Origin of the sequence: Agromyces sp. C10 (assembly GCF_023217995.1) — a bacterium.
Classification (GTDB): Bacteria; Actinomycetota; Actinomycetes; order Actinomycetales; family Microbacteriaceae; genus Agromyces; species Agromyces indicus.
This window is the reverse complement of record NZ_JALPSX010000003.1, coordinates 1-226803: the sequence shown is the minus strand read 5'-3', so window position 1 is coordinate 226803 and position 226803 is coordinate 1. Positions and strand designations below refer to the sequence as shown.

207 protein-coding genes, 2 tRNA genes, 1 pseudogene and 1 riboswitch (1 of these 211 only partly in view) are annotated in these 226803 nt (G+C 72.8%); of the genes and pseudogenes, 94 read left to right on the top strand and 116 right to left on the bottom strand.

Going from position 1 to position 226803, the window contains the following annotated elements; genetic code table 11:
* Positions 1–546 carry the 5' portion of an LmeA family phospholipid-binding protein gene (locus M1L56_RS04835; RefSeq protein ID WP_248598385.1) on the bottom strand. It extends 261 nt beyond the left edge of the window, so 546 of the gene's 807 nt are visible here — the first part of the coding sequence; it begins with the start codon at positions 544–546; its stop codon lies off the left edge, out of view.
* Between the two features lie 11 nt (positions 547–557).
* A complete protein-coding gene (locus M1L56_RS04830; RefSeq protein ID WP_248598384.1) occupies positions 558–2231 on the bottom strand; it encodes an arginine--tRNA ligase in 1674 nt (557 codons plus the stop codon).
* 39 nt (positions 2232–2270) lie between these two features.
* Between M1L56_RS04830 and M1L56_RS04825 the strand changes: the two genes are divergently transcribed.
* The 9 genes from M1L56_RS04825 to M1L56_RS04785 all read left to right on the top strand — a co-directional run bounded on the left by M1L56_RS04825 (position 2271) and on the right by M1L56_RS04785 (position 10115).
* The gene (locus M1L56_RS04825; protein WP_248598383.1) at positions 2271–2873 is read left to right on the top strand and encodes an iron ABC transporter ATP-binding protein; all 603 of its coding nucleotides are present in this window, start codon (positions 2271–2273) and stop codon (positions 2871–2873) included.
* A gap of 68 nt (positions 2874–2941) precedes the next feature.
* Positions 2942–3014, top strand: a tRNA-Arg gene (locus tag M1L56_RS04820).
* A gap of 204 nt (positions 3015–3218) precedes the next feature.
* Positions 3219–5243, top strand: a complete 2025-nt coding sequence (locus tag M1L56_RS04815; protein ID WP_248598382.1) for a TPM domain-containing protein — start codon at positions 3219–3221, stop codon at positions 5241–5243.
* A gap of 49 nt (positions 5244–5292) precedes the next feature.
* On the top strand, positions 5293–6039 hold the full coding sequence (locus M1L56_RS04810) for a PspA/IM30 family protein (protein WP_248598381.1): 747 nt from the start codon (positions 5293–5295) through the stop codon (positions 6037–6039).
* Between the two features lie 89 nt (positions 6040–6128).
* Positions 6129–6521 (top strand): three-helix bundle dimerization domain-containing protein, encoded by a 393-nt coding sequence (locus tag M1L56_RS04805; RefSeq protein WP_248598380.1) that lies wholly within the window; start codon positions 6129–6131, stop codon positions 6519–6521.
* A gap of 55 nt (positions 6522–6576) precedes the next feature.
* Positions 6577–7170 (top strand): J domain-containing protein, encoded by a 594-nt coding sequence (locus tag M1L56_RS04800; protein ID WP_248598379.1) that lies wholly within the window; start codon positions 6577–6579, stop codon positions 7168–7170.
* A gap of 68 nt (positions 7171–7238) precedes the next feature.
* Complete coding sequence (locus tag M1L56_RS04795) at positions 7239–8093, top strand: arginase family protein (RefSeq protein WP_248598378.1); 855 nt, start codon at positions 7239–7241, stop codon at positions 8091–8093.
* 91 nt (positions 8094–8184) lie between these two features.
* The gene (locus M1L56_RS04790) at positions 8185–9645 is read left to right on the top strand and encodes an NAD(P)/FAD-dependent oxidoreductase (RefSeq protein WP_248598377.1); all 1461 of its coding nucleotides are present in this window, start codon (positions 8185–8187) and stop codon (positions 9643–9645) included.
* Positions 9642–10115 carry a Fe-S oxidoreductase gene (locus tag M1L56_RS04785; protein WP_248598376.1) on the top strand — a complete coding sequence of 158 codons (474 nt, stop codon included), beginning with the start codon at positions 9642–9644 and terminating at the stop codon, positions 10113–10115. Before M1L56_RS04790 ends, M1L56_RS04785 begins: the two co-directional genes overlap by 4 nt.
* A gap of 10 nt (positions 10116–10125) precedes the next feature.
* Here M1L56_RS04785 and M1L56_RS04780 read toward each other — a convergent pair whose 3' ends face one another.
* The 6 genes from M1L56_RS04780 to M1L56_RS04755 all read right to left on the bottom strand — a co-directional run bounded on the left by M1L56_RS04780 (position 10126) and on the right by M1L56_RS04755 (position 16649).
* The gene (locus M1L56_RS04780; RefSeq protein ID WP_248598375.1) at positions 10126–11154 is read right to left on the bottom strand and encodes an iron-siderophore ABC transporter substrate-binding protein; all 1029 of its coding nucleotides are present in this window, start codon (positions 11152–11154) and stop codon (positions 10126–10128) included.
* 66 nt (positions 11155–11220) lie between these two features.
* On the bottom strand, positions 11221–12045 hold the full coding sequence (locus tag M1L56_RS04775) for an ABC transporter ATP-binding protein (protein WP_248598374.1): 825 nt from the start codon (positions 12043–12045) through the stop codon (positions 11221–11223).
* A complete protein-coding gene (locus tag M1L56_RS04770) occupies positions 12042–13127 on the bottom strand; it encodes an iron chelate uptake ABC transporter family permease subunit (protein ID WP_248598373.1) in 1086 nt (361 codons plus the stop codon). Before M1L56_RS04770 ends, M1L56_RS04775 begins: the two co-directional genes overlap by 4 nt.
* Complete coding sequence (locus M1L56_RS04765) at positions 13124–14188, bottom strand: FecCD family ABC transporter permease (RefSeq protein WP_374255967.1); 1065 nt, start codon at positions 14186–14188, stop codon at positions 13124–13126. Before M1L56_RS04765 ends, M1L56_RS04770 begins: the two co-directional genes overlap by 4 nt.
* Before the next feature lie 20 nt (positions 14189–14208).
* Positions 14209–15180 (bottom strand): siderophore-interacting protein, encoded by a 972-nt coding sequence (locus M1L56_RS04760; protein WP_248598371.1) that lies wholly within the window; start codon positions 15178–15180, stop codon positions 14209–14211.
* Positions 15181–15224: 44 nt separating this feature from the next.
* Positions 15225–16649 (bottom strand): amidase, encoded by a 1425-nt coding sequence (locus M1L56_RS04755; protein ID WP_248598428.1) that lies wholly within the window; start codon positions 16647–16649, stop codon positions 15225–15227.
* A gap of 51 nt (positions 16650–16700) precedes the next feature.
* On the opposite strand from M1L56_RS04755, the gene M1L56_RS04750 reads away from it, so the two are divergent.
* Complete coding sequence (locus tag M1L56_RS04750; protein ID WP_248598370.1) at positions 16701–17345, top strand: hypothetical protein; 645 nt, start codon at positions 16701–16703, stop codon at positions 17343–17345.
* 8 nt (positions 17346–17353) lie between these two features.
* Here M1L56_RS04750 and M1L56_RS04745 read toward each other — a convergent pair whose 3' ends face one another.
* From M1L56_RS04745 to M1L56_RS04720, 6 genes are all read right to left on the bottom strand, one after another.
* Positions 17354–17932, bottom strand: coding sequence for a GNAT family N-acetyltransferase (locus tag M1L56_RS04745; RefSeq protein WP_248598369.1), 579 nt, complete (start codon positions 17930–17932; stop codon positions 17354–17356).
* Positions 17933–18018: 86 nt separating this feature from the next.
* Complete coding sequence (locus tag M1L56_RS04740) at positions 18019–18714, bottom strand: uracil-DNA glycosylase (RefSeq protein ID WP_248598368.1); 696 nt, start codon at positions 18712–18714, stop codon at positions 18019–18021.
* Entirely contained in the window at positions 18714–19436 is a 723-nt protein-coding gene (locus M1L56_RS04735) for a peptidase S51 (protein WP_248598367.1), read from the bottom strand. Before M1L56_RS04735 ends, M1L56_RS04740 begins: the two co-directional genes overlap by 1 nt.
* On the bottom strand, positions 19433–19960 hold the full coding sequence (locus M1L56_RS04730; RefSeq protein WP_248598366.1) for a phosphoribosyltransferase: 528 nt from the start codon (positions 19958–19960) through the stop codon (positions 19433–19435). Before M1L56_RS04730 ends, M1L56_RS04735 begins: the two co-directional genes overlap by 4 nt.
* Positions 19961–19970: 10 nt before the next feature.
* Complete coding sequence (locus tag M1L56_RS04725) at positions 19971–20732, bottom strand: potassium channel family protein (protein WP_248598365.1); 762 nt, start codon at positions 20730–20732, stop codon at positions 19971–19973.
* Entirely contained in the window at positions 20729–21517 is a 789-nt protein-coding gene (locus M1L56_RS04720; protein WP_067945188.1) for an SDR family oxidoreductase, read from the bottom strand. Before M1L56_RS04720 ends, M1L56_RS04725 begins: the two co-directional genes overlap by 4 nt.
* A 69-nt stretch (positions 21518–21586) precedes the next feature.
* Between M1L56_RS04720 and M1L56_RS04715 the strand changes: the two genes are divergently transcribed.
* The 6 genes from M1L56_RS04715 (at position 21587) to M1L56_RS04690 (ending at position 28794) form a co-directional block, all read left to right on the top strand.
* Complete coding sequence (locus tag M1L56_RS04715) at positions 21587–22792, top strand: acyltransferase family protein (RefSeq protein WP_248598364.1); 1206 nt, start codon at positions 21587–21589, stop codon at positions 22790–22792.
* 95 nt (positions 22793–22887) lie between these two features.
* Positions 22888–24210 carry a bifunctional o-acetylhomoserine/o-acetylserine sulfhydrylase gene (locus M1L56_RS04710; RefSeq protein WP_248598363.1) on the top strand — a complete coding sequence of 441 codons (1323 nt, stop codon included), beginning with the start codon at positions 22888–22890 and terminating at the stop codon, positions 24208–24210.
* Positions 24211–24348: 138 nt separating this feature from the next.
* Positions 24349–25557 carry a homoserine O-acetyltransferase gene (locus M1L56_RS04705; RefSeq protein ID WP_248598362.1) on the top strand — a complete coding sequence of 403 codons (1209 nt, stop codon included), beginning with the start codon at positions 24349–24351 and terminating at the stop codon, positions 25555–25557.
* A gap of 120 nt (positions 25558–25677) precedes the next feature.
* Positions 25678–26835, top strand: coding sequence for a sensor histidine kinase (locus M1L56_RS04700; RefSeq protein ID WP_067945211.1), 1158 nt, complete (start codon positions 25678–25680; stop codon positions 26833–26835).
* On the top strand, positions 26832–28124 hold the full coding sequence (locus M1L56_RS04695) for a hypothetical protein (protein ID WP_248598361.1): 1293 nt from the start codon (positions 26832–26834) through the stop codon (positions 28122–28124). Before M1L56_RS04700 ends, M1L56_RS04695 begins: the two co-directional genes overlap by 4 nt.
* A 16-nt stretch (positions 28125–28140) precedes the next feature.
* Entirely contained in the window at positions 28141–28794 is a 654-nt protein-coding gene (locus M1L56_RS04690; protein ID WP_067945178.1) for a response regulator transcription factor, read from the top strand.
* Positions 28795–28803: 9 nt separating this feature from the next.
* Here the strand turns inward: M1L56_RS04690 and M1L56_RS04685 are convergent, their stop codons facing one another.
* From M1L56_RS04685 to M1L56_RS04670, 4 genes are all read right to left on the bottom strand, one after another.
* Entirely contained in the window at positions 28804–30006 is a 1203-nt protein-coding gene (locus M1L56_RS04685) for an MFS transporter (RefSeq protein WP_248598427.1), read from the bottom strand.
* Positions 30007–30163: 157 nt separating this feature from the next.
* Positions 30164–30472 carry a thiamine-binding protein gene (locus M1L56_RS04680; RefSeq protein WP_067945174.1) on the bottom strand — a complete coding sequence of 103 codons (309 nt, stop codon included), beginning with the start codon at positions 30470–30472 and terminating at the stop codon, positions 30164–30166.
* A 28-nt stretch (positions 30473–30500) separates the two neighbouring features.
* On the bottom strand, positions 30501–31778 hold the full coding sequence (locus M1L56_RS04675) for a glycosyltransferase 87 family protein (RefSeq protein ID WP_248598360.1): 1278 nt from the start codon (positions 31776–31778) through the stop codon (positions 30501–30503).
* 16 nt (positions 31779–31794) lie between these two features.
* Positions 31795–32646, bottom strand: a complete 852-nt coding sequence (locus M1L56_RS04670) for an ADP/ATP-dependent (S)-NAD(P)H-hydrate dehydratase (RefSeq protein ID WP_067945172.1) — start codon at positions 32644–32646, stop codon at positions 31795–31797.
* Between the two features lie 23 nt (positions 32647–32669).
* On the opposite strand from M1L56_RS04670, the gene M1L56_RS04665 reads away from it, so the two are divergent.
* Positions 32670–33842, top strand: coding sequence for an NADH:flavin oxidoreductase/NADH oxidase (locus M1L56_RS04665; protein WP_248598359.1), 1173 nt, complete (start codon positions 32670–32672; stop codon positions 33840–33842).
* Positions 33843–33854: 12 nt separating this feature from the next.
* Here the strand turns inward: M1L56_RS04665 and M1L56_RS04660 are convergent, their stop codons facing one another.
* From M1L56_RS04660 to M1L56_RS04645, 4 genes are all read right to left on the bottom strand, one after another.
* On the bottom strand, positions 33855–34277 hold the full coding sequence (locus M1L56_RS04660; protein WP_067945170.1) for a VOC family protein: 423 nt from the start codon (positions 34275–34277) through the stop codon (positions 33855–33857).
* A gap of 91 nt (positions 34278–34368) precedes the next feature.
* Positions 34369–35406, bottom strand: a complete 1038-nt coding sequence (locus tag M1L56_RS04655; protein WP_067945168.1) for a hemolysin family protein — start codon at positions 35404–35406, stop codon at positions 34369–34371.
* Complete coding sequence (locus M1L56_RS04650) at positions 35403–36734, bottom strand: hemolysin family protein (RefSeq protein WP_067945166.1); 1332 nt, start codon at positions 36732–36734, stop codon at positions 35403–35405. Before M1L56_RS04650 ends, M1L56_RS04655 begins: the two co-directional genes overlap by 4 nt.
* Positions 36735–36891: 157 nt before the next feature.
* Entirely contained in the window at positions 36892–38331 is a 1440-nt protein-coding gene (locus M1L56_RS04645) for a GuaB1 family IMP dehydrogenase-related protein (protein WP_067945164.1), read from the bottom strand.
* 212 nt (positions 38332–38543) lie between these two features.
* On the opposite strand from M1L56_RS04645, the gene M1L56_RS04640 reads away from it, so the two are divergent.
* Positions 38544–42446, top strand: coding sequence for a multifunctional oxoglutarate decarboxylase/oxoglutarate dehydrogenase thiamine pyrophosphate-binding subunit/dihydrolipoyllysine-residue succinyltransferase subunit (locus tag M1L56_RS04640; RefSeq protein WP_082846880.1), 3903 nt, complete (start codon positions 38544–38546; stop codon positions 42444–42446).
* 122 nt (positions 42447–42568) lie between these two features.
* On the opposite strand, the gene M1L56_RS04635 is transcribed toward M1L56_RS04640, so the two are convergent.
* From M1L56_RS04635 to M1L56_RS04625, 3 genes are all read right to left on the bottom strand, one after another.
* On the bottom strand, positions 42569–44944 hold the full coding sequence (locus M1L56_RS04635) for an MMPL family transporter (RefSeq protein ID WP_248598358.1): 2376 nt from the start codon (positions 44942–44944) through the stop codon (positions 42569–42571).
* A gap of 88 nt (positions 44945–45032) precedes the next feature.
* Positions 45033–45290, bottom strand: a complete 258-nt coding sequence (locus M1L56_RS04630) for a zf-HC2 domain-containing protein (RefSeq protein ID WP_067945159.1) — start codon at positions 45288–45290, stop codon at positions 45033–45035.
* Positions 45287–45934 (bottom strand): sigma-70 family RNA polymerase sigma factor, encoded by a 648-nt coding sequence (locus tag M1L56_RS04625; protein ID WP_248598357.1) that lies wholly within the window; start codon positions 45932–45934, stop codon positions 45287–45289. The genes M1L56_RS04630 and M1L56_RS04625 overlap by 4 nt, the downstream gene beginning before the upstream one ends.
* A gap of 110 nt (positions 45935–46044) precedes the next feature.
* On the opposite strand from M1L56_RS04625, the gene aroA reads away from it, so the two are divergent.
* The 3 genes from aroA to bcp all read left to right on the top strand — a co-directional run bounded on the left by aroA (position 46045) and on the right by bcp (position 48999).
* Positions 46045–47415 (top strand): 3-phosphoshikimate 1-carboxyvinyltransferase, encoded by a 1371-nt coding sequence (gene aroA, locus M1L56_RS04620; protein ID WP_248598356.1) that lies wholly within the window; start codon positions 46045–46047, stop codon positions 47413–47415.
* Positions 47412–48455, top strand: coding sequence for a ribosome small subunit-dependent GTPase A (gene rsgA / locus M1L56_RS04615; protein ID WP_067945155.1), 1044 nt, complete (start codon positions 47412–47414; stop codon positions 48453–48455). The genes aroA and rsgA overlap by 4 nt, the downstream gene beginning before the upstream one ends.
* A gap of 67 nt (positions 48456–48522) precedes the next feature.
* Entirely contained in the window at positions 48523–48999 is a 477-nt protein-coding gene (gene bcp / locus M1L56_RS04610) for a thioredoxin-dependent thiol peroxidase (protein ID WP_248598355.1), read from the top strand.
* 81 nt (positions 49000–49080) lie between these two features.
* Here bcp and M1L56_RS04605 read toward each other — a convergent pair whose 3' ends face one another.
* The gene (locus M1L56_RS04605; RefSeq protein ID WP_248598354.1) at positions 49081–49533 is read right to left on the bottom strand and encodes a hypothetical protein; all 453 of its coding nucleotides are present in this window, start codon (positions 49531–49533) and stop codon (positions 49081–49083) included.
* Between the two features lie 201 nt (positions 49534–49734).
* Here M1L56_RS04605 and M1L56_RS04600 point away from each other — a divergent pair, with 201 nt between their 5' ends.
* On the top strand, positions 49735–49983 hold the full coding sequence (locus M1L56_RS04600; protein WP_055859573.1) for a WhiB family transcriptional regulator: 249 nt from the start codon (positions 49735–49737) through the stop codon (positions 49981–49983).
* A gap of 164 nt (positions 49984–50147) precedes the next feature.
* On the opposite strand, the gene M1L56_RS04595 is transcribed toward M1L56_RS04600, so the two are convergent.
* The 3 genes from M1L56_RS04595 to M1L56_RS04585 are packed head-to-tail and all read right to left on the bottom strand — an operon-like array spanning position 50148 to position 53564.
* Entirely contained in the window at positions 50148–51641 is a 1494-nt protein-coding gene (locus M1L56_RS04595; RefSeq protein WP_067945151.1) for a sensor histidine kinase, read from the bottom strand.
* A 31-nt stretch (positions 51642–51672) separates the two neighbouring features.
* On the bottom strand, positions 51673–52932 hold the full coding sequence (locus M1L56_RS04590; RefSeq protein WP_248598353.1) for a P-loop NTPase: 1260 nt from the start codon (positions 52930–52932) through the stop codon (positions 51673–51675).
* Positions 52932–53564 (bottom strand): hypothetical protein, encoded by a 633-nt coding sequence (locus tag M1L56_RS04585; RefSeq protein WP_248598352.1) that lies wholly within the window; start codon positions 53562–53564, stop codon positions 52932–52934. The genes M1L56_RS04590 and M1L56_RS04585 overlap by 1 nt, the downstream gene beginning before the upstream one ends.
* 110 nt (positions 53565–53674) lie before the next feature.
* Between M1L56_RS04585 and M1L56_RS04580 the strand changes: the two genes are divergently transcribed.
* Positions 53675–53968: a helix-turn-helix domain-containing protein gene (locus tag M1L56_RS04580; protein ID WP_248598351.1), complete on the top strand. Its 294-nt coding sequence runs from the start codon at positions 53675–53677 to the stop codon at positions 53966–53968.
* Positions 53969–53974: 6 nt separating this feature from the next.
* Here the strand turns inward: M1L56_RS04580 and M1L56_RS04575 are convergent, their stop codons facing one another.
* A complete protein-coding gene (locus M1L56_RS04575) occupies positions 53975–54565 on the bottom strand; it encodes a hypothetical protein (RefSeq protein WP_248598350.1) in 591 nt (196 codons plus the stop codon).
* Between the two features lie 173 nt (positions 54566–54738).
* On the opposite strand from M1L56_RS04575, the gene M1L56_RS04570 reads away from it, so the two are divergent.
* Together M1L56_RS04570 and M1L56_RS04565 are read left to right on the top strand one after the other, a co-directional pair.
* The gene (locus M1L56_RS04570; protein ID WP_231878490.1) at positions 54739–55191 is read left to right on the top strand and encodes an Rv3235 family protein; all 453 of its coding nucleotides are present in this window, start codon (positions 54739–54741) and stop codon (positions 55189–55191) included.
* A 71-nt stretch (positions 55192–55262) separates the two neighbouring features.
* Positions 55263–56516, top strand: a complete 1254-nt coding sequence (locus M1L56_RS04565; RefSeq protein ID WP_248598349.1) for an adenylate/guanylate cyclase domain-containing protein — start codon at positions 55263–55265, stop codon at positions 56514–56516.
* Between the two features lie 82 nt (positions 56517–56598).
* On the opposite strand, the gene secA is transcribed toward M1L56_RS04565, so the two are convergent.
* The 6 genes from secA to mtrA form a co-directional block, all read right to left on the bottom strand.
* On the bottom strand, positions 56599–59379 hold the full coding sequence (gene secA, locus M1L56_RS04560) for a preprotein translocase subunit SecA (protein WP_248598348.1): 2781 nt from the start codon (positions 59377–59379) through the stop codon (positions 56599–56601).
* Positions 59380–59557: 178 nt separating this feature from the next.
* The gene (gene hpf, locus M1L56_RS04555; protein WP_248598347.1) at positions 59558–60268 is read right to left on the bottom strand and encodes a ribosome hibernation-promoting factor, HPF/YfiA family; all 711 of its coding nucleotides are present in this window, start codon (positions 60266–60268) and stop codon (positions 59558–59560) included.
* Positions 60204–61073 carry a phosphoribosyltransferase family protein gene (locus M1L56_RS16070; protein WP_248598346.1) on the bottom strand — a complete coding sequence of 290 codons (870 nt, stop codon included), beginning with the start codon at positions 61071–61073 and terminating at the stop codon, positions 60204–60206. Before M1L56_RS16070 ends, hpf begins: the two co-directional genes overlap by 65 nt.
* Positions 61074–61164: 91 nt before the next feature.
* Positions 61165–62853, bottom strand: coding sequence for an LpqB family beta-propeller domain-containing protein (locus M1L56_RS04545; RefSeq protein ID WP_248598345.1), 1689 nt, complete (start codon positions 62851–62853; stop codon positions 61165–61167).
* Positions 62846–64513 carry an MtrAB system histidine kinase MtrB gene (gene mtrB / locus M1L56_RS04540; RefSeq protein WP_248598344.1) on the bottom strand — a complete coding sequence of 556 codons (1668 nt, stop codon included), beginning with the start codon at positions 64511–64513 and terminating at the stop codon, positions 62846–62848. The genes M1L56_RS04545 and mtrB overlap by 8 nt, the downstream gene beginning before the upstream one ends.
* A 10-nt stretch (positions 64514–64523) precedes the next feature.
* Positions 64524–65204, bottom strand: coding sequence for an MtrAB system response regulator MtrA (gene mtrA, locus M1L56_RS04535; protein ID WP_067945115.1), 681 nt, complete (start codon positions 65202–65204; stop codon positions 64524–64526).
* A gap of 134 nt (positions 65205–65338) precedes the next feature.
* Here mtrA and M1L56_RS04530 point away from each other — a divergent pair, with 134 nt between their 5' ends.
* From M1L56_RS04530 to M1L56_RS04510, 5 genes are read left to right on the top strand one after another with little or no spacing between them, the layout of a single operon-like run.
* Positions 65339–66661 carry a glycerophosphoryl diester phosphodiesterase membrane domain-containing protein gene (locus M1L56_RS04530; protein WP_248598343.1) on the top strand — a complete coding sequence of 441 codons (1323 nt, stop codon included), beginning with the start codon at positions 65339–65341 and terminating at the stop codon, positions 66659–66661.
* Positions 66652–67332 carry a DUF4129 domain-containing protein gene (locus tag M1L56_RS04525; protein ID WP_248598342.1) on the top strand — a complete coding sequence of 227 codons (681 nt, stop codon included), beginning with the start codon at positions 66652–66654 and terminating at the stop codon, positions 67330–67332. Before M1L56_RS04530 ends, M1L56_RS04525 begins: the two co-directional genes overlap by 10 nt.
* Positions 67329–68612, top strand: coding sequence for a DUF4350 domain-containing protein (locus M1L56_RS04520; protein ID WP_248598341.1), 1284 nt, complete (start codon positions 67329–67331; stop codon positions 68610–68612). The genes M1L56_RS04525 and M1L56_RS04520 overlap by 4 nt, the downstream gene beginning before the upstream one ends.
* Entirely contained in the window at positions 68609–69610 is a 1002-nt protein-coding gene (locus M1L56_RS04515) for a MoxR family ATPase (RefSeq protein WP_067946757.1), read from the top strand. Before M1L56_RS04520 ends, M1L56_RS04515 begins: the two co-directional genes overlap by 4 nt.
* Before the next feature lie 3 nt (positions 69611–69613).
* Entirely contained in the window at positions 69614–70948 is a 1335-nt protein-coding gene (locus M1L56_RS04510) for a DUF58 domain-containing protein (RefSeq protein WP_248598340.1), read from the top strand.
* A gap of 15 nt (positions 70949–70963) precedes the next feature.
* Here the strand turns inward: M1L56_RS04510 and M1L56_RS04505 are convergent, their stop codons facing one another.
* The gene (locus M1L56_RS04505) at positions 70964–71959 is read right to left on the bottom strand and encodes a stage II sporulation protein M (protein ID WP_067946753.1); all 996 of its coding nucleotides are present in this window, start codon (positions 71957–71959) and stop codon (positions 70964–70966) included.
* 17 nt (positions 71960–71976) lie between these two features.
* On the opposite strand from M1L56_RS04505, the gene M1L56_RS04500 reads away from it, so the two are divergent.
* Positions 71977–72819 (top strand): RDD family protein, encoded by an 843-nt coding sequence (locus M1L56_RS04500; RefSeq protein WP_248598339.1) that lies wholly within the window; start codon positions 71977–71979, stop codon positions 72817–72819.
* A gap of 72 nt (positions 72820–72891) precedes the next feature.
* Here the strand turns inward: M1L56_RS04500 and ahcY are convergent, their stop codons facing one another.
* The 3 genes and pseudogenes from ahcY to M1L56_RS04485 all read right to left on the bottom strand — a co-directional run.
* Positions 72892–74379: an adenosylhomocysteinase gene (gene ahcY, locus M1L56_RS04495; RefSeq protein ID WP_248598338.1), complete on the bottom strand. Its 1488-nt coding sequence runs from the start codon at positions 74377–74379 to the stop codon at positions 72892–72894.
* A gap of 38 nt (positions 74380–74417) precedes the next feature.
* The gene (locus M1L56_RS04490; protein WP_248598337.1) at positions 74418–75854 is read right to left on the bottom strand and encodes a phosphomannomutase/phosphoglucomutase; all 1437 of its coding nucleotides are present in this window, start codon (positions 75852–75854) and stop codon (positions 74418–74420) included.
* A 32-nt stretch (positions 75855–75886) separates the two neighbouring features.
* Positions 75887–76066, bottom strand: a pseudogene (locus tag M1L56_RS04485) (DUF3499 family protein); the annotation flags it as partial.
* A gap of 44 nt (positions 76067–76110) precedes the next feature.
* On the opposite strand from M1L56_RS04485, the gene M1L56_RS04480 reads away from it, so the two are divergent.
* The gene (locus M1L56_RS04480) at positions 76111–76551 is read left to right on the top strand and encodes a metallopeptidase family protein (protein ID WP_248598336.1); all 441 of its coding nucleotides are present in this window, start codon (positions 76111–76113) and stop codon (positions 76549–76551) included.
* A gap of 13 nt (positions 76552–76564) precedes the next feature.
* Here M1L56_RS04480 and M1L56_RS04475 read toward each other — a convergent pair whose 3' ends face one another.
* The 5 genes from M1L56_RS04475 to M1L56_RS04455 form a co-directional block, all read right to left on the bottom strand.
* Entirely contained in the window at positions 76565–78007 is a 1443-nt protein-coding gene (locus tag M1L56_RS04475; RefSeq protein ID WP_248598335.1) for a DUF5719 family protein, read from the bottom strand.
* Positions 77991–81041: a glycosyltransferase family 2 protein gene (locus M1L56_RS04470; protein WP_248598334.1), complete on the bottom strand. Its 3051-nt coding sequence runs from the start codon at positions 81039–81041 to the stop codon at positions 77991–77993. Before M1L56_RS04470 ends, M1L56_RS04475 begins: the two co-directional genes overlap by 17 nt.
* Before the next feature lie 83 nt (positions 81042–81124).
* A complete protein-coding gene (locus M1L56_RS04465; RefSeq protein ID WP_082847296.1) occupies positions 81125–81448 on the bottom strand; it encodes a WhiB family transcriptional regulator in 324 nt (107 codons plus the stop codon).
* A 166-nt stretch (positions 81449–81614) separates the two neighbouring features.
* Positions 81615–82583: a UDP-glucose 4-epimerase GalE gene (gene galE / locus M1L56_RS04460; RefSeq protein WP_248598333.1), complete on the bottom strand. Its 969-nt coding sequence runs from the start codon at positions 82581–82583 to the stop codon at positions 81615–81617.
* Between the two features lie 54 nt (positions 82584–82637).
* The gene (locus tag M1L56_RS04455; RefSeq protein ID WP_157356855.1) at positions 82638–82787 is read right to left on the bottom strand and encodes a hypothetical protein; all 150 of its coding nucleotides are present in this window, start codon (positions 82785–82787) and stop codon (positions 82638–82640) included.
* Positions 82788–82887: 100 nt separating this feature from the next.
* Here M1L56_RS04455 and M1L56_RS04450 point away from each other — a divergent pair, with 100 nt between their 5' ends.
* Together M1L56_RS04450 and M1L56_RS04445 are read left to right on the top strand one after the other, a co-directional pair.
* Positions 82888–83844 (top strand): GlxA family transcriptional regulator, encoded by a 957-nt coding sequence (locus M1L56_RS04450; protein WP_248598332.1) that lies wholly within the window; start codon positions 82888–82890, stop codon positions 83842–83844.
* 106 nt (positions 83845–83950) lie between these two features.
* Entirely contained in the window at positions 83951–84256 is a 306-nt protein-coding gene (locus M1L56_RS04445; protein WP_248598331.1) for a hypothetical protein, read from the top strand.
* 15 nt (positions 84257–84271) lie between these two features.
* Here the strand turns inward: M1L56_RS04445 and M1L56_RS04440 are convergent, their stop codons facing one another.
* Complete coding sequence (locus M1L56_RS04440) at positions 84272–84928, bottom strand: response regulator transcription factor (RefSeq protein WP_248598330.1); 657 nt, start codon at positions 84926–84928, stop codon at positions 84272–84274.
* Positions 84925–86421, bottom strand: a complete 1497-nt coding sequence (locus tag M1L56_RS04435) for a cell wall metabolism sensor histidine kinase WalK (RefSeq protein ID WP_248598329.1) — start codon at positions 86419–86421, stop codon at positions 84925–84927. The genes M1L56_RS04440 and M1L56_RS04435 overlap by 4 nt, the downstream gene beginning before the upstream one ends.
* A 114-nt stretch (positions 86422–86535) precedes the next feature.
* Between M1L56_RS04435 and M1L56_RS04430 the strand changes: the two genes are divergently transcribed.
* Positions 86536–87756, top strand: a complete 1221-nt coding sequence (locus M1L56_RS04430; protein WP_248598328.1) for a phosphotransferase family protein — start codon at positions 86536–86538, stop codon at positions 87754–87756.
* 40 nt (positions 87757–87796) lie between these two features.
* Positions 87797–88165 (top strand): hypothetical protein, encoded by a 369-nt coding sequence (locus tag M1L56_RS04425; RefSeq protein ID WP_248598327.1) that lies wholly within the window; start codon positions 87797–87799, stop codon positions 88163–88165.
* Positions 88166–88259: 94 nt separating this feature from the next.
* Here the strand turns inward: M1L56_RS04425 and M1L56_RS04420 are convergent, their stop codons facing one another.
* Both M1L56_RS04420 and manA read right to left on the bottom strand, forming a co-directional pair.
* Positions 88260–89231, bottom strand: a complete 972-nt coding sequence (locus M1L56_RS04420) for an acyltransferase family protein (protein ID WP_248598326.1) — start codon at positions 89229–89231, stop codon at positions 88260–88262.
* 85 nt (positions 89232–89316) lie between these two features.
* Positions 89317–90564, bottom strand: coding sequence for a mannose-6-phosphate isomerase, class I (gene manA / locus M1L56_RS04415; protein WP_248598325.1), 1248 nt, complete (start codon positions 90562–90564; stop codon positions 89317–89319).
* Positions 90565–90668: 104 nt separating this feature from the next.
* Between manA and M1L56_RS04410 the strand changes: the two genes are divergently transcribed.
* Positions 90669–91847 (top strand): acyl-CoA dehydrogenase family protein, encoded by a 1179-nt coding sequence (locus tag M1L56_RS04410; protein WP_248598324.1) that lies wholly within the window; start codon positions 90669–90671, stop codon positions 91845–91847.
* 75 nt (positions 91848–91922) lie between these two features.
* Here M1L56_RS04410 and M1L56_RS04405 read toward each other — a convergent pair whose 3' ends face one another.
* A complete protein-coding gene (locus M1L56_RS04405) occupies positions 91923–93224 on the bottom strand; it encodes a UDP-glucose/GDP-mannose dehydrogenase family protein (RefSeq protein WP_248598323.1) in 1302 nt (433 codons plus the stop codon).
* A gap of 86 nt (positions 93225–93310) precedes the next feature.
* Between M1L56_RS04405 and M1L56_RS04400 the strand changes: the two genes are divergently transcribed.
* From M1L56_RS04400 to M1L56_RS04385, 4 genes are all read left to right on the top strand, one after another.
* Positions 93311–94675 carry an O-antigen ligase gene (locus tag M1L56_RS04400; RefSeq protein WP_248598322.1) on the top strand — a complete coding sequence of 455 codons (1365 nt, stop codon included), beginning with the start codon at positions 93311–93313 and terminating at the stop codon, positions 94673–94675.
* Positions 94672–95946 carry an O-antigen ligase family protein gene (locus M1L56_RS04395; protein ID WP_248598321.1) on the top strand — a complete coding sequence of 425 codons (1275 nt, stop codon included), beginning with the start codon at positions 94672–94674 and terminating at the stop codon, positions 95944–95946. Before M1L56_RS04400 ends, M1L56_RS04395 begins: the two co-directional genes overlap by 4 nt.
* 70 nt (positions 95947–96016) lie before the next feature.
* Entirely contained in the window at positions 96017–97246 is a 1230-nt protein-coding gene (locus M1L56_RS04390) for a lipopolysaccharide biosynthesis protein (RefSeq protein ID WP_248598320.1), read from the top strand.
* Between the two features lie 45 nt (positions 97247–97291).
* On the top strand, positions 97292–99211 hold the full coding sequence (locus tag M1L56_RS04385; protein ID WP_248598319.1) for a glycosyltransferase: 1920 nt from the start codon (positions 97292–97294) through the stop codon (positions 99209–99211).
* A 57-nt stretch (positions 99212–99268) separates the two neighbouring features.
* Here the strand turns inward: M1L56_RS04385 and M1L56_RS04380 are convergent, their stop codons facing one another.
* From M1L56_RS04380 to M1L56_RS04370, 3 genes are read right to left on the bottom strand one after another with little or no spacing between them, the layout of a single operon-like run.
* The gene (locus tag M1L56_RS04380) at positions 99269–100447 is read right to left on the bottom strand and encodes a hypothetical protein (RefSeq protein ID WP_248598318.1); all 1179 of its coding nucleotides are present in this window, start codon (positions 100445–100447) and stop codon (positions 99269–99271) included.
* Between the two features lie 7 nt (positions 100448–100454).
* Positions 100455–101657: a glycosyltransferase gene (locus tag M1L56_RS04375; RefSeq protein WP_248598317.1), complete on the bottom strand. Its 1203-nt coding sequence runs from the start codon at positions 101655–101657 to the stop codon at positions 100455–100457.
* Positions 101658–101670: 13 nt separating this feature from the next.
* On the bottom strand, positions 101671–103449 hold the full coding sequence (locus tag M1L56_RS04370; RefSeq protein WP_067950133.1) for an ABC transporter ATP-binding protein: 1779 nt from the start codon (positions 103447–103449) through the stop codon (positions 101671–101673).
* Between the two features lie 128 nt (positions 103450–103577).
* Here M1L56_RS04370 and M1L56_RS04365 point away from each other — a divergent pair, with 128 nt between their 5' ends.
* The 9 genes from M1L56_RS04365 to M1L56_RS04325 all read left to right on the top strand — a co-directional run bounded on the left by M1L56_RS04365 (position 103578) and on the right by M1L56_RS04325 (position 113217).
* Positions 103578–104315: a glycosyltransferase family 2 protein gene (locus M1L56_RS04365; protein WP_067950135.1), complete on the top strand. Its 738-nt coding sequence runs from the start codon at positions 103578–103580 to the stop codon at positions 104313–104315.
* On the top strand, positions 104312–104698 hold the full coding sequence (locus tag M1L56_RS04360) for a DUF2304 domain-containing protein (protein ID WP_067950137.1): 387 nt from the start codon (positions 104312–104314) through the stop codon (positions 104696–104698). The genes M1L56_RS04365 and M1L56_RS04360 overlap by 4 nt, the downstream gene beginning before the upstream one ends.
* A 42-nt stretch (positions 104699–104740) precedes the next feature.
* Positions 104741–105337, top strand: a complete 597-nt coding sequence (locus M1L56_RS04355; protein ID WP_067950139.1) for an acyltransferase — start codon at positions 104741–104743, stop codon at positions 105335–105337.
* A complete protein-coding gene (locus M1L56_RS04350; protein ID WP_248598316.1) occupies positions 105334–106422 on the top strand; it encodes a DegT/DnrJ/EryC1/StrS aminotransferase family protein in 1089 nt (362 codons plus the stop codon). The genes M1L56_RS04355 and M1L56_RS04350 overlap by 4 nt, the downstream gene beginning before the upstream one ends.
* Positions 106422–107417: a Gfo/Idh/MocA family protein gene (locus M1L56_RS04345; protein WP_067950143.1), complete on the top strand. Its 996-nt coding sequence runs from the start codon at positions 106422–106424 to the stop codon at positions 107415–107417. The genes M1L56_RS04350 and M1L56_RS04345 overlap by 1 nt, the downstream gene beginning before the upstream one ends.
* 3 nt (positions 107418–107420) lie before the next feature.
* Positions 107421–108593: a glycosyltransferase family 4 protein gene (locus M1L56_RS04340; protein WP_282573212.1), complete on the top strand. Its 1173-nt coding sequence runs from the start codon at positions 107421–107423 to the stop codon at positions 108591–108593.
* A gap of 86 nt (positions 108594–108679) precedes the next feature.
* On the top strand, positions 108680–109870 hold the full coding sequence (gene glf, locus M1L56_RS04335; RefSeq protein ID WP_248598314.1) for a UDP-galactopyranose mutase: 1191 nt from the start codon (positions 108680–108682) through the stop codon (positions 109868–109870).
* 19 nt (positions 109871–109889) lie between these two features.
* Positions 109890–111890, top strand: a complete 2001-nt coding sequence (locus tag M1L56_RS04330; protein ID WP_248598313.1) for a DUF6541 family protein — start codon at positions 109890–109892, stop codon at positions 111888–111890.
* A 34-nt stretch (positions 111891–111924) separates the two neighbouring features.
* Positions 111925–113217 (top strand): nucleotide sugar dehydrogenase, encoded by a 1293-nt coding sequence (locus M1L56_RS04325; RefSeq protein ID WP_248598312.1) that lies wholly within the window; start codon positions 111925–111927, stop codon positions 113215–113217.
* 58 nt (positions 113218–113275) lie between these two features.
* Here M1L56_RS04325 and M1L56_RS04320 read toward each other — a convergent pair whose 3' ends face one another.
* Entirely contained in the window at positions 113276–114343 is a 1068-nt protein-coding gene (locus tag M1L56_RS04320) for a glycosyltransferase family A protein (RefSeq protein ID WP_248598311.1), read from the bottom strand.
* Positions 114336–115421 (bottom strand): glycosyltransferase family 4 protein, encoded by a 1086-nt coding sequence (locus tag M1L56_RS04315; RefSeq protein WP_248598310.1) that lies wholly within the window; start codon positions 115419–115421, stop codon positions 114336–114338. The genes M1L56_RS04320 and M1L56_RS04315 overlap by 8 nt, the downstream gene beginning before the upstream one ends.
* Before the next feature lie 43 nt (positions 115422–115464).
* Here M1L56_RS04315 and wecB point away from each other — a divergent pair, with 43 nt between their 5' ends.
* On the top strand, positions 115465–116532 hold the full coding sequence (gene wecB / locus M1L56_RS04310; RefSeq protein WP_248598309.1) for a non-hydrolyzing UDP-N-acetylglucosamine 2-epimerase: 1068 nt from the start codon (positions 115465–115467) through the stop codon (positions 116530–116532).
* Positions 116533–116538: 6 nt separating this feature from the next.
* Here the strand turns inward: wecB and M1L56_RS04305 are convergent, their stop codons facing one another.
* The 6 genes from M1L56_RS04305 to M1L56_RS04280 form a co-directional block, all read right to left on the bottom strand.
* A complete protein-coding gene (locus tag M1L56_RS04305; protein ID WP_248598308.1) occupies positions 116539–117669 on the bottom strand; it encodes a glycosyltransferase family 1 protein in 1131 nt (376 codons plus the stop codon).
* The gene (locus M1L56_RS04300; RefSeq protein WP_248598307.1) at positions 117666–118799 is read right to left on the bottom strand and encodes a glycosyltransferase family 1 protein; all 1134 of its coding nucleotides are present in this window, start codon (positions 118797–118799) and stop codon (positions 117666–117668) included. The genes M1L56_RS04305 and M1L56_RS04300 overlap by 4 nt, the downstream gene beginning before the upstream one ends.
* Before the next feature lie 29 nt (positions 118800–118828).
* Complete coding sequence (locus M1L56_RS04295) at positions 118829–119959, bottom strand: glycosyltransferase (protein WP_248598306.1); 1131 nt, start codon at positions 119957–119959, stop codon at positions 118829–118831.
* A gap of 45 nt (positions 119960–120004) precedes the next feature.
* Positions 120005–122362: a VCBS repeat-containing protein gene (locus M1L56_RS04290; protein WP_248598305.1), complete on the bottom strand. Its 2358-nt coding sequence runs from the start codon at positions 122360–122362 to the stop codon at positions 120005–120007.
* 166 nt (positions 122363–122528) lie between these two features.
* Positions 122529–123368 carry a glycosyltransferase gene (locus M1L56_RS04285; protein WP_231878644.1) on the bottom strand — a complete coding sequence of 280 codons (840 nt, stop codon included), beginning with the start codon at positions 123366–123368 and terminating at the stop codon, positions 122529–122531.
* Positions 123365–124315 carry a glycosyltransferase gene (locus tag M1L56_RS04280; protein ID WP_248598304.1) on the bottom strand — a complete coding sequence of 317 codons (951 nt, stop codon included), beginning with the start codon at positions 124313–124315 and terminating at the stop codon, positions 123365–123367. The genes M1L56_RS04285 and M1L56_RS04280 overlap by 4 nt, the downstream gene beginning before the upstream one ends.
* Before the next feature lie 144 nt (positions 124316–124459).
* On the opposite strand from M1L56_RS04280, the gene M1L56_RS04275 reads away from it, so the two are divergent.
* Positions 124460–125599: a glycosyltransferase gene (locus tag M1L56_RS04275; protein WP_067950170.1), complete on the top strand. Its 1140-nt coding sequence runs from the start codon at positions 124460–124462 to the stop codon at positions 125597–125599.
* A 19-nt stretch (positions 125600–125618) separates the two neighbouring features.
* On the opposite strand, the gene M1L56_RS04270 is transcribed toward M1L56_RS04275, so the two are convergent.
* The 3 genes from M1L56_RS04270 to M1L56_RS04260 all read right to left on the bottom strand — a co-directional run bounded on the left by M1L56_RS04270 (position 125619) and on the right by M1L56_RS04260 (position 128687).
* Positions 125619–126998 (bottom strand): LCP family protein, encoded by a 1380-nt coding sequence (locus M1L56_RS04270; RefSeq protein WP_248598303.1) that lies wholly within the window; start codon positions 126996–126998, stop codon positions 125619–125621.
* The gene (gene purE, locus M1L56_RS04265; RefSeq protein ID WP_248598426.1) at positions 126995–127462 is read right to left on the bottom strand and encodes a 5-(carboxyamino)imidazole ribonucleotide mutase; all 468 of its coding nucleotides are present in this window, start codon (positions 127460–127462) and stop codon (positions 126995–126997) included. The genes M1L56_RS04270 and purE overlap by 4 nt, the downstream gene beginning before the upstream one ends.
* A 94-nt stretch (positions 127463–127556) precedes the next feature.
* The gene (locus M1L56_RS04260) at positions 127557–128687 is read right to left on the bottom strand and encodes a 5-(carboxyamino)imidazole ribonucleotide synthase (protein WP_308198811.1); all 1131 of its coding nucleotides are present in this window, start codon (positions 128685–128687) and stop codon (positions 127557–127559) included.
* A gap of 77 nt (positions 128688–128764) precedes the next feature.
* Here M1L56_RS04260 and M1L56_RS04255 point away from each other — a divergent pair, with 77 nt between their 5' ends.
* Entirely contained in the window at positions 128765–129433 is a 669-nt protein-coding gene (locus tag M1L56_RS04255; RefSeq protein ID WP_248598302.1) for a GtrA family protein, read from the top strand.
* On the opposite strand, the gene M1L56_RS04250 is transcribed toward M1L56_RS04255, so the two are convergent.
* From M1L56_RS04250 to M1L56_RS04240, 3 genes are all read right to left on the bottom strand, one after another.
* Positions 129354–130256: a DarT ssDNA thymidine ADP-ribosyltransferase family protein gene (locus M1L56_RS04250; protein WP_248598301.1), complete on the bottom strand. Its 903-nt coding sequence runs from the start codon at positions 130254–130256 to the stop codon at positions 129354–129356. The two genes, M1L56_RS04255 and M1L56_RS04250, sit on opposite strands and share 80 nt — an antisense overlap.
* 90 nt (positions 130257–130346) lie before the next feature.
* The gene (locus M1L56_RS04245) at positions 130347–130847 is read right to left on the bottom strand and encodes a PH domain-containing protein (protein ID WP_248598300.1); all 501 of its coding nucleotides are present in this window, start codon (positions 130845–130847) and stop codon (positions 130347–130349) included.
* Positions 130848–130903: 56 nt separating this feature from the next.
* Complete coding sequence (locus M1L56_RS04240) at positions 130904–131755, bottom strand: biotin--[acetyl-CoA-carboxylase] ligase (RefSeq protein ID WP_248598299.1); 852 nt, start codon at positions 131753–131755, stop codon at positions 130904–130906.
* A gap of 109 nt (positions 131756–131864) precedes the next feature.
* On the opposite strand from M1L56_RS04240, the gene M1L56_RS04235 reads away from it, so the two are divergent.
* Positions 131865–133466, top strand: a complete 1602-nt coding sequence (locus tag M1L56_RS04235; protein ID WP_067948043.1) for an acyl-CoA carboxylase subunit beta — start codon at positions 131865–131867, stop codon at positions 133464–133466.
* 9 nt (positions 133467–133475) lie between these two features.
* A complete protein-coding gene (locus M1L56_RS04230; RefSeq protein WP_248598298.1) occupies positions 133476–133709 on the top strand; it encodes an acyl-CoA carboxylase epsilon subunit in 234 nt (77 codons plus the stop codon).
* A 307-nt stretch (positions 133710–134016) separates the two neighbouring features.
* Here the strand turns inward: M1L56_RS04230 and M1L56_RS04225 are convergent, their stop codons facing one another.
* The 4 genes from M1L56_RS04225 to M1L56_RS04210 are packed head-to-tail and all read right to left on the bottom strand — an operon-like array spanning position 134017 to position 138319.
* On the bottom strand, positions 134017–135024 hold the full coding sequence (locus tag M1L56_RS04225; protein ID WP_248598297.1) for a hypothetical protein: 1008 nt from the start codon (positions 135022–135024) through the stop codon (positions 134017–134019).
* Positions 135021–136253, bottom strand: a complete 1233-nt coding sequence (locus tag M1L56_RS04220) for a sensor histidine kinase (RefSeq protein ID WP_248598296.1) — start codon at positions 136251–136253, stop codon at positions 135021–135023. Before M1L56_RS04220 ends, M1L56_RS04225 begins: the two co-directional genes overlap by 4 nt.
* Positions 136240–136917, bottom strand: a complete 678-nt coding sequence (locus M1L56_RS04215; protein WP_248598424.1) for a response regulator transcription factor — start codon at positions 136915–136917, stop codon at positions 136240–136242. The genes M1L56_RS04220 and M1L56_RS04215 overlap by 14 nt, the downstream gene beginning before the upstream one ends.
* Positions 136918–136969: 52 nt before the next feature.
* Positions 136970–138319 carry a class I SAM-dependent RNA methyltransferase gene (locus tag M1L56_RS04210; protein ID WP_248598295.1) on the bottom strand — a complete coding sequence of 450 codons (1350 nt, stop codon included), beginning with the start codon at positions 138317–138319 and terminating at the stop codon, positions 136970–136972.
* Between the two features lie 71 nt (positions 138320–138390).
* Here M1L56_RS04210 and M1L56_RS04205 point away from each other — a divergent pair, with 71 nt between their 5' ends.
* Entirely contained in the window at positions 138391–139029 is a 639-nt protein-coding gene (locus tag M1L56_RS04205; RefSeq protein ID WP_248598294.1) for a nucleoside triphosphate pyrophosphatase, read from the top strand.
* Positions 139030–139123: 94 nt separating this feature from the next.
* Positions 139124–140896, top strand: a complete 1773-nt coding sequence (locus M1L56_RS04200) for a biotin carboxylase N-terminal domain-containing protein (RefSeq protein WP_248598293.1) — start codon at positions 139124–139126, stop codon at positions 140894–140896.
* A 260-nt stretch (positions 140897–141156) separates the two neighbouring features.
* Here M1L56_RS04200 and M1L56_RS04195 read toward each other — a convergent pair whose 3' ends face one another.
* Together M1L56_RS04195 and M1L56_RS04190 are read right to left on the bottom strand one after the other, a co-directional pair.
* Positions 141157–142044 (bottom strand): type IV toxin-antitoxin system AbiEi family antitoxin domain-containing protein, encoded by an 888-nt coding sequence (locus M1L56_RS04195; RefSeq protein WP_248598292.1) that lies wholly within the window; start codon positions 142042–142044, stop codon positions 141157–141159.
* Positions 142045–142366: 322 nt separating this feature from the next.
* Positions 142367–143797 (bottom strand): NAD(P)H-quinone dehydrogenase, encoded by a 1431-nt coding sequence (locus M1L56_RS04190; RefSeq protein WP_067948024.1) that lies wholly within the window; start codon positions 143795–143797, stop codon positions 142367–142369.
* A 188-nt stretch (positions 143798–143985) separates the two neighbouring features.
* On the opposite strand from M1L56_RS04190, the gene M1L56_RS04185 reads away from it, so the two are divergent.
* Together M1L56_RS04185 and M1L56_RS04180 are read left to right on the top strand one after the other, a co-directional pair.
* Complete coding sequence (locus M1L56_RS04185; RefSeq protein ID WP_248598291.1) at positions 143986–144813, top strand: purine-nucleoside phosphorylase; 828 nt, start codon at positions 143986–143988, stop codon at positions 144811–144813.
* Positions 144814–144888: 75 nt separating this feature from the next.
* The gene (locus M1L56_RS04180; protein WP_248598290.1) at positions 144889–146577 is read left to right on the top strand and encodes a phospho-sugar mutase; all 1689 of its coding nucleotides are present in this window, start codon (positions 144889–144891) and stop codon (positions 146575–146577) included.
* A 38-nt stretch (positions 146578–146615) separates the two neighbouring features.
* Here the strand turns inward: M1L56_RS04180 and M1L56_RS04175 are convergent, their stop codons facing one another.
* From M1L56_RS04175 to M1L56_RS04125, 11 genes are all read right to left on the bottom strand, one after another.
* Complete coding sequence (locus tag M1L56_RS04175; RefSeq protein ID WP_067948018.1) at positions 146616–146900, bottom strand: PTS sugar transporter subunit IIB; 285 nt, start codon at positions 146898–146900, stop codon at positions 146616–146618.
* Positions 146897–147385, bottom strand: coding sequence for a PTS sugar transporter subunit IIA (locus tag M1L56_RS04170; RefSeq protein ID WP_248598289.1), 489 nt, complete (start codon positions 147383–147385; stop codon positions 146897–146899). The genes M1L56_RS04175 and M1L56_RS04170 overlap by 4 nt, the downstream gene beginning before the upstream one ends.
* Positions 147386–147426: 41 nt before the next feature.
* A complete protein-coding gene (locus tag M1L56_RS04165; protein ID WP_248598288.1) occupies positions 147427–148548 on the bottom strand; it encodes an adenosine deaminase in 1122 nt (373 codons plus the stop codon).
* A gap of 53 nt (positions 148549–148601) precedes the next feature.
* A complete protein-coding gene (locus M1L56_RS04160; protein ID WP_248598287.1) occupies positions 148602–149903 on the bottom strand; it encodes a thymidine phosphorylase in 1302 nt (433 codons plus the stop codon).
* Entirely contained in the window at positions 149900–150319 is a 420-nt protein-coding gene (locus M1L56_RS04155) for a cytidine deaminase (RefSeq protein ID WP_248598286.1), read from the bottom strand. The genes M1L56_RS04160 and M1L56_RS04155 overlap by 4 nt, the downstream gene beginning before the upstream one ends.
* A 13-nt stretch (positions 150320–150332) precedes the next feature.
* Complete coding sequence (locus M1L56_RS04150; RefSeq protein WP_248598285.1) at positions 150333–151652, bottom strand: ABC transporter permease; 1320 nt, start codon at positions 151650–151652, stop codon at positions 150333–150335.
* The gene (locus M1L56_RS04145; protein WP_248598284.1) at positions 151649–152962 is read right to left on the bottom strand and encodes an ABC transporter permease; all 1314 of its coding nucleotides are present in this window, start codon (positions 152960–152962) and stop codon (positions 151649–151651) included. Before M1L56_RS04145 ends, M1L56_RS04150 begins: the two co-directional genes overlap by 4 nt.
* Complete coding sequence (locus M1L56_RS04140; RefSeq protein ID WP_248598283.1) at positions 152959–154497, bottom strand: ABC transporter ATP-binding protein; 1539 nt, start codon at positions 154495–154497, stop codon at positions 152959–152961. Before M1L56_RS04140 ends, M1L56_RS04145 begins: the two co-directional genes overlap by 4 nt.
* Positions 154498–154652: 155 nt before the next feature.
* Positions 154653–155759 carry a BMP family ABC transporter substrate-binding protein gene (locus M1L56_RS04135; protein ID WP_248598282.1) on the bottom strand — a complete coding sequence of 369 codons (1107 nt, stop codon included), beginning with the start codon at positions 155757–155759 and terminating at the stop codon, positions 154653–154655.
* Positions 155760–155936: 177 nt separating this feature from the next.
* Positions 155937–156992 carry a BMP family protein gene (locus M1L56_RS04130; RefSeq protein WP_248598281.1) on the bottom strand — a complete coding sequence of 352 codons (1056 nt, stop codon included), beginning with the start codon at positions 156990–156992 and terminating at the stop codon, positions 155937–155939.
* A 27-nt stretch (positions 156993–157019) separates the two neighbouring features.
* On the bottom strand, positions 157020–158138 hold the full coding sequence (locus tag M1L56_RS04125; protein WP_248598280.1) for a mannose-1-phosphate guanylyltransferase: 1119 nt from the start codon (positions 158136–158138) through the stop codon (positions 157020–157022).
* Between the two features lie 138 nt (positions 158139–158276).
* Here M1L56_RS04125 and sdhC point away from each other — a divergent pair, with 138 nt between their 5' ends.
* The 8 genes from sdhC to M1L56_RS04085 all read left to right on the top strand — a co-directional run bounded on the left by sdhC (position 158277) and on the right by M1L56_RS04085 (position 165801).
* The gene (gene sdhC / locus M1L56_RS04120; protein ID WP_082847107.1) at positions 158277–158699 is read left to right on the top strand and encodes a succinate dehydrogenase, cytochrome b556 subunit; all 423 of its coding nucleotides are present in this window, start codon (positions 158277–158279) and stop codon (positions 158697–158699) included.
* A 10-nt stretch (positions 158700–158709) separates the two neighbouring features.
* Positions 158710–159156, top strand: a complete 447-nt coding sequence (locus tag M1L56_RS04115) for a succinate dehydrogenase hydrophobic membrane anchor subunit (protein ID WP_067947996.1) — start codon at positions 158710–158712, stop codon at positions 159154–159156.
* Between the two features lie 7 nt (positions 159157–159163).
* A complete protein-coding gene (sdhA, locus tag M1L56_RS04110) occupies positions 159164–160975 on the top strand; it encodes a succinate dehydrogenase flavoprotein subunit (RefSeq protein ID WP_248598279.1) in 1812 nt (603 codons plus the stop codon).
* A 1-nt stretch (position 160976) separates the two neighbouring features.
* Positions 160977–161744, top strand: a complete 768-nt coding sequence (locus M1L56_RS04105) for a succinate dehydrogenase iron-sulfur subunit (protein WP_067947992.1) — start codon at positions 160977–160979, stop codon at positions 161742–161744.
* 87 nt (positions 161745–161831) lie between these two features.
* On the top strand, positions 161832–163127 hold the full coding sequence (locus M1L56_RS04100) for a YihY/virulence factor BrkB family protein (RefSeq protein WP_248598278.1): 1296 nt from the start codon (positions 161832–161834) through the stop codon (positions 163125–163127).
* Positions 163128–163137: 10 nt separating this feature from the next.
* Complete coding sequence (locus M1L56_RS04095) at positions 163138–163992, top strand: exodeoxyribonuclease III (RefSeq protein WP_248598277.1); 855 nt, start codon at positions 163138–163140, stop codon at positions 163990–163992.
* Positions 163993–163996: 4 nt separating this feature from the next.
* Positions 163997–165007, top strand: coding sequence for a tryptophan--tRNA ligase (gene trpS, locus M1L56_RS04090; RefSeq protein WP_248598276.1), 1011 nt, complete (start codon positions 163997–163999; stop codon positions 165005–165007).
* Positions 165004–165801, top strand: coding sequence for an HAD family hydrolase (locus tag M1L56_RS04085; protein WP_248598275.1), 798 nt, complete (start codon positions 165004–165006; stop codon positions 165799–165801). Before trpS ends, M1L56_RS04085 begins: the two co-directional genes overlap by 4 nt.
* Here the strand turns inward: M1L56_RS04085 and glpK are convergent.
* The 3 genes from glpK to M1L56_RS04070 all read right to left on the bottom strand — a co-directional run bounded on the left by glpK (position 165798) and on the right by M1L56_RS04070 (position 170036).
* Positions 165798–167312: a glycerol kinase GlpK gene (gene glpK / locus M1L56_RS04080; RefSeq protein ID WP_248598274.1), complete on the bottom strand. Its 1515-nt coding sequence runs from the start codon at positions 167310–167312 to the stop codon at positions 165798–165800. The genes M1L56_RS04085 and glpK overlap by 4 nt on opposite strands.
* Before the next feature lie 57 nt (positions 167313–167369).
* Entirely contained in the window at positions 167370–168080 is a 711-nt protein-coding gene (locus M1L56_RS04075) for an MIP/aquaporin family protein (protein WP_067948053.1), read from the bottom strand.
* A 204-nt stretch (positions 168081–168284) separates the two neighbouring features.
* On the bottom strand, positions 168285–170036 hold the full coding sequence (locus M1L56_RS04070; protein WP_248598273.1) for a glycerol-3-phosphate dehydrogenase/oxidase: 1752 nt from the start codon (positions 170034–170036) through the stop codon (positions 168285–168287).
* 121 nt (positions 170037–170157) lie between these two features.
* Between M1L56_RS04070 and M1L56_RS04065 the strand changes: the two genes are divergently transcribed.
* The 6 genes from M1L56_RS04065 to ribH all read left to right on the top strand — a co-directional run bounded on the left by M1L56_RS04065 (position 170158) and on the right by ribH (position 176169).
* Positions 170158–171183 carry a sugar-binding transcriptional regulator gene (locus tag M1L56_RS04065; RefSeq protein ID WP_248598423.1) on the top strand — a complete coding sequence of 342 codons (1026 nt, stop codon included), beginning with the start codon at positions 170158–170160 and terminating at the stop codon, positions 171181–171183.
* A gap of 69 nt (positions 171184–171252) precedes the next feature.
* Positions 171253–172392, top strand: a complete 1140-nt coding sequence (locus M1L56_RS04060; RefSeq protein WP_248598272.1) for a hypothetical protein — start codon at positions 171253–171255, stop codon at positions 172390–172392.
* A gap of 69 nt (positions 172393–172461) precedes the next feature.
* A riboswitch (FMN riboswitch) is annotated at positions 172462–172607 on the top strand.
* A gap of 70 nt (positions 172608–172677) precedes the next feature.
* Entirely contained in the window at positions 172678–173742 is a 1065-nt protein-coding gene (gene ribD, locus M1L56_RS04055) for a bifunctional diaminohydroxyphosphoribosylaminopyrimidine deaminase/5-amino-6-(5-phosphoribosylamino)uracil reductase RibD (protein WP_248598271.1), read from the top strand.
* Between the two features lie 2 nt (positions 173743–173744).
* Complete coding sequence (locus M1L56_RS04050; RefSeq protein WP_248598270.1) at positions 173745–174401, top strand: riboflavin synthase; 657 nt, start codon at positions 173745–173747, stop codon at positions 174399–174401.
* Positions 174398–175702 carry a bifunctional 3,4-dihydroxy-2-butanone-4-phosphate synthase/GTP cyclohydrolase II gene (locus M1L56_RS04045; protein WP_067947974.1) on the top strand — a complete coding sequence of 435 codons (1305 nt, stop codon included), beginning with the start codon at positions 174398–174400 and terminating at the stop codon, positions 175700–175702. Before M1L56_RS04050 ends, M1L56_RS04045 begins: the two co-directional genes overlap by 4 nt.
* Entirely contained in the window at positions 175699–176169 is a 471-nt protein-coding gene (gene ribH / locus M1L56_RS04040) for a 6,7-dimethyl-8-ribityllumazine synthase (RefSeq protein WP_067947972.1), read from the top strand. Before M1L56_RS04045 ends, ribH begins: the two co-directional genes overlap by 4 nt.
* Positions 176170–176208: 39 nt before the next feature.
* On the opposite strand, the gene M1L56_RS04035 is transcribed toward ribH, so the two are convergent.
* Genes M1L56_RS04035 through M1L56_RS04025 form a run of 3 tightly spaced genes read right to left on the bottom strand, consistent with a single transcriptional unit; the run spans position 176209 to position 179822 of the window.
* Positions 176209–176580 carry an SHOCT domain-containing protein gene (locus M1L56_RS04035; RefSeq protein ID WP_067947970.1) on the bottom strand — a complete coding sequence of 124 codons (372 nt, stop codon included), beginning with the start codon at positions 176578–176580 and terminating at the stop codon, positions 176209–176211.
* Positions 176581–176592: 12 nt separating this feature from the next.
* Positions 176593–177024, bottom strand: coding sequence for a DUF6325 family protein (locus tag M1L56_RS04030; RefSeq protein WP_157356767.1), 432 nt, complete (start codon positions 177022–177024; stop codon positions 176593–176595).
* Between the two features lie 44 nt (positions 177025–177068).
* Complete coding sequence (locus M1L56_RS04025) at positions 177069–179822, bottom strand: AMP-binding protein (protein WP_248598269.1); 2754 nt, start codon at positions 179820–179822, stop codon at positions 177069–177071.
* Between the two features lie 268 nt (positions 179823–180090).
* Here M1L56_RS04025 and M1L56_RS04020 point away from each other — a divergent pair, with 268 nt between their 5' ends.
* Both M1L56_RS04020 and M1L56_RS04015 read left to right on the top strand, forming a co-directional pair.
* Entirely contained in the window at positions 180091–181605 is a 1515-nt protein-coding gene (locus M1L56_RS04020; RefSeq protein ID WP_248598268.1) for an MFS transporter, read from the top strand.
* 110 nt (positions 181606–181715) lie between these two features.
* Positions 181716–182141, top strand: coding sequence for a hypothetical protein (locus M1L56_RS04015; RefSeq protein WP_231878583.1), 426 nt, complete (start codon positions 181716–181718; stop codon positions 182139–182141).
* Between the two features lie 38 nt (positions 182142–182179).
* Here the strand turns inward: M1L56_RS04015 and M1L56_RS04010 are convergent, their stop codons facing one another.
* From M1L56_RS04010 to M1L56_RS03995, 4 genes are all read right to left on the bottom strand, one after another.
* On the bottom strand, positions 182180–182530 hold the full coding sequence (locus M1L56_RS04010) for a hypothetical protein (protein ID WP_248598267.1): 351 nt from the start codon (positions 182528–182530) through the stop codon (positions 182180–182182).
* A gap of 107 nt (positions 182531–182637) precedes the next feature.
* A complete protein-coding gene (locus M1L56_RS04005) occupies positions 182638–183465 on the bottom strand; it encodes an ABC transporter permease (RefSeq protein ID WP_067947960.1) in 828 nt (275 codons plus the stop codon).
* Positions 183462–184343 carry an ABC transporter permease gene (locus tag M1L56_RS04000; RefSeq protein ID WP_248598266.1) on the bottom strand — a complete coding sequence of 294 codons (882 nt, stop codon included), beginning with the start codon at positions 184341–184343 and terminating at the stop codon, positions 183462–183464. Before M1L56_RS04000 ends, M1L56_RS04005 begins: the two co-directional genes overlap by 4 nt.
* Positions 184340–185266 (bottom strand): ABC transporter ATP-binding protein, encoded by a 927-nt coding sequence (locus M1L56_RS03995; protein WP_248598265.1) that lies wholly within the window; start codon positions 185264–185266, stop codon positions 184340–184342. The genes M1L56_RS04000 and M1L56_RS03995 overlap by 4 nt, the downstream gene beginning before the upstream one ends.
* A 43-nt stretch (positions 185267–185309) precedes the next feature.
* Between M1L56_RS03995 and M1L56_RS03990 the strand changes: the two genes are divergently transcribed.
* Both M1L56_RS03990 and M1L56_RS03985 read left to right on the top strand, forming a co-directional pair.
* The gene (locus M1L56_RS03990) at positions 185310–186230 is read left to right on the top strand and encodes a pseudouridine-5'-phosphate glycosidase (protein ID WP_248598264.1); all 921 of its coding nucleotides are present in this window, start codon (positions 185310–185312) and stop codon (positions 186228–186230) included.
* Positions 186214–187110, top strand: coding sequence for a carbohydrate kinase family protein (locus M1L56_RS03985; protein ID WP_248598263.1), 897 nt, complete (start codon positions 186214–186216; stop codon positions 187108–187110). The genes M1L56_RS03990 and M1L56_RS03985 overlap by 17 nt, the downstream gene beginning before the upstream one ends.
* Positions 187111–187122: 12 nt before the next feature.
* Here the strand turns inward: M1L56_RS03985 and M1L56_RS03980 are convergent, their stop codons facing one another.
* On the bottom strand, positions 187123–187914 hold the full coding sequence (locus M1L56_RS03980) for a LysM domain-containing protein (protein WP_248598262.1): 792 nt from the start codon (positions 187912–187914) through the stop codon (positions 187123–187125).
* A gap of 207 nt (positions 187915–188121) precedes the next feature.
* Between M1L56_RS03980 and M1L56_RS03975 the strand changes: the two genes are divergently transcribed.
* From M1L56_RS03975 to M1L56_RS03965, 3 genes are all read left to right on the top strand, one after another.
* Positions 188122–190179: an ABC transporter ATP-binding protein gene (locus M1L56_RS03975; RefSeq protein ID WP_248598261.1), complete on the top strand. Its 2058-nt coding sequence runs from the start codon at positions 188122–188124 to the stop codon at positions 190177–190179.
* A gap of 151 nt (positions 190180–190330) precedes the next feature.
* Positions 190331–191119, top strand: a complete 789-nt coding sequence (locus M1L56_RS03970) for a hypothetical protein (RefSeq protein WP_248598260.1) — start codon at positions 190331–190333, stop codon at positions 191117–191119.
* Between the two features lie 39 nt (positions 191120–191158).
* Positions 191159–191647 (top strand): 2'-5' RNA ligase family protein, encoded by a 489-nt coding sequence (locus M1L56_RS03965; protein ID WP_067947946.1) that lies wholly within the window; start codon positions 191159–191161, stop codon positions 191645–191647.
* Here M1L56_RS03965 and M1L56_RS03960 read toward each other — a convergent pair.
* Entirely contained in the window at positions 191644–192057 is a 414-nt protein-coding gene (locus M1L56_RS03960) for a DUF1622 domain-containing protein (protein ID WP_248598259.1), read from the bottom strand. The two genes, M1L56_RS03965 and M1L56_RS03960, sit on opposite strands and share 4 nt — an antisense overlap.
* Before the next feature lie 112 nt (positions 192058–192169).
* Positions 192170–194044, bottom strand: a complete 1875-nt coding sequence (locus tag M1L56_RS03955; RefSeq protein ID WP_248598258.1) for a phosphoenolpyruvate carboxykinase (GTP) — start codon at positions 194042–194044, stop codon at positions 192170–192172.
* Positions 194045–194172: 128 nt separating this feature from the next.
* Here M1L56_RS03955 and M1L56_RS03950 point away from each other — a divergent pair, with 128 nt between their 5' ends.
* The 3 genes from M1L56_RS03950 (at position 194173) to M1L56_RS03940 (ending at position 197130) form a co-directional block, all read left to right on the top strand.
* Positions 194173–195615: a helix-turn-helix domain-containing protein gene (locus M1L56_RS03950; protein ID WP_248598257.1), complete on the top strand. Its 1443-nt coding sequence runs from the start codon at positions 194173–194175 to the stop codon at positions 195613–195615.
* A 175-nt stretch (positions 195616–195790) separates the two neighbouring features.
* On the top strand, positions 195791–196132 hold the full coding sequence (locus M1L56_RS03945) for a PadR family transcriptional regulator (protein WP_067947940.1): 342 nt from the start codon (positions 195791–195793) through the stop codon (positions 196130–196132).
* The gene (locus M1L56_RS03940) at positions 196129–197130 is read left to right on the top strand and encodes a hypothetical protein (RefSeq protein WP_248598256.1); all 1002 of its coding nucleotides are present in this window, start codon (positions 196129–196131) and stop codon (positions 197128–197130) included. Before M1L56_RS03945 ends, M1L56_RS03940 begins: the two co-directional genes overlap by 4 nt.
* A gap of 71 nt (positions 197131–197201) precedes the next feature.
* Here the strand turns inward: M1L56_RS03940 and M1L56_RS03935 are convergent, their stop codons facing one another.
* The 4 genes from M1L56_RS03935 to M1L56_RS03920 form a co-directional block, all read right to left on the bottom strand.
* Positions 197202–197990 (bottom strand): SDR family NAD(P)-dependent oxidoreductase, encoded by a 789-nt coding sequence (locus tag M1L56_RS03935; RefSeq protein WP_067947936.1) that lies wholly within the window; start codon positions 197988–197990, stop codon positions 197202–197204.
* Positions 197991–198096: 106 nt separating this feature from the next.
* Positions 198097–199272 carry a thiolase family protein gene (locus M1L56_RS03930; RefSeq protein WP_248598255.1) on the bottom strand — a complete coding sequence of 392 codons (1176 nt, stop codon included), beginning with the start codon at positions 199270–199272 and terminating at the stop codon, positions 198097–198099.
* A gap of 40 nt (positions 199273–199312) precedes the next feature.
* Complete coding sequence (locus tag M1L56_RS03925; protein ID WP_248598254.1) at positions 199313–200818, bottom strand: glyceraldehyde-3-phosphate dehydrogenase; 1506 nt, start codon at positions 200816–200818, stop codon at positions 199313–199315.
* Positions 200819–200996: 178 nt separating this feature from the next.
* Positions 200997–201299 carry a hypothetical protein gene (locus M1L56_RS03920; protein ID WP_248598253.1) on the bottom strand — a complete coding sequence of 101 codons (303 nt, stop codon included), beginning with the start codon at positions 201297–201299 and terminating at the stop codon, positions 200997–200999.
* Between the two features lie 99 nt (positions 201300–201398).
* Between M1L56_RS03920 and hpaH the strand changes: the two genes are divergently transcribed.
* The 8 genes from hpaH (at position 201399) to M1L56_RS03880 (ending at position 208851) form a co-directional block, all read left to right on the top strand.
* Positions 201399–202184, top strand: a complete 786-nt coding sequence (gene hpaH, locus M1L56_RS03915; RefSeq protein WP_248598252.1) for a 2-oxo-hept-4-ene-1,7-dioate hydratase — start codon at positions 201399–201401, stop codon at positions 202182–202184.
* Positions 202181–203011, top strand: a complete 831-nt coding sequence (locus M1L56_RS03910) for an HpcH/HpaI aldolase/citrate lyase family protein (RefSeq protein WP_282573206.1) — start codon at positions 202181–202183, stop codon at positions 203009–203011. The genes hpaH and M1L56_RS03910 overlap by 4 nt, the downstream gene beginning before the upstream one ends.
* A gap of 57 nt (positions 203012–203068) precedes the next feature.
* Positions 203069–204610 carry a fumarylacetoacetate hydrolase family protein gene (locus M1L56_RS03905; RefSeq protein ID WP_282573205.1) on the top strand — a complete coding sequence of 514 codons (1542 nt, stop codon included), beginning with the start codon at positions 203069–203071 and terminating at the stop codon, positions 204608–204610.
* A complete protein-coding gene (locus tag M1L56_RS03900) occupies positions 204607–205362 on the top strand; it encodes a GntR family transcriptional regulator (RefSeq protein WP_067947924.1) in 756 nt (251 codons plus the stop codon). The genes M1L56_RS03905 and M1L56_RS03900 overlap by 4 nt, the downstream gene beginning before the upstream one ends.
* Entirely contained in the window at positions 205359–206894 is a 1536-nt protein-coding gene (gene hpaE / locus M1L56_RS03895; RefSeq protein ID WP_248598249.1) for a 5-carboxymethyl-2-hydroxymuconate semialdehyde dehydrogenase, read from the top strand. The genes M1L56_RS03900 and hpaE overlap by 4 nt, the downstream gene beginning before the upstream one ends.
* A gap of 46 nt (positions 206895–206940) precedes the next feature.
* Entirely contained in the window at positions 206941–208101 is a 1161-nt protein-coding gene (hpaD, locus tag M1L56_RS03890) for a 3,4-dihydroxyphenylacetate 2,3-dioxygenase (RefSeq protein ID WP_248598248.1), read from the top strand.
* Positions 208102–208316: 215 nt separating this feature from the next.
* Positions 208317–208568 carry a hypothetical protein gene (locus M1L56_RS03885; protein WP_248598247.1) on the top strand — a complete coding sequence of 84 codons (252 nt, stop codon included), beginning with the start codon at positions 208317–208319 and terminating at the stop codon, positions 208566–208568.
* Between the two features lie 118 nt (positions 208569–208686).
* Positions 208687–208851 carry a hypothetical protein gene (locus tag M1L56_RS03880; protein WP_197466990.1) on the top strand — a complete coding sequence of 55 codons (165 nt, stop codon included), beginning with the start codon at positions 208687–208689 and terminating at the stop codon, positions 208849–208851.
* 58 nt (positions 208852–208909) lie between these two features.
* Here M1L56_RS03880 and M1L56_RS03875 read toward each other — a convergent pair whose 3' ends face one another.
* The 6 genes from M1L56_RS03875 to M1L56_RS03850 form a co-directional block, all read right to left on the bottom strand.
* Positions 208910–209437, bottom strand: a complete 528-nt coding sequence (locus M1L56_RS03875) for a MarR family winged helix-turn-helix transcriptional regulator (protein ID WP_067947916.1) — start codon at positions 209435–209437, stop codon at positions 208910–208912.
* 25 nt (positions 209438–209462) lie between these two features.
* Positions 209463–210242, bottom strand: a complete 780-nt coding sequence (locus tag M1L56_RS03870; RefSeq protein WP_248598246.1) for an alpha/beta fold hydrolase — start codon at positions 210240–210242, stop codon at positions 209463–209465.
* Positions 210239–210853 (bottom strand): isochorismatase family protein, encoded by a 615-nt coding sequence (locus tag M1L56_RS03865; protein ID WP_248598245.1) that lies wholly within the window; start codon positions 210851–210853, stop codon positions 210239–210241. Before M1L56_RS03865 ends, M1L56_RS03870 begins: the two co-directional genes overlap by 4 nt.
* 144 nt (positions 210854–210997) lie before the next feature.
* The gene (locus M1L56_RS03860; protein WP_374255846.1) at positions 210998–212494 is read right to left on the bottom strand and encodes a D-alanyl-D-alanine carboxypeptidase/D-alanyl-D-alanine-endopeptidase; all 1497 of its coding nucleotides are present in this window, start codon (positions 212492–212494) and stop codon (positions 210998–211000) included.
* Between the two features lie 61 nt (positions 212495–212555).
* On the bottom strand, positions 212556–213683 hold the full coding sequence (locus M1L56_RS03855; RefSeq protein ID WP_248598243.1) for a M20/M25/M40 family metallo-hydrolase: 1128 nt from the start codon (positions 213681–213683) through the stop codon (positions 212556–212558).
* 31 nt (positions 213684–213714) lie between these two features.
* A complete protein-coding gene (locus M1L56_RS03850) occupies positions 213715–214704 on the bottom strand; it encodes a Gfo/Idh/MocA family protein (RefSeq protein WP_248598242.1) in 990 nt (329 codons plus the stop codon).
* A gap of 150 nt (positions 214705–214854) precedes the next feature.
* Between M1L56_RS03850 and M1L56_RS03845 the strand changes: the two genes are divergently transcribed.
* Positions 214855–215757 carry an SGNH/GDSL hydrolase family protein gene (locus M1L56_RS03845; RefSeq protein ID WP_248598241.1) on the top strand — a complete coding sequence of 301 codons (903 nt, stop codon included), beginning with the start codon at positions 214855–214857 and terminating at the stop codon, positions 215755–215757.
* 101 nt (positions 215758–215858) lie between these two features.
* Positions 215859–216191: a hypothetical protein gene (locus M1L56_RS03840; RefSeq protein ID WP_248598240.1), complete on the top strand. Its 333-nt coding sequence runs from the start codon at positions 215859–215861 to the stop codon at positions 216189–216191.
* Between the two features lie 106 nt (positions 216192–216297).
* On the opposite strand, the gene M1L56_RS03835 is transcribed toward M1L56_RS03840, so the two are convergent.
* The 5 genes from M1L56_RS03835 to topA form a co-directional block, all read right to left on the bottom strand.
* Positions 216298–216373, bottom strand: a tRNA-Thr gene (locus M1L56_RS03835).
* A gap of 102 nt (positions 216374–216475) precedes the next feature.
* Complete coding sequence (locus M1L56_RS03830; protein ID WP_248598239.1) at positions 216476–218002, bottom strand: alpha/beta hydrolase; 1527 nt, start codon at positions 218000–218002, stop codon at positions 216476–216478.
* Positions 217999–219174: a DNA polymerase III subunit delta' gene (locus M1L56_RS03825; protein ID WP_248598238.1), complete on the bottom strand. Its 1176-nt coding sequence runs from the start codon at positions 219172–219174 to the stop codon at positions 217999–218001. The genes M1L56_RS03830 and M1L56_RS03825 overlap by 4 nt, the downstream gene beginning before the upstream one ends.
* Before the next feature lie 37 nt (positions 219175–219211).
* Entirely contained in the window at positions 219212–219832 is a 621-nt protein-coding gene (gene tmk / locus M1L56_RS03820; RefSeq protein ID WP_248598237.1) for a dTMP kinase, read from the bottom strand.
* Complete coding sequence (gene topA / locus M1L56_RS03815; RefSeq protein ID WP_248598236.1) at positions 219829–222606, bottom strand: type I DNA topoisomerase; 2778 nt, start codon at positions 222604–222606, stop codon at positions 219829–219831. The genes tmk and topA overlap by 4 nt, the downstream gene beginning before the upstream one ends.
* Positions 222607–222803: 197 nt before the next feature.
* Between topA and M1L56_RS03810 the strand changes: the two genes are divergently transcribed.
* Complete coding sequence (locus M1L56_RS03810; RefSeq protein ID WP_248598235.1) at positions 222804–223037, top strand: hypothetical protein; 234 nt, start codon at positions 222804–222806, stop codon at positions 223035–223037.
* A gap of 52 nt (positions 223038–223089) precedes the next feature.
* Here M1L56_RS03810 and prpB read toward each other — a convergent pair whose 3' ends face one another.
* From prpB to M1L56_RS03790, 4 genes are all read right to left on the bottom strand, one after another.
* The gene (gene prpB, locus M1L56_RS03805; protein ID WP_248598234.1) at positions 223090–223989 is read right to left on the bottom strand and encodes a methylisocitrate lyase; all 900 of its coding nucleotides are present in this window, start codon (positions 223987–223989) and stop codon (positions 223090–223092) included.
* A gap of 8 nt (positions 223990–223997) precedes the next feature.
* On the bottom strand, positions 223998–225536 hold the full coding sequence (locus tag M1L56_RS03800) for an MmgE/PrpD family protein (RefSeq protein WP_248598233.1): 1539 nt from the start codon (positions 225534–225536) through the stop codon (positions 223998–224000).
* Between the two features lie 37 nt (positions 225537–225573).
* Complete coding sequence (locus M1L56_RS03795) at positions 225574–226236, bottom strand: GntR family transcriptional regulator (protein ID WP_248598232.1); 663 nt, start codon at positions 226234–226236, stop codon at positions 225574–225576.
* A 122-nt stretch (positions 226237–226358) separates the two neighbouring features.
* Positions 226359–226803 (bottom strand): Rv3654c family TadE-like protein (locus tag M1L56_RS03790; RefSeq protein WP_248598231.1); only part of this gene is annotated, 445 nt, incomplete at its 5' end.

Below are 226803 nucleotides of genomic sequence, written 5' to 3'. Positions count from 1 at the left end.
TTCGGCCGTGATCTCGAAGCCGACGCGCAGGCCGAGGACCTCGAGCTCGTCGGAGTACGCGACCGTGCCCTCCCCGAGCGCCAGGCCGCCGTCGATGCCCTGGGATTCGGCGATCGCATCGAGCGCGGCCTCGTCGACGGTCGCCTCGGCGATCGCGCGCTCCACGCTCCCGCCCTCCTCGAGGGGCACGCCGTACGCGGTGACGGTCGCGTCGACGGGGACGCCCTGCACCGACAGCTCGGGCGCGGTCGCGACGACCTCGTCCATACGACCGGTGAGGACCTGCCAGAGCGCCGAGACCCCTCGGATCTGCACGTCGACCTCGCCCTCGACGCCCTCCGGCAGGTCGCGTTCGATCGAGTCGGCGACCGCGCGCTCGGCGATGCCCCGGCCGACGGTCTCGACGAGGACGAGGAGGCCGACGACGATGACGAGCACCGCTCCGACGATGATCGCGGCGCGCGTGCCGGCGCTCGTGCGACGCCTGGGCCCGTCGTCGACGGGCGTGGAGTCGAAGCGGACGGTGTCAGCGTCGGAAGCGGCCATGGGTCGGGAGGTTACATGCGCTCGGGGGCCGACACGCCGAGGAGGTCGAGGCCGTTGCGGATGACCTGGCCCGTCGCGTCGTTCAGCCAGAGGCGCGTGCGGTGCAGGTCGGTGACGGGTTCGTCGCCGAGCGGGAGCACGCGGCAGTTGTCGTACCAGCGGTGGTAGAGGCCGGCGAGCTCCTCGAGGTAGCGGGCCACGCGGTGCGGCTCGCGCAGTTCGGCCGCCTGGGCCACGATGCGCGGGAACTCCTGCAGCGCCCCGAGCAGCGCCGACTCGGTCTCGTGGTCGAGCAGTTCGGGCGCGAACGCGGTGCGGTCCACCCCCGCCTCGGCGACGTTCCGCGCCAGCTGGGTCGTGCGCGCGTGCACGTACTGCACGGAGAACACGGGGTTGTCGTTGCCGCGCCGCTGGAGCACCTCGGGGTCGATCGCGAGCGGCGAGTCGGCCGGGTACCGCGCCAGCGTGTAGCGCAGTGCGTCGGTGCCGAGCCAGGCCTGCAGGTCGTCGAGCTCGATGATGTTGCCCGCCCGCTTGGAGAGCTTCGCGCCGTTGATGCTGACGAGCTGGCCGATGAGCACCTCGATGTCGCGCTCGGGATCGTCGCCGGCGGCACCGGCCAGGGCCTTGAGGCGGTGCACGTACCCGTGGTGGTCGGCGCCGAGCAGGTAGATCTTGTGCTCGAAGCCGCGGTCGCCCTTGTCGAGGTAGTACGCGGCATCGGCGGCGAAGTAGGTGTAGACGCCGTTCGCGCGACGGATGACGCGGTCCTTGTCGTCGCCGAAGTCGGTCGTGCGCACCCACACGGCGCCGTCCTCGTCGTAGACGTGGCCCTGCGCGCGGAGACGCTCGACGGCGGCGTCGATCGCCGACACGCCCTCGTCATCCTTCGCGTGCAGCGCGCGCTCGCTGGTCCAGACGTCGAAGTGCACGTTGAAGCGCTCGAGCGACTCGCGGATCTCGCCGAGCTGCAGCTCGTAGGCGATCTCGCGCGCCGTGTGCAGCGCCACCTCGTCGTCGAGCTCGAGCAGGTGCGGTTCGCGCTCGAGCACGCGGGCGGCCAGGTCGGCCACGTACTGGCCCGGGTAGCCGTTCTCGGGCGTCGGCTCGCCCTTCGCCGCGGCCAGCACGGACGCGCCGAAGTTGTCCATCTGGTTGCCCGCGTCGTTGATGTAGTACTCGTTGGCGACCTTCGCCCCCGCGGCGCGCAGCACGCGGCCGATGGAGTCGCCGAGCGCCGCCCAGCGCGTGTGGCCGATGTGCAGCGGTCCGGTCGGGTTCGCCGACACGAACTCGAGGTTGATCACTCGACCGGCGAGCGAGTCGCCCCGCCCGTAGGCCGCGCCGGCCTCGACGATCGCCTTGGCGAGCGAGCCGGCCGCGGCGGCGTCGAGCCGGATGTTGATGAAGCCCGGGCCGGCGACCTCGGCGCTCGCGACGCCGTCGACCTCGGCCAGGCCGGCGGCGAGCTCGCCGGCGAGTTCGCGCGGGTTCGAACCGAGCGGCTTGGCGATGCGCAGGGCGATGCTCGAGGCCCAGTCGCCGTGCTCGCGCAGTTTCGGACGCTCGAGCGTGACGGCCTCGGGCGCCAGCTCGAGCGCGACCTCCTCGCCCGATGCGCGTCGTCGCTCGACCAGCTCGGAGACGAGGTCGAACAGGACACGCGAGAGATCGGCGGGAGTCACTCGAAGATCCTACCCGTCGCCGTTGGTAGGGTTTCCCGCATGCCGCGCCCGAACACCCAGCTCCGCCGCTCCGCGGTCGCCCTGGCCGCCGTGCTCGCCCTCGCCGGATGCACCACCCCCGACGCGCCGTCGGCCACCGAGACGCCGACGTCATCCGGGACGCCGGCACCCAGCGGATCGGCGGCACCGACGCCGGCGCCGACCGAGGAGCCGCTCCCGTTCGAGGCGGCGTGCGCCGACCTCATCACGCTCGACCAGATGTACGAGTTCAACCCCAACTTCGGCGAGGCGCCCGGTTTCGAGCCGGAGTCGGACGACCTCGTCGCGGTCGCCGACGCGCAGGGCACCGTGTGCGGCTGGAGCAACCAGACGAGCGGCGACCTGATCGGGCTCGGCGTCGCGACCTTGCCCGGGAACGCGTTCGCGGCCCAGGTCGGTCGCGCGGCGGTCGACAGCACCGCGGTGCCGACGTACGGCACGCCGCCGGAGGTCGAGGGCTTCTTCAGCCAGTCGGGCGGCGTCGGCCGGGCGCAGGTGTTCGCCGACGGCTACTGGATCGTGCTCGAGTCGCCGGAGTTCCTCGAGCCCGGTGACGCCGAGCCGCTCGTCACCGCCGTCCGCGGCAACCTCGCGGCGCGCTGAGCACGCCCCGGCGGGTCCGCCGCGCGTCATGTGCAGGGTGCGTCAGGTGGTAGTGTGAATGGCTGTGCGCCTCCGTAGCTCAGGGGATAGAGCGCCGGTTTCCGGTACCGTAGGTCGGGGGTTCGAATCCCTCCGGGGGCACGTCGTGAAGAGCCGGGTCCACTCAGTCAGCTGAGGGCCCGGCTCATTCCGTTTCCGGGCGCCCAGCCGCCCGACGCCCGGTCGCTCCGCGACTCCCCGCGTCCGCTGGAAGTCTGCTGCACGTCTGCGGCCGATGCGTGGACGCTCCCGTCCGCGCCGCCATAGACTCCAGACATTCCGGTCCGAGGGGAAGGCGTCTGGCACATGCGGTCGGTACGAGGGAGTTCGATCGCGGTCGCCGTGCTGGCCGGGCTGCTCGCGGTCGCGCCCGCAGCGGCCGCCCATGCCGAGGACCCGGTCTCGTTCGGCGCGAGCCCGGTCGTCGACACCGTCGACGCCCTGAGCGCGTCCGAGCTCACCGAGGTCGAGGCCGCGATCGAACGCGCCGCCGACGACACCGGCCGGCAGCTCTTCGTCGCCTTCGTCGACGAGTTCACGAATCCGGCGGATGCCGCGTCGTGGGCGACCGACACCGCGAACGCCAACAACATGGGCACCGAGGACTACCTGCTCGCCGTCGCCGTCGAGGGTCGTTCGTACTACTTCTCCGCTGCGCCCGACGCGTCCCTCACGCAGGCCGACACCGACCGGATCAGCATCGAGCGGATCGAGCCCCGGCTGCGCGACGAGGACTGGGCGGGGGCGGCCGTCGCGGCGGCACAGGCGCTGGGCGGCGGCGGAGGCGGCGGCGGGTTCGGTGCCGGCTTCCTCTGGATCCTCCTCGGCGGCGCGGCCGTCATCGCGGTCGTCGCCGTGGTGCTGGCGCGGCGTCGCCGTCGCGACGCGGGGGCGCCCGGGATCCCCGGGGGTGCGCCCAGTGCGGACGCCGAACCGCAGGTGCCGCTCGAGGAGCTCCGCCGTCGCGCCGCGAGCGCGCTGGTCCAGGCCGACGACGCACTGAAGACGAGCGAGGAGGAGCTCGGCTTCGCGACCGCGGGCTACGGCGAGGAGGCCACCGCGGGCTTCCGGAGCGCGCTCGAGACCGCGAAGGCGCGCGTCGCCGAGGCGTTCACGCTGCAGCAGCGACTCGACGACCACGAGCCCGACACCGAGCAGCAGCAGCGGGAGTGGTACACCGCGATCCTGGCCCTCACGGCGGAGGCGGAGTCGATGCTCGACGCCGAGGCCGACCGCTTCGACGCCCTCCGCGACCTCGAGCAGAACGCCCCGCAGGCGCTCGCACGCGTCGAGGCCGCCGCCCGCGCCGCGGAGGACGGTATCGCCCCCGCCGCGCAGCGACTGCAGGCGCTCGGCGCCCAGTACGCGGCATCCGCGCTCGCCACGGTCGCCGACAACCCCGAGCAGGCCCGCACCCGGATCGCCTTCGCCCGGGACTCGATCGGCGAGGCCCGGGCCGCGCTGGAGCGCGGGGAGAGCGGGGCCGCGGCCGTCGACATCCGGGCCGCCGAGGAGGCCACCGACCAGGCGCGCCTGCTCACGGCGGCGATCGAACGCCTCGCCGCCGACCTCGCCCAGGGCGACCGGGCCGTCGCGGCCGGCGTGGACGACCTCGACGCCGACGTCCGCACCGCACGCGGCCTGCCCGACGCGTCGCTCGCCGGCCTCGCCGACCGCGTCGAAGCGGAGTCCGCCGCGATCCGAGCCGAACTCGCCCGCCCGGGCCGGTCGCCGCTCGACCTCGCCGCACGGGTCGACCGGGTCAACGCGGAGATCGACCGGGCCGTCCAGGGTGCCCGAGACGCGCAGGTGCAGGCCGAGCGCACCCGCGCCGAGCTCGACCGCTCGCTGCTGGCCGCCCGAAGCCAGGTGCAGGCCGCCGAGGACTACCTCGTCGCGCGCCGCGGCGCCATCGGCTCCGAGGCCCGGACCCGGCTCGCCGAGGCCGGCCGCCTCGTCGTCGAGGCGCAGTCGCTCGCGGCATCCGACCCGCCCCGAGCCCTCGCGAGCGCCCAGCGGGCCGAACAGCTCGCGTCGAGCGCGATGTCGCTCGCCCAGCAGGACGTCAGCGGATTCGGCGGCGGCATGCCGGGCGGCGGGATGTTCGGCCAGCCCGCGCGCGGCGGAGGCGGCGACATGTTCGGCGCGGTCCTCGGCGGCATCCTCATCAACTCGATGATGGGCGGCGGCGGAGGCGGCGGCGGCATGTTCGGAGGCGGCGGCGGCCGCAGCCGGGGCGGCTTCGGCGGGGGCTTCGGCGGCGGGCGCTCCCCCGGCAGCTTCGGCGGTTCGGCCACGCGCGCCCGCCGCGGCAGCGGAGGCCGCTTCTGACCCGCTCGACCGCCCACACCCCACGACCACCAACCGGAAGGAAGCCACGATGACCAAGCAGTCCATCTTCGGACGGATCTCGCAGCTGCTGCGGGCGAACGTCAACGCGCTCATCGACCAGGCCGAGGACCCCCAGGTCATGCTCGACCAGATGGTGCGCGACTTCACCAACTCGATCGCCGACGCCGAGGCGGCCATCGCCGAGACCATCGGCAACCTGCGCCTGCTCGAGGACGACCACCGCGAGGACCTCGAGGCCGCGCGCGAGTGGGGCGACAAGGCCCTCGCCGCGAGCCGCAAGGCCGACCAGCTGCGCACCGCGGGCGACGCCGCGGGCGCCGACAAGTTCGACAACCTCGCCAAGGTCGCGCTCAGCCGGCAGATCTCGTCCGAGAACGAGGCGCGCGCGGCCGAACCGCAGATCGCCGCGCAGACCGAGGTCGTCGACAAGCTCAAGAGCGGCCTGAACGGCATGAAGCAGAAGCTCGTCGACCTGCAGAACAAGCGGTCCGAGCTCATCGCCCGCGCCAAGACCGCCCAGGCGCAGCAGCAGGTCCACGCCGCCGTCAAGTCGATCGACATCCTCGACCCGACGAGCGAGCTCGGCCGGTTCGAGGACAAGATCCGCCGCGAGGAGGCCAAGGCGCGCGGCCAGGCCGAGATCGCCGCCTCGAGCATCGACGCGCAGTTCAACGAACTCGACGACCTCGGCGAGCTCACCGAGGTCGAGGCCCGGCTCGCCGCGCTGAAGGCCGGCGGCGGCTCCTCCGGCCAGGGGCAGATCGCGTCGAATTGACGAGCGAGCGGATGCCGCCGGCCGCCCGCCGCGCGGCATCCGCCCCTCGACTGGCCACCACCCGACCCCGCGGCGGAAGGAGCCGAGAGATGCACGCCGAGGACGAGCGGACCCTGGTCGGTCGCATTCCCGACCGGCTCGCCGCGCACTTCCCGGAGATCGCGCCCGAGCGCATCGCCGAGGTCGTCGAACAGGAGTACCGGCGGTTCGACGGACGCCCCATCCGCGACTTCGTGCCCGTGCTCACCGAGCACCAGGCGCGCGACCGGTTGCGCGCCGAGGGCACGGCCGAGGTCTTCGCCTCCCCGCCCGACCTCGCTCCCGCGGATCCGCGACCGGCGCTGGACCTCGAGCACGATCCCGCCATGCGCCGGCCCGAGCCCCACTCGGTCGATCCGCGAGCCGGGGAGACCCGCCCGGAGGCGCCCGCCGGCTCGCCCGTGACGCTGCTGAACGGCGATCTCGGCGGAGGGCCGGCATGATGGCCGCGTCCTTCCCGCGCGCCCCCGCGGCCCGCGAGCCGCGCGCGTCGGCGCCATGACGCCCGACGAGGCCGCTGCCGCGCTCGGCGTCGACCGCGACGCCGACTCCGCGGAGATCGACCGCGCCTACCGGCGCCTCGCGCGCGAACTGCACCCCGACCGCTACACGGGCCGTCCGGCCGACGAGGTGCGGGCGGCCAGCGACCGGTTCATCGAGGTCACCCGGGCGCACGACGTGCTGCTCGCGGCGCCGCGCCGGCCCGCGCCATCCGCTCGCATCGTGGTCGAACGCCCCCCGGCGGATGCCGCGCGGCCGGAGACCGGGTACCGGCGACCCTTCGGCTGGTGGCTCTTCGCGGCCTGGACGGTGCTGATCGTCGTCGGGGCGATCCTGTCCACGGCGACCGGTCCGCTGTTCACGCCGGCCGACCTCTGGGTGCGGCTCGCGCTGGTCATCGCCTTCGCGCTGGCCACCGCGCTCACGGGTCGCCGATGGGTGTGGCGGGTCACCCTGGTCCTCCTCGGACTGAGCGCGATCGCGGTCATCGCATCGACGACCGTGGCCGGCCTGCTCGGGCTCGGGTTCATGGCGATCGCCTGCTTCGGCCTGGCGGTGCAGGGTCGGCTGATCCGGTTCCCCGACCAATGAGGCACCGAGCCGCGGGGGGTGCCCGGCGCATCGTGGCGGACCCGTGTCCTGCGGAACATACTGGGAGCATGCCGGCCGCCTTCCTCGTCATCCCCGAGTGGCAGGGCTCCGTGTCGTCCCGTGCCATGAGCCATGCCGATGGCGCGCACGCGATCCACGGCGACCTGCCGTCCGCCTCCACCGTGCTCGTCGACGTGCCCATGGAAGCGGGCGACGCGCTCGGGACGGGAGTGCAGCGGTACAGCGCCCTGCGGCGCGTGCGGGAACGGACCGCCGACGCGCTCGCGCGGGCAACGGGCACGCCCATCGCCATCGGGGGCGACTGCGGGATCGCGCTCGCGCCGGTGGCCGCGGCCTCCGCCGCGCACCCGGGCGACGTCGCGGTGCTGTGGCTCGACGCGCACCCGGACCTGAACTCGCCCGAGACGAGCCCGTCGGGCGCGTTCAACGGCATGGTGCTGCGCGCCATCGCGGGCGACGGTGCGGACGGGCTCGCCCTCGACGGGGCGACGCGGATCCCGCCGTCGCGTCTCGTCCTCGGCGGGCTGCGCGCGATCGACGACGGCGAGCAGGCGTTCCTCGACGAGCACGGCGTGACGGCGTTCGGGGTGGGCGAGCTCGCCGACCCCGCGTCGGTCGTGGCGGCGCTCCGCGCCACCGGCGCCGGCCGGGTGTACGTGCACGTCGACCTGGACGTGCTCGATCCGTCGGCCATCGCCGGGCTGTCGTACCCGCTGCCGTTCGGCATCGGAGCCGTGGAACTGGTCGCGGTGCTGAAGGCCGTGGTCGAGGCGTTTCCGCTCGCCGGCGCGTCGATCGCCGGGTTCACGCCCGCCTCGGCCGAGCTCGCGATCGACGACCTGCCGACGATCCTCCGCATCGTCGGCGCGCTCGCATCGGGCGCATCGAGCGCGGGCCGCTGAATCGCCGCGAGCCGATGCCGGCGACGGCGCCCGGTGCCTAGGCTGGGGTCGGGCCGCCCGGTGCATCGCGGCGCCACCGGAGGGAGTCGGAATGGACCACCGCGAGTTCGACGTCGTGGTGCTGGGGGCCGGAGCGGTCGGCGAGAACGTCGCCGACCGCGCGCGTGCCGCCGGCCTGGAGGTCGCCATCGTCGAACACGAGCTCGTCGGCGGCGAGTGCTCGTACTGGGCGTGCGTGCCGTCGAAGGTGCTGCTGCGCAGCTCGACCGTCCTGCGCGCGGCGCGCCGCGTCCCGGGCGCGGCGGAGGCGGCCTCGGGTGAGCTCGACGTCGCCGCGGTGCTCGCCCGGCGCGACGAATGGGTCTCCGACTGGGACGACCGCAACGGCGTGGCGTGGGTCGAGAGCATCGGCGTCGAGCTCGTCCGCGGTCACGGACGACTCGACGGCGAGCGACGAGTGGTCGTGACCCGTCCCGACGACACGGAGGTGGCGCTCGTCGCGCGGCACGCGGTGGCGGTGTGCACAGGCTCGACCCCGAACGTCCCCGACATCCCGGGCCTCGCCGAGGCCCGCCCGTGGACGAGCCGCGAGGCCACGAGCGCCCGGAGCGCCCCCCGGCGCCTCGCCGTCATCGGCGGCGGCGTCGTGGCGGCCGAGATGGCGTCGGCGTACGCCGGGTTCGGCACGGAGGTGACGGTCCTCGCCCGCACGACCATGCTCGGCTCGATGGAGCCGTTCGCCGGAGAGGCGGTCGCCGCCGGGCTCCGCGCCGCGGGGGCCACCGTGCGGCTCGGGGTCTCGCCGGAACGCGTCGATCGTGGCGACGACGGTCGGGTGGTGATCACCCTTCCGGGCGGGAACACCATCGACGCCGACGAGGTGCTCGTCGCGACCGGGCGACGACCGCGCAGCACCGGCATCGGGCTCGAGACGGTCGGGCTCGAGGCCGGAGCGTGGATCGACGTCGACGACACCCTCGCCGTGACGAAGCTCGCGGACGCTGCGGCCGACGGTGCCGCTCCCTGGCTGTACGCCGTCGGCGACGTGAACCACCGTGCACTCTTCACCCACCAGGGCAAGTACCAGGCCCGCGCCGCCGGCGACGTCATCGGCGCCCGCGCACTCGGCCGGGCGGTCGACGATGCGCGATTCGGCATCCACGCGGCGACCGCCGACCGCGTCGCCGTCCCGAGCATCGTGTTCGGGGATCCGGAGGTCGCGACGGTCGGGCTGACCGCCGCAGCGGCCGAGGAGGCGGGGATCGCGGTCCGACTCGCGGAGGTGCCGTTCTCGAGCGCGAGCGGTGCCGGGATCCTCGCCGACGGATACGAGGGGCGGGCCCGCCTCGTGATCGACGCGGACCGCGGCGTCGTCGTCGGTGCGACCTTCGTCGGGCCCGACACGGCCGAGCTCGTGCACGCCGCGACGATCGCGATCGTGGGCGAGGTCCCGGTGGACCGGCTGTGGCACGCCGTCCCCGGCTTCCCGACGCTCAGCGAGATCTGGCTGCGGCTGCTCGAGTCGCTCGGGCGTCCCGAGGCCGACGGATGAGCGCCGTCGATCGCGCACCCGCCCGGGCGACGTGGCCACCGAGCGCGCCGCGGAACCGCACCCTTCGCCTCCGCCTGACCGACTCCCCCATCAGCCTCGCCGGGTACTGGTGGGCGACGGCGGTCGGTTTCGCGTGGGGCTTCCTCTGGAGCCGTGGCCGGATCGAGCGGCGTCGCGGCCTCATCGTGTTCCGCGGCATGCCCCGTTGGACCTTCGGCCGCGGTGGATCGTGCGTCGGCGGCTGCTACCTCACCTCGACGAACGTGTCGCACGCCGTCCTCGGGCACGAGGCCGTCCACCGGGCGCAGTGGCGGCGGTACGGCATGCTCTTCCCGATCCTCTATTGGATGTCGGGGCGCGACCCGCTCGCCAATCGCTTCGAGATCGAGGCCGGGCTCGAGGCCGGCGGCTACGTGCGACGGCCCGGGCGCTCCACGCGCCCGGGCCGGGAGGCGGCATCCGCCGGCTGAAAAGCGGGCGTCAGTTCGACGGCTCGGCGGCGGCGGAGAGGGCCGAGACGAGCTCGTCGAGGCCGTAGGTGAGCGAGAGCGCCGTGGGCGGCGAGACGGCGGCGATGAGCTCGGTGCCGACGACCTGGGCGACCTGGCCGCGCGAGACCGCCGGGATGGCCGAGATCGGAGCGGAGGACAGGAACGCGTCGGCCTCGGCCTGCGTGTCGTGGTAGCTCAGGACCAGGTCGGAGTCGAGCTGGTCGAGCTGCTCGTAGCTCAGCGTGTAGAAGAACGGCGAGTCGCCGTTCTGGAGCTCGGCCACCGCGGGCGCGTCCTCGAGGCCGAGCGCGGAGAGGAACTCCACGCGCGAGTCCTCGGGCGTGTAGACGTAGAAGGTGCCCGCGGTGTCCCAGACGGCGGCCACGGTCTTCCCGGCGAGCTCCGGGTGCTCCTCGGCCTTCGCGGCGAGTTCGGCATCGAGGTCGTCGAGGACGCCCTGCGCCTCATCCTCGAGCCCGAGCGCCGTGCCGACGGTCGTCACGACCTCGCGCCACGGCGTGGTCCATGCCGCGTCGGGGTAGGCGACGGTGGGTGCGATCTCGCTCAGGAGCTCGTACTGCTCCTCGGTGATGCCGGAGTACGGCGCCAGGATCACGTCCGGAGCGGCCTCGATGAGCTCCTCGTAGGGCGGCGCCTCGCCGTCGTCGGTGAGGATGGTCGGCGTCTCGGCGCCGAGCTCCTCGAGCTCGTCGGCGACCCAGGGCAGGACGCCGTCCTCGTTCGCCCCGTAGGTCTGCTGGGCGATGGCGACCGGCACGACGCCGAGAGCGAGCGACGCCTCGGTGCTCCCCCAGCCCCAGGTCGCCACCCGCTCGGGCGCCTCGGCGATCTCCGTCTCGCCGAAGGCGTGCTCGATCGTGACGGGGAACGCGCCGTCCGATGCGGCGGCGGCCCCCTCGCCGCCCGAATCGGCGGCTCCGGTCCCGGCGCAGCCGGACAGGGCGAGGGCGGTGGCGGCGGTCACCGCGATGGCGGCGAGCTGTCGGCGCGCGTGCATGGAGGGCCTTTCGACGGAGGGGTGGGGTGCTGATCCGGAGGATCCAGCGACTTAGCTAAGCCTAACCTAAATCACGGTCGGGTTTGCGTCACGGTGGTAACGCCCGATCGGCACCACCAGTGGCGACCCTGCGACCGGATCCTGGGTCACCAGGCACTCCAGGCCGAACGCGTCCGCCACGGTCTCGGCGGTCATCACCTCGACGGGGTGTCCGGCTGCCCGGATCCGCCCGCCGTCGACGACGACGAGGTGGTCGGCGTACCTGGCCGCGAGGTTCAACTCGTGCAGCACCATGACCACCGTCATGCCGTGCTCTCGGTTGGACTCCGTGAGCAGGTCGAGGAGCTCGAGCTGATGGGCCGCATCGAGGAAGCTCGTCGGCTCGTCGAGCAGGACGATGCCGGCCCGCTGGGCCAGCACCATCGCGATCCAGACGCGCTGGCGCTGGCCGCCCGAGAGCTCCGCGACGGGCCGGGCGGCGAGCTCCGCGGTGCCCGTGGCCGCGAGCGCCTCGGCCACGATCCGATCGTCGTCCGAGGAGCGTCCGCCGAACCAGCCGCGATGCGGATGGCGACCGCGGGCGACGAGCTCGGAGACGAGGACCCCGTCGGGCGCGACCGGCTGCTGCGGCAGCACGGCGACGCGGCGCGCGAACTCCCGCGCGCCGTACGAGCGCACGTCGCGCCCGTCGAGCGAGACCCGCCCCGACTGCGGGACGATGAGCCTGGCGAGGCCGCGCAGGAGGGTCGACTTGCCGCTGCCGTTCGGGCCGACGATCGCGGTGATGCGCGCGTCCGGCACGGCGAGGTCGAGCCCGTCGACCACCGTGCGGCCGTCGTAGCCGAGCCGCAGCCCTTCCGCACGGAGTGCGTGCGAGTCCGGATGCGTCATCCGTCTGCTCCCTTCCGATTGCCGCGGGCGATGAGCCACAGCAGGTACGGCGCGCCGATCAGGCCCGTGACGATGCCCACCGGGACGGCCACGCCACCGAGCGCGTGCTGGGCGACGAGATCGGCGACGAGCACCATCGCGGCGCCGACGAGGGCGGATGCCGCGAGCGAGGGCCGCCCGTGCCCCGCGAGCGCCCTCGCGACCGGCGGCGCCACGAGGGCGACGAACGCGATGGGACCGGTGAGCGCGGTCGCGACGGCGACGGCCGCCACGCCGAGCAGGATGGCGATCAGGCGCGATCGGGTCACGTCCACGCCGAGCCCGCGGGCCGTGTCGTCGTCGAGCGCGAGCAGCGGCATGCGCGGTGAGAACACGGCCGCGAGGGCGAGGACGACCGCGAGCGCGGCGCCGGCGATCGCGAGCTCGTCCCAGCCGATGCTCGAGACGCCGCCGACCATCCACACGAGCGCCGCGGGCGCCTCGCGGATCTCCGCACGCGTGATGAGCCACCCGAGCAGCCCCGACACGATCGAGGCGACGCCGATCCCCACGAGGACGAAGCGGATGCCGGTGAGCCCGTCTCGCCACGCGAGCGCCCAGACGATCGCCGCGACGGCGAGGGCACCGGCGAAGGCGGCGAGCGAGACCGCCGGGCCGGTGAGCCCGAACAGGAGCATCGCCGTGACGGCGGCGAGGCTCGCCCCGCCGGTGACGCCGAGGATGTCGGGACTCGCGAGCGGATTGCGCAGCGTCGACTGGAAGAGCGCGCCGCCGAGGCCGAGTCCGACGCCCGCGATGACGGCCGCGACGACGCGGGGCAGGCGAAGCCGGAACACCACCAGGTTGGTGGTGGGATCGGCCCGGCCGGTGAGCGCCGCGACGAGGTCGGGCGCCGAGACGCCCGCTGCGCCGAGGAGCAGCGCGGCCGTCGCGGCGACGAGCACCACGGCCGCGGCCGCGACGCCCACGAGGATCGCGCGCCGGCACGTGGCTGCGTGCACGGCGGCGACGACGCTCGCGGCGGCCTCCGCCGTCGGTCCGGACGAAGTGCGGGCGCCGGCGACGGGGCGGACGGCGGTCACGTCGCCGCTCCCCCGCGCCGGCGCACGAGCGCGATGAGCACGGGCGCGCCGACCACGGCGGCGACGATGCCGGCCTCGAGTTCGGCCGGCGAGGCGACCACGCGCCCGATCACGTCGGCCGTGACGAGCACGGTGGCGCCGAGGACGGCGGCGAGCGCGATGCGTCGCCGGTAGTCGCCGCCGGCCAACGCGCCGGCGGCGTGGGCGACGGCGAGGCCGAGCAGCGCGATCGGTCCCGCGAGCGAGGTCGCGGTCCCGGCGAGGACGATCACCGCCACGGCGGTGACGAGACGGGTCATCCCGAGGCGGACGCCGAGGCCGCGGGCGACGTCCTCGCCGAGCGCCATGAGGTTGAGCCGTGGCGCGAGCCACGCGGCGAGCAGGAGTCCCGCGACGAGGAACGGCCAGAGGGCGGCGGCGGTCTCGAGCCCGCGTCCGGCGAGCGAGCCGACCGACCAGAAGCGGTACTGGTTCAGGGTCGCCAGGTCGCGGATCAGCACGAGCGTGATGAGGGGTGTCGTCGCCGCCATGACCGCGGCGCCCGTGAGGGCCAGGCGCGCGGGGGTCGCGCCGCCGCCCACCGAACCGATGGCGAACACGACGGCCGCCGCAGCGGCCGCGCCGGCGAACGCGAACCAGATGAATCCGAGGGGGGTCGAGACGCCGAGGAAGGTGATGGCGGCGACGACCGCGAGCGATGCGCCGGCGTTCAGCCCGAGCAGCCCGGGGTCGGCGAGCGGGTTGCGGGTCGCGCCCTGGAGCACCGAGGCGACCGCGCCGAACGCCGCGCCCGCGAGCACCCCGATGATCGCGCGGGGCAGCCGCAACTCGCGCACGACGAGCTGGTCGGTGTCGCCGTCGACCGGGGCGGTGAACGCGCTCCAGACCACGTCGAACGGCACGGCACGCGAGCCGATCGCGAGGCTCGCGAGCACGGCGAGTCCGAGCAGGGCGACGGATGCCGCGAGCATGACGCCGAACGGTGCGCGCGGCCGGCGCGCGCCGTGGGGTCGCCCCGCCGCCGCACCGCCGTCGGGGCGCGACCGTTCGGCCACCGGCATCCGCTGGACCATCGGCGGGCTCAGTCGAGCTCGGCGCGACCGCGGCGCCAGTACCCCATGAACGCGACCTGGCGGCGGTCGAGGCCGGCCTCCTGCACGAGGAACCGCCGGAGCGTCTTCACGACGGACGCCTCCCCGGCGATCCAGGCGTAGCAGTCGCCGTCGAGGCTCGTGCCCTCCGGCACGTCCCACAGGATGCCGTCGGCGTCGGCGGCCGCCTCGAGGTCGGCGAGCGTGCGTCGCGACGTCTCGGCCGCCGCGGCGACGGGGTCGGCGCAGTCGCGCAGCCAGCAGGTGCGTGCGACCCAGTCGCGGACCGCGGGGACCAGCCGCTCGCCGTGCGCCTGTCCGTCGAGGCGGGGCAGCCAGCGCACCTCGACGCCGGACGGCGCGCGGACGGGCAGCGCGTCCTCGGCGCACGGCACCTCGATGACCGCGGCACCGGTCGCGTCGGCCGGGAGGGACTCGAGGATGGCGCAGATCGCGGGCGCGGCGGTCTCGTCGCCGGCGAGCAGGACGGTGTCGACGTCGCCGGGACGCCAGTCGATGCCGACCGTGCGCCCCTCGCTCAGCTCGTCCGGTCCCACGAGGACGATCTCGTCGCCGGGAGCGGCGCGGCCCGCCCACGCGGATCCAGGGCCAGTGTCGCCGTGTGCGACGAAGTCGATGTCGACCTCGCGCGAGGCGGGACGGACCCCGCGGATCGTGTAGGTGCGGAACGGGTTGCGCTGCTCCGCCGGCAGCTGCCGCCACTCCCCGAACCAGTCCTCGCCCTCCGGGAACGACGTGAAGCCGGTGCCGGGCAGCGGCAGGACCACCTTGACCCGCTGGTCGAATCCGGCCGTGCCGAAGCCGGCCAGGTCGTCGCCGGCGAAGGTCACGCGCACGAAGTGCGGCGAGAGCCGCTCGACCCGCGACACGCTCGCGCGGAACGTCCGGTAGGCGGGACGTGGGCGGGCGACGACCTCCGCCTGGGCGAGTGAGGTAAGCATTACCTAAGTCTTGCACACGGTTCGGCTGCGACCGCAACCTCGCGTCACCACACCGGCGGTCGCCGCCTCCCCCGCCGAGCCGCGCGCTCCAACTGGGCGGCGAGGGCGAACAGGGTCGCTTCCCCGCCCGGGCGTCCGATGAGCTGCACCCCCATGGGCAGCCCGTCCTCGGTGTCCAGCACGGGCAGCGTGAGCGCCGGCAGGCCCGCCACGTTGACGAACGACGTGTACGGCGTGAAGCGGACCTGCTGCGCGAAGTTCTCCTCGCCGTCCTCGGCGTGGTACCACCCGACCGGACGCGGTTCGAGGGCGAGCGCGGGCGTCATGACCGCGTCGAAGGGGGCGAAGCGCGCGATGGTGCGCCGCTCGAACCCGGTGAGCCACGACTGCGCGGCGGCGAGCTCGGCGGCGGTCAGGGCGCGGCCCCGGCCCATGAGCCACCGCGTGAGGGGCTCGAGCCGGTCGGTGCGCTCCTCGGCCACGTCGATCGTCGCGGCACCGGCCTGCCAGATGGTGCGGAACGCCGCCGGATACCCCGGCTCCGCCGCCGGGGCGAGCTGCTCCACGCCGTGGCCGAGCCGGTCGAGCAGCGCGACGCCCGCATCCAGGGCGGCGCGGGCCGCCGGATCCAGCCGGATCTCCGTGAACTCGTCCCACGGCGTGTCCGTCATCACGGCGACCTGGAAGCGGCCCTCGCCACGGATCGCCGCACCGAGGTACGGTCCGTCGTCCCCGGGTGCCCGCACCGCGAACGGATGCCGCGGCGGGTACCCGTGCGGCGCGATCATGCCGTCGAGCAGGAGCGCGGCATCGGCGACGGTGCGGGCGATCGGGCCGACGACGCCGAGGCCCGCGAGCCGGTCGAGTCCCGACCCGGACGGCACCCGCCCGCGCGACGGCTTCACGCCGACCAGGCCGCACGATGCGGCCGGGATGCGGATCGAGCCGCCGCCGTCGCTGCCCGGCGCGAACGGCAGCAGGCCGGCCGCCACCGCGGCCGCCGCCCCGCCGCTCGAGCCGCCCGCCCCGCGCTCGAGGTCCCACGGGTTGCGCGCCGGTCGACCGCCCACGGGTTCCGTGTACGACGGCAGCCCGAACTCCGGCGTGGCGGTCTTGCCGAGGCTGACCGCGCCGGCCGCATCGACCGCGTCGACCAGGTCGTCCGACTCGTCGGGCACGTGCCCCTCGTGGGCGCGCGACCCGAACGCCGTGGGCACCCCGGCGCGCGGGTGCAGGTCCTTGTCGGCGAGAGGCATGCCCCAGAGCGGGGCGGCGCAGGGCACGTCGCGCTCCACCCGGCGCGCCCGCTCGAGCGCGAGGTCGGGCGTGACCGCCGCGAACGCGCCCACCACCGGATCCAGCCGCTCGATCCGGGCGAGGTAGTGCTCGGCCGCCTCCGTCGGCGTCACGTCGCGGCGCTGCAGCAACTGGTGCAGCTCCAACGCCGTGTACTCGTGCAGGTCCTCGATCGGGTCGGCCACGTCACGAGCCTACGCAGCGTCGCCGGTAGAGTGACGCACGTGGCGGGGGTGGCAGCCGGAGAGCGCATCGCGGGGGCGGTGGCGCGGCATCCGCTCGCCTGGGGTGCCGCCTGGAGCCTGGCGTTCGGCGCGCTGCTCGTGGTGGCGCTCGTCACCGACTGGCCGGCGTGGGCCGACGCGATCGTGCTCACGGCCATGGTCGGGCCGTCGCTCGCGGCCACCGTGACGGTGCTGCACGCGACCCCGCGACGCCACTTCGACGAGATGTCGTCGGTCTTCGGCCACTTCGCCGTGCGCTACGCGGCGCTCGTCATCGGCGTCGTCGCGTGGAGCGCCTCGGTCGTCGTGGGCGCGGCGATCTCGCAGGCGATCCAGCTCGCCGCGGAGGGCCGCGAGGACGAGATCCTCGGCACGGGCGTGGACGTCATGCTCTTCCTCGTCCCGATCCTCGTCGCCCTGCTGTGGGCCGCGTTCGTCCTGCGCTGCGCGTGGTTCCTCGGGCGCGTGCGCGGCTGGGGCGAGGTGCCCGCATCCGACCGGGTGCCGCCCGCGATGCTCGCGAGCCGGCCGGCGCTGCGTCGCACGGTGATCGGCCTGGCCCACCCGGGCCTGTTCAGCGCCACCGGGCTCGTCGTGGCGGTCATGCTGCCCGCACTGCAGGGCACGCACGAACTCGTGCTCTGACCCGGCGGCTACTTCAGCGACTTCTGCAGCAGCACGGTGCCGAGCCACCGGTCGAACTTGAAGCCGACCCGGCCCATGCGCCCGATCTCGGTGAACCCGAAGCGCTCGTGCAGCGCGATCGACGCCTCGGCGCCCTGGTCGGCGATGACGGCGAGGATCTCCTTCAGCCCCGCCGCCTTCGACGCTTCGATGAGCGCGCCGAGCAGCGCCCGCCCGAGGCCCTTGCCGGATGCCGCGGGACCGAGGTAGATCGAGTCCTCGACCGTGTAGCGGTACGCCCGCTTCTGCTTCCACGGGGAGACGAGCGCGTAGCCGAGCAGCTGCCCCGAGGGCGACTCCGCGACGAGGAACGGCATGCCGAGCTTCTGCAGCATCGCGAACTTCTGCTTCCACTCGCGGAGCGTCATCGCGTCCTCATCGAAGGTCACGGTCGAGTTCGCGACGTAGTAGTTGTAGATCTCGCGCACGGCCGGCAGGTCGGCGGGCCGCGCCGGTCGGATCTCGTACGCGAACGGCGTCTCCTCCGGCTCGGGCCGGCGCAGGTGCCGGGGCAGCACCCGTCGCTGCTGGTATTCCTCCTCGAGCATCCCGCCATGGTACGCGCGCCGTGTTGCGAACGGATGACGCGGCCGGACGCGGTTGCCCGGCGGCGATGCCCGCCGTCGTCGGACGGTCAGTCGTCGGCGAGCGACCAGTCGACGGGTCGCCCGCCGCGGGCCTCGAGGAGCGCGTTGGCCCGGCTGAACGGGCGGGAGCCGAAGAACCCGCGGCTCGCCGAGAGCGGGCTCGGGTGGGCCGACGCGATGCGGGGCGTGTCGCCGAGCAGCGGGGCGAGCGACTGCGCGTCGCGACCCCAGAGGATGGCGACGAGCGGGGTCCCCCGGTCGACGAGGGTGCGGATGGCGTGGTCGGTCACGCGCTCCCATCCCTTGCCGCGGTGGGAGCCGGACTCGCCGGGCCGCACGGTGAGCACGCGGTTCAGCAGCATGACGCCGCTGCGGTTCCACGCGCCGAGGTCGCCGTGGTCGGGCGGCGTGCAGCCGACGTCGTCGGCGAGCTCCCGGTAGATGTTGGCGAGGCTCCGCGGGATCGGCCGGACGTGGCGCTCGACCGCGAACGACAGGCCGATGGGGTGACCGGGCGTGGGGTACGGGTCCTGGCCGACGATGAGCACGCGGATGTCGTCGACCGGCTGCCGGAACGCCCGGAGCACGCGGTCGCCCGCGGGCAGGTACGAGCGGCCCGCGGCCACCTCGGCCCGCAGGAAGTCGCCCATGCGCGCGATGTCGTCGGCCACGGGCGCGAGCGCCTCGGCCCAGCTCGCATCGATGAGGCCCGCCTCGGCGAGCTCGGGAAGGGTGCGGCCCATCAGCCGGTGATGCTCCGCACCACGACGCCGTCGTCGCCCGCGGTGACGCTCCAGACGCTGCCCGCGCCGGCGACTCGCAGGCCGGCGGTGCCGATCGAGAACAGCGTGTCCTCGTCGATCGCGATGCCGCCGTCGACGAGCCCCGCCTCGGTGGCCGCGATCAGCCGCGTGAGGGTGCCCCACTGCGCGGCATGGCAGTCGATCGTGAGGTCGACGAGCCCGATGCCGGCCTCGGCGGTGACCTCGTCGAGGTCCTCGGAGGCCTCCTCGGGGGCGACGGGCACGCCGCCGATGCGCCAGCCGCCGAGCAGCGCCGTGTCGGCCGCGATGGCGGCGCCGGCCGAGAAGCCGAGGTAGGGCAGGCCGGATGCCACGAGCCGGCGCAGCTCGCCCGCGACGGGCTCCACGGCTCGGCGGTAGGCGGGCGTCAGGCCACCGCTGACGAGCACCCCGTGGGCGCCGGCGAGCGCCGGGGTCGCGAACGCGCCCTCCTCGTCCACGACCGAGACCGCGACGTCGACGTCGGCGACCGACTCGAGCACGGCGCGCCACCGCGCGGCGAGCTCGACGCCCTCGGCCTCGGGCGCGACGAGCAGCACGGCGACGCGGGGCCGCTCGACGGCGTCGCGGCCGGCGGCCGCGGCCGCCTCGGCGATGAACGGCGCGTACACGGCGGGCGCGTGCTCCGCGCTCCAGCCGCCCCCCACGAGGTGGACGCTCATCGGACCTCCTCCTTCACGCGCACGGGCGGCAGGGCCGACCAGGGGAAGACGATCCAGTCCTCGGTCTCGCGATAGGCGAAGTCGGGGACGAGCACCGTGCGCGGCTTGACGTAGAGCGTGGCGCTCCGCACGTCGGCACCCACCCCGCCCAGCAGGTCGACGACCTTCGCGAGGGTCCGGCCCGAGTCGGAGACGTCGTCGACGAGGAGTACCCGCTTGCCCTCGAGCGCCGGCGCGTCGAGCATGGGCGGGTGCAGCACCGGCTCCGGGAGCCGCTCGTCGACGCCGGTGTAGAACTCGACGTTGATCGAGCCGCAGCACTTGGTGCCGAGCGCGTACGCGATCGCGCCGGCCAGGAGCAGCCCGCCGCGTGCGATCGCGATGACCACGTCGGGGCGGAACCCGGAGCCGAGCACGTCGGCGGCGAGCCCGCGGGCCGCGGCGGAGAAGTCGTCCCAGGTCAGGATCTCGCGGCGGATCCCGTCCGCGCCGCTCGCAGCGGCGTCGTTCGCGTCGAAGCTCATTCCCCTAAGGCTAGCGGCCCGCCCGCTCGGGGCCGGGGTCGTCGCTCGCGTCCCGCTCCGCGACGTCGTCGCCCTCGGCGAGCCCCTCGCGCTCGGCCACGACCCCGCGGCGGTGCGGGTGCTCGCTCCGCAGGCCGGAGAGGCGCTCGTTGAGGACGGAGATCACCGTCGCGGAGGCGACGCCCACGATCGCGACGCCGCCGGCCATGAGGACCGCGGCCCACATGCGGCCGGGCACGGTGACCGGGTAGGTGTCGCCGTAGCCCACCGTGGCGAGCGTGACGACGGCCCACCAGATCGCCTCGCCGAAGCTCGTGATGTTGGCGCCCGGCGCGTCGCGCTCCACCTGGAGCACCGCGAGCGAGATGAAGAACACGTAGACCGTGGCGTAGATGATCGCGGAGAGGATGAATCGGGCCCGTACGGCCTCCGTCGTCCGGCGCTGCAGCACCGGCAGGTAGCCGAGCAGCGAGACCACCCGCAGGGCGCGGAACACCGGGAACACGACCGACAGGAGCTCGATCGGGTGACGCCAGGCGTACCGCCACCGCTCCCCTCGCGGCGTCAGGACGAGGCGCATGACGGCGTCGACGAGGAAGAGCGCCCACGTGAGCGCGAAGATCACGTTGAAGGCCACCACGACCGACCTGGGCAGGTCCGGGACGAGCACCCACACCGTGTACGCGACGATGAACGCGATGCCGAGCAGGGCGAGGAGCCGGCCGGTCGCGTCGACCCAGCGCTGCCGCCGCTCGACCCCGCCGTCGCTCATCGCGACGCCTCCCGCCGCGTGACGAGCGGTCCCTTGGCGAGCCGGTGCGGCGCGGCCTGGGCGACGGGCTTGACCACGATGAGGTCGAGGTCCACGTGCGGCGGCTTCGACATGGCGTCGACGATGACGGATGCCACGTCCTCGGCCACCAGCGGCTCGGGCACCCCCTCGTAGACGGCGTCGGCGCGCTCGCGGTCGCCGCCGAACCGCACCAGCGCGAACTCGTCCGTCTTCACGAGACCGGGCGCCACCTCGACGACCCGGATGGGCTCCCCGTTGAGCTCGAGCCGGAGCACCTCGGTGAGGGCGTGCGCGGCGAACTTGGCGGCGTTGTACCCGCCCCCGCCGACGTAGGCGACGTGCCCGGCGAGCGAGGTCACGTTGACGAGGTCGGCGACGCCGCGCTCGTCGGCGCCGCGCCGGAGCAGGGGCAGCAGCGCGCTGGTCACGCGCTTGACGCCGAGCACGTTCACCTCGAACATCCACGCCCAGTCGGCGAGGTCGGACTCCTCGACCGAGGCGAGGCCCTTCGCGCCGCCGGCGTTGTTCACGAGGGCGTGCACCGGGCCCGCCGACGCGAGGTCCTCGGCGAGCGCCGCGACGTCCGCGTCGGAGGTGACGTCCGCGACGACCACCTCGCACCCGGTCTCGGCGGCGAGCGCGCGCAGGCGGTCCTCGCGCCGCGCGACGGCCACGACGTCCCATCCGTCGTGGCGCAGCGCCCGCACGGTGGCCGCCCCGATGCCCGAACTCGCTCCGGTGACCACTGCGCGCTTGCCGTCCATGCGGCCATTCTGCACCGGCGGGCGCGGTCGTCCACGTGCACGGCGCAGGCCATGCGCGAGAATGGGCGGATGCAGCCGACGCCGTCGACCCGCGCCCCGAAGCCGCCCCAGCGCAAGCGCCGCATGCCGCTGTGGGACAACGCGCGCTGGATCGCGATCACGCTCGTCGTGATCGGGCACGGCATCCTGCCCCTCATCGGCGAGGACGACGCGGCCTACAGCGTGTACCTGTTCATCTACTCGTTCCACGTCGCGGTGTTCGTGACGGTGTCCGGGTACTTCGCCAAGTCCGGTCCGCCGAACGCGCGCGCGATGCGCCAGGTGCTCACCGACATCGTCTTCCCGTACTTCATCTTCGAGACGATCTGGACCGTCATCCGCTTCGCCCTCGGCGGGGACTTCGTCCTCGACTACACCACCGCCTCGTGGACGCTGTGGTTCCTCATCGCCCTCGCGATCTGGCGCATCGCGCTGCCGTTCCTGGTGCTGCTGCGCTATCCGCTCCTCATCGCCATCGCGATCTCGATCGGCGCGGGCTACGCGGTCGAGATCGACTCGACCCTCGCCCTCACGCGCGCGTTCGGCATGTTCCCCTTCTTCGTCTTCGGCTGGAAGCTCCGCCAGTGGCGCATCACCGACCGCTGGCTCGACCTGCCCACGACGGTCACGTGGCGCTGGCGGGCCGGCGCGATCGCGCTCTTCGCGGGACTGCTCGTCGTGCTCCCCATCGCCATCGAGACCTGGCGCGACCTGCGGCTGCGCCGGTTCATGCTCTACGACGAGTCCTACGAGTCCATCGGCTACGACGAGCCCTGGTCCGGCGCCATCCGGCTCTTCCTGCTGCTGCTCGCGATGCTCCTCGCGGTCGCCTTCCTCGTGCTGATGCCGCGGCGCACCACCTGGTTCACCGCGTTCGGCAGCGCCACGATGTACATCTACCTGCTGCACTCCTTCGTGCTGTTCCCGCTGCGCGAGACCCCGCTGCTCGAGGGGCAGCAGCCGTGGTGGGTGCTGCCGGCCATGATCGTGTTCTGCATCGGCGTGTCGGTCGTGCTGTCGCTGAAGCCCGTGCGGCGGATCTTCCGTCCCCTCGTCGAGCCGCGGGCGCGGTGGCTGTTCCGCCCGGAGCCGGCGACCGCGACCGGCACGCTCGTGCTCCCGCCCGAGGCGCTGCCGCCGGCGCCCTCCGCGCCGCGCACGGCGGCCGAGGACGCGACGGCGCCCGACGCGCGACCGCCGGGCGGCGAGCCGCGCGACGGCGAGCGCGGCGCGTGACGCCGTGTTGCGGCATCCGTTGATCGCCTGATCGACCGCTCGTAACGTGGGCTGCGGTTGCGGCGCTGCCGCACCGCGAACGCGAAGGAGTCCCCATGGCAGAGCAGGCCGACTGGCGCTTCGAGACGAAGCAGGTGCACTCGGGCGCCGCCCCCGACCCGGTCACGAAGGCGCGCGCGACGCCGATCTACCAGACGACGTCGTACGTCTTCGACTCCGCCGAGCACGCGCAGAACCTGTTCGCGCTCGCCGAGTTCGGCAACATCTACACGCGCATCATGAATCCGACGCAGGCCGTCGTCGAGGAGCGCCTCGCCGCGCTCGAGGGCGGCTCCGGCGCGCTGCTCGTCGCGTCGGGCCAGGCGGCCGAGACCTTCGCCGTGCTCAACATCGCGCAGGCGGGCGACCACATCGTCTCGTCGTCGTCGATCTACGGCGGCACGTACAACCTGTTCAAGTACACGCTCGCCAAGCTCGGCATCGAGACCACGTTCGTCGAGAACCAGGACGACGCCGACGAGTGGCGCCGCGCGGTCCGCCCGAACACGAAGCTCTTCTTCGCCGAGACCATCGGCAACCCGAAGATCAACGTCCTCGACATCGAGCTCGTCGCGGGCATCGCGCACGAGAACGGCATCCCGCTCATCGTCGACAACACGATCGCGACGCCCTACCTCATCCGCCCGTTCGAGCACGGCGCCGACATCGTGATCCACTCGGCGACGAAGTTCCTCGGCGGCCACGGCACCGTGATCGGCGGCGTGATCGTCGACGGCGGCCGCTTCGAGTGGTCGAAGCACGTCGAGAAGTTCCCCGGCCTCACCGAGCCGGACCCGTCGTACCACGGCGCGAGCTACACCGCCGCGGTCGGGGACGCGCTCGCGTACGTCATCAAGGCGCGCGTGCAGCTGCTGCGCGACCTCGGCTCGTCGATCGCGCCGGCGAGCGCGTGGCAGCTCATCCAGGGCATCGAGACGCTCTCGCTGCGCGTCGAGCGCCACGTGCAGAACGCGCAGGAGATCGCCGAGTGGCTCGACGGCCACCCCGACGTCGCGAGCGTCAACTACTCGGGCCTGCCCTCGAGCCCGTGGTACGCGGCCGCCAACAAGTACGCCCCCAAGGGCGTCGGCGCGGTGCTGTCGTTCGAGCTCAAGGGCGGCGTCGACGCCGGCCGAGCGCTCGTCGACAACCTGTCGCTGTTCAGCCACCTCGCCAACATCGGCGACGTGCGCTCGCTCGTCATCCACCCCGCCTCGACCACGCACTCGCAGCTCACGCCCGAGCAGCAGCTCACGACCGGCGTCACGCCGGGCCTCGTGCGGCTCTCGGTCGGCATCGAGAACGTCGACGACCTCAAGGCCGACCTCGAGGCGGGCCTCGCGGCCGCGCGTCGTGCCACGGAGTCCGCGCGGGTCTGACGACCGCACGAGCAGCGAACGGATGCCGCGTCCCGCCCGGGACGCGGCATCCGTCGTCTGCGCGGGCTGCGGGCATCGCGGCGTCGGTGGGCGCGTAACAGAGGAGCAGCCCCGTCGCGCGTCCGGGAGAATCGAGGCATGGACTGGCAGACGACCTCGGAGACGGTGCCCGCGAGCATCGTGCCCGAGGCCCGCGCCGCCCACCAGCTCGCCGGTCGGGCCCCCGCCACGGGCGCGTGGCGCGCCGGCGACCCGGTCGGCGACCGCCGGTTCGCGCGCATCGGCGACCTGGCGCTCGAGTCGGGCCAGGTGCTGCCCGACGTGCGCATCGCCTACGAGACCTGGGGCACGCTCGCCCCGGTCCGTGACAACGCGATCCTCGTCCTGCACGCGCTCACGGGCGACAGCCACGTGCTCGGCCCCGCCGGCCCCGGCCATCCGAGCGCCGGCTGGTGGCCGGGCGTCGTCGGCCCGGGTCGCGCGATCGACACCGACCGCTGGTTCGTCGTCGCCCCGAACGTCGTGGGCGGATGCCAGGGTTCGACCGGTCCCTCCTCGGTGGCGCCCGACGGCGTCGAGTGGGGCGCCAGGTTCCCGTTCCTCACCATCCGCGACCAGGTCGCCGCGCAGATCGCCTTCGCCCGCGAGCTGGGCATCGAGCGCTTCGCCGCCGTGGTGGGCGGATCGATGGGCGCGATGCACGTGCTCGAGTGGGCCGTCATGGCCGCCGACGCGGTCGAGCGGATCGCGGTGCTCGCCGCCCCCGCGGCGACCACGGCCGACCAGATCGCCCTGAACTCGGTGCAGCTCGAAGCCGTGCGCAGTGACCCCGCCTTCCGCGGCGGCGCGTACTACGACGCCCCGGACGGCGACGGACCCACCCGCGGGCTCGCGCTCGCGCGGCGCATGGCGATGCTGAACTACCGCACGCCGGTCGAGCTCAACCAGCGGTTCGAGCGCAGCTGGCAGTCGGGCCTCGACCCGCTCGGCGGCGGCGGACGCTTCGCGGTGGAGTCGTACCTCGACTTCCACGGCAACAAGTTCACGCGCCGCTTCGACGCGAACAGCTACCTCGTGCTGACCGAGGCCATGAACTCGCACGACCTCGGTCGCGGCCGTGACGGGGTCGCGGCCGCGCTCGACCGCATCGAGGCGCGCGCGCTCGTGCTCGGGATCGACAGCGACCGCTACTTCTCCCTCGAGGGCCAGCGCGAGATCGCGCGCGGACTGCGGCGGACGGTGCACGGCGACGAGCCGGTCGTGCTCCGCTCCGACTACGGGCACGACGCGTTCCTCATCGAGGACGACGCGGTCGGCCGGGCGATCGGCGACCTCCTCGCGGCCTGACCCGAACCGGACGCGTCGCCCCGGTTCGGGCCGTTTGGCCCGTGTCCGGGGGTCGCTCTGGGTTATCTTCGAGGATGACGGCACCCGGGTGCCGCCATGGCGAGCCGCGAGAGGGGTGGCATGCGTCGGATCGACAAGGAACGTGACCGGCTGCTGCGACGACTCGCACGCGCCGGGAGCCTCACCGGAGCGGTCCTCGCGCTGGCCTGCCTGCTCGTGCCGGGCGCCCTCGACGCAGACCGCTTCGCCCTCGCGGTGATCCTCGACCTGGCGCTCATCGGGCTCGTCGTCCTCGCGACGGCGCGGGGCGCCACGCTGCCGATCCTCGGCACGATCGCGGCATCCGTCGCCCTGCTGCTCGTGATCGGGCTCGACCCGACCATCGACCCCGCCGCCGAGACCGCCATGGCGGTGACCGGCGCGCTCACCGCCGCGGCCATCGCGATCCCCTCGATCGTGCGCCCGAACGGCGTGGCGCTCGTCGTGCTCTCCGGGCTCGCCGTCGTGACCGCCGTGGTCGCGTCGTGGTTCGCGGGGGCCGACCTCGGCACGGTGCTGGTCGCGTCCATCGCCGGCTGGGCCGCGTCGACCGCCACCGGCCTGTGGCTCGCGCGGGCCATCGACCGCGCGGCCGAACGGATCGACGAGGTCGGCCGCGCCCACCGGGCGGAGCGGCTCGCGAGCGAGTCGGAGGCGCAGCAGCGCCAGGATGCGCGCGTGCTGCACGACACCGTGCTCGCGACGCTGAGCCTCCTCGCCCACTCCGGTGTCGGCGTCGGCGAGAGCGCCCTCCGCCAGCAGGCCGGCGACGACGCGCGCCTGCTGAAGCAGCTCCGCCTGGGCGCGCCGCTCGACAACGGTTCGAGCACCGCCTTCTCGCCCGACTCCCCCGCCGACGTGCTCGGCACGACCTTCGACTCCGTCCGCCAGCGGTTCGCCCGCATGGGGCTCGACGTCAACTGGCACGGCGCCGGTCAGCTCGTGCTGCCGCGCGACACGCTCGACGCGCTCCTCGGCGCGCTCGGCGAGTGCCTCGAGAACGTGCGCCGCCACTCCGGGGTGAAGGAGGCCGACGTCACGATCACCGACGACGACCGGACCGTCCGGGCGATGGTCACCGACCAGGGCGCCGGCTTCGAACCCGCGGCGGTCGACCCGGCACGACTCGGCTTCGCTGAGTCGGTCGTGGGTCGACTGCATGCCGTCGGCGGCCGCGCGCGGGTCTTCAGCTCGCCGGGGTCGGGCACGACCGTGATGCTGGAGGTTCCGAAGCCGTGAGCCGGTTCCAGCGCAGCCTCCCGCCGGACGACGTGCCGCGCGACACCACCCACGAGGTGCAGTTCCGCCGACCGACGCGGTCGGCCCGCGCCGCTGAGGACATCCGCAGCGCGCACGGCGGCCGGCGCCTCGCCGCCGGCGTCACCGTCGCCTGCGTCGCGATCGTGCTCGCCCACCTGCTGCACGCGTGGGGTCTGGCCGACATCTTCCCGCCCGGCCGGGACCCGGGGCCCGCGTGGATCGCCCTCGGACTCGTGACCGTCGGCGCGGTGGTCGCCACCCGCGGCCTCAGCCGCGTGCCCGACTGGGTGTTCGGCACGCTCCTCGTCGCGCTCGCGGTGCCGGTCTGGCTCGACGTGGCCGCCACGGTCGACACCCTGCAGCTCGGGATCACGCCGACCGCCGCCCCGGCCGCCGCGGCGCTGCTCATGCCGGTGGCCGCGCTGCGCGAGACGCGCGGCCCCCTCGCCGCGGCGGTGACCATCGCCGCGGTGCTGCTGGTCCAGGCGCTGGTCCAGGCGCCCGAGGCGGGCACCCGCACGGTGGTCGGCGTGGCCATCGCGGCCTCCGCCGTGGTGCCCGTGGTGCTCGTGGTCATCGCGGTCCGGGGGTTCCGCCGCCTGGTGGGGCGCGAGCTCGACCTCACGCTCGTGCAGAGCACCGTCTCCACCCCGCGTTCGGCCGTCGGCATGCGCGCGTCGGAGGAGCTCGCGGAGCTGGACTACGACGCCGAGGCGCTGCTCGACGACGTCGGCGCGGGCCGGATCGCGCTGCCGCTGCCGCCGGCGGCGGCCGAGCGGGCCGGCCAGCTCGCTGCCCGGCTTCGCGTCCGGCTCATCGAGGGGCGGACCGACACCTGGCTGCGCCACGCCGTCACCGAGTCCGCGTACCTCAGCCGACGGGTGACGGTCGACGACCCGGCCGGCCTCGCGGGCCTGCTCGGCCCGGCCCAGCGCGACGGGCTCCTGCTCGCGCTCTGGCTGATCGCCGGCCAGCGGCGGACCAAGGCCTCGGCCCCGCCGCTGCGGGTGCTGGTGACCTGCCGCGACCGCGAGGCGCTCGATCCGGAGCCCGACGACGGCCGGCTGTTCGACGGCACGCGCATCGCGATCCGATTCGACGTCTCCGGCGTCACCGCACGGAGGGTCGGCGAGGCGACGTGGGAGGCACTGGATAATGTCGGAGGACACGATGTGGTCGCGGGAGCCGACGGCTTCCGGGTCGACATCGACTGCCGGATCGACCCCGCGAACCGTGCGGGAACCGCGACGCCACCCGGCGCCGCTTGACTGAGGGGAGCCTGACGTGCCCGAACCCGACACCAGCCCGATCCGGCTGGCGATCGTCGACGACCATCGCATGCTGCTCGGTGCGCTCACCGAGTGGGTCCGGGGCGCGGCATCCGACATCGACCTCGTCGCGGCCGTGCCGTCCTGGTCGGAACTGCTCGCCCATCCGGAGTTCCCCGTCGACGTGGTCCTGCTCGACCTCGACCTGCGCGACAACATCCCGATCTCGATCAAGCTGTCGACGCTGAAGTCCGCGAACGTCGCCACCATGCTCATGAGCACCTACTCCGAACCGGCGGTGGTGCGCGAGGCGCTCGGTGCCGGTGCGCTCGGCTACCTCGTGAAGTCCGAGCCGGTCGAGACGATCGTCGAGGCGATCCGTGCCGCGCAGTCCGGCGAGACCTACATCTCGACCGAACTCATCGGCGCGCTCGACGACGACGGGGCGGCACCCCGCCTCAGCGCCCAGGAGCGCCGCGTCATGGCGCTGTACGGCGCCGGCCAGCCGGTGAAGGCGGTGGCCTTCCAGCTCGGCATCTCGGAGGAGACGGCGAAGAGCTACCTCAAGCGCATCCGCGAGAAGTACCGGCTCGCCGGCTACGACGTCGGCACCAAGGTCGCCCTGCGGAAGCGGGCCATCGCCGACGGCATTCTCCTGCAGTCCGAGTAGGCGAGCGGCTCAGTCCCCGATCGCGGGCATGGCGCCGGTGACCGAGGGCATCGGGATGCCGCGGCGGAGGCGCGCTCGATCGAGCCCGAACGACGCCAGGGCGAGCACGGTGCCCGCGAGCGTCAGCGCGAGCCCGACCCAGACCGGGGCGACGTAGCCGAGGCCGGCGGCGATCACCACGCCGCCGAGGATGGCCCCGAGGCTGTTGCCGATGTTCAGCGCCGAGTGGTTCAGTGCGGCGGCGATCGACTGGCTGTCGCGTGCGATGTCCATGAGCCGCATCTGGATGGTGGGCGACAACGCCGACGCCGACCCGCCCACGAGGAAGAGGCCCGTGATGAGGCCGACGGGGTTCGACGCGGTCAGCGCGAGCACCACGAGCGACGCGGCCATGATGCCGAACCCCAGGTACATCGATCGGCGCACGCTCCAGTCGGCGAGGCGACCGCCGACGAAGTTGCCGATCGTCATCCCGAGTCCGATCACGATGAGCACGACCGGCACGAGGGCGGCGTCGAGTCCCGTCACCTCGGTGGCGAGGGGAGCCACGTAGCTGTACACGGCGAAGAGGCCGCCGAAGCCGATCGCCCCGATCCCGAGTGCGAACCACGCCTGCGTGCGCGTGAAGATCCGCAGCTCGCGGCCGATCGTCGCGGCCGGGTCGCCGGGCTGCCACGGCACGGCCGCGAGCACGGCGACGAACGTGGCGGCGAAGATCGCGGCGACCGCGAGGTAGGCGATGCGCCAGCCCGCGAGCTGGCCCAGCCAGGTGATCGCGGGCACGCCGACGACGTTCGCGATGGTGAGTCCGGAGAGCACGAGGGCGACGCCGCGCCCGCGCTTGCCGGGGCCCATGAGGTTCGCCGCGACGAGCGACGCGATGCCGAAGTAGGCGCCGTGCGGCAGGGCGGCGACGAAGCGCGCGGCCACCACGAGCTCGAACGTCGGCAGCAGGGCGGATGCCACGGTGCCGAGCGTGAACGCGGCGAGCAGGGTCAGCAGGAGCTGCTTGCGCGGCCATCGCGCCGCGGCCGCGGCGATCGTGGGGGCGCCGACGACGACCCCGAGGGCGTAGGCGGAGATGATCCAGCCCGCGGCCGCGTTGGCGGCCTCGGTCGAGGTCGCGGCGAGTCCGGGCAGGAGGTCGAGGGCCATGTCGGGCAGCAGGCCCATCGCGACGAACTCGGTCGCGCCGATGCCGAACCCGCCCATCGCGAGGGCGATGAGCGCGAGGCGGATGCGAGCCGGCGACAGGGTCGTCGGCGCGTGCGGGAGGCGAGTCACCCGCACGATTCTGCCACGGATCGAATCGATTCGATAATCGCGGCGCGGGGGGGTCAGCCTCCGGCGCGGACCGCCCGGGCGGGCGTCATCCGTCGTTCTCGATCGCCGCCTCGAGACGGTCGACCTTGGCCTCGAGCTCGTTCGACCAGCCCGGCCGGATGTCGGCCTTCAGCACGAGCGAGACCCGCGAACCGTAGTCGCCCACCGCCTCGGTGGCCGCCTTCACGACCGCGAAGACCTCGTCCCACTCCCCCTCGATCTCGGTGAACATCGACGTCGTCCGGTTGGGCAGGCCGGACTCGCGGACGATCCGCACCGCGGCGGCGACCGCGTCGTGGACCGAGGCGTCCTTCCGACCCGTGCCGCTCGGCGCGACCGAGAATGCGACCAGCATGGTGCTCCCCTCTCTGCGCGCACGCCGCTCAGGCGGAGGCATCGACCACCGGCGGCCGGCGCGCGGACCCAGCCTGCCACACGCGCACGAGGGCCCACGCGAGCAGCGCAGCCAGCAGGACGACCTTCAGCGTGAGCAGCAGCACGAAGCCGGGATTCGCGATGAGCAGCCAGCCGTACCAGTACGGGTAGATCACGTGGGTGAGCAGCGCGATCGCGGCGGTCATCGCCGCCGGCGTCAGGAAGCGCCCCCCGCCGAGGGCGATGCCGAGGATCACCGGGGCGGCGAGCCAGGTGACGAACTGGGGCGAGCCCACCTTGTTCGCGAGCATCAGGGCGACGATGAAGGCAAGGGCGAGCGGCGGCAGGAGTGCCACGACCGGCGCCCGCCGCATCGCGGCGCGGATGCCGAGGGCGAGGACCGCGGCCACCGCGATCGCCATGAGCGGGGTGGTCAGCGCCGACGCCACCTCGACGCCCGGCCCCTCGACCTGGAAGGTGAGGATGCCACGGTCGTACTCGATCGTCGCCTCGTCGGTTCCGGCGACGATCCACCACAGCCACGGCACGGCGAGCGGCGCCTCGACCTGGAGGCCGCGGCCGGCCTGCTGGGCCACGAAGCCGAACGCGTTCAGGCCCGACCCGGCGATGAGGCTCACGCCGAGGATGCCGGCCGACAGCGCCGCGGCCATCACCGCGACCTCCCCGCGCCGGCGCAGCGCGACGACGAGGCTCGCCACGAGCGCAGCGGGCCAGACCTTGATCCAGGCGCCGACCGTGAGCAGCATCGCGGCGACCCGCGGCCGGCCGGCCGCCCAGAGGAGTCCCACGATCGCGAACGGCACGGTCACCGCGTCGATGCGCCCGAGCGCGATGGGGCCGAGCATCGCGAGGAAGGCGACCCACCACCAGGCTGCGGCGCGACGGCGCACCGACAGGGTCCCGCGGCCGAGCAGCACCGCGAACGCGAACGCGTCGAGCACGGTCACCATGGCGAGCCAGGCCTCGCCGTACCACTCGGCACCGAACGCGAGCGCGGCGGTCATGGGCGCGAACGCGAGGATCGGGTACACCCACGGGGTGTCGATCCCCATCCGCAGCCATCCCTGCTGTGCGGTCTCCGCCCACACCAGGTACACGCCCGTGACATCCCCCATCGGATAGCCCGGCGCGAACAGGTTCAGGCCGGCCAGCATCGCGTGGACGAGCACGAAGGCGCCCCACGCCGCGGCGCGGCCGCCGAGCAGCCGGCGGATACCGCGTGGCGGCGCGTCCGACGTCACCTGCTCGACGCTGCTCCCGGTCACTGACACGACTCCGCCGTCAGCGCCGCAGGAGCCCGCCGATCACGGGCGGAACGGCGTGCGCCACGTCGAGCGCGGTGACCGGACCGCCGTCCCACGCGGCGCTCGCCCGGCGCGCCGCCTCGGCGTGCACGTAGGCCGCGGTCGCGGCGAGACGCGTGATGGCCGTGGCATCCGCGGCGAGCCGCTCGTGGTGCGTCGCCGCGAGAGCGCCCACGATCCCGCCGAGCACGTCGCCCGTGCCCGCGCTCGCGAGCCAGTGCGTCCGGACCGTCACCGTGAGGCGGGTGCCGTCGGGGTCGGTCACGTGAGTGACGGCGCCCTTCAGCAGCACCGCGACGTCGAGCTCGCGGGCGGCGCGGTCCGCCCACCCCGCCGGGTCGGCCTCGACCTCCTCCACCGATGTCGGGATGTCGCGTTCGTTCAGCAGGTTCGCGAGCTCGCGCGCGTGCGGCGTGATCACCGTCGGCGCGGTGTGCGACCCGACGAGGTCGAGCCCTCCCGCGTCGAGCACGGTCGGCTGCCCCGAGGCGAGCGCGTGCTGCAGCTCGCCCGCGAGCAGGAAGGATCGGTGCGACGCGTCCATGCCCGAGCCGAGGAGCCACGCCTGGACCCGGCCCGCGACCCCGACCGTCTCGGGGCGCGCGGCGATGACCGCCTGCCGCACGGCGCGGGGCCCGGTGAAGCGCACCATGCCCACGCCGGTGCGGTGCGCGGCCTCCACGCCGAGCACCGCCGCACCGGGGTAATCGGGCGATCCGGTGATGACGCCGAGCACGCCCCGGCGGTACTTGTCGTCGTCGGCACCGGGCTCGCTCAGCCATTCGGATGCGTCGTCGGCGGTCCATTCGCGCCAGGTCCCGGTGCCCATGCCCCAACGATAGGTTGAGGGGCATGCCCTCGACCATTCCCGCGCCGAACGCGTCCGCGCCCCGACCGCGCGAGCGCGGCACGACCCCGGCGGCGGCGACGACTCCGGCGCTGTTCCGCCCGATCACCATCCGCGAGCTCGAGATCCGCAACCGCGTCTGGGTTCCGCCGCTCTGCCAGTACTCGGTGACCGCCCGCGACGGCGTCCCGCACGACTGGCACCTCGTCCACCTCGGCGCGATGGCGGCGGGCGGCGCGGGGCTCGTCATGGCCGAGGCCACGGCCGTGAGCCCCGAGGGCCGCATCTCCGACCACGACACGGGGCTCTGGAACGACGCGCAGGCCGAGGCGTGGTCCCGGATCACGGCGTTCCTCCGCTCCCAGGGTGCGGCCTCGGGCATCCAGCTGGCGCACGCCGGGCGGAAGGCCTCGGTGTGGCCGGAGTTCCGCCGCCTGCCCGGCTCCCAGCCGATCGAGGAGGGCGGCTGGCCCACGGTCGCGCCCTCGGCGGTGGCGTTCGACGGACTGCGCGAGCCGACGGCGCTCGACGAGTCCGGCATCCTCGCGGTCATCGACGACTTCCGGGCGGCGGCGCGCCGCGCGGTCGACGCCGGCTTCGACCTCGTCGAGGTGCACGCGGCGCACGGCTACCTGGTCCACCAGTTCCTCTCGCCGCTGTCGAACCGGCGCGACGATCGCTGGGGCGGCTCGCTCGAGAACCGCGCGCGCCTGCTGCTCGAGATCGTCCGCGCCGTGCGCGACGAGATCGGCGAGCGGATGCCGCTGTTCGTCCGGTTCTCGGCGACCGATTGGGCGCCCGGAGGGTGGGACGAGGAGCAGACCTCGATCGCGGCCGGGTGGGCGGCCGAAGTCGGGGCCGACTTCTTCGACATCTCCACGGGCGGCCTGGTCCGCGACGTGCGGATCCCGGTCGGCCCCGCCTACCAGGCGGCGCATGCGGAGTTCGTCGGCGACCGCGCGGGCGTCTCCGTGTCGGCGGTCGGCCGGATCACCACGCCGGCGCAGGCCGAGGCGCTCGTGGCCTCCGGCGCGGCCGACGCGGTGATGTTCGGGAAGGCGATGATGCGGGATCCGCACTTCGCCCTGCGGGCAGCGCACGAACTCGGCGCCGACACGTCGATGTGGCCGCCGCAGTACGTCCGTGCGCGACCGGACCTGAACGACGGCGAGTGGTGAGCGAGATCCGGCTCAGGCGCCCGCTGCCGAGAGCATGCCCCTCGCCTCGTCCATGGTGACCCGGGTCGGCTGGGCCAGCGCGATGATGTTGCCCTCGCTGTCGTCGAACCAGGCGCCGCGTTCGCCGTCCATGTCGACGACCCCGTCCGTCGTCGTGAGGCCCGGCAGGTCGTAGTCGTGGAACGCGACGCCCTTCGCACGGAGGGCGGCCATGTCGCGATCCAGGTCGTCGGTCATGATCGACAGCGCGGTCGCCTTGTTCGTGCCGGCGAACTGCGACTCGTAGACGAGCACGCCGCTGCCGCCGACCGCGTAGAAGTCGCCGCCCCAGTCGCTGCGGACCGGGTCGAGGCCCAGGACGTCGTGCCAGAACCGGCGCGCCCGCTCGAGGTCGGAGGCGGGCAGCGTGGCCATCATGATGGAGTTCTCGAACATGAGTGCACCTCAGCTTTCGTGACGCGCGAATTCTACGCCCGCGCCCATCGACCCGCGCCCCCCGATCACGGTGGATCGAGGGGCGGGCGGATCACCCCCTCCGGGTCGCGTCCTGCACCTCGCCGACGAGCTCCTCGATGATGTCCTCGAGGAAGATCACACCGGTCGTGGCGCCGTCGCCGTCGAAGGCGCGCGCCACGTGGGTGCCGAGGCGCCGCATCGTGGCGAGGGCGTCCTCGAGGTCGGTCCCGTCGAAGATCGACACGAGGCGACGCACGCGCTTGGCCGGGATCGGATCGTCGAACTCGTCGTCGTCGAGGTCGATGACGTCCTTGAGGTGCACGTAGCCGTTGGGCTCGCCGTCGTCGCCGGCCAGCACGTAGCGCGAGAAGCCGCGACGGGCCACGGCGCGTTCGACGTCGGCCGGGGTGGCATCCGCCGGCAGGCAGACCAGCTCGTCCATGGGGACCGCCACGTCCTCGACCCGCTTGGTCGTGAACTCGAAGGCGGCCGTGAGCGTGCCGCTCGCGTCGGCGAGGATGCCCTCGCGGCGGGACTGGTCGACGATCGTCTGCACCTCTTCGAGCGTGTAGGTCGAGGTCGCCTCGTTCTTCGGTTCGACGCCGAAGAGGCGCAGCACGCCGTTGGCGATGGCGTTCAGCACGACGATCACCGGCCGGAACACGCGCGCGATGAACACGAGCGGCGGCGCGAGCACGAGCACGGCGCGGTCGGGCAGCGAGAACGAGAGGTTCTTCGGGACCATCTCGCCGAGCACGACGTGCAGGTACGACACGAGCAGCAGCGCGATGACGAACGCCACCGTGGACACGACCTGGGGCGACCACCCCGTGAGCCCGAGCGGGTACTCGAGCAGGTGGTGGATCGCCGGTTCCGAGACGGTGAGGATCAGCAGGGAGCAGATCGTGATGCCGAGCTGGCTCATGGCGAGCATGAGCGTGGCGTGCTCCATGGCCCACAGCGCAGTCTTGGCGCTGCGCTTGCCGCGCTCGGCGAGCGGCTCGATCTGCGATCGGCGCGCCGAGATGACGGCGAACTCGGCGCCGACGAAGAACGCGTTGCCCGCGAGCAGCACGAACAGCCAGGCGAGGCCGGCCCAGTCGCTCATCGCTCCACCTCCGTCAGCACGTCGGCGTGCGTCCGCGCGGTCGCCGGGGTGAACTGGATGCGGTCGATGCGGCGACCGTCGAGGCGCTGCACGCGGAAGCGGCCGCCCTCGACCTCGACCTCGTCGCCCACCGCGGGCAGGCGGCCGAGCACGCTCATGACGTAGCCCGCGACGGTCTCGTAGGCGCCGTCCTCGGGCACCTGGATGCCCGTGCGATCGAGCAGCTCGTCGGGACGCAGCATCCCGGGGAAGCTCACGAACTCGCCGCGTCGGACGACGCCCGCTCGCGTGCGATCGTGCTCGTCGGCGACCTCGCCGACGAGCTCCTCCACGAGATCTTCGAGGGTCACGACACCGGCGGTGCCGCCGTACTCGTCGACCACGACGGCCATCTGGTAGCCGCGCCCGCGCAGCTCGCCGAGGAGCAGGTCGAGCTTCATCGTCTCGGGAACCCGCAGCGCCTCGGACTGCAGCGCCGAGACCGGAACCTGGTCGCGCTTCTCGCGCGGCACGGCGACGGCCTGCTTCACGTGCACGAGGCCGACCACGTCGTCGAGGTTCTCGTCGTAGACCGGGAACCTCGAGAAGCCCGTCTGCCGCGCGAGCTCGATGACGGCCTCCGCCGGTTCGAGCCGCTGCACGGCCGCCACGCGCGGGCGCGGCGTCATGACGTCGGACGCGTCGTGCTCCGAGAAGCGCAGCGTCCGGCCGAGGAGCGTCGCGGTGTCCTGCTCGAGCAGCCCCGCGCTGGCCGAGCGCCGGACGAGGCTCGAGAGCTCCTCGGCCGACCGCGCCCCGGAGAGCTCCTCCTTGGGTTCGATGCCCATGGCGCGCAGCAGGCGGTTCGCGCTGCCGTTCAGCACGGCGATCGCGGGACGGAACACCCACGTGAAGGCGGTCTGGAACGGCACGACCACCTTGGCGGTCTGCCGCGGCAGCGCGAGCGCGAAGTTCTTCGGCACGAGCTCGCCGATGATCATCGACAGGAGGGTCGCGACGACCACCGCGGTGACCGCGCCGACGGGGCGGATGAGCCCGTCGGGCAGCCCGATCGAGCGCAGCGGATCGGCGAGGAGCGACGAGATCGCCGGCTCCATCGTGTAACCGGTGAGCAGCGTGGTGAGCGTGATGCCCAGCTGCGCGCTCGACAGGTGCGTCGAGGTGATCTTGAGCGCCTCGATGGTGAGGCCGAGTCGCGACTCCCCCTTCGCGCGGCGCGACTCGAGGTCGGCGCGGTCGAGGTTGACGAGCGCGAACTCGCTCGCAACGAACAGGCCCGTGCCGATCGTGAGGAGGAGTCCGATGCCGAGGAGGATCCACTCAGACATCCGCACCTCCCCGTTCGGTCACGGGCGAGGGTCTATGGCCGGGCGAACTGGCAGAAGGAGGGTCGTCCATTGTGCGGCCCAGTATATCGACGGATGCCGCACGAATGCCGCGTCACGGACCACCGGTGCGTTCGCTGCGGCATCCGCCTCTCGACCGCTACCAGCTGACCGGCAGCGCCTTGCCCTCCTCGTAGCCCGCGGCCGACTGGATCCCCACGAGCGCCCGCTCGCGGAACTCCGGCACGCTGCGCGCCCCGGCGTACGTGAACGAGCTGCGGACGCCCGAGGTGATCATGTCGAGCAGGTCCTCAAGCGACGGCCGGAGCGGGTCGAGATAGATCGCGGACGACGAGATGCCCTCGGCGAAGAGCTCCTTGCGGGCGAGCTCGTACGGCGACAGCCGGCCGAACCGCTCCTTGACCGCCTTGGTCGAGGCCATGCCCCAGCTCTCCTTGTACACGCGGCCGTCGAGGTCGCGGCGCAGCGTGCCCGGTGCCTCGATGGTGCCCGCGAACCACGAGCCGATCATGACGGATGCCGCGCCCGCGGCGAGCGCGAGCGCCACGTCGCGCGGGTAGCGCACTCCCCCGTCGGCCCACACCGCTGCGCCGGCCTCGCGGGCCGCCTCGGAGGTCTCGAGCACGGCCGAGAACTGGGGCCGGCCGACGGCCGTCATCATCCGCGTCGTGCACATGGCGCCCGGACCGACGCCCACCTTCAGCACGTCGGCGCCCGCGGCGACGAGGTCGGCCACCGCGTCGGCGGTCACGATGTTGCCGGCGACGATCGGGATGCCGAGCCCGGCCGCCTTCACCGCGCGCACGGCGCGGATCATGCCCTCCTGGTGGCCGTGCGCGGTGTCGACGACGAGCATGTCGACGCCGGCGGCGGCGAGCGCGCGGGCCTTCGCCTCGACGTCGCCGTTGATGCCGATCGCCGCGGCGACCCGGAGCCGCCCCGAGGCATCCGTGTTGGGCTCGGAGACGGTGCCGCGCAGGGCGCTGCGGCGGCTCAGGGTGCCGATGACGCGACCGTGCTCGAGCACGGGGGCGAAGTCGATGCCCGCGTCGACCATGAGGTCGAACGCCCGGCGGGGCGTGTCGACGTCGTCGGCGTCGAGCGACGGGATGGCGCCGTGGACGAGGTCGCCGAGCCGTGCGTCGGCCAGCGCCGTCGCGAGCCGGGCGGCGGGGATGGTGCCGGCGTACCGGCCGTCGTCGTCGTGCAGGACGATGCCGTGGCCCTCGACGGGCGGGAGCACCTCGAGGGCGTCGGCGACGGTCTGGTCGGCCGAGAAGGCGTGGGGCACGTCGAACCGCGCAGGCCGCGACTTGACCCAGCGGATGGCGTCGTCGAGCTCCTGGAGCGGCAGGTCCTGCGGCAGCACGCCGATGCCGCCGCGCCGGGCCAGCGTCGCCGCGAGCCTCGGCCCGGTGACGGAGTTCATGTTCGCCGACACGATGGGGATGCTGGCGCCCGACCCGTCGTCGGGCGCGAGCGACACGTCGAGCCGGCTCGTCACGCCGGAGCGGCTCGGCACGAGGAAGACGTCGGAGTACGTGAGGTCGTGCCGCGGCGTCGTGCGATAGAACTGCATGCCACCCAGCGTATTCGGGCGTGGTGGGTGCCACCCGAGAGCGGCGGCCGCGGCGGATCGACGCGATCGATGCGCGCACACTCCGATGCCGATCGCAAGCGGTGCCGAGTGCTCCCCGAACGGGTTTAGGCTTGATGGGGCGTTCCGCGACGTGCTGCGCGCGCCACGCCACCAGGTGAGCATCCATCAATGGAGAGAGTGGGCGAGAGGCTGTGTCGAGCCAATTGACCGGGTCGGGGTCCGAAGAGACGACTGCGGCGGAGTTCGGAGCCAACGAATGGCTCGTGGACGAGATGTACGAGCGGTTCCTCGCCGACCCGGATTCGGTCGACGAGACGTGGCGCCCCGTGCTCGAGCAGTACCGCAGGGTCAAGTCCAACGGCGAGCAGCCCGCACCGGCCACCTCCGCGACCATGCCCGATGAGGCCGCGGTGTACCAGGCCGCCGGCGAGCAGGCCGAGACCGCGACGCCCGACGCATCCGCCCCGGCTCCGGCCGCCGAGGCACCCGCCGCCGAGGCACCCGCCGCTGCCCCCGCACCCGACCAGCCGCGGTCCGAGGCCGCCGCGCCGCAGGCCGACGCCCAGGCGCCCGCCGCCCAGCCGAACGCGCAGCCGGCCGAGCCCGCGGCATCCACCGGCCCGAGCACCTCGCCGAACGCCGTGGTCGGCCAGGCGCCCGAGGCGCGCACCACCTCGGTCGCACCGCGCACCGCGCCCGTCCCGGCCGACGTGCCCGTCACGGGCCCGCAGCAGCAGCCCGACGGCGGCGAGCGCGAAGACGAGATCGTGCCGCTGAAGGGCATGCCGAAGACCCTCGCCGCGAACATGGATTCGTCGCTCACGGTGCCCACCGCGACCAGCGTGCGCACCGTGCCCGCGAAGCTCATGATCGACAACCGGATCGTGATCAACAACCACCTCCGGCGCACGCGCGGTGGCAAGATCTCGTTCACGCACCTCATCGGGTGGGCGCTGATCCAGGCGCTGAAGGAGTTCCCGAGCCAGAACGTCTCCTACACCGAGGTCGACGGCAAGCCGGCCCTCGTGAAGCCCGCCCACATCGGCCTCGGCATCGCGATCGACCTGCCCAAGCCCGACGGCACGCGTTCGCTGCTGGTCCCGGCGATCAAGCGCGCCGAGACCATGACCTTCAACGAGTACCTCGGCGCGTACGAGGACCTCGTGCGTCGCGCTCGCACCAACAAGCTCACCGCCGACGACTTCAAGGGCGCGACGATCTCGCTCACGAACCCCGGCGGCATCGGCACCGTGCACTCCGTGCCGCGCCTCATGAAGGGGCAGGGCTGCATCATCGGCGCGGGCGCCCTCGAGTACCCGGCCGAGTTCCAGGGCGCGAGCGAGAAGACGCTCGCGAACCTCGCCATCGGCAAGACCATCACGCTCACCTCGACCTACGACCACCGCGTCATCCAGGGCGCGGGTTCGGGCGAGTTCCTGAAGAAGGTCCACGAGCTGCTCATCGGCGAGCGGAACTTCTACCAGGACATCTTCGCGGCGCTGCGCCTGCCCTACGAGCCCATCAAGTGGAACGAGGACATCTCCGTCGACATCGCGAGCGCGATCGACAAGACCGCGCGCGTCCAGGAGCTCATCAACTCGTTCCGGGTGCGCGGCCACATGATGGCCGACATCGACCCGCTCGAGTACGTGCAGCGCTCGCACCCCGACCTCGACCTCGAGAGCCACGGCCTCACCTTCTGGGACCTCGACCGCGAGTTCGTCACCGGCGGGTTCGGCGACAAGCGCACGGCGCTCCTGCGCGACATCCTCGGCGTGCTCCGCGACTCGTACTGCCGCACGATCGGCATCGAGTACATGCACATCCAGGACCCGGTGCAGCGCAAGTGGATCCAGCACCAGGTCGAGCGCAAGTACGAGAAGCCCACGCACGACGAGCAGATGCGGATCCTCAGCAAGCTCAACGAGGCCGAGGCGTTCGAGACGTTCCTGCAGACGAAGTACGTCGGCCAGAAGCGCTTCAGCCTCGAGGGCGGCGAGTCGATGATCGCGCTGCTCGACGAGGTGCTGCAGGGCGCCGCGAAGGAGGGCCTCGACGAGGTCGCCATCGGCATGGCGCACCGCGGCCGCCTCAACGTGCTCACGAACATCGCGGGCAAGACGTACGGCCAGGTGTTCCGCGAGTTCGAGGGAACGCAGGACACCAAGGGCTTCTCCGGCTCGGGCGACGTGAAGTACCACCTCGGCACCGAGGGCACCTTCACCGCCGACGACGGCACGCAGATCCCCGTGTCGCTGGCCGCCAACCCGTCGCACCTCGAAGCGGTGGACGGCGTGCTCGAGGGCATCGTCCGCGCCAAGCAGGACCGCAAGCCGGTCGGCTCGTTCTCGATCCTGCCGATCCTCGTGCACGGCGACGCGGCGATGGCCGGTCAGGGCGTCGTGTTCGAGACCCTGCAGATGTCGCAGCTGCGCGCCTACCGCACGGGCGGCACCATCCACGTGGTCGTGAACAACCAGGTCGGCTTCACGACCGTCCCCGGCGACGCACGGTCCTCGATCTACTCGACGGATGTCGCGAAGGCCATCCAGGCCCCCGTGTTCCACGTGAACGGCGACGACCCCGAGGCCGTCGTCCGCGTCGCGGAACTCGCGTTCCGGTACCGCCAGGAGTTCAAGCGCGACGTCGTGATCGACCTCGTGTGCTACCGCCGCCGCGGCCACAACGAGGGCGACGACCCGTCGATGACGCAGCCGCTCATGTACAACCTCATCGAGGCCAAGCGCTCGGTCCGCAAGCTGTACACCGAGGCGCTCGTCGGACGCGGCGACATCACCGAGGAGGAGTACGAGAACGCGCACCGCGACTTCCAGGACCGCCTCGAGCGCGCCTTCGCGGAGACGCATGCGGCCCAGACCGGTGCGATCCCGATCGTCGGCGCCGACGACCTGCAGCCCGAGCCCGCCGCGGGCGAGCCCGAGACCACGGGCGTGTCGCTCGAGGTCGTGCACGCGGTCGGCGACGCGTTCGCCAACAAGCCCAACGGCTTCACGGTGCACCCGAAGATCCAGCAGCTGCTCGCCAAGCGGGTCGACATGAGCCGCAACGGCAAGATCGACTGGGGCTTCGGCGAACTGCTGAGCCTCGGCTCGCTCCTGCTCGAGGGCACTCCGGTCCGCCTCGTCGGCCAGGATGCGCGACGCGGCACGTTCGTGCAGCGCCACGCCGTCCTGCACGACCGGGCGAACGGCCAGGAGTGGCTGCCGCTGCAGAACCTGGGCGACCAGCAGGCGCGGTTCTGGATCTACGACTCGCTGCTGTCGGAGTACGCGGCGATGGCGTTCGAGTACGGGTACTCGGTCGAGCGCGCCGACGCCCTCGTCCTGTGGGAGGCGCAGTTCGGCGACTTCGCCAACGGCGCGCAGATCGTGATCGACGAGTTCATCTCGTCTGCCGAGCAGAAGTGGGGCCAGCGCTCGAGCGTGGTCCTGCTGCTGCCGCACGGGTACGAGGGCCAGGGCCCCGACCACTCGAGCGCCCGCATCGAGCGGTACCTGCAGATGTGCGCCGAGAACAACATGACCGTCGCGCGTCCGTCGACCCCCGCGTCGTACTTCCACCTGCTCCGCCGTCAGGCGTACGCCCGTCCGCGCCGTCCGCTCGTGGTCTTCACGCCGAAGGCGATGCTCCGCCTCCGCGGTGCGACGAGCGAGGTCTCGGACTTCACGCAGGGCCGGTTCGAGCCGGTGATCGACGATGCGCGGATCACCGACAAGGCCGCGGTGAAGCGGGTCGTGTTCATGGCCGGCAAGCTCTACTACGACCTGCTCGCCGAGCTCGAGAAGCGCCCCGACCCGGAGATCGCGCTGGTGCGCCTCGAGCAGTACTACCCGCTCCCCGCCGCGGAGCTCAAGGCCGTCGCCGACTCGTACCCGAACGCCGAGCTGGTCTGGGCGCAGGACGAGCCGGAGAACCAGGGCGCGTGGCCGTTCTTCATCATCGAGACGAACAAGCTCGGTCCCCGCGAGGTGCGCGTGGTGGCCCGCCCGGCCGCGGCGTCGCCCGCGACCGGTTCGGCCAAGCGCCACGCCGCCGAGCAGGCCGACCTGGTGAAGCGGGCGCTCAGCCGCTAGCCGCGAAACGCGAAACGAGCGGATGCCTCCAGTGGGGGCATCCGCTCGTTCCGTTCTCCCCTCGTGGAGGGGAAGCCGGCCGCGGCGGTGGCGTGGGCGGTGCCGCCGCGGCCGGCGGTCCGTCACCCGGCTTGGACCGGGTCGCGTCGCGGAGGCTCGGCCGCGTCGGCCGTGTCCCCGCCCGCGAAGTCTGCGCTCGCCTCCGCCGGGACCGCCTCGGCGCCGTCCGACGACGGCTCGTCGGTGTCGGGCGCCGCGTGCACGCCGTGGCGTCGTTCCTCGCGCGCGAGCCGACTCGGCCACCAGATCGCCCGGCCGATGTCGTACGAGGCGGCCGGCACGAGCAGGGTCCGCACCAGGAACGTGTCGAGCAGCACGCCGAAGGCGACGATGAACGAGATCTGCGCGAGGAACAGGATCGGTAGCACGCCGAGCGCGGCGAAGGTCGCGGCGAGCACGAGCCCGGCCGACGTGATGACCCCGCCGGTGAGCCGCAGCCCGCGGAGGATGCCCTCGCGCGTGCCGTGCCGCATGGCCTCCTCCCGCACGCGGGTCATGAGGAAGATGTTGTAGTCGACGCCGAGCGCGACGAGGAACACGAACCCGAAGAGCGGGACGGACGGGTCGGCGCCGGGGAACCCGAGGATGAACTCGAAGACGAGCGCCGAGACGCCGAGGGCCGCCGCGAACGAGAGCACGACGCTCGCGATCAGGATGAGCGGTGCGACCACGGCGCGCAGCAGCAGCATGAGGATCACGAGGATCGCGAGCAGCACGAGCGGGATGATGAGGCGCTGGTCGTTCACCGCCGCCTCGTTCGTGTCGAGCGCCACCGCGGTCGGGCCGCCGACGAGCACGTCCTCGCCGACCTCGTCGAGGGCCGCGCGCAGGTCCACGACCGTCGCCTCCGCCTCGGCCGAGTCGGACGGGTCGTCGAGGGTGGCCTGGAGCAGCACGTTGCCGTCCACGACGGTCGGCTCGGGCGCGGGCGTGCCGGGCGGGCCGAAGGCCTGCACGCCGTCCTCGGTGACGGGCGCGCTGCCCGCGGGCGAGTCGGTCGACAGCACCGCGACGGATGCCACGCCGTCGACGCCGAGCGCGACGTCGGCCATCTCCTGCAGGTCGTCCTCCGGCCCGATGATGACGGCCGGGGTGCCGGAGCCGCCGGGGAAGTGCTCGCTCACGAGCTCCTGGCCGTCGCGGGCCTGCGACTCGCCGAGGATGAACTCGCTCGACGGGACGCCGTCGGCGTCGAGTCGGACGAGGCCGATCGACATCACTGCGAGCAGGAGGGTGGAGAGGATCCACACCGTGCGGGGGCGGCGGGACACGAGGCGTCCGACGGCGCCCCACAGTCCCCGCTCGCCCGCAGCGCGGTCGTCGACGACGTCGGCGTGACGCCCGTGCGAGGGGTCTGCGGCCGTGACATCCGGCCGGGCGATGCGGCGCGGCCAGAAGGCCACGCGCCCGGCCCAGAGGAGCAGCGCCGGGAGCAGCGTGAGGGCGGCGAGCAGCGCGAACGCGATGCCGATGGCCGCGACCGGGCCGAGGATCTTGTTCGAGTTGAGTTCGCTCGCGAGCAGGATGAGGAGCGCGACGATGACGGTGCCGGCCGACGCCGCGATGGGCTCCCACGAGCCCTTCAGCGCCGCCCACGTGGCATCCCACTTGCGCTCGTGCTGGGCGAGCGCCTCGCGGTACCGCGCGATGTAGAGCAGCGCGTAGTCGGTCGCGGCGCCGATGACGAGGATGAAGAGGATGCCCTGCGTCTGGCCCGAGAGCAGGAGCAGGTCGGCCTGCGCGAGCTGCACGACCGTGAACACGGAGGCGGTCAGCGCCGTGAGGCTCGTGAAGAGCACGATGATCGGCAGCAGCGGCGAGCGGTAGACGACGACCAGGATCACGAGCACGGCCGACAGGGCCACGAGCAGGAGCAGGCCGTCGATGCCCGAGAACGCCTCGGCGAGGTCGGCGGTGAAGCCGGCGGGTCCCGTGACGGCGGCCGTCGTGCCGTCGATCGCCGACTCCTCGAGCAGCGCCCGCATCTCCTCGATGGTGACGCCGGAGCCCTCCTCGCCCTCGCCGGGCGCGACCGAGGCGACGAACTGGGCGGCCTCGCCGTCCTCCGACGGGATGACCGGCGACGTCTCGTCGGCGACGACGCCCTCGACGTCGAGCACGTCGTCGCGCAGCGCCTCGACGTCGGCGAGCTGCGCCTCGGTGAGCTCCGTGCCGTCGTCGGTCGCGACGATCACGATCGCGGGGACGTTGTCGGAGTCCCGGAAGCCGTCCTGGAGGTCGTTGACCTCCGTGGCCTCGGCCGAGGCCGGCAGGAACGACGCCTGGTCGTTCTGCTGCACCTCGCTGATCGTGCCGAACGCGGCACCGCCCGCGCCGAACAGCGCGAACCAGACGAGGATGAGGACGGTCGGGATGAGCACTCGGAGCCACGTGGGCACACGTCCGGGGCGCTTGGCGGGGGTGGCGGTCTCGTTCATCGTCACCGACGGTACGGAACGGGCACCGCCCGGCGCGTCCATCGAAAGTTCGGACCGCGCCCGCCCGCCGGACGGCGAACCGCCGGGATCAGTCGACGAGGACGCCGTGCCCGGACTGGATGTCGCGGATGCGCGTCATGACCATGAGGCGCAGTTCCTCGGGCGCCGTCTCGCGGCACGCCCGCTGCACGACCTCGGTGATCGCCACGCCGACGCGCAGCTCGCCGCGGCAGTCCTCGCAGTGCTCCATGTGCTCGCGGATGTCGGCGGCATCCGCACTGCACAGCTCGTTGTGCAGGTATTCCTCGAGCTCGGCCTTGGCCTTCTCGCAGCCGCAGTCCGTCATTTCGTGCTCCTCCGGGATCGGGTGGTCGCCGGCGCGACGGCGATGCCCTGCTCGGTCGCGTATTCGGCGAGGGACTCGCGGAGCAGGCGCCGGCCACGGTGCAGGCGGCTCATCACGGTCCCGATGGGGGTGTTCATCATGTCGGCGATCTCCTGGTAGGAGAACCCCTCGACGTCGGCGAAGTACACGGCCAGGCGGAAGTCCTCGGGAAGGGCCTGGAGCGCGTCCTTCACGGCCGAGTCGGGGAGGTGGTCGATCGCCTCCGCCTCGGCTGAGCGGCTCGAGGACGCGGTCGTCGACTCGGCACCGCCGAGCTGCCAGTCCTCGAGGTCGTCGATCGTGCCCTGGTAGGGCTCCCGCTGCTTCTTGCGGTACGTGTTGATGAAGGTGTTGGTGAGGATGCGGTACAGCCACGCCTTCAGGTTCGTGCCCTGCGTGAACGACCCGAAGGCGGCGTACGCCTTCACGAACGTCTCCTGCACGAGGTCCTGCGCGTCGGCCGGGTTCTTGGTCATGCGCAGCGCGGCCGCGTAGAGCTGGTCGATGAACGGCAGCGCCTGCTCCTCGAACAGCGCTCCGAGGTCGCGCGTCTCGTCGTCGGGCCGATCGGGGTCGGCCTGGTTCGCGGTGTCGTCGGCGGTCATCAGGGGCCATCCTAGGTCCTGAGGCTCCGAGACCACCGGGCGGTCGAGCACCGTCATCGTCACACGCACCAACTCCTTCCCGTTCCGCCGAGCGCTACTGTTGGTAACCGATGCAGCTTTCGAGGTATTCCGCGCCCGAGTTCGACCCGTACGGCGACAACCGCCAGGTGGGGTCGGATGACGGATGGCGTGCGCCGGTGGCGTCGGCCCCGCTCGCGGCGACCCTGTCGCTGCCGGGTTCGAAGTCGCTCACCAACCGCGAACTCGTCCTCGCCGCGCTCGCCGACGGACCCTCGACGCTCCGCGCTCCCCTGTGGTCGCGCGACAGCGAGCTCATGATCGAGGGGCTGCGGCAGCTCGGCGTCGGGTTCGAGCGGATGCCGGGTGCCGGCGGGTTCGGCGACGACCTCCGGGTCACGCCGACCGACGAGCTCGTCGGGTCGACCACGATCGACTGCGGACTCGCGGGCACCGTCATGCGGTTCCTGCCCCCGGTGGCGGCGCTCGCGCTCGGCCCCACGACCTTCGACGGCGACGAGGGTGCCCGTCGCCGTCCGATGCGCGGCGTGATCGACGGCCTCCGCGGCCTCGGCGTCGACCTGGACGACGACGGTCGGGGCGCCCTGCCGTTCACGGTGCACGGGTTCGGACGGGTCGCGGGCGGCGAACTCGCCATCGACGCCTCCGCCTCGAGCCAGTTCGTCTCGGGACTGCTGCTCTCCGCACCGCGCTTCGAGCGCGGGCTCGACCTCACGCACAGCGGCGAACGCCTGCCGAGCCTGCCCCACATCGAGATGACGATCGAGACCCTCGCCCTGCGCGGCGTCACGGTCGAGCAGCCCACGGTCGGCCGCTGGATCGTCGCTCCGGGGCCCATCGCCGCACGCGACGTCGACATCGAGCCCGACCTCTCGAACGCGGCACCGTTCCTGGTCGCAGCGGTCGTCGCGGGCGGGTCCGTCACGATCTCCGGGTGGCCCACCGCGACGACGCAGGTCGGCGCGCACCTGGCCGATCTCCTCCCCCGGTTCGGCGCCCGCGTCGAGCGCGACGGCGACCGGCTCACCGTGCACGCGCCCGAGCCCGCCGAGGACGGCGGACGCGGCATCCGCGGCGTCGAGCTCGACCTCTCGGAGGCGGGCGAGCTCGTGCCCAACCTCGTGGCGCTCGCGGCGCTCGCCGACGAGCCGAGCACGTTCACGGGAATCGGGCACATCCGACACCACGAGACCGACCGGCTCGCGGCGCTCGCGGCCGAGCTCAACGGCCTCGGCGGCCAGGTGACCGAGCTCGACGACGGCCTGCGCATCGAGCCCGCGCCGCTGCACGGCGGGGAGTGGAAGGCGTACGCCGACCACCGCATGGCGACCTCGGGCGCCATCGTGGGGCTCGCGGTCGAGGGCGTGGTCGTCGACGACATCGGATCGACGTCGAAGACACTGCCCCAGTTCACCGAGCTCTGGGAGCAGATGCTCGGATGAGCTGGTGGGACACCGACGACGAGGACGAGCCGGAGTACGACCAGTACGACGAGTCCGACGTGCGGGTCCGACCCAGCCGCCGCGGGAGCCGGCCGCGCACGAAGGTGCGTCCCGAGCATGCCGACGCCGAGACCGGGATCGTGCTCGGCGTCGACCGCGGCCGCTACACCGTGCTCGTCGACGACGCCGAACCGACCGAACGGGAGATCACCGCCGCTCGCGCGAGCGAGCTGCGCCGCAAGTCGGTCGTGACCGGCGACCGCGTCGACCTCGTCGGCGACACATCGGGCGACGAGGGCACGCTGGCCCGCATCGTACGCGTGCAGGAGCGCACGACCCTGCTTCGCCGCAGCGCCGACGACACCGACGCCGTCGAGCGCGTCATCGTCGCGAACGCCGACCAGATGCTCATCGTGATCGCCGCCGCCGACCCCGAGCCGCGCGTGCGCCTCGTGGACCGCTACCTCGTCGCCGCGTACGACGCGGGGATCGCCCCGATCGTGTGCGTGACGAAGACCGACCTCGCCGACCCCGAGCCGTTCCTGGCGAACTTCGCCGGGCTCGACCTCCCGGTGCTCCGCAGCCGCGCCGACGCGATGCCGCTCGACGAGATCGCCGAGCGGCTCGTCGGCCACCGCACGGTCTTCGTCGGGCACTCGGGCGTCGGCAAGTCGACGCTGGTGAACGCCCTCGTCCCCGAAGCCCATCGCGCCACGGGGCACGTCAACGTGGTCACGGGCCGCGGGCGACACACGTCGTCCTCGACCGTCTCCCTCCGCCTCGAGCACGACGGACGGACGGGCTGGGTCATCGACACCCCCGGCGTCCGCTCGTTCGGCCTGGGGCACGTCGACCCCTCGAACATCCTCGGCGCCTTCGCCGACCTGGCCCGCATCGCCGAGGACTGCCCGCGCGGCTGCACGCACCTGCCGGACTCCCCCGACTGCGCGATCATCGAGGCCGTCGAGGCCGGCGAGCTCGGCGAATCCGGGCGCGTGCGCCTCGACTCGCTGCAGCGCCTGCTCGCGACGTTCGCCTGAGGTTCCGAGCGCCTCGGATGCCGGGGGCGCGCGCCGCGGCATCCGTCGCCGTGCCTACGATTGGGGCATGACCGACGCTCGACTCGCCCCCGGCGACCTCGCCCCCGACTTCACCCTGCCCGACCAGGACGGCAACCCCGTCACGCTCTCGTCTTTCCGCGGGCAGAAGGTCGTGCTCTACTTCTACCCCGCCGCCATGACGCCCGGCTGCACCACCGAGGCCTGCGACTTCCGCGACCACCTCAACTCGTTCGCCGGCGCGGGCGTGCGCGTGGTCGGCGTCTCGAAGGACGACGTCGCGACGCTCAAGCAGTTCGCCGAGCGCGACGGCCTGAACTTCCCGCTCCTCTCCGACACCGACCTCGCGGTGCAGCAGGCGTACGGCGCGTGGGGCGAGAAGTCGCTCTACGGCAAGACGGTCACGGGCGCCATCCGCTCGACCTTCGTCATCGACGAGGAGGGCCGCATCGACAAGCCCATGTACAACGTCAAGGCCACCGGGCACGTCGCCCGCATCCGCAAGGACCTCGGCCTCGACGGCTGAGACCCGCCGTTCGTCCGGGCGGTCGTCGCGATGCGGCGGCCGCCCGCGGCGTCTCCGCTCCGGTCAGGCCGGCATCGCGGGTCAGCCGGCCGTGGGGTGCGAGGCGTCCTCGTCGCGCGCGTACGCCGCGCGGACCGGCGGCCAGAGCAGCAGGCCGACGACCGTGATCGCGGGGATGAGCAGCGCCCACCCGATGTCCGGGCGGGCGAAGAGGCCCTGGAACGCACCCACCGCGATCGACAGCTGCAGCACCTGCCAGACGATCGCGCCGGCTCGGGCCCACGGCGCACGCCGCACCGAGGCCACCGCGATGGCGGCGACCCAGACGGCCGCGAGGGCGGTGATCACGATGAGGGCGATCGCGGTCGCGAACGACGACGGCTGCAACACCAGCAGGTCGATGACGAGCCACACGACCATTGCCGCGAGCGCCGCCGCCTCGGCGAAGAGCAGGACGGTGACCGTGAGCAGTGCCGCCCGGACCCCTCCCGGCGCGGACGCCGTCGCGTCTCGGCCGGCGTCCCGCCCATTCACAGGCTTCTCCGAAAGTGCACTCTTGATTCACTTCCCACGCTATGCGACCATTTATGAGGCCGAATTGATGCTCACAGGGACGTGAGCCGATCTTCCACGATCCTACTTCCCGAGATTCGGCTTTCCCCCACCGCAGCCTCGCCGGTTCCCGGCAGCGCACGCATGCGTCTGCTGCGGATCGACAACGCAAGGAGCATCTGAATGGATTGGCGCGACAAAGCCGCCTGCCTGACCGCGGACCCGGAACTCTTCTTCCCCGTTGGGAACACCGGACCGGCCGTCGACCAGATCGAGAAGGCCAAGGCGGTCTGCGCCCGATGCACCGTCACCGAGATCTGCCTCCAGTACGCCCTCGAGACCGGCCAGGACTCGGGCGTGTGGGGCGGCCTCAGCGAAGACGAGCGCCGCGCCCTCAAGCGCCGCGCCGCGCGAGCACGTCGCGCGGGCTGACGCCCGCGCGCGTTGCGGGCCGGCTGCCGCAGTCCCCGGACCGACTTCGACCGGCAGGCCCACGGCCCGCACTCCCCGCAAGCACCCGAACCGGACGGCACCCGCATCGCGCGGGTGCCGTTCGCATGCGGGGACCGATCCCCGTCGGCGCGCGGCGCCCCTGATCAGGGCTTCGTGATCCAGCGCAGCGGCACCTCGATCGTCACCTCGGTGCCACTGCCGACCACGGTGTGCCAGTCGATCGTCCCGCCGAGCTCGCCCTGGATCAGCGTCCGGACGATCTGGGTGCCGAGGCCCTCGCCGACCTTGCCCTCGGGCAGCCCTGAGCCGGTGTCGCGGACCTGCACGATGAGCATCGTCTCGGACCGGCTCGCGATGACCTCCACGTCGCCCTCCTGCCCGGCGAGGCCGTGCTCGACCGCGTTCGTGACGAGCTCGGTGAGCGCGAGGGCGAGCGGCGTGGCGTAGGCGCTCGGCAGCACCCCGAACGTCCCCGACTTCTTCGGGTGCGCCGTCGTGTTGTGGGCTGCGGCGACCTCGGCCACGAGCAGCAGCGCGCGGTCGAACACCTCGTCGAAGTCGACGTTCTGACTGAGGCCCTCGGAGAGGGTGTCGTGGACGACGGCGATCGCACCGACGCGCCGCATCGCCTGGGTGAGGGCGTCACGCGCCTCGTCGGAGTGCGTGCGCCGTGCCTGGATGCGCAGCAGCGACGCGACCGTCTGCAGGTTGTTCTTCACGCGATGGTGGATCTCGCGGATCGTCGCATCCTTGGTGATGAGCTCCTGCTCCTGGTGGCGCAGCTCGGTGACGTCGCGCGTGAGCACGATCGCTCCGGTGCGCTCGCCGCGGCGACGGATCGGGATGGCTCGGAGGGACACCGTCACACCGCGCGACTCGACGTCCGTGCGCCACGGTGCGCGCCCGGTGACGACGAGCGGCAGCGACTCGTCGACGTCGAGCCGCCCGCTGAGCAGCCGCGACGCGACATCGGCGAGCGACTGGCCCTCGAGCTCGTCGTCGAAGCCCATGCGGTTGAACGCCGACAGCGCATTCGGGCTGGCGAACGTCGTGATGCCGTCGACGTCGAGGCGGATGAGCCCGTCCGACGCGCGCGGCGCGCCGCGCCGGGGGCCCGTCGGCGCGCCGAGGTCGGGGAAGTCCCCCGAGGCGATCATCTGGAACAGTTCGGCCGCGCAGTCGTTGAACGTCAGCTCCTGACGGCTCGGGGTGCGGGTCGACCCGAGGTTGGTGTGCCGGGTGATGACGGCGACCGGCTCGGGCGCCAGCTCGGTGCCGGTGACGGAGAGCCGACGCATCACGGGCACGGAGCGGACGCGCGTCGGCATCTCCTCGTACCAGTCGGGTGCCGAGGAGTCGACGATCGCGCCCGAGTCGAACGCCTGCGAGACGAGGTCGCGCCACTCCGCACGGATCGCCTGCCCGACGAAGTCGCGGTAGAACAGGGTCGCCGCGCTCGACGGACGCGAGTGCGCGACGGCGACGAAGTCGTCATCGCCCGACGGCACCCAGAGCACGATGTCGGCGAAGGCGAGGTCGGCGAGGAGCTGGAGGTCGCCGACGAGCATGTGGAGCCAGTCCACGTCCGCCTGGCTGCTGCGCCCTTGGGCGAGGACGAGATCACTGAGGGTCGACACAGACCCAGCGTAGCGAGCACTGACCGCCTGCTCAGGCCACCGCGGCGCGCCGGCGGCCGACCGGCAGGAGCGCGCGCCGGCGCGGCGCGGGTTCCGGTTCGGGCAGCAGCCGGTCGTCGACGTAGGCACGCAGTGCCGCGCGGAGCGGCGACCGCGGCGCGGCATCGCGGAGGGTGCGCGCCATGAGGATCGCGGCATCCGTCGCCCGCCCGTCGTGCGGGAGCAGCGTCGCCTCGGCGAGCCCGGCGAACCGCCGCAGCGTCTGGCGGACCTGCGCATGCGCATCGAGGCCGAGCGCACTCGACCGCACGCGGTTCACCACCACGTCGACGCGTTCGGCGTCGACGAGGTCGACCAGCTCGCCGTGGCCACGCAGCAGCCGCGACAGTCCCACTGGGTCGGCGAGGCCGACGGCGAGCACGCGATCGGCCGCCGCGAGTGCGGCGAACGTCGCGGCATTGCGCCGCGGCGCGAACTGGTCGGTCATGAGCTCCTCGTCGCGTTCCAGCGAGAATCCCGTGTCGACCACGACGTACTCGAACCGATCGCGCATGGCCGCGAGCGCGGCCGTGACGCGCTCGTCGGAGAGCTCGGGCCATCGGCTCGGGCCGACGAGCCCCGTGAACACCTCGAACGGGGCGCGCGGCGACGAGTAGCGCTGGGCGATGCGCTCGAGCTCGGCGCGATCGAGCGCCCCCGCACCGGCCAGCCGGCACGCCGAGGCGAATCCCGGCGCCTCGTCGAGCAGGCCGAGGATCGGCGCGACGGCGCCGCCGTACGGGTCGGCGTCGACGAGGGCCACGCGGTGGCCCGCGGCGGCGAGCTCGGCGGCGACGTTGACCGCGACGGTGGTCCGGCCCGGGGCGCCCGCCGGGCCCCAGACCGCCACGATCCCGTTCGCCGGGCCGGCGTCGCGGCCGGCGGTGGCCGGGTCGCCCAGACGCGACGGGACGGTGACCCCGCCGCTGACGAGGGCCTCGAGCTCGGCGACGGGGACCCCGGCATCGAGCACCTCGTGGAGCCCGATGCGATTGGCCTGCGCGCGATCGTGGTCGGAATCCGCGAGCGCGATGCAGCGGATGCCGCGCTCGTCGCACGCGGCGAGCAGCTCGGGCGTCAGTGTCGCGCGGCCCGCGCCGACGACGACCACCTCCGGCCCGACGACGTCGAGGCAGTCGAGCACGTCGCGCCATCCGACCAGCCGGGCCACGATCGTGTGCCCCGACTCGACCAGGTCGGCGAGGATGCGGTCCTCGAGCGACGGATCGAGGGCGAGCGCGAGACGGGCCATCAGTCGCGGACCGCGCCGGTCGCGGGGACGAGGTCGACGGCGTCGCCCGCGGCGAGCGCCTCGAGGAGCGCCGCGGTCTTCTCGCGCGGGATCAGCAACTCGACCGTGGGCCCGCCCGTCGACATCATGCCGTCGGATTCGGCGACCGCCGCGACCTCGGCACCGGGCACCAGAACCACCGGCGGCTCGAACGCGCCGCGCTCGACCTCGGCGGCGGTCCACACGTCGACGAGGGCGCCCGGCGCGACCTCGCCCGGCAGCGGACGCGAACTCGTGACGACCACCACCGCGAGGTCGGCGCGCTCGCGGTCGGCGACGGATGCCGCGGGCAGGAGCTCGCCCGCCTGCACGGTGCGCACCACCACGAGACCGCCCTCGGGGAGGTCGTCGGGGCCGAGGTAGCCGTCGGCGAGGGCGCCGAGCCGGACGGATTCGACCCGGAGCGAGGCGGCCTCCACGCGCGTGCCCGGCGTGAGCGTCGCCGGGGCGACCAGGACCTCGCGGGTGCCGTCGAGCGCCTCGACGAGCGCCCAGATCCCGAGGCTGGATCCGGCCACGAGCGCCAGCCCGATGAGCAGGCGGGGATCGACTCGCGTCGAGCCCCGCTCTCGTCGTGCGCTGCGAACCGCCATTCCGACTCCTCTCCTCGGTCGCCGGGACCATGGTGGCGCCTTGCCGCGAGGTCACCGTGAAGTTATCCACACCGCGGACGGCGTCCGACGGCGAGGTCGATAATCGAGTGATGATCCAGAACGGTCCGGGCGATGCGATCGGCCGCTTCCTCACGGTCGCCGATGCGGCCGAGGTGCTCGCCGTCGACGTCGAGACCGTGCACGACCTGATCCTGTCGGGCGAGCTGCCCGCGATCCGAGTCGGCGAACGCGGGCCATGGCGCGTCGAGCGCACCCAGCTCGAGCTGTGGATCGACGACCAGTACGAGGCGACGCGGCGTCGTTCGGCATGGCATCAGGGCGAGTTCGCCAACGTCATCGAGTTGTCCGGCCTGCGCGCCGGAGGGCCGCGCGCCGTCGACTGAGGCGCTTCACTGGACCGTCACCGCCACGACGCGGGCGAACGGCACCAACCGGTAGCCGCGGACGTCGCGTTCGCGCCGAGGGGTCCCCGGCTCGTGCAGGGCGAGGTCGAGGTGATCGAGGCCGACGCGGTCGATCGTGCCGTGGTGCCGGCCGTCGAGGGACTCGAGATCGACGGGGATGCGACGCCGACCGAGGTCCCGCAGCACGAACGCGAGCCCGATGCGCTCGGCGATCCTGGTGGAGGACTCCGGCACGCGCGTGAGGCTCTCGTCCACCTGGCGACGACCCGCGGCGACCGCGGCGATCGCGTCCATCGGGACGATGCACTGGCTCCGGCCGCTCTGCACGACGAGGTGCCCGCTCAACCAGTCGCGGCCGAACGTCGTGGGCTGCACGAGCAGCGTGCGTCCTCCCGCGAGCTCGAGGCGGATGCCGCCGCGTTCCCCGTCGGCCGCGGCGAGCGCCATGATGCGCTCCCGGAGCGACAGCCGGGCGAGCCGCAGCCGCTCGGACTCGAGCGCCAGCACGCGCTCCTCCTCGCGTTGCTCGCGGTCGAGCTGCGACTCCAGGTCGTCGAACAGCAGGTCCCAGCGCATGCGCCGACGCTACCCGGCAGGGCCGGAGCCGACGCACTTCTCCACAGGGGCGGATTTCCCTTGACACCCGTGAGCGCTCGACCGTACCGTTCAGTCAGACCCTCCTACCCCCCGAACAGGGGACACCGCGTCGACGCATGCCGGCTGACGGGCCCCACCCTACTGGAGCATCCATGACCGCTCGCCTCCCCAGCGCGCCCAGAACCCCCGTCGTCGAAGGGGCCGTCGCGCGTCGCCTGTTCTTCGACGACGACGAGTTCTCCCGCCAGCGCTCCGGGCGAGCCGAGCTCGACGACCCCGAACAGCTGCTGCGCAACCTGACCCACTGCGTCATCGAGGTCCTCGCGGGTGCGCGCGACCTCGAGCAGCTCGCGCGCTGGGTGACCGACGACGTCTATCGGAACCTCTCGAAGCGCGTCGTGCTGGCGGCCCGAGCACGGCGAGCGAAGGGGCTCGTCCCGCAACGGCCCGCGTTCACCGTCGGACGGGTGATGATCGACGAGCCCGCCGACGGCATCGTCGAGGCGGTGGTCATGGTGCACCAGCGCGCTCGATCGCGAGCGGTGGCCATCCGCCTGGAGGGCCTCGACCAGCGCTGGCGCGCGAGCGTCATCAGCGTGCTCTGATCCGCGACTCCCCGGGTCCCACCGGTCCCCGGGTGATGGCACCTCGCCGGCCCATCCCCTAGCCTCATGCCATGGACCGCGGCTCGGCGGCCCGGCGCATCACGGCGGCGGGCACGGCCATCGCCTCGCTCGGCGTGGCTCCGGGCGACGACGACGGCCGCCGCATGGAGAAGCGGGTCCTCACGTTCACCGCCGTCTTCACCTCGGTGGTGGTCGCGCCCTGGGCGGCGTTCTACTACGCCATCGGGGTCCCCATGGCCGCGGCCATCCCGACCGTCTACATCGTCGCCACGATCGCGGGCCTCGCACACCTTCGCGCGACCCGGGACGACCGGTGGTTCCGCCGGTCCCAACTGACGATGTTCCTCACGCTGCCGCCGCTCGTCCACGTCGCCCTGGGGGGCTTCGCGAACAGCAGCGGCGTCATCCTCTTCGCGGCATCCGCACCGATCGGCGCGCTCTCGTTCAGCCGCGTACGACGACCCGGGCTCGTGTTCGCCCTCTACGTGGCCATCGTGGCGGCCATGGTGCCACTCGAGGGCGTGCTCAGTGCGACCGCTCCCGCCCTCGACCCCCGCGTGGTCACGCTGTTCTTCGCCGTCAACATCGTCTCGGTGTCCACGATCGTCTTCGTCGCGATGCGCGCGTACGTCCGTTCGCGCGACCGACTCACCGCCGCCTTGGCGGAGGAGCGGGACCGCTCCGACCGGCTCCTGCGGAACGTCCTCCCGGGCGCGATCGCCGATCGACTCGTCGCGGGCGAGCAGCCGATCGCCGATCGCCTCGACGGGGTGGGGGTCCTCATCGCGGACATCGTCGACTTCACGAGCCTCTCGGAGACACTCTCCCCGGACGCCCTCGTGCAGGACCTGGATCGCCTGTTCGGCGCACTCGACGACCTCGCGGCCCGGCACGGCCTCACCAAGGTCAAGACGATCGGCGACGCGTACCTCGTGATCACCGGCGGGCTCGACGACGAGGCCGACCTCGACGCCCTCGCGGGGTTCGCGCTCGACGCCCGGGCACTGGCCGCCTCGCACGCGATCGGAGAACGTCCGGCGGTGCACCTCCGCGTCGGCATCGCCGTCGGACCGATCGTCGCCGGCGTCATCGGCGCCTCCCGCTTCCTGTGGGACGTCTACGGCACGACCGTCAACACCGCGAGCCGCATGGAGTCCACCGCACCTCCGGACTCGATCCAGGTCACCGACGCGGTGGCGGACCGCCTCGCCGAGGGCTTCCGACTCCGGCCCCGGGGTCCCGTGGACGTCAAGGGCATCGGCACGGTGCACACCTGGTTCCTCGAGTCGCGTCGATCGGCCTAGACGACCTCGCGCGAGGCGTACCGCGAAGTGCCGAGACGCGGAACGGCCCGGGCGTCGCCCGGGCCGTTCGTCGTGGTCGTGGTCAGCGCCCCTTGCGATCCTGCGCGCGACGCTCCTGCCGGTTCATCGGCGCGGCGTCGCCCTCCGTGCGCTGCCCGAACGCGCCGCGGGCCGCGGGCTGCTGCGGCTGCTGCTGTGCGGCGACGGCGCGGCGGGCGCGCTGCGTGGCCGCCTGCTGGATCTGCCCGCGCTGGTTGCGCACTTCCACCCCGCCCGAGTCGCTCGGGGCGGAGTAGCTGAGCTTGTCCTCAGGAGCGGTGGGGCGCTGCAGGCCCTTGGCCTCGATGCGCGGGGCGGCACCCTGCTGCGCGACCTCGACCTCGAGGTTGAAGAGGAAGCCGATGGTCTCTTCGCGGATCTGCCCCATCATCTGCTGGAACATGGCGTAGCCCTCGCGCTGGTACTCGACCAGCGGGTCGCGCTGGGCCATGGCGCGCAGGCCGATGCCGTCCTTGAGGTAGTCCATCTCGTAGAGGTGGTCGCGCCAGCGGCGGTCGATGACCGAGAGCACCACGCGCCGCTCGAGCTCGCGCATGGCGGGGCTGCCCAGCTGCTCCTCGCGACGCTGGTAGGCGAGCTTGGCGTCCGAGAGGATCTCGCGGCGCACGAAGTCGCGGTTGACGCGCCCCTTCTCGCCGGCCTCGGCCACGACCTCGTCGATCGTGATGCCGATCGGGTACAGCGTCTTCAGCTCGGCCCAGAGCGCGTCGAAGTCCCACTCGTCGGGGCTGGACTCGGCGGTGTGCTCGTCGAGCACCTCGTCGATGACCTCTTCGAGGAACGACTGCACGCGGTCGTGCAGGTCGTCGCCCTCGAGGATGTGCCGGCGGTCGGAGTAGATCGCCTCGCGCTGGCGGTTCAGGACGTCGTCGTACTTCAGCACGTTCTTGCGGATCTCGGCGTTGCGCGCCTCGACCTGCGACTGCGCCGAGCGGATGGCGCGCGTGACGACCTTCGACTCGATGGCCACGTCGTCGGGCACGCCGCGCGACATCAGGCTCTCGGCGGCTCCCGCGTTGAACAGGCGCATGAGGTCGTCGGTGAGCGAGAGGTAGAAGCGGCTCTCGCCGGGGTCGCCCTGGCGGCCCGATCGGCCGCGGAGCTGGTTGTCGATGCGACGCGACTCGTGACGCTCGGTGCCGAGCACGTAGAGCCCGCCGGCGGCCAGCACCTTCTCGGCCTCCTGCTCGACCTCGGCCTTGGTCTGGTCGAACACGGCGTCCCAGGCGGCCTCGTACTCGTCGGGCGTGTCGACGGGGCTGAGCCCGCGCTCGTGCATCCGCTGCACCGCCATGAACTCGGCGTTGCCGCCGAGCATGATGTCGGTGCCGCGACCGGCCATGTTCGTCGCGACGGTGACGGCACCCAGTCGGCCGGCCTGCGCGACGATCGCGGCCTCGCGGGCGTGGTTCTTCGCGTTCAGCACCTCGTGGCGCACGCCCTTCTTGGCGAGCAGCCGCGAGAGGTACTCGCTCTTCTCGACGCTCGTCGTGCCGACGAGGACGGGCTGGCCCTTCTTGTGCCGCTCGACGATGTCCTCGACGACCTGGGCGAACTTCGCCTCCTCGTTCTTGTAGACGAGGTCGGGCTGGTCGATGCGCACCATGGGCTTGTTCGTCGGGATGGCGACCACGCCGAGCTTGTAGGTCGACATGAACTCGGCCGCCTCGGTCTCGGCGGTACCGGTCATGCCCGAGAGCTTCTCGTACAGGCGGAAGTAGTTCTGGAGCGTGACCGTCGCGAGGGTCTGGTTCTCGGCCTTGACCTGCACGCCCTCCTTGGCCTCGATCGCCTGGTGGATGCCCTCGTTGTAGCGGCGCCCGACGAGGATGCGTCCGGTGTGCTCGTCGACGATGAGCACCTCGCCGTTCATCACGACGTAGTCCTTGTCGCGCTTGAAGAGCGCGCGCGCCTTGATCGAGTTGTTGAGGAACGAGATGAGGGGCGTGTTCGCCGACTCGTAGAGGTTGTCGATGCCGAGGTAGTCCTCGACCTTCTCGATGCCGGGCTCGAGGACGCCGACGGTGCGCTTCTTCTCGTCGACCTCGAAGTCCTCGCCGGGGACCAGCCGCTGCGCGAGGCGCGCGAACTCGGTGAACCAGCGGTTGGCCTCGCCCGAGGCGGGGCCGGAGATGATGAGCGGCGTGCGGGCCTCGTCGATGAGGATCGAGTCGACCTCGTCGACGATGGCGAAGTAGTGGCCGCGCTGGACCATGTCGGACGCCTGCCACGCCATGTTGTCGCGCAGGTAGTCGAACCCGAACTCGTTGTTGGTGCCGTACGTGATGTCGGCGGCGTACTGCTCGCGACGGACCGCGGGAGTCTGGCCGGCCACGATGCATCCGGTCGACATGCCGAGCGCGCGGAAGACGCGGCCCATGAGCTCGGACTGGTAGCTCGCGAGGAAGTCGTTGACCGTGACGATGTGCACGCCCCGGCTCGTGAGCGCGTTCAGGTAGGCGGCCGTCGTCGCGACGAGCGTCTTGCCCTCGCCCGTCTTCATCTCGGCGATGTTGCCGAGGTGGAGGGCCGCGCCGCCCATGAGCTGCACGTCGAAGTGGCGGAGGCCGAGGGTGCGACGGCTCGCCTCGCGGACCGCGGCGAACGCCTCGGGCAGGAGGTCGTCGAGCGACTCGCCGTTGCCGTAGCGCTCGCGGAGCTCGACGGTCTCGTGCTTGAGTTCGTCGTCGCTGAGCGCCCGGAAGTCGTCTTCGAGGGCGTTGATCGCGGCGGCGTAGTTCTCGAGCCGCTTGAGGGTGCGACCTTCGCCGACGCGGAGGACCTTTTCCAGAATCGAAGCCACGAACTGCTCTCCCGTTGTCGTCAGGCGTGCGACGGCGGGGTGGGGCACCCGCGCACGCCGGAGGATCCGCCTGTGCAGACGGTCATCATAGCCATGCTACTGGGCTGCGGACTGGGCGTCGGCCCGGTGCCCGGCAGGAGTCGCCGGGCGCCGGGCCGACGGGTCGGCGGGACGCGGGTCAGGCGCCGGCTCGGGCCAGGTCCGCCTGTCCCGACTCGGCGGTCGCGTCGGCGTTGCCGTGCTCGTCGAGGCCGATCAGGCCGTAGTCCCAGCCCTTCCGGCGGTACACGACGCTCGGTCGGTGCGTCTCGACGTCGATGAAGAGGTAGAAGTCGTGGCCGACGAGCTCCATGTGGTACAGCGCGTCGTCGACGGTCATCGGGGTGGCGTTGAACACCTTGCGGCGGATCACGACCGGTGAGTACGGCGCCTCCTCGGCCGAGGCGTCCGAGTTCTCCCGGACGATGGGGATCTCGCCGGTGCGCACGCGCTCGAGCACCTCGACGTCGGCGGCCTGCACGCCGACGCCCGCGAAGCCGCCCTCGGTGGCCTCGCGCAGCGAGGTGGGGCGGCGACTGCCGCCGCGATGGACCTTGCGACGGTCCTTGGCCCGTCGGATGCGCTCGAGCAGCCGCCCGAGCGCGACGTCGAACGCCGCGTACTTGTCGGAGCCGTCGGCTTCGGCCCGGACGAGGGGCCCCTTGCCGACGAGGGTGAGCTCGACGCGGTCCAGCCCGGTGTTGCCGTTCTTCTCGTTGTGCCTGCTGACCTTGACGTCGAGCGAGATCGCACGGTCCGAGAGGTTGGACACCTTCTCGGCCTTCTCAGCCGCGTAGGCGCGGAATCGATCGGTCACTTCCAGGTTGCGTCCGACGATGTTCAGTTCCATGACGACCTCCATCCACCGGCGTGTCACCCGGGTTGGAAGGGTGGTTCGACCACGCCTGTCCTGACACCGTAGTCCGCCCGCCCGCCGATGTCACGGGCCGTTCACCAACTGGCAGGGAGATCTCCGGGACGCGCCTGGGCGTGTGGGCCACGACCGCCGCGGCATGCACGGTGCCGCCCGCCGAACGGATGGCGCGGACCGCCTCCGCGAGCGTCGAGCCGGTGGTGACGACGTCGTCGACGACCAGGAAGGTGCGCCCGTCGAGGCGGCGCAGCGGGGCCATGGATCCCGCGGCGTTCGCCCGCCGCGCCTCGCGGCCGAGGTGGGCCTGGTCGAGCCGTCCCTCCCGCGTGCGGAGCACCGCCGGGGCGCGGAAGCCGGCGCGGCCGAGGAGCAGGCGGACCGGTTCGTACCCGCGCTCGCACCGCGCGGCCCGGGTGGACGGCACGGCGGCGATCTCGAGCCGCGTCGGCGGCATCCCGCCGACCGGGTCGCGGCAGGCCGCCGCGAGGGCGGCGCGCAGGGCGGGGGCGAGCGCGGCCGCGGCATCCGTTCGCTGGGCGTCCTTCATCGAGCGGATGACGCTCGAGGCGATGCCCGCGTACTCGAGGCCGGCCCACACGGCGATGCCGTCGGTCCCGCCGAGGACCGCCCGGCTCGTGCGCACCAGGGCGGGCGCGAGCGCAGCTCGGCACGCGTCGCACACCGAGCGATCGGGCGCGCCGCACCCGGCGCAGTCGACCGGCAGCACGAGCGCGAGGGCGTCGAGCACGGCGGTGCGGACGGGACGGGCGAGCGGAGGCACCCGGCCATCGTGACCCGCGACGCCCGCGGCATCCGCTCGCCTCGGCGGCACGCGTGCACCGGCAGCGCGCACCGGACCCGTGGAGGACGAGTCAGCCGGACTGCTGCGTGGCGAGGAACCGGATGCCGCGGTCCTGGACCTGCCACGTCGCGCCCGCCCGGGTGGCCAGGTCGCCGTCCGACGTCAGGACGCGGAGGTCGCGCTGGCTGTTCGCGCCGTCGAGCTGCACCGCGCCCTCGGGCCCCTCGCCCGCGGTGTCCGGCGCACCGACCTCCTGCAGGCCGACCCGCGCACCCGACGCCGACGCCGTCAGCACGCCGATCGACCCCGAGTCGAGCCAGGCGAGGTCGAGCGGCTCGCCGACCGCCCCCGCCAGCTCGAGCACCACCGGCCCGAGGGCGACCGGGAGCCCGGCCTCGTCGCGCTGGACCGACGCGACGACCACGCGCGATCGCGCGCCGTCGGCCAGGAGGGCCGCGAGCCGCGTGCCGTCGCGCGACAGCTCGATCGCCGCGATGCGCGACCCGCTCCACGGAACGGGGATCTGCTCGCCGGCGGCCGAACCGTCGACCGCGAACCAGGCGAGCGCGTCGGGCGCGTCGCCCGGCACGGACCACACGACGTCGTCGATGTCGAGCGCCGGCACCACGAGCCCGTCGCGCGGATCGAGCAGCACCGGCTCCTCGTCGGGACGCACCAGCCAGACCCCGTCGGCGGCGCGCACCGCGGCGGCGTCGTCGCCGGGACCGAGCGCGGCTCCGGTCGGCTCGAGGGCGACGACCTGCTCGGAGATGCCCGGTACGGGCGAGAGCTCGTCGCCGCCCGACAGGAAGCCGAACGCCTCGCCGTCGTACACGACCGGCCTCGGGTCGATCCGCAGCGTGCGCTGCGGCTCCTGCGCGAGGTCGGGCGCCTCCACGGGCGCGCCGTTCAGCGCGAGCTCGACGTTGCGGACGTTCCGAACCCCCGCGAGGCTCTGCTCGAGCTGGTACTGCATGCGCTGCACCGTCAGCAGGTTGTCGAAGGCCGCGCCGACGAGCGAGACCTCGGCGACGCCGTCGGTGACCGGCACGGTCGCGGGATCGAGCGTCACGTCCTCGGGGATCGCCGACACCACGGCGGGCGCGAGCCATTCCGCCGGCCCGGCGAGGAGGGCGCGCACGATGCTCGTCTGGGCGGACTCCCGCCCGGCGAACCAGCGCACGTCGGGCACGAGGAAGCGGTACTGCGGATCGAAGAACGCGAGCGTGTAGTCGCGGTACACGATCTGGAAGGTGGTCTCGTCGACCAGCAGGCCCGGCGGCGCGGCCGAGATGCGCCACTCGCCGTCGACCTGCTCGAACTCGTACTGGAGCTGGACCGGCGCGGTGGTCGCGGACTCGAGGTACTGGCCGTTCGGCGCGAGGCTCCCCGACGGCACCACCTGGACCCGGATGCCCCGCTCGCCGAACTGGTTGAACGTGCGGTCGGCCAGCACGTCGATCGTGGTGCCGGCGTCGGCCGCCCACTCGCTCGCGAAGGCCGGCGTGAGGTACTCGCGGGCGATGTCGTAGTTCCCGCGGGGGCTCGCGGCGGCCTCGATGAACCCCTCGAGGATCTGCTGCTGGGTCTCACCGCCCTGCGGCTGGCGGACGAGCACGTCGAGGTCCACGGGCTCCTCCGCCGGGCGCGCGACGCCGGCGTTGACGTTTCCGCTCGTCGGGATGGCCGCGCATCCCGTGAGCGTCGCGGCGACCGCCAGGGCGGCGATCGCGGCCGCGCGGCGGGTGAGGTCACGCATCACGGACCTCCCGGATCGCGGCGGTGTCGGTCGGATGGGCGGACGGCGGCCTGGGCTCGGTGGCATCCGGGTCGTCGGGCTCGAGCGACAGCGGCGGCACGACCGGCTCGATCCCGCGCCGCCGAGGGAGCGTGAGCCGGAACACGGTGCCCCGACCCTGCCGCGACCACACGTCGATCGTCCCCCCGTGCGCGACGGCGTCCTCGAGGGAGATGGCGAGCCCGAGCCCGGTGCCCCCGATGCTGCGACGGCGACTGGGGTCCGCCCGCCAGAACCGGTCGAACACCCGAGCGGCGTCCTCCTCGCTCATGCCCATGCCGTAGTCGCGGACCGAGAGCGAGATCGCCGTCTCGTTGCTGTCGACCGACACGACGATGGGGCGGCCCTCGCCGTGCTCGATCGCGTTGCCGACCAGGTTCCGCACGATGCGGCGGATGCGGCGCGGGTCGACGTCGGCGTCGAGGTGCCCGCCGGGCGCCTCGAGCCGGAGCTCGCTGCCGTGCTCGACGGCGAGCTCGTGCATCGACTCGATCGTCTCGCCGGCCAGGTGGACGAGGTTCGTGGGCTCCGTCTCGAGTTCCACGGAGCCGGCGTCGTACCGGCTGATCTCGAGCAGGTCGGCGAGCATGTTCTCGAACCGCTCGGTCTGCGTGCGGAGCAGCTCCACCGTGCGGGCGGTCGCCGGGCGGAAGTCGTCCCGCTGCCCGTCGAGCACGTCGCCGGCCAGTCGGATGGTCGTCAGCGGCGTGCGCAGCTCGTGGGAGACGTCCGAGACGAACCGCTGCTGCATGACCGAGAGCTCGGCGAGTTCGCGGATGCGCGACTGCAGCGTGTCGGCCATGCCGTTGAAGGATGCCGCGAGCGTGGCGATCTCGTCCTCGCCCCGGACCGGCAGGCGCACGCCGAGGTCGCCCGCGGCGAGGCGCCGGCTCGTGGCCGCCACCGCCTGGATCGGCTCGATCACCCAGCGCACGACGACGAGCGTGATGGCCGACAGCAGGGCGATGAGCGCGACGGCGCCGACGGCGCCCGTCGCCTGCACGAACGCGAGCGTCTGCGCCGCATCCGCGAGGTCGTAGCCGATGTAGAGCTCGTAGAAGCCCGCGCCCGGGATCTCGAGCTGCGACCCGACCATGATGCCCGGCACCGACTCGCCGCGGCTGTTGACGAGTTCGATCGACTGCCAGTATTGGCCGGTCGGGTTCTCCTGCACCCGCTCGCGCAGGTCGGCGGTGATGCGACCGCCGAGGTCGGGGCTCAGGAAGTCCGGCGGGGCGATCGACGCGGGCGGCGTCCCCGGCGCGCGGAACAGCGCGATGTCGGCGCTGCCGGAGACGCCGGTGACGGTCTGCAGCGCCGAGCTCGTGACGGCCTGGACCGAGGCGCGGTCCGCGGCATCCGACGATTCGAGGTATCGCTGGGCCGCGACCGTCGCCGTCGCCGACGAGGCCAGCACGCGGTCGACCTGGTCGGAGAACAGGTTCGAGGCGACGGTGAACGAGATCGTGAAGCCGATCACGAGGATCGCGAGGCTCGACAGCCCGAGCGTGATGAGGACGGTGCGGAACTGCAGCGAGCGCCGCCAGAGCGTGCCGATACGGCGGGACTGCGCGCGGATCCAGCCGAGGCTGCGCGCCGCCGGGTTCGCCGCCGCGGTCATCGCGCCCGTCTCAGGTGGTGGCGCCGGCTCGGTAGCCGACGCCGCGCACGGTCATCACGATGCGGGGGTTGTCGGGGTCGTGCTCGACCTTGGCGCGGAGCCGCTGCACGTGCACGTTCACCAGGCGCGTGTCGGCCTTGTAGTGGTAGCCCCAGACCTGCTCGAGCAGCATCTCGCGCGTGAACACCTGCTGCGGCTTCGACGCGAGCGTGAGCAGCAGGTCGAACTCGAGCGGCGTGAGGTTGATGCGCTCGTCGCCGCGGCGCACCTCGTGGCCGGCCGCGTCGATCACGAGGTCGCCGATCGAGATCGTCTCGACCGCCGACTCGGGCGCCGGCCGCAGGCGCGTGCGGATCCGGGCGACGAGCTCCTTCGGGTTGAAGGGCTTGACCATGTAGTCGTCGGCTCCGGACTCGAGCCCGCGCACGACGTCGGCCGTGTCGCTCTTGGCCGTGAGCATGATGATCGGTGTGCCCGACTCCGCACGGATGCGGCCGCACACCTCGATGCCGTCCATCCCGGGCAGCATGAGGTCGAGCAGCACCAGGTCGGGCTTGGTCTCGCGGAACGCGGCGACCGCGCCGGAGCCGTCGGCGCAGAACGACGGGTCGAACCCCTCGGTGCGCAGCACGATGCCGATCATCTCGGCGAGGGCCGTGTCGTCGTCGACGACGAGTACGCGTGGCGTCATCCGTTGCTCTCCGTCGTTGCCGGCGCACCGCCGGCGGGGAACCAGGTGCCTCCAGCGTAGTGGCTCGACAGCCGGGACCGGCCGGGGCGGGCCTGTGGCAGCATTGGGGCAACCCCGGAGAAGGAGCGCCGCACGTGCCCGACCACGACTGGAAGCCGCCCGTCGGCGGTCCCGACGACGCGACGGATGCCACGGGCGCCGGCCCTGCGCCCGGTCCGACCCCGCCGGTGCCGCCGGTGGCGCCCCCGCTCCCGCCCGCGGCGCCCCCGCCCTACGGACCGCCGCCCGGATACGCGTCCGCTCCCGGGCCGTACGGAACGGCTCCGGGGTCGTACGGAACGACTCCCGGGCCGTACGGCGCGGCCCCGGGCCAGTACGGCGCGGCGCCCGGCCCGGCCGGCTGGACGCCGCCGCCGAAGCCCGGCCTGCTCCCCCTGCGGCCCATGTCGTTCGGCACGCTGCTCTGGGCCCCCTTCCGCACGCTCCGCCGCAACCCCGCGCCCGTGTTCGGGACGGGCCTCGTCGTGCAGCTCGTGTCGGCGATCGCGTCCGCCGCCGTGTTCGTGCCCCTCTTCTTCTGGATCTTCTCGCGCGTCGAGACGGCGAGCGAGGCCGACCTCGACGCGATCCTCTCCGGCGCCGTCGGCTGGGTGGTCCTGCTCTCGCTCGTGCCGATCGCGGTCTCGGTGGTCGCGGCTGCGTTCCTGCAGGGCGTGATGGTCGTGGAGGTCGCGAGCGGCACCCTGGGCGAGAAGCTCACGTTCGGACAGCTCTGGCGCCGGGCCGCGCGCCGCATCGGCCCGCTGATCGGCTGGACGCTCCTCGTCGGCGCGGTCGTGCTCGTCGTGCTCGGGCTCGTGTTCGGCGGCGTCATCGCGGCCGCGTTCATCTCCCCCGAGGCAGCGCTCACGGCGGCGGGGCTCGCCGTCGTGGCGGTGCTCGGACTGGTCGTGCTCGGCGCGTGGCTCGGCACGAAGCTCGCGCTCGTGCCGAGCGTCATCGTGCTCGAGCGCGCGGGCATCGGCCGTTCCATGCGCCGCTCGTGGGCCCTCACGAACGGCAACTTCTGGCGCACGTTCGGCCTGATCCTCCTGGTCGGGCTGATCCTGTCGTTCGCCGCGCAGGTGGTGGTGCAGCCCGTGTCGCTGCTCGGCACCATCCTCGCGAGCGTGCTCGACCCCGGCGCGGGCGAGACCTACCTGGCCATCTCGATCGCCACCACGATCGCGACGCTCGTCCTCTCGATCCTCATCGGCGCGATCACCTCGGTCGTGCAGGCGGCCCTCATCGCCGTCATCTACATCGACCTCCGGATGCGCGGCGAGGGGCTCGACCTCGAGCTCGAACGCCACGTCGAGGCCCGCGACGCCGGGCGCGACGTGTCTGACCCGTACGAGACCGTGCCCGCCGCTCCGGCCGGGCCGCCGACCGCCGGCACCGCGCCGACGTGGTCCTGACCGGCCCCGTGCGGTGGGAGCCGCCGCTCGACCCCGACGCGCCCGAGGCGCGACGGTGGGTGCTCGACGAGCTCGCGAAGCCCGAGTACCGCGCGGCGGAGCCGACGGCGTTCGACCTGTTCGCCCAGGCGGTGCGCGACTGGCTCGTCGGCCTCTTCGAGGGGGCCGGCGGGCTGCCGATGCCGGCCCTCGCGCTCATCGCGGTCCTCGTCGTCGCCGCGCTCGTGGGCGTCGCCCTGCTCGTGTTCGGCCTGCCGCGGCTGCGTCGCCGGGCCGGGGCGCCCGTGCCGCTGTTCGACGACGGCGACGTGCGCGACGCCGCTGCCCTGCGCCGCGCAGCCGAGGCGGCCGCGGCATCCGGCGACTGGACGCTGGCCGTCGAGGAGCGGTTCCGCGCGATCGTGCGCTCGCTCGTCGAGCGCGAGCTCGTGCGGGTGCACCCGGGCACGACGGCGCACGGCATGGCGGATGCCGCGTCCCGGCCGTTCCCCGACCGAGCCGCCGAGCTCGAGTCCGCGGCGGCCGACTTCGACGCCGTGCGCTACCTCGGCCGCTCGGGCACCGAGGCGCAGTACCGCCGCGTGACGGCGCTCGAGTCCGCCCTCGCCGGGTCCCGTCCCGCCGGTTCCGGTGACGAGCTCGCCGCCCCGCTCGCGGGGAGCGGCGCATGAGCGCGCCGGCACCCGCGACCGCGCGCGGATCGGTCGGCGCGGAGCCCGACGGCACCGGGCCGGACGGCGCGAACCGCGCGCTCACCCCTCGCCTCCGCACGCTCGCGCGCCGGCGCCGGCCCTGGATCGTCATCGCGGGCGCCGTCCTGCTCGGCGCGCTCGTGCTCGCGTTCGTCCAGGGCGTCGCGCGCCCCGCGGGGACGCCCATGAGCGCCGAGAACGCCGCGCCCGGAGGCGCCCGCGCGCTCGCCCAGGTGCTCGCCGCGCGCGGCGTGGAGGTCGTCGAGGTCCGTTCGCTCGAGCAGGCCGAGCGTGCGGCGCGCGGCGGCGCGACCGTCCTCCTCCACGACGAGCAGGGACTGCTCGGCCGCGACGGCCTCGCCGATCTCGCACGTGCCGCCGATCGCCTGGTCGTCGCGCGGCCCGACTTCGCCGCCCTCGAGGTGCTCGCGCCGGGGGTGCGACTCGCGGGTGCCGCCGGAGGGGCGCTCGACGACGTCGGCTGCGAGCTCCCGGCCGCCGAGCGCGCGGGCGGGCTGTCGGCAGGGCAGGGGCTCCTCACGGTCGACGACGAGGCCGCGGCATCCGGATTCGCCGGCTGCTTCGCCGACGACGAGGCGTTCGCCGTCGTCACCGGCCCCGCGCCGGGCGGAGCCGAGGTCGCGCTCGTCGGATCGACCGCGCCGTTCGTCAACGAGACCGTCGGCGAGGCCGGCAACGCCGCGCTCGCGATCGGGCTCCTCGGCACGACCGACGAGCTGGCGTGGTACCTGCCGGGGCCGGCGGACGCCGACGTCGCGGCCGCGCCCACCCTGCAGGAGCTCATCCCGGGCTGGGTCAGCCCCGTCCTCGTCCTGGCCGCCCTCGTGGTCGTCTCCGCGGGGATCCAGCGCGGACGGCGCTTCGGTCCGCTCGTCGTCGAGGATCTCCCCGTGCACGTGCCCGCCGGCGAGACGGGCGAGGGCCGCGCCCGGCTGTACGCGCGCTCGTCCGCCCGGGTCCGGGCCCTCGACCAGCTGCGGATCGGCACCGTCCGGCGCCTGCAGGACCTGCTGCGCCTGCCGAGGTCCGCGCACGTCGACGTCGTCGTCACGGCGGCCGCCGCCGCGATCGGCCGCGACGCGGCATCCGTTCGACGCCTGCTCGTCGACGAGCTGCCCGGCGGCGACCGCGACCTCGTCGCGCTCGCGCGCGACCTCGACGACCTCGAGCGACGCGTGCGCGCGGCGCTCCGACCCGACTCCCCCGACCCATCCGCACCGACAGGAAGGCGACCATGACCGACCCGCTCCACGACGAGGCGACGCCGCACGACGCGACCCGCGACGACGCCGCGCTGCGCGCCGCGCTCGACCGCGTCCGCACCGAGGTCGGCAAGGCCGTCGTCGGCCAGGACGGCGCCGTCACCGGCCTCATCATCGCGCTCCTCGCCGACGGGCACGTGCTGCTCGAGGGCGTCCCCGGCGTCGCGAAGACCCTGCTCGTGCGCACGCTGAGCCGCACGCTGCACCTCGAGACGCGGCGCGTGCAGTTCACGCCCGACCTGATGCCGGGCGACATCACCGGGTCGCTCGCGTACGACCCCCGCTCGGGCGAGTTCGCGTTCCGCGAGGGCCCCGTCTTCACGAACCTGCTGCTCGCCGACGAGATCAACCGCACGCCGCCGAAGACCCAGTCGGCGCTGCTCGAGGCCATGGAGGAACGGCAGGTGTCGGTCGACGGCGTGACCCGGCCGCTGCCCTCGCCGTTCCTCGTCGCCGCGACCCAGAACCCGATCGAGTACGAGGGCACGTACGCGCTCCCCGAAGCCCAGCTCGACCGGTTCCTGATGAAGCTCGTGCTCGAGGTGCCCGAGCGCGATGCCGAGGTGTCGGTGCTGCGTCGTCACGCCGACGGCTTCGACCCGCACGACCTCGCGGCCGCCGGCGTCGAGCCCGTGGTCGGCGCCGCCGAGCTCGCCGCGGCCCGGACCGCCGCCGGTCGCGTGGGCGTCGGCGACGACGTGCTCGGGTACGTGGTCGACCTCGCGCGCGCGACGCGACGGAGCCCGTCGATGCGGCTCGGCGTGAGCCCGCGCGCCGCGACGGGCCTGCTCGCCGCTGCGAAGGCGTGGGCCTGGCTCACCGGATTCGAGAAGGTCACGCCCGATCACGTGCAGGCGATGCTCCTGCCCGTGTGGCGGCACCGCGTGCAGCTGCGCCCCGAGGCCGAACTCGAGGGCGTGGCGGTCGACCAGGTGCTGCGCGGCATCGTGCAGCAGGTGCAGGTGCCGCTCTAAGCCATGTCCGTCACCGGCCGTTTCACGTTCCTCGTCGCCCTCGGCGTCGTGCCCGTCGTCCTGCTCGGCGCCGACGCCGGGGCGGCGTGGGCGGCGCTCGGCGGGTGGCTCGTGCTCGCGATCGGCCTGGGGGTGGTCGACCTCTCGCTGGCGGCCTCGCCGCGACGGGTCGCCGTCGCACGCGACCTGCCCGATCGGGTGCGGCTCGGCGAGACCGTCGAGTCCGTCGTGGTGGTGCGCAACCTCGGCGAGCGGATGCTGCGCGCCACCGTGCGCGACGGCTGGCCGCCGTCCGCGGGCGTGTCCGGGCGGAACCGGGCGAACGTCGACGTGCCGCCGCGCGAGGGTCGCCGGATAGCCCAGCGGCTCACCCCGACCCGGCGCGGCGATCGCCGCACGGAGGCGGTCACCATCCGCTCCTACGGCCCCATGCGCCTCTGGGCACGACAGGCGACGCTCGCCGCCCCCGGCCGGCTGCGCGTGCTGCCGCCCTTCCACTCGCGCGCCCACCTGCCGTCGCGCCTCACGCGCCTGCGCGAGCTCGACGGTCGCACGCCGCTGCTCATCCGCGGGCAGGGCACGGAGTTCGATTCGCTCAGGGAGTACGTACGCGGCGACGACGTGCGCTCGATCGACTGGCGCGCGACCGCCCGGCGATCCGACCCCGAGCAGCCCGGCTCGACGCGGCTCATGGTGCGCACGTGGCGGCCCGAGCGCGACCGGCGGATCGTGATCGTCGCCGACACCTCGCGCACGGCCGCGGCCCGGATCGGCGACGAACCCCGGCTCGACACGGCCTTCGAGGCGTCGCTGCTGCTCGCCGCGCTTGCGAGCCACGCGGGCGACCGCGTCGACTTCCTCGCCTGGGACCGTCGGCTCCGCGGCCGCGTCCACGGCGCCGCCGGCCCGGAACTGCTCGCGCGCATGGTCGACACGATGGCCGGGATCGACGCCGAGCTCGTGGAGGCGGACTGGGCGGGCCTGCCCGCGCAGGTGCGCCGCGTGACGAGCCGCCGCGCGCTCGTCGTGCTCCTCACCGCCGCCGACTCCCCCGGCAGCGCTCGCGGACTGCTCGGCACCCTCCCCCAGCTCACGGCCCGGCATCGGGTCGTCGTCGCCTCGGTCGTCGATCCGGCGCTCGCACGCGCGGTCGGCCGACGGGACGAACTCTCGGACGTGTACGCCGCGGCGGCGGCCGAGCGGTCCCGTCTCGACGCGGAGCGCGTCGCCGCGGCGGTCGGACGCCTCGGCGCGTCGAGCGTCAGCGCGGCGCCGCACGACCTGCCCCCGGCGCTCGCCGACCACTACCTCGCGCTCAAGGCCGCCGGGCAGCTCTGAACGCGGGCCGAGCGATCAGCCGGCGACAGCCCGCCGGGCGCCCGCGTCGAACGTCGTGAGGTCGCCGGTCTCCCCCGCGCGGGCCGCACGACGACCGAGGACCAGCATCCAGACGAGCAGCCAGGCCAGTGCGAGCGCGCCGATGCCGATCTTCACGGGCCACGGCCACGGCGCGGGCGTCACGAACCCCTCGACGAGTCCGGCGACGAGGAGGAAGAACACGAGCCCCACGGCGATCGTGAACAGCGACCGAGCGTCCTCGGCGAGCGCCTGACCGCGGGTGCGTGCACCCGGCGCCACCCACGCCCAGAAGATGCGCAGGCCCGCCGCGGCCGCGACGAACACGCAGGTGAGCTCGAGGAGGCCGTGCGGCGCGATGTAGAGGAAGAACGTGTCGGCCTCGTCGTACGCGAACATGATCGCGGCCGTCACGCCGAGGTTCTGCGCGTTCTGCAGGATCACCCACGGCACCCACACGCCCGTGATCCCGAAGGCGACGCACTGCGCCGCGATCCAGGCGTTGTTCGTCCAGACGGCCCCCGCGAACGACGCCGCCGGGTTCTCGGAGTAGTAGGCGACGAACCCCTCCTCGGCGATCTGCCGCAGCTCCTCCTCGGTGCCGAGGTTCGCCATCACCCGCGGGTCGGACAGGGCCCAGAGCGCGTACAGCGCGGCGACGAGCACCGTGCCGACGGCCACGCCGAGCGTCAGCCAGCGGACCCGGTACAGGGCCGCGGGCAGCTGCACCAAGGCGAACCGGGAGAGCTGCCGGAGCGGGTTCTCGGGTGCCCCGGTGAAGCGCAGCCGCGCCCGCGCGAGCGAGATCGACAGCCGGTCGCCGAGCGCCGTGGACCCGGCGGTGGCCTGCACGAGCGAGAGGTCGGATGCGGCGGCCTGGTACCGCTCGATGAGCTCGTCGGCGTCCTCGCCGTCGAGCCGGGCGGATCGGGAGAGCGCGTCGAGCCGCTGCCAGTCGTCGTGGCGGGCTGAGGCGAGCGCGTCGAGGTCCATCTGCTTGAATACTAGCCATGCCCGACCCGACCGCCCCGGCCCGGTCGGCGTTTCGCGTCGACGACGAGGCGGTGCTCACCGGGGAGGCCGTCGCGCTCGACGTCCGGCCCGCGAGCGCGGTGATGCGCGCCGGAGGTGCCCTGATCGACGTGGTCGTCACGGTCGTCCTCGGCCTCGCGGCGCTCCTCGCCATCGTGAACCTCGACCTCGACGAGGCCGCCGCCCGCGCGGTCGGCATCGCGGTGATCGTCACCCTCCTCGTCGTGCTGCCCACCACGGTGGAGACCGCCACCCGCGGCCGCTCGCTCGGCAAGCTCGCCCTCGGCATCCGCGTGGTGCGCGACGACGGCGGCGCGATCGGCTTCCGGCACGCGCTCATCCGCGCACTGGTGGGCGTGCTCGAGATCTGGCTCACCTTCGGCGGCCTCGCGGTGCTCGTCGGGTTCCTCAACCCCGACTCGAAGCGCCTCGGCGACATCCTCGCCGGCACGCACGGCCAGGTCGAGCGCGTGCCGCGCTACGAGCCGCTCGCGTTCGGGGTGCCGGCTCCCCTCGCGGGCTGGGCCGCCACCGCCGACGTGGGCCGGCTCCCCGATCCGGTGGCGCGTCGCGTCGCCGCGTTCTTCCGCAACGCCGTCCACCTGGCCCCGGGCAGTCGGCAGCGCCTCGCGCAGTCGCTCGCCGCCGAGGTCGCCCCGTACGTGTCGCCCGTGCCCGCCGCCGATCCCGAGCTCTTCCTCGCAGCGGTCGCCGCCCTCCGCCGCGAGCGCGACCTCACCGCCCTCGCGCTCGAACGACGACGTCTCGACGCGCTCGAACCGGTGCTCGAGTCGCGCCCGGTCGGGTTCCCCGAGCGCTGACCCGGCGACCGGCGCAGGCAGACGGATGCCGCGGGCGCGACGTGCACCCGCGGCATCCGTTCGCCGACCGGATCAGTACCGGTAGTGGTCCACCTTGTACGGCCCCTCGACGGGCACGCCGATGTAGGCCGCCTGCTCGGGCGTGAGCACCGTGAGTTCGACCCCGAGCGCGTCGAGGTGGAGGCGCGCCACCTTCTCGTCGAGGTGCTTGGGGAGCACGTACACGCCGATCGGGTACTCGTCCGGCCGGGTCCACAGCTCGATCTGCGCGAGCACCTGGTTGGCGAACGAGTTCGACATGACGAACGACGGGTGGCCGGTGGCGTTGCCCAGGTTCATCAGGCGGCCCTCGGAGAGGACGAGCACGCTGCGGCCGTTGGGCAGGCGCCACTCGTGGACCTGCGGCTTGATCTCGACCTTCTCGGCGCCCTCGAGCGACTCGAGCGCGGCCATGTCGATCTCATTGTCGAAGTGGCCCACGTTCGCCACGATCGCGAGGTGCTTCAGCGCGAGCAGGTGCTCGAGGCGGACCACGTCCTTGTTGCCCGTTCCCGTCACGAGGAGGTCGACCTGGTCGATGACGGACTCGAGCCGCGCGACCTGGTAGCCGTCCATCGCGGCCTGCAGCGCGTTGATGGGGTCGATCTCGGAGACGATCACGCGCGCGCCTTGGCCGCGGAGCGCCTCGGCGGCGCCCTTGCCGACGTCGCCGTAGCCCGCCACGAAGGCGACCTTGCCGCCGATGAGCACGTCGGTCGCGCGGTTCAGCCCGTCGGGCAGCGAGTGGCGGATGCCGTACTTGTTGTCGAACTTCGACTTCGTCACCGAGTCGTTGACGTTGATCGCCGGGAATCGGAGCTCGCCCGCGGCGTGCAGCTCGTACAGGCGGTGCACGCCCGTGGTGGTCTCCTCCGTCACGCCGCGGATCTCGTCGGCGACCCGGGTCCACCGGTCGGGGCTGGCCTCGAGCGACCGCCGCAGCGTGTCGAGCACGACGCGGTACTCCGCGCTCGCGTCATCCGTCGCCTCGGGCACCGAGCCGGCCGCCTCGAACTCGCGGCCGCGGTGCACGAGGAGCGTGGCGTCGCCGCCGTCGTCGAGGATCAGGTTCGGCCCGATCCAGTCGGCGCCCGCCGCCTCCGCCTCGGCCGACCAGTCGAAGATGCGGTCGGTGCACCACCAGTACTCCTCGAGCGTCTCGCCCTTCCACGCGAAGACCGGCACGCCCTTCGGGTCGTCGACCGTCCCCTCCGGGCCCACGACGACCGCCGCGGCCGCCTCGTCCTGCGTCGAGAAGATGTTGCAGCTCGCCCAGCGCACCTGCGCGCCGAGCGCCGTGAGCGTCTCGATGAGCACCGCCGTCTGCACCGTCATGTGCAGGCTGCCCGCGATCCGTGCTCCGGCGAGCGGCTGGGACGCGGCGAACTCCTCGCGCAGCGCCATGAGGCCGGGCATCTCGTTCTCGGCCAGGCGCAGCTGGTGCCGGCCCGACTCGGCGAGCGAGAGGTCGGCGACCTTGAAGGGCAGGGCGGATGTCGCAGTGGAGGTGGCGAGCGTCATGGGCTCCATTCTCGCAGGCGCGCCGCCCTGCGAGGACGTCAGGCCCGGATGAGGCCCAGCACCTCGTCGCGGATCGCGGCCATGGTCGCCGCATCCTCGCCCTCGACGTTCAGCCGGAGCAGCGGCTCGGTGTTGGACGGCCGCACGTTGAACCACCAGAACGGGGCGTCCTCGGCGGTGATGCCCGTGACCGTGAGCCCGTCGAGCTCGTCGAAGTCGGCGCGACCGGTGAAGGCCTCGACAATGCGCGCGTACGCGGCCGGGACGTCCTCCACCGTCGAGTTGATCTCGCCCGAGAGCGCGTACGGGGTGAACCGCGCGGCGAGCTCCGACAGGGGCGCCTGCTGGCCGCCGAACTCCGCGAGCAGGTGCATGGCGGCGAGCATGCCGTTGTCGGCGCTCCAGAAGTCGCGGAAGTAGTAGTGGGCCGAGTGTTCGCCGCCGAAGACGGCCCCCGTCTCGGCCATGCGGTCCTTGATGAGCGAGTGGCCGACCCGCGTGCGCACGGCGATGCCGCCGGCCGCCTCGACCGCCTCGGGGACGAACCGCGAGGTGATCAGGTTGTGGATCACCGTGGGCTGCTCCTCGCCGAGGGCTCGCACGCGGGCGATCTCCCGCAGCGCGACGATCGCCGCGACCGCCGAGGGGTCGACCGCCTCGCCGCGCTCGTCGACGACGAAGCAGCGGTCGGCGTCGCCGTCGAACGCGAGGCCGAGGTCGGCGCCGTGCTCGACGACGGCACGCTGCAGGTCGACGAGGTTCGCCGGGTCGAGGGGGTTCGCCTCGTGGTTGGGGAACGTGCCGTCGAGCTCGAAGTAGAGGGGCACGATCTCGAGCGGCAGCGCCGGCAGTCCGGCCGCGTCGCCGAGCACGGCCGGGACGGTCAGCCCGCCCATGCCGTTGCCGGCATCCACCACGACCTTCAGCGGTCGGACGCCGGCGAGGTCGACGAGCGAGCGGAGGTGCGCGGCGTAGTCCGCGAGCACGTCGAGCTCGCGCACCGTGCCGGGCGACGCCACGGGCGGCACGCCGCCGGCGTCGAGGTAGTCGCCCGCGCGGTCGCGGATGGCCGCGAGACCCGTCTCGAGCGAGATGCCCTGCGCGCCGGCGCGCGAGAACTTGATGCCGTTGTACGCGGCCGGGTTGTGGCTGGCCGTGAACATCGCCGCGGGCGCGTCGAGCGAGCCGGAGGCGAAGTAGGTCTCATCGGTCGAGCACAGTCCGATCGCCACGACGTCGGCCCCGCGAGCCGTCGCCCCGCGGGAGAAGGCCGCGGCGAAGCCCGGGGACGAGTCGCGCATGTCGTGTCCGACGACGATGCGCCCGCCGGCCGCACCGACCTCGTCGGCGAAGGCCGCGCCGAGGGCCTCCACCACGTCGTCGGTCAACGCCTCGCCCACGATCCCCCGCACGTCGTAGGCCTTCACGCTGGCGTCGAGGCGCGCTCGAGCGCCCGAGGAAACGGGGGGATTCATGCGGTGAACCCTACCTCACCGAGGGTCACGTGCCGAATGATCTGCCATCCCCGCGGGGCCGACGTGCGCTCGGCGTGGCGGGCGCACAGATCGTACGAATGGGGCTCGCGCGTGAAGGCGAGCGGACCCAGGACGGCCATCGAATCGGCGTAGTCGTACGTGAGCGTCGCGACCGCCTCGGCGGCGCATGCGGTGCGCGAACAACGTCTCATGGCCACCCCAGCGTAGCGACCGGGCGCGCCGCTAGAGTGGATTCATGCCCCGATCCCGCCGTGTCGCCTCGGCATCCTCGGCGCGGCGCCGCTCGCGCGATCGGCACGGGCGCGGCATGCGCTCGCCGGTCACCGGACCGCACCTCGAGCCCCTCCGCACGCGCATCGAGGAGTTCGACGTGACGGTCGCCTCCACGGCGGCCTACCTCCGGGGGCTGTGGCCCGATCTCGAGGGCGTGGTCTTCCAGGTGGCCGACGCGCCGGCCGAGGCCATCCACGACGATCACGTCGATCGCTGGAAGGTCCTCCACGACGAGCGTCGCATCGTCTTCTTCCGGCTGCCCATCGTCCGGTTCCTGCGCACGCAGGAGGGCGAGGAGAAGGACGAGAAGCTCCTCATCGAGAGCTGCGTCTTCCGCGCCGTCGCCGACTTCCTCGGCCGGGACCCGTGGGAGCTGGCACCCGGACGCTACCGCCACCTGTGACGGTCGCCGGCCGTCACTGCGGGTAGACCCGCACCGGAGCGTCGAGCGGTCCCGGCGGGGTGACCGGCATCGCCGCGATCGCCTCGGGCTCGCCGAACGTCAGGCTCGCGTGCAGTCCCTGCACGTCCTGGAGGACGACGCGCTCCCCCGGCTGGACCTCGAGCGAGCTCGCCGTGCCGCCCTCGAGGGTGAGCTCGCGCTCGGAGGCCCCGGCGATGACGGTCGCGGTGACGGGCTCGGCTCCCGGGTTGGCGAGGTGGAGCACCGGCGAGGGCGCCTGCGGCACGGCGACCGCGGCGCGCTCGAGCAGCGGGCCGGTGGCCGCATGCCACGCGAGGTCGGCCATCACCGGAGCGTTCCCGGCGCGCTGGACGGTCGATCGGGCTGCGGCGACGACGGGGGCGTCGGCCTCCACCACGACGGTGTACCGCCCGGCGGCGAGCGTGCCGAGCGGGACGTCGCTCACCTGGCCGTCGACGAGTGACACGTCGACCAGTCCGACCTCGCTGCCGGCCGCGTCGAGCACCCGGACGACCGCGGCGACCTCGCCGCCCCCGGGGGCGTAGAGCCGCACCGCCGGATGGTCGTCGCCCTCCGCGTGGTCCTCCTGGGGGTCGACGCCGCGGGCGTCCACGACGGTGAACCCCGGGATGACCTGGCGCTCGGCCGGCAGGGCGGTCGGGGTCGAGAGCTCGACGCCCGCCGCATCCAGGCCGATGACCACCGAGTGCTGCAGCGACGCGGCGATCGGCGAGCCGGCGCTCGTGACGTGGACGACCGTCGAGCGGACGTTCGGGGCGAGCCCGGCCAACGAGACGACGCGTTGGGTGCCCGGGGCGACGACGATCCCGAGGGCCCCCGGGGCCTCGACGGCGCCGGTCTCACCGATGACGCGCACGTCCACTGTCGAGGCGACCTGGCCGGGATTGGTCAGCAGGACCAGTCCGGAGCGCCCGACGTCGGTCGCGCCGGCGACGAGCCACGACTCGGCGGCCGGCTCGGCGCACGCCGCGGCGGCGAGGCCCGACAGCGATTCCGCCGACGCCCGCTGCGCCTGCGCGCCCGCGAGCATCCCGCCGGCGACCGTTCCCGGCTCGGCGGAGATCGCGACGGGGCCGCCGTCGACGTCGGCCGCGGTGTTGTCGGGCGCCTCGACCGGCGACTGGTCGACCACCGCGTCGGCGGGATCGGCCGCGATGGCCACCGCCGCCGTGCCGACCGAGGAGGTCGAGGTCGCGTCGGCGCTGTCGCCGGCGAGTTCGAGCAGGGGGCCGGGACACACCCGCAGCTGCCGGCTCTCGGCGGGCTGCACGAGGGCGGAGGGCGGCTCGACGGCCTGCGACGGCAGGGTCGCGAGCATTCCCGCGACGACCGCACCGGCGGCGGCCGCGGCCACGGCCACGGCGGCGGCGGTGCGCCCGGTTCCGCGCAGGAGCGCCTTACGGTTCACGCGCATCGGCGTCTCCCCTCGGGTCGGTGGCGGTCGCGGCTGCCGCCTCAGCGGGCGGAACCCCGTCGGCGGGCGGCTCGTCATCGGCGGGCGGCTCCCCGTCGGCCGGCGGGGCCGTGTCGGCGGACGGAGCCGTCCCGGCCGGCTCGGCCGACGGCGGAACCGCCGCATCCCCCTCGCGCCGACGTGCCCACCGAAGACGGCGGGACCGCGACGGATCGCGCGGCCGGCGCGGCGGACGTCGTCGGTGCGGCGGTCGGCGGTCCGGTTCGCGACCGCCGCCCGTCGGGATCGAGAGCAGCAGCGCGGCGCCGATCACCGCGAGCTGGCCGGCCACGATCCAGGCCGCGTACGCGGGCGGTCCCGGGATCTGCGCACCCGGCGCGTCGGGCTGGGCGTCGGTGAATCGCCAGAGCGTGCCGAAGTCGGTCTCGCCGACGGGGAGCACCTGCGGGTTCGCGTCGAGGGCGACCCGTGCTCGGCGTTCGACGGCGGCGGTCGCGGCGTCCTCGTCCGCCGACGCGAGGAGCACGAACGAGAGGCCGAACCGCTCGACGTCCGCGGAGGCGTCGTAGCCGCTGCGCGAGACCAGGTTGCCCGCGAGGGAGGCCACGGCCTCGGTCGTCGGCGTCAGCCGCTCGCGGGTCGCGGCGAGCGTCGACTGCACGTCGAGCGTCGCACCGCTGCCGCGTTCGATGGTCGAGCGGATGCCGCCGTCCGAGGTCGGCTCGAGCCGGAGCGTTCCGACGCGCGGGTCGTTCGCGGCCTCCGCCACGACGAAGGCGGGGAGGATCCGCGCCGGAGCGGGGCCGACGGCGGTGCGGCCGAGCGCCGTGGCGACGAGCGTGGGGGCGACCGCAGCGAGGGCGAGGACGCCGACCAGGGCCGCGACGGGTACCGCGCCGCGCGGCAGCGCGTCGAGCGCCAGCACCGCGGCCGCGACGAGGCCGAACCACATCAGGCTGAGCGCCGCGCCGGTCCAGAGGGCCACGGGACGCTCGCCCGTCGAGGCCACCGCGAGGTGCGCGGCGGCGACGGCGGTCGCGTAGCCGAGGGCGGCGAGCGCCAGGGCGAGCAGGCCGCCCCGGTACCGCCTGGAGGCGACGACCGCGACCGCCGTGAGGGCGAGCGGGGCGAGCAGCGCGGCGAGCATGATCGGGGCCGGCACGGCCGCGGCGACGAGGCCGCCGAAGGCGTCCTCCCAACGCCCCCAGGTGCCCGACGCCTGGCCGAGCGCGGTCTGCCCCGGGGAGGGCATCGCCGACGGGCGCTGCACTCCGGGGTCGGCGAGCAGCCCCAGCGGCGTGCCGCGGGCGACCTGCTCGAGGATCAGGGGAAGGAACAGCGCGAGCGCCGGCAGCGGGATGCCCGCGAGGCGCACCGCGGCCCGGCCGCTCAGCAGCAGCGCGGCGATCCACGCGAGGACCATCGCGGGGGCGAGGCTCGGGGCGCAGGCGATCACGATCGCGAACGCGAGCGAGGCCGCGGCGGCCGCCGCCCACGAGGTCGCGGCCGCGAACATGAGGACGGCGAGCCACGGCAGCAGGATGTGCACGATGACCGCGGCCGGCCGGCCGGCGGCCAGCGAGTCGAGCAGCGGCGGCGCGGCGGCCCACAGGACCCCGCCGAGCACGCGCAGCGAGGTGCGCTCGGTGAGCCTGGCGGCGGCGAACCACCCGCCGAGGCTCGACAGCGGGATGGCGAGCAGCCAGAGGGCGAGCAGGGCCCAGGACGGATTCCAGAAGGCGGTGCTGCCGAGCAGGGCCAGCACGCCCGCGAAGGGGTCCGCGGCACCGGTGAACCCGCCGTCCACGTCGCGCCATCCGTAGGCGGCGTTGCGCCAGAGCGTCGGGAGGTCGTCGGACAGCGGCAGCAGGGCGCCGCCGGCGATGCCGCCGGCGGCGAGCAGCGGGGCGAAGAGCACGCCGGATGCCACGAGCGCGCCGAGCAGCACCCACCCACCGCCGGTCGCGAAGAACTGGACGTCCTCGACTCGGCCTCGCGCACGCTGCCGACGCGCCTCGGCGGCCTGCTGCCGTCGGAGGCGGACCTCGTCGCGGCGGACGCGGAGCGGGGCGATCGAGGACCAGCGCGCCGTCCGCGTCGCGGCCGCCCGCTTGCGTGCCCGGAGCACGCGGCCCGGGCGGGCCATGACGCCGACCGCGGCGCGGAACTCGCCCGGGATCGCCCCGGGCGTCTTGACGAGGAGGTGGCGCACGGAGCGGCCGATCGCGATCGGCAGGAGCGCCAGCCAGTGCAGCGGCACGAGGGCGGCGGGCGCCCAGGCGAGCCGCCGGTGGAGGCGGGCGGCGCGCGCCTCCCGCGCGCGGCGCCGGGCCGCGCGCCCGCCCCGGACGGATCCCGGACCGGCGATGCCCTCGTCGGCGAATCGGATCCTGGCCTCGGGCACCGCGACCACCCGGTAGCCCGCGAGTCGGGCCCGCGTTCCGAGGTCGAGTCCGTCGTCGACGGTGGGGAGCGCGGGATCGAATCCGTCGAGGCTCCGCCACAGCTCGTGCCGGACGAGCATCCCCGCCGGGTCGCCTCCGAGCACGTCGGAGAGGTCGTCGTGCTGGCCCTGGTCGAGCTCGTCCTCCACGATGGCGAGGCTGCGCCCGCCGCGCGTGACCGAGCGTCCGAAGCGCAGGATCCGTCCGGGCTCGTCCCACGCGACGAGCTTGGGGACCGCGATGCCCGCGGTCCGTGCGGTGGAGAGCGCCGCGGAGAGCGCCTCGAGCGCGCCCGGTTCGGGGGCGGCATCTTCGGTGAGCAGCCAGATCGCGTCGTCACCGGTGCCGGGCGGATCGAGCGTGGTCTCGATCGTGCGCACGGCGTCGCCGAACGGCAGCGGCGACTCGACCTGCACCACGCGGGCGGGGTGGGCGGCCTCGACGAGTGCGCGGGTCGCGTCATCGCTGCGCATCAGCACCACGGCGAGCGCGTCGACGGGCCGGCGCTGGGCGCGGATGGCGTCGAGCGTGGCACGGAGGCGGTCGCCGCCATGCTGCACGACGAGGACGGCGGTGACTCTGGGGAACATCGGGGCAAGCCTAGGCGGCGCGTCCCGTGCCATCCGTCAGCGGCCTCGGGCGTGCCTCGATTCGGCCCGCCCGAGACCGGTGATCATCCCGCCTGACGGCGGAGCTTGCGGCGCTCCCGCTCGGAGAGCCCGCCCCAGATGCCGAACCGCTCGTCGTTGCCGAGCGCGTACTCGAGGCACTCGGCGCGCACTTCGCATCCGGAGCAGATCTTCTTCGCGTCGCGCGTGGAGCCGCCCTTCTCGGGGAAGAACGCCTCCGGATCCGTCTGCGCGCACAGCGCGTCGGTCTGCCACGCCAGTTGATTGTCGTCGTCGTCTGCGACCCCGCGAACCCCTGGAACGCCGAGCCGCACGGGGTCGACGAACCAATCCTCAGGTACCCCAGAACGATATTCAGGCTTGCCCATATCGTCTCCCACCCAGTTGTACCGACATCCCGTAAGGGCGTGTCACGACAATTACATCGGTGTAATTCGGTGGAAGTCAAGTCGCGAATCGCAACCCTCAATAGCGCGTCGAGGCTTGTCGCGGTCGGCGACACGCGGACGACGTGTCCGGTTCGTGATGCAGCGGTCAGTCGACGGTTGCCGCGCGCCGGGCCGACCACGCGCTCTCGACCATCTCGGCGAGGCTGTGGCGCATGCGCCAGTCGAGGTCGCGGGCCGCGAGCTCGCCGGAGGCGACGATGCGCGCGGGGTCGCCCTCCCGCCGGGGCCCGACCTCCGGCTCGAAGTCGATGCCGGTCACCTTCGCGACCTCGCGCATGATCTCGCCGACGGAGACGCCGTCGCCCGAGCCGAGGTTGTACACCGGCTCGAGGGGCTCGCCGGCGTCCAGCCGGCGGGCCGCCGCGACGTGCGCATCGGCGAGGTCGGCCACGTGGATGTAGTCGCGCACGCACGTGCCATCCGGGGTCGGGTAGTCACCGCCGTTGATGCGCGGGGTACGACCTTCGAGGAGGGCGTCGAAGACGAGCGGGAACAGGTTGTGCGGGCTGGGATCGAACACCTCGTCGGTGCCGGAGCCGACCACGTTGAAGTAGCGCAGCGACGTGTGGCGGAGGCCCGCCGCGCGCCCCTGGTCGGCGAGCAGCCATTCGCCGATGAGCTTGGACTCGCCGTACGGGGACTCGGGATGCTTGGGCGTCGCCTCGGTGACGAGGTCGACGTCGGGCGTGCCGTAGACGGCGGCGCTCGAGGAGAAGACGATGCGGTCCACGCCGCTCGCCTCCATCGCGCCGAGCAGGGTGGCGGTGCCGGTCACGTTCTGCTGGTAGGTGTGCAGCGGGCGCTGCACCGAGACGCCGGCGTACTTGAACCCGGCGAGGTGGACGACGCCGCGGACGCCGTGGCGGCGCATCGCGTCCTCGAGGAGCGCGCCGTCGAGGATGGTCCCCTGGACGAACGGCGCTCCGTCGGGGAGGAAGCCCTTCCGGCCCGAGGAGAGGTCGTCCACCACGACCGTGTCGATGCCCTGCGCCTGGAACGCGCGCATGACATGCGCCCCGATGTAGCCCGCGCCTCCGGTGACCAGCCAGCTCATGTCCGCCTTCCGTCGCCGGTGCCTCCGGCGTCGTGACGATGCTAGCGGGGCTGCTCAGGCGTTGCGCGGCGGGAGGTTCTCGGCGTGACGCACGCGATCGCGGATCTCCGGACGGCCGTAGCCGTCGGTCTCGAGGCGCGTGAGCGTCGCCACGACACCCCACACGGCGAGGGTCGCCAGCACGAGGAAGAAGATGATGTCCATGGCAGGAATTCTGCTCCTTGCAACATTCTGCCGACAGTGGCAGACTCGCCACTGATCGACACATTCCTGCCAGCATGCTGGCCGCACAGGGAGGCCGTCCGTGCTCCACTCCATCGCCTGCCTCGCCGTCCCGCAGATGGCGCCGTTCGAGTTCGGCGTGATCTGCGAGGTCTTCGGGATCGACCGCTCCGAGCAGGGCGGACCCACGTTCGACTTCCACGTCGTCGCCGCGGAGCCCGGACCCATCCCGACCAAGCTCGGCTTCGACGTCGTGGTGCACGAGGGCCTCGACGCCGCCCGGACCGCCGACCTCGTGGCCGTGCCCGCCTCGCTCATCGACGAGCCGGCCCACCCCGAGGTGCTCGAAGTGATCCGCGACGCCGTCGACCGCGGCGCATGGGTGCTGAGCGTCTGCTCCGGGGCCTTCACGCTCGGCCGCGCCGGCGTGCTCGAGGGGCGGCGCGCCACCACCCACTGGATGTACACCGAGCGCATGGCCGAGATGTTCCCGGAGACCGAGGTCGACCCCGACGTGCTGTTCGTGCAGGACGGCCGCGTCGTCACGGGGGCCGGCACGGCGGCGGGCATCGACGCCGCGCTGCACATCGTGCGCACCGAGCTCGGCGCGAGCGCGGCGAACATCATCGCCCGCCGCATGGTGGTCCCGCCCCAGCGCGACGGCGGCCAGTCCCAGTTCATCCAGACCCCGGTCGCCGAGTGCCGCTCCGACTCGTTCGCCGAGGTGCTCACGTGGATGCTCGAGCACCTCGACGAGGACCTCACCGTCGACCGCCTCGCCCGCAAGGCGCTCATGTCGCCGCGTACCTTCGCCCGCAAGTTCCGTGCCGAGACCGGCACCACGCCGAACGCGTGGCTCAACCGACAGCGCCTGCTCCGTGCGCAGCAGCTCCTCGAGGAGACCGACCTCACCCTCGAGGAGATCGCCCGCGAGACCGGCTTCGGCGCCGCCGCCGTCATGCGGCACCACTTCGTGAAGGTCCTCCAGACCACGCCCACGCGGTACCGCCGCGTGTTCGGACCGCGCCAGGCGGGCTGACGACCGACGGGTGGCGCGGCATCCGTCGTCGGGCCGGCTTCCACGCCGGATGAGAGACCTCTCATGCACGGCGTCGGCTGCCTCGAGCCGGTGGTAGCAATGGAGGGTGGAGCAACGGTCGCGCCTGACACGACGCGCCCTCGTCGTCGCCTCGGCCGTGGTCGCGGTCGCAGGCATCGGTCTCGGGGTCGCCTGGACCTCCGCCGGCACGGCGGAGCGTCCCGGCCAGCGCCTCGACGTCGAACCGGTCGTCGACGGCGATCCCCTGACGACCCCGACGCCGGAGCCGACCGGGTCCCCCGAGCCGTCCGACTCGCCGCGGCCGGTCCCGGCCCCACCTCCGGTCGACATCGACGACGACCCGGACGACGACGACTCCGATGACGACCTCGATGATGACGACGACGACTGAGCCCGAGGGCGCCGTTCAGGCCAGCCGGTAGCCCATGCCCCGCACCGTCTCGATGCGCTCGTGTCCGAGCTTGCCGCGGAGGTACCGCACGTAGACGTCGACGACGTTCGAGCCGGGATCGAAGTCGTAGCCCCACACTCGGCTGAGCAACTGCTCGCGGCTCAGCACCTGTCCCGGATGCCGGAAGAACTCCTCGGCGAGGGCGAACTCCCGCGCGGACAGGTCCACGTCGACGCCGGCGACGCGCACGCGCCGCGTCCGCACGTCGAGCGTCATCCCGGCGTGCGTGAGTTCGGCGGCTCCCTCCGCCGGGCGCTCGGCCATGCGGAGCCGGATGCGGGCCAGCAGCTCGTCGAACCGGAAGGGCTTCGGCACGTAGTCGTTGGCTCCACCCTCGAGCCCGGCGACCGTGTCCGCGCCGGAGGTCCGCGCCGTCAGCATGACCACCGGGAGGGACGAGCCCGAACCGCGGAGCCGGGCGAGCACCTCGAACCCGTCGATCCCGGGCAACCCCACATCGAGCACCATCAGGTCGAAGTCGCCGGAGAGTGCGCGTTCCAGCGCCTCGTCACCGCTCGCGGCGCGTTGCACGGCGAATCCTGCCGCGCGCAGCCCCTTCGCGACGAAGGCCGCGATGCGGTCCTCATCCTCGGCGATCAGGATGGCGCTCATCGCGACCTGCCCTTCGAGGCCTCCGCGATCATCGAGGTGGGGATCGGCAGCGTGCGCACGTCATCGCCCGCAGCGGGCGTGCGGCCGGGCAGCACCAGGGTGAACGCCGCGCCGAACCCGGGCGTGCTCGCGAGCTCCACCCGACCACCGTGCGCACGTGCGATCGCCTCCACGATCGACAGCCCCAGCCCGGAACCGCGCGCGCCACGCCCCTCGGACGCCCGCCCGAAGCGCTCGAACACGCGTTCGCGCTGCGACTCGGAGATCCCCGGACCTCGGTCGGACACGGTGAAGCGGAGCTCCGCGGTCGCCGGGTCGACGAGCGATCCGATGGTGAACGCTCCACCGCCGTGCGTCACCGCGTTCTGCGCCAGCTGCAGGACGGCCTGGGTGACCCGCGCCGGGTCGAGCACCGCGCGCACGTCGGCGACCGGTCCGTCACCCACCTCGGCGCCCGCGATGGCTCGGGCCTTGGCGACGATCGCCCGGGTCAGGTCGCCCACGTCGGTGTCGACCGGTTCGAGGGCCGCTGGGGCCCCGAGTCGCGTCATCTCGGTCAGGTCGCCGACGAGGACGGACATCCGGTCGAGCTCGTCGATCGCGAGCTCCCGCGCCTCACGCACCTCGACCGGGTCCGTCGGGTCGAGCAGCTCCAGGTGTCCCCGGACGATGGTGATCGGCGTCTTGAGCTCGTGCCCGACGTCGTCCAGCAGTCGCCGTTGGCTCTCCAGCGCCCCCTCGAGGCGATCGAGCATGTCGTTCACGGTCACGGTGAGCTCGGACACGTCGTCTCGCCCCCGTACCGGGATCCGCTCCCCCGACGCCGTCGCGGTGATCCGCGCGGCCGTCTCGCGCAGCTCGCGCAACGGTCGGAGGAGGCGGCCCGCGACGACCCATGCGACCACGCCGAGGACCGCGAGCATCACGATCGCGGCCACCGTGAAGACCCGCGCGGCACCGTCGATCTCGGAGAGCTCCGCGCGCAGGTCGTACGCGTTCACGAAGATCCCCTCCGACGCGTCGCCGGCCAGGCGGACCGGGGTGGCGATGTAGCGCAGGGCGCTGCCGTCCTCGGCGACGTACGTGCCCGACACCACGCGGTCCCCCGCGGTCTCGTCCACCACCCGATCGACGAGCGCCGGATGGCGGTCGAGCGGCACGTCGACGGGAATACCGGGCACGAGGGCCGCACGGCCGTCGATGACCCCCATCGAGCCGGCGTTGTCGTCCGGGTTGACCTGCTGGACCACCGCGGCCAGCGCGGGCTCGAGGCCCGTCCACGTGCCGTCGGCGACGACGAATCGCACGCTCTCGACGCTCGCGAGCAGGCGGTCCTCGACGGCATCGAGGACGCGTTGCCGTTCGACCGCGTACGCCGCGAACCCCGAGACGAAGATCCCGACGGCGGCGACCGCGACCACGACGCCCACGATCCGTCCGCGCACGGTCAGCGTGCGCGGCCTCGCGGCGTCCTCGCTCCGTGTGCCGTCCATCCCAGCCATCATCCCAGCGGGGTGGCCGTTGCGGACCAGGTGATCGCCCGATCATGAGAGACCTCTCATCGGGGCCTCACCGGCGGCACGCGTGCGCGCGGTGTGATCGGCTCCATGAGGAGGGAGCCCCGGGTCCTGCCCGCGTCGCGCGCCGAGTCCATCGCGGCCGACGCGCTGTTCGAGGCGGGCGTGCGGGTGGCGGGTGTCAGGACCGTCTCGATCGAGCCGCGCCTGAGCGCCGCCGTCACGGCCGTCGCCGCGACGGTCGACGAGGAGACCGGTGCCGGGGCGTCGCGGGTCGTGTACGTCGACGAATCGTCCGATCCCGCCGCCGTCTGGGTGCATCCCGACGACCCGCACCTGCCGGCGCTGGCCGCGGCGGCGTTCCCGCACGCGCTCGCGGTCCTCCTCGCGCGCATGGGGCTGCCCGCCGCCGTCGAGTCCGTCGAGATCGCGGCCTATCGCCCGACGCGGCGGGCGGTGATCCGGGCACGGGTCGGCGCCGGGACCGTCTACGTCAAGGTCGTCCGTCCGGATCGGGTCGCGTCCATCGCACGACGGCACCGCGACTTCGCCGAGGCTGGGCTGCCGGTGCCGGCGATGCACGGCTGGTCGCCGTCCGGTCTCCTCGTGCTCGCCCCCGCCGACGGCACGCCGCTGGAGGCGGTCGTCGCGGGCGTCGATCCCGACGCGATCGTCCGCGAGGTCGACCGCCTCCGCGCGCGGATCGCCACGGTCGCCGGGACTCCGCCGCCCGGGCGGCCGTCCGTCGCCGCGCGCGCGGACTGGTACGCGAGCCGACTCGCCCGCCGGGTGCCGGCGCTCGCGGGCGATCTCGGACGGTTGGCGGACGTCGCCCGGCGTGCGCACGCCCGGCGGGGACCGGAGGTCACCGCGCACGGCGACCTGCACGTCGGCCAGCTCTTCGTGGCCGACGATGCGCGCACGCTCACGGGTCTCATCGACGTCGACACCGCCGCGACGACCGACCCCGGCGTCGACGGCGGAGCCTTCCTCGCGCACGCCCAGGCGAGCGCCGTACTCGCCGACCACGCCGGCGAGGCAGCCCGTGCGGACGCGTTCCGCGCCCTCGCCGCGGCTGCCGAGGCGTCGTGGGTGACGCCAGCGGATCGCACCGATCGCGAACACGCCATCGCCCACCTGCTCGCGCAGGCGATGCAGGCCGCCTGTGCGCGGAACGACGTCGAGGCGGCGACCACGCTCATCGCCGGCGCGCGACGGCTGGCCCCGGACGGCGGCATTGTCGGGAGCGGGGACCATGAGGGTGCTCTCACGAACCCCTCCCCCGTCCCTCATCCGGTCACGCGAGCCTGATTCCACGACGGACACCATCCACACTCGAAGGAGAAGGACCATGCAGAAGAGCACGCGTTGGATCGTGATCGGTGCCTCGGGCACGCTCGGACTCGGCCTGGTCGCCGGCGGCGCCATGACGGCGGCGAACGCGTTCGAGCTCCGCGACGTGCGCGGCACGGTGCAGCTCGACCAGGCGGGAGCCGTGGCCGAACGTTCGAACGGTGCCGCGACGTCGGCGCCGGCGACGCCCGCGACCGATACCGCGGTCACGGCGTCGGCGTCGGCGTCGTCTCCCGCCGATGCGCCGCAGGCCGTGTCCCCCGCGACACCGGCGTCCCCCGCGACCCCGCCGTCGCCGGCGACGCCTCCGAGCCCGGCGACGCCCGCGAGCGCCGCATCCGCGGCCTCGGCACCGTCGGCCGGCTGACCCCGCCCGCCGGGGCCCGGTTGCCGCGGGCCCCGGCAGTCCGCGTGGGCTCAGCGGCGTGCCGCCGCGGCGCGGCGCGGCCGATCGGCACCCCTCAGAGCAGGATCCGCCCGGCCCGGGAGCGCGCGAGGAGCAGGCCGACGAGGATCGGCACCGCGAGCGCCGTCGCGAAGACGAGGAGCGACGGGGCACCGACGAGCCGGCCCACCGTGATGACGAGCGCGTGCCCGAGGATCACCGGCATCGCGACGCCGGCGACGGTGGTCGCGGCGCGCCCGAGCCACTCCGGGACGCGGTGAGCCAGCGACTCGGCGACGAGGATGAGCCCGCACGAGATCGCCGCGGCGACGAGCACGCCCGCGACCGGCGTGCCGACGTCGGCGGCCTTGAGGTCGACCGGGGCGACGAGCCCCGAGCCGGCGAGCGCGAGGCCGCCCACGACGAGGACGACGCCCAGCTCGAGCGGCGCGCGGACGCGGTGGCGCACCCGCCGCAGCCACTCGCCGACCGCGAGGAAGACCAGGGCCATGAGCCCGACGCCCACCGACCAGGGCAAGCCGGCGACCAGCTCGGGCCGCACGGTGGCGATCGCCACGGCGGCGACCCCGACCACGGCCGGCAGCCACGGTCGGACGGCGGAGAGCGCCCGCATCGCCACGACGGCGGCGAACAGCGCCGTCACGAACCAGAAGGCCGCGTACTGTCCCCCGATGGCGGATCCGCCCATGAGGAGCGCGACGGGGTCGGGCATCGAGGTCGCCCCGGCGAGCGAGGTGATCGCCGCCCAGGCGGCCGTGACGATGAGCAACCAGAGCGCGTACGGCACGAGCAGTGACCGCGTACGGCGGTGCACCTCGTCGCCGAGCGGCCGGGACCGGCGCCAGAGGTACCCGCTGATGACGAAGAAGACGGGCACGTGCCAGCTGTACAGGAGCGGACGCAGGAGCCCCTCGGCGGAGACATGGCCGAGGACGACCGCGACGAGCCCGACGAGCCTGACGAGATCGAGCGCGACGGACCGCACGCGCGGCGGCGCGGCGAGACGGGCGAACTCGATCGTGGGCATCGCGCGGTATTGTACGCACGCCCCGGCTGGGCGATCCATCCGTTTCCACATCGGCCGGGCGCCGGCGAGGCGCCCGCCGCCCGGCTCAGTCGGCGGTCGGCTGTCCCGTCGTCGCGACCCACGCCACGGCCTCGGGGGCGACCGTCAGCACGCCCTCGTCGGGCGAGCCGAACACCGCCTCGCCCCGCGGCACGCGCGTCGCACCCGATGCGGCGGACACCTCGACGTCGCCGCCCTCGGCGAGCACGATCGCCGGCCCGGCGAGCGCGAGCCGCGCCGGAGTCGCCGCCGGCTCCACGCGGTACAGCGTGAAGTCGGGCACGGGCGGACGGTACTCGACGACGCCCGGCGCGACCTCGAGCGGCTGCAGTCGAGGCGGCTCGATCGCGCGGAAGTCGAGCACGTCGAGCAGCTCGGGGATGTCGATGTGCTTGGGCGTGAGGCCGCCGCGGAGCACGTTGTCGCTCGCGGCCATGAGCTCGACCGCGAGTCCCGAGAGGTAGGCGTGGATGTTGCCGGCCGCGAGGAAGAGGGCCTCCCCCCGTCGCAGCGTCACGCGGTTGAGCAGCAGGGAGATGACGATGCCGGGATCGCCGGGGTACTCGTCCGCGAGATCGGAGACCGTGCGGAAGGAGGCCGCGTACGGCGACGACAGCGCCGCGTCCGAGGCCGCGAGCGCGGTCACGCGCTCGACCACCCAGGCGGCTTCGCCGGTGTCGCCGCCGCGGCCGTCCTGCAGCAGCCAGCCCACGGTCTCGCGCAGCGGATCGTCGGTGGCCAGTCGCGCATCGAGGAGGTCGAGCGCACCGGGCTGCGGTTCCTCGCTCGCGGCATCCGCGGCGCGCAGCACCTCCATGACGCCGCGCACCTCGTCGAGCGGCCGGAAGCCGGACAGCGCCTCGAAGGCGTCGCTCACCGCGACGATGAGTTCGGGCTTGTGGAACGGATCGCGGTAGTTGCGGTCGAACGCGTCGATCGGGACGCCCTCCGCCTCCTCCTCGGCGAATCCGGCGCGTGCGCGCTCCGGCGTCGGGTGCGCCTGCAGCGAGAGCGGCCGCGCGGCGGCGAGCACCTTCAGCAGGAACGGCAGGCGCGCACCCTCGCGGGCGAGCGCCGGGCCGAGGGCGGCGGTCGGGTTCGCCGCGATGAGTTCCGCGAGGTCGGCGGCGCCGACGGATGCCGCATCGACGACCTCGGCGGGCGAGCCCGCGTGCGCGCCGAGCCACAGCTCCGCCTCCGGGCCGCCGCTCGGCTCGGTCCCCCGGAACTCCGCGATCGCCGTGTGGGAACCCCACGCATAGTCTCGGGGCGTGTTGCGGATGGCGACAAACATGCGTGAGGGAGTCCTTTCGGGTTTGGCAGCAGGCTACCAACGGCTGACGGTGCGCCCGGGGACGTGCCTAGGCTCGTGCCATCCGACGACGTATTGGAGCCGACATGCCCTTCGAGCCGCTCGCGAGCGACTTCTACTCGTACGAATCCCAGCTCACCGAGCGTGAGCAGGAGGCGCTCGCCGCGCTCCGCGACTGGCTCGAGCGCGACGTGAAGCCCATCGTGAACGGCTACTGGGAGCGGGCCGAGTTCCCCATGCAGGTCGTGAAGCCGCTCGCCGATCTGGGCACGCTCTCGTACGCCTGGGAGGAGACGCGGCCGTTCGAGAACTCGGCCGTCTTCCGCGGGTTCGTCGCGCTCGAGCTCGCGCGGGTCGACCCGTCCGTGAGCACCTTCGTGGGCGTGCAGAACGGTCTCGCGACCGGGTCGATCGCCGTGGCCGGCTCCCCGGAGCAGCGCCGGGACTGGATCCCGAAGCTCGCCTCGGGCGAGGTGCTCGGCGCCTTCGGCCTGACCGAGCCGCTCTCCGGCTCCGACTCGGCTCGCGGCCTGCGCACCACCGCCCGCCGCGAGGGCGACGAGTGGGTGCTGAACGGGCAGAAGCGCTGGATCGGCAACGCCACGTTCTCCGACATCACGATCATCTGGGCCAAGGACGAGGCCGACGGCCAGGTCAAGGGCTTCATCGTGCCCACGTCGACCCCCGGGTACGAGGCCACGAAGATCGAGGGCAAGGTGAGCCTGCGCATGGTGCAGAACGCCGACATCACCCTCACCGACGTGCGCGTGCCCGAGTCGCTGCGCCTGCAGAACGCGAACTCGTTCCGCGACACCGCCGCGGTGCTCCGACAGACCCGCGCCGAGGTCGCCTGGGCCGCGGTCGGCACCGCCGTCGGGGCGTACGAGGCGGCCGTGCGGTACGCCAAGGAGCGCGTGCAGTTCGGCAAGCCCATCGGCGCGCACCAGCTGGTGCAGGACCTGCTCGTGAAGTGCCTCGGCAACATCACCGCGTCGCTCGGCATGGTCGTCCGCGTCTCCGAGATGCTCGATCGCGGCGAGCAGCGCGACGAGCACTCGGCGCTGGCCAAGGCGTACACGACCGAGCGCATGCGCGAGACCGTCGCGTGGGCGCGCGAGGCGTGCGGCGGCAACGGCATCGTGCTCGACTACGACGTGGCGCGGTTCTTCGCCGACGCCGAGGCGCTGTACTCCTACGAGGGCACGCGCGAGATGAACACGCTCATCGTCGGCCGATCGATCACGGGCGAGGCCGCGTTCGTCTGAGCCGGGCCTGCGCATCGGGCGTGATGGTGCGAACGGATGCCGCGGGGCGCGCGTCGCCGCCGCGGCATCCGTCGTCTACGACCGCCCCAGCCCGCGGTACGCGAACCCGGCCGCGCGCCACGCGGCGGGGTCGAGCACGTTGCGTGCGTCGATGATGCGCGGCTCGGCCATGAGCGCGGTCACCGCGGCGGGCTCGAGGTCGCGGTACTCGCGCCACTCGGTCACGAGCACGGCGAGGTCGGCGTCGCGCAGCGCCGCCTCCGCGGTCTCGACGTAGTCCAGCTGCGGATGCCGCAGGCGGGCGTTGGCGATGCCGTGCGGGTCGGTCGCACGCACGAGCGCCCCCAGGCCGTGCAGCCGGGCGGCGACGTCGAGGGCGGGCGAGTCGCGCGTGTCGTCGGAGTCGGGCTTGAACGTCAGGCCGAGCACCGCGATGCGGCGCTCGTACACGGAGTCGCCCAGCATCTCGACCGCGAGCTCGACCGCCCGCTCGCGCCGGCGGAGGTTGATCGCGTCGACCTGGCGCAGGAACGCGACCGATTCGGCCCGGCCCAGCTCCTCGGCACGTGCGGTGAACGCGCGGATGTCCTTCGGCAGGCAGCCGCCGCCGAACCCGATGCCGGCGTTGAGGAACCGGCGGCCGATGCGCGCGTCGTGGCCCATGGCATCGGCGAGGGTCGTGACATCCGCGCCGGTCGCCTCGGCGATCTCGCCCATCGCGTTGATGAAGCTGATCTTGGTCGCGAGGAACGCGTTGGCGGCGGTCTTCACGAGCTCGGCGGTGGCGAAGTCGGTGACGATGCGCGGCGTGCCGCGTTCGAGGACGGCGGCGTACACGCGATCGAGCAGTTCGGTCGAGCGCGGGTCGTCGACGCCGTACACGAGCCGGTCGGGGGTCAGCGTGTCGGCGACGGCGAAGCCCTCGCGGAGGAACTCCGGGTTCCAGGCCACGAGCGCCTCCGATCCGGCCTGCCGGAGCCGCCCGACGAGGTCGGCGGCCGTGCCGACCGGCACCGTGCTCTTGCCCACGATGAGCGAGCCGGCGGATGCCACGGCCGCGAGCGCGTCGAACGCCCCGTTCACGAAGCGCAGGTCGGCGCCGTCGGCGCCGGGCAGCTGCGGGGTCCCCACCGCGACGAAGTGCACCTCGGCACCCGCCGCCTCGGCGAGGTCGGTGGTGAACCGCAGCCGCCCGGAATCGATGCCCGCGCGGAGCAGCTCGTCCAGGCCGGGTTCGAAGAACGGCGCGGTCCCCGCGGTCAGCTTCGCGATCTTCGCCGCGTCGGTGTCGACGCCGACGACCCGGTGCCCGAGCTCGGCCATCGCCGCGGCGTGCACGGCGCCGAGGTACCCGCAGCCGACGACCGAGATCTCCACGCGCGCTCCTCCCGACGGACCAAGCCCATTCTGGCCCACGGTGCGGGCCCGCGGTCGCGGCCGCGCACCGCGATAGCCTTGTGCGCATGACCAGCGGACGACGCCACGCGCTCGAGGGCGCGTTCGCGACGTTCGCGTTGTTCACCGCGTTCTCGGGCCAGTTCTGGCGCAACCTGCTCGGTTGGTGGGGGTTCGGCGTCATCGCGCTGCTCGTCGTCGTCGGCGCGGCTTGGCTCTGGTGGTCGCGACGTCCGCAACTGTCCTGGCGGCGGGTGCCCAAGTCCACCCTCGCGTTCCTGATCATCGCCGCGGCATCCGTGGCCTGGTCGAACTACCCCGGCACGACCGCCGTCGCCGTCGCCCTCACGCTCGCGACGACGTTCGTCGCCCTCTCGCTCGCACTGTCGCTCGGATGGCACGGGTTCCTGCGGGCGCTCGGCGGGGCGCTGAAGTGGCTGCTCGGCCTGTCGCTCCTGTTCGAGCTGTGGGTGGCCGTGTTCGTGCGCGAGCCGCTGCTGCCCAACTTCCCCGACTTCGACCCGGATGCCGAGTCCATCCCGATGGCCTTCTACTGGTCGCGCGCGCTGCTGTTCGAGGGCGGCCCCATCGAGGGCGTCATCGCCAGCCGCAACCTGCTCGCGATGGCCGCCCTGCTCGCGCTCATCCTGTTCGGCGCGCTGCTGGCCAGCGGCGGCATGCGCCGCGCCCAGGGCATCGGCTGGCTCACCGTGGCCGGCCTCGTGTTCGTGCTCACGCGGTCGGCGACCGTCATCCTCGTCGCCGTCATCGTGCTCGTCGCCCTCGGCTTCGCCCTGTGGGCGCGGCGCCTCGGACCCGACCGTCGCCGACGGGTGTACGCGGCCGCGGCCGCGACGCTCGCGGCATCCGTCGCGCTGCTCGCACTGTCCTGGAACGCACTGCTCGAGCTGTTCGGCAAGGGCGAGGACCTGACCGGGCGGCTCGACATCTGGGAGGCCGTCATCGGCCTCGCGACCGAGCGACCGTGGCTCGGCTGGGGCTGGGTGAGCTACTGGGCGCCGTGGGTGGAACCCTACGACGACCTCGCCGTGCGCAAGGGCGTCGAGTACCTCCAGGCGCACAACGCGTGGCTCGACGTGTGGATGCAGCTCGGCGTGCTCGGCCTCATCGCCTTCGCCTCGATCGTCATCGGCGCGCTGTGGCGCTCGTGGTTCCTCGCCGTCGATCCGCCCATGGACGACCGCGGAGCGCGCGTGCCGTACACGGCGGCCTCCCTCATCCCGCTGCTCGCCCTCGTCGCCCTCGTCGGCCAGTCGCTCGCCGAGAGCCGCATCCTCATCGAATCCGGATGGCTGCTGCTCATCGCCATCGCGTGGGGCACCAAGCAGCGCCAGTGGACGCCCGAACCGCTGCCCGCGCTGACCCCCACGCGTTCGCCGCGCCGCTTCGCCCGACCGCGGGTGCGTCCGTGAGGTCGGCGCTGCGGGAGTTCGCCGGCTCGGCGCGCTTCGCCCAGGCGCTCACCCTCATCGCGATCGGGCTCGCGTTCTCCACCCACGCCGTGCGCGCCATGATCGGGTGGCCCGGCCTGCTCGCCGCGCTCACGGCACTGCTCGTGCTGTGCGGGCTCTCGCTCGTGGCGCGGTGGCGCGCCGTCGAGTGGTACGGCATCCTGCCGCTCACCATCCTCGTGTTCGTCGGCTGGGCCGCGGCATCCGTCCTCTGGAGCGAGGCGCCCGGGACCACGCTCGTGCGGGTGGCGTACCTCGTGGCGTTCGCCGTGCTCGGCCTCTACACGGCCCTCATGCGCGACACCATCCAGATCGTCCGCGCCTTCGGCGACGTCTTCCGCGTGCTGCTCGGGGTCTCCCTCGTCCTCGAGGTGCTGTCGGGGATCCTGCTCGACCTGCCGATCGTCTTCCTCGGCATCCAGGGCGACATCGCCTCGCTGGGCCCCATCCAGGGACTCTTCGGCTCGCGCAACCTGCTCGGGTTCGTCGCGCTCATCGCCCTGCTCACCTTCATCATCGAATGGCGGACCAAGTCCGTGCAGCGGCCCCGCGCCATCGCCTCGGTCGTGCTCGCGTCGCTGTGCCTGTTCCTCGCGGGCTCCCCGGTCACGTGGATCGCGCTCGGTGCGTCGCTCCTCGCGCTCGCCGCGCTCTACGGCCTCCGCCGGGTCCCCGCGGCGAGCCGATGGCGCTGGCAGCTCGGCCTGCTCGTCGCCGGGTTGGCTGCGATCGTGACCGCGTGGGTGCTCCGGATCCGGATCATCGAGCTGCTCGACGCGCGCGGCGAGTTCGATGTGCGCCTCGACGTGTGGCGCGAGGTCTCGCGCTACCTGGCCGCGAACCCGCTCCAGGGCTGGGGCTGGATGGGCCGCTGGCCGGACTCGGCGCCGTACGTGTGGATCGAGCGCGCGATCGGACGCGACCTCACCTCGGCGCTCAGCGCCTGGATCGACGCCTACTTCCAGGTCGGCGTGATCGGCATGCTGCTGTTCGCGGCCCTCGTCGGCGTCGCGCTCGTGCGATCGTGGCTGCTCGCCTCGAACCGGCGGAGCGTGGTCTACCTCTGGCCGGCGGTCGTGCTGGTGGCGATCGCGGTGACGAGCTTCGCCGAGAGCTTCGCCCTGCAGGAAGGCGGCTGGATGCTCCTCGTCGTGTGCGCCGTCAAGGCCGCGCGCGACATGAGCTGGCGCGACGCGCTCGCCGCCGCCCGGGGGCCCGAGCCCTCGGCATGATGCGGCAGAATGGGGCGGCGGTTCCAGCGCACGCCGACGGGCGCGCCGCCCGACCGGTGAGGAGGACCGCATGCGCAGGGGCGTGATCGCGCGCGCACTGGGCGGATACGGCCTCTCGGTCGTGCTCAGCGGCATCGTGAGCCTGATGGTGATCCCCGCGGTCATCATCGCGGCCGGCACCGAGTCGTGGGCCACCATCGCCGTCGCGCAGGCCGTCTCCGGGTTCGCGTTCGTGCTCGCCGTCTACGGCTGGGGCGTCGTGGGCCCCACCGAGGTCGCCTCGCGCCCCGTCGAGGAGCGCGGGCGGTACTTCGCCGACTCGGTCCTCAGCCGGATGTGGCTGAGCCTCGTCGTCGTGCCGGTCGCCGTCGTCGTCGCCATCGCCATCACCCCCGCGCAGCCGGTGCTCGCCGCGCTGACGACGATCAGCGGCATCCTCGTCGCGCTCGGGGCCGGGTGGTTCTACGTGGGCGAGCGCAGCCCGCTGCGGTTCCTCCTGCTCGACACCGCCCCGCGGCTGGTGGGCACGCTCGCCGGCGCGGGCGCGGTCATCGCCACGGGCGATGCGATCTGGTTCGCCGCCCTGCAGTTGGCGGGCGTGGTCGTCTCGGCGCTCATCTGCACGGTCGACATCCTCCGGCGGTACGACGGCTGGCGGATGACGCTCTCCCCCGTGCGCGCGGTGCGGAACCTCAGGGGGCAGGGCCACACGGTCGCGATGTCGGCGACGTCGTCGATCTACGTGAACGTCCCGATCGTGCTCGTCGAGCTGTTCGTCCCCGCCGCCACCGCCGTGTACGCCCTGGCCGAGCGGATGGTGCGCCTGGCGCTCTACGCGACGCGCCCGATCGTGCAGGTCGCCCAGGGCTGGGTGCCGCACCCCGACCCCGCCGCCCTCGCGGCGCGCGCCCGTCGCGTCACCGGCATCGCGCTCGCGCTGGGCGTGCTCGGCGGCCTCGCGTACGCCCTCCTGTCGCCGTGGGCCGGCGACATCCTCTCCGGCGGCGCCCTCCGGATCGGCTGGGACCTCGCGATCCCGATGGGCGTGAACCTCGCCGCGATCCTGGCCTCGCAGCTGACGGGCTTCGCGTGCCTCACGGCGCTCGGGATGTCGCGCGTCCTGTCGACGAGCACCATCGCCGGCGCCGTCGTCGGCACCGCGCTGATGATCCCGCTGCTGCTGCTCATCGGCGCGCCGGGCGTGGCCTGGGGCCTCGCCGCGGCGGAGATGGCGGTGCTGGCGGTGCAGCTCTGGAAGCTGGCGCCCAGACTGCGACCGGCGGTGGCGGTAGGCTCGTAGCGGCCGACCGTCGTCGGCCCCACCGACTTCCCCGGAGAGCAACGAGTGACCTCGACCTGGACCGAGCTGCAGCGCGTCGTCTTCCCGCAGGACGGCGACCCCGATGTCCTGCCCCTGTACGTCGACGCCGACGTGTGGGCGCGATTCGGCACCCGCGAGGTGCGCGTGAGCGACCGCGCGCACATCGACGACGTGCTGGGGCGCGACCGCTTCCGCGTGGCGTCCGGCGAGCGCATGTCGTTCGCGGGTTACTTCAACGCCTTCCCGGCCTCGTACTGGCAGCACTGGACCGTGGTCGACCGCGTCCGCCTCCGTGCCACGCTCAGCGGCTCGGGCACGCTGCTCGTGTACCGGTCGACCGCGCAGGGCGTGCCGCAGCGCGTGGCATCCGAGTCGTTCTCGGGCGAGGGCGGCACGGTGCACGTCGACCTGCCCGTGACGACCTTCGGCGACGGCGGCTGGTACTGGTTCGACGTCGTCGCGGGCCGCGGCGATGTGGTGCTGAGCGACGCCGCCTGGGAGACCGACGTGCCCGCCGTCCGCGACGGCCGCGCCTCGATCGGCATCACGACGATGAACAAGCCGGACTACTGCGTCCGCACCCTCGAGGCGCTCGCGAGCGACGCGTCGGTCGGCGAGGTGCTCGACCGGGTCTACGTCGTCGACCAGGGCACGCAGTTGGTGAGCGCGCGCGAGGAGTACCCGGGCATCGCCGAGCGCATGGGCGACCGGCTCGAGGTCATCGAACAGGCCAACCTCGGCGGCTCGGGCGGGTTCGCGCGCTCCATGCTCGAGACCCTCGAGGCCGGCACGAGCGAGTACGTGATCCTCCTCGACGACGACGTCACGATCGAGCCCGAGAGCATCGCACGCTCCGTGCGGTTCGCTCGGTACGCGACGCAGCCGGTGCTGGTCGGGGGCCACATGTTCGACCTCCTCGACCGTCCGGTCATGCACGCGTTCGCCGAGTCGATGGACCTCGGCCCGTTCATGTGGCACGCGCAGCCCCACGACGAGGTGCCGCACGACTTCCGCTTCAGCAATCTGCGCCAGACGCGCTGGATGCACGCGCGCATGGACACCGACTACAACGGGTGGTGGTTCTGCCTCATCCCGACAGCGGCGCTGCGCGAGGCGGGCCTCGCACTGCCGGCCTTCATCAAGTGGGATGACGCGGAATACTGCCTGCGCGCCCGCGCTCACGGGTTCCCGACCGTGACGCTCCCCGGCGCCGCGCTCTGGCACGTCTCGTGGCTCGACAAGGACGACTCCATCGACTGGCAGGCGTACTTCCACGCGCGCAACCGGTTCGTCGCGGCCCTGCTGCACTCGCCGCACGAGGGCGGCGGTCAGCTCGCCGAGGACAGCTGGCGCTGGGACCTGCGCCACCTGCTGTCGATGCAGTACTACCCGGTCACGCTGCGGCACCGGGCGCTGAAGGACATCCTGCGCGGGCCGGACCACATGCAGGCCGAGCTCGGCAGCATCCTCGGCGAGCTCCGCGCCGAGGCGAAGCGGTTCCCCGAGAAGACCGTGCTGAAGACCGAGGAGGAGGTCCCGGCGACGGTCGAGGGCAAGAAGGTGTTCCCGCTCGGTCCCGACGGCAAGCCCGGCAAGGGGCCCCGCGGCATCCCGCTCGTGCTCTTCACGGCGCGGATGGTGGCGCGCCAGTGGTTCACGAAGCCGCAGCCGCGCAACATCGCCGCGCCGCAGGTGGAGCTGGCCAAGCGCGACGCGACCTGGTTCCGCCTGCCCGTGTACGACAGTGCCCTCGTGTCCACGGCCGACGGGACCGGCAAGGTGCGCTACACGCGCGACCCGCGCACGTTCCGCCGGCTGGTCCGGCAGAGCCGGAAGCTGCACCGCGAACTCAAGCGGCGCTGGCCCGAGCTGTCGAAGCAGTACCGGGACGCGCTCCCGCGCATCACGTCCCCCGAGGCGTGGCGCGACACGTTCGAGCGCTGACCGCCCGGCCGGGAGGGGCCGCGGCCGCACCAGCGGTGCGGTCCGGGCGATCCCGGCTCAGTGGTCGAGGAACGCCGTCGCGAGCACCTCGGCCGAGCGCCGCCCGTCGTGGACCTCGCGGACGAAGTCGGGACCGTCGGCGGCGATCGAGCGGTAACTCTCCCGGTCTGCGACGATCCCGCGGATGACTCGGTCGAGGTCCGCGGCGCGGGACTCGACGACGGGCAGCTCCCGACCCGTCGCCCGGCGCACGTGGTCGCGCACCTGATCGGAGACATGGCTCACCACGACCCGACCCGTGGAGAGGGCCTCGCACGTCGCCACGCCGTAGATGCCGAGCGAGAACTGGTCGAGCACGATGTCGGCGCGACCGTACAGCTCCGGCATCCGCTCGGCGACGACGCCCTCGTGACGTTCGTAGGTCACGACGCCCTCGGCATCCAGGGCGCGCATCGTGTCCTCGATCAGGTCGGACCCCTTCAGCCCGGCCCGGCTCGGCACGTGCACGACGAGCGGGCGGTCCCGCTCGAGCACGGGGGCAGCGGGTCGTTCCCGCCAGCGCTCGCCCACCACCACGGGGAGCCAGACGCCTTCGGGGACGTCGAGGAGGAGATCCGGGGTCGACACGAGCACCGTGGACCCGATCCGGTCGAGCAGCGCCCGGTGACGCGTCGCCTGCTCCTCGAGACGATCGGTCTCGGCGTAGCCGCCCTCGACGAACGGCGAGTCGGGCTCGTGGGTGCGATGCCGGCTGGGCAGCCGGATGTCGGAACCGTGGCACAGCATGGCGACCCGGATGCCGGCGCGACGGAGCACGGCGACCTCGCGGGTGACGTCCTCGTCGTAGCGCCGACCGAAGATCGGCCGCTCCGCCTCGATGATCACGTGGGTGAAGCCCCGCTCGACCGCGCGGACCTGGCGTCGCTGCCACGTGCGCGACTTCGCGAACACCGCCGTGGGGACCTCGTAGTCGGTCGGGAACGCGAACTCGCCGGGGTTGCGGTACGAGAGGTTCGTCGCGCCCACACCCGTGATGCGCTCGGCGGCGCGCGCCCACTCGAACCCCTGCCCGGCGAAGTTCGCGGGCGCGATCAGCAGTCGCACGCGGCCCTGCGGGGCGACGATCGGCGCGGGGATGTCGGCGGCGGTGAAGCCGAACAGCTGCGGGCGGAGCCGCATCTGCACGGAGTCCGGGATGAGGGCGACGAGTCGGCGCTGCAGGGTCGAGGGGCTCACCCGTCCATCATGCCGGAGGCGCGGCGGATCGGTCGGCCAGGAACGACGCACCGAGCACCGCAGCCGATCGACGGCCGTCGTGGACGGCGCGCACGAACCGGGGCCCTTCGGCGGCCGCCGCGCGCGCACGCGCGGGGTCGGCGAGCAGGTCGCGCACCACGCGGTCGAGATCCTCCGCGCGCGACTGCACGATGGGCAACGCGCCGCCGACCGCACCGAGCACGTGCTCGCGGACGTCCTCGCGGACGTGGCCGATCACGATGCGGCCGGCGGCGAGCGCCTCGCACGCCGCGACGCCGTAGGAGCCGAGCGAGAACTGGTCGAGGACGATGTCGGCCCGTCGGTAGAGCTCCGGCATGGCGTCGGCCGCGACGCCCTCGTGCCGCTCGTACCGCACGAGCCCCTCGTCGTGCAGACGCCGCATGGCCGGCTCGATCGCGGCGCTGCCCTTGAGGCCGGCGCGACTGGGGATGTGCACGACCAGGGGCCGATCCCCCGCGAGCACGGGGGCCGCATCGCGCGCGAGCCACCCCTCGCCGACGACGACGGGCAGCCAGGTGGCGCCCGGTGCGTCGGCGAGGAGGTCGGGCGTCGAGACGAAGACCGGCGCGCCGACCTGCGCCAGCACGTCGAGGTTGCGCGCCGCCGACCGTTCGAGCTGGTCGGTGCCCTCGTATCGTCCGGGCGCGAAGGGCGAGTCGGGTTCGGTCGCCCGGTGCCGGCTCGGCAGTCGGATGTCGGACCCGTGGGCCACCATGGCGACCTCGACCCCGGCCTCGCGCAGGGCGGCGACCTCGCGGACGACGTCGCCGCGGAACAGGCGCCCGAAGATCGGCAGTTCCGCTTCGACCAGGACGTGCGTGAATCGGCCGGAGACGGTCGCGAACCACGTGCGCTGCCATGCGCGGGAGCGCAGGAACGTGCGCGTGTCGACGGCGTAGTCGCTCGGGAAGCCGAAGCCCGCCGCCCCGCGATAGGTCATGCTGCGGGCACCGACGCCGTCGAGCCGCTCGGCGGCGCGAGCCCACGCCCAGCCCTGGCCCGCGAAGTTGGCCGGCGCGACGAGCAGTCGACGGGCACCGTCGGGCGGGCTCATCGGTGCGGGCGGCGGACGAAGGTCGGGCACGGCCGAGATCGCCCGGTCGAGGCCGCGCACGACCCCGGCGGGCAGCGCGGCCCGCACGCGCGCGGCGAGGGAGGGCGGCGTCATCCGCTCGCCCCGCTCATGTCAGGCCGGCGAGCGCCGCCTGCACCTTGAATTCCGGCACGCGGGACACGAGCTCGGCGAACGTGCCCTGCGCCACGATCCGGCCGTCGTCGAGGTAGCAGAGCAGGTCGTTGTCGCGCACGGTCGAGAGCCGGTGCGCGACGGAGACGACGGTCACCTTGCCCTCGAGTGCGCGGATGGCCTGCGCGACATCCGCCTCGGTCTTCGTGTCGAGCGCGCTCGTCGCCTCGTCGAGGACGAGGACGAGCGGCTCGCTGTACAGGGCCCGCGCGATCCCGAGGCGCTGCCGCTGCCCGCCCGAGAGGGAGATGCCCGCATCGCCGATCCGCGAGTCCATTCCGCCCGGTCGAGCGGCGATGGCCGGCCAGAGCTGCGCCCGCTCGAGGGCGCGCTGCACGCGGTCGTAGTCGATCTCGCCCTCCCACGACAGCGCCACGTTCTGGGCGACGGTGCCGTTGAACAGGGCCACCTGCTGGGGCACGTAGCCCACGCGGTCGCGCCACGCCGCCAGCACGCGCTCGAGCGGCATCCCGTCGACCTCGATCGTGCCCTGCGAGGGCGAGATCAGCCCGAGCAGGATGTCGACGACCGTCGACTTGCCGGCACCGGACGGGCCGACGAGCCCGAGGGTGGAGCCCATCGGGATGTCGAGGTCGATGCCTTGGACGGCCGGGCGCTCGGAGTCCGGGTAGCTGAACGCGACGTCGCGGAGGACGAGCCGCTCGGGCTCGCCACGGAGCGGCTCGTGGCCGATCTCCTCGGCGCGGCGGAGGTGCTCCTGGGCATCCTCGACGTCGCTCACGACCATCTCGACGTGCGGCGCGTTCGCCTGCGCGTTCGTGAGGAGGCCCTGGAAGGAGATGATCGACGGCACGATGCGGAAGCCCGCGACACCGAACAGCGCGACCGCCGCGATCGCCTCCGAGAGCCCGCCGACGGCGTACGCCGCGCCGCCCACGATGACGAAGCCGCCGACGAGGGCGCCGTCGAGCACGAACTTCGGCACGCCGCCGAGGAAGTAGAGGTTCGCCCGCGCCCGCGTCGACGAGATGCGGTTGCGGTGCACGTTCGCGGCGACCTCGGCCGCCTTGTTGCGCAGCGTGATCTCCTTCAGGGCGTTGACCATGTCGGTCATGATCGCCGCGGCGCGGATGGAGTAGTCGCGGTTGACCCGGCCGGCCTGCACGGCGCGGCGCGAGACCCAGCGGTAGAGCAGCAGGCCGATGGCGCCGAGGTAGACGACCGTGATGAGCGCGGTGAGCGGTGCGGCGACGAGCACGACCACGAGCACGGCGATGAACGTCGTGATGAGCGAGGGCAGCGTGATGACGGGCAGGAGGAAGCCGGACGTGGTCGTCGCCACGCCCACGTCGACGAGCCGGACGAGCTGCGAGGTGCTGCGCGTGATGCGCTCGACCCACGGCGCGCGGATGTACGCATCGAACAGCCGATCGCCGACCGTGAGCTCGTACTTGGCGAACTTGCGCGTGGCGACCCACTGCAGCAGCACGTTCAGCGCGGACTTCAGGATGATCAGCAGCGACACGGCGAGCAGCACCCACACGTACCCGTCGATGCCGACCTGGCCGATGCCGGGGATGTTGATGGGCGCCGACTGCACCATGGAGCCGAGGGACAGCGCGAGGATGCCGAGGGCGAGGATGTCGAGCAGGGCGAGCGCGCTGGAGAGGACCACGAACCACCAGAGGAACGCGCGCTCCTCGGGGGGAAGGATGGGCAGCAGGCGGCGCAAGGTCCGCCAGATGAGCTTCACGGAACCAGATTCTCCTCTCACGTGTCGCGGGGGTCATCCTCCCACACCGGCGGTGCGTGCCCGCTGAGACGGCGGATGCCGCCTGCGGCGTTCCGGATGCGCGACGACGCCGCTGATACGATCCCTTCATGCTTCCGAGGCCCCAGGGCACGCTCATCGTGCTGCCCGCGTTCAACGAGGAGGCCTCGGTCGGAGCGGTGCTGGCGGAGATCCAGCGCGCGATGCCGGGCGTGCCCTGCCTCGTCGTCGACGACGGTTCGACGGATGCCACGGCCGAGCGTGCCGCGGCGGCCGGCGCCACGGTGCTGCGCCTGCCCTACAACCTCGGCGTCGGCGGCGCCATGCGCGCCGGCTTCCGCTACGCCAAGTCGGAGGGGTATCGCACGGTCGTGCAGCTCGACGCCGACGGCCAGCACGACCCGGCCGAGGTGCCCGAGCTGATCGCGGCGCTCGACCACAGCGACATCGCGATCGGCGCCCGGTTCGCGGGCAAGGGCGAGTACGCCGCGCGCGGGCCCCGCCGCTGGGCGATGGTCGTGCTCTCGCGCGTCATCAGCCGCATCAGCCGCACCCGCCTCACCGACACGACGAGCGGCTTCAAGGCCAACGGGCCCCGCGCCATCGCGCTGTTCGCCGAGCACTACCCGGCCGAGTACCTGGGCGACACCGTCGAGGCCCTCGTCATCGCCGCCCGCGCGGGCCTGCGCATCCGCCAGGTGCCCGTCGCGATGCGGCCCCGCCAGGGCGGCGCGCCCTCGCACCATCCGATCAAGGCCGCGGTCTACCTCGTGCGCGCGTTCGTCGCGCTCGGGTTCGCCCTGCTGCGCCCCCGGGTGGTCATCCCCGAGACCGGAGGCAGCCGATGAGCACGGGCACCTACCTCCTCGGCGTCGTCGCGGCGCTCATCGCGTTCGCCGCGGTCGTCGAGCTGCTCCGTCGCCGGCGGCTCCGCGAGCGGCACGCGATCTGGTGGTTCTTCGCCGCGGTCGGCGCGCTGGTCATCGGCTTCTTCCCGAGCCTGCTGACGTGGGCCGCCGACCTGCTGAACGTCGGCGTCCCCTCGAACCTCGTCTTCTTCGTCAGCATCGTGATCCTGTTCCTCGTGAGCCTCCAGCACGCCGGCGAGCTCACCGACCTGGAGGACCGCACGCGAACGCTCGCCGAGGAGGTCGCGCTGCAGCAGGTAAAGTTGGACCGCCTCGAGCGGGCGTCCCGGCCCGACGACGCCGACACCGACTCCCCCGACTGATCGCGGCACCCGCCCACCACCGGGCGCGGCGCCGGAAAGGACATGCCCGTGACTACGATCGCTCCGAGCGCGGACGTCTCAGACGACGCCGTCATCGGCGACGGCAGCAAGGTCTGGCATCTCGCGCAGGTCCGAGAGGGTGCTCGCCTCGGCGAGAACTGCATCGTCGGCCGTGGCGCGTACATCGGCAGCGGCGTCGTCCTGGGCGACAACTGCAAGGTGCAGAACTACGCGCTGGTCTACGAGCCGGCCGAACTCGGGCAGGGCGTGTTCATCGGCCCGGCGGTGGTGCTCACCAACGACACCTATCCGCGGGCGATCAGCCCCGACGGCTCGCTGAAGAGCGCCCACGACTGGACCCCGGTCGGGGTGACCATCCGCGACGGCGCATCGATCGGCGCACGCGCCGTGTGCGTGGCGCCGGTCACGATCGGGCGCTGGGCCACCGTGGCCGCCGGCGCGGTCGTCACGAAGGACGTGCCGGACTTCGCGCTCGTCGCGGGCGTGCCCGCGCGACGCATCCGCTGGGTCGGCCGCGCGGGCGTGCCGCTCGAGCAGCAGGGCGACGCCTGGGTGTGCCCCGAGACCGGCGAACGCTACATCGAAGACGCAGGGATCCTGCGGGAGGAGCAGTCATGAGCGAGTTCATCCCGGCCGCCAAGCCGATCGTCGGCGACGAGGAGCGGGCCGCGGTCGACGCGGTCCTCGCCTCGGGCATGCTGGCGCAGGGCGCCGAGGTCGCCACGTTCGAGCAGGAGTTCTCCGAGGTCCTCCTCGACGGGCGCGCCGTCGTCGCCGTCAACTCGGGCACCGCCGGCCAGCACCTCGGCCTGCTGGCCTCGGGCGTGGGTCCGGGCGACGAGGTGATCGTGCCGTCGTTCACCTTCGCCGCGACCGCCAACTCCGTCGCCCTCACCGGCGCGACGCCGGTCTTCGCCGACATCGAGCCGAACCACTTCTGCCTCGACCCCGCCGACGTGGCCGCCAAGGTCACCGAGCGCACGGTCGGCATCATGCCCGTGCACCTCTACGGGCATCCCGCGAACATGACCGCCTTCGAGGAGCTCGCGGCCCAGCGCGGCCTGGCCCTCTACGAGGACGCCGCGCAGGCGCACGGCGCGAGCCTGAGCGGACGCCGCGTCGGCACGTTCGGCCGCTTCGCGATGTTCAGCCTCTACCCGACGAAGAACATGACGAGCGGCGAGGGCGGCATGGTCTCCACCGACGACGCCGGCGTCGAGCGGATGCTGCGCCTCCTCCGCAACCAGGGCATGGAGAAGCAGTACGAGAACGAGGTCGTCGGCTTCAACGCCCGCATGACCAACATCCACGCCGCCATCGGCCGCGTGCAGCTCACCAAGGTGCTCGGCTGGACCGAGACCCGCCGCCGCAACGCCGCCTTCCTCGACGCCAACCTCAAGGGCGTCGTGACGCCCCCGGTGGCCGAGGGCGCCGAGCACGTCTACCACCAGTACACGATCCGGGTCCCCGAGGACCGCGACGGGTTCGCGACGGCGCTGCGCGAGCAGTACCAGATCGGCTCGGGCGTCTACTACCCGATCCCCAACCACCGCCTCCCCTCGTTCGGCCTCGACCTCGACCTGCCCGAGACCGAGCGGGCCGCGCGCGAGGTGCTCTCGCTGCCGGTCCACCCGTCGCTGTCCGAGGCGGACCTCGAGCGCATCGTCTCGGCCGTGAACGAGCTCGCGAAGGCGGGTGCGTGATGGCGGAACTGCGCATCGGCGTCATCGGCCTCGGCATGATGGGCCGTCACCACGTCCGCGTCACGCGCGAGCTCGAGGGCGTGCGCCTCGTCGCCGTCGCCGACGCGCAGGGCGACCCGCACGGCGTGGCCGGGGGCCTGCCCGTGCTCGAGTCCGTCGCGGCGCTCATCGAGCAGGGCATCGACGCGGCCGTGGTCGCCGTGCCCACCGGCTACCACGAGGCGGTGGCGCTCGAACTGGCGGATGCCGGCGTGCACACGCTCGTCGAGAAGCCGATCGCCAGTGACAGCGCCGCCGGCGAGCGCGTCGCGTCCGCGTTCGAGCGGGCCGGCCTCGTCGGTGCCGTGGGCCACATCGAGCGGTACAACCCGGCACTCCAGGACCTGCGCCGTCGACTCGCCGAGGGCGAGCTCGGCGAGCTGTACCAGATCGCCACGCGACGCCAGGGTCCGTTCCCGGCGCGGATCGCGGACGTCGGCGTCGTCAAGGACCTGGGCACCCACGACATCGACCTCACGGCCTGGCTGGCGCAGTCGGCGTACACGAGCATCGCCGCGCGCACCACGACGCGCAGCGGTCGCCCGCACGAGGACATGGTCTCGGCCACCGGCCAGCTGGCCAACGGCGCGATCACGAACCACCTCGTCAACTGGCTCTCGCCCATGAAGGAGCGCGTGACCGTCGTCACCGGTGAGCGCGGCGCGTTCGTCGCCGACACGGTGAGCGCCGACCTGACCTTCTTCGAGAACGGCACCCAGACCACCGAGTGGGAGTCCGTGGCGGCGTTCCGCGGCGTGTCGGAGGGCTCGATGATCCGCTTCGCACTCGCCAAGCGCGAGCCGCTGCGGTCCGAGCACGAGGCGTTCCGCGATGCCATCCTCGGGAAGTCGTCGGAGACGGTGACCATGCGCGAGGGCCTCACGACCCTCCGCGTCGCCGAGGCGGTCGTCGAGTCCGCGCGCACCGGCCAGTCGCAGTCGCTCGCGGCCGCCTGAGCGATGGCGGACGCGCCCCGGATCCTCATCGCCTCCCGCCTCTTCGCTCCCGAGGTGAGCGCGGGGGCCTTCCGACTCCGTGCGCTCGCGCGGGGTTTCGCGCGGCGAGGCTGCCGCGTGCGGGTGCTCACGACCACCCCGCCGAAGACCGCTCCCGCCCAGCAGGTCGACGAGCCGGGGATCGAGGTCTCGCGCGTGCCCGTGCTGCGCGACCGCGGCGGGAACGTGCGCGGCTACGTGCAGTACCTGAGCTACGACATCCCGCTCGTGTTCCGCCTGCTCTTCGCGCGCTACGACCTGGCGGTCGCGGAGGCGCCGCCCACGACGGGGCTCGTCGTGGCCGTGGTGAGCGCACTGCGGCGCAAGCCGTTCGCGTACTACGCGGCCGACGTGTGGACCGACGGCGTGATCTCGATGGGTGCGCCACGGCTCGTGGTGCGGATCATGCGCGCCGTCGAGGGCGCGGTGCTCCGTCGGGCCGCGAGCGTCCTGTCGATCTCGGACGAGGTCACCGACCGGCTGGTCGAGCTCGGCGCGCGCCGCGACCGGATCGCGACCGTGGGCAACGGCGTCGACACCGGGCTCTTCTCACCCGACGGCCCCGCCAAGGAGGACGACGGCCCGTACCTCGTCTACACCGGCACGATGTCGGAGTGGCAGGGCGCCGAGCTGTTCGCCCGGGCGATGCCGGCCGTGCTCGAGCGTCACCCCGACGCCCGGCTGCGCTACTTCGGGCAGGGCGCGTCCGAGCCCGCCATCCGAAGCGAGGCGGCACGGGTCGGCGGTGACCGGATCGTCCTCGGCGGCGTGGTCCCCCCGACGGAGGCGGCCCAGTGGATCCGCGGGGCGGCCGCCGCGCTCGTGAGCATCGTGCCCGGGATCGGCTACGACTTCGCCCGACCCACCAAGACCTACGCGGCCGCCGCGTGCGGAGCGCCGGTGATCTTCGCCGGCACCGGCAGCGGCGCCGCGCTCGTGCGCGACCACGGCCTCGGCGAGGCGGTCGCCTTCACGCCCGAGGCCGCGGCGGAGGCCATGATCCGCGCGATCGACGCGTGGCGCTCCGGCGAGACCGACGCGGGCCGCGCCGCCCGCGCCGGCTGGGTGCAGCGCAACGCCTCCCTCGACGCCGTCGGGGGCGCCGCCGCCGACGCGGTCCTGGCCGCGAGCCGGTGAGGCGCGGCATCCGTCGCACCCTCACGGGAAGCGCGGATGCGGTGTCGAGTACGCTTGATCGTCGTCCCGAGAGGAACCCCCACCCCGTGAACACAGACCTGCTCGTCGTCGGATCCGGCTTCTTCGGCCTCACCATCGCCGATCGCGCGGCCCGCGAACTCGGCCTCCGAGTCACCGTCATCGACCGCCGGCCGCACATCGGCGGCAACGCCTACAGCGAGAACGAGCCGCAGACGGGCATCGAGGTGCACCGGTACGGCGCCCACCTCTTCCACACCTCGAACGAGCGCGTGTGGGAGTACGTCAACCGGTTCACGACCTTCACCGACTACGTGCACCGGGTGTACACCCAGCACCGCGGCGAGGTCTTCCCCATGCCCATCAACCTGGGCACGATCAACCAGTTCTTCCGGTCGGCGTACGGGCCGGATGCCGCGCGCGAGCTCATCCGCGAGCAGGCCGGCGAGCTCGCGGGCACCGACCCGCAGAACCTCAACGACAAGGGCATCCAGCTCATCGGACGCCCGCTGTACGAGGCGTTCATCAAGCACTACACCGCCAAGCAGTGGCAGACCGACCCGAGCGAGCTGCCCGCCGAGGTGATCTCCCGGCTTCCGGTGCGGTACACCTACGACAACCGCTACTTCAACGACACGTACGAGGGCCTGCCCACCGACGGCTACACGGCGTGGCTCGAGCGCATGGCCGACCACCCGAACATCGACGTGCACCTCGACACCGACTTCTTCGACGAGTCGCAGCCGTTCTCGAAGGGCAACGCGGTCGGGCAGGTGCCCGTCGTCTACACCGGTCCAGTCGACCGCTACTTCGACTACGCCGAGGGCGCCCTGCAGTGGCGCACGCTCGACTTCGAGGAGGAGGTCCTGCCCACGGGCGACTTCCAGGGCACGAGCGTCATGAACTACCCCGACGCCGATGTCCCCTTCACGCGCATCCACGAGTTCCGGCACTTCCACCCGGAGCGCGACTGGTACCCCACCGACCGCACGGTGATCATGCGGGAGTTCTCGCGCTTCGCCGAGCAGGGCGACGAGCCGTACTACCCCGTGAACACCGCCGCCGACCGCGAGCGGCTCCTGAAGTACCGCACCCTCGCCAAGCAGGAGCGCGACGTCCTCTTCGGCGGCCGGCTCGGCACCTACAAGTACCTCGACATGCACATGGCGATCGGTTCCGCCCTGACCATGTTCGACAACCGCCTGCGTCCGTTCCTCGAGGGCTCCGGCCCGCTCGAGTCGGGCGACGGCGAGGCGTGATCGAGGTCCCCGCCCACAGATGAGCTGGATCGAGGCGTTGCCCGCGATCGCGGTCGCGATCGTGCTGTTCGTGGTCCCCGGTGCGCCGTTCGCGCTGCTGCTGGGACTGCGCGGCGTCGCGTTCCTCGGCGTGGCCGTCGCGGCGTCCGTCGGCATCGTCGGCGCCGCGTCGATCGCCGCGCCGCTCGTCGGGCTCGACTGGGGCCTGCTGCCCGTCGGCATCCTGGCGGTCGTCGGCGGCCTCGTCGGGTTCGCCCTGCGTCGCTGGTCGCGTCGCCCGTCGTCGCGGGACGCCGGCGGCTGGTCCGAGCTGCTGCACGCCGCCGCGGGTCTCGCCGCGGGGGCCGCGCTCATCCTGGCGACGCTGCTGCCCGGCATGGGCTCGCCGCGCAACCCGTCGCAGACCTACGACGCGATCTTCCACCTCAACGCCGTGCGGTGGATCGCCGACACGGGCGACGCCTCGCCCTTCCACATGACGATGACGACGCCCGGCGCCTCGTCGGGCTTCTACCCGACGACGTGGCACGCCTTCGCGGCCCTCGTGATGCCCGCGGCCGGTGCCGATCCGGTCGTCGCCGCGAACTCGCTCGCCGTCGTCGTCGCGGCCGTCGTGTGGCCGGTCGCCTGCGTCTTCCTCGCCCGCATGCTGTTCGGGCCGCGCCCGCTGGTCCTCGCCCTGGCCGGAGCCCTCAGCGCCGGGTTCGCCGCGTTCCCCTACCTGCTCGCCTGGTACGGCGTGCTCTACCCGAACTCCCTCGCGATCGCACTGGTCCCCGTCGCCCTGGGCTCGCTCGTCGGCGCGGTCGGCGGCAGCGCTCCTCGGCTCGTCGGCATCACGCGCCGGGCCGACGACGCCCGGATTCCGCCCGCCCGCCTCGATGCCGGGGCATCGCCCCTCGCGTGGGGTGTCGCGACCCTCGTCGCGGTCGTCGCGGCGACGCTCGCACACCCCAACGCCCTGTTCTCGATCTTCGTGCTCAGCGCGCCGCTCGTCATCGCGGCCGCCGTGCGCGGCGTCCGCACCGCGACGCGCCCGTCGCGACGGGTGCTGATCGTCGCAGCGACGCTCGCGGTGTTCGCCGTGGAGGCATTCATCTGGTCCCGGTTCCAGACGGGCGACAACGGCTGGCCGTCGGTGCGGCCGTTCTACGTCTCGCTGGCCGAGGCCCTCCGCAACAGCCCGCTCGACATCACCGTCGGCTGGGTGGTCACCCTCCTCGTCGGCATCGGTGTCGTGGGCGGCCTGCTGCTCCGGCGCACGCCGGGCTGGCTCGTGGCCTCGTGGCTGCTCGCCGCGACGCTCTTCGCGTTCGCGAACGGCTGGCCCGAGGGTCCGCTCCGCACGGCCATCACCGGGCTCTGGTACAACGATGCGTTCCGGCTGGCCGCCCTCGGGCCGGTCGTCGCCGTGCCGCTGGCCGTGGTGGGCCTCGTGCTCGCGCTCGACTGGGCCGGCGCCGGCCTCGACCGACTGGCACGACGCCGTGGTGCGGAGCCATCGGCGGCCCTGCGCGCGACCGTGCTGTCGCTCGTCGCCGCGATCGCCGTCGTGGGCACCCAGTTCGGCGCGATCCGGAGCATCGACGGCAACCTCGCGGACGTCTATCGCCTCGATGCCGACAGCCCCTCGGTGAACCCGGACGAGCTGGCCCTGTTCGACGACGTCGCCGAGCTGGTCCCCGAGGACGCGGTGATCGCCGGGAATCCGTGGAACGGCAGCGCGCTCGTGTACGCGTTCACGGGCCGTCAGGCGCTGTTCCCGCACGTCGGCGGCGCCTACCCCGAGGCGCACCGCGCGATCGCCGAGGGGCTCGCCGACGGCGCGCCCGAGGCCTGCGCGGCGGCCGCCGAGCTCGGCGTCACCCACGTCATCGACTCCGACGACCGCATGCTGTTCATCGGCGACGCGCGCGCCGAGCTGTACCCCGGCCTGACCGACCTGCCGCGCGACCCCGCCGCCCTCTCGTTGCTGGCCGAGCGGGGCGACGCGAGACTGTACGAGGTGACGGGCTGCTGAGCCGCGTCGCACACACCAAGAGGAGAGCATCACTGTGAAGATCGCCGTCATCGCCCTGGGCAAGATCGGACTGCCGCTGGCCGTGCAGTTCGCCTCGAAGGGCCACGACGTCGTCGGCGTCGACGTGAACCCGCGCACGGTCGAACTCGTCAACGCCGGGATCGAGCCGTTCCCCGGAGAGGCGCACCTCCAGGAGCAGCTCTCGGAGCTGGTGCCCGCCGGCCGCCTCCGCGCGACGACCGACTACGCCGACGCCATCCCCGGCGCCGACGCGGTCGTGCTCGTGGTGCCGCTGTTCGTGGACGCCGAAGCGCGGCCCGACTTCGGCTGGATGGATGCCGCGACCCGCTCGCTCGGCGAGCACCTCACGCCCGGCACCCTGGTCGCCTACGAGACGACGCTGCCGGTCGGCACGACCCGGGGCCGCTGGAAGCCGATGCTCGAGGAGACCTCGGGCCTGGTCGAGGGCCGCGACTTCCACCTCGTGTTCTCGCCCGAGCGCGTGCTCACGGGCCGCGTCTTCGAGGACCTGCGCAAGTACCCCAAGCTCGTCGGCGGCCTCTCCGAGGCCGGCGCGCAGCGCGCGATCGAGTTCTACGAGGCCGTGCTGGACTTCGACGAGCGCAGCGACCTCCCTCGCCCGAACGGCGTGTGGGACCTCGGTTCCGCCGAGGCGTCGGAGCTCGCGAAGCTCGCCGAGACGACCTACCGCGACGTGAACATCGGACTGGCCAACCAGTTCGCGCGCTTCGCGCAGAAGTCGGGCATCGACGTGTACAAGGTCATCGAGGCGTCCAACTCGCAGCCGTACAGCCACATCCACCAGCCGGGCATCGCGGTCGGCGGGCACTGCATCCCCGTGTACCCGCGGCTCTACCTCTGGAACGACCCCGAGGCGACCGTCGTGCGCGCGGCGCGCGAGGCTAACCTCGACATGCCCGACTACGCCGTCGGCATGCTGGAGGGCGCGATCGGCGAGCTCGCCGGCCTCCGCGTCGTGGTGCTCGGCGCCGCCTACCGCGGCGGCGTGAAGGAGACGGCGTTCTCGGGCGTGTTCGACGCCGTCGCGTCGCTGCAGCGCCGCGGTGCCGAGGTGCTGGTGCACGACCCGCTGTACACCGACGACGAGCTCGCCGGTCTCGGCTTCACGCCCTACCACCTGGGCGACGACATCGACGCGGCCATCGTGCAGGCCGACCACGCCGAGTACCGTTCGCTCGCCCCGGCCGACCTGCCGGGCGTGCGGGCGTTCATCGACGGCCGTCGCGTGAGCACCCCCGAGGCGTGGGGCGACGACGTGGTCTACCGGGTCATCGGCCGGGCCTGATCGGAGCGGATGCCGCGCGGCGCCCGCGTGCGCGCGGATCCGTGGCCCGCGGCATCCGTCACCGCCGCGCCAGCACCGTGGCGATCATGTAGCGCAACGGCGCTTCGCGGGCGCCGAGGTACCGCAGGCGGCGCGGCAGCAGGGCGGCGGGGCTGGCGAACCGCCGGCGCTCGCGCGCCCGCCGGTTGAGATCGTCGTCGGAGACCGCCTCGTCGCCGGCCGCGTCGACGAGCGCGCGCTCGAGGCGGGAGAGCCGCTCCAGCGCGTCCGGGGCGAACGCCGCGAGCGCCGTCGCCAGGACGGAGAGATCACGTCGGTCTTCCGGGGCCCAGGCGTGTCCGCTGCGGTAGAAGAGGGCGCCGAAGACGTTGATGCGCCACATCTTCACGGCCCAGGCCGTCCGGTGCGGCCGCGGCGCCCCGACCAGCCACGGGGCCTCGAGCAGGAGCGGGAGGTAGGCGAGCTCGTCGGCGATCGGCCGCGGCGTGAACGTGACGCGGGTCGGCGCGTCGTCGTGCACGAGGTACGCCGGCGCGCGCCGGGCGAGGCTGATGGCCGCGCCCGACGACCACAGCCGACCGGAGTACTCGAGGTCCTCTCCCACACGCGGTCCGACGGCCATGCGCACGTCCGCGAACCGGGCTCGCGAGACCAGTCCGAGCGGCGCACTGCGGTAGCTCAGGCGATCGGCGACGCCATCGAGGCGCCGCGAGCGCCAGGGCCGGACGGGCGGGGTCGGGATCGTCGCTCCGCCGGCGTGCCGGAGCGGCGGGATGACGACGTCGGCATCGTCACGGTCGGCGACGCGGAGCCAGGCGTCGATCGCCCCGGGCTCCAGCTCGTCATCGGACCCCATCACCGAGGTGAACCGGGCGGTGGCGGCATCCAGGCCGGCGTTGAACGGGCCGGTCGGGCTCGGGATGCCGTCGTGGTGCTCGATGAGTCGCACCCTCGGATCGTCGGCCGGTGCCCCGAGCCGCCCCGCGATCGCCTCGGTCGGAAGGTTGTGGCAGACGACCGTGACGCGGAGCGCCGCGGACGATCGCAGCACCGACGCCACGGCCCGGTCGATGGCCCGCGCGGGGTCGTGCACGGCGATGACGACGTCGACGTCCGGCTCAGCCATGGGCGAGCACCGCCTGGCGGTAGGCCGCATCGTAGGCTGCGGCACGGGCCGCGGGACTGACGCGCGATCGGAGCGGTGCGGCGATGTCGTCGGCCGAGCGGTCCCGGGCGAGCTCCAGCGAGCGCTCGACGGCATCGGCGTAGGCGATCCCCGTGCGCTCCGCCACGAGGATGCCGTCGGGTTCGGCCACGAAGTCCCGCTGGCCGCCGTTCGCCCCGACGACCACCGGACGGCCGCTGAGGAGCGCCTCGGCGATGGACACGCCGAAGGTCTCGACCGAGGTCGGCAGCAGGAAGAGGTCGGATTCCGCGAGCGCGGCGGCCACGCCCTCGGGCGCCAACCCGCCGGGCAAGTCCACGACGTCGTCGACGCCGAGCCGCCTGGCGAGCGCACCGACCTCGGCGCGGGACGGGCCGTCCCCGATCCATCGGAGTCGCGCATCGCGTCCGCGTCGTCGCAGCTCGGCGACCGCCTCGACGGCGAGATCGGGGCCCTTGCGCGGGATGAGTCCGCCGACTGCGACGAGACGCAGCGGTCCGCCGGCCGGCGGGCGCGGTCGGGGCTGCTCCGGGGCGTCGACGGCATTCGGGATCACCTCGACGGTCCGGCCCAGCCTCGCCTCGAGGTGCTCCGCGAGCGCCGAACTCACGGCCACGACGACGTCCGGCCGCCGCATCAGCCGGAGCGCCGCACCGAGGCCGAGGCGTGCCGGAAGGCCGACCGTGGACGCATCGAGCAGGGCCGACCAGTGCTCGGTGTGCACCCACGGGATCCGCACCCGCAGGGGGGCGAAGGGCAGCAGCGCCGACGGCGACATGGTGTGCACCAGGTCGCAGCGCGCGAGTCCGGCCCGCAGCGCGCGGGAGGCCCGCAGGATGTCGACCGGGTTCGACGTCGACATCGCCAGCCGGCGCACGCCGGGCGCGGCATCCGTCGGCCCCACCGCACCATGCGGATGCAGGTGCAGCACGTCGACCTCATGGGTGCGCCGGAGCAGTTCGACGTCGCGGCGGACGAAGACCCCTGAGGCCGGTGCGGACGCGGACGGGAACCACGTGGTGACGACCAGGACCTTCACCCGAATACGCTAGCACCGGCCCGTCACCGTAGAATCGGGGCCCGTGAAGGTCATCAGCGTCGTCGGCGCGCGCCCCCAGTTCGTCAAGCTCGCCCCGATCGCGCACGCGGCGGCCGCCGCCGGGGTGCAGCACGAGATCGTCCACACCGGGCAGCACTACGACCCCATGCTCTCGGACGTCTTCTTCGCCGACCTCGGGATCCCCGCACCCGACGTGCACCTCGGCGTCGGCTCGGGCAGCCACGGCGTCCAGACGGGCGCGATCCTCGGCGCCCTCGACGCGGTGTTCGAGGAGCACGCGCCCGACTGGGTGCTCGTCTACGGCGACACCAACTCGACGCTCGCCGCGACGCTGAGCGCGGTCAAGCTGCATCTTCCGGTTGCCCACCTCGAGGCCGGGCTGCGTTCCTTCAACCGTCGCATGCCCGAGGAGCACAACCGCGTGCTCACCGACCATGCCGCCGACCTCCTCCTCGCGCCGACGGAGGTGGCCGCGCGTCACCTCGCCGACGAGGGCCTCGCCGCCCGGTCGGTGGTCGTCGGCGACGTGATGACCGACGTCCTGATGCAGGTTCGCGACGCCCAGCAGGGCCGTCCGGTCGAGCTCGTCGACGAGCTCGGCCTCGAGCCGGGCGGGTACTCCGTGGCGACCATCCACCGCGCCGAGAACACCGACGACCCGGCGCGGCTGCGCATGATCGTCGACGCGCTGTCGACCATCGACCACCCGGTGGTGCTGCTCGCGCACCCGCGCGTCATCGCGCGGGCCCAGCAGCACGGGATCGACCTCGACGCCGGCTCGCTCGTCTCGCACGCGCCGCTCGCCTACCCCGACCTCATCAACGCCGTCCTGTCGGCGCGCGGGGTGGTCACCGACTCGGGCGGACTGCAGAAGGAGGCGTTCCTCCTGCGCGTTCCGTGCACGACCGTGCGCACCGAGACCGAGTGGGTCGAGACCGTCGAGCTGGGCTGGAACGTGCTCGCCAACGGCGCCGAGGAGATCCGCGACGCGGTCGGCCGTGCCGCGCCGCAGCCCGCGGATGCCGCTCCCTACGGCGACGGGCGGGCGGCCGAGCGCGTCATCGACGAACTGGTGCGCCGCGCCCGCTGAGCCGGCTCACGCCGAGCGCGCACGCGCGGCCAGCGCGTCGATCGCGCGACGCCACACGGCGACCTGGGTCTCGCTGGACAGCTCCGCGGCGGCCCGGTCGGACGCGGCCTTCCACTCGGCGACGCGCTCGGGCGTGAGCGCGTCGATCTCGCGGGTCAGGTCGTCGGCGTCGAATCCGGCGGTGACCGTGCCGAGTCCGTGCCGCTGCACCACACCGGCCATCTCCGGGGACGGGCCGACGATGATCCCGAGGCGCGCCTGCACGAAGTCGAACAGCTTGTTGGGCAGCGCCCAGCGGTAGTTGAAGTTGATCGGCGGGAGCACGAACACGCCGACGTCGTACTCGGCGAGCTTCCGGATCAGGTCGGCGTACGGTACGGGCGGGTGCAGTCGGACGCGCTCCGACTGACGGTCGCGGATCTCGGCGATGAGGCCGGGGTCGTTCTCGGTGAGGTACAGGTCGAGCGTCACGGGCCTCGTCGCGCGCTCCACGGCGTCGATCATGAGCGTGATGCTGCGGTTGCGCAGGCCGGCACCGCTGTGCACGAGCCGGATGGGCTCTCCGACCGGCGTCGGCGCCGCGGCGACGTACGGGGCGGCGTTCGTCGCGACCCCCGCGCGGATGCCGAAGACGCGCTCGTACTCGGCGGCGACGCCCTCCCCCACGGTCGTCACGGAGTCGGCGCGACGCACGTAGCGGCGAACGAGCCACGCCATGAGCGGGGCGAAGAAGATCCGCCACCGCAGGTCCTCGTATCGCTGGCGGGGGGTGTACTCGTGCAGGTCGGCGTGGACGCCCCCGCGCGGTCGCAGCCCGATCGCGAGCGGAACGGTGTCGAGGTCGTTGGCGAGCACGACGTCGAAGGTGCGCTCACCGAGCAGCCGTTGCGCCTCGACGACGGCGCGGTTGCCGCGGTACGCCCGCTCGAACCGTCGGAGGACGAGCGCGACCCGGTCGAAGCGCCACGCGGGAGCGTCGGAGGGGATGCGCAGGTGCTCGACCACGCCGTCCGGCGCCGCCCCGTACCCGCACGTGGTCACGTCGTAGTCGCGGGTGAACTCGCGAACCTGCTTGAGGACCCGGGCATCGCCGCGGATGTCGGAGAACGAGAGGATCAGCAGCGAGGGCCGGCTCACGAGGGGCTCCCGGCCCCGAGCAGTCGATCGATCGCGGTCTCCCATCCGTGGACCTCGCGTTCCGCCGACACGACCGGCGCGGCGGCGTGCGAGGCGAGCTTCATCCGGCGGACGGCGTCGCCGTCCAGGGCATCGATGGCGCGGGCGAGGGACTCGGCGGTGAAATCGTCGGCGACGGCGCCGAGGTCGTGCTCGCGGACGTAGTGCGCCATCTCCTCGGAGGGGCCGACGATGATGCCCAAGCGCGCCTGGATGTAGTCGAAGAGCTTGTTGGGCAGCGCCCAGCGGTAGTTGAAGTTGACCGGCGGCAGCACGAAGACGCCGACGTCGTACTCGTTGAGCGTCGCGATGAGGCGGTCGTAGGGAACCGGGTCGTGCAGCCGGACCCGGGTGCTGCGCTCGGCGTGGCGGCGGATGCGGTCGAGGTAGGCGGGGTCGTTGGGCGTGAGGTAGAGATCGAAGGTCACCTCGCGCCGGGCGAGCTCGACGCCCTCCACCATGGTCATGAGGTTGCGGTTGCCGAGGCCCGCCCCGCTGTGCACGAGACGGATCGGATCGCCGACGGGTCCCGGCTGGAGGTCGGCGTAGGGCGCGGCGTTCGTCACGACCGCGGGCGCGAAGCCGAACTGGCGCTCGTACTCCCGCGCGAGGCCGGCGCCCACCGTGGTCCAGGATGCCGCACGCGCCGCGTAGCGTCGGGCGAGCCATTCGGCGAAGGGGCGGATGCGGCGATTCCATGCGGCGTGCTCCTCGTGCAGCCGCGGCGCGTACTCGTGCAGGTCGGCGTGGACGCGACCGCCGTCGGCGACGCGCAGCGCGAGGGGCACCGCCTCGAGGTCGTTGGCGAGCACCGCGTCGAACCGTCGTCCGGCGAGCGCCTGGCGCACCCACCGCACGGCGGGAAGGCTCCAGAAGGCGCGCCGATACCAGCGCAGGGTGATGAGCCGGCCGTTCAGCGCCGTGACCGAGAGCCCGTCGGGGATTCGGATGTGCTCGACGCCCTCCGGCGCCTCGCCGTACCCGCAGGTGGTGACGGCGTAGCGGTCGCGGAACAGGCGCACCTGCTTCAGCACGCGCGCGTCGCCGGCGATGGGCGAGAACGACAGGATCAGGAGCGCAGGCTTGGTCATCGTCCCTCTCTCATGCACCGGTGCGGTGCTCAATGCGGCCACCCCACGTACCTGAGCAGCCGGCGCAGGTCGGACTCCCGGTCGAGCGCGTGCCGCAGGTCGCGGGTGAGCAGCCGGTCGGCGCGACCCGCGCGGTTGCGGCGCCGGCCCGCTTCCCGGAGCGCGCCGAGTTCCGCGGGCCGTTCGGCGACGAGGAGATCGAGGATGGCACGGTCGCGCCGCGACATCGGATCGAGCGCGCGCGGCGCGATCGAGAGTCCCGCCTGCGCGAGCGAGCGATAGGCCTCGTGCTCGCCGGGGCCGAGCGAGTCGGCCTCGGCGCGCCGGACCAGACCGCCCACGAGGTGGATCCTGAGCGTCTTGACGACGAGCGCGTGACGGCGGGAGGGGGGCATGGCGGCCACCCACGGCTCGGCGAAGAGCCCGAGGAACGGGGCGAGCTCGTCCTCCACGTCCATCGGGGCGGTCGTCACCCGCACGGCGGCGTCGGCGCCGATCACGTAGCCCGGGTCGGCGGGGTGGAAGTCGATGCGCTCGGCGAAGTTCCAGAGGCGGGCCGAGAACGGGGCGTCCTCGCCCGAGCGGAGCCCCGGCACGAATTCGAGTCCGAGCCGGTCGACCAGTCGCCGGTCGATGAAGGCGAGCGGCGCCGTGCGGTAGGCGAGGCGGTCCTTCACGGGGTCCAGCCGGCGATGCCGTCCGCGGCGGCTGAGGGGGTTCGCCATCGGCGGGCCGTCCTGATGGCGCAAGGGCAGCACGAGCACCTGCGGGGCGTCGCGTTCGAGGTGGCGAACCGCGGCGTCGACCGCGCCCGGGTCGAACCAGTCGTCGGAGCCCATGACGCTCACGTAGGGCGCTTCCGCACGGGCGAGTCCGTGGTTGAAGGGGCCCGCCGGGCTGCGGATGCCGTCGTGCAGCTCGAGCCACCGCACGTCGGCATCGGCGAACCGCTCGACCGTGGCCGCGAACGCCGACGCCTCGATGTTGTGGCACACGACGGTCACCCGCGCGCGCGCCGGCGCACCGTGCCGGCGGCCCGCTCCGGGCTCGCCCACGATCGAACCGATCGCCCGTCCGACCGGGCGCCGCGCGTCGTGAACGGCGATGACGACCTCCGCGACGGGACCGGCGGCCGTCACTCGCCTGACCTCACGGAGCACACCCGACGATCCTAGCGGAACCGCCCCGCGCAGCCCGGCGACCGGTCAGCCGATGAGCGTCATGGACTGCCATCCGCTGCCGACCTGGCGTACGGTCAGCCATCCGCCCCGGCCGTTGCCGGGATACAGCCGGAGCACGCCGTCGGAGCTGCGGGCCAGGACGTCGGCCCTGAGGTCGCCGTCGAGGTCGCCGGGGCTGCCCACCCACGTCATGCCCTGCCAGCCGCTGCCGATCACGGTCGGGGCCGCGTACCCGGTCGCGGTGCGCGCGTACAGGCGCATCTCGCCCGCGCTGGTCACCGCGATGAGGTCGGGGCGCCCGTCGCCCGTGAAGTCGCCCGGGCTGAACACCCACCGCATCGTCTCCCAGCCTCCGCCGACGCGGACGCGGGGTTCGAACCCGCCTGCGCCGTTGCCGGGGTAGATCCAGAGGACCCCCGAGCTGTCGCGGGCCATGATGTCCCAATCGCGATCACCGTCGACGTCGCCGCCGCCGAACACCGCCGTGAAGCCGCCCCAGCCGTTGCCGGCCTTCACTCGAGGGGCGAACCCGCCGTTGCCGTCGCTCGCGTGACGCCAGAGGTCGCCCGCGGTGTCGCGCGCGAACACATCGCGACGCCCGTCGCCGTCCCAGTCGCCTCCGCCGAACACGAGGTTCGTGCCACCCCACTCGCCGGGCGCCGTCCGACGCGGCAGCCAACCGCCCGACCCGTTCGACGGGTAGATCCAGGTGCCGACGCCCGAGGCCTGCGCGATGAGGTCGCGCGTGCCGTCGCCCGTGAGGTCGCCCATGCCCGTCGTGAGCGGGACCACCCGGCCGGATTTCGCACCCGGACCGGCGAGGAGCGCCATCCCGTTCCACCCGTTGCCGATGAGCTTGGGTGCGCGCCAGCCGCCCGTGCCGTTGCCGGCATACAGGTAGAGGCCACCGGCGCCGTCGCGCGCCAGGAGGTCGTCGCGTCCGTCGCCGTCGAAGTCCCCGGGCGTGATGATGCTGGTCATCACGTTCCAGCCGGTGCCGACCCGTTGGGCGGGCTTCCATCCGGCACGGCCGTCGCCCGCGTAGAGCCACAGGGCTCCGTCGGCGGCGCGACCGAGCACGTCGGGGTTGCCGTCCCCGTTCACGTCGATGCTGCCGACGAACGTGGTGAACACGTTCCAGCCGATGCCCACCTGCTTCGGCGGCGCGAACGTGCCGTTGCCGTTGTTCATGTGCAGGCGCAGCACGCCGGCCGCATCCCGCGTGAAGAGGTCCTGGTCGCCGTCCGAGTCGAAGTCGCCCGCGGCGAACATCGCGGTGACGTTCTGGAACCCGGTCCCGGCCTCGACGGGGCTCCGGAAGTTCCCGCGGCCGTCGGTCGGGTAGGTCCGCAGGGTCCCGGCCGCGTCGATCGCCATGACGTCGCGGTAGCCGTCACCGGTGACGTCGCCCACGCCGTCGATGAACTTCATGTTGTTCCATCCGCTGCCGACCTGCACGCGCGGTCGCCAGCCACCCGTACCCGACCCGGGGTAGAGGTACATGGCCCCGGCGCCGTCGACGGCGTAGACCATCGGGATCTGGTCGGTGGACAGCGGCGCGGGCGGCGGTGCGGCCGGCGCGCTCGTCGAGCCGAACCAGTCGGTGAAGAGCCTCCAGAAGTTGCGGTTGCCGTAGCTCGAGCACGCGTCGCCCGTGCCGTACAGGTTCGCGAGCGCCGCCGCGTTCGGGCGGTAGGGCGTGTAGATGTACAGGCCCGCCGTCGCCTGGTTCTGGATGTACACCTGCGACGATCCGCACGCCGTGTTCGGGTGCCACAGGATCGTGTTGTACCGACCCGCCTGGTAGGCGCGGATGCCCGGGTTCGCACGGTACTTCCGGAACTGCCAGGCGGCGTTGTACACCTGGTTGAAGAAGCCGTAGTAGTTGGCGTCGCAGTCGGCAGTGTCGGGGCAGCCGTAGCCCGTGGCCGAGCGGTACTGCCGCGACGACGGCGACGAGTCGGTGACGATGCCCTGCTCCTTCTCGAGCAGCACGATCAGCGAGCGCGGGTTGATCCCGCAGGCGCGCGCCACCTTGTAGATGATGAGCGCGGCGGACTCGTTCGCCTGGCCTGCGTACGCGGCGCAGCCCTCGCTGCGGGCGGGCTGGCTCGTCGTGGCCTGCGAGTAGTCCTTCAGGCACACGTAGCCGCTCGCGCAGGTCGGCACGCGGGCGTTGAGGAAGGACTGGATCTGCGCCGCGGTCATCGTCGAGCTGTCGTAGAAGACCTGGTCGCTGATGATCATCCCGGCGTTGAAGTCCTTCGGATCCGCCGCCGCCGCCGCGCTCTGCGCAGGCATCGTCACCTGCGCCGTGAGCGCGCTCGCGATCAGCGCGACCACGGCTCCCGCCGTCGTCAACATCGCACGTACCGACGCCATGTCATTCCCCCCGAACCGCCCCTGCACGCAGGGACACGGGCCTCATGGTAAGCGGATGCCGGGGGCCCCGGGGGGTATTCCGGCTCGGCGCGTCGCATCGCGGGCGGCGCGTCCCGTCCGGCGCGAGCGGGCGTCGCGAGCGCGCCGACGGATGCCGCCGGGCGGTTCAGGCGTGGTCGGAACTCGATCCGCGGGCGATGAGGCGCCGGTACGCGCGACGCCGGATCGGCTCGGGGACGAACCGGTAGGTGCCGCGGACGAGGACGTTCCGGAGGTACTGCAGCCGGGTGGTGAAGCCGATGCGACGCAGGGCGCGCTGGAGCTGCATCTCACTGCTCCACTGGGCCCGGCCGCCGCGCCGCGCGTAGGCGCCGTCGCCCACGCGGTACATCAGCAGGGGCTCGGCGAGGTTCCCGACCCGGGCTCCGGCGTGGATCATGCGCGCGAAGAGCCAGTAGTCCTCCATGAGGCCGAGGGGCTGGTATCCCCCGGCGCGCTCGACCGCACTGCGCCGGTAGACGACCGTCGGGTGACTGAAGGGGTCGTGGAAGCGGGCGAACCGCTCGATCTCGGCCTGCTCGGTGCGCGGCACGCGTCGGCCCACGATCGAGCCGTCGTCGTCGAGGAACTCGAGCATGCCGGTGCCCACGAGATCCAGTCCGCCCTCGATGAGCGGCAGCTGCGCCGCGAAGCGCTCCGGCAGCGAGATGTCGTCGGCGTCCATCCGGGCCACGATGTCGTGCTCGCAGCGGGCGAGCCCCTCGGCGAGCGCGTGCGCGAGGCCCGCGTTCTCCTGGATGCGGTGGTGCAGGACGGGGACGGGCGAGTGGGCGATCGCCGTCTCGATCGCGCCCTCCAGCCCGGGCGAGACCGGTCCGTCCTGGACCAGCACGACCTGGGCGGGGCGTCGCGTCTGCGCCTCGACGCTCGAGGTGAACGCCTTGGCGAAGTGCACCGGATGGTCGCCCCGGTACACGGCCATCAGGAGGCTGAACGGTTCGCTCACGGCGCCTCCACCGCCGCGATCGCGTCGGAGGCGCGGCCGAGCCCGGCGAGCGCGTCGGCGTTCGGCCGCGGACGGTAGCGGGTTCCGTCGTGCCATCCGCGACGCCAGCCGTCGGCGAGCACCGACCGGTCGGCCGAGCGCGCGAACGTGCGCACCCACCGCAGCACGCTCGAGCCCCCGTAGAGCAGCTTCTCCCAGCCGGCGAGGCTCCGCGACCGGCGGAACATCCACAGCTTGTTGCGGACCTCGTAGTAGAACCGTGCCCCCGGGTCGGCATCGGTCGAACCCAGGACGCGCGTCTTGTGCACGACGACGGATGCCGGGACGTGCACGCCGCGGCGGCCGCGGAGCGCCCGCGTGGAGTACTCGAAGTCGTCGTTCCAGATGAAGTAGTCGGCGATCGGCAGCCCGATCTCGCGGACCACGTCCGCCCGCACGAGCATCGAGACGAAGGACGTGCTGCGGATCGGTACGACGCCGCGCTCGGTGGCCGTGCGCCGCTCCCGGCGCGCGGCGAACGGCTTCGGCCGCGGCGTGTTCATCGGGTGCTCGGTGCCGTCGAACCACTCGACGCGCGAGCCCGCGACGACGGCGTCGGTGCCGGACACCCCGGCGAGCAGCTCCCGGAGGGCGGCCGGCTCGGGGACGGTGTCGTCGTCCATCAACCAGATCCAGTCCGGGCGGTGATCGGCGAGGGCGACGGCCATGCCGGCCGCGAAGCCACCGGCCCCGCCGGTGTTCCTCGGCAGTTCGACGAGGTCGACGAGGTCGCCGGCCGCGCGGGCGACGTCGGCCGAGGCATCCGTCGACGCGTTGTCGACGACCACCACGCGCTCGAGCGGCGACTCCTGGGCGGCGAGGGCGGCCAGCACCTCGGCGAGCAGGTCGCGGCGGTTGTAGGCGACGACCACCGCGACGACGCGCGCGGACGCAGGGGTGGGGCTCATTCGCTCTCGTTCTCGGTGGGACGGGACCCATCCATCTTGCCCTGTCCGCACGTCGTCGCCGTCCACAGGGTCGCGGCCGGGGCACGGCGACCGGCCCCGGACGTTACAGTTGACGGGCCGCCGCACGAGCATCCGAGGAGGGGCATGGCCACCACGCTCCGCGTGATCGTCGACCAGTTCGTCGCGCCCGTTCCCGGGCCGACCGGCCGCTACACCGAGGCCCTGACGCGCGCGCTCATCGCGACCGCGCCGCGCGGGTGCGAGGTCGAGGGCGTCGTCTCCAGCTCGCTGCCGAGCGACTACGACCGGATCCTCGAGGCGTTCCCCGGGCTGTCGGGCCTTTACAAGTCGAGCCTCGCGCGTCGCGAGCTCGCGGCGGCCTGGCAGTTCGGCCTGACGACCTCGCCGGGCGGCGGCATGATCCACGCGCCGACGCTGTTCGCGCCGTTGCGCCGCCACGACCGCACGGTCCCGGGCGAGCAGGTGGTGGTGACCGTGCACGACGTCCTCGCCTGGACCAACCCCGAGTCGCTCACGTCGGCGTCGGTGGCCTGGCAGAAGGCGATGCTGAAGCGGGCGCGACGCCACGCGGATGCGGTCGTGGTGCCGACGCACGCCCTCGCCGAGCGCCTGGCCCAGGTCGTCGACCTCGGCGACCGCGTGCGCGTCATCGGCACGGCGCCCCGACCCGGCCTGGAGGTGCCCGGCGACGCCGACGAGGTCGCGCGGCGCTTGGGGCTCCCGGCCGAGTACCTCGCGGTCGAGGGCACCCTCGAGCCGCGCAAGGGCGTGGTCGACGTGCTGCACGCGCTCGGCCGGCCCGGCGTGCCGGAGATCCCCCTCGTCGTGATCGGCCCGCAGACCTGGGGCGAACAGCACCTGGCCACGGTCGCCGAGGAGGCCGGCGTGGCGCCGGCGCGCGTCGTCGCGGTCGAACCCGACGACCCCGCCGAGCACGCGGTCGTGCTCTCGCGCGCGACCGCGGTCGTCGCGCCCAGCCACGACGAGGGCGACGGCACGGCGCTCATCGAGGCGTTCCGCCTCGGCGCTCCCGTGATCCACTCCGACACGCCCGCCTACCTGGAGGTCTCGGCCGATGCCGGCATCGCCGTGCCGGTCGGTGTCGGCGGGGGCTACGTCGAGCGCCTCGCGGCGGCGATCACCGCCGTCGTCGAGCAGCGCGACGTCGCCGAGCGACTCTCGATCGCCGGCACCGACCGGGCGCAGGCGTTCGACTGGCGCGACTCCGCCGAGCGGGTCTGGCAGCTGCACGCCGACTTGTAGCCGCTCGACCTCGCGGCGATCAGCCGGCCTGGGGCGCCGGCGGGGTCGGCTCCGCGGTCGCCGTCGTGATCGCGTCCTGGATGAGCGCGTGCACGAGGTCCCAGTCCGGGTACGCCGGGTCGACCCCGGCGTCGGGCGTGAGCTCGACGGTCGCGACCGGCAGCTCCCGGGTCTTCCCGGCGAGGTCGACGAAGTAGCCGAGCATCGACTGCGGGATGTCGGTCCGGACCGTCTCCGCGCCCGCCTGCGCGACGGCTTGGAACTTCGTGAGCACGTTCGCCGGCGTGAACTGGCGCAGGATCGCCTCCTGCAGCACGCGCTGGCGCTCCATCCGGTCGTAGTCGGTGCCGCTGTACCGCGAGCGCGCGTACCACAGCGCCGTGTAGCCGTTCATCCGCTGCGTTCCGGCCTCGACCCAGCCGTCGACGTTCTGCAGGTACTCGTCGCCGCCGATCGGCAGGCGCTCCTCGACGGTGATCTCGACCCCTCCGAGCGCGTCGATGAGCGCCTCGAAGCCCTGCATGTCGATGACGACGAAGTACTGGATGGTGAGGCCGGTGACGCCCTCCGCGGCATCCCGCATCGCCTCGATGCCCGGCGAGCTGTTGCGGCTCGCCGCGTCGGGGTAGAGCTCGGGCGTGACGACCTCGGCCTCGGTGTAGATCGAGTTGAGCAGGCACACGTCGACCAGGCACCCCTGTTCCGTGCCGTACCCGCTCGGATAGGCCGACGCCATCGGGGAGTCCGCCGGGAAGTGCACGTCCTCGAGGTTGCGCGGCAGGCCGATGAGCACGGCCTGCCCGGTCTGCGCGTCGATCGAGGCCACGGTCATGCTGTCGGGACGCGTGCCCTCGCGGTCCGGCCCGGTGTCGGCGCCGAGCAGCAGGATGTTGTACCGCCCGTCGACGGGCGGCTCGCTGGGGCCGGCCGCGAACACCGTCGACAGGAAGCCGCTCGCCGTCGTGGCGAGGTAGGCGCCGTACGCGGCGCCGCCGGAGGCGACGACCAGGACCACGGTGGCGAGCGCGGCGATCGGCGCTCGCGCCGACGGCTGCGCCTTGACCAGGCGGACGAGCCGCAGCGTGTCGAGCGTGAGCACCAGCCACAGCACGGCGTAGAAGACGAGTCCGAGCGCGATGATCCAGAGCGCGATGCTGTTCGACGCGATCGTGTACGCCACGGTGGGCGCCGCGAACCACGTGATGATCGCCGCGAGCACCAGGACCCACAGGGCGAGCGTCGCGCCGAGGCCGAAGCGGCCGAGCCGACGGTCGCCGGCGAGGACCTGCGCCGAACCGGGGATGAGGATGTTCATCCCCACGAGCCACCAGCCGCGCCGCGTCATGAGCGGGCGCGACCCGGTGTCGGGGTGCCGGATGGGACTGGCGGCGAGGGTCATCGGCTGGACTTCAGGCGTTCGTTCTTCTGCTCGACGAGCGCGGCGAGCGATGCGGCGTAGTCGGCGAGGGCGTCGCGCAGGGTGTCGTCGGACGTGGCGAGGATCTTCACCGCGATGAGTCCGGCGTTCTTGGCGCCGCCGATCGAGACCGTCGCGACGGGCACGCCGGCGGGCATCTGCACGATCGACAGCAGCGAGTCGAGTCCGTCGAGCCGGGAGAGCGGCACGGGCACGCCGACGACCGGCAGGGTCGTGACCGACGCGAGCATGCCCGGCAGGTGGGCCGCGCCGCCCGCGCCCGCGATGATCACCCGGATGCCGCGACCGGCCGCCTCCTTGCCGTAGGCGATCATCTTCTCGGGCGTGCGGTGCGCCGAGACGACCTCGACCTCGTGGGCGACGCCGAACTCGTCGAGGAGCTCCGAGGCCTCGCGCATGACGTTCCAGTCGGAGTCGGAACCCATGACGACGCCGACGAGGGGTGCGGGGGAATTGCCTGCGATCACCCGTCGATAGTAGGGCCGCCGGCTGGGTGATTCCGTGAGCCCGCCCGCGGGTCTAGTCCTGCAGCGCCGCCGCAGCCGCCCGCGCCTCGTAGACCGCCTCGTCGAGGTCGGGCCCGATCGCGGTGACGTGGCCCACCTTGCGGCCCGGCCGGGGCGCCTTGCCGTAGTTGTGCACCTTCACGGTCGGGTGCCCGGCGAGCGCGTCGGCGTAGCGGTCGGTCAGCGTGCCCTCGGCGGGCCCGCCGAGGAGGTTCACCATCACGGCCCACTCGTCGTGGCATCCGGTGCCGCCGAGCGGCAGGTCGAGCACCGCGCGGAGGTGCTGCTCGAACTGGCTCGTCGTGGCACCGTCCATGGTCCAGTGGCCGGAGTTGTGCGGACGCATGGCGAGCTCGTTGACGAGCACGCGGTCGTCGACGGTCTCGAACATCTCCACGGCGAGCACGCCCGTCACGCCCACGCCCTCGGCGACGGCGATGGCGACGTCGGCGGCGACATCGGCGAGCCGGCCCGCGGAGCGCGGTGCCGGCGCGATGACCTCGCTGCACACCCCGCCGACCTGGACCGTCTCGACGAGCGGCCAGGCGACGACCTCGCCCGAGGGGCGGCGGGCGACGAGCTGCGCGAGTTCGCGCCGGAAATCGACGAGCTCCTCGGCGAGGAGGGCGCCGTCGCGGCCGTCCTCGCCGACGGTGGCGAACCACTCCGCCACCTCGGCCGCGCCTCGCACGACGCGGACGCCCTTGCCGTCGTATCCGCCGCGCGGCGTCTTCACGACCGCGGCGCCGCCGTGCTCGGCGATGAACGCGTCGAGTTCATCGGGAGTCGACACGCGCGCCCACTCGGGCACCGGCAGCCCGAGCTCGGCGAGCCGCTCGCGCATGAGCAGCTTGTCCTGTGCGAAGCGGAGGGCGTCGGGGCCCGGGTGCACGGCGACGCCGGCGTCGACGAGGGTCCGCAGCACGTGCTGCGGCACGTGCTCGTGGTCGAAGGTGACCACGTCGACCTCGCGCGCGAACGCGAGCACGGTGTCGGGGTCGGTGTAGTCGCCGACGCGCTCGGCGGCCAGCGATGCGGCCATGCCCTCGCCCTCGGCGAGGACCCGGAGCTCGACCCCGAGCTCGATCGCCGCGGGGATCATCATGCGGGCGAGCTGCCCCGCGCCGATCACTCCGACTCGCACCCGTGCACGCTCCTCCCCGCGGCGCCCCGTGCACCGCGACACCCCATCCTATGGCGGCCCGGCCGTAGGATTCAGGGATGCCAGCGACGTTCCGCGACCTCGCGACCCGGGCGTGGAACGGGTTCCTCGCCTACCTCGTGAAGTTCGGCGTCGTCGGCCTCATCGGCCTCGTGATCGACGTGGCGCTGTTCAACGCGCTCCGCCTGGGCGTGCTCGGCGAGGGCACGTGGGTGCAGTCGGCGATCGGCGCGAAGACCGTCTCGACCTCCGTGGCGATCGTGTTCAACTGGCTGGGCAACCGCTACTGGACCTTCCGCCGCCACCGTCGCCGCCACGCGCTCCGCGAGTTCGCGGAGTACGCGGTCGTGTCGGTCGGCGGCATGGCGATCGCGCTGCTGTGCCTGTGGATCAGCCACCACCTGCTCGGATTCACCAGCCTGCTCGCCGACAACATCGCCACGAACGTCGTCGGGCTCGCGCTCGGCACCGCGTTCCGCTTCCTGCTCTACCGCTACTGGGTGTTCGGCCACCACCGCGCCGACGGCCTGTCGAACCTGGCGCGCGTCGAGGAGGCGCAGCGCGCCCTGTTCGAGGAGCCGCCGCTCGAGCCCGCCCCCGAGGTCGGCGGCGGCGAGCCTGCTCCCGGGTGGGGCGGCGCGGATGCCGCTACTCGGCCGCCGCCTGGAACCACGGCGGGTACACGGCGACCCGGGTCATCGAGCCCACCGCCTGCAGCGCGGCCCTGACCCGGTCGCGCACGCGGTCGTTGGCCACGGCCACGAGCGCGATCCGCTCGAGCGGCACAGCGCCGTGCACGAGGACCTCCGCGGCGCGCAGGCCCGCGCCGTCGTCGGCGAGCGTCAGGCGCACGAGGGCCCGCTCGGCATCGGCCCAGGCGGCGGCGAACGAGCCGCCACCGACCGCGGCATCCGTCTCGGACACCACGACATGCCCGGGCGCCTGCAGCCGGGCACCCGCGGCCGCACCGACGGACGTGACGAGGATCACGTGATCGGCGATGGGGTGGCCGACCGCCTCGGCGTTCAGCCGGGGGTCGGGCGTCCCGGTGCGGATGGACTCCCACACGTGGGCGTCGGTGCTGACCAGGAAGGGCACGTACTCCGCCACCCGGGCGCCGGACTCGCCGACCGAGGCGGACCGGCGGAACGCGCGCGCCGCGGGCGCGGCGAGGTCGACGGCGGGCTCGGCCGGCGGGTCGCCCGCGTCGGCGAGCAGCGCGCCGGCGCCGAGGATGCGGCCGAGGTTGTCGATGTGGGTCACGTGGAAGAGACGGGTCGCGGCGGCGTCGACCGGGGCCTCGGCGACGGCGCCCGGTCCGCGCGCGGCACGCGATCCGGCCTGCCGCGCCGCGCGGGAGGACGTCGCGGGACGCGCGGCCGACCTCGCCTTGGCCGCGCGCGCCTCGGCGGCGGCCGCGGCCTCGTGGGAGGTGCCCGGGGTCCGCGCCTGCCGGCTCCGCGCCGCGGTCACCGCCGGGTCGGGTTCAGCGGGCGGCGAGCAGATCGCGCAGAGGCCCTCGTCGAAACCGTGGATGCATTCCTCGCCCAAGTGGTGCCTTTCGTCGCTCGGCCCGCGGGGACGGCGAGCCGCCCGACTACAGTACGCGGTCCGGCCGGGTGCCCGGCACCGGAGGAGGATTCAGGCGCGCGCCCACGGCGGGGTATCGCCGTCCGGAGCCGTGCCAGGACCCACCGCGGGCGCCCCGAGCGCGTGCGCGGCGGCCATGAGCTCGTGCAGCGCCGCCTGGACCGCGAGCGGTCCCGGCACGTCCCGCAGCACCACGGGGACGTCGTGTCCGGTCTCGAGCCGGACGTCGCCGCTGCCGACCATCCGCTGCAGCCATCCGCGGCGCACCTGCACGTCGTACCCGCGACGGTGCCACAGCTCGCGCCGCACGCGCACGAAGAGGCCCCGCCGGACGATCACGCGACGCGTGGTGATCGTGGTCCGGGCGGCGAGCCACGACAGGTACGGGATGACGCACCCCAGGAGGACGACGAGGGCGGCGACGACCACGGCGACGAGTCGCGGCCATCCGTCGTCGAGGACGGGCACGAGGTACCCGACCCCGCCGGCGACCGCGACGAGCAGCAGCGTGGGCAGCACGAGCACGCGCGCGTGTCGCCGCAACCGGGCCACGATTCGCTCCCCCGGCGGCAGGCCGGGCGTCCCGCTCGCCTCCCCCATGGCCCCCATTAATACCTCAGGTGCGTGACGTCTCCGGCTGCGACCGCCCGGATCTCGCCGTCCTCGCGGTCCCGCACCATGAGCCGCCCGTCGGGCGCCACGGCCTCGGCGACGCCCAGCAGCTCGCCACCGCCGGGGAGCTCGACCCGCACGTCCCGGCCGAGCGTGCCGCACACCGCGACCAGCCGTTCGGCGGCGCCGCTCGCCACGGCGTCGCCGCCCGCGGCGACGAAGCGGTCGACGAGGTCGAGCAGGCGGGTCAGGTAGTCGGCGAGCACCGCGTCGGGGTCGGGACGACGCCCGGTGACGAGCAGCAGCGACGTCGACGTGAGCGTGGGCAGGTCGTGCTCGTCGAGGGCGACGTTGAGTCCCGCGCCGACGACCACGGTGCCCTCGGCCACGAGCTCCGAGAGGATGCCGCACACCTTGTACCCGGAGACGAGCACGTCGTTCGGCCACTTCAGCTCGACCTCGACGCCGCCGGTGCCGTCGTCCTCGCCGCCGCGGTCGACGGATGCCGCCGCCACCGCCGCGCGCACCGTCTCCGTCATCGCGATGCCGGCCAGCAGCGGGATCCAGCCGTACGCATCGGCGGGCAGGTCGGCGCCGGGCCGGAGCAGCACGGAGATCGCGAGCGTCTTGCCCGTGGGCGCGAGCCAGGTGCGGCCGAGCCGGCCGCGGCCCTGCGTCTGGTCGTCGGTGACGATGGCGGCGCCGTGCGGCCAGGCCGCGGCATCCGCCCCGGCGGCCGCCTCGCGGGCCACGTCGTTGGTCGACCCGGTGGTGTCGAGCCACTCGAACCGCGGGACCGCCGCCCGCGAACGCACCCACTCCATGCGCGCCTCCTGATCCGTCGCCATCAGGCTAGTGTCCGGGCGACGCCGGTGGCATCATCACCACGCACCACCGGGTTTTTGTGGGAAACCGTCAACGATCCCGCCCGGAGGCAGGCCGGTAGAGTGAAGCCTCGTGACCGAAGCGACGAACGACGGCCCCGACCTCTCCACCACCGCGGGCAAGCTCGCCGACCTCAAGCAGCGGTATCACGAGGCCGTCACGGCGTCGGGCGAGGCGGCGATCGAGAAGCAGCACGCCAAGGGCAAGATGACCGCCCGCGAGCGCATCGCCGAGCTGCTCGACCCCGGCTCTTTCGTGGAGTTCGACGAGTTCGTGCGGCACCGCACGTACGCGTTCGGCATGGAGGCCAAGCGCCCCTACGGCGACGCGGTGGTCACCGGCGTCGGCACGATCCACGGCCGGCAGGTCGCGGTGTACTCGCAGGACTTCACGATCTTCGGCGGGTCGCTCGGCGAGGTCGCGGGCGAGAAGATCATCAAGGTCATGGAGCACGCGCTGAAGACCGGCGTGCCCATCATCGGCATCCTCGACTCGGGCGGCGCCCGCATCCAGGAGGGCGTCGTCGCCCTCGGCAAGTACGGCGAGATCTTCCGCCGGAACACCGCCGCATCGGGCGTCATCCCGCAGATCTCGATCGTCTGCGGCCCGGCCGCGGGCGGCGCGGTCTACTCCCCCGCCCTCACCGACTTCGTCATCATGGTCGACAAGACCAGCCAGATGTTCGTGACCGGACCCGACGTGATCAAGACCGTCACGGGCGAGGACGTCGGCATGGAGGAACTCGGCGGCGCGCTCACCCACAACACGGTGTCGGGCGTCGCGCACTACCTGGCGAGCGACGAGTCCGACGCGCTCGACTACGCGCGCACCCTCGTGTCGTTCCTGCCGGACAACAACATGTCGGAGGCGCCCGTCTACGACAGCGAGGCGGAGCTCGAGATCACCGACGAGGACCGCCGGCTGAACACCATCATCCCGGACTCGCCGAACCAGCCGTACGACATGCACTCGGTCATCGAGGGCATCGTCGACCACGGCGACTTCCTCGAGGTGCAGCCGCTGTTCGCCCCGAACATCGTCATCGGCTTCGCCCGCATCGAGGGGCGATCGGTGGGCATCATCGCCAACCAGCCCAGCCAGATGGCGGGCACGCTGAACATCGCGGCGGGCGAGAAGGCGTCGCGGTTCGTCCGGTTCTGCGACGCGTTCTCCATCCCGATCATCACGCTCGTCGACGTGCCCGGCTACCTGCCCGGCACCGACCAGGAGTGGACGGGCGTCATCCGCCGCGGCGCGAAGCTGCTCTACGCCTACGCCGAGGCGACCGTCCCGCTCGTCACGGTCATCACCCGCAAGGCGTACGGCGGTGCGTACATCGTGATGGGCTCCAAGCAGCTCGGCGCCGACATCAACCTCGCCTGGCCCACGGCCGAGATCGCCGTGATGGGCGGCCAGGGGGCCGTGAACATCCTCTACCGCGGTGAGATCAAGCGGGCCGAGGAGGCCGGCGAGGACGTCGCCGCCGTGCGCACGCGGCTCGCCAACGAGTACACCTACAACGTCGCGTCGCCGTTCCTCGCCGCCGAGCGCGGCGAGCTCGACGGCGTCATCGAGCCGGCCGCGACGCGCGTCTCGGTGACGAAGGCGCTGCGTGCGCTGCGCACCAAGCGCGCGAGCCTGCCGCCCAAGAAGCACGGCAACATCCCGCTGTAAGGAGCCGCCATGACCACCGCACCCGGCGAGCCCGACGGCGCCCAGTCCATCGACCTCCGATTCCTCACGCGCGACGTGTCGGCTGAGGAGGCCGCCGCCGTGACCGCGGTCATCGTCGCGGCCGTCGACGAGGAGCAGGCCAGCCCGCCGCCGCCGGCGCGCAGCGACTGGGCGCACCCGCGCAACGCCCTGCGTCCGCCGATCGAGGTCGGCCCGGGACGCTGGACCTCGTCCCTGCGCTGATCGGCCCCGCCCGGAACGCGGTCTGTCCCCCGGATGCGACTCCCTCTGGTCCGATGAGGTCGTGTATGTCCCCCCAAATGCTGACTACCGCCGCGGCGCACGAAGCGTAGCATTGAGGCACGCACTCCTCTCTGGAGTCGTACCGCCGACGGCTGGGTACCGTCGGCGCTTCTGGGGGCGAGTCAGGGCGATATTCGGGTTGTCGCCGTGACTCGGGCTTGCTGGGGGGTCGGTAGGGGCCGACCCCCCGCTTCCAGGTGCAGAGCCGATCGACCGGCGCCCCGATCAGCGGATGCCGCGCTGCGGTTCACTCCGCGCGAGGGATCTCCAGCCACAGCTCGACCTCGGCGTCGTCGGACTCGAGTACCTCTCCCTCGCCACCGCCGCGCAGGCCCACGACGGTGACCGCCACCGGTGAGCCCGCCGCAGCCGTGCGCGCGATCACGCGATCCGCCCCGGAGTCGGCGATCGCGTCGGCCAGACGCGAGAGCACCCGGTCGCGGGCGTCCTCGTCGAGGTCGTCGATGCCGCCCTCGTCGAGCAGCGTGACGGTGGCACCGCGGTCGCGAGCCTCCTTGACGGAACGTCGAACGCCGTCCGTCAGCAACATCCGGCCACGTATCTCGTCGCGGATCGCCGCTTCGAGGATGCGGCATTCCCGGCGCTCGGCCTCGGTCAGCTCATGGTCGCCGTCGGCGATGCGACGGAGCATGGGGGCGGCGATCCGCTGCGTCTGCGCGAGGCGCATGCGACCTTCGAACAGGTGCGCGTCCTGCGCCGCCTGCCATGCCGCCGCTTCGCGCTCGGCCTGGACGTAACGGCGGGTCGAGCGTGCGGCGCTTGCAAGCGCCGACGAGAGCATGTGCGCGATCGCCACCCAGACGATCGACCCGACGACCCCGAGCTGACCCAGTGCGGCGAACCCGTCCCAGATGACGGTCTGGACGGCGAGGGCGAGCACGCCGAGCCAGGCGGCGATGAGCTGGCGTCGGGCCGCGGTGATGGTCATCAGCGTGCCCACCGCGGCGACGTACCAGGTCGCGTAGCCGTTGTCCTCGTTCGCATCGAGCTGGCTGGTCACGAGCAGCGGGAGCACGATGCTGACGGCGAGGTTCAGGGCGGCCAGCCAGTCCGGCATCCGGGCCCGCTGCGTCGGCCACAGGCTCAGGGCAGTGGCGACGGCGTACAGTCCCAGCGCCGCGACCGTCGGCCAAGGCGAATCGGGCTTGTCGAGCGAATAGATGCCGAGCACGACGTGGTACACGCTGAACAGCGCGCCGAGCACGAGCAGCAACCAGCGCGGAACGGCGATCACGAGTCGCTCGCTTCGACGCCGGCCGGCCAGGCGAGGGTGACCACCGTGCCCTCGCCCGGAGCCGACTCGACCGTTGCGGTGCCGCCGGCGTTCGCCATCCGCTCCTCGATCGACACCCGGAGGCCGATCCGGCTCATCGGCACGGCAGCGGGGTCGAATCCACTGCCGTCGTCGGCCACGCGGATCACGCACCCATTCGCGCCGGCGCCGCGGACCTCGACCGTACGCCCGACGGCGCGACCGGATTCGTCGGCGTGCTGCACGCTGTTGACCATGGCCTGCACCGCAGCCGACGACAGCGCGTCGACCGCCTCGACCGGCAGTTCGACGCCCCCGAGTCCCGTGGGTCGAACGTCGATCGGCGCCGAGAACCCCGCGACCGCGGTGCGCAGCCGACGCACGAGCACATCGAGCCCGACCCGATCCTCATTGCCCGGAAGCTCGGCGGCCGCTTCGTCGAGTCGGCGGACCGCGTCGCCGGCCATTCGAGCCGCGAGCGCGCGCTCGGCGGGCGTTCGCGCCGCTGCGGCAGAGAGCAGGGTCGTGAGCACGCTGTCGTGCACGAGCGCGTCGACCTTCACCCGCTCGATCTCATTGGCGTGCTGGCGTGCCACGACGTCGTACCGCTGCAGCGCCGCGTCCTGAGCGGCATCCACCGCCTCGGCAGCCTGGCGCAGCATGGTGATGATCACGAGCGCAACGATCCCGAGGATCATCGAGTACATCGCGTCGAGCGCCGCGAGGAACCCGTTCGCGCCGCCCCCTGCCGGCGTCGCGCGGATCACGCCGTAGGCGATGGGGATGAGGACGGTGTAGACCGCGGCGGGCATGGGCGGCACCGCGATCACCGCGGCCGTGGTGGCAACGGTGACGAGGTAGTACAACCAGGGCGCGCCGTCGATACCCGCAGGCGACCCGACCAGGTATGGCCACGCCACGAGGGCGATCGCGAACAGCACCGCGAACGTGGCCGCGGCAGCGCGCACGGCCACCCGGGCGAACGTCGCCACGGCCAGTGCCGCGAGCGAACCGTAGAGCACGGCCATGAGGGCGATTCCGGCACCGTCGGCGAGGGCCGGGGCCTGCCCGATGGCGATCGGCACCGTCTGTCCGCCGAAGACGAGGCCGAACACGCCCAGCGCCCGACCGGAGACCGTCTCGACCTGCGCCCGGCTGATGGCGGCCCGACGCGGCACGAGCCGCGTGGCACGCCATTCAGCGGCGGCCATCGCCGCCTTCCTGATCCAGTCCCGGCAGGATCCCGTCCTCGACGGCGCGTCGCAGCAGGTCGACCTTCGTCGGCGCGGGCCGCCCCACCTCGACGTACTTGGCTCGGATGCGGTCGAGGTACTCGCGCGCCGTCGAATGGGCGATGCCCAATCGCTCGGCAACGAGCTTCAGCGGCAGGCCCGACGCGTACAGGTGCAGCACGTCCCGCTCGCGTCGACCGAGCTGCGCCTTCGCGAACTCCTGGTCCGCTTCGATGGCGCTGGCCCACTCGACGTTGTTCAGAGCGTCGCCGCGGGCGACCGTTGCGATCGCGGAGATCACCGCGGACGTCGGCGACGATTTCGGGATGACCCCGGCCGCCCCGGCGGCGAGCGCCTCGCGCACCGCGGCGACGCGGTCGGCGATGCTGTGCACGAGCACCTTGCTGCCCGAGCCGAGTACGGCGCGCACGTTGTCGGTCACGCTCGAACCGTCGCCGAGCGACAGGTCGAGCAGGACGACCCGCGGCCGCTCCGTGGCCGGATCGCGCAGGCTCGCGAGCAGCGACGCCACGTCGGCCGTCTCCGCGACGACGTCGTAGCCGGCGTCGCGGCATGCGGCACGCAGTCCGAGTCGCACGGCCTCGTGGTCATCGACGATCGCGACCGTCGTGCGCGACGGCATCGTTGCGGGTTCCGCGGTCACTGGGCCCCCCTCACTCGGCTCCACGGTCGATTCACACCCTAGCGGCCAAGCGCGCGACCGCCTCGACGTGGTGGGTGTTGGGGAACAGGTCGAGCGCGCGGATCGCCTCCAGCTCGTACCCCCGCACGCGGAGGAGCCCCACGTCGCGCGCCAGCGCGACCGGGTCGCAGGCCACGTACACGAGCTGGGCCGGGGCCAGCCGAACGAGGTGGTCGACGACGTCGCGGCCGGCTCCGGACCGGGGCGGGTCGAGCACGACGGTCGCGTCGCGCAGGGCCGGCCGCGAGGCATCCGTCGTCTCGGCGAGTTCGGCGAGGTACCGGTCGACGCGTGCGGTGACGGCCCGCGCGCCGACCCAATCGGCGAGGTTCTCGCCCGCGTGGAGCGTCGCCCGCTCGTCGGCCTCGACGGTCGTGATGCGGGTCGCCGAGCCGAAGCGGTCGCCGACGGCGGCGGCGAGGAGGCCGACCCCGCCGTAGAGGTCCTGGTTCTCGGCGGCCGGGTCGAAGCGATCGGGGTCCACGAGGTCCTGCACGGCACGGGTGAGCGTCGCGGCGGCGCCCCGGTGCACCTGCCAGAACCCGTCGCGGTCGACCGCGAAGCGACGGCTGCCGACGACCTCGGAGACCACGGGGTGCTCCTCCGGCCGGGCGCGCGCTCCCGTCCGCCCGCGGTCGCGCGCGTCGTGCTCGCGCACCACGACCTCCGGCGCACCGGTCGACGGCGCGACCAGGTCGACCCAGCGAGCGCCGGGGAGGGACCGGTCGAGCGGGGCGAGGTCGGCGAGTTCCGCGACGGCGACCGGCAGGGTCGTCACGGGGACCACGGTGTGGCTCCGGGCCGCGTACGGGCCCACCGTGCCGTCGGGGGCGACGTGCAGGCGCACGCGCGTGCGCCATCCGGTGCCCGCCTCGGCGTCGACGCCCGGCGCGAGCGCGGCGTCCACCGGCTCGACCTCGACGTCCGCCTCGACCCCGCCGAAGCGGGCGAGCGCGTCGCGCAGCACCTCGGCCTTGAGCTCGCGCTGGCGCGGCATGCGGATGTGGCCGAACTCGGCCCCGCCGGCGCGGGCCTCGGGCGCCCGGTCGACCGACGCCTCGGGCCAGACGTGGTCCCGTCGGTCGGGCGAGGCGCGGAGGACCTCCACCGTCTCGGCCCGCCAGAAGCGGTCGCGGCCGGCATCGACAACCTGCGCCCGGACGAGCTCGCCCGGGATCGCGTCGGCGACGAACACGACCCGGCCCTCGTGGCGGGCCACCGCGACCCCGCCGTGCGCGATGCGCTCGACCTCGAGGTCGAGCACCGGTCCGGGCTCGCTCGGGCGCCGGCGCGCGGCATCCGCGGTCGTGGGGGAGGGGCGTCGACGACGTGGAGCTGCCATCATCCGAGCATCCCACACGCCGTCGCGGCCGAGATGGCCCGCGGACCGGCCCTGCGGGCAGGATGGGGACCATGCGCCTCTACCTCGCCTCGACCTCCCCCGCGCGACTCCAGCTGCTCCGCCAGGCCGGCATCGAGCCGGTCCTGCTGGCGCCCGGCGTCGACGAGGAGGCGGCCGTGGCCGAGCACGAGGCGACGCACGGGCCGCTCGCACCGGAGGAGCTCGTGCAGCTCCTCGCCCGCCGGAAGGCGGAGGCGATCGTCGGCCGCACCGTCGACGGCGAGGCGATCGACGGGATCATCCTCGGCGGCGATTCGGCGTTCCTCGTCGACGGCGAGCTCTTCGGCAAGCCGCACCGCCCCGAGGTGGCCCGCGAGCGATGGGCGCGGCAGAACGGGCGGGCCGGCGTTCTGTGGTCCGGGCACTGGGTCATCGACCACCGCGGCGGCGCCGTCCGCGCGGCGGTCGGGCGTGCCGCGTCGGCCGTGGTCGAGTTCGCCCGCCTCGACGACGCCGAGATCGACGCGTACATCGCCACCGGCGAACCCCTCTCGGTCGCGGGCGCGTTCACCGTCGACAGCCTGGGCGGGCCGTTCATCCGCTCGGTGACCGGCGACCCGTCGACCGTCGTGGGGCTGTCGCTCTCGACGCTCCGCGAGCTGGTCCGCGAACTCGGCGCGACGTGGACCGACCTGTGGGACCTCCGCTGATCTCGCGGGATTGTCTGCCACCGAAACAGTCTCCGGTCTTTTTTGTGGACCGCACCCAAAGTCCGGCGTGCGTCCGCCAATAGGCTTGGGAGTCATGCGCCGCATCAGCAAGGTCCTCATCGCCAACCGTGGAGAGATCGCCGTCCGCGTCATCCGGGCCGCCCGCGACGCCGGGATCGGCTCGGTCGCCGTCTACGCCGACCAGGACCGCGACGCCCGTCACGTGAAGCTCGCCGACGAGGCGTACGCCCTCGACGGCACCACGAGCGCCGAGACCTACCTGGTGATCGACAAGCTGCTCTCGGTCGCGCGCCGCTCGGGCGCCGACGCGGTGCACCCCGGCTACGGCTTCCTCGCCGAGAACCCCGACTTCGCCCGCGCGGTCATCGACGCCGGCCTGATCTGGATCGGCCCCTCGCCCGAGGCCATCGAGCGCCTCGGCGACAAGGTCTCGGCACGGCACGTCGCCGAGAAGGTCGGCGCGCCGCTCGCGCCCGGCACGCTCAACCCCGTGGCGGATGCCGCCGAGGTGCTCGAGTTCGTCGACCAGCACGGTCTGCCCGTCGCCATCAAGGCGGCGTTCGGCGGTGGCGGCCGAGGCCTCAAGGTCGCCCGCACCCGCGAAGAGGTGCCCGAGCTGTTCGACTCGGCGACCCGTGAGGCCGTCGCCGCGTTCGGTCGAGGCGAGTGCTTCGTCGAGAAGTACCTCGACAAGCCCCGCCACGTCGAGACCCAGTGCCTCGCCGACGAGCACGGCAACGTCGTCGTGGTCTCGACGCGCGACTGCTCGCTGCAGCGCCGCCACCAGAAGCTCGTCGAGGAGGCGCCCGCGCCGTTCCTCACCGAGGAGCAGAACCGCCTGCTGTACGAGGCGTCGAAGGCCATCCTCAAGGAGGTCGGCTACGTCGGCGCCGGCACGTGCGAGTTCCTCATCGGCCAGGACGGCACGGTCTCCTTCCTCGAGGTGAACACGCGCCTGCAGGTCGAGCACCCGGTCTCCGAGGAGGTCACGGGTCTCGACCTCGTGCGCGAGCAGTTCCGCCTCGCCGAGGGCGGCGTGCTCGACTACCCCGACCCCGAGACGACGGGCCACTCGATCGAGTTCCGCATCAACGGCGAGGACCCGGGTCGCAACTTCCTCCCCGCGCCCGGCCCGATCCACCAGCTCCGCTTCCCGGGCGGCCCCGGCGTGCGCGTCGATTCGGGCGTCACGAGCGGTGACGAGATCTCCGGCGCGTTCGACTCGCTGCTCGCGAAGCTCATCGTGACCGGCTCCTCGCGCAAAGACGCGCTCGAGCGCGCCCGCCGCGCCCTCGACGAGTTCGAGGTCGCCGGTCTGCCGACCGTGCTGCCGTTCCACCGCGACATCGTGAACCACGAGGCGTTCGCGCCCGCCGGCGACGAGCCGTTCCGCGTGTACACGCGCTGGATCGAGACCGAGTACGACAACACGATCGAGCCGTGGACCGGCGAGCTCGAGGAGGCGAAGGGCCCGGCCGCGCGCACGAGCGTCGTCGTCGAGGTCGACGGCCGCCGCGTCGAGGTGTCGCTGCCGAAGCGTCTCGCAGGTGCGCCCGCGTCGGGCGGCGCGACCGCCGGGCCGGCGCCGCGTCGGCGGGCGCTGCACCACTCGGTCGACACGTCGACCGGTGACGCGGTCAAGGCGCCCATGCAGGCCACCGTGGTCAAGGTGGCCGTCGCCGAGGGCGACAAGGTCGTCAAGGGCGACCTGGTGCTCGTGCTCGAGGCGATGAAGATGGAGCAGCCGATCGTCGCCCACAAGGACGGCATCATCGGCCTCGTCAACGCCGAGCCGGGCGTCACCGTCTCGAGCGGTCACCTCCTCCTCGCCATCACCGACGCCTGACCTGCGTTCCCGCGCGTTCCGCGTCTCTGCGTCTCTGCGTCTCTGCGTCTCTGCGTCTTCTGCGTTTCTCAGGAGTTATCCGGCGGGTCGCGTCGCTGAGCGGCGTGTCGTCCTGAGAAACGCACGGTTCGGCGTCGCGCGTCCTGAGAACGGTTCGTCGTGGTGAGTCGGCGAGCGGATGCCACGGGGCGGGGGCGCCGGCGCGTCGGCTCGTCAGGTCGGGTCCGGTCGGGTCGGGTCCGGTCGGGTCGTCGAGACGGTCAGTCGAGCGCGCAGAGCGCGTGGACCACCCGGAGCGCCGTCGCCCTCGGATCGGCGATGACGTCCGCCGCGGCGAGGCGAAGCGTCGGGATGCCGCGTCGGAGCAGTTCCTCGTCCCGCCGCCGATCACGGACGAAGGCGGCACGATCGGAGTGGAACTCGTAGCCGTCCGTCTCGACGGCGAGCCGGCCAGCCACCAGGAAGTCGATGAACCCCACCCCGTCGAACGGCACCTGCTGGATGAAGGGGACGCCGAGTGCGCGGAGCTCCATCGCCAGCAGTGTCTCGACGCCGGACCCGTCGAGGCCGCCGAGCACGAGGGGCGGCATCCGCTGCGGCAGGCTCGCGTCGGCCAGGCGCTGCGCGAGGTCGAGGGTCAGCAGTCCTCGTTGCACGGCCGACTCGAAGGCGGCAGCGACGTCGGCGTGCGGACGACAGCGCGGGAGAGCCGCCCGCGCACGTTCGAGGGGCACCCTCCAGGCCGACTCGTCGCCCCGCGCACCGAACGGCACGTCGGTCCAGTGCAGGGCGACCTCGGTGCGGGCGCGGTCGGGCGTCAGCGGCTCGTCGGTCCGCACGAGCGCCCGGTTCGTGCGGAGCCGCGCGGCGTTGGCCGGAAGGACGACGTGCGCCACCGGAGTGGCTCTCGTCCAGATGCCGTAGCTCGCGAGTGCGCTCACGCAGCCGAGCCGTCCGCCCACGCGGACGGCGCTGACGGCATCGCGCGGCGCCTCGGGCACGGCGTAGTGCGCGCGGCGCACGCGGATCAGCTCCCCCGCCCTCACAGCTCGCGAGATGTCGATCCCCTGGACGCCCGCGTCGAGAATCTCCGCACGGGTCGCGATCCCGCCGCGCTGGGCGACGGCGACGACGGGTGATGGGCGCACGCCGTCGAGTCTTCCGCGGCATCCGTCGCTGCCCGGCTGTCAGGCCCGATGACCACGACGGGCTCGCCGCATGCCGACGTGTGGAGGACCGGACGCACGTATCTCGGCCCGGGCGGCCGCGGCATCCGCTTCGTCACCCGTCGCCGGTCACCCATGGCACGCGCTTCTCAGGACGCCCGGCCCGATCGGGGCCCTTCTCAGGATGACACGCCGTGTTCGAGCACGACCCGCCGGATAACTCCTGAAAACGGAGGCCCCACGCGGACGACGCACCCGAAACGGAGGGCTCGCGCGCACGACGCGCCCGAATGCCCGCCCGCGGTCAGCGGACGACGTGCATGGCGCGCGCGGCGTCGGTGAGCGACCCGGTGAGCGACGGGTACACGGGGAACGCCTCGGCGAACTGGTCGACCGTGAGCCGGTGCTCGACGGCGAGCGCGAGCGGGAAGATCAGCTCGGACGCCTTCGGCGCGACGATGACGCCGCCGATGATCGCCCCCGACCCGGCCGACGCGAACAGCTTCACGAAGCCGTCGCGGATGCCCATCATCTTCGCGCGGGGGTTCGACGACAGCGGCAGCTTGTAGACCGTGCCGGGCACCACGCCCTCCTCGATCTCCTTCTCGGTCCAGCCGACCGTGGCGATCTCGGGCTGCGTGAAGATGTTCGAGGTGATGTTGCGGTTCTCCGGCGGGTTCACGATGTCGCCCATGGCGTGGAACACCGCCGTGCGGCCCTGCATCGACGCGACCGACGCGAGCGGGAGGAAGGTGGTGCAGTCGCCGGCGGCGTAGATGTTCGGCATCGACGTGCGCGCGACCCGGTTCACGCGGATGTGTCCGGACTCGGCGAGCTGCACGCCGGCCTCCTCGAGGCCGAGGTCGGCGGTGTTCGGCACCGAGCCGACCGCCATGAGGCAGTGCGAGCCGCGCACCTCGCGGCCGTCCGACAGGGTGGCGAGCACCCCGTCGCCGTCGACCACGACCGACTCGGCGCGCGACTTCGACAGCACCTTCATGCCGTTGCGCTTGAAGACCTTCTCGATGACGGATGCCGCGTCGGCATCCTCGCCCGGCAGCACGTGCTCGCGGCTCGAGATCAGCGTCACCTTCGCGCCGAGCGCGCGGTAGGCCGACGCGAACTCGGCCCCGGTCACGCCGGAGCCGACGACGATGAGGTGCTCGGGCACCTGCGAGAGGTGGTACAGCTGCGTCCAGGTGAGGATCCGCTCCCCGTCGGGCACCGCCGACGGCAGCACGCGCGGCGTCGCCCCGGTGGAGATGACGAGCGTGTCGGCCTCGATGCGGTCGAAGTCGGTGCCGCCCTTCGCGGTGGCGACGATGATCGCGTTGGCCCCGTCGAGTCGCCCCTCGCCCTGCACGAGGTTGACGCCCGCCTCGAGCAGGTTGGAGCGCATGTCCTCGGACTGCTGGGCCGCGAGGCCGAGCAGGCGCTTGTTGACCGCCTGGAGGTTGATCGCGACGTCCGGCTTCACGGCCTTGTCGTTGGCGCCCTTCGCGAAGAACTGCACGCCCAGGTCGGCGGCCTCCTTGACGGCGTTCGACGCCTCGGCGGTCGCGATGAGCGACTTGGACGGCACGACGTCGGTCAGGACGGCCGATCCGCCGACGCCGGCGCGTTCGACGAGCGTGACCTCGGCACCGAGCTGCGCCGCGGCGAGTGCCGCCTCGTACCCGCCGGGTCCGCCCCCGAGGACGGCGATCCGTTGCGTGCGCTCGAAGGTGGTGTGCATGGCGTCCATCCTCCCACGGGCCGCGGGCGCTCTCTTGCGGGCGGGCGCCGACGCACGCGGGCGCGCGGGCGCGCGAACGCGGGCGCGCGGGCGCGCGAACGCGGGCGGGCGAGCGGATGCCGCGCGCAGGCGAGCATCGGCGTGCGCACGCCGCGCCGCGGCATCCGTCGCTTGCGTACCATGAGGGGATGCAGCAGCAGAACCCGCTCGACGACCCCGCCGCCGACCCGTTCGCCGTCGCACGCGACGCGGCCGCCCGCATCGCGGAGCTCACCGGCGTGGAGCGCCACGACCTCGCGCTGACCCTCGGCTCCGGCTGGGGTGCCGCAGCCGAGGTCATCGGCGAGACCACCCACACGATCCCCGCCCACGAGGTGCCCGGCTTCTCGAAGCCGGCGCTCGAGGGCCACGTCGGCACGCTGCGCTCGGTGGCGCTGCCGAACGGCCGTCGTGCGCTCGTCATCGGCGCGCGCACGCACTACTACGAGGGTCACGGCGTTCGACGCGTCGTCCACTCGGTCCGCACTGCGGCGGCCGCGGGCGCGACCACCATGATCCTCACGAACGGCGCGGGCGGCATCCGCGAGACCTGGTCGGCGGGCACGCCCGTACTGATCAGCGACCACATCAACCTCACGGCCGACTCGCCGCTCGAGGGTGCGACGTTCATCGACCTCACCGACCTGTACTCGGCGCGGCTGCGCGGGCTCGCGCACGAGGTCGACCCGACGCTCGACGAGGGCGTGTACGTGCAGTTCCGCGGTCCCCACTACGAGACCCCCGCCGAGGTGCGGATGGCGAAGGCCATCGGCGGCGACATCGTCGGCATGTCGACGGCGCTCGAGGCGATCGCTGCCCGCCAGGCGGGCATGGAGGTGCTCGGCATGTCGCTGATCACGAACCTCGCGGCGGGCATCCAGACGACGCCGCTGAGCCACGACGAGGTGATCGAGGCCGGCCGGGCCGCGGAGTCACGCATCTCCGACCTGCTGGCCAAGATCGTCGCGGCGATCTAGCCGCGCTCCCGCTCCCTCCCGCTTCCCGACCCCGGCGCCCGGCACGGCGCACGCATTCGAGAGAGAAGGCCACGGATGCCGCAGCTCACCGACGACGACCGCATCGCCCTCGCCGAGGCGTGGATCGCCCAGGACCCCGACCCCGAGACCCGCGACGAGCTCGCGTCGATCGTGGCGGGCGTCCGGGCGGGCGACGCCGCGGCATCCGCCGACCTCGCCGATCGGTTCGACGCGCGGCTCGCCTTCGGCACCGCGGGTCTGCGAGGCGAGATCGCCGCGGGCCCCAACCGCATGAACCGCGTGCTCGTCTCGCAGGGCGCCGCGGGCCTCGCCGCGTACCTGCTCGAGCGGGCGACGGAGGCCGGGTCCACCTCGGTGGTCGTCGGATACGACGGGCGGCGAAACTCCGAGGTGTTCGCGCGCGACGTCGCCGAGGTGATGGCGGGGGCGGGCGTGCGCGCCATCCTGCTGCCGAGGATGCTGCCGACGCCCGTGCTGGCGTTCGCCGTCCGCCACCTCGACACCTCCGCCGGGGTGATGGTCACCGCGTCGCACAACCCGCCGAACGACAACGGCATGAAGGTCTACCTCGGCGGCGCCGACCAGGGCACCCAGATCGTCGCGCCGGCCGACGCCGAGATCGCCGCGCACATCCTGCGCGTCGCCGAGTCCGTGCGTGTGCCCGACCTGCCGCGCGGCTCGGTCGAGACGGCGCCCGAGTCGGTCGTCGACGCCTACGTGAGCGCGACGGCGGCCGTCGCGGCGACGCCGGCCGCGCAGCCGCGGGTGGTGTACACGGCAATGCACGGCGTCGGCTGGGAGACGCTGCGCCGAGTCCTCGACACGGCCGGCTTCGATGCGCCGACCCTGGTCGAGGCGCAGATCGAGCCCGACGGCCGGTTCCCGACCGTGGCCTTCCCGAACCCCGAGGAGCCGGGGGCGATGGACCTGTCGTTCGAGGCGGCGCGCGCGTCCGGCGCCGACCTCATCGTCGCGAACGACCCCGACGCCGACCGCCTGGCGATCGCGATCCCCGACGCGTCCGAGGCGAGCGGATGGCGCCGGCTCACCGGCAACGAGGTCGGGCTGCTCCTCGGCTGGCAGGTGGCCGAGCAGTGCGCGGCGGCCGGGCGCGACGGCACGCTCGCCTGCTCGATCGTCTCCTCTCCCGGCCTCGAGGCGGTCGCGCGCGCCCACGGGCTCGACTTCCGGGCCACGCTGACGGGCTTCAAGTGGATCTCGCGCGCCCCCGGGCTCGCCTTCGGCTTCGAGGAGGCCCTCGGCTACCTCGTCAACCCGGACACCGTGCGCGACAAGGACGGCATCTCGGCGGCGGTCGCGTTCCTCTCGCTGGCCGCCCGCCTCGCCGCCGAGGGGCGAACGGTCGCCGACCACCTCGACGACTTCACGGCGCGCTTCGGGTGCTTCGCCTCGGCGCAGGTCTCGATCCGCGTCACCGACCTGAGCCGCATCGCCGAGGTCATGGCGCGCCTCCGGGCCGCACCGCCCTCGGAGGTCGGCGGCATCCGCGTCGCCGCCGTCGAGGACCTCGCGCTCGGCCTCGACGGGCTTCCGCCGTCCGACGTGCTGCGGATCCGCCTCGAGGGCGGCGCCCGGGTCATGGTGCGTCCGAGCGGCACCGAGCCGAAGCTCAAGGTCTACATCGACGCGGCCGCCACCGAGGGGGCCGTCGCCGAGCGGCGAGCCGCGGCATCCGAGGCGGTGGCCAGGGTCGAGGCGGGCATGCGGGAACTCGTCGCCTGAGCGCCCGGCGGGCTCGACCGGCGGTCGGTCCGGCGGGCTCAGCCCAGCGACGCGTCGAGTTTGCGGCCGATCTCGTCGACGTCGAAGTAGTTCTCGACCTCGATGATCTCGGCCCAGGTGCGGCCGAGCGCCTCGCGCACGCGGCCGGCCAGTTCCGTCGACGTGAGGACGACCTGCGCGTCCGCGGCCGCTGCCGCGATCCCCGCGAGGTCGCTCGCGTCGACGTCGGCGGTCAGGCCGAGCCGATCGAGCGCACGCTCGGCGTTCGCCTTCAGGATCGCCGAGGTGCCCACCCCGAGCCCGCACACCGCGACGATCCTCATGCCGAGGCCTCCCCCGCCGGGGCAGGACGGCCAGGGGCGCGGTCGGCTCCGTCGAAGACCTCGCGCACCTCGTCGATGGTCGACGCGGCAGCGAGGCGCTCGATGGCGCTGCGCTCGTTGAAGACGTTCGCGAGACCCGCCACGCTGGCGACGTGCTCGTCGGCACCGGTGACCGCGAGCCCCACGACCACGCGCACCGGGTCGTTGTGCGGGTGTCCGAACGGCACGGGCTCCGCGAGCGTGACCACCGCCAGGCCGTTCCGCACCACGTCGGGACCGGGCCGCGCGTGGGCGAGCGCGAGGCCGGGCGCGATGACGATGTAGGCGCCGAACTCCTCCAGCACGCCGATCATTCGCTCGGTGTAGCCCTCGCGCGTGGCCCCCGACCGCGCCAGCGCCCGCCCGACCGCGCGCACCGCGGCACGCCACTCGGTCGACTCGTCGTGGAGGACGATGGCGGAGTCGGCAAGCGGCGGAAGGGTCATCGGGCTCCGTTCGTGGTGGTGCGGGATGTGGCGGTGCCGGATCAGGCCTCGTCGAAGCCGTCCTGGATCTGCTCAGCCAGGTCCTCCCGCTCGTCGAGCGGGAGGAACGCCGCCGCGGCGGCGTTGAGCTGGAAGATCTCGAAGTCGTCGACGTCGTATCCGAAGGCGTCGGAGAGCAGGGCCAGCTCGCGGGTCAGCGACGTGCCGGACTGGAGCCGGTTGTCGGTGTTCACGGTGACCCGGAAGCCGAGCTGGTAGAGCAGGTCGAACGGGTGGTCGACGAGTTCGTCGCCCCACGCGGCGATCGCGCCCGTCTGCAGGTTCGACGACGGGCTCGTCTCGAGGGCGATTTCGCGGTCGCGCACCCACTGGGCGACCGGACCGAGCGAGACGTACGTGTTCTCGTCGTCCTGTCGCTCGATCGTCAGGTCTTCGGCCAGGCGCACGCCGTGGCCGAGTCGCAGGGCGCGTCCGTCGAAGAGGGCGCTGCGGATCGATTCGAGGCCGTCGGCCTCGCCGGCGTGCACCGTGACCGGCATGAACCGGGTGGCGAGGAAGTCGAACGCCGTGCGGTGGCGGCTCGGCGGGAATCCGGCCTCGGCGCCGGCGATGTCGAAGCCGACCACGCCGCGGTCGCGGTGGCGCACCGCGAGCTCGGCGATCTCGAGGCCACGGTCGGCGTGCCGCATGGCCGTCACGAGCTGGCCGACCCGGATCCGGTGCCCCTGGCGACGCACGTCCTCCACGCCCTCGTCGAGGCCGGCCTGCACCGCCTCGACGGTCTCGTCGAGCGTGAGCCCGCGAGCGAGGTGCTGCTCGGGCGCCCAGCGGATCTCGCCGTAGATCACCCCGTCGGCCGCGAGGTCGTGCACGAACTCGCGCGCGACCCGGGTGAGCCCGGTGCTCGTCTGCATGACGGCCGTCGTGAGGTCGAAGGTCTTCAGGTACTCGACGAGCGAGCCCGAGTTCGACTGGTCCGAGAACCAGGTCGCGAGCTCGTCCGAGTCGGCGGCGGGCAGCTCGAGCCCGATCTCGTCGGCGAGTTCGATCAGCGTCTGCGGCCGGAGCCCGCCGTCGAGGTGATCGTGCAGCGAGATCTTGGGCAGCGAGCGGATGTCGGTGCCGTCCCCCTCGAGTCGGTAGTCGGTCGCATGCGTATCCACCCCATCACGATACCGGCGGAAGCCGTCGGCGACGTGAGGGATTTCTCGCGCGGTCAGCGCCCGATGCGATCGGCGATGAGCGGACCGCCGTCGTGCACCTCGTCGCCGGCGTCGCCGATCGCCCAGGCGCCCTCGACGGCCTCGAGGGCGCGCTCGAAGCGCGCCGGCTCATCGGCGTGGAGGGTGAAGAGCGGCTGCCCCTGGCGCACCGCGTCGCCGGGCTTCGCGTGCAGGTCGATGCCCGCGGCGTGCTGGACCGGGTCCTCCTTGCGGGCGCGACCGGCGCCGAGCCGCCAGGCGGCGATGCCGAACGGCAGGGCCTCCTGGCGGACGAGGACGCCGTCGCGGTCGGCGGTGACGACGTGCTGCTCCTTCGCGACCGGCAGGTCGGCGTCCGGGTCTCCGCCCTGCGCCCGGATGGCGGCACGCCACGTGTCCATCGCGCGGCCGTCGTCGAGCGCGGCCTCCACGTCCTCGTCGGGTCGTCCGGCGAGGGCGAGCATCTCTCTGGCGAGCGCCACGGTGAGTTCGCGGATGTCGGCGGGTCCGCCGCCGGCGAGGACCTCGACGGATTCGCGCACCTCGTTGGCGTTGCCGATCGTGAGGCCGAGCGGGACGTTCATGTTGGTCAGCAGCGCGCTCGTGGCCACGCCGGCGTCCTCGCCGAGTTCGACCATGGTGCGCGCGAGCTCGCGGGAGCGCTCGATGTCCTGCAGGAACGCTCCGGAACCGAACTTCACGTCGAGCACGAGCGCCCCGGTGCCCTCGGCGATCTTCTTCGACATGATCGACGACGCGATGAGCGGGATCGTCTCGACGGTGCCGGTGATGTCGCGGAGGGCGTACAGCTTCTTGTCGGCGGGCGCGAGCCCGGCTCCCGCCGCGCAGATGACGCCCCCGACGTCGCGGAGCTGGGCGAACATCTCGTCGTTGCTCAGCTCGGCGCGCCATCCGGGGATGGATTCGAGCTTGTCGAGCGTGCCGCCGGTGTGGCCGAGGCCCCGGCCCGAGAGCTGGGGCACCGCGACGCCGAACGCGGCGACCAGGGGCATGAGCGGCAGGGTGATCTTGTCGCCGACGCCGCCCGTCGAGTGCTTGTCGGTCGTCGGCTTGCCGAGCCCGGAGAAGTCCATGCGCTCACCCGAGGCGATCATCGCCATCGTGAGGTCGCGGATCTCGCGGCGCGTCATGCCGTTCAGGAAGATCGCCATGGTCATCGCCGACATCTGCTCGTCGGCGACGTACCCGCGCGTGTAGGCGTCGACGAGCCATCCGATCTGGTCGGTCGACAGCTCGCCGCGGTCGCGCTTGGTGCGGATCAGGTCGACGGCGTCGAACGCCTCGACTGCGGTCATTCGGTCTCTCCTCGGAACTCGGCGAGCTGGCGCGGCCCGAAGGCGTCGGGCAGCACCTGGTCGATGGTCTTGACGCCCGAGACGGTCTCGAGCAGCATGCCCTCCGCCGAGTGCTCGTAGAGCAGCTGGCGGCAGCGACCGCACGGCATGAGGACGTTCCCGTGCCCGTCGACGCAGGTGAACGCGGTGAGCTTGCCGCCACCCGACATCACCAGCGCGGACACGAGGGAGCACTCGGCGCAGAGCGTGACGCCGTACGAGGCGTTCTCCACGTTGCATCCGCTGACCACTCGGCCGTCGTCCGCGATCGCGGCGGCACCGACGGGGAACTGGGAGTAGGGGACGTACGCCATCGCCATCGCCTCGCGGGCGATCTCGCGGAGGTGGTCCCAGTCGATCGCGTGCTGAGCGGTCATGGTGCTCCCGTCGTCAGGACTTGATGTAGGGCTTGCCTGCGGCGGCCGGGCCGCGCACCTTGCCGACGAATCCGGCCACGGCCAGGATCGTGACGACGTACGGCAGCATCAGCATGAACTCGCTCGGCACCGGTGAGCCCATGACCGAGAGCGTGTTCTGCAGGTTCGACGCGAAGCCGAACAGCAGCGCCGCGAGGGTCGCCTTGATGGGGTCCCACTGGCCGAAGATGACGGCCGCGAGGGCGATGAAGCCGGCACCGGCCGTCATCTCCTTGCCGAAGGCGCCGACCGCGCCGAGCGTGAAGAACGCGCCGCCGAGGCCCGCGATGGCACCGGCGAGCGAGACGTTCCAGAATCGGGTACGCGCCACGTTGATGCCGACCGTGTCCGCTGCCGTCGGGTGTTCGCCGACCGAGCGGAGCCGGAGGCCCCACTTGGTGTGGAAGAGCCCGAAGTACACGAGCGCGACGATCAGGTACATGACGTAGATGATGATCGTCTGTCGGAAGAACATCGGCCCGATCAGCGGGATCTCCGACAGGATCGGGATCGGGATGCGCTCGAGACGCGGCGGTGCGTTCAGCAGGCTCGCGTTCGGCGCGAGCACCTGCGAGAAGAGGAAGCTCGTGAGGCCGATGACCAGCACGTTCAGCACGACGCCGACGATGACCTGATCGACGAAGTACTTGATCGAGAATGCGGCGAGCACGAAGGCGACGAGCACGCCGGCGACCGCGGCAGCGGCGAGCCCCGCCACTTGGCCGATGATCGGCCCGAGGACCCCCTGGCCGATCACTGAGGCGATCACCGCCGAGGTGAACGCGCCGGCGAGCAGCTGTCCTTCGATGGCGATGTTGATGACGCCCACGCGCTCGGAGATCACGCCGCACAGGGCCCCGAAGATGAGCGGGACCGACAGGCTGAGCGCCCCTGCGAGCAGGCCCGGCATCGGGATGACGGGGGTCCGGGCACCGGCGGCGGCCCAGGTGAGGAAGGCCATGAGGGCGATCACGGCGAAGACGACCAGCAGCCAGAGCGGCACGCGCCGTTTCGCGCGGACCAGCGCGGCGGACGCCACGGTGACGGCGGCGAGCAACACGACGCCGATCCAGGTGGCCACGATGCCGTTCAGGACCAGTTCAGGAAGCTGGATGAGGTCGCTGCCGGTCGAGAGTCGGAAGGTGGCGTCGCCGGCGTGCGGTGACGCGATGAACAGGATGGCGAGCAGGACGGTGACGACCGCGAACGCGATCGGGGCCTTCCAGCTGACGACGACGGTCGTATCGAGTCCGGGCGAGGACGTCGTGGCGTGGTGCTGCGTGGGAGCGGTCACTTCGCCGCCACCTCCTCCTTGCGCGGGGTCCGCGTTCGCTTGGGCTTGGGCTTGGCGCCCGGCTGGGGCAGGCGGAAGATGGCCCGGACCAGCGGGGGCGCGGCGATGAACAGCACGATCAGCGACTGCACCACGAGGACGATGTCGATCGGCACGCCCTCGGCGGCCTGCATCGAGAAGCCACCGGCCTTGAACGCGCCGAACAGCAGGCCGGCGGCGAGGATGCCGAACGGCGTCGATCGGCCGAGCAGGGCCACGGTGATCGCGTCGAAGCCGATGCCCGCGTCGATGCCCGAGGAGAAGCCGGTGGTGACGGTGCCGAGCACCTGGTGCACGCCGGCGAGACCGACGAGCGCGCCCGAGATCAGCATCGCGTAGATGTACATCGACTTGACGTTGATGCCGGCGACGCGCGCCGCGTTCGGGTTGAGGCCGACCGCGCGGAACTTGAATCCGAGGCTCGAGCGGTCGAGGATCCACCAGACCAGGAACACCGCGCCGATCGACAGCAGGAAGCCGAAGTGGAGGTTCAGCTGGGGCCCCGGAAGCAGGTCGGGGAAGATCGCCGTGTCCTTCATCGGCGGTGTCTTGGGGTTGTTCGACCCGGGTGCCTGCAGCAGGCCGGGCGTGCGCAGCATCCACGACACCAGGTAGAGGGCGACGTAGTTCAGCATGATGGTCACGATGACCTCGTGCGCGCCCGTGCGCGCCTTCAGCAGTCCCGCGATCCCGGCCCACAGCGCTCCGGCCAGGAGACCGACGACGACCGCGACGATCATGTGGAGGCCCCACGGCAGGTCGAAGGAGAACGCGACCCAACCGGCGCCGGCGGCGGCCAGGAGCATCTGCCCGCGTCCACCGATGTTGAACATGCCGACGCGGAACGCGAGGCCCACGCCGAGGCCGGCCGCGATGAGCGGCGTGGCGAACTTGAGCGTCTCGGTGAGCGGGCGGATGCCGGCGATGAAGTCGTCGCGGCGGAAGTTGTAGATCGAGCCCTGGAAGAAGGCCGCGTACGCGCCGCCGACGGCATCCCAGATCGCGACGAACGTGTCGCCGGGCCGGGCGAAGAAGTACGCGGATGCCGACTGCACGCGCTCGTCGGTGAAGGCGATCATGATCGCGCCGACGATGAGGGCGAGCAGCACGGCGAGCACCGAGATGATCGCGTTGCCGGTCGTGATGCGCCGGAAGGCCTCGTGCCAGCGCGACGGTGGCTCGACCTCGGGCTCGCGCTCGCGGACGGGCTCGTCCGGCGGCACCTTCGTGCCCGTCTGCAGTGCCACGTCGGGGTCGTTGGCGTTGCTCATGCGACGGCTCCTTCGGGGGTGGGGGCGGACGCGGAGGGGGGAGCCTCGCCGGCCATCATGAGGCCGAGCACGTCGCGGGGGGTGTCGCCGGGGACGATGCCGACGACGCGGCCGCGGTACATGACCATGATCCGGTCGGCCAGCGCGGTGACCTCGTCGAGCTCGGTGGAGACGACGACCACCGGCACGCCCTCGTCGCGCGTCTCGATGATGCGCTTGTGGATGAACTCGATCGACCCGACGTCGACGCCGCGGGTCGGCTGCGCGGCCACGAGGAGGCGCAGGTCGCGGCTCAGCTCGCGCGCGAGGACGACCTTCTGCTGGTTGCCGCCGGACAGGCGGCCCGCCCAGGTGTCGATCCCGGGCGTGCGGATGTCGAACTCCTGGACCTTCTCCCTCGCGAACTCGGCCAGGAACCCGCGCTGCACGTTGCCGGCCTTGACGAACGGCGCGCCCTCGGCCCGATCGAGCATGAGGTTCTCGGCGATGGAGAACTCGCCCACGAGGCCGTCCTCCTTGCGGTCCTCGGGGACGAAGCCGACGCCGGCGTCGAGGATGCGACGCACCGAGCTCTTCGTGATGTCCTCGCCGTCGAGCCGGATGGTGCCCTGCACGCGGGGCTGCAGTCCGACGAGCGCCTCGGTGAGCTCGGTCTGGCCGTTGCCCTGCACGCCCGCGACCGCGAGCACCTCGCCGCGTCGCACGCTGAAGCTCACGTCGTTGACGACGAGCTGGCCGATCGGGTCGACGACGCTCAGGTGCTCGACCGTGAGCGCCTCGTCGCCGAGCTTCGGTTCCTCCTTGTGGACGGTGAGCTCGACCGCGCGTCCGACCATGAGGGAGGCGAGTTCGGCGTTGGAGGCGGTCGGTGCCGCCTCGCCGACGACCTTGCCGAGTCGGATGACGGTGATGCGGTCGGCGACCTCACGGACCTCGCGGAGCTTGTGCGTGATGAAGACGATGGACGCGCCGGACTCCTTGAGCTGACGCATGATGCCCATCAGCTCGTCGGTCTCCTGCGGGGTCAGTACGGCCGTCGGCTCGTCGAACACGAGCACCCGCGCGTCGCGCGAGAGGGCCTTGATGATCTCGACGCGCTGCTGCACGCCGACCGGCAGGTCGTCGACGAGGGCGTCGGGGTCGACGTCGAACCCGAACCGCTCGCTGATCTCGCGCACCTTCGCGCGGGCCGCGGGCAGGTCGAGACGACCGAGTCCCTTCGTCTGCTCGTGCCCGAGCATGACGTTCTCGGCGACCGTGAACACGGGGATCAGCATGAAGTGCTGGTGCACCATGCCGATGCCTGCCCGCATCGCATCACCGGGCCCATCGAAGTGCTGCACCTGGCCGTCGAGCGCGATCTCGCCTTCATCGGCCTGGTAGAGGCCGTACAGGACGTTCATCAGCGTCGACTTGCCTGCGCCGTTCTCTCCGAGGAGGCAGTGGATCTCCCCCGCCTCGACGGTGAGGTCGATGTGGTCGTTCGCCACCAGGGAACCGAACTTCTTCGTGATTCCTCGGAGTTCGAGTTTCATGCCACCGATCCTAGTTCTCCGACCGCCGATCGCCGCGGTCGTGCGCCGAAGTGCGCCGATGCGCGGCCGGGGCCGCTCAGATGTTGCGGATGTCGCGCACCCGCCGGAAACGACGAAGGGAGGCCGGCTGCGCCGACCCCCCTCCGCGTAGGTGCCTACTCCTGGGAAGCCAGGTAGGACTCGACGACGATGTCGCCGTCGATGATCTGCTGCTGCAGGTCCTCGAGCTCCGTCTTCAGCTCGTCGGAGACGGCGTCCTCGAAGTCGTGGAACGGTGCGAGGCCGACGCCCTCGTTCTCGAGCGTGCCGATGAACGGCTCAGCGGAGAACTCGCCGTTGCCGGCGGCGACGAGCGCCTCGTAGGTGCCCACGTCGATGCCCTTGCGGATCGAGGTGAGGAGGAGGTCGCCGACCGACGGGTCGGTCTCGAACACGTCCGCGTCGACGCCGATCAGCGCGATGTCACGGCCGGCGTCGCGGATCGCGGCCGCGGCGCTCTGGTAGATCGGTCCGCCGACGGGAAGGAGCACGTCGACGTTCTGGTCGATGAGGCCCTGCGCGACCTGGCGAGCGGTGTCGTTCGCCTCGAAGCCGCCGGTGAAGGAGCCGTCCTGCGCGGCGCGGTCCCAACCGATGACCTGGACGTCGGTGCCCTTCTGCTCGTTGTGGTACTCGACGCCCTGGGCGAAGCCGTCCATGAAGATGGAGACGGTCGGGATGTTGATGCCGCCGAAGGTGCCGACGGCGCCGGTCTCCGACATGCCCGCCGAGAGGTAGCCGGCGAGGAACGCCGCCTGGGCGGTGTCGAAGATGATCGGCTTGATGTTCTCGGCGTCCGTGGTGCCGTCGAAGTCCTGGTCGACGGTGTCGTCGATCGAGACGTACTCGACGTCGGGGTTCGCGGTCGCCGACTCGAGAGCGGCCGGCGCGAGCAGGAAGCCGACGGTGACGATGGTGTTGCAGCCCTGGTCGACGAGGTTCTGGAGGTTCGACGGGTAGTCGGTCTCCGCGGCCGACTCGACCTCGATGTACTCCGTGCCGAGCTCCTCGGCCGCACGCTGCATGCCCTCGAGGCCGAGCTGGTTGAACGACTTGTCGTCGAATCCGCCCGCGTCGGAGACCATGCAGGGCAGGTAGTCGAGCGCCTCGCCGCCGCCGGCCTCGTCCGACTCCTCGGGCGCCGAAGCGCAGCCGGCGAGCAGCGCGACCGCACCGAGCGTCGCCAGACCGCCGAACGCGGCCTTCTTGAACGTGAACGTCACTGTGTCCTCCAAAAGACGCACCCCGAACGGGTCTCGGGGACCGTGAGGTCACGTTACCCAAAGTTGCGCCGCACGGAACGGGTCCCGCTCGGCCATCGGGCAATGGTTATGAAGCCGCGACATTCTGCTCATATGAGCAGGCGGAACTCACCCCCGAGCGGGGGACGCGGCATCCGTTCAAGGGGTCGACGGCGACTCGACGACGAGCTCACCCGCGATGATCGCCTGGCGGATCCCCTCGAGCTCACCCTGCAGCTCGGGCGGGACGAGCGCCTCGAGGTCGTGGTACGGCGCCAGGTCGACCCCGCCGTTCTCGAGCGTGCCGACATAGGGCTCGTTGTCGAAGGTCTCGTCCTGCACCTCGCCGACGATGTCGACCATCGCCTGCTGCGTGTTCTTCAGCACGCTCGTGAGCAGTACGGGCCGGAACTCGGCCGGGAGGGTCTCGTACCCGTCGCTGTCGACCCAGATGATCGACACGCCGTCTCGCTCGACCGCCGCCGCCGCGGCGCCCTCGCCGACCTGCCCGGCCACGGGGAGGATTACGTCCGCGCCCTGGTCGATGAAGCCCTCGGTGAGCACCTTGCCCTTGTTGATGTCCTCGAAGTCGCCGGTGAACGAACCCTCCTGGCTCTCCTTGTTCCAGCCGAGCGCCCGCACGTCGGTGCCGTGCACCTCGTTGTACCGCGCCACGCCGTCGACGAAGCCGTCCATGAACAGGGTCACGGGCGGCTGGTTGCCGCCGCCGAACGTGGCCACCACGCCGGTCTTCGTCACGCCGGCGGCGAGGTAGCCGGCGAGGTAGGACGCCTGCGCGGTGTCGAACACGACCGGCTTGACGTTGTCGGCCTCGACCGACTCGTCGACGATCGCGAAGGCGAGGTCGGGATTGCGACCCGCCTGGTCGAGCGTCGCATCGGCGAGCTCGTAGCCGACGGTGACGATCAGCCCGCAGCCCGAGTCGACGGCCTGCTGGACGTTCGGGGCGAGGTCGGTCTCGCTCGTGGACACGAGGGCCTCGGCCTCGACGCCGTACTCCTCCTCGGCCTGCTGCAGCCCCTCCCAGCTGGACTGGTTGAACGACCGGTCCTCGAGCCCGCCCGAGTTGGTCACCATCCGCACGCAGCCGTCGGCGGTCGCGCCGTCGTCGTCGGCTTCCGGCGCCGGCGCGCAGCCCGCGAGGGCGACGGATGCCGCCACCAGGGCGACTCCGAACCGGACTGACCTGCGCATCCGCATCCGCCGACCGCCTTCCCGCGCCTAGAGCACGTCGTTCGAGCCGCCGAGCCGGAGGGCGTCGACGACCGCCTTCACCCGCTGCGCGTGCTCGCTCGTGGTGACGAGGAGTGCGTCGGGCGTGTCCACGACGACGATATCGCGCACGCCGATGAGGCTGATCACGCGGTCGGCGCGGCTCACGACGATGCCGCTCGACGCGTCGGCGAGGACCCGCGCGTTCTCCCCGAGGATGGCGAGCTCCCCCGAGCGTCCGGCGGTGTTGAGCTTGGCGAGCGAGGCGAAGTCGCCCACGTCGTCCCACTGGAAGTGACCGCGGATGACCGCCATGCGGCCGGCCGCCGCGGCCGGCTCGGCCACCGAGTAGTCGATCGCGATCTTCTCGAGCGTCGGCCAGATGCGGTCGACCGCCGGGCCGCGCGTCGCCGGATCGTCCCACGCGGCGGCGAGTTCGACGAGGCCGGCGTGGAGCTCGGGCTTGGTGCGCGCGATCTCGGCGAGGAGCAGGTCGGCGCGCGCGATGAACATGCCGGCGTTCCAGAGGTGCCGGCCGCCGTCGAGGTAGCGCTTCGCGGTCTCGAGGTCGGGCTTCTCGACGAAGCTCGACACCGCCGAGACGTGCTCGTGGCCGCCCACCTTTAGCGGATCCCCGCACTCGATGTAGCCGAAGCCCACGGCGGGCTCGGTCGGCGTGATGCCGATCGTCGCGATGTAGCCGGCGTCGGCGACGGCGACGGCCGCGGTCACCGCCTCGCGGAAGAGCCTCGAGCCCGAGATCACGTGATCGGCGGCGAACGAGCCGATGATCACGCCCGGTTCGCGTCGTTCGAGGATGGCGGCCGCCAGGCCGATCGCGGCGGTCGAGTCGCGCGGCTCGCTCTCGAGCACGATGTTCTCGTCGGCGAGCTCCGGCAACTGCGCCTCGACGGCCGCGCGGTGCGCGCGCCCGGTGACGACCATGATGCGCTGCTCGCCGGAGATGGGGGCGAGCCGCTCCCACGTGTCGCGCAGCAGCGTCTGGCCCGATCCGGTCAGGTCGTGCAGGAACTTGGGGGCGTCGGCGCGCGAGAGCGGCCAGAGCCGGGAGCCGACCCCGCCCGCGGGGATGACGCTGTAGAAGCGGTCGAGGGGTGCCTGTCGCATCCGCTCAGGATAGCGGCGGGCCGACGGGTGGACACGGCGGCGACCGGAGCACGCCCGAGACGGGATTAGACTCGAACCCGGGCCATCGGTCCCGTCACGCCCACAGTCGGGCGACGCACACCGCCAGGAGGGTTGTCCATGTCAACAACGACGACACGGACCCCGACCGCACCCGAGAAGCCGGCGACTGAGAAGCCGGGCGGCACGCTCTACCGCGGCCGCGAGGGTATGTGGTCGTGGGTGCTGCACCGGATCACGGGAGTCGCGATCTTCTTCTTCCTCCTCGTGCACATCCTCGACACCTCGCTCGTCCGCGTGAGCCCCGAGGCGTACAACGCGGTGATCGCCGCCTACCAGACGCCCATCATGGGCCTCGGCGAGGTCGCGCTCGTGGGAGCGATCGTCTTCCACGCGTACAACGGCATCCGCGTCATCCTCGTCGACTTCTGGTCGTGGGCCACGCGCAACCAGAAGGTCCTCTTCTACGTCGTCATCGGCCTGTGGGTGCTGACCATGCTCGCGTTCACCCCGCGCCACCTCATCAACGTCTTCAGCCACTAGGAGCGCCGAGATGACCGTCATCGAATCCCCGCGCACCCCCGCACGGCCGGCGCCTCGCCGCGGCGTCAACGTCGAGAAGTGGGGCTGGATCTACATGCGCGCCTCCGGCGTGATCCTGCTCGTGCTCATCTTCGGCCACCTCTTCGCCAACCTCATGGTCGGCGAGGGCGTGAAGGCGATCGACTTCGGCTTCGTCGCCGGCAAGTGGGCCTCGCCGTTCTGGCAGTGGTGGGACGTCCTCATGCTCTGGCTGGCCCTGATCCACGGCGCCAACGGCATGCGCACGCTGATCAACGACTACACGAACCCGGGCACCGTGCAGAAGGTGCTGAAGCTCGCGCTCGTGGCATCCGTCGCCGTGCTGCTCGTGCTCGGCACGCTGGTCGTGTTCACCTTCGACCCGTGCCCCGCCGGATCGCCCGCCGACCTGCTCCCCTCGTTCTGCCCCGCCGCATAGGAGTCACGTGAACCCCCAGAACGCCAGCGCCGAGTCGACGATCGTCGACGGCGTGCACCACCACCAGTTCGACATCGTCATCGTGGGCGCCGGCGGCGCCGGCATGCGCGCCGCGATCGAGGCCGGCCCCGGCGCGCGCACCGCCGTCATCTCGAAGCTCTACCCGACCCGCTCGCACACGGGCGCGGCGCAGGGCGGCATGGCGGCCGCCCTCGCGAACGTCGAGGAGGACAGCTGGGAGTGGCACACGTTCGACACCGTCAAGGGCGGTGACTACCTCGTCGACCAGGATGCGGCCGAGATCCTGGCGCGCGAGGCGATCGACGCGGTCATCGACCTCGAGAACATGGGCCTGCCGTTCAACCGCACGCCCGACGGCAAGATCGACCAGCGGCGGTTCGGCGGCCACACGCGCGACCACGGCAAGGCGCCGGTCCGCCGCGCGTGCTACGCGGCCGACCGCACGGGCCACATGATCCTGCAGACGCTGTTCCAGAACTGCGTCAAGCTCGGCATCGAGTTCTACAACGAGTTCTACGCGCTCGACCTGGTCATGACCGAGGTCGACGGCGTCCCCCAGCCGTCCGGCGTCGTCGCCTACGAGCTGGCGACCGGCGAGCTGCACGTCTTCCAGGCCAAGGCCGTGATCTTCGCGACCGGCGGCTTCGGCAAGATCTACAAGACGACGTCGAACGCCCACACGCTCACGGGCGACGGCGTCGGCATCATCTGGCGCAAGGGCCTGCCGCTGGAGGACATGGAGTTCTTCCAGTTCCACCCGACCGGGCTCGCCGGCCTCGGCATCCTCCTCACCGAGGGCGCGCGCGGCGAGGGCGCGATCCTCCGCAACGCGTCCGGCGAGCGGTTCATGGAGCGCTACGCCCCGACGATCAAGGACCTCGCGCCGCGCGACATCGTCGCCCGATGCATGGTGCAGGAGGTCGCGGAGGGCCGCGGCGCCGGTCCGAACAAGGACTACGTGCTGCTCGACTGCACGCACCTCGGCGCCGAGGTCCTCGAGACCAAGCTGCCCGACATCACCGAGTTCGCCCGCACCTACCTCGGCGTCGACCCGGTCTACGAGCCGGTGCCCGTGATGCCGACCGCGCACTACGCCATGGGCGGCATCCCGACCAACGTCGACGCCGAGGTGCTCCGCGACAACACCACCGTCGTGCCGGGCCTCTACGCGGCCGGCGAGTGCGCCTGCGTCTCCGTGCACGGCTCGAACCGCCTCGGCACGAACTCGCTGCTCGACATCAACGTCTTCGGCAAGCGCGCCGGTCGGAACGCGGTCGAGTACGTCAACTCCGGCGTCGACTTCACGCCGCTCCCGGCCGACCCGGCCGGCGACGTGCGCCGCATGCTCGAGATGCTCCGCGACTCGAACGGCACCGAGCGCATCGCCGCGATCCGCAAGGAGCTCCAGGACGAGATGGACAAGGGCGCGCAGGTGTTCCGCACCGCGGAGTCCCTCGCGCACGTGGCATCCGTCATCGCCGGCCTGCGCGAGCGCTACCGCAACATCGCCGTGCAAGACAAGGGGAAGCGGTTCAACACCGACCTGCTCGAGGCCGTCGAGCTCGGCTTCCTGCTCGACCTTGCCGAGGTCGTCGTCGAGTCCGCCGCGAACCGCGAGGAGAGCCGCGGCGGCCACATGCGCGACGACTTCCCCGACCGCGACGACGAGCGGTTCATGCAGCACACGATGGCCTACCTGTCGGGCGACCCCCACTCGTCGATCGCCTCCGACCACATCCGGCTCGACTGGAAGCCGGTGACGATCACCCGATACCAGCCCATGGAGAGGAAGTACTGACGTGACGACCGCCACGCTCGAGAACACGTCGGCCGGGTCGGCGGATGCCGCGATCCAGTCCTTCACCGTCACGTTCCTGATCCGCCGCTACGACCCCGAGGTCGACTCGGAGCCGCGCTGGCAGGACTTCGACGTCGAGATGTACGCGACCGACCGGGTGCTCGACGCGCTGCACAAGATCAAGTGGGAGCAGGACGGCTCGCTGACCTTCCGCCGGTCGTGCGCGCACGGCATCTGCGGCTCGGACGCCATGCGCATCAACGGCCGCAACCGCCTCGCCTGCAAGACGCTGATCAAGGACCTCGACATCTCGAAGCCGATCTACGTCGAGGCGATCAAGGGCCTGCCGCTCGAGAAGGACCTCGTCGTCGACATGGAGCCCTTCTTCGCGAGCTACCGCGAGGTGCAGCCGTTCCTGCAGGCGCGCACCACCCCGGAGCCGGGCAAGGAGCGCATCCAGGACGTCGCCTCGCGCGCGCGGTTCGACGACACCACCAAGTGCATCCTCTGCGCCGCCTGCACCTCGTCGTGCCCGGTGTTCTGGACCGACGGGCAGTACTTCGGCCCCGCGGCGATCGTGAACGCGCACCGCTTCATCTTCGACTCGCGCGACGACGAGGCGAAGGTTCGCCTCGACATCCTGAACGACAAGGAGGGCGTGTGGCGCTGCCGCACGACCTTCAACTGCACCGACGCGTGCCCCCGCGGCATCGAGGTCACCAAGGCCATCGCCGAGGTCAAGCAGGCGATCATGCGCGGCAAGCCCTAGCGGGCAGCACCGACGGCACGGGCCCGGCGTCAGCGGACGCCGGGCCCGTCGTCGTGTCCGGGGCCAAGCACTGGCTAGGGTGATCGCGTGGGACGACGCGGAGCGGGACGACCCGACGGCGACGCGAGCGGCGCCGCGGTGGCGCCCCGCGCGGAGCCGGTGAACGGGCGCGAGCTCAGGCTGCGCCTCGACGAGCCGATCGCGCGGGTGACGGACCTCACCCGGCGCACGATGCAGATCTTCCCCGTGCGCGTCTGGCGGCACTTCCTGCAGCGCAACGGGTTCCTGCTGTCGGCGGGCATGAGCTACCAGGCGCTGTTCGCGACGTTCGCCGCGATCTACGTGGCGTTCGCGATCGCCGGGCTCTGGCTCGTGTCGAGCCCGGGCACGCTGAACGCCCTCATCACGCTGATCAACACCTACGCGCCCGGACTCATCGGCCCGACCGGCCTCATCACGACCGACGACCTCGTCGAGGTGACCGAGGCGAGCACGAGCCTGTTCGGCCTGACGGGCGCCGTGGCCCTGGCGGGCCTGATCTGGACGGCGATCAGCTGGATCACGTACACGAGGCTCGCGGTGAGGAGCACGTTCGGCCTGCCGCGCGACGACCGGCCGTACGTCCTGCTCAAGGCGCGCGACTTCCTCGCCTCGCTCGGCTTCGGCATCGCCCTCGTCGTGGCTGCCCTGCTCTCGATCGTCGCCACGACCCTCCTCGACGCGTTCCTCGACCTGCTGGGCCTCTCGGCCGAAGCGGCCTCGCCGGTGATGTCGGGCGGCCTGCGGTTCGGGTCGCTCGTCGTGGTGTTCGTCATCGACACCGTGGCCCTCGCCGTCCTGTTCCGGTTCCTCTCGGGAGCGGCCGTGCCGTGGCGGCGCATGTGGATCGGCTCGCTCCTCGGCTCGGCGGCGCTCAGCGTCCTGCACGTGCTGGGCGGCTTCCTCGTGACGGCCACGACGAACAACCCGCTACTGGCGACGTTCACGGTGTTCATCGGCCTGCTGCTGTGGTTCCGCATCGCGAGCATCGTGATCCTCGTCGCCGCCGCCTGGATCGCGATCGAGACGGCCGACGCGAACGACACCCTGCGCCCGGTCACGCCGGACCAGCGGGCGGCCGAGGCGCTGCTCGCGGAGCGCCGGGCCGACGCGGCCGAGCGTCGACGCGAGGTCCGCACGATCCGCGACGCCATGGAGGAGGCCGGATGGTTCGGGTGGCTGCGCGGCCGACGGCGGCTGACGCGCGCGGAGGCCGACCTGGCCGACGCGGAGCTCGCGGTCGCCGACGCGGAACGGGCACTCGATCAGGCAGCGGCCGAGGCGGCGGCCGCGCGGCGGCGGCGCGGGCGGCGCCGGAACCGGGACGTCGGGGGGCTCGCCTAGGATCGAAGGCATGCCCCCCGCCTCGATGCTCCGTGTCGCCACCGCCAACGTGAACGGGGTCCGCGCGGCGTTCCGCCGAGGCATGGGCGACTGGCTGGCCGCGCGCGATGTCGACCTCCTCGCCCTGCAGGAGGTCCGCGCGTCGACCGACGACCTCGCCGCCCTGCTGGGCGACGAGTGGAGCATCCTGCACGACCCGGCCACCGCGAAGGGCCGCGCGGGCGTGGCGATCGCGAGTCGCGCCGACGCGCACATCCACCGGGTGGAGCTCGGCGAGACCGACCACGACACCGCCGGCCGCTGGCTCGAGGCCGACTACGAGGTCGGCGGGCGCATCGTCACGGTCGTGAGCTGCTACGTCCCCTCGGGTGAGGCCGACTCGCCCAAGCAGGTCGACAAGTACCGCTTCCTCGATGCGATGAGCGAGCGGATGACGCAGCTCGCCGAACACGAGCTCGCGGTCGTCGTGGGCGACCTCAACGTCGGTCACCGCACGCTCGACATCAAGAACTGGAAGGGCAACGTGAAGCGGGCGGGCTTCCTGCCCGAGGAACGCGCGTACTTCGACCGGTTCATGGGCTCGGAGGACGACGAGCGCTACAACGCCGGCGCGGGCCTCGGCTGGGTCGACGTGGGCCGTCGGGTCGCCGGCGAGGTGCCCGGCCCGTACACGTGGTGGTCGTGGCGCGGCAAGGCGTTCGACAACGACAGCGGCTGGCGGATCGACTACCAGCTCGCGACGCCCGCGCTGGCCGACCTGGTGCAGGCGTACTCGGTCGACCGCGCCGACGCCTACGACCAGCGATGGTCCGACCACGCCCCCGTCGTCGTCGACTACGCCATTCCGACCCCTGAGGACTCCTGAATCCATGAACTCCGCACGTCCCGTCGTCTTCTCCGGCATGCAGCCGTCCGGCGACTCGCTCCACCTCGGCAACTACCTCGGCGCGCTCGTGAACTGGGTCGCCCTGCAGGACGACCACGACCCGATCTACTGCGTGGTCGACCTGCACGCGATCACGGTGCCGCAGGAGCCCGACGCGCTGCGCGAGGCGACCCGCCGCACGGCGGCGCAGTACCTCGCGGCCGGCGTCGACCTCGAGCACTCCACGCTCTTCGTGCAGTCGCACGTGCCGGCGCACACCGAACTCGCGTGGGTGCTGGGCACCCTCACGGGCTTCGGCGAGGCGAGCCGCATGACCCAGTTCAAGGACAAGTCGACGCGGTACGGCGCCGAGGCGACGACCGTCGGCCTGTTCACCTATCCGGTGCTCATGGCCGCCGACATCCTGCTGTACGGCACGCACCTGGTGCCCGTCGGCGACGACCAGCGTCAGCACCTCGAGCTCACGCGCGACCTCGCGGGCCGCTTCAACTCGCGGTTCGGCGACACGTTCGTCGTCCCCGAGGCGATGATCCCGAAGGAGTCGGCTCGCATCTACGACCTCCAGGAGCCCACGGCCAAGATGTCCAAGTCGGCGTCGAGCCCGAACGGGCTGATCAACCTGATGGACGACCCGAAGGTCATCGCCAAGCGCATCAGGAGCGCGGTCACCGACACCGAGCGCGAGATCCGCTACGACCCGAAGGCGAAGCCCGGCATCGCGAACCTGCTCGACATCTACGCGACGGTCACCGGGCGCACGATCCCCGAGCTGGAGGCGGAGTACGACGGTCGCGGCTACGGCGACCTCAAGAAGGACCTCGCCGAGGTCGTCGTCGAGCGCGTCGCGCCGATCCGGGAGCGCACGCTCGAGCTGATGCAGGACCCGGCCGAGCTCGACCGGCTGCTCGCGATCGGGGCCGACAAGGCGTCCGAGCGGGCCGAGCAGACGCTCGCCCGGGTGTACGACCGCGTGGGCTTCCTCGGCCGGCGGTGAGCAGCGCCGACTCCGCATCGGGTGCGGTCGGAACAGCCGGGGGCGGGCCGGTCGTCCTGTTCGACCTCGACGACACGCTCATGGCGCATCGCGAGGCGGTCGCCGCCGGCATCGCGCTGCACATGCGGGAGCGGGCCTACGCTGGCGACCTCGCGGCGGCGCAGGCGCTGTGGCACGAGCTCGAGGAACGGCACTACCACGCGTACCTCGCCGGAGACCTGACGTTCGAGCAGCAGCGTCGGGCGCGGGCCACCGACTTCGCGCTCGCGCACGGCGAGCAGGTCGACGACGAGGCGGCGGGCGCCTGGTTCGGCGCGTACTTCGAGCGGTACCGCGAGGCGTGGGCGCTCCACGACGACGTGCACCCGGCGCTCGACGCGCTGGAGACGGTGCTGCCCGGCGTGCGGTTCGGCATCATCACGAATGGCGAGTTCGAGTTCCAGCTCGCCAAGCTCGTGCGGCTCGGGCTCGAGGTCGGCCATCCGGGACGCATCGCCCACCTCGTGGCATCCGGTGCCGAGGGCGTCGCGAAGCCCGACCGGCGCATCTTCGCAGCGGCGGTCGCGCGGTTCGCCGCCGACGCGCCCGTGTCTGGCGCCGCCTACGTGGGCGACCGGCTGCGCACCGATGCGATCGGCGCGGCGGAGGCCGGGCTGGTCGGCGTCTGGCTCAACCGGCCCGGCCTGCGCCCCGCCGGTGACGAGGCGACGCATGCCGCTGCGGCGGGCGTGCTCGAGATCCGCACGCTCGCCGAGCTGCCCGCGCTCCTCGCCGCTCGGCTCGGCGGCGACTAGCGGACGTCGTCGTCGACCCAGTCGAGGGTCTTCGTGACGGCCTTCTTCCAGTTGCGGACCAGGCGGCCCTGCTCGTCGGCGTCCATCGACGGCGTCCAGCGGCGGTCCTCCTGCCAGTTCTTGGCGAGGTCGTCGAGGTCCGACCAGAACCCGACCGCGAGCCCGGCGGCGTACGCGGCGCCGAGCGCCGTGGTCTCCGCGACGACCGGGCGCACGACCGGCACACCGAGGATGTCGGCCTGGAACTGCAGCAGCGTGTCGTTGGCCGTCGCGCCGCCGTCGACGCGGAGTTCGGTGAGGTCGATGCCGGCGTCGGCGTTCACGGCCTCCACCACGTCGCGCGTCTGGAAGGCGATGGCCTCGAGCGCGGCGCGCGCGATGTGGCCCTTGTTCACGTAGCGCGTGAGGCCGACGAGTGCGCCGCGCGCGTCCGGACGCCAGTACGGCGCGAACAGGCCCGAGAAGGCGGGCACGAAGTACGCCCCGCCGTTGTCCTCGACGGACTTCGCGAGCTCCTCGACCTCGGCGGCCGACGAGATGAGGCCGAGGTTGTCGCGCAGCCACTGCACGAGCGATCCGGTGACGGCGATCGACCCCTCGAGTGCGTAGTGCACGGGCTGGTCGCCGAGCTTGTACCCGACCGTCGTCAGCAGCCCGTTCTTCGAGTGGACGATCTCCTCGCCCGTGTTGAAGATGAGGAAGTTGCCGGTGCCGTAGGTGTTCTTGGCCTCGCCCGCGGCGAACGCGGCCTGGCCGAACGTCGCGGCCTGCTGGTCGCCGAGGATGCCGGCGATGGGCGTCTCGCGCAGCAGGCTCGACTCCTCGACCGTGCCGTACACCTCCGAGGAGGAGCGGATCTCGGGCATCATCGAGCGCGGCACGCCGAAGATGCCGAGGATCTCGTCGTCCCACTGCAGGGTCTCGAGGTCCATGAACAGCGTGCGGCTCGCGTTGGTGACATCCGTCGCGTGCACACCGCCGTCGACCCCGCCGGTGAGGTTCCACAGCACCCACGTGTCGGTCGTGCCGAACAGCAGGTCGCCGGACTCGGCCTTCTCGCGCGCGCCCTCGACGTTCTCGAGGATCCACACGATCTTCGTGCCCGAGAAGTAGGTCGCGAGCGGCAGGCCGACCTTGGCCTTGAAGCGCTCGACGCCGCCGTCCGCGGCGAGGCGGTCGACGATCGGCTGGGTGCGCGTGTCCTGCCAGACGATCGCGTTGTAGACCGGCTCGCCGGTGGTGCGATCCCAGACGACGGCGGTCTCGCGCTGGTTGGTGATGCCCACCGCGGCGATGTCGTGGCGGGTCAGGTCGGCCTTGCCGAGCGCCTGCCCGACGACCTCGCGGGTGTTCCGCCAGATCTCCATCGGGTCGTGCTCGACCCAGCCGGCCTTGGGGAAGATCTGCTCGTGCTCGAGCTGGCCGGTCGAGACGATCGAACCGGACTTGTCGAAGATGATCGCGCGCGACGAGGTCGTGCCCTGGTCGATCGCGAGGATGTGGTCAGCCATCTGAGGACTCCATCGTGTTCAGGGGGTTGGGTGAGGGGGTGAGCGGATGCCGCGGGGTCAGCCGAGCAGCGGGAGCAGCGGGATCGCGGCGAGACCCGCGAGGACCCCGCCGATGATGGGGCCCACGACGGGCACCCACGAGTAGGCCCAGTCCGAGCCGCCCTTGCCCTTGATGGGCAGCACCGCGTGGGCGATGCGCGGGCCGAGGTCGCGAGCCGGGTTGATCGCGTACCCGGTCGGACCACCGAGCGAGGCGCCGATGCCGACGACCAGCAGTGCGACGGGCAGGGCGCCGAGGGCCGCGAGACCGGAGGCGTCGCCGTTGCGGCCGAACCCGATCACGACGAACACGAGCACGAACGTGCCGATGATCTCGGTCACGAGGTTCCAGCCGTACGAGCGGATCGCCGGACCGGTGGAGAACACGCCGAGCTTGGTGGCGGGCTCCGGCTCATCGTCGAAGTGCTGCTTGTAGGCCAGCCAGGCGCCGGTCGCGCCGAGGAAGGCACCGATGAGCTGCGCGCCGATGTAGGTGACGACCGAGAGCACGTCCACGGGGACGCCCTGTCCGAACTCGCTGGCACCGTTCGCGACGAGGCCGAGCGTCACCGCCGGGTTGAGGTGCGCACCCGAGGCGTAGGCGACGACGACACCCGCGAAGACCGCGAGTCCCCAGCCGAAGTTGACCATGAGGAAGCCGCCGGCGAAGCCCTTCGTCTTCGCCAGGGCGACGTTGGCGACCACGCCGCAGCCGAGGAGCAGCAGCATGGCCGTGCCGATGAGTTCCGAGAGGAACACGACACCGAGATTGTCCACGTTGACCTTCTTTCGTTCATCCGGACCACCGCCGTCGGTGGCCGGTTCCGGGGGCGGGGCCGCTCGGCCCCGATGAAACGTACCCGCCGGAGCCGCCCGGAACGGGCGGTCCGACGTGCACGTCTGTGCAAGTTCGAGACCTGCGCCTCCGGCGCGCTACTCGACCAGCGACGGCTCGGCGAGGTGCACGCCGTGCCGTTCGGCGAGCACGCGCCGCGTGCCCTCGACCTCGGCCCGCTGCGTCCCCTCGTCCCAGCCGAGCTCCCGGCCGACGACGTCGGCCAGTTCGTCGAGGAGGGCCGGCGTCAGGGCGCCGGTGAAGGCGAGGCTCGTCCGGCGGAACACCACGTCGGCCAGGTGCACGACGCGCTCATGGCGCGTGATCCAGGCGATCTCCTCGCGGCTGTACCCGTCGTGTCCGACGAGCGGCGTCTCGGGACCGTCCTCGACCGCGGCGATGAGCGCGGCGGCGCGCGTGCCGTAACGCTCGAGCAGCTGCTCGGCGCGCTCCCGTCCGACGCCGTCGCCGTGCCCGGCGACCCAGACCAGCCGCGCGTCATCCGTCGTGGGGTACCCGGCACCGCCGCCGACCGGGAGGCCCCGGGTGGACCGCGCCCGGGTGCGGCCGATGAGCCCGAGCACCTCGTCCGCGAGGTGCTCGGCGAGCGCGCGGAAGGTGGTCCACTTGCCGCCGACGAGGCTCAGCAGGGTCGTGCCCGGTCGCTCCGCGACATCCGCTCGCTCGATGCGGTAGTCGCGGCTGACGAAGCCGGGGTTCGTGTCGTCGTGGCGCGGCAGCGGACGGACGCCCGAGAAGCGGTAGACGATCTGCGACCGGTCGACGCGGATGCCTGGGAAAACGTGCGCGACGAGGTCGAAGAAGTAGTCGACCTCCTCCTCGGTGCAGACCGCGGGCTCGCGCATGTCGTGCTCGAGGTCGGTCGTGCCGACCATCACGCGGCCCTTCAGCGGGTAGATGAGGACGATGCGGCCGTCCTCGTGCTCGAAGAAGATCTCGCGACCGCCCGTGGCCTCGAGCAGCTCGGGGTGGTCGAGCACGATGTGCGACCCCTTGGTGCCGCCCATGAAGCGGGTCTCGCGGCCGAGCTGCGCGTTCGTGAGGTCGGTCCAGGGACCGGACGTGTTGACCACCACGTCGGCGGCGAGGTCGAACTCGTCGCCCGTGACGCCGTCGCGCACGCGCACTCCGGCCGGGCCGAAGCCGACGGCCTCGAGGTGATTCGCCGCACGTGCGTGCGGACCGGCGGCGAGGCCGTCGTGCAGCACGTCGAGGGCAAGCCGCTCCGGGTCGTGCATGCTGGCGTCGTAGTAGGTCGCGGTGTACTTCAACGCGGGGTTCAGGGCGGGCAGCTCCGCGAGCGACCGCTTCCGGCCGAGGAACCGGTGACGCGGCACGCTGCCGCCGTCGCGCGAGAACGCGTCGTAGATCGTGAGGCCGGCCTTGATGAGGGCCGCCCCGCGCTCGGTGGGCGCGCCCTGCCGGTGGGTGAGGAACCGCAGGGGCGCCGAGAGGATGCCGGAGAAGGTCGAGAAGATCGGCACGGTCGTGCGAAGCGGCTTCACGTAGTGCGGGGCGATCCGGAGCAGGCCGTTGCGCTCCTGCACCGACTCCTGCACGAGCCGGAACTCGCCGTTCTCGAGGTAGCGGATGCCGCCGTGGATCATGTGGCTCGAGGCGGCCGATGCGCCCGAGACGAAGTCGTCGCGCTCGACGAGCACGACGTCGACGCCCTGCAGTGCGAGGTCGCGGAACGTGGCGATGCCGTTGATGCCGCCGCCGATGATGACGACCTCGGCGGTCGGTCGGGCGCGGAGCTCGGCGATCTCGGCGCGCGGGCGGGGGGCGGGCGTGGAGCGGGGCGTCGTCGGCGACGTGGTGGGCGACATCGCTGTCCTTTCGAGCTGGTCACGCCGGGTTGCGGTGGGTGCCCGGCTGTGGATGAATACATCGTGTGCACACGCGCACATGCTTGCAACCGGAATGAACAAACGTGCAAGGGAGTCCGGGATGACGGTGACGGATGCCACGGGGCCCGCGCTCGACGGCGCGCTGCCCGACGGCAAGACCCGCGACGCGCTGCGCGCCGCCCACCTCTACTACCTGCAGGACCTCACGATGGACGCCATCGCGAAGGAGCTGCACACCTCGAGATCCTCGGTGTCGCGCCTGCTCAGCCACGCCCGCGCGACGGGACTCGTCGAGATCTCGATCCACTCGCCCCTCGACCTGCCGAGCCGGCTGGAGCAGGAGATCCTCGAGCGCCATGAGGTGTCCGCGCACGTCGTGCCCGTGCCCGACCATGCGAGCGACGTCGACCGCCTCGAGCGCGTGGCCCTCACGGCTGCACGGATTCTCAACCGGTTCATCGACTCGAACCAGACCATCGGCATCGCCTGGGGCTCGACGATGAGCGCCATGAGCCGGCACCTCGCGCCGAAGGCGACCCACAACTCGGAGGTCGTCCAGCTCAACGGCGCGGGCAACCTCCGCACCACCGGCATCCTCTACGCCTCCGAGCTGCTGCGGCGATTCGGCGACGCGTTCGGCGCGCGGGTCCAGCAGTTCCCGGTGCCGGCGTTCTTCGACGACCCGGCGACCAAGGAGGCCTTCTGGCGCGAGCGCAGCACCCGGCGCCTGCTCGACCTGCAGGCCGCGATGGACGTCGCGATCTTCGGCGTCGGCTCCCCCTTCGCCGAGGTGCCGAGCCACGTCTACCAGGGCGGCTACCTCGAGCGCACCGACTACGAGGCGCTCAGCCGCGACGGCGTGGTCGGCGATGTCGCCACCGTCTTCTACCGGGCCGACGGCTCGACCGACGGCATCGCCCTCAACGCGCGCGCGACCGGGCCCGACTTCGCGGTGCTGCGCCGTGCGCCGCGTCGCATCTGCGTGGTGGCGGGTGCCGCGAAGCTGCCGAGCCTGAGGGGCGCGTTGGCCGCCGGACTGGTGACCGACCTCATCGTCGACGAGGGCACCGCGCGCGGGCTCATCGAGACCGCGCCGACGACATCCGGCGACGCGACGCAATCGTGATCCACGAGCGGGATTCCGACCGGTAGCGTGAGGCTCGCGGCCCCGGACGGCCGCGCACGAGAGGACCCCATGCACCCGTCCGACGCCACCCCCGCCCGAGGGCGTCGCTCCGCCGGCATCCGAGCCGCCGCCGCCGTCGCCGCGGTCATCGCGGTCGCCCTCGCCGGGCACCAGGTGGGCTCGTCCCTCGCCCACGCCCAGGTCTGGCCGCAGTGGTCGGCCGCCGACGGGCGGTACGACGAGGCCACCGTCGACCACGGCGCCGCCGTCGACCACGGCGAGGCCGTGCTGGCCCGCGCGGAGCGCCTCCTCGAGGTGGCGGCCGGCGACCTCGTGAGCGAGGAGCATCGGACGGCGCTCCAGACCGCGGTCGCCGAGGCGGCCGAGGTCGTCGCCGACCGTCCGGCGGGGGCGGCCACGATCGCCTCGCTCACGGCGCCGTCCGAACTCGCGCCCGCGTGGGACCGGTACGGCGACCTGTGGGAACTCGTCGAGCTCATCCCCGAGCGCGTCGCGGCGTCCGAGCGCATCGAGGCGTCGACCGAGCGCGTCGCGGGCGCCGTCCGAACGGTGTCGGATGCCGCGGACGCGTTGATGACGGGCGCCGAGGAGGCGGCGGCGTCCATCCTCGCCGCGAGCCCATCGGCCACCTACCGCACGCGCGCCGCCCTGCAGGCCGCCCTCGACGACGCGTCGGGCGGCTCGGGCACGACCGTGCGGCTCACCGACCTCGCCACGAGCGTCGCCGCCGTCCGCTCCTCGCACCAGGCCGAGGAGGAGCGGCGCCGGTCGTTCCCGGTGCGCGCCGAGATCGAGGCCTTCGCGCGGTCGATCTCGTTCGGGGTCGAGATCGACTTCGCCTGGGACTACGTCGTCGGCGGCTACTCGAGCGACGGCTGGTACTCGGGCACCGCCGAGTTCTTCGACGACGGCGACGGCTGGGGCCTCGTCTCGCTCAGCGAGAGCATCGAGGACGCCTGGTCGTGGGACGAGAACGCCAAGGCGGTGGTCGTGCACGAGGTCGGCCACACGCAGGTGCTGCGCGAGGCCTGCCATGCGATCTTCGCGGGGCCCGAGTTCTCCGGCGACCACGAGGCGTGGGCCACGGCCTGGGCGATCGGCATGGGCTACGACGTGCCCGGATCGGGGATCGAGGCGTACGGACGGCCGAGCGACGCGCAGATCGCCGCGGCGGCGGCCTGCCGCTGACCGTCGCGCGCGGGGCGTGCGAGCCCGGGAATACCGGGCGCCCTCCGGCGTTGACCTAGAATCGAATCGAAACGTGCTCCGGGGTCGGTGCAAGTCCGAACCGGCGGTGATAGTCCGCGAGCCGGGAGCGCGTGGCCGTCCGGCCGCGCGCGAACGGTTGAACCGGTGGAACTCCGGTACCGACGGTGAAAGTCCGGATGGGAGGCGGCACGGGTCGGCGACGCAGCGCGTCGCCGGCGTTTCCCGCGTCGTCGGGACCCCCGGAGCCTGGAAGGCAGGCACCCGATGTCCACGGCCACGCGAGCGGCGACGGATGCCGCGGCGATGCGCCGGGCGCTCGAACTCGCCGAGCGCGGCCCGGCCCGAGGGGTGAACCCCCGCGTCGGCTGCGTCATCCTCTCCCCCGACGGCCGTCCCCTCGCCGAGGGGTGGCACCGCGGCGCCGGCACCCCGCACGCGGAGGTCGACGCGCTCGAACGGCTCGGCCCGGACGGCGCCCGCGGGACGACCGCGGTCGTGACGCTCGAACCCTGCAACCACACCGGCCGCACCGGCCCGTGCGCCCAGGCGCTCATCGCGGCGGGCGTCGCGCGCGTCGTCTACGCCGTCGACGACCCCGGCGACCACTCGGCCGGAGGCGCCCGCACGCTCCGCGACGCGGGCATCGAGACCGAGGCCGGCCTGCTCGCCGACGAGGTCGAGGCGTTCCTCGACGACTGGCTCTTCGCCGCCCGGCACCGCCGACCCCGCATCACCGTGAAGTGGGCGTCGAGCCTCGACGGCCGCGTGGCCGCGCCCGACGGATCGAGCCGCTGGATCACCGGACCGGAGGCCCGGGCCGACGTCCACCGGCGCCGCACCGCCGCTGACGCCATCGCGGTCGGCACGGGCACCGTCCTCGCCGACGACCCGTCGCTCACCGCCCGCGACGCCGACGGCTCGCTGCTCGACGCCCAGCCCGTCCCGGTCGTCTTCGGTCGACGCGAGGTCCCCGCCGGGGCGGCCCTCGAGCGGCATCCGCACGACCTGCTGCGGTTCACGGGCGACGACCTCGTCGCCGACCTCGCGGAGCTCCAGCGGCGCGGCATCCGTTCGCTCTTCATCGAGGGCGGACCCACCCTCGCGAGCGCGTTCCTCGCGGCCGGACTCGCCGACGAGCTGCTCGTATACCTCGCCCCAGCGGTGATCGGCGGCCCCAGGACCGCCGTCGCCGACGTCGGCGTGACCACCATCGCCGACGCCCTCCGCTACGACTTCGCCGACCTCGTGCGCCTCGGCGACGACCTGCTCGTCGTCGCCCGGCCGCGCACGGCGGCGCACCCCGACCCATCCACCCGAGAGAAGGCCTGAGCATGTTCACCGGAATCATCGAGGAACTCGGCAGCGTCGCGCGCGTCGAACCGCACGCCGACGTCGTGCGACTCACGGTCCGCGGCCCCAAGGTCGTCGAGGGCGTCCGCCACGGCGACTCCATCGCGGTGTCGGGCGTGTGCCTCACCGTGGTCGACGCCGACGCGGAGTCGTTCACGGCCGACGTCATGGCCCAGACGCTCCGCATGTCGACGCTCGACGACGTCGCCGAGGGGCGACCGGTGAACCTCGAGCGGGCCGCGCTCGTCGGCGACCGGCTCGGCGGCCACATCGTGCAGGGGCACGTCGACGGCACCGCCGAGGTGCTCGAGGTGCGTCCGGGCGACGAGTGGCGCGTCATCCGCTTCTCGCTGCCCGACGCGCTCGCCGCACTCGTCGTCGACAAGGGATCCATCGCGGTCGACGGCGTCTCCCTGACCGTCAGCGCGCTCGGCGACGAGCCCGACGGCTCCTGGTTCGAGGTGTCCCTCATCCCCGAGACGCTCGCGGCGACCACGCTCGGCCGACTCGAGGCGGGCGACCGGGTGAACCTCGAGACCGACGTGCTCGCACGCCACGTGCAGCGGATGCTGCGGCTCGATGCGCACCGGGCGTTGCCGTCCTCGCTCGCCGAGCCGTCGATCGGAGGCGTCCGATGAGCCTCGCGACGATGCCCGAGGTCCTCGAGGCCCTGCGCGCCGGCAAGCCCGTGATCGTGGCCGACGACGAGGGCCGCGAGAACGAGGGCGACGCGATCATGGCCGCGGAGTTCGCGACGCAGGAGTGGATCGCCTGGATGGTGCGCCACACGAGCGGCTACCTGTGCGCGCCCATGCCGAACGCGTTCGCCGACCGCCTCGGCCTGCCGCTGATGGTCGAGCGCAACGAGGACGTGCGCGGCACCGCCTACACGGTCTCCGTCGACGCGGCCGACCGCATCTCGACGGGCATCTCGGCGTCCGACCGGGCGCACACGCTGCGGATCCTCGCCGACCCGGACGCCACGCCCGAACGGCTCATCCGGCCGGGGCACATCCTGCCGCTCCGCGCGGTCGACGGCGGGGTCCGCGAGCGCGCGGGCCACACCGAGGCCGCGGTGGACCTCATGCGCCTCGCAGGCCTGTCCCCCGTGGGCGTGATCGGCGAGCTCGTCGACGACGACGGCGAGATGATGCGCCTGCCGCGGCTGATCGCGTTCGCCGAGCAGGAGGGTCTGCCCGTCACGACGGTGGAGGCGCTCATCGCCTGGCTCCGCGAGCACCACGAGGGGCAGGACCTCGCCGCCGGCGAGGCGCCCGAGCCGATCGCGGAGTCGCCGCGAGTGCAGTTCGAGGTCGAGACGAACCTGCCGACCGTGCACGGCACCTTCCGGGTCCGCGCCTACCGCGACCGCAGCACGGGAGCGGACCACCTGGCGATCATCGCGGGCGACCCCACCGCCGACCCTGCGGGGGCCATCGCCCGCGTGCACTCGGAGTGCCTGACGGGCGAGGCGATCGGCTCGCTCAAGTGCGAGTGCGGCCCGCAACTGGACACCGCCCTCGCCACGATCGCCGAGCACGGCGGCGTCGTCGTCTACCTGCGCGGTCACGAGGGCCGCGGCATCGGGCTCATCAACAAGCTCCGCGCCTACCGGCTGCAGGAGGGCGGACTCGACACCCTGGACGCCAACCTCGCCCTCGGGCTCCCGATCGACGCGCGCGACTTCAGCGCCGCGAGCGCGATCCTCGACGACCTCGGGGTCGAGCAGGTGCGGCTGCTCACGAACAACCCGGAGAAGGTCCGCCAGCTCGAGGCCCACGGCATCCGCGTCGCCGACCGCCTGCCGCTCGTCGTGGGTGTCGGAGCGGTCAACGCGGGCTACCTCGAGACCAAGCGCACCCGCATGGGACACTCGATCGACGACGGCCAGCTCACCGAGGCGGCCGCGGACGCACTGCTGAGAGGACACGCATCATGAGCGGAGCCGGATCCCCCGAACTCGACGTCGACGGCCGCGGCCTGAGGGTCGTCGTCGTGGCGGGCAGCTGGCACGACGAGATCACCGACGGGCTCATCGCGGGCGCGACGGGCACCCTCGAGCGCGCCGGCGCCGAGTTCGAGCTCGTCCGGGTCCCCGGCAGCTTCGAGCTGCCCGTCGTGTCGAAGGCGGCCCTCGAGGCGGGCGCCGATGCGGTCGTGGCGCTCGGCGTGATCATCCGGGGCGGCACGCCGCACTTCGAGTACGTGTCGTCGGCCGCGACCGACGGGCTCACGCGCGTCGCCCTCGACACGGGCAAGCCCGTCGGCTTCGGCGTGCTGACGCTCGACGACGAGCAGCAGGGCCTCGACCGCGCCGGCCTGCCCGGGTCCAAGGAGGACAAGGGCCGCGAGGCCGCGGAGGCCGCGATCGTGACCGCGAAGGCGCTGCAGGCGCTGCGCGCCTGATCAGCCGACGGCGACGAGCGGCGCCGGCCGGTCAGGTCGTCACGCGAGCAGCTTCGCCTTCGCCGCCGCGAACTCGGCGTCGTCCAGGATCCCCTGCTGCTTCAGCGCGGCGAGCTTCTGCAGCTCGGCCACCACGTCGACGCCGCCCTGCGCCGGCGCCGCCGCCGCGGGCGCAGCCGCCGGCGGAGGCGGTGGCGCGTACTGCGGCGCGGCCGCCGCCTGCTGGGCCTGGTACTGCTCGGCCTCCCACTGCTGCTGCGCCGCCGCCTGCTGCTCGGCCTGCTGGTTCGCGTAGCGCTGCTGCTGCCGACGGGCGACGTTGCCGCTCACCGCGGTCGCCGTGCCTGCGACCACGGCCGTCCGCGCGGCCATGCCGATCAGTCCCGGTCGGCCTCCCCTGCCGAGTGGCATGACGGTCCTCCCCTATTCCACGTTCGCCGCTGCGGCGAACACCTCGTTGACGACGGTCGCAGGGATGCGCTCCACCTGGAGCACCTCGCCGCCGGATGCGGCGAAGGCGGAGGCGAGCCGCTTCGCCCACAGCAGTTCGATCGCCATGACGGCACCCGCCGTGCCGGGCGGGATCGCCTCGGCGAGTTCGTCGATGTCCTCGTCGCCGATCACGCCGGAGGCCTCGAGCTCGACGATCGTGAACCCGAAGTCGTCGCGGAACTCCTCGTACTCGCGGACGGTGACCGTGCCGTCATCGCCGCGCGCGACGATGAGCAGGTCGAGCAACCGGATCTCGTCGCCCAGCATCAGCTCGCCGAGCGCCGACAGCGTCGCGTCGTCCGGCCGATCCCCCTCGAAGCTCACGACGTAGATGTCGACCGGCCCGTAGTCCAATTCGGCCATGGTTCCCCCTGCCCCCGGATGTCGCGCGTGCGCGCGATCACGATTCAATCCCGGGTGGAGCGCTGCCGATGTGCCGAAGGTCCCACCCGAACCGAGGCGAGCCATCCGCTCGTCCGGTTCCAGGCCCACCAGGCGGCGATGCCGACGGCGAACGACGCGACGATCGCGAGCGGCGGCGACACCTCCTCGATCGGCGGATACACCTGCCAGTGGGTCAGGTAGACGAACATCGAGGCGGATGCCACGGTGCCGAGGCCCGCGGCGAGGCGGACCGGGACCGGCAGGCTCGTGACCCAGACGAGCAGCCCGAGACCCACGAGCACGACGGCCTCCCGAACCGGATCGCCGAAGAAGCCGGGCACGGTCACGAGTGCGATGACGCTCGCGGCGACCCGACGTCGCGTGGTCGTCGCTCGCGCGATGAACCAGCCGAGCGCGATGAGCCAGGCCACCCCGGGCAGCGCGTAGTGCACCGGCGACGGCGTGGTGAGACCCCCGGATGCCGCGTACCGGAGCGCGAGCGCGGCCGTGAGGACGACCGCGGCGAAGGCGACCGGGCGCCGACGCTCGAGCGCGTCCAGCCGCGGCACGGCCATGATCGCCGCGACGGCGAGGATGGCCCAGACGAGCGCCTCGAGGAACCAGAGGTGCCACTGGTCGCTCCACCCGCCGTCGGCTCCGGCGAGCCAGTTCGACAGGAGCACCGTCGCCGGGTCGTACGTGCCGGCGATGAGCGCGACCCCGCCGAGCCAGAGCACGGCCGGCACGGCGATCGATCGGGCGCTCCGGAGGAGGCCGCCCACGCGCCGCATCCGGGCCGCCCGGGTGCCGGCCGCGCCCGCTTCGCCGCCGAGCCGCCCGGGCGTGAGCCGGAAGCGGGCGAGGTTGAAGCCGGCGACGGCGAGCAGCAGGTGGGCGCCGCCCTGGAGCTGGATGACGTCGGCGTGCGTCGCGACGATGAGCACGATCGCGACGGCGCGCAGGACCACGGAGGTCTCGACGTGGGCGATGCGGCGGCGTGCCGGCCCCGGACGGTCGACGCGGCCTGGACTCCGTCGTGCCGGTCGCGTCGCCGCGCGCCCCGCGGCGGTCGGCGCCCCGGCGTCGACCGTTGCGACGGACGGCGAGGGGGTGCTTGCGGCGTCGGCCCCGATGTCGGCGGGCGCCGGGGCGCCGGCGAGTTCGGCGATGCTCCGACTCGGCCAGTCCGTCGGCAGCGCCCCGAGGCGCGACTCGAGTCGCAGGGCGAGCTCGACGTAGTTGAGCGAGTCGCCGTCGAGGCTGGTGAAGCTGTCGTCCGGCGTGGCGTCGGGCCGGCCGAGCAGCTCGGCGTAGAGGTCGCGCAGCTCCTCGGCGGTGGTCGCGCCGGCGGGCACGGCGGCGGCATCCGCGGCATCCGTCGCTCGGAGCAGGCTCGCATGCGCCCGGAGCGCGGCGTGGTCCGGCTTGCCGTTCGGCGTGCGCGGGAACTCGGCGATGGCGTGCACGTCGAAGCCGTGCGCGGGCAGGCCGGTGATCCGCGCGGCCGCGTCGCGGGCCCGCGCCACCGATCGCTCCTCGCGGACGAACACGGCGAGGTGCTCGTCGACGCCCACCACGCGCGCCTCGACGCCGGCCTCGGCGAGGCGTCGCTCGATGAGGTCGAGGTCCAGCCGCAGTCCGAACGCCTTCACGAACCTGCTGAGGCGGCCGGTGATCTCGTAGAGCCCGTCGTCGCGGCGGCGCGCGAGGTCGCCCGTCCGCAGCTCGTCGACTTCGGGTCCGCGCCCGAGGTCGGCGGCCGTCTCGGCGTAACCCATCATCACGTTCGGCCCGGTGTAGACGAGTTCGCCCTCGCCGGGTGCGCCGCCGGCGCCTTGGTCGATGCGGAACGATCCGCCGGGGATGGGCACGCCGATCGCGCCGGCCGCGGTCTCGGCGAGCTCGGCCGGCAGGTACGCCATGCGCGCCGTCGCCTCGGTCTGGCCGTACATCACGACGACCTCGAACCCGCGCTCCCGGCCGAGCCGGGCGAGCCCGCGCACGCGCTCGGGATCCATGCGCCCGCCGGCCTGGGTGACGTACCGGAGCGACGGGTGCGGTCGCCGCGAGAAGTCGGTCGTCTCGAGCAGCTCGTAGGTGTACGGCACCCCCGCGATCGAGGTGGCCTCGTGCGCGTCGAACTCGGCCCAGAACGCCGGTTCGACGACCGAGCGGTCGGTGAGCAGCAGGCTGCCGCCGGCGACGAGGTGGCTGTTCACGACCGAGAGGCCGTAGCAGTAGTGCAGCGGCAGCGTCGTCGCCGCACGGTCCTCCGGCGTCAGCCGCAGGTAGTCGGCGATCGATCGGGCGTTGGCGAGCACGTTGCGCTGCGAGAGGCGCACGAGCTTCGGCGACCCGGTCGACCCCGACGTACTCGCGAGCAGCGCGAGGTCGCGGTGGAACACGTGCCGGCTCTCGTCGCGGAGCCGGTCGAGCTCGACCTCGTCGTCCGCGCCGACCCGCACGACGACATCGGGTGCGTACCGCGCGACGACGTCCTCGAGCGCCGATCCCCCCGCGGCGTCCGGTTGCGTGAAGAGCAGCGGGTGACCGCCCGCGAGCGCGGCGAGGTAGGTCACGACGGTCTCGACGGTGTTCGAGCCGGCCAGGAACACGAGGCGGCGGCCGGTGCCGAGTTCCGCGCGGCGGGCGGCGACGCGGTCGGCGAGTTCGGCGTAGTCGACGGATGCCGCGGGCGTGACGAGTGCGGGTGCGCTGGGGTCGCCGCCGAGCAGGTCGAGCGCGTGGGGCTCGGTCCGGGTCAGGGTCGTGCGCACGTGTGGCCGTTCGTGGAGGGGTGCCGGGAAGGCTCCGGCAAGATCAGGTAAGGCTTACCTTACGTGACATTCGTCGCGCGTTGAAATCGCCGATGTCGCCGTTCGTCGCACACCACGATCCGCTCGTCGCGCCCGGCTCGCCCGCGCCGCGGCCCGCGCGTAGGGTGAGCAGGTTGCCACAAGCAGCGGTTCCACCCCCACCCGGCGGGTCGCGCCCCATCCCGGCGCCCCGCCCCGGCCCACGTACGCACCGGAGTCCCGCCCTGCCATGACCGCAACCTCCTCCACCGACCCGAACCCGACCGCCCCGGCGACGCCCGCCGCGCCCGCGAACTCGCGCGGCCGCGTCATCCTCGCCAGCCTCGTCGGCACCACCATCGAGTTCTACGACTTCTACGCGTACGCCACCGCGGCCGTGCTCGTGTTCCCGATCCTGTTCTTCCCCACCGGGGACGACACCACCGCGCTGCTGGCGTCGTTCGCCGTCTTCGGCGCCGCGATGGTCGCCCGACCGGTCGGCGCCATCGTCTTCGGCCACTTCGGCGACAAGCACGGGCGCAAGGCCACCCTCGTGGCGTCCCTGCTCACCATGGGCATCGCGACGTTCCTCATCGGCCTGCTGCCGACGTACGACCAGATCGGCTGGTGGGCAGCCCTCCTGCTGCTCATCATGCGCCTGGCGCAGGGCTTCGCCCTCGGCGGCGAGTGGTCGGGGGCGGCGCTCGTCGCGACCGAGAACGCCCCGAAGGGCAAGCGCGCCTGGTACGGCACCTTCCCGCAGCTCGGGGCGCCGCTCGGCTTCATCATCGCCAACGGGGTGTTCCTCGCCATCAACCTCCTCGCGCCCTCGCGCGAGTGGTTCTTCGAGTGGGGATGGCGCGTGCCGTTCCTCTTCTCGGCCGTCATGGTCATCGTCGGCCTCTGGGTCCGCCTGAAGCTCGTCGAGTCCAGCGCGTTCACGAAGGCCGCCGAGAAGGGCACGATCCGCAAGCTCCCGCTCGGCGCCGCGTTCCGCCACAACTGGCGCGAGCTCATCCTCGGCACGTTCATCATGCTGGCCACCTACGTGCTCTTCTACCTGATGACGAACTTCACCCTCTCGTACGGCACGAAGGCGGCCGACCTCGAGACCGCGTCGGCCGCCGCCGAAGCCGCGGCCGCGGCATCCGGAGCCGAGTTCGACGCGAACGCGTTCGCCGCGCAGTTCTACCCCGGCCTCGGGTTCGCGTATGCGGACTTCGTGACCATGCAGATCATCGGCGTCGTGTTCTTCGGCATCTTCACGCTGCTCTCGGGTCCCATCGCCGACGCGATCGGCCGCCGTCGCCTGCTCATCTGGGTCACCGTGGCGATCATCGTGTTCGGACTCACGTTCAACCTGTTCCTCATGCCGCAGCTCGACCCGAAGTTCACCGGCGCGCTCGCGCAGGCCTTCCTCGTCTTCGGCTTCGTCCTCATGGGGGCGACGTTCGGTCCGATGGGCGCCCTGCTGCCCGAGCTGTTCCCGACCAACGTGCGCTACACGGGCTCGGCGGTGGCGTACAACGTGTCGTCGATCCTCGGCGCCGCGGTCGCGCCGCTCATCGCCGTGGCGCTCTGGGCGGCGGCCGACGGCCAGCCGTGGCCGGTCGGGATCTACCTCTCGACGATGGGCGTGCTCACCCTCGTCGCCCTCCTGCTCTCGAAGGAGACCAAGGACGTCGACTACGACGACGCGGGCATCGGCGCCGACCGGACGACCGGCCGCATCGCCGAGGGCGAGACCGAGGTCGCGTCGCTGTAGCAACCCCTTCTGGCGGTTCCGGACCCGGCGTACCATGTCGCGCGACAGGGGTCGCCGGGTCCGCTGCCGGCAACGTCGACACCCGGCCCCCGGAACGGCGAGGTGCGCGGATGAACATGACGATGGACATGATGAAGGGCGCCATGTCGGGATCCGACATGCCCATGAAGGACATGGACATGTCGATGATGCAGGAGGCCATGGAGGCCCTCTCCGCGTGTATGCAGGCGTGCGTCATGTGCGCCGACGCCGACGCGGGCGAGGGCATGGGCCGGTGCGCCGCCATGTGCTCCAACTGCGCCGACGTGTGCGACACCATGATGCGGATGATGCTCCGCACGACCGGCTACGACATGCAGGTCATGATGTCGATGATGGAGACCTGCGTCATGATGTGCCGTGCCTGCTCGGAGGAGTGCGCGAGGCACGCCGAGATGAGCGAGCACTGCCGCATGTGCGCGATGGCCTGCGACCAGGCGGTGTCGGCCATGGAGAAGATGATGGGCTCGATGCGGGAGATGATGCCCGCGAGCTGATCACTCGGTGCGGTGGGCCGGCTCGTGGCCGCCAGTGCTCAGATCGCGGCGACGCTGAACCGGTCCTCGCCGCGCGCGAGCACGTCGTAGACCTCGTGGAAGGCGACCGGGTCGCCCGGCGCGAGCTGTCGGTGGAGCCCGTCGTGGTGCCAGACGCGACGGGCCCCGCCGTCGAGGTCCACGAGTTCGACCACGCCGTCGGCGTGCACGGCGGTGACGACCGCGTCGAGCCACCGGCTCGCGGCGATGCGCGAGAGCCGCTCCTGCATGGGGTGCAGTTCGTGACCGGGCCGGAGGCTCGAGCACGCCTCGCCGTCGACGCAGCCGCGCATGCCCATCGCGAGGCCCGGCTGGAACTCGGCGGCGGCGTGCGGCTTCGGGGTCGACATGGCGTGCTCCTCGCGGATCGGTGACGTGCAGGCGACGATACGCGCGGCCCGAGCGGATGTCGCGGTGAGCCGTCACACGCGGAAACACACGCCGACCGGCGGTTCGGTCAGTCGAGGAACAGCGCCCGCAGGCGTTTCGTGGTGAAGACGAGCCCGACGGCGATCATTGCCGCGTAGTAGGCCACGTGCACCAGCAGTTCGGGCCCCACGACGCCGGTGGTGAGCCCGCGCACCAGTTCGACCCCGTGCCAGAGCGGGAGCGCCTGGATCAGCCACTGGACCGGCTCGGGGTACACCGTGAGCGGGTAGAACGTCGCCGAGAACAGGAACATCGGCAGCATGACGAAGTTGATCCAGTCCATCTGCTGGAACGTCGTCAGGTAGCTCGTGATCGCCATGCCGATGCTGGCGAAGCCGAACGCGATGAGCAGCACGGCCGGGATCGCGAGCACGGCCCACCACGACAGGTTGAGTCCGAGCACCTGCATGACCAGCATGAAGCCGCCCGCGTAGAGCGCTCCCCGCAGGAGCGCGAGCGCGATCTCGCCCAGCGCCACGTCGAGGGGACCAAGGGAGGTCGCGAGCATGCCCTCGTAGAGCTTGGCGAAGCGGATCTTGAAGAAGACGTTCCACGTCGAGTCGTAGATCGCGCCGTTCATCGCCGCGACCGCGAGCAGCGCGGGGGCGATGAAGGCCGCGTAGGGCACCTCTCGGCCGTCGACGGCCACGGTGCCCACGAGGGCGCCGAGGCCGATGCCGAGCGAGAGCAGGTAGAAGATCGGCTCGAACAGTCCGCTCAGCATGACCAGCCAGTTCGTCGATCGCGTCGCGCGCCAGCCGCGGTACATCACGGCGCGGGAGTTGCCGGCGTAGAGCGCGCCGACGCCGCGGCGACCGGTCCCGCGGTGCTCGAGCGCGTGGTCGACGAGGGTCATGCGGCCAGCCTCCGCACGGCGATGCGGCGCGCCCAGGCCCATCCGACGACCGTCATGGCGACCAGGACCACCACGTGGAGCACGGTGAGCCACACCGGCTCGGCGTACCCGAAGGTGACGACGCGAGTGAGCTCGGTGCCGTGCCAGAGCGGCGAGATCCAGCCGATCCACTGCAGGAACCACGGCAGCTGCGACAGCGGGAAGAAGGTGCCCGAGAAGAGGGTGAGGGGCAGGACGACCAGTCGCTGCACCATCGCGAGCTGGCCGGAGTCCTCGCGGATGGTCGACGCGTACGCCATCAGGAGCGTGCCGAAGGCCATGCCGGTGAGGGTCGCGATCGGCACCGCGAGCCAGCCGGCCGCCGACGGCACCGCGCCGAACAGCAGCATGAAGCCGAAGTAGATCGCGACCGTCGCGGCGAGGCGCACGACGACCGAGATGACGAGGCCGTCGACGATCTGCCCCGGGCTGATCGGCCCGGAGTGCATGCCGGTGAAGGTCGGGTTCCACTTGTAGCCGAGCAGTACCGGGTACGAGAACTCGATCATCGCCGTGGTCAGGGCCGCACTGCACAGCAGCGCGGGCGCTACGAAGACGAGGTAGCCGACCCCGCCGGCCTCGAGCGAGAGGTTGCGGTCGACGAGCGTGGCGAGCCCGACGCCCATCGCGTACAGGTAGATGAACGGCTCGCCGAAGCCGGTCACGAGGATGGTCTGCGCATACGACCACATCACCCGGAACCGGTGCTCGGCGACGTACCACGCACCGAAGCGGCGCGGGCGGATGCCGCCCTCGAGGGCCCCACGTGCGTCATCCGTCGTCGCGTCATCGGTCGCCGACCGGTCTCGGTACGGCGCTTCGCTCTCACTCCCGCTCATTCGATGAGGCTCCGTCCGGTGAGGCGCAGGAAGACGTCCTCGAGGCTCGAGCGCCGCACGAGGCTCGTGATCGGGTGCAGTCCCGCGGCCGAGATCCGCTCGAGCTCGGCTTCGCCGTCGGCCGTGTAGACGAGGATGCGGTCGGGCAGCACCTCGATGCGATCGCCGGACCCCTCGAGGGCGCGCGCGACCTCCTCGTTGCGGTCGGACCCGAACCGAAGCTCGAGCACCTCGCGCGACGAGTACTCGCGGATGAGCTGGGCGGGCGAGCCCTCGGCCATGATGCGGCCGTGGTCGACCACGACGAGGCGGTCGCAGAGCTGCTCCGCCTCGTCCATGTAGTGGGTCGTGAGCACGAGCGTCTTGCCCTGCTCCTTCAGCCGGAACAGGCGGTCCCACAGGATGTGCCGGGCCTGCGGGTCGAGCCCGGTGGTCGGCTCGTCGAGCAGGATGATGCGCGGGTCGTTGATGAGCCCGCGCGCGATGGTGAGCCGGCGCTTCATGCCGCCGGAGAGCGCGTCGACCTTCGCCTGCCCGCGGTCGGACAGCTGGGCGAACTCGAGCAGCTCGTCGGCGCGCTCGGCGACCACGCGACGCGGCAGGCCGAAGTAGCGGCCGTACACGAGCAGGTTCTCGCGCACCCGCAGCTCGGTGTCGAGGTTGTCGGCCTGCGGCACGACCCCGAGCTGCGAGCGGATGTCGGGACCGTGCCGGTCGGGATCGAGCCCGAGGATCGACAGGTCGCCCGCGGTCCGCGTGGAGACCGCGCCGATCATGCGCATGGTGGTCGACTTGCCAGCGCCGTTCGGGCCGAGCAGCCCGAACGACTCGCCGGGCGCCACCTCGAAGGAGAGCCCGTCGACGGCGGCGAACTCCCCGTACTTCTTGACGAGGTCCCTGGCGACGATCACGGGCTGCGGCACGGTTCACCACCCTAGACCCGGCGGCCGACATAGCATGAGGCGCATGCAGACCGCCCCCTCCGCCGGCATCCGCATCGCCGATCGGGTGCGCGCCGCCGTCGCCGCCGGACGCCCCGTGCTCGCCCTCGAGTCGACGATCCTCACGCACGGGCTCCCCCGCCCCCGGAACCTCGAGGTCGGGCTGGAGACCGAGGCGCTCGTCCGCGAGGCAGGCGTCGAGCCCGCCACCATCGGCGTGGTCGACGGCGTGCCGACGGTCGGGCTCGAGACCGCGGAGATCGAGCGGCTGTGCGCGTCGGAGTCCGTCGTGAAGGCGAGCACCCGCGACCTGCCCGTCGCCCGCGCGCGACGGCTCGACGCGGGGACCACCGTCGCAGCCACGGCATGGCTCGCGCACCGCGCCGGCGTCCGCGTGTTCTCGACCGGAGGCCTCGGCGGCGTGCACCGCGGCGCGAACGCGACCTTCGACGAATCGGCCGACCTGCCCGCCCTGGCCGCGACGCCCATCACGGTCGTGAGCGCGGGCGTCAAGTCCATCCTCGACATCCCGGCGACGCTCGAGCGGCTCGAGACCCTCGGCATCACCGTCGTCGGCTACCGCACCGACCGGTACCCGGGGTTCTACGTCGCCGACTCCGGCTTCCCGGTGCCGGCGCGGGTCGAATCGGCGACGGATGCCGCGGACGTCGCCCGGGCGCGCGACGAGCTCGGGCTCGACGCGGCCGTCCTGGTCGCCAACCCGATCGCCGAGTCGGAGCAGCTCGATCCGGCGGAGCACGAGCGCGTCCTCGCCGAGGCGCTGTCGGCAGCGGATGCCGCGGGTGTCACCGGCCACGACACGACCCCGTTCCTGCTCGACTTCGTGCAGCGCGCGACCGGCGGACGGAGCCTCGAGGTGAACCTCGCCGTCTACCGCGGCAACGCCCGGCTCGGCGCGGAGATCGCGCGTGACCTCGCCGGCTGAGTCCGCGGCGCCGGGCGTCCTCGTGGTCGTCGGCGATCTGCTCGAGGACATCGTCGTGTGGGCGACGGAGCCGATCCGCGCCGCGACCGATTCGGCGGCGCAGGTGTTCCGTGCTCGCGGCGGGAGCGCGGCGAACGTCGCCTCGCACGCGGCGTCCCGCACGCCGACGCGATTCATCGGCCGGGTCGGCGACGACGCCGCGGGACGCGCGCTCGAGACCGCCCTCGCCGCGTCGGGCGCCGAGGTGCGGGTCCAGCGCGACGGGCGCACCGGCGCGGTCGTGCTCATCGTCGCGCCCGACGGCGAGCGCACGATGTTCCCGGATCGCGCGGCGGCGGCCGAGCTGCACGGGGTCGACACCGGCTGGCTCGACGGGGCGGCGTGGCTGCACGCGCCGAGCTACGGCCTCGAGCACGAACCCATGCGGTCCGAGGTGCGCCGGCTCATCGGCCTGGCCCGCGGTCGCGGCGCCCGGGTCTCGCTCGACGCGTCGTCGACCGGCCTGCTCGACGGGCTCGGCGTGGAACGGGTGCTGGGCTGGTACGCCGAGCTGCGACCCGACGTGCTGCTGGCGAACGAGACCGAGGCCGAGCTGCTCGGCGTCGCGGGCGGCGGCCCGGTGGCGGCATCCGTCGCCCGTCGGCTCGTCGTGAAGCACGGACCCCACCCGACCGAGGTGTTCGACGACGGCGTGCTCGTCGCGCGCGTGCCCGTGGCGCCCGTCGACGGGGTCCGCGACCTGACCGGGGCGGGCGACGCGTTCGCGGCGGGGTACCTCGCGGCCGCGATCGGCGGGGCGGATGCGACGGCGGGCTGCCTCGCGGGGCATGCCGCCGCGGCATCCGTCATCACGTCGCCCGGCGCGGGCTCGCCCGCCTGACGCCGACGTGCCTCAGCGACGCTCGACGACGAGGTTGAGCACTTCGCCGGGGTGCAGCGTGCTCACGCCGCCCGGCGGACTGCGGTCGGGGTTGAGGTAGAGCAGGTCGCCGGCCGTGATCCCGAACCTCGCCGCGACCTCGTCGATGAGGTCGTCACGAGCGACCGTGTAGGCGACCGGTGCGCCGTCCTCGACCGTCGCGTCACCCCGGGCACCGCCCGTGGCACCGGCGTCGGATGCGACGAGACCGGTCCGCAGCGGCGCGAACGTCCACTCGATCGGCCCGCGCGCGACGATGTCGGCGAAGCACTCGGTCTCCGCCGTCGCCTCCGCGGGACCGCGGACCAGGACCGCCTCGTCGAGGAAGGACGGATCGCCCTCGCCGAGGTCGGCGACACCCCATCGCGCCGGTTCGCCCTCGACAGGGGTCCCGAGTCCGTACCGCATTCCCTCGTCGAAGCACGTCGCGTCGTCGGCGAGGGGGCGGGGCGCGAGCATGAGCTCGGTCCTCTCGAGATCGAGTCCTGGGGCGGGCAGGGACCGGATCTCGAGGAGGTCGTCGCCGGATCGCGACACCTCGACCGACACGGCGACCGAGCCGTCGGCGCCGACCAGCGTCGCCCGGCCGATGACGCCGTTCGGCAGCTCTGCCGGCTCGACAGCAGAGGACGGCGCGGTCGCCCCGGCCCGCTCGGGCGACGCGGGCGCGGGCGCGGCCGTCGCTCCGGGCTCCACGGCGGCGCACCCGCCGAGGGTCAGGGCGAGCGCCGCCGCGGCGGCGACGGGCAACGGGAATCGGGTCACGACGAGGCCCCTTCGGTCGGTGCGACCGCGGCGACGTCGCCGGGCGGTCTGCGCCGAGCGTATCGCCGAGCGCCCCGGCGATGGCGGAGCCGTCCACAGGCTGACGGGATCCGCGTCCGGTTCCCAGCCGCCCGACGTATGCTGCAAGGCGGCCCGCGGCCGGGTGGACGGATGCCCCGGTCGTGCGCCAGGCGACAGGAAGACGAGATGAGCGAGATCGAGATGCGCCCCGGCACCCGAGCCGAGGCACGCGCCGCCGAACGGGCCACCGCACGCTCGGCGCGAACCGGCGGGATCCCCCTCCCCGTCCGGCGCACCGCCGAGCCGGCGACCGACGACGAGTCGGCGTCGACGTCGGCGGCATCGAAGCCGTCCGGCGGTCGAGCCGGCGCAGGTGCCCGGCGCAGCCTGTTCGGGCGCCGCGGCGAGACCCCGCCCGGGCCGCGTGCGACCTTCCGGCAACTGCTGCCGTTCATCTTCGAGCACCGGCCGGTGCTGATCGTTGTCGCGGTGCTGTCGATCGTCGGCGCGGTCGCGAGCCTCGCCCAGCCGCTGCTCGTCGGCCGGGTCATCACCATCGTCGAGGCCGGCGACGCGCTCGACGGGCTCGTGTGGGCGCTCATCGGCCTCGTCGTCCTGAGCGCGGTCATCACGGGGTACCAGCACTACCTGCTGCAGCGCACCGGCGAGGGCGTCGTGCTGTCGAGCCGGAAGCGGCTCATCGCCAAGATCCTCCACCTGCCCATCGCCGAGTTCGACACGCGCCGCACCGGCGACCTGGTCTCCCGCGTCGGCAGCGACACGACGATGCTCCGGGCCGTGCTCACGCAGGGACTCGTCGAGGCCGTCGGCGGCGCCGTCACGTTCGTCGGCGCGATCATCGCCATGCTCATCATCGACCCCGTGCTGCTCGGGCTCACCGTGCTCGTCATCGCGGTCGCGGTCACCACGGTCACCCTGCTCTCGGCGCGCGTCCGCGAAGCCTCTCGCGCCGCACAGGAGAAGGTCGGCGACGTGGCGGCGTCGGTCGAACGCGCGATCACGTCGGTGCGCACCATCCGCGCTGCCGGGGCCACCGAGCGCGAGGTCGCCGACGTCGGCGTCCAGGCCGAGGGTGCGTGGCGCATGGGCGTCCAGGTCGCCCGCATCTCAGCCCTCATCGTGCCGATCGCCGGCATCGCCATGCAGGTGTCGTTCCTCGTCGTGCTCGGCGTCGGCGGGTTCCGCGTGGCCTCCGGCGCGATCACGATCGCCGACCTCGTCGCGTTCATCCTGTTCCTGTTCATGATGATCCTCCCGCTCGGCCAGGCCTTCGGGGCGATCACCTCGGTGAACCAGGCGCTCGGCGCGCTCGGTCGGATCCAGGAGATCCTCGACCTGCCCGACGAGGACGCGCACGACCGCCGTATCGCCCCGCGCGCCGTCATGGTCGGGCCCGCGAACGAGGGCCTGCAGCCGGATGCCGCGGCGATCGAGTTCGACGACGTGCACTTCGCCTATGCCGTCACCACCCCGAACGACCCCGCCGACCCGGCGAACGAGTCGCCCGACGAGCACCTGCCGGAGCTCGACGTGACCGACCGGCAGCCGGTGCTGCGCGGCGTGTCGTTCCGGGTGCCGCGCGGGCAGCGCATCGCCCTCGTCGGCCCGTCCGGCGCCGGGAAGTCGACCATCCTCGCGCTCATCGAGCGGTTCTACGACCCGAGCGTCGGCACCGTCCGCATGGGAGGGCTCGACCTGAAGTCGATCGAGCGACCCGAGCTGCGCGCCCAGATCGGCTACGTGGAGCAGGACGCGCCGGTGCTCGCCGGCACCATCCGCGACAACCTGCTGCTCGGCAGCCCGGATGCGACCGACGAGGAGTGCGTGCACGTGCTCCGGGCGGTCAACCTGGGCGGCGTGCTCGAGCGCGACCCCGCCGGGCTCGACGCCGAGGTCGGCGAGAACGGGATCATGCTCTCCGGCGGCGAGCGCCAGCGGCTCGCGATCGCGCGGGCGCTGCTCGCGGCACCGCCGATCCTGCTGCTCGACGAGTCGACCTCGTCGCTCGACGGGGTCAACGAGCGCATGATGCGCGAGGCGATCGACGCCGTGTCGGCCGGCCGCACCCTCATCGTGATCGCCCACCGGCTGTCGACGGTCGTGGACTCCGACCGCATCATCGTGCTCGACGAGGGTCGCGTCATCGGCGAGGGCACCCACGACGAGCTCGTCCGGGCGGTACCGCTGTACCGCGAGCTGGCCGAGCACCAGCTGCTCGTCTGACCGTCGGCCGCGGCGCACCCCCAGGCGCGGCTCAGGGCTGGCCCCCACCCGATTCCGGGGCGTACGCGGATGCCGCGGGCGACCGCGGTTCGTAGCGTGTCCTCCATTCGAGTCACCCGGCGCGCCCGCGCCGCATCGACGGAGGACCACCATGACCATGCTCGACGCCCCCCGCAGCGCGGACCGCGCGCTGCCCGCACGCGACCTCGCCGCCGTGCTCACCGCACCGCCCACCGACGCCGCACCCGAGACCGGCCCGGACTTCGACGCGCTCCGCGCCCGCCTGCAGGCGTGGCTGCGCGAGTGGGACACCCAGCGCCTGCCCGCCTTCGAGCAGGCGCGCACCGTGACGCCCGCCGGTGAACGCCACAGCTCGCTGCGGTCCGCGCCGACCCGCACGGACGGCGCGGTGCGCATCACCGCGAGCCTCTACGACGCGCCCAACCGGCAGGGCGAACCGCTCGCGTGGTCCCGCAACTGGGCGAGCGCCGTGGTGCTGCCGACCGCGCCGGCGGACGGTCGCGTCTTCTACCGCTTCCGCGTCGGCAGCCGCCTCGTGCTCGACGGTCGGGCCGAGACGGCGCTGGCCTCGACGAGCGTGCACGTCGGGGTGGTGCCGGATGCGGCATCCGCGAGCCCGTTCGACGCGCCCGGCTTCGCCACGCCCGTGGTCCGTCCGCTCGTCGGCGTCGAGGCACGCGAGGACGTCGACGCCCGTGCCGAGCACGACGTGGAGGGATCGATCGCGGTGCGTGCCGGCCAGTCGCCCGTGCTCGGCATCGTGTTCGGCGCCGACGTCGTGTTCCGCGACGGCTGGATGCGCGTGCACGAGGGTTCGGGCCTGTGGGTCGGCACCGCGGGCGGCGGCCCGACCGGGTCGGTCGAGATCCGGTTCGCGCCGGACGCGCTCCTCGACCTGTTCGGCGAAGCCGGCATCTGACCGGACTGCAGCGGCCCGTGCCCCGCCTACGCTGGGGACATGGGCCGCTTCGCCGTCGTCCTGCCGCTCGAGCCGCTCGCCGCCGGCGACGCGTTCCCGGTGTCGGCGTGGCCGCTGCACGTCACCGTCGTCGAGCCGTTCGAGACGCACCGCGACGCCGGCTGGGTGGTCGCGCTGCTCGGTCCCGTGCTGCACGGCCGACGCGAGATCGAGGCGGCCGCCGTCGATCGGGCGATGTTCGGCACGCGGCGAACCGTCCCCGTGACCCTGCTCCGCGACGACGGGCCGCTCGGGGCGATGCGCGTCCGACTGCTGGCCGCCCTGCGCGAGGCCGACGTGGATGTCGCGCGGGCGCGCGCGGACTACCGGCCGCATGTCACCGACACCTCGCACGGTTCCGTTCCACCGGGAAGCTCGGTGCCGCTGCGCCAGGCGGCGCTCGTCGACCTGCGGCCGCCCGAGGGCCGCGCGATGCGCACGGTGGTCGCGGTGTGGCCGCTCGACTCGGGCGCTCGACCTCGCGCCTAGACCCGGCTCGCGGTCGCCGTCGCCGGCGGCGGCCCGGCTCGATCCTCGCCGCCATCCGCCTCGACGGCGCCGGCGCGCGCCTTCTGCCACGGCCAGCGGCCCGAGATCTCGACCTCGAGCGACCAGCTGAGGAAGGTCCTGATCACGACGATGAGGGCGAGCACGCTCACCGACTCGATGGTCGGCGTCACCGCGACCGTGCGGATGATGTCGGCGGCGACGAGGAGCTCGAGGCCGACCAGGATGCCGCGCCCGAGCACGCGACGGAACCTCGCGTAGACGGGGCCCATCCGCCGGACGCGGCGGATCGCGGCATCCGCCAGCGCGTAGAGGACGCCGACCACGATCGCGGCGACGCCGAGCACGTCGATGACCTCGCCGACCGTGGTGATGACCGTGCCGAACTCCATGCGCCCCTCCGCGGCTCACGGTAGCGCCGGGGCATGACGAGACGACGGATGCCGCGGGCGTGGCGCGCCTTCCCGTGCACGCCGCGCCCGCGGCATCCGTCGCCGTCGGCCGTCAGGCCGAGGTGGTCTGCTGCTGCAGGTGGTACCGCAGGCTCGACAGCTCGGCGCGGAGCGCCGCCGGCACGCGGTCGCCGAACTGCTCGAAGTACTCCTCGGTCAGGTCGCACTCGACGAGCCAGGTCGTGGGGTCGACCTCGAAGAGCTCGTCGAGGGTCTCCTGGGGCAGGTCGAGGCCGTCGAGGTCGAGCGACCCGTCGGCCGGCAGGAGGCCGATCGGCGTCTCACGCGCCTCGGCCGTGCCCTCGATGCGACCGACGATCCACTCGAGCACCCGCGAGTTCTCGCCGAACCCGGGCCAGAGGAACTTGCCGTCATGGCCCTTGCGGAACCAGTTGACCTGGAAGATCTTCGGCACGTTCGCGTCGAGGATGCGGCCCATCTTGACCCAGTGGCCCCAGTAGTCGGCCATGTTGTAGCCGCAGAACGGGAGCATCGCGAACGGGTCGCGGCGGAGCTCGCCGACCGTGCCCTCGGCCGCGGCCGTCTGCTCGGACGAGATGGTCGCGCCCATGAAGACGCCGTGCTTCCAGCTGCGCGCCTCGGCGACGAGCGGCACGTTGGTCGCCCGGCGGCCGCCGAAGAGGATCGCGTCGACCGGCACGCCGTCGTGGGCGTCCCAGTCGTCGGAGATCTGCGGGCACTGCGCGGCGGCGACCGTGAAGCGCGAGTTCGGGTGCGCGGCGGGACGGCCGGACGCGGGCGTCCAGGGCTTGCCCTCCCAGTCGATGAGCTCGGCCGGCGCCTCGTCGGTGAGCCCCTCCCACCAGACGTCGCCGTCGGGCCGGAGCGCGACGTTCGTGAAGATCGTGTTGCCCCAGAGCGTCTGCACGGCCGTCGGGTTGGTCGACTCGCCCGTACCCGGCGCGACGCCGAAGAAGCCGGCCTCGGGGTTGATCGCGTAGAGGCGGCCGTCCTCGCCGGGCCGCATCCAGGCGATGTCGTCGCCGATGGTCTCGACCTTCCAGCCGGGGATCGTGGGCTGCAGCATCGCCAGGTTGGTCTTGCCGCAGGCCGACGGGAACGCGGCCGCCACGTGGTACGCCTTGCCCTCGGGCGAGGTGATCTTGATGAGCAGCATGTGCTCGGCGAGCCATCCCTCGTCGCGCGCCATGACGCTCGCGATGCGCAGCGCGAAGGCCTTCTTGGCGAGCAGCGCGTTGCCGCCGTAGCCCGAGCCGTACGACCAGATCTCACGCGAGTCGGGGAACTGGACGATGTACTTCGTCTCGTTGCAGGGCCACTCGACGTCCTCGCGGCGGTGCCCGACGCCGTCGACGAGCGGGTAGCCGACCGAGTGGATGGTGCGCACCCACGGCTCGCCCGCCTCGATGAGGCGGTAGACCTGCTCGCCCATGCGCGTCATGATGCCCATCGACAGCACGACGTACGGCGAGTCGGTGATCTCCACGCCGAGCTGGCTGATGTCGCCGCCGAGCGGGCCCATCGAGAACGGCACGACGTACATCGTGCGGCCCTTCATCGAGCCGTCGAAGACCTCGGTGAGCTCCTCGCGCATCGCGTGCGGGTCGCGCCAGTTGTTGGTCGGGCCCGCGTCCTCCTCGTAGGTGGAGCAAATGAACGTGCGGTCCTCCACGCGCGCGACATCCGACGGGTCGGTGCGGGCCAGGTAGCTGTTGGGCCGCCACTCGGGGTTGAGCTTGATGAGCTTGCCCTCCGCGACGAGCTGCCGGGTGAGCTCGTCGGCCTCGCGCTTGGATCCGTCGCACCAGACGATCTCGTCGGGCTTGGTCAGGGCGGCGATCTCGGCGACCCAGGCCTTGAGTGCCGGGTCCGTCGTGCCCCGCTGGTGCGCGTGCTCGCCGGCGGCGGTGCCGGGGCCGTTGACGGTGAAGTCGGAGATGGTCATCGTCGTCCCTTCGTGGAGGATCGGGAAGCACCGGGATCGGTGATGTGCTTCAAGTCTGCGAGCAGAAGCGGCATCCGTTCGACGAAATCGGATGTTAAGAATCGCGGATCTTTCGATATTCTCAAGGCATGAAGCTCGGCAGCCCGGACTTGGCCACGCTCGGCCACCGCATCCGCCACTACCGCGGTGAACGCGGCCTCACCCTCGACCAGCTCGGCGCCGCCGTGGGGCTGGCGGGCAGCCAGCTCTCGCTCATCGAGAACGGCAAGCGCGAACCGAAGCTGTCGACGCTCGACGCGCTCGCGACGACGCTCGGCGTCGACCTGGCCGACCTGCTCTCGCGCGAGGCGCCGAGCCGTCGGGCCGCGCTCGAACTCGAACTCGCGCGCGTGCAGGCCAGCCCGCTGTATGCGGCACTTGGCCTGCCGCACGTGAAGCCGACGCGCGGCATGACCGACGAGTCCCTCGAGGCCATCGTCGGGCTGCACCACGAGCTCGAGCGCCGCGCGACCGAGGCGATCGCGACGCCGGAGGAGGCGCGTCGCGCCAACACCGACCTGCGCGAGCGCATGCGCGAACGCGCGAACTTCCTGCCCGAGATCGAGGACCTCGCCGAGGAACGGGTGCGCGCCTCGGGGCACCGGTCGGGCGCCCTCACCCACCGCGAGGTGAGCGTCATGGCCGAGCAGCTCGGATTCCAGCTCATCTACGTCAACGACCTGCCGGACTCGACGCGCTCGATCACCGACCTGGAGAACGGCCGCATCTACCTGCCGCCGGCCTCCATCCCGGGTGGGCACGGCCTGCGGTCGATGGCGCTGCAGGCGATGGCGCACCGGCTGCTCGGCCACACGCCCCCGGCGAGCTACGACGAGTTCCTGTGGCAGCGGCTCGAGATCAACTACTTCGCGGCGGCGTGCCTCATGCCACAGGAGGCCTCGGTCGCGTTCCTCCAGCAGGCGAAGAAGGAGAAGCGACTCGCGATCGAGGACTTCCGCGACGCGTTCGGCGTCACGCACGAGGCCGCGGCCCTGCGCTTCACGAACCTCGCGACCAGTCACCTCGACATGACGGTCCACTTCCTCAGGGTCGCGGGCGACGGCGCCCTCCTCAAGGGGTACGAGAACGACGGCCTGCCGCTGCCGACGGATGTCACGGGGTCGATCGAGGGCCAGTGGGTGTGCAAGCACTGGAGCGCGCGGCGCGCGTTCGAGCACACCAACCGGACCACGGAGAACTACCAGTACACCGACACGCCCGCCGGCACCTTCTGGGACGCGACGCAGACCGGGCACACGGATGCCACGGAGTTCTCCATCACGGTGGGCGTGCCGTTCAACCAGGCGAAGTGGTTCCGCGGCCGCGAGACCACGGTGCGCGCGACGTCGACGTGCCCCGACGAGTCGTGCTGCCGGCGCGCACCCGACGGCCTGGCCGAGCGATGGGCGGGCCGGGCGTGGCCGAGCGCGCGACTGCACGCGCACGTCCTCTCCCCGCTCCCGTCGGGCACGTTCCCCGGCGTGGACGACGCCGAGGTCTACGCCTTCCTCGAGGCGCACGCCACCGAGTAGCCGCGTTTCTCAGGAGTCCCTGCGGCGCGTCGCTGCGCGGGACGGCGTGTCCTCCTGAGCAGCGGCCCGTTTGGGCGAGCGCTCCTGAGAACGGGAGTGGGGCGAGGGGTGGAGAGGGTGGCATCCGTTGATGGCTGTCTTGCGATAGTGTGCGTCACACAGTACAGTGCATGGCATGAGTACGGATGACACGACAGCCGGGCACCTGCAGGAGCTGCGCCGCGGCACGGTCGTGCTCGGCTGCCTCGTGCGGCTGCGCGAGCCCGACTACGGATACGCCCTGCTCGAGTCGCTCAACGAGCTCGGCATCACGGTCGACGCCAACACGCTCTACCCGCTGCTGCGACGACTCGAGAAGCAGGGCCTCCTCACGAGCGAGTGGAACACCGACGAGGCCCGACCTCGCAAGTTCTACCGCACGAGCCCCGCGGGCGAGCAGCTCGCGGGCGTCCTCACCGCCGACTGGAAGAACATCGACCGGGCCCTGACCCGGCTGACCTCGGGAGACGACCGATGACCACCCCGACCGCCACGCTCACCGACCGCTACGTCGCTGCGGCCGCGCGTCACCTGCCGGAGACCCAGCGCGACGAGTTCGCCCGCGAGCTGCGCGAGCGCATCGCCGACGAGATCGACGCCCGGCTCGCGGCCTCCGCGGATGGTGCCCCGACGACCGCCGCCGACGCCGAGGACGCCGTGCTGCGCGAGCTCGGCGATCCGGCCGCCCTCGCGGCGGCCTACATCGACCGGCCGCTGCAGCTCATCGGTCCGCGCTACTTCCTCGCGTGGAAGCGGCTGCTGACCCTGCTGTACGCGATCGTCCTGCCGATCACGGCCGCGGCGGTGCTGCTCGCGCAACTGCTCTCCGGCGCCGGACCGGGCGAGGTCGCCGCCGAGGTTGTGGGCGTCGTGCTCGCGCTCGTCGTGCACCTCGCGTTCTGGGTCACCCTCGTGTTCGCGATCCTCGAGCGCACCCCCGGCACGAAGGCGGTCGAGCGGTGGACCCCCGACCAGCTGCCCGAGATCCGCGACGAGGGTCGCGCGGGGCGCCTCGGCGACCTCATCGCGTCGCTCGTGTTCCTCGGCCTGTTCGCCGTGGTGATCGTCTGGCAGCAGGTCCGGCCGCCGTCCTTCGGGGGCCCCGGCCAGGAGATCCCGGTGCTCGACCCCGAGCTGTGGTCGTTCTGGCTGCCGTACTTCCTGGTGCTCATCGTCCTCGAGATGCTATTCGCCGTGGCGATCTACCTCTGGGGCTGGAACTGGCCGCTCGCGATCGCGAACCTCGTCCTGAACGTCGCGTTCACGGTGCCCGCGCTCTGGCTGCTCGCCACGGAGCAGCTGTTCAATCCGGCGTTCCTCGACGTGATCGGCTGGCCGTGGGACGGGGCCGGCGCCGTCACCACGACCGTCCTGGTCGTCGTGTTCGTGGGTATCGCCGTGTGGGACGTCATCGACGGGGTCGTCAAGACGGTGCGCGGGCGCGGCGGTTCGGCGCTCACCCTCGGCCGCATCTGATCGGGCGTCGAACGAGCGGATGCCGCGGGGCGCTCCCCCGCGGCATCCGCTCGTGTCGTCTCGGGCCGGGCCTACTTCGGCTGCATGCGGATCGCGCCGTCGAGTCGGATCACCTCGCCGTTCAGCATCGGGTTCGCCACGATCGATCGCACCAGGGCCGCGTACTCGGCGGGGTGGCCCAGGCGCGACGGGTGCGGCACCTGCTGCTCGAGCGAGGTGCGCACGTCGTCGGGCATGCCGGCCATCATGGGCGTCTCGAAGATGCCGGGCGCGATCGTGACGACGCGGATCAGCAGCTTCGACAGGTCGCGGGCGACGGGCAGCGTCATGCCGGCCACGCCGGCCTTCGACGCCGAGTAGGCGGCCTGGCCGATCTGGCCGTCGAAGGCGGCGACCGAGGCGGTGTTGACGATCACGCCGCGCTCGGCGGTCTGCGGACCGCCCGGAACGCCGGCCGTCACGGGCTCGGTCTCGGCCATCGCGGCCGCCGCGAGCCGCAGCACGTTGAAGGTGCCGATGAGGTTCACGCGGATCGTGCGCTCGAACGCGTCGAGCGGTGCCGGCCCGTCGCGGCCGACCGTGCGGTTCGCGGTGACGATTCCCGCGCAGTTCACGGCGACGCGCAGGGGCGCGAGGGCGGATGCCGCGGCGACCGCCTCGGCGACCTGCGCCTCGTCGGCCACGTCGGCGGCCACGAACCGCGCCCGCTCGCCGAGCGCCGCGGCGGCCTCGTCGCCGCGCGGGCCTGGCAGGTCGACGATCACGACGTGCGCGCCGCCGTCGATGAGGGCCTCGGCCGTCGCGCGGCCGAGGCCCGACGCGCCGCCGGTCACGATCGCGGATGCTCCGCTGAGTTCCATGTCTCTCCTTCGGTGGGTGTCGTCCGGTGTTCCCCGAGGGGACGCGACACGCCGCGAGCCGAATCGGCCGGGCGGCGTGTCGCGACCCCTCGGCAGGGGTTGCGGGTCAGACGCGTTCGATGACGGTGGCGTTCGCCATGCCGCCGCCCTCGCACATGGTCTGCAGTCCGTACCGCCCGCCGGTCGCCTCGAGCTGGTTCACGAGCGTCGTCAGCAGGCGCGTGCCGCTCGAACCGAGCGCGTGGCCCAGCGCGATGGCGCCGCCGCGGGGGTTGAGCTTCGCGGCATCCGCCCCCGTGTCGGCGAGCCACGCGAGCGGCACCGACGCGAACGCCTCGTTGACCTCGTACGCGTCGATGTCGTCGTGGGTGAGGCCGGCGCGGTCGAGCACCTTCGCCGTCGCCGGGATCACGCCCGTGAGCATGTACAGCGGGTCGCTGCCGACCACCGAGAACGCGCGGAACCGGGCGCGCGGCGCGAGCCCGAGCCGTTCGGCGGCCTCGGCGCTCATGATGAGCGCGGCCGACGCGCCGTCGGTGAGCGGTGACGAGTTGCCGGGCGTGATGCGCCAGTCGAGTTCGGGGAAGCGCTCGGCGAGCCGATCGGTGCGGAAGGCCGGGTTGAGGCCGGCGAGCGAGTCGACCGTGGTCGCGGGGCGGACCGTCTCGTCGACGAGCGCGTCGACACCCGGCACGGGCACGACCTCGGTCGCGAACGCGCCGGACTCCCCCGCCGCCGCGGCGAGCGCGTGCGAACGCGCCGCGAACTCGTCGAGCTGCTCGCGCGAGAACCCCCACTTCTCGGCGATGAGCTCGGCGGAGACGCCCTGGTTGACGAGTCCCTCGGGGTACCGCTCCCGCACCCGCGAGCCGTACGGGTCGGCGCCCGCGGCGCTCGAGCCGAGCGGGACCCGGCTCATCGACTCGACGCCGCACGCGACGACGATGTCGGCCTGTCCGGCCATGATCGCCTGCGCCGCGAAGGTCGCGGCCTGCTGGCTCGACCCGCACTGCCGGTCGATCGTGGTGCCGGGCACGGTCTCGGGGAAGCCGGCGGCGAGCACCGCGTTGCGGACGATGTTGTACGACTGCTCGCCCACCTGGCTGACGCACCCGCCGATGACGTCGTCGACGAGCCCGGGATCGAGGTCGTTGCGGTCGACGAGCGCGTTCAGCACGCCCGCGAGCAGGTCGACGGGGTGGATGCCGCTGAGCTGCCCTCCGGGCTTGCCGCGCCCGACCGGGGTTCGGATGACGTCGACGATGACGGCTTCTCGGGTCATGCCATCAGCCTAGGCGCGTGCGCCGGGCCGCGGCATCCGCTCAGCCGACCTCGGCGACCTCGGGCACGGATGCCGCGACGACCTGCTCGACGCGCACCGGCTGGCGCTCGGGCAGGACCATCGGGTGGGTGCCCGCCATGGCCTCGATGACGCGCACCACCTGGCAGGAGTAGCCGTACTCGTTGTCGTACCAGACGTAGAGCACGACGTCGGTGCCGTCGGCGATCGTCGCGAGTCCGTCGACGATGCCGGCGCGGTGGCTGCCGACGAAGTCGGTCGAGACGACCTCGGCCGACTCGATGTAGTCGACCTGCTGGCGCAGCGGCGACGTGAGCGAGACCTGCCGGAGGTAGGCGTTCAGCGCCGCCTTGTCGGTCGGGCGCTCGAGCTGGAGGTTCAGGATCGCGAGCGACACGTCGGGCGTGGGCACGCGGATCGCGGACCCGGTGAGCTTGCCCTCGAGGGCCGGCAGCGCCTTCGAGACCGCCTTCGCCGCGCCGGTCTCGGTGATGACCATGTTGAGCACCGCCGAGCGCCCGCGGCGGTCGCCCTTGTGGAAGTTGTCGATCAGGTTCTGGTCGTTCGTGAACGAGTGCACGGTCTCGACGTGGCCGCGGACGATGCCGTACGCGTCGTCGATGGCGGCGAGCACGGGCGTGATGGCGTTCGTCGTGCACGACGCGGCCGAGAGGATGCGGTCGTCGTCGGCGATGGCGTCGTGGTTGATGCCGTGCACGATGTTCTTGATCGCGCCCTTGCCCGGCGCGGTGAGGAGCACCCGGGCGACGCCCTTCGACTCCAGGTGGCGGCTGAGGCCGGCCTCGTCGCGCCAGCGGCCCGTGTTGTCGACGACGATCGCGTCCGAGATGCCGTAGGCGGTGTAGTCGATGGTGCCCGGGTCGTCGGAGTAGATCACCTGGATGAGCGTGCCGTTCGCGAGGATCGTGTTCGCCTCCTCGTCGACCGTGATGGTGCCCTGGAAGGGACCGTGCACCGAGTCGCGGCGCAGCAGGCTCGCGCGCTTCTGCAGGTCGTTCTCGGCGCCCTTGCGCACGACGATCGCCCGCAGGCGCAGGTTCTGGCCGCCGCCGGCGTGGGCGATGAGGATGCGGGCGAGGAGCCGCCCGATGCGACCGAAGCCGTACAGCACGACGTCGGTGCCGGATGCCGCGGGCTCGCCGGCGTCGACGAGCACCGGGGCGAGCTCGCCGCGGAGGAAGTCGACCAGGTCGGTGCCGGGCTCGGCGGCGTGGAAGCGCGACACGAGGCGCGCGACATCGATGGAGGCGGGACCGGGGGCGATCTCGGTGAGCGCCTCCAGCACGCGGGTGGTGTCGTCGAGGTCGAGCTCGACGTCGCCGGCCTGGCGCGCGAAGCGGTGCGCCTTGAGCAGCTCGACCGCGGAGCGGTTGATGAGGCGGCGGCCGTGGATCGAGGTCACGACGCCGTGGCGACGGTAGAGGCTGCCGATCAGCGGGATCATCCGCTCGGCCTGCTCCTCTCGGGAGATCCATTCCTCACGGCGGGCGTCGAACTCGTGGCTCACGGCGTGTCCTCTCGGCCGCGAGCGTGGGCGTCGTCGGCCATCGTGCGGCCGAGCGCGGTGGTGGCAGCGTCGACCACGGGGTTTCCGAAGGGGATGCCTCGATGATAGCGGCGGCGCGCATGCCGCCCGGTGTACATGGCGGCGGGTGCGGGGGCGAGCGGATTCCGCCGCGGCGACGTCAGGCCACGAGGTCGTCGACGAGCGCGATGTCGTAGACGGCCACGCGCTGCGGCACCCCGTCGAAGGCCGCGGCGCGCGCGTCGGACGCCAGGTACTCCTGCTCGCGGGCGACGAACGCCTCGGCGTCGCCGGGGGCGCTCACGGCCCACACGAACTGGTTCGCCTCGCGGATGCCGTAGGCGAACTCGATCGTGAACCCGGCCTCCGACCGCACGCGCGGCATCCATTCCGTCCACCACGCCACGAAGGCGTCGTACTCCCCGTCGACGAGCGTGTACCTGCGCAGCTGAACCGTCTTCACCCGGCCATTCTGCCGTGATCGCCTCCCGCGACAGAACGTATACGATTTCAGATACCTGATGTAGCATCACGGTGACGCCCGACGACGAAGTGGAGCCCCATGCTGGACCCATCCCGCATCGCGGAGATCGCCGACGAACTGGCCGCCGCCGACCGCGACCGCACGATCGTCCCGCTGCTCACCGCCCGGAACCCCGGGATGACGGTCGAGGATGCCTACGCCGTCCAGCGCCTCTGGGCCGACCGGCAGATCGAGGGCGGCCGGCGCCTGGTCGGTCGCAAGATCGGCCTCACCTCGAAGGTGATGCAGGTCGCCACGGGCATCACCGAGCCCGACTACGGCGTGATCCTCGACGACATGGTCCACGAGTCGGGCGCCGTGATCGAACACGCGCGCTTCTCCAACGTACGCATCGAGGTCGAGCTCGCCTTCGTGCTGTCCAAGGCGCTGCGCGGGCCGGGCACCACGATCTTCGACGTGCTCGATGCGACCGCCTACGTCGTGCCGGCGCTCGAGATCCTCAACTCCCACATCGAGCTGCAGGGCCGCACGATCGTCGACACGATCTCCGACAACGCGGCGATGGGCGCCATGGTCGTCGGCGGCACGCCGGTGAAGGTCGACGCGGTCGACCTGCGCTGGGTGCCGGCGCTGCTGTACCGCAACGAGACTATCGAGGAGTCCGGCGTCGCGGGTGCGGTGCTCGGCCACCCCGCCATGGGTGTGGCCTGGCTCGCGAACAAGCTCGCGCAGCACGGGCAGTCGCTCGAGGCCGGCGAGATCATCCTCGCGGGCTCGTTCACGCGGCCGATGTGGGTCGAGCGCGGCGACACGGTCCACGCCGAGTACGGACCCCTGGGGGCGATCACGTGCCGATTCGCATGAACCTCCCCGAGACCTTCGCGGCCCGTCTCTCGGCCGCCGACCACCCGCTGATCGGCCTGTGGGCCTGCTCCGGCAGCCCGGTCATGGCCGAGATCGTCGCCGGCAGCGGCGTCGACTGGGTGCTGATCGACGGCGAGCACTCCCCCAACGGTCTCGAGTCGATCCTCGCGCAGCTCTACGCGGTCTCCGCGTATCCGGTCGCGCCGGTGGTACGCGTGCCCATCGGCGACACCGTGATCATCAAGCAGGTGCTCGACCTCGGCGCGCAGAACCTCCTGGTGCCCATGGTGGACTCGGCGGACCAGGCGGCGGAGCTCGTTCGCGCCATCCGCTACCCGGCCGAGGGCGTGCGCGGCGTCGGTGCGTCGCTCGCGCGCTCGTCGCGGTGGAATCGAGTGCCGGCGTACCTGCGGGACGCCTCGGCGACGATCAGCCTCACGGTGCAGGTCGAGTCGGCGGCGGCCGTCGCCGCGGTCGACGACATCGTGGCCGTCGACGGCGTCGATGCGATCTTCGTCGGGCCCGCCGACCTCGCCGCGTCCATGGGGCGCCTCGGCGAGCCGTCGCACCCGGAGGTCGTCGAGGCCGTGCTCGCGTCGCTGCGCGCGGCACGGCGTGCGGGCAAGCCCGCGGGGGTCAACGCGTTCGTGCCCGAGGAGGCCGAGCGCTACCTCGAGGCCGGCGCGGCGTTCGTCGCCGTCGGCGCGGACGTCTCGATCGTCGCGCGCGCCTCGGAAGCGCTGGCCGACCGATTCTCGGGCGGATCGGCAGGCGAGACGGGCAGCGCCGGTTCGGCGGCGGGTGGCGCCCCGCGCGCCTCCTACTGACCCGCGTTGCCCCGCCCGACTGGATCGTATACGATTTCAGATACGAAAGAGACGAGGATGTCCATGACGACCGATGCCATTCCCACGCCGGGCAAGATCATCGCCGTGCACCTCAACTACCCCTCCCGCGCCGCGCAGCGCGGTCGCACACCGGCGATGCCGAGCTACTTCCTGAAGCCGTCGAGTTCGCTCGCCGCGACCGGCGACACGCTCGAGCGGCCCGCGGGCACCGAGCTCCTCGCGTTCGAGGGCGAGATCGCGCTCGTCATCGGCGTGCCCGCGCGACGCGTCTCCCCCGCCGACGGCTGGCGGCACGTGGCATCCGTCACGGCCGCGAACGACTTCGGCGTCTACGACCTGCGGGCCGCCGACAAGGGCTCGAACGTCCGTTCCAAGGGCGGCGACGGCTTCACGCCGATCGGTCCGGCGCTGATCCCGGCCGCCGACGTGGCGCCCGACGCGCTCCGCGTCCGCACGTGGGTGAACGGCGAGCTCGTCCAGGAGGACACGAGCGACACGCTCCTCTTCCCCTTCGGTCAGCTCGTGGCCGACCTGTCCCAGCTCATGACGCTCGAGACCGGCGACGTGATCCTCACCGGCACGCCCGCGGGGTCGTCGGTCGTCGTGCCGGGCGACGTCGTCGAGGTCGAGGTCGATGCACCGGATGCCGCGGGCGCCCCGAGCACGGGCCGACTCGTCACGCGCATCACCGAGGGCAGCGAGCCGTTCGGCGACTTCGGCACGAAGCCGGCGGTCGACGACCTGCAGCGCATCGAGGCGTGGGGCTCCGAGGCCGAGCACGCCGCCGCGGTCGCCGCCGGACGGGCGACGCCGCTCGACGCCTCGGGCCAGCAAGCCGCGGATGCGGGTGCCCCGGCCTTCGAGCTCACCGACGAGCTCCGCGCCCGGCTCTCCTCCGCGGCGGTCGCCACCCTCTCGGTCGCGCTCCGCAAGCGCGGCTACCACGACGTGTTCATCGAGGGCGTCTTCGCGAACCACCCCGGCGACCGCATCGTGGGCCGAGCCCGCACGCTCCGCTTCATCCCCGCCCGCCCCGACCTGTTCGCCGAGCACGGCGGCGGCTACAACGCCCAGAAGCGCGCGTTCGACACGGTCGGCGCCGGCGAGGTGCTCGTGGTCGACGCCCGCGGCGAGCGCGGCACCGGCACGGTCGGCGACGTGCTCGCGCTGCGTGCCAAGGTGCGCGGCGCCGCCGGCATCGTGACCGACGGCGGGGTCCGCGACTTCGATGCGGTCGCCGAGATCGGCATCCCCGTCTTCTCGCAGGGCCCGCACCCGAGCGTGCTGGGCCGCCGCCACGTGCCGTGGGAGACCGACGTGACCATCGCGTGCGGCGGCGCCGCGGTGCAGCCGGGCGACGTGATCGTCGGCGACGGCGACGGCGTCATCGTGATCCCGCCGCACCTCGCCGCCGAGGTCGCGGCCGAGGCCGCCGAGCAGGATGCCGCGGACGCCTGGGTCGCGGAGCGCGTCGCCGAGGGCGAGCCCGTCGACGGGCTGTTCCCGATGAATACCGAGTGGCGTGCGCGCTACGAGGCCGCCCGTCGCGGGCCGCAGGGCGCAACGGAGGAACGATGAGCGCCGAGAGCAAGTCGCAGCAGGCGTACCGGTTCGTGCGCGAGCGCATCGACGACGGGCGCTACGTCCCGGGCTATCGCCTGGTGCTCGGGCAGATCGCGCGCGAGCTCGACGTCTCGGTGGTGCCCGTGCGCGAGGCGATCCGACTGCTCGAGGCCGAGGGGCTCGTCACGTACGAGCGCAACGTCGGCGCCCAGGTGGCGCTCGTGAAGGAGACCGAGTACCTGCACACCATGCAGACCCTCGCGCTCGTCGAGGGGTACGCGACCGCGCTCGCGTCGGGTTCGATCACTCCCGACCAGCTGCGGCGAGCGCGTGAGGTCAACGAGCGGATGCGGCGCACGCTCGACGACTTCGACCCGCACCGCTTCACCGAGCTCAACCTCGAGTTCCACTCGATCCTCTTCGAGAGCTGCCCGAACCCCCACGTGCTCGACCTCGTGCGGCGCGGCTGGAACCGCATGAAGGTGCTGCGCGACTCGTCGTTCAGCTTCGTGCCCGGCCGCGCCCGCGAGTCGGTCGCCGAGCACGCTCGGATCATCGAGCTCATCGAGCAGGGCGCCGACGAACTCGAGATCGAGCTCGCCGCCCGGCGTCATCGCACGGCGACGCTCGACGCGGTGCTCGCGTACCAGTCCGAGCACAAGACCCCGGCGACGGATGCCGCATCCGCGCCGACCACGACCGAACCCGCTCCCGAGCCCGGCGATGCCGCCGCGGCATCCGCTTCGAACCTGGAGGCCACCGCATGACCCAGCACATCCCCGAGGGGCTGCCCGACCGCATCCGCCATTACATCGACGGGGAGTTCGTCGACTCGGTCGGCGGCGAGACGTTCGACGTGCTCGATCCGGTGTCGAACCGGACCTACGTGCAGGCCGCGGCCGGCCAGCAGGCCGACATCGACCGCGCCGTCGAGGCGGCGTCCCGCGCGTTCCGCGAGGGCCCGTGGCCGCGGATGCTGCCCCGCGAGCGCTCGCGCGTGCTGCACCGCATCGCCGACCTCGTGGAGTCGCGCGACGCCCGGCTCGCCGAACTCGAGACGTTCGACACCGGCCTGCCCATCACGCAGGCGCTCGGCCAGGCGCGTCGCGCGGCCGAGAACTTCCGGTTCTTCGCCGACCTGATCGTCGCGCAGGCCGACGACACCTACAAGGTGCCCGGCCGCCAGGTCAACTACGTCAACCGCAAGCCGATCGGCGTCGCCGGCCTCATCACGCCGTGGAACACGCCCTTCATGCTCGAGTCGTGGAAGCTGGCTCCGGCCATCGCGACCGGCAATACGGTCGTGCTGAAGCCGGCCGAGTTCACGCCGCTGTCGGCGAGCCTGTGGGCCGAGATCTTCGAGGAGGCGGGACTGCCGAAGGGCGTGTTCAACCTCGTCAACGGGCTCGGCGAGGAGGCGGGCGACGCGCTCGTGAAGCACCCCGGCGTGCCGCTCATCTCGTTCACGGGCGAGAGCCGCACCGGGCAGATCATCTTCGGCAACGCCGCGCCGTACCTCAAGGGCCTGTCGATGGAGCTCGGCGGCAAGAGCCCGGCGGTCGTCTTCGCCGACGCCGACCTCGATGCGGCGGTCGACGCCACGATCTTCGGCGTGTTCTCGCTGAACGGCGAGCGTTGCACGGCCGGCAGCCGGATCCTCGTCGAGCGGTCGATCTACGACGAGTTCGTCGAGAAGTACGCGGCGCAGGCGAAGCGCGTCGTCGTGGGCGACCCGCACGACCCGAAGACCGAGGTCGGCGCGCTCGTCCACCCCGAGCACTACGACAAGGTCATGAGCTACGTCGAGATCGGCAAGTCGGAGGGCCGGCTCGTCGCCGGCGGCGGCCGCCCCGAGGGACTCGAGGAGGGCAACTACGTCGCCCCGACCGTCTTCGCCGACGTCCCGAAGGACGCGCGCATCTTCCAGGAGGAGATCTTCGGACCGGTCGTGGCGATCACGCCCTTCGACTCCGAGGAGGAGGCACTCGAGCTCGCCAACGGCGTGAAGTACGGCCTCGCCGCCTACATCTGGACCAACGACCTCAAGCGAGCGCACAACTTCGCCCAGGCCGTCGAGGCGGGCATGGTGTGGCTGAACTCGAACAACGTGCGCGACCTGCGCACCCCGTTCGGCGGCGTGAAGGCCTCGGGCCTCGGCCACGAGGGCGGGTACCGCTCGATCGACTTCTACACCGACCAGCAGGCCGTGCACATCACCCTCGGGGCCGTGCACAACCCGACGTTCGGCAAGCAGGAGCACCACGACGAGACCGACCTCGACGACCCGGACCCGCGCTGACGCGGCATCCGTCCACCACCGTTGAATCGCAAGCAAGGACGCTGACATGACCGACCGCGACGACAAGACGCTGACCTCCTCGGGCTTCTACGTGAGCCAGGAGGCTCCGATCCACACTGACGACCCGATTCCGACCCCGTCGGTGCCGGCGCCGGACATCCTGCGCTGCGCGTACATGGAACTCGTGGTCACCGACCTCGAGGCCAGCCGACGGTTCTACGTCGACGTGCTCGACCTCGTCGTCACCGAGGAGACCGAGGACACGGTCTACCTCCGCTCGCTCGAGGAGTTCATCCACCACAACCTGGTGCTCCGCAAGGGTCCGGTCGCCGCGGTGGCCGCGTTCTCGTACCGCGTGCGCACGCCCGAGGACCTCGACCGGGCCGTCGCGTTCTACACGGAGCTCGGCTGCCGGGTCGAGCGCCGGGCGGAGGGGTTCACCAAGGGGATCGGCGACTCGGTGCGCGTCGAGGACCCGCTCGGGTTCCCGTACGAGTTCTTCCACGACGTCGAGCACGTCGAGCGCCTCGCCTGGCGCTACGACCTCTACACCCCGGGTGCGCTCGTGCGCCTGGACCACTTCAACCAGGTCACGCCCGACGTGCCCCGCGCCGTGGCGTTCATGCAGGACCTCGGCTTCCGCGTGACCGAGGACATCCAGGACGAGGAGGGCACGGTGTACGCGGCGTGGATGCGGCGCAAGCCGACCGTGCACGACACCGCCATGACCGGTGGCGACGGCCCGCGCATGCACCACGTCGCGTTCTCCACGCACGAGAAGCACAACATCCTCGCGATCTGCGACAAGCTCGGGGCCCTGCGGATGTCGGACCGGATCGAGCGCGGCCCCGGACGCCACGGCGTCTCGAACGCGTTCTACCTCTACCTGCGCGACCCCGACGGGCACCGCGTCGAGATCTACACGCAGGACTACTACACGGGCGACCCCGACAACCCCGTGGTCACCTGGGACGTGCACGACAACCAGCGCCGCGACTGGTGGGGCAACCCGGTCGTGCCGAGCTGGTACACCGAGGCCTCGCTCGTGCTCGACCTCGACGGCAACCCGAAGGAGGTCGTCGCGCGGACCGACGCCAGCGAGATGGCGGTGACGATCGGCGCCGACGGCTTCTCGTACACGCGCCAGGACGACGCGTCGATGCCCGAGTGGAAGCAGGGTGAGTACAAGCTCGGCAACCAGCTGTGACGCCCGGAAGGGCGCAGGCACGCTGATTTCCGAAGCGTACCGTATTCCGACGCACCCCGAAATGGCTAGACGATCTAACTACATGTGTGGTCTCGTTGTTCTGTGATCGCGGACAAGGGAACGACCGCACTGCGGGCGATCACGCATGGGGGGATGACCCCGGGGGGCCGCGGCCCCCCGGGTCTCCACAGCGCCGTCGGCTACAGTGAGCAGCAATGGACAGCACGGACGGCGTGATCGGCATCGCCGGAGGCCGCGAACTCATCGACTTCGAGCAATTGCTCGAGCGCATGGTCGCCCGCTTCCCGCTCCTGTCGCGAGCCGAGATCCATTCGGCGGCGATCATCGAGCACGATGCGATCACGGGCGGCGCCCTCTACGCCGTCCCCGCCGAACTCGAAGAGGGACTCATCGAGGCCCTCGAGTCGAGTTCCGGTGCCGCCGAGGAACCCACGACTGCAGCCTGAGGTCCGGCTCTCCGCCGACCTGCCGACGCGACCGGGCGCGACGCGATCACCTCGCGACCGCCCGCTCCCCCAGAGCGCCGCGACCACGCGGCGTCATCGCCGACAGAAAGGCTCGACCATGAACATCCTGCTCATCATCATCGCGATCATCGCGGTCATCCTGCTGTTCACCGGCGGATTCGTGCAGTCCCTGAACTTCCTGCTCTGGGTCGGCATCGTGCTGCTCGTGCTGGCGGTCATCGTCTGGCTCGTGCGGATGCTCACCGGGAACCGGAGCGTCTGAGCGCTCCATCAGTCATGCCTGCGGGCCGTCGCGATGTCGCGGCGGCCCGCACGCCTGTCTAGGCGACCGGCTGCTCGTGCGCGTCGACATCCGCCAGTTCGACGGCCTCGATCATGCCGGAGAGGAACCGGGCGACGGCGACCAGTTCCTGCGGCTCGAGCGCATCGGCGACGTCGATCATGGCCCGGTGCATGCGCCCCAGGGTCTTGCGCACCTCGGCGTCGCTGTCGGTCGTGCTGACGACGACGAGCGAGCGGCGGTCGGTCGGATGCGGCCGCCGCGCGAGGTGGCCGCTGCGCTCGAGCCGATCGATGAGGACGGTGGTCGAGGCGGTGGAGATCCCGAGCTGCTTGGCGAGCATGCCCGGGGTGAGTACGCTGCCCTCGCGCTCGGCACGGAACACGTAGCGTAACGCGAGCAGGTCGGTCTCACCCATGCCCATCGAATCGCGCGTGCGTCGCCGCATCTCCTGGTCGGCTGCCCGATAGCGCCGCAGCAGGTTGAGCACGTCGACGCTGCCGATGCGCGTGGCGTCGGGTTCGTACCAGTAGCCGCTCGAATCGAAGCCGGTGGAAGAACTGGACACCCTGACACCATAGTTCGATAGGGCGTCAGGAGAGGAACGCAACGGCCGCGTCCTTGAACGCGCGAGCCGTGAGCGTCGACACGTGATCGCGTCCGGGGACGGTCACGAGGTCGCTCCCCCAGTCGAGCGCGAGCTGCTGCACGCCCACCGGCACCGGGTCGTTCTCGCCCGCCACGAACAGCACCGGGATGCCGCCGGGGATGGCGAGCGGCGCACCGGCCACGCCCTCGGTGCACGCGAGCAGCGCCTCCCGGTCGGCGCCCGCGCGGAGCGCGGGTCCGAGCACCTGCGCGATGACGGGATTGCGCGGCGGCACGCCGTCGAGCACGTAGGCGCGCACCTCGTCGAGGTCCCATGTCGCGAACAGCTCGGACGGTCCCGCGCCGCCGACGACGACCCTCCGCACCCGGTCCGGCGCGAGTTCGCACAGCGCCGACACCACGCGATTGCCCATCGAGTACGCCACGACGTCGACGACGCCGACCCCGGCGGAGTCGAGCACCGCGACGAGGTCGGCACCGAGCCGGTCGGGTGCGTACGAGTCCGCGTCGGCCGGCTTGTCGCTCTCGCCGTGACCTCGCAGGTCGGTCGTGATCACGGCGCGGCCGGCATCGCGGAGCGCGGCCACCCAGCCGGTGCCCTCCCACGTGACGACCGAATCGGAGGCGAACCCGTGCACGAGCAGCACCGGCAGCGGCGCGGCATCCGCTCGCACGTCGCCGTGCACGCGGTAGGCGACGAGCACCCCATCGGGTGCCTCGGCGTGCAGGACGGGCATCGACCCGCTCGTACGGTCGAGGTTCACGCGCCCGCCGCCTCGTCGGTTCCGGATGCCGCGACCGAGTCGACGATCGCCGCACCGGCGTGGCCGAGCTCGGCGAGCGCCGCATCCGACGTCTCGGCCGCGACGCCCGCGACGAGGTCGCGGATCACGCGGACGTGCTGGCCGTGCTCGAGCGCGTCGAGGGCCGACGCGCGCACGCAGTAGTCGGTCGCGATGCCCACGACGTCGACGTCGGTGACGCCGTGGCGGGTGAGCACCTCGGTGATCGATGCGCCCGCGTCATCCGTGCCCTCGAAGATCGAGTACGCGGGCACGCCCTGGCCCTTGCGGATGTGCACGTCGACCTGCGACGCGTCGAGGGCGGGGTGGTACTCGGCTCCGGGCGTGCCCGCCATGCAGTGCTGCGGCCACGTCGTGACGAAGTCGGGTGCGGCATCCGTGGCGAAGTGTCCGCCGTTGTCGTTGTCGGGGTCGTGCCAGTCGCGCGACGCCACGACCACGGCGTAGTCGTCGCGATGCTCGGCGAGGTACTCGGTGATGCCCGCGGCCACCGCGGCACCCCCCTCGACGCCGAGCGCGCCGCCCTCGGTGAAGTCGTTCTGCACGTCGATGATGAACAGGGCCCGACTCATGACCGGCTCCTTCGCTCCTCGGGTCTCGCGACGATCCGCCGCTGGTTCCATTCTGTCGGGTCGGCGGATGCCGCGCCCGGGCCGTCCGTCACACGCATGCCGCGCCCGGCGGGCGTACGTCGCGCCGGTGGCGCCGCCCGTCGGTCAGTCGTCCGCGAGCTCGTCGCCGCAGCGGTAGAAGCCGGTCGCCAGGGTGTCGATGGCCTGCTTCGCCGCGGCGGTCACGTCGCCGAGCGCGTAGACGGCGAAGGTGAGGGTCGTGCCGTCCTGCGCCCGGATGATGCCCGACAGCGTGTACCCGGTCGTGATCCAGCCCGTCTTGGCCAGCACGGCACCGTGCGCGACCGCGTTGTCGCCCGCGAACCGGTCGGCGTACGACAGCGACCCCTTCTGGCCGGCGACGGGCAGACCGTCGAGGATGACGCCGAGGTTCCCCTCGCGTGCGTCGACCTTCGCGAAGAGCCGCGTGAGGTAGGCGGGCGGCACGGCGTTGTCGGGCGAGAGCCCCGACCCGTCGATGACGCGGATGCCGCCGCGCGCGATGCCGTACCCGGTGAGCGCCTGCCGGACCGCGGGGTCGATCGCGGCGAAGTCCGTGCCCGTGCCGAGCTCGATCGCGACGAGGCGCGCGAGCATCTCGGCGACCGTGTTGTCGGAGACGATGAGGGACTTGTCGATGAGCTGCGCGACCGTGGGCGACCAGACGCGGCCGAGCTCGGCCGCCCCGGCCGGCGCGGTGCCCCGCTCGATCGCGCCCACGCCGCCCAGCGCGGCGGCGAACGCCTCGCCCGCTCGCGCCACGGGGTCGGTGCCGCGCGAGGAGATGTTCGCGTAGGGGTCCGCGCGGTCGCCGTCCACCATCAGTGCGGTGATATGCGGCATGAACCCGAGTTCGCGCTCGGCGGGATCCCAGCTCGCGTGCCACGTCTCGCCGCTGAACAGCGAGCTGTCGAGCACGAGCTTCGTGAGGGGCGGATTCGACGGATCGGCCTCCCACGCGGCTCGGACCTGCCGGGCGAGGTCGTCGAGGTGCGCGGCACCCGGGTAGACGGTCTCGTCGCCGCTGGGCGTCCGCGAGAGCGTGACATCGCCGCCGCCGACGAGGACCACCGATCCGGGCTCCGCCCCGCGGACCACGCGCGTCGCGAACCGGTCGTCGGGCGAGAACACGGCCAGCGCGGCGGCGGCCGTGACGACCTTCATGACGCTCGCCGTCCGCGACGCGGTGAGGCCGCCGCGGTCGTAGAGCACCTCGCCGGTGGCGGCGTTCATGACCTGAGCCTGCAGGTTCGCGAGCCTGGGGTCCGCGGCGAAGCCGGCCACCGAACAGGTCCGCACTCGTTCCGGCGGTGCACTGGTCGGGGGTGCGGCCACGGGTGTCGGGGTCGGTGTGGGCGTCGGGCGCTCGGTCGGGGTGGGCGACGGCACCGCGGCGGTGGGCTCGCCGTCGAGCGCCGCTCCGAGGGCGACCGCGCCCCCACCCGCGAGCACCGCGGCGACGATCCCGGCGGCGACGGCGACGGTGCGGTGGCGGGCGATCAGGGCACGGATGCCGCGTGGTGCGGCGTCCGCGGGGGCCGGCGAAGCGGCCGGCTCCCCGCCCGGCGCCGCGTCATCCGTCTGATCGTTCACCCGCGGCATTGTACGGACCCGGCCCGGACGGGGCCCGGGAGCCCCCGCGCGCGGAACGGCCGGCGCAGGATCAGCGCGGTGCGCAGAACCCGTCGACGACGGTCCGCAGGACGGCGACGAGCGTGCGAAGCGAATCGGCCGCGACCCACTCCTCGTCGGCGTGCGCGCCGCCGCCGGCCGGGCCCACCAGCACGACCGGGATGCCCCGCTCGGCGATCAGGCCCGCGTCGGTCCACCACGGATCGCCACGGCGCACGGCCGGGGCCCCGGTGGCGCGCTCGACCGCGTCGAGGACGACCCGCGCGATCGGCGCGCCGGGGTCGGCCTCCATGGCGGGTCTCGCGACGAGCGGGACGATCCGTGCTGGGCGCGACGGGGCGAGCACTCGGGCGAGTTCGGCTGCCGGATCGGGCTCGCCCGGCAGCGTACGCCGCTCCACCACGAGCACGCAGCGGTCCGCGACCGTCGCGGCATCCGTCCCGCCCTCGATCGTCGCCACGCGCGCGCTGCCGGTGCCGAGCAGCGGATGCCGCGGCCGGGCCGCGAGCTCGGCCCCGAACCCGCGCAGGGCCACCATCCCGTCGAGCGCCCGGTCGATCGCGTCGACGCCGAGCTCGGGCTGCGACCCGTGCGCCGCCGACCCCTCGTACTCGACGCGGTACCAGGCGAACCCGCGATGGGCGAGCGTCACCTCGAGGTCGGTGGGCTCGAGCACGACCGCGCCGTGCGGGCGCGCCGCGTCGAGTTCGGCGAGCAGCTCCTCCATGCCGGCGGAGCCGAACTCCTCGTCGGCCGCGAAGGCGAGCACCACGTCACCGGCGACGTCGGCGCCCGCGGCGGCGACCATCGCCGCGGCCAGGCCGCCGGCCATGTCGTACGCCCCGCGGCCCACGACGCGATCGCCGTCGGGCGCGGCATCCGCTCGACGACCGCCGTCACCCGAACCGCCCACGGTGTCGAGGTGGCCGGCCAGCAGCAGCGTGCGCCCGCCGCCGGCCCCCCGTCGTCGGGCCAGCACGCTGGGGCGGGCGGGGTCGGCGCCGACCAGGCGGACGTCGAAGCCGCGGTCGCCCAGCCAGTGGCCGATCGCCTCCGCGATCTCCCGCTCGCCCGCACCGCCGTCGACGAGCGCCGGATTGACGGCGTCGATCGCCACCAGTGCTCGCGTCAGCTCGACGACGTCGTCGGTGCGGATCACGGGACGGTCCCTCACCCGGTGCCTCGCCGGCTCAGTCCTCGTTCGGGTAGCGGAGCCCGATCTCCGCGCGGATGCGGTCCAGCGTGCCCATGATCGCGACCGATTCCTCCGTCGACAGCACGTCGCCGCCGTCGAGGCGCCCCTCGGCGACGAGCCGCTCGACCGCGGCCGCCTGGAAGTGCATGCCGCGCCCGTTCACATCGGCCCGGAACTCCTCCAGCACCTGCCCGTCGTGCGCGACCACGCGGAAGCTCGTCGCGGAGTACCAGACCGGATCGATATCGATGCGCGCCTCCGTCCCGAGCACCGTGGCCGCATTCGGTCCGCGCACGTCGCTCGCCGAGAACGTGGAGGCGATACGGCCGTCCTCGTACCCGAGCTGCACCGCGATCTGCACGTCGGCGCCCGTCGAGCGGAAGACCGCCGTCGACTGGATGCTGGTCGGATCGCCGAAGAGGTCCCACGCGAACGACACCGGGTAGATGCCGAGGTCGAGGAGCGCGCCGCCGCCCAGCTCGAGCGCGTTCAGCCGGTGGGCCGGATCGTCGGGCAGCTTCTGCGTGTGGTCCGCGATCAGCGTGCGCACGTCGCCGAGCGTGCCGGCCGCGACGATCTCGCGGATGCGCGTCATGTGCGGCAGGTAGCGGGTCCACATCGCCTCGAGCGCGAGCACGCCCCGCTCGCGGGCGGCATCCGCCACCACCCGCGCCTCGGCCTGGTTGAGCGTGAAGGGCTTCTCGATGAGCACGTGCTTGCCGGCCTCGATGGCCAGCAGCGCGGTCGCCGCATGCCACGGATGCGGCGTGGCGATGTAGATCACGTCGACATCCGGGTCGGTCACGAGCTCCTCGTAGCTGCCGTAGGCGGCCGGGATCCCGCGCTCGGCCGCGAAGGCCTCCGCGTTCGCGAGGGTCCGGGATCCCGCCGCGCGCACGTCGAAGCCGTTGCGGAGCAGGTCGTCGGTGAAGGCGCGGGCGATGCCGCCCGGCGCGAGGATGCCCCAGCGCAGTCCGTCAGTCATGCGCGCCAGCCTAGCGGCGCCCGCGCCCCGCGACGGACGAGCGCTCGCGGCCAGGTCTGGCACCCGTTCGGGGAAGTGCGGCCGGGCGAGGGCGGCGGTACGGTTCGCTCAACTTCGCGGCTCGGAGCCTGCGAACCGATGGGAGCGATCATGTCCGCCACCGTCTCGGCGTCGCCGTCGCGCGGTCGACGCGCGGCCCTCGTCCTCGCCATCCTGCTCGCCGCGCTCGCACTCTTCCTGGGCTCGAGCCTCGCCGGCCCGGCCGATACGGCGTGGGCGGCGGTCGCGACGGGCAAGCCCGACAAGCCCGGGAAGCCGGGCGGCGGAGGAGGCGGCGGCGGGACGACCGAGCTGGAGTACGCCGCCATCGGCGACTCGTTCGCGGCCGGCACCGGCGCGCGCAGCTACCTCGACACGAGCTGCTACCGCAGCGCCAACTCGTACCCGAAGCTGCTCGACGCCGACGCCAACCTCAGGCTCGTGGCGTTCCCCGCGTGCTCGGGCGCCTCGACCGTCGAGGTGATCTCGCAGCAGGTGCCCGCCATCCCGTCGACCGCCCGCGTCGTGACGGTGACCGTCGGCGGCAACGACGTCGGGTTCGCCGACGTGATGCAGAACTGCTTCGTGCTCGTGACGAGCTCGTGCCCGACCGTCATCGCGAACGGCTCCACCATCGCCGCATCCTCCGGATTCGCGACGTCGATCCGCAACGTCGTCGCCGCGGCCAAGGCGAAGGCGCCCGGTGCGAAGGTCATCGTCACGGGGTACCCGCTGCTGTTCCACCTCAACTCGTCCGGCGTCAACGCCAAGTACGCCTGGGCGGACGAGGTGAACGTCGAGACCGTGAAGCTCAACGACGTGATCGAGACCAACGCCGTCGCGGCGGGAGCGGTGTTCGTCGACGCCGAGGGCCCGTTCGCCGGACACGGCATCGGCAGCAGCAGCCCGTGGATCAACGACTGGAACTGGCTGCGCCCGAAGGACGGCTTCCACCCGAACGCCACCGGGTACGCCGCGTACGCGGCCGCGCTGCGGCTCGTGCCCGTTCCCTGACCCGCCCGCCCTCGCCGGATCGGATCGGACCGGACCGGACCGGACCGACGGACGCAAGCCCCTCCCCGGGCCGGTGCGCGACGCCTACCGTTGGGCCCATCATGCACGTGACCTTCGCGGACAAGGGCCTGCTCGTCGGCGACCGGGTCGCCGACCTCCTCGTTGAGTACTGCGCCGTCCTCGCGCGCCATGGCGACGCCGACACCGTCCAGCTCAACGCCTACGGCACCGACGGACAGAAGGTCGTGGCGAAGTTCGCGTTGAGCGAGGGGGCCGCCCTGCTCGCGGAGTCGACCGAGACCGACCTCCCCGATCCCGACAACGAGGAGGCCGAGCGATACCTGCTGGCGAGGATCGACCGCCGCACCTCGCCTCCGCCGGCGCGACCGGCGCACCACACGGGCGCTGCCGTGTACGACGAGCTCGGGCTGTGATCGCGGCCGGGTCCGCGTCGTACCGGCCCGGAGACGACGGAAGGCCCGGAGACGACGGAAGGCCCGACGACGACGAAAGGCCCGGACATCGTCCGGGCCTTCGCGGTGGAGCCGCCTGTGGGAATCGAACCCACGACCTATTCATTACGAGTGAATCGCTCTGCCGACTGAGCTAAGGCGGCGTGGCCTCCGTTGCACTCGGCACCGGACGGCACGAGAGACCATGTTAGCGGATCACGAGCGTGCTCATGACCACCGGCCGTGCTCCCCCATGGGCGAGCCGATCAGCACTCCGGATCGGCTTCGGGTACCCGGCCGTCGAGCAGGTAGGCCTCCACGGTGGTGTCGATGCACGCGTTCGACTTGCGGTACGCCGTGTGGCCCTCGCCGTCGTAGCTGACGAGCACGCCGCTGTCGAGCTGGTCGGCGAGCGCCACGGCCCACTCGTACGGCGTGGCGGGGTCGCCGGTGGTGCCGACCACGAGGATCGGGGCGGCGCCCTCGGCCGTGATCGCCGCGCGCTCGGACCGGCTCTGCACGGGCCAGACGGCGCAGCCGATGTCGCCGAACCCGAAGTAGGGCCCGATGATCGGCGCCGCCTCGGCCAGCTCGGCGGCTGACTCCCGCATCTCGGCGGGGTCGGCGTCGTAGGTGTAGTCGAGGCAGTTGATGGCCCGGAACGCCTCGGTCGAGTTGTCGAGGTACGTGCCGTCGGTGTCGCGGCCGTAGTACAGGTCGGCGAACGCCAGCGCCGTGTCGGCTTCGCCGAGCATGACCGACTCGAACATGTCGCTCAGGTACGACCACGACTCCGCACTGTAGAGCGGGAAGATGATCGCCGTGACGAGGGAGTCGGCGCCCAGGAATCGGCCGTCGCTGCCCCGGAGCGGGCTCCGCTCGACGGACGCGAGCAGCCGCGCGACCTCGTCGGCCGCCTCGTCGACGGTGCCCGTGAACGGGCACTCCGAACCGGAGAGGCAGTCGGCGAGGTAGGCGCGCAGGGCCTGCTCGAAGCCGATCGCCTGGGCCTGCGTGACCTCGTGGTTGCTGGCGGACGGGTCGATCGCGCCGTCGAGCACGAGTCGCCCGACCCGCTCGGGGTAGAGCCCGGCGTAGGTCGCGCCGAGGAACGTGCCGTAGGAGTACCCGAGGTAGTGCAGTTGGTCGTCGCCGAGCACCGCCCGCAGCAGGTCGAGGTCGCGCGCGGCGCTCACGGTGTCGACGTTGCCGAGCAGTTCGCCGGTGCCCTCGGCGCACGCCGCGCCGAACTCCTGCGAGGCGGCGCCGACCTCGGCGATCCACGCGTCGGTGCCGCGCTCCGACTCGGGGATGCCGTAGAGGAACTCGTCCATCTGCGCATCGTCGAAGCAGGTCACGGCCGTGGACCGCCCGACACCGCGCGGGTCGAAGCCGACGACGTCGTAGCGTTCCTGGACCCGCTTGCCGACGGCGAAGTCGATCGAGTCGGCGATGAAGTCGTACCCCGATCCGCCCGGGCCGCCCGGGTTGACCAGCAGCGAGCCGATCGGGTCGCCGCCGCGGGCGGTCTGCCGGACCAGGGCCAGTTCGGTCTCGCCGGCGCCGGGGTCGCTCCAGTCGAGCGGGGCGGTGGCGGTCGCGCACTGGAACTCGCCGCAGCGCTCCCACTCGAGCACCTGCGAGTAGAACGGCTCGAGCTCGGCATCGACGGACTCGCCGGTCGGCTCGGACCGCTCCGGCTCGGGCTGCAGGAAGCCGGGCACGGTGCACCCGGTGAGGGCGAGCAGGCCCGCCGCGAGCAGTCCGGCGATCGTCACGCGCGTGCGGCTCATGGGCGGGCCGCCCGTGCCGGTTCGGGGCGTCGGATCGCCGAGACGAGCATCGCCTCGAGGGCGAGCGCGGGCTGGACGTTGGCGTCGATGCGGATGCGAGCCTCCTGGATGGCGTCGAGCGTGGCGAGGGTCCGGGCCGGCGTGGCGGATGCCGCGGCGCGGGCGACCTCGTCGGCGATCTCGAGGTTGACGAGCTCGACGCTCGCGCCGAGCTGGGTGACGAGGATGTCGCGGAACAGCGACGCGAGGTCGACGAGGATGCGGTCGATGCCGTCGCGGAGGGTGCGCGTCGCCCGGCGCTTCTGGTCCTCCTCGAGCGCACGCAGTTGCGCCCGGAGCGCGGCCGGCACCGCCTGGCCGGGTGCGACGCCGAGCGACCGCAGCGTGTGCTCGCGCTCCTCGGCGTCGCGGAGCTCGGCGATCGCCTTCGCGTCGTCGCCGGCGATCTCGAGCAGTCGCGCCGCGGTGATGACGGCACCCGGCGTGGAGCGCACCTGCAGCGCGAGGCGGAGGGTCTCGGCGCGGCGGTCGCGCGCCTCGGCGCTCGTGGCGAGCCGGTGCGCCATGCCGATGTGGCTCTGCGCCTCGCGCGCGGCCCGCTCGGCGAGCGCGGGGTCGACGCCGTCGCGGCGCACGAGCAGGTCGGCGACATCCGCCACGCTCGGCACCTGCAGGCGAACCGACCGCACGCGCGAGCGGATGGTGGGGATGAGGTCGGCTTCGCTCGGCGCGCACAGGATCCAGACGGTGCGCTCCGGCGGCTCCTCGAGTTCCTTCAACAGCACGTTCGAGGTCTGCTCGGTCATCCGGTCGGCGTCTTCGACGACGATCACCCGGTGATGGCCGACAGATGGCGCGTAGTGCGAGCGCTCGACGATCTTGCGCACGTCGGCGACCTTGATGATCACGCCCTCGGTCGCGAGGACGTGGAGGTCGGGATGGCTGCGCGCCTCGACCTGGATGCCCGTCGCGCGGTCGCCGTCGGGCTCACCCGACAGGAGCGCCTCGGCGAAGGCGTAGGCGAGGTTGGACCGACCGGATCCGGGAGGGCCGGTGATGAGCCACGAGTGCGTCATGTCGGCCGAGCTGCGGGAGTCGCGGGCGGCGACCGCGGCGGCGCGCAGCAGCTCGATGGCGGCATCCTGGCCGGTCAGGTCACTCCACACGGTCACGATCCAACGCTACCCTCGACCACCCACGCCGCGCCGGTCACCCCAGCCCCTCGACCAGCTTCCGGATGTCGGCGGCGATCACCTCGACCGGCCGCGAGGCGTCGAGGACCGCGATCCGCGCGGGATCGGCTTCCGCGATCTCGAGGTAGGCGGCCCGGACCCGGTCGTGGAAGGCGGCCGCCTCCGCCTCGAGCCGGTCGTACCGGGTGCGGGCGGTGTCGAGGCGCTCGCGCGCCGCGCGGGGCGTCAGGTCGAGCAGCAGGGTGAGGTCGGGCATGAGGCCCTCGGTCGCCCAGTCGGACAGGCCGCGGATCTCACGGGAGTCGAGCACGCGGCCGGCGCCCTGGTACGCCACCGACGAATCCACGTAGCGGTCCTGGATGACGACCTCGCCCCGCTCGAGCGCGGGCCGTACGACGGTCGCCACGTGATGCGCGCGGTCGGCTGCGTAGAGCAGCGCCTCGGCGCGGGGCGCGATGTCGCCGCGGTGGTGCAGGACGATCTCGCGCACGTCCACGCCGACGTCGGTGCCCCCGGGCTCGCGCGTGCGCAGGGTGGTGCGGCCCTGTTCGACGAGCCACCGCTCGAGCAGCTCGGCCTGCGTCGTCTTGCCCGAGCCGTCACCGCCCTCGAGCGTGATGAAGAGCCCTCGGGTCACGACGTCGACTTCTTGGCGCGCGACGTCGTCGAGCGCTTCGCGGCGGGCTTCGCCGTGGACTTCTTGGCGCGCGACGGGGCGGGACCCTTGTCTCGCTTGATCTGCAGCAGCTCGACGGCGCGTTCGAAGGTGATGTCCTCGACGGACTCCGCCCGCGGGATCGTCGCGTTCGTGGTGCCGTCGGTGACGTACGGGCCGAAGCGGCCGTCCTTCACCTTGATCGGCTTGCCGCTCACCGGGTCCTCGGGGAACTCCTTGAGGGCGCTCGACGCACGGCGCGCGCCGTACTTGGGCTGTGCCAGCAGCTCGAGCGCTCCGGGCAGGTCGATCTCGAAGATGGCGTCCTCGCTCGGCAGGGTGCGCGTCTCGGATCCCTTCTTCAGGTAGGGGCCGTAGCGACCGTTCTGCGCGGTGATCTCGTCACCGGACTCGGGGTCGGCACCGACCACGCGGGGCAGGTCGAGGAGCTTCAGCGCGGTCGCGAGGTCGACCTCCTCGACCTGCATGCTCTTGAAGAGCGAGGCCGTGCGCGGCTTGACCGCCGCCGCCTTCTTCGCCCCCCGCTTCGGCTTGGCCTCGACGACCTCCCCGGTCGCCGGGTCGACGGATGCCTCGGCCTGCTCCGGCTCGGGCTCGACCTCGGTCACGTAGGGCCCGAACCGGCCGTCCTTGACGACGACCTGCTTGCCGTTCTCGGGGTTCACGCCGAGCACGCGGTCGCCTTGGACCGGCGCGTCGATGAGCTCCTGCGCCTTCTCGGCGGTGAGCTCGTCCGGTGCGAGGTCCTCCGGGAGGTTGACGCGGCGCGGCGGCGCGTCGGGGCCGGCGTCGGCGTCGACGGTCTCGAGGTAGGGCCCGTACTTGCCGATGCGGAGCGTCACGCCGGGCGCGATCTCCACGGAGTTGATCTCGCGCGCGTCGATCTCGCCGAGGTTGTCGACGACCTGGCGGAGCCCGCGGTGCCGGTCGCTGCCGAAGTAGAACTCGTTCAGCCAGTCGACCCGGTCGGCCTCGCCCGACGCGATGCGGTCGAGGTCGTCCTCCATCTCGGCGGTGAAGTCGTACTCGACGAGATCGCCGAAGTGCTCCTCCAGCAGGCGGACGACCGAGAACGCGACCCAGCTCGGCACGAGGGCCTGGCCGCGCTGGGTGACGTACCCGCGGTCGAGGATCGTCGAGATGATCGACGCGAAGGTCGACGGGCGGCCGATGCCGAGCTCCTCGAGCCGCTTCACGAGGCTCGCCTCCGTGTAGCGGGGCGGCGGGCTGGTCTCGTGGCCCTTCGCCTCGAGCTCGGCGAGGCCCACCGACTGGCCCTCCTTCAGCGGGGGCAGCTTGGCCTCGCCGGGCGTCTCGTCGGCGTTGCGCTCCTCGTCGCGGCTCTCCTCGTACGCGGCGAGGAACCCGCGGAAGGTGATGACCGTGCCGCTCGCGGTGAACTCGGCGGTCGTGCCGCCGATGCGCGTCGTCGCCTCGGCCGGCGCCGCGGCATCCGCCTGGGTCGGCCCCACCTCGATGGTCACCGTCGCGGTCTGCCCCTTGGCGTCGGCCATCTGCGATGCGACGGTGCGCTTCCAGATCAGGTCGTACAGCTTGAACTCGCTGCCGCGCAGGACCCCCTGCAGCTCGGACGGCGTGCGGAAGACCTCGCCCGACGGGCGGATGGCCTCGTGCGCCTCCTGCGCGTTCTTCGACTTACCCGCGTAGACGCGGGGCTTGTCGGGAATGCTGTCGGCGCCGTAGAGCTTGGTCGCCTGGGTTCGCGCCGCCTGGACGGCCTGCTGCGAGAGCGACACCGAGTCGGTGCGCATATAGGTGATGTACCCGTTCTCGTACAGCGACTGCGCCACCCGCATGGTGTCGCGGGCCGAGAGCCGGAGCTTGCGCGCCGATTCCTGCTGCAGCGTCGAGGTGGTGAACGGTGCGGCCGGGCGGCGCGAGTAGGGCTTCGACTCGACCTTGGCGACGCGGCGCGCGACCGTGTCGTCGCGCAGCGCCTCGGCGAGCGCGTGCGCCGTCGGCTCGTCGAGCACGACCGCGGAGCCCTTGAGCCGGCCGAGGTCGTCGAAGTCGCGGCCCGTGGCCACGCGCTCGCCGCCGACGCGCACGAGCTTCGCCTCGAATCCGGCGTCGTCGCTCGTGAACCGACCGATCAGGTCCCAGTAGCCCGCGGCGACGAAGGCGAGCCGCTCGCGCTCGCGGTCGACGACGAGGCGGGTGGCCGCGGACTGCACGCGACCCGCGGAGAGCCCGGGACCGACCTTCCGCCACAGCACCGGCGAGACCTCGTAGCCGTAGAGCCGGTCGAGGATGCGGCGGGTCTCCTGCGCGTCGACGAGCGACGTGTCGAGCTCGCGCGTGTGGTCCTTGGCCTTCTGGATGGCGTCCTTCGTGATCTCGTGGAACACCATGCGGCGCACGGGCACCTTCGGCTTGAGCTCCTGCAGGAGGTGCCACGCGATGGCCTCGCCCTCGCGGTCCTCATCAGTGGCGAGCAGGAGTTCGTCGGCGTCCTTGAGCGCGCGCTTGAGCTCGGCGACCGTCTTCTTCTTCGAGTCCGAGACGACGTAGTACGGCTCGAAGCCGTTCTCGACGTCGACCGAGAACTTGCCGAGCGAGCCCTTCTTGAGCTCCGGCGGGAGGTTCTTCGGCTCGACGAGGTCGCGGATGTGACCGACGGAGGACAGCACCTCGTAGCCCTCGCCCAGGTATTGGGCGATCGACTTCATCTTCGTCGGCGACTCCACGATCACGAGCTTCTTCGTGCCTGCCACCGGACTCCTCTTGCTTGAAATTCGAGAACGAGAAAACGCACAATGTCGCCGCGCCCCCGAGCGGTGTGCACTGGATCGGCGGTTGCCGCCGACAGCCACACCATACACATTCCGACCGTGAGCGCACCCACCGCCGGGGCCGCGACGCACGGGCCGTAGGGCCTTGCGCCTGTGCAGGACAGGAGGACAATGGCGGCATGGACACGTCATCCGGCACCTATACCGCGAAGCTGATCGACGGGCCCCTCGAGGGGAAGACGGTCTCCACCGGCTTCCTCGACTCGGGCGATCCACGGCCGCGGCTCGAACTGCACGGGGACGGTGGCAAGCGGTACATCTACTCCCGCGGTGCGGGTCTGGAGTTCGACGCTCCGGACGACGATCGCCCCACGGCCGTGGAGTACCGCTTCATCGAGACCGTCTTCGATTGATCCCGCGGGCCGGGGCGGCGCGCTCGTCACCAGCCGCCCCGGCTCCCGGTCGTCAGCGGGCGACCGAGAAGTTGAAGATCGAGGTGTCGAACCGGTTGTAGCCCTCGTAGTCGATGAGGTCGTACAGGTCGGCCCGGTGCTGCATCTCCGGCAGCAGGCGGGTGAGGGCACCGGCATCCGTCAACTCGTCGAGCGCACGGGCCGTCGCGCCCATCGCGATGCGCAGCATCGAGACCGGCCAGATGACGAGGTTCATGCCGACGTCGGCGAGCTGCTGCACGGTGAACAGATCGCTCTTGCCGAACTCGGTCATGTTCGCCAGCAGCGGCACGTCGACGGCCGCGCGGATGGCGGCGAACTCCTCCAGCGAGGCCATCGCCTCGGGGAAGATGGCGTCGGCGCCCGCGTCGACGAGTCGCCTGGCGCGATCGACGGCGGCGTCGAGGCCGTCGACCGCCCGGATGTCGGTGCGGGCCATGATGAGGAAGTTCGGGTCGCGGCGCGCGTCGACGGCGGCACGGATGCGCTGTAGCGCAGTGTGCTCGTCGACGACCTGCTTGCCGTCGAGGTGGCCGCAGCGCTTCGGGTTGACCTGGTCCTCGATGTGGAGGCCGGCGAGTCCCGCGTCCTCCATCTCCTGGACGGTGCGGGCGACGTTCATGGGCTCGCCGAAGCCCGTGTCGGCGTCGACGATGGCGGGCAGTTCCGTCATCCGCGCGATCTGCTTCGCGCGGCCGGCGACCTCGGTGAGCGTCGTCAGCCCGATGTCGGGCAGCCCGAGGTCGGCCGACAGGACAGCCCCCGAGATGTAGACCCCCTCGAAGCCCTTCCGCTCGATGAGCCGGGCGGAGAGCGGGTTGAACGCGCCGGGGAAGCGGAGCAGTTCGCCGCCGGCGAGGCGCTCGCGGAAGGCGGCGCGCTTGTCGGCGGGCGTGGTCTGGGCGTACAGCATGGGTCCTCCTAGAAGAGGCCGCGCGGGCTCTCGACGTGCGCGAGCACGCCGGGCGCGGCGACGATGGTCAGTCGGCCGAGCTCGTCCGGTCCGAGTTCGGGCAGTCGCTGGGCGAGGTCGAGGAAGCGGTCGATCTCGGTGGGCTCGAGCACGTCGGCGGCGAGGGTGCGGAACTTCTGCACGTACTGCTCGCGCTCGAACGGTCGGGCGCCGAGCGGGTGGGCGTCGGCCACCGCGATCTCGTCGGTGATCGTCTCGCCGTCGTCGAGCGTGATGACGACGCGACCGCCGAACGCCTTCTCGGCAGTGTCGAGCGAGTAATAGCGCCGGGTCCACTCCGGGTCCTCGACCGTGGTGACCTTGCGCCAGAGCTCGACGGTGTCGGGGCGACCGGCGCGGTCGGGAGCGTAGGAGTCGGCATGGTGCCAGGCGCCGTCCTGCAGCGCGACCGTGAAGATGTACGGGATCGAGTGGTCGAGCGTCTCGCGGGAGGCGGCGGGGTCGTACTTCTGCGGGTCGTTCGCACCCGAGCCGATCACGTAGTGCGTGTGGTGCGAGGTGTGGATGACGACGCTCGTGATGCGCGACGGGTCGGCGACCAGGTCGGGGTGCGCGTGGTGCAGCTTCCGTGCGAGGTCGATCCACGCCTGCGCCTGGTACTCCGCCGAGTGCTCCTTGGTGTAGGTGTCGAGGATGGCGCGCTTGGCTTCGCCGCGCTCCGGGAGTGGCACCTCGTAGGCGGCGTCGGGCCCGTCGAGCAGCCAGGCGATCACGCCGTCCTCGCCCTCGTAGATCGGGGTGGGGCTGGTCTCGCCGCGCAGGGCCCGGTCCACCGCTTCGACCGCCATCTTGCCGGCGAAGGCCGGCGCGTGCGCCTTCCAGCTGGAGATCTCGCCCTTGCGCGACTGGCGGGTCGCGGTCGTCGTGTGGAGCGCCTGGCCGATCGCCTGGAAGATCGTCGGGACGTCGAGCCCGAGCAGCGTGCCGATGCCGGCCGCGGCCGCCGGACCGAGGTGGGCGACGTGGTCGATCTTGTGCTTGTGCAGGGAGACGGCCTTCACCAGGTCCACCTGGATCTCGTAGCCCGTTGCCAGGCCGCGGACGAGATCGCGTCCGGTGAGACCCCGGGACGCCGCGAGGTGCTGGGCGACGGCGACGATCGGCGGGATGTTGTCGCCCGGGTGCGAGTAGTCGGCGGCGAGGAAGGTGTCGTGGAAGTCGAGTTCGCGCACGGCGACGCCGTTGGCCCAGGCGGCCCACTCCGGGCTGGTACGGCGCGCGGCGTCCATGCCGAACACGGTCGCGCCGTCGCCGCCGATCGACACGGGGTGCGCGAGCGCCTGGCTGCGCGCCGATACGACCGGACGACGCGTGAGGGATGCCGCGGCGACGGCCGCGTTGTCGATCACGCGGTTCACGACCATCTCGGCCACGTCGTCGGTCACCTCGACCGGATCGGCCGCCACCTCGGCGACCTTCCAGGCGAGCTGGTCCGCTCGGGCGAGGTTCTCGTCGCTGCGGTGGACACGCACGTGATGGAGCTGCACGGTGGGCCTTTCTGGTCGGGGATGGGGGGCGGTCGGGTCAGGCGACGTCACTCGCGTCCGCCTCAGCCTCCGGAGCCGTGGCGAGCGCGTTCGCGAGGCTGCGGTGGAGGTGGACGTGGGTGGCGTGGGCTGCGAGCTCGGCGTCGCGCGCGAGGATCGCGTCGACGATGAGGAGGTGCTCGCGGGCTGCCTCGAGGAGGCGGTCGGGATTGTGCCGCGAGAGCCTTCGGATGCGCGCCGAGTGCAGCTGCACGCTGCGCAGGGCCGCCCCGAGGAAGCGGTTGGCGGCCGCCTGCTCGATCGCCGCGTCGAGGTCGTCGACGATCGCGAAGTACTCCGCCAGTCCCGACTCCCCCTCGGACAGGAGTCGCGGCGCGTCGAGCAGCCGGTCCCGGATGGCCCGGAACGGAGCCTCCTCGGCGCGCTTGGCCGCGAGGGCGGCCGCGCGCGATTCGAGCGCCTCACGGAGCTCGTAGAGGGCGGTGATGTCCTCCCGCGACACGGCAGTGACCACGGTCCCGCGACCGGATGCCACCACGAGGCCGTCGGCGGCGAGCTGTCGCAGCGCCTCGCGCACCGGCGTCCGGCTGACGCCGAGCCGTGTCGACTGCTCGACCTCCTGCAGCAGGCTTCCGGGCGGGACGGTTCCGTCGAGGATCTCCGACCGCAGGGTCCGGTACGCCCGGTCACTCGCTCGCATCCGACCCCCTTTCACCCGTTCGCCGCCTCATGTATACACGAGGCCCGCTTCGGCGGCAATGCATCCGCAACCTACCGCGACAGAACCACACGGCGTGTATACAACCGGCCAGTCGTGCTCGTTCATCCCTCCCACCCGGGAGGACCGGCGCGAGCCTCCGCCGTGACCTCGGCGAACGGGGCCGCGACCGCGACGGCGACGGATGCCGCAGGCCCCGCCAGTTCGCAGCGGACGAGCCGCGCGCCGTTCCGCTCCGCGGCGGCCCGCGCGATGCCGCACGGATCAGCCGGCACGACGCCGGACAGCGCATCCGCTGCGGCGAGTGCTGCGGCATCGGCCGCGTTCGCCGCGACCTGCGAGGCGACGAACCCGCCGAGGACCGCGATGAACGCGGCGGCGAGCGCCACGATCGCGCCGACGATGGCGAGCGCGAGCACCGACGCCGCACCGCGTTCCGACCCGAGCGGCCCCGACTCCCCCGCCCGCGCCCGGCCGGGGGCGGCGCCCCGGTGCCCCGCCGCGCACACCCGCCCCCCCGGGGGGCGCCCGCCGCGGCCGCGGCGCCGC

What these genes read in the sequence shown, in the direction of transcription:
- M1L56_RS04825 (WP_248598383.1), top strand. Translation starts at nt 2,271, where the DNA reads ATGCCGCGCCCGAACACCCAGCTCCGCCGCTCCGCGGTCGCCCTGGCC.
- M1L56_RS04815 (WP_248598382.1), top strand. Translation starts at nt 3,219, where the DNA reads ATGCGGTCGGTACGAGGGAGTTCGATCGCGGTCGCCGTGCTGGCCGGG.
- M1L56_RS04810 (WP_248598381.1), top strand. Translation starts at nt 5,293, where the DNA reads ATGACCAAGCAGTCCATCTTCGGACGGATCTCGCAGCTGCTGCGGGCG.
- M1L56_RS04805 (WP_248598380.1), top strand. Translation starts at nt 6,129, where the DNA reads ATGCACGCCGAGGACGAGCGGACCCTGGTCGGTCGCATTCCCGACCGG.
- M1L56_RS04800 (WP_248598379.1), top strand. Translation starts at nt 6,577, where the DNA reads ATGACGCCCGACGAGGCCGCTGCCGCGCTCGGCGTCGACCGCGACGCC.
- M1L56_RS04795 (WP_248598378.1), top strand. Translation starts at nt 7,239, where the DNA reads ATGCCGGCCGCCTTCCTCGTCATCCCCGAGTGGCAGGGCTCCGTGTCG.
- M1L56_RS04790 (WP_248598377.1), top strand. Translation starts at nt 8,185, where the DNA reads ATGGACCACCGCGAGTTCGACGTCGTGGTGCTGGGGGCCGGAGCGGTC.
- M1L56_RS04785 (WP_248598376.1), top strand. Translation starts at nt 9,642, where the DNA reads ATGAGCGCCGTCGATCGCGCACCCGCCCGGGCGACGTGGCCACCGAGC.
- M1L56_RS04780 (WP_248598375.1), bottom strand. Translation starts at nt 11,154, where the DNA reads ATGCACGCGCGCCGACAGCTCGCCGCCATCGCGGTGACCGCCGCCACC.
- M1L56_RS04775 (WP_248598374.1), bottom strand. Translation starts at nt 12,045, where the DNA reads ATGACGCATCCGGACTCGCACGCACTCCGTGCGGAAGGGCTGCGGCTC.
- M1L56_RS04765 (WP_374255967.1), bottom strand. Translation starts at nt 14,188, where the DNA reads ATGCCGGTGGCCGAACGGTCGCGCCCCGACGGCGGTGCGGCGGCGGGG.
- M1L56_RS04760 (WP_248598371.1), bottom strand. Translation starts at nt 15,180, where the DNA reads ATGCTTACCTCACTCGCCCAGGCGGAGGTCGTCGCCCGCCCACGTCCC.
- M1L56_RS04745 (WP_248598369.1), bottom strand. Translation starts at nt 17,932, where the DNA reads ATGCTCGAGGAGGAATACCAGCAGCGACGGGTGCTGCCCCGGCACCTG.
- M1L56_RS04740 (WP_248598368.1), bottom strand. Translation starts at nt 18,714, where the DNA reads ATGGGCCGCACCCTTCCCGAGCTCGCCGAGGCGGGCCTCATCGATGCG.
- M1L56_RS04735 (WP_248598367.1), bottom strand. Translation starts at nt 19,436, where the DNA reads ATGAGCGTCCACCTCGTGGGGGGCGGCTGGAGCGCGGAGCACGCGCCC.
- M1L56_RS04730 (WP_248598366.1), bottom strand. Translation starts at nt 19,960, where the DNA reads ATGAGCTTCGACGCGAACGACGCCGCTGCGAGCGGCGCGGACGGGATC.
- M1L56_RS04725 (WP_248598365.1), bottom strand. Translation starts at nt 20,732, where the DNA reads ATGAGCGACGGCGGGGTCGAGCGGCGGCAGCGCTGGGTCGACGCGACC.
- M1L56_RS04720 (WP_067945188.1), bottom strand. Translation starts at nt 21,517, where the DNA reads ATGGACGGCAAGCGCGCAGTGGTCACCGGAGCGAGTTCGGGCATCGGG.
- M1L56_RS04715 (WP_248598364.1), top strand. Translation starts at nt 21,587, where the DNA reads ATGCAGCCGACGCCGTCGACCCGCGCCCCGAAGCCGCCCCAGCGCAAG.
- M1L56_RS04710 (WP_248598363.1), top strand. Translation starts at nt 22,888, where the DNA reads ATGGCAGAGCAGGCCGACTGGCGCTTCGAGACGAAGCAGGTGCACTCG.
- M1L56_RS04705 (WP_248598362.1), top strand. Translation starts at nt 24,349, where the DNA reads ATGGACTGGCAGACGACCTCGGAGACGGTGCCCGCGAGCATCGTGCCC.
- M1L56_RS04700 (WP_067945211.1), top strand. Translation starts at nt 25,678, where the DNA reads ATGCGTCGGATCGACAAGGAACGTGACCGGCTGCTGCGACGACTCGCA.
- M1L56_RS04685 (WP_248598427.1), bottom strand. Translation starts at nt 30,006, where the DNA reads ATGGGCGGGTTCGGCATCGGCGCGACCGAGTTCGTCGCGATGGGCCTG.
- M1L56_RS04680 (WP_067945174.1), bottom strand. Translation starts at nt 30,472, where the DNA reads ATGCTGGTCGCATTCTCGGTCGCGCCGAGCGGCACGGGTCGGAAGGAC.
- M1L56_RS04670 (WP_067945172.1), bottom strand. Translation starts at nt 32,646, where the DNA reads ATGGGCACCGGGACCTGGCGCGAATGGACCGCCGACGACGCATCCGAA.
- M1L56_RS04665 (WP_248598359.1), top strand. Translation starts at nt 32,670, where the DNA reads ATGCCCTCGACCATTCCCGCGCCGAACGCGTCCGCGCCCCGACCGCGC.
- M1L56_RS04660 (WP_067945170.1), bottom strand. Translation starts at nt 34,277, where the DNA reads ATGTTCGAGAACTCCATCATGATGGCCACGCTGCCCGCCTCCGACCTC.
- M1L56_RS04655 (WP_067945168.1), bottom strand. Translation starts at nt 35,406, where the DNA reads ATGAGCGACTGGGCCGGCCTCGCCTGGCTGTTCGTGCTGCTCGCGGGC.
- M1L56_RS04650 (WP_067945166.1), bottom strand. Translation starts at nt 36,734, where the DNA reads ATGTCTGAGTGGATCCTCCTCGGCATCGGACTCCTCCTCACGATCGGC.
- M1L56_RS04645 (WP_067945164.1), bottom strand. Translation starts at nt 38,331, where the DNA reads ATGCAGTTCTATCGCACGACGCCGCGGCACGACCTCACGTACTCCGAC.
- M1L56_RS04635 (WP_248598358.1), bottom strand. Translation starts at nt 44,944, where the DNA reads ATGAACGAGACCGCCACCCCCGCCAAGCGCCCCGGACGTGTGCCCACG.
- M1L56_RS04630 (WP_067945159.1), bottom strand. Translation starts at nt 45,290, where the DNA reads ATGACGGACTGCGGCTGCGAGAAGGCCAAGGCCGAGCTCGAGGAATAC.
- M1L56_RS04625 (WP_248598357.1), bottom strand. Translation starts at nt 45,934, where the DNA reads ATGACCGCCGACGACACCGCGAACCAGGCCGACCCCGATCGGCCCGAC.
- aroA (WP_248598356.1), top strand. Translation starts at nt 46,045, where the DNA reads ATGCAGCTTTCGAGGTATTCCGCGCCCGAGTTCGACCCGTACGGCGAC.
- rsgA (WP_067945155.1), top strand. Translation starts at nt 47,412, where the DNA reads ATGAGCTGGTGGGACACCGACGACGAGGACGAGCCGGAGTACGACCAG.
- bcp (WP_248598355.1), top strand. Translation starts at nt 48,523, where the DNA reads ATGACCGACGCTCGACTCGCCCCCGGCGACCTCGCCCCCGACTTCACC.
- M1L56_RS04600 (WP_055859573.1), top strand. Translation starts at nt 49,735, where the DNA reads ATGGATTGGCGCGACAAAGCCGCCTGCCTGACCGCGGACCCGGAACTC.
- M1L56_RS04590 (WP_248598353.1), bottom strand. Translation starts at nt 52,932, where the DNA reads ATGGCCCGTCTCGCGCTCGCCCTCGATCCGTCGCTCGAGGACCGCATC.
- M1L56_RS04585 (WP_248598352.1), bottom strand. Translation starts at nt 53,564, where the DNA reads ATGGCGGTTCGCAGCGCACGACGAGAGCGGGGCTCGACGCGAGTCGAT.
- M1L56_RS04580 (WP_248598351.1), top strand. Translation starts at nt 53,675, where the DNA reads ATGATCCAGAACGGTCCGGGCGATGCGATCGGCCGCTTCCTCACGGTC.
- M1L56_RS04575 (WP_248598350.1), bottom strand. Translation starts at nt 54,565, where the DNA reads ATGCGCTGGGACCTGCTGTTCGACGACCTGGAGTCGCAGCTCGACCGC.
- M1L56_RS04570 (WP_231878490.1), top strand. Translation starts at nt 54,739, where the DNA reads ATGACCGCTCGCCTCCCCAGCGCGCCCAGAACCCCCGTCGTCGAAGGG.
- M1L56_RS04565 (WP_248598349.1), top strand. Translation starts at nt 55,263, where the DNA reads ATGGACCGCGGCTCGGCGGCCCGGCGCATCACGGCGGCGGGCACGGCC.
- hpf (WP_248598347.1), bottom strand. Translation starts at nt 60,268, where the DNA reads ATGGAACTGAACATCGTCGGACGCAACCTGGAAGTGACCGATCGATTC.
- M1L56_RS04545 (WP_248598345.1), bottom strand. Translation starts at nt 62,853, where the DNA reads ATGCGTGACCTCACCCGCCGCGCGGCCGCGATCGCCGCCCTGGCGGTC.
- mtrB (WP_248598344.1), bottom strand. Translation starts at nt 64,513, where the DNA reads ATGACCGCGGCGGCGAACCCGGCGGCGCGCAGCCTCGGCTGGATCCGC.
- mtrA (WP_067945115.1), bottom strand. Translation starts at nt 65,204, where the DNA reads ATGACGCCACGCGTACTCGTCGTCGACGACGACACGGCCCTCGCCGAG.
- M1L56_RS04520 (WP_248598341.1), top strand. Translation starts at nt 67,329, where the DNA reads ATGAGCGCGCCGGCACCCGCGACCGCGCGCGGATCGGTCGGCGCGGAG.
- M1L56_RS04515 (WP_067946757.1), top strand. Translation starts at nt 68,609, where the DNA reads ATGACCGACCCGCTCCACGACGAGGCGACGCCGCACGACGCGACCCGC.
- M1L56_RS04510 (WP_248598340.1), top strand. Translation starts at nt 69,614, where the DNA reads ATGTCCGTCACCGGCCGTTTCACGTTCCTCGTCGCCCTCGGCGTCGTG.
- M1L56_RS04505 (WP_067946753.1), bottom strand. Translation starts at nt 71,959, where the DNA reads ATGGACCTCGACGCGCTCGCCTCAGCCCGCCACGACGACTGGCAGCGG.
- M1L56_RS04500 (WP_248598339.1), top strand. Translation starts at nt 71,977, where the DNA reads ATGCCCGACCCGACCGCCCCGGCCCGGTCGGCGTTTCGCGTCGACGAC.
- ahcY (WP_248598338.1), bottom strand. Translation starts at nt 74,379, where the DNA reads ATGACGCTCGCCACCTCCACTGCGACATCCGCCCTGCCCTTCAAGGTC.
- M1L56_RS04490 (WP_248598337.1), bottom strand. Translation starts at nt 75,854, where the DNA reads ATGAATCCCCCCGTTTCCTCGGGCGCTCGAGCGCGCCTCGACGCCAGC.
- M1L56_RS04480 (WP_248598336.1), top strand. Translation starts at nt 76,111, where the DNA reads ATGCCCCGATCCCGCCGTGTCGCCTCGGCATCCTCGGCGCGGCGCCGC.
- M1L56_RS04475 (WP_248598335.1), bottom strand. Translation starts at nt 78,007, where the DNA reads ATGCGCGTGAACCGTAAGGCGCTCCTGCGCGGAACCGGGCGCACCGCC.
- M1L56_RS04470 (WP_248598334.1), bottom strand. Translation starts at nt 81,041, where the DNA reads ATGTTCCCCAGAGTCACCGCCGTCCTCGTCGTGCAGCATGGCGGCGAC.
- M1L56_RS04465 (WP_082847296.1), bottom strand. Translation starts at nt 81,448, where the DNA reads ATGGGCAAGCCTGAATATCGTTCTGGGGTACCTGAGGATTGGTTCGTC.
- galE (WP_248598333.1), bottom strand. Translation starts at nt 82,583, where the DNA reads ATGAGCTGGCTGGTCACCGGAGGCGCGGGCTACATCGGGGCGCATGTC.
- M1L56_RS04455 (WP_157356855.1), bottom strand. Translation starts at nt 82,787, where the DNA reads ATGGACATCATCTTCTTCCTCGTGCTGGCGACCCTCGCCGTGTGGGGT.
- M1L56_RS04440 (WP_248598330.1), bottom strand. Translation starts at nt 84,928, where the DNA reads ATGAGCGCCATCCTGATCGCCGAGGATGAGGACCGCATCGCGGCCTTC.
- M1L56_RS04435 (WP_248598329.1), bottom strand. Translation starts at nt 86,421, where the DNA reads ATGGACGGCACACGGAGCGAGGACGCCGCGAGGCCGCGCACGCTGACC.
- M1L56_RS04430 (WP_248598328.1), top strand. Translation starts at nt 86,536, where the DNA reads ATGAGGAGGGAGCCCCGGGTCCTGCCCGCGTCGCGCGCCGAGTCCATC.
- M1L56_RS04425 (WP_248598327.1), top strand. Translation starts at nt 87,797, where the DNA reads ATGCAGAAGAGCACGCGTTGGATCGTGATCGGTGCCTCGGGCACGCTC.
- M1L56_RS04420 (WP_248598326.1), bottom strand. Translation starts at nt 89,231, where the DNA reads ATGCCCACGATCGAGTTCGCCCGTCTCGCCGCGCCGCCGCGCGTGCGG.
- manA (WP_248598325.1), bottom strand. Translation starts at nt 90,564, where the DNA reads ATGTTTGTCGCCATCCGCAACACGCCCCGAGACTATGCGTGGGGTTCC.
- M1L56_RS04410 (WP_248598324.1), top strand. Translation starts at nt 90,669, where the DNA reads ATGCCCTTCGAGCCGCTCGCGAGCGACTTCTACTCGTACGAATCCCAG.
- M1L56_RS04400 (WP_248598322.1), top strand. Translation starts at nt 93,311, where the DNA reads ATGACCAGCGGACGACGCCACGCGCTCGAGGGCGCGTTCGCGACGTTC.
- M1L56_RS04390 (WP_248598320.1), top strand. Translation starts at nt 96,017, where the DNA reads ATGCGCAGGGGCGTGATCGCGCGCGCACTGGGCGGATACGGCCTCTCG.
- M1L56_RS04375 (WP_248598317.1), bottom strand. Translation starts at nt 101,657, where the DNA reads ATGACGCCGCCCTCCCTCGCCGCGCGCGTGCGGGCCGCGCTGCCCGCC.
- M1L56_RS04365 (WP_067950135.1), top strand. Translation starts at nt 103,578, where the DNA reads ATGCTTCCGAGGCCCCAGGGCACGCTCATCGTGCTGCCCGCGTTCAAC.
- M1L56_RS04360 (WP_067950137.1), top strand. Translation starts at nt 104,312, where the DNA reads ATGAGCACGGGCACCTACCTCCTCGGCGTCGTCGCGGCGCTCATCGCG.
- M1L56_RS04355 (WP_067950139.1), top strand. Translation starts at nt 104,741, where the DNA reads ATGCCCGTGACTACGATCGCTCCGAGCGCGGACGTCTCAGACGACGCC.
- M1L56_RS04350 (WP_248598316.1), top strand. Translation starts at nt 105,334, where the DNA reads ATGAGCGAGTTCATCCCGGCCGCCAAGCCGATCGTCGGCGACGAGGAG.
- M1L56_RS04345 (WP_067950143.1), top strand. Translation starts at nt 106,422, where the DNA reads ATGGCGGAACTGCGCATCGGCGTCATCGGCCTCGGCATGATGGGCCGT.
- M1L56_RS04340 (WP_282573212.1), top strand. Translation starts at nt 107,421, where the DNA reads ATGGCGGACGCGCCCCGGATCCTCATCGCCTCCCGCCTCTTCGCTCCC.
- M1L56_RS04330 (WP_248598313.1), top strand. Translation starts at nt 109,890, where the DNA reads ATGAGCTGGATCGAGGCGTTGCCCGCGATCGCGGTCGCGATCGTGCTG.
- M1L56_RS04320 (WP_248598311.1), bottom strand. Translation starts at nt 114,343, where the DNA reads ATGGCTGAGCCGGACGTCGACGTCGTCATCGCCGTGCACGACCCCGCG.
- M1L56_RS04300 (WP_248598307.1), bottom strand. Translation starts at nt 118,799, where the DNA reads ATGACCAAGCCTGCGCTCCTGATCCTGTCGTTCTCGCCCATCGCCGGC.
- M1L56_RS04290 (WP_248598305.1), bottom strand. Translation starts at nt 122,362, where the DNA reads ATGGCGTCGGTACGTGCGATGTTGACGACGGCGGGAGCCGTGGTCGCG.
- M1L56_RS04280 (WP_248598304.1), bottom strand. Translation starts at nt 124,315, where the DNA reads ATGAGCCCCACCCCTGCGTCCGCGCGCGTCGTCGCGGTGGTCGTCGCC.
- M1L56_RS04275 (WP_067950170.1), top strand. Translation starts at nt 124,460, where the DNA reads ATGGCCACCACGCTCCGCGTGATCGTCGACCAGTTCGTCGCGCCCGTT.
- M1L56_RS04270 (WP_248598303.1), bottom strand. Translation starts at nt 126,998, where the DNA reads ATGACCCTCGCCGCCAGTCCCATCCGGCACCCCGACACCGGGTCGCGC.
- purE (WP_248598426.1), bottom strand. Translation starts at nt 127,462, where the DNA reads ATGGGTTCCGACTCCGACTGGAACGTCATGCGCGAGGCCTCGGAGCTC.
- M1L56_RS04255 (WP_248598302.1), top strand. Translation starts at nt 128,765, where the DNA reads ATGCCAGCGACGTTCCGCGACCTCGCGACCCGGGCGTGGAACGGGTTC.
- M1L56_RS04240 (WP_248598299.1), bottom strand. Translation starts at nt 131,755, where the DNA reads ATGGCGACGGATCAGGAGGCGCGCATGGAGTGGGTGCGTTCGCGGGCG.
- M1L56_RS04230 (WP_248598298.1), top strand. Translation starts at nt 133,476, where the DNA reads ATGACCACCGCACCCGGCGAGCCCGACGGCGCCCAGTCCATCGACCTC.
- M1L56_RS04220 (WP_248598296.1), bottom strand. Translation starts at nt 136,253, where the DNA reads ATGGCCGCCGCTGAATGGCGTGCCACGCGGCTCGTGCCGCGTCGGGCC.
- M1L56_RS04215 (WP_248598424.1), bottom strand. Translation starts at nt 136,917, where the DNA reads ATGCCGTCGCGCACGACGGTCGCGATCGTCGATGACCACGAGGCCGTG.
- M1L56_RS04210 (WP_248598295.1), bottom strand. Translation starts at nt 138,319, where the DNA reads ATGGCAGCTCCACGTCGTCGACGCCCCTCCCCCACGACCGCGGATGCC.
- M1L56_RS04205 (WP_248598294.1), top strand. Translation starts at nt 138,391, where the DNA reads ATGCGCCTCTACCTCGCCTCGACCTCCCCCGCGCGACTCCAGCTGCTC.
- M1L56_RS04200 (WP_248598293.1), top strand. Translation starts at nt 139,124, where the DNA reads ATGCGCCGCATCAGCAAGGTCCTCATCGCCAACCGTGGAGAGATCGCC.
- M1L56_RS04190 (WP_067948024.1), bottom strand. Translation starts at nt 143,797, where the DNA reads ATGCACACCACCTTCGAGCGCACGCAACGGATCGCCGTCCTCGGGGGC.
- M1L56_RS04185 (WP_248598291.1), top strand. Translation starts at nt 143,986, where the DNA reads ATGCAGCAGCAGAACCCGCTCGACGACCCCGCCGCCGACCCGTTCGCC.
- M1L56_RS04180 (WP_248598290.1), top strand. Translation starts at nt 144,889, where the DNA reads ATGCCGCAGCTCACCGACGACGACCGCATCGCCCTCGCCGAGGCGTGG.
- M1L56_RS04175 (WP_067948018.1), bottom strand. Translation starts at nt 146,900, where the DNA reads ATGAGGATCGTCGCGGTGTGCGGGCTCGGGGTGGGCACCTCGGCGATC.
- M1L56_RS04170 (WP_248598289.1), bottom strand. Translation starts at nt 147,385, where the DNA reads ATGACCCTTCCGCCGCTTGCCGACTCCGCCATCGTCCTCCACGACGAG.
- M1L56_RS04160 (WP_248598287.1), bottom strand. Translation starts at nt 149,903, where the DNA reads ATGACCGCAGTCGAGGCGTTCGACGCCGTCGACCTGATCCGCACCAAG.
- M1L56_RS04155 (WP_248598286.1), bottom strand. Translation starts at nt 150,319, where the DNA reads ATGACCGCTCAGCACGCGATCGACTGGGACCACCTCCGCGAGATCGCC.
- M1L56_RS04145 (WP_248598284.1), bottom strand. Translation starts at nt 152,962, where the DNA reads ATGAGCAACGCCAACGACCCCGACGTGGCACTGCAGACGGGCACGAAG.
- M1L56_RS04140 (WP_248598283.1), bottom strand. Translation starts at nt 154,497, where the DNA reads ATGAAACTCGAACTCCGAGGAATCACGAAGAAGTTCGGTTCCCTGGTG.
- M1L56_RS04130 (WP_248598281.1), bottom strand. Translation starts at nt 156,992, where the DNA reads ATGCGCAGGTCAGTCCGGTTCGGAGTCGCCCTGGTGGCGGCATCCGTC.
- M1L56_RS04125 (WP_248598280.1), bottom strand. Translation starts at nt 158,138, where the DNA reads ATGCGACAGGCACCCCTCGACCGCTTCTACAGCGTCATCCCCGCGGGC.
- sdhC (WP_082847107.1), top strand. Translation starts at nt 158,277, where the DNA reads ATGTCAACAACGACGACACGGACCCCGACCGCACCCGAGAAGCCGGCG.
- M1L56_RS04115 (WP_067947996.1), top strand. Translation starts at nt 158,710, where the DNA reads ATGACCGTCATCGAATCCCCGCGCACCCCCGCACGGCCGGCGCCTCGC.
- M1L56_RS04095 (WP_248598277.1), top strand. Translation starts at nt 163,138, where the DNA reads ATGCCCCCCGCCTCGATGCTCCGTGTCGCCACCGCCAACGTGAACGGG.
- trpS (WP_248598276.1), top strand. Translation starts at nt 163,997, where the DNA reads ATGAACTCCGCACGTCCCGTCGTCTTCTCCGGCATGCAGCCGTCCGGC.
- glpK (WP_248598274.1), bottom strand. Translation starts at nt 167,312, where the DNA reads ATGGCTGACCACATCCTCGCGATCGACCAGGGCACGACCTCGTCGCGC.
- M1L56_RS04075 (WP_067948053.1), bottom strand. Translation starts at nt 168,080, where the DNA reads ATGCTGCTGCTCCTCGGCTGCGGCGTGGTCGCCAACGTCGCCCTGGCG.
- M1L56_RS04070 (WP_248598273.1), bottom strand. Translation starts at nt 170,036, where the DNA reads ATGTCGCCCACCACGTCGCCGACGACGCCCCGCTCCACGCCCGCCCCC.
- M1L56_RS04065 (WP_248598423.1), top strand. Translation starts at nt 170,158, where the DNA reads ATGACGGTGACGGATGCCACGGGGCCCGCGCTCGACGGCGCGCTGCCC.
- M1L56_RS04060 (WP_248598272.1), top strand. Translation starts at nt 171,253, where the DNA reads ATGCACCCGTCCGACGCCACCCCCGCCCGAGGGCGTCGCTCCGCCGGC.
- ribD (WP_248598271.1), top strand. Translation starts at nt 172,678, where the DNA reads ATGTCCACGGCCACGCGAGCGGCGACGGATGCCGCGGCGATGCGCCGG.
- M1L56_RS04050 (WP_248598270.1), top strand. Translation starts at nt 173,745, where the DNA reads ATGTTCACCGGAATCATCGAGGAACTCGGCAGCGTCGCGCGCGTCGAA.
- M1L56_RS04045 (WP_067947974.1), top strand. Translation starts at nt 174,398, where the DNA reads ATGAGCCTCGCGACGATGCCCGAGGTCCTCGAGGCCCTGCGCGCCGGC.
- ribH (WP_067947972.1), top strand. Translation starts at nt 175,699, where the DNA reads ATGAGCGGAGCCGGATCCCCCGAACTCGACGTCGACGGCCGCGGCCTG.
- M1L56_RS04035 (WP_067947970.1), bottom strand. Translation starts at nt 176,580, where the DNA reads ATGCCACTCGGCAGGGGAGGCCGACCGGGACTGATCGGCATGGCCGCG.
- M1L56_RS04030 (WP_157356767.1), bottom strand. Translation starts at nt 177,024, where the DNA reads ATGGCCGAATTGGACTACGGGCCGGTCGACATCTACGTCGTGAGCTTC.
- M1L56_RS04020 (WP_248598268.1), top strand. Translation starts at nt 180,091, where the DNA reads ATGACCGCAACCTCCTCCACCGACCCGAACCCGACCGCCCCGGCGACG.
- M1L56_RS04015 (WP_231878583.1), top strand. Translation starts at nt 181,716, where the DNA reads ATGAACATGACGATGGACATGATGAAGGGCGCCATGTCGGGATCCGAC.
- M1L56_RS04010 (WP_248598267.1), bottom strand. Translation starts at nt 182,530, where the DNA reads ATGTCGACCCCGAAGCCGCACGCCGCCGCCGAGTTCCAGCCGGGCCTC.
- M1L56_RS04005 (WP_067947960.1), bottom strand. Translation starts at nt 183,465, where the DNA reads ATGACCCTCGTCGACCACGCGCTCGAGCACCGCGGGACCGGTCGCCGC.
- M1L56_RS04000 (WP_248598266.1), bottom strand. Translation starts at nt 184,343, where the DNA reads ATGAGCGGGAGTGAGAGCGAAGCGCCGTACCGAGACCGGTCGGCGACC.
- M1L56_RS03990 (WP_248598264.1), top strand. Translation starts at nt 185,310, where the DNA reads ATGCAGACCGCCCCCTCCGCCGGCATCCGCATCGCCGATCGGGTGCGC.
- M1L56_RS03975 (WP_248598261.1), top strand. Translation starts at nt 188,122, where the DNA reads ATGAGCGAGATCGAGATGCGCCCCGGCACCCGAGCCGAGGCACGCGCC.
- M1L56_RS03970 (WP_248598260.1), top strand. Translation starts at nt 190,331, where the DNA reads ATGACCATGCTCGACGCCCCCCGCAGCGCGGACCGCGCGCTGCCCGCA.
- M1L56_RS03965 (WP_067947946.1), top strand. Translation starts at nt 191,159, where the DNA reads ATGGGCCGCTTCGCCGTCGTCCTGCCGCTCGAGCCGCTCGCCGCCGGC.
- M1L56_RS03960 (WP_248598259.1), bottom strand. Translation starts at nt 192,057, where the DNA reads ATGGAGTTCGGCACGGTCATCACCACGGTCGGCGAGGTCATCGACGTG.
- M1L56_RS03955 (WP_248598258.1), bottom strand. Translation starts at nt 194,044, where the DNA reads ATGACCATCTCCGACTTCACCGTCAACGGCCCCGGCACCGCCGCCGGC.
- M1L56_RS03950 (WP_248598257.1), top strand. Translation starts at nt 194,173, where the DNA reads ATGAAGCTCGGCAGCCCGGACTTGGCCACGCTCGGCCACCGCATCCGC.
- M1L56_RS03945 (WP_067947940.1), top strand. Translation starts at nt 195,791, where the DNA reads ATGAGTACGGATGACACGACAGCCGGGCACCTGCAGGAGCTGCGCCGC.
- M1L56_RS03940 (WP_248598256.1), top strand. Translation starts at nt 196,129, where the DNA reads ATGACCACCCCGACCGCCACGCTCACCGACCGCTACGTCGCTGCGGCC.
- M1L56_RS03935 (WP_067947936.1), bottom strand. Translation starts at nt 197,990, where the DNA reads ATGGAACTCAGCGGAGCATCCGCGATCGTGACCGGCGGCGCGTCGGGC.
- M1L56_RS03930 (WP_248598255.1), bottom strand. Translation starts at nt 199,272, where the DNA reads ATGACCCGAGAAGCCGTCATCGTCGACGTCATCCGAACCCCGGTCGGG.
- hpaH (WP_248598252.1), top strand. Translation starts at nt 201,399, where the DNA reads ATGCTGGACCCATCCCGCATCGCGGAGATCGCCGACGAACTGGCCGCC.
- M1L56_RS03910 (WP_282573206.1), top strand. Translation starts at nt 202,181, where the DNA reads ATGAACCTCCCCGAGACCTTCGCGGCCCGTCTCTCGGCCGCCGACCAC.
- M1L56_RS03905 (WP_282573205.1), top strand. Translation starts at nt 203,069, where the DNA reads ATGTCCATGACGACCGATGCCATTCCCACGCCGGGCAAGATCATCGCC.
- M1L56_RS03900 (WP_067947924.1), top strand. Translation starts at nt 204,607, where the DNA reads ATGAGCGCCGAGAGCAAGTCGCAGCAGGCGTACCGGTTCGTGCGCGAG.
- hpaE (WP_248598249.1), top strand. Translation starts at nt 205,359, where the DNA reads ATGACCCAGCACATCCCCGAGGGGCTGCCCGACCGCATCCGCCATTAC.
- hpaD (WP_248598248.1), top strand. Translation starts at nt 206,941, where the DNA reads ATGACCGACCGCGACGACAAGACGCTGACCTCCTCGGGCTTCTACGTG.
- M1L56_RS03885 (WP_248598247.1), top strand. Translation starts at nt 208,317, where the DNA reads ATGGACAGCACGGACGGCGTGATCGGCATCGCCGGAGGCCGCGAACTC.
- M1L56_RS03880 (WP_197466990.1), top strand. Translation starts at nt 208,687, where the DNA reads ATGAACATCCTGCTCATCATCATCGCGATCATCGCGGTCATCCTGCTG.
- M1L56_RS03865 (WP_248598245.1), bottom strand. Translation starts at nt 210,853, where the DNA reads ATGAGTCGGGCCCTGTTCATCATCGACGTGCAGAACGACTTCACCGAG.
- M1L56_RS03860 (WP_374255846.1), bottom strand. Translation starts at nt 212,494, where the DNA reads ATGCCGCGGGTGAACGATCAGACGGATGACGCGGCGCCGGGCGGGGAG.
- M1L56_RS03850 (WP_248598242.1), bottom strand. Translation starts at nt 214,704, where the DNA reads ATGACTGACGGACTGCGCTGGGGCATCCTCGCGCCGGGCGGCATCGCC.
- M1L56_RS03845 (WP_248598241.1), top strand. Translation starts at nt 214,855, where the DNA reads ATGTCCGCCACCGTCTCGGCGTCGCCGTCGCGCGGTCGACGCGCGGCC.
- M1L56_RS03840 (WP_248598240.1), top strand. Translation starts at nt 215,859, where the DNA reads ATGCACGTGACCTTCGCGGACAAGGGCCTGCTCGTCGGCGACCGGGTC.
- M1L56_RS03830 (WP_248598239.1), bottom strand. Translation starts at nt 218,002, where the DNA reads ATGAGCCGCACGCGCGTGACGATCGCCGGACTGCTCGCGGCGGGCCTG.
- M1L56_RS03810 (WP_248598235.1), top strand. Translation starts at nt 222,804, where the DNA reads ATGGACACGTCATCCGGCACCTATACCGCGAAGCTGATCGACGGGCCC.
- prpB (WP_248598234.1), bottom strand. Translation starts at nt 223,989, where the DNA reads ATGCTGTACGCCCAGACCACGCCCGCCGACAAGCGCGCCGCCTTCCGC.
- M1L56_RS03795 (WP_248598232.1), bottom strand. Translation starts at nt 226,236, where the DNA reads ATGCGAGCGAGTGACCGGGCGTACCGGACCCTGCGGTCGGAGATCCTC.